The organism is Affinirhizobium capsici (assembly GCF_977018625.1).
Map to the genome: position 1 here is coordinate 2101795 of NZ_CDRNXD010000004.1, position 230686 is coordinate 2332480.

Consider the following 230686-nt stretch of genomic DNA (forward strand, 5'->3'; position numbering starts at 1 on the left):
GGAATAGACCACCAGAATGATGATCGGGATGTAGAGAAACGCAAAGCAGAGGGTGAGGACAGTGCTATCGAAGCGGCCCGGTTTCATCTCAAGCCACCTTCTTCTGCTGGTTCTGGAAGATCACGATCGGAATGACAAGTGCCAGCAGCAGAAGCACGGCCACTGCCGAGGCAAGCGGCCAATCCCTGTTCTGGAAGAACTCCGTCCACAGCGTTTTGCCGATCATCAGTGTCTCCGGGCCACCCAGCAGATCAGGAATAACAAATTCGCCGGTAATGGGGATGAAGCATATGAGCGAGCCTGCGATCACGCCTGGCAGCGAGAGTGGAAATGTGATGCGCCAGAAGGCCTTCCAAGGCGGGCAGCCGAGGTCGCTTGCCGCTTCCAGGAGCGCCCCATCCATTTTTTCCAGCGCTGCATAGAGGGGCAGCACCATGAAGGGGAGATAGGAATAGACGATGCCAATGAAGACTGCATATTCCGTTCTAAAAATCTGCACCTGTTGATCCGGCCCCAGGATATGCAGGCTTTGCAGCAGGATTGTCAGCAAGCCTTCGGGCTTCAGAATGCCAATCCATGCATAGACGCGGATGAGGAATGAGGTCCAGAAAGGCAGGATGACCATCATCATCAGGGTTGGGCGAATGGCGGAATTCGCTCGCGCCATGGCCAGTGCCATGGGATAGCCGATAAGAAGCAGCAGGAATGTCGAGATCAAGGCGATCCGCAACGAAGACAGGTAGGCGCCGAGATAGAGCGGATCGCCCGTCAGGTAGCTGTAGTTTTCAAAATCCAGGCCGGAGAGAAAGTCGCGGATCGAACCGAAGCCTTCGAATACCGGCGTGTAAGGCGGCATCGAGATTTCCGTGTCCGACAATGAAATCTTGAAGATAATGAAAAACGGCGCTGCGAAAAACAGCAGCAACCAGAGATAAGGCACGGCAACAACAAGCCATCGCAAGGGGCTGTTTCGGGAAGAGGCTGCAATCTCTGCCATATTAAACGCCTTCCCTACCGGGTTAAAACCATACCAGCATCAACTGGCCAACTGAGCCAAACCATGTCGCCAAACGTGATTGGCCGGTCCACAAGGCGGGAAACATTGGCTTGCGCCGCACGCATTATGCGTCCGTCATCCAGCTTGACGAGGAAAAGCGAGAAATCGCCGAGATAGCCAATATCCCAAACCTCGCCATGCGCAACATTAACTTCAGCGTTCGCAGGCTTATCCAAGGAGATCCGCAGCTTTTCCGGACGAAGGGCAAAGGTGGCAGAAGCGCCAACAGTTGCCGGGCACTCCTGTTCCGCAGCGAGCGCCAATCCATCCGATTGCAGTCGCACCACAGGCGGGTGGCCAGGCGTGAGAACTTCGCCATCCTTGGCGGAGACCTTTGCCTCCAGAATATTGATGTCGCCAATAAACTCCGCCACATAGCGGCTGTTCGGAGCCTCATAGATTTCAGCGGGCGTTGCCACCTGCACCACCTCGCCCTTGTCCATGACGGCGATACGATCCGACACCGTCATCGCTTCTTCCTGATCATGGGTGACGATCAGAAATGTAAGCCCCAGTGTCTGCTGGATATCCATGAGCTCGAACTGGGTTTCCTCGCGCAATTTGCGATCCAGTGCACCAAGCGGCTCATCCAGCAACAGAACCTTGGGGCGCTTGGCCAAAGAGCGGGCAAGCGCCACGCGCTGACGCTGGCCGCCGGACAGTTGCGCCGGTTTGCGCTTGGCAAAGGCTTCAAGCTTCACCAGCCGCAGCATTTCCTGCACGCGCGCGGCAATATTTGCCTTGGGCAGGCCATCCTGCTCCAGCCCGAAGGCAATGTTCTTTTCGACCGTCATATGCGGGAACAGCGCATAGGATTGGAACATCATATTGGTGGGACGGCGATAGGGAGGAACGCCAGAAAGATCCTTGCCCTGCAGCAGTATGCGCCCTTCTGTTGGTTCCTCAAAACCAGCCAGCATTCGCATCAGCGTGGTCTTGCCGCAACCGGACGGCCCAAGCAGGGAAAAGAACTCACGTTCGTAAATATCGAGTGTCAGATTATCGACGGCGGTGAAATCACCATAGCGCTTGGTGATATTTTCAAACCGAATGAATGGAGTAGCAGATGGATCGGTCCAGGGAGAAAATTTGCGCTTAACGGGTCCGAGAGTCTTGGCCATGCCCTGCCCACTTTGTTCGTCGCCAGATAAGTAAATCAAAATGGCGGGCACGAAGCCCGCCAAAATCGATGTGTCAGCGACCGTTCTTGAACTTCGTCCAAACGGATGTCACTTCACGCTGCGATTTGCCTTCATAAGGCGAGATCGTGAACAGGCGGCCCAGCACTTCCTTCGTGGGATAAACGGAAGGATTATCCAGCACCGCCTTGTCAATGAACTTCTGCGAGGCAAGATTGCCGTTGGCATATTGGACGAAGTTCGAAGCCTTGGCGATGACTTCCGGGCGCATCAGGTAATTGATGAACGCGTGCGCCTCTTCGACATTCTTGGCATCCGCCGGGATCGCCAGATTGTCGAACCACATATACGTTCCCTCTTTCGGAAGAACGTAATTAATATTCACGCCGTTCTTGGCTTCTTCCGCACGATGCTTGGCCTGAAGGATATCGCCAGACCAGCCGATGGTGATGCAGATATCCCCATTGGCCAGATCGTTGATATAGGCCGCTGAATTGATCGAAGTCGCATAGGGGCGGATTTTGTTATAGACCTCGCCTGCGGCGCGAATATCGGCAATTTCCTTGCTGTCCGGGTTCTTCTTCAAGTAATTCAGCGCAATGGCGAAAGTCTCGTCCGGCGCGTCCAGCACGTTGAGGCCGCAGGCTTTCAGCTTCTCGGCATTTTCCGGCTTGAAGATGACGTCCCAGCTATCGATCGGCACATCGCCCAGAACAGCCTTTACCTTATCGACATTGTAGCCAATGCCGGTGGTCCCCCACATGTAGTTGACCGCATGGGCGTTATCCTTGTCGTATTTCGAAAGGCGCTGCATGATCTCCGGCCACATATTGCCGATATTCGTCAGCTTGCTTTTATCCAGTTCGCGATACACCCCAGCCTTGATCTGGCGCTGGAGGAAAGGACCGGTCGGCACCACGACATCGTAACCGGAGCCGCCCGCCAGAAGCTTGGTTTCAAGCAAGCTATTATCGTCGAAAACGTCATAGACAACCTTGATACCGGTTTCCTTGGTGAAATCCTCAAGAATGGACGGGTCAATGTAATCTGACCAGTTATAGACGTGGACTTCGCGATCCTGAGCCAGAACCGTGGTGGAAGCGAAAGCGGTGGCGGCCAGCGCCAGGATGCCCAAGGCGGCGATTTTCATGTCAGCTCCTGTTCCCGTCTTGTCGCCTGTCCTCCTGATGATGACAGGCACAAATTCTGTATTTCTTTAAGAGAGTAGAAAGGAATATGGAAAGCGACAAGCGCAAATATTCGGCAACGCACAAAGCATGTGCATTGTAACACTATTGAAAATCGAATGCGCTGAGCCCCGTCACCATTTCATCCAGACCGAGGGGCCTGGTGACCGGTGGTTCTGCACGGGAAAGACAGCCCTGCCGCTCACACACGCGACAGGCAGTTCCGGCCAGAACCTTGGCGGCAGGAAGGTCCGCAGCGAGGCGGTAGATAATGTCGCCCGCAGCCTCCATTTCGCAGCCCAGCAGGATAGCCCTGCGTCTCGGCCGCTCTCCAAAGCCGAGATGCCCGCTATCAATACTGCGCGATATCGTGAGGAACCGCGTCTCGTCCGTCATCTCGACAGCATCCACCACTGTTTGCCCCGGCTGCATCAATGCCAGATGCACACCAAGTTTAGGACAGTTGCCGCCAAAGCGGGTTTTGGGAAAGCCTTGCGCACCGGCACGACGCAGAATGTGACCGGCATGATCCACCTCCATGATGAAGAAGGCAGGCGTTGCTGCACCCGGACGCGCCAGCATGGGCAGGCGGAACGCTGCCTGCTCGAAGGACACATCGAAGCGGGCAGCCAGCACATCCACGTCAAACCGCGCCCGCGATGCTGCCGTGAGGAAGGCACCGTAGGGCATCAGCAGCGCCAGTGCGGCCAACCTCGCCAACTCAAAACGAGCAATCCGCGTAGCTTCCGCCGAGCCGAGAGACAGTGCTTCCAGCTCCGCATCGATCTCCTGGCGCAGCGCCAGAAGCGCCACTTCCTGAGCAATTTCCCGCCGTCGATCCGCCAGAGACAATCGTTCTGACAGGAAAAGCCGCATGGAATGGCGATCGTAGCGGCGGCTGAGATTGGGCATGGCATGAACAGGAAGCAGGCGAATCGTAATACCATGCTTTTCCCGCAGCCAGGCTTTCAACCGCGCCGTCGTATCATCACCTGGCAGCAAAGCTTCCATGAAGCTCTCTGCCGCCGCCTCGATTGCCGGGTAGAAGCAGGAGCGACGTTCCATTCGTTCCCGCACCAGATCAACGGGAAGCCTTGCACCTGCCAGCGATGTTTCATGCCCCTCACGCGCCAGAAGTTCTGACAAATCGGTCAGGCGTGCAGCCTGCTCACGGTAGGCACGATAAAGCTTGATGATGCCGCCTGCCGCGTTGGGCGCCATGTCCGCCAGCTCTAGAACCTCCTGCTCGCCGGGAACTTCCCCGGCCAGTAGCGGATCAGCAAACACTTCGCGTAACTGCGTTGCAGCACCACTACTTTCCGCCTGCAAAAGTTCAAGATCAACCTTGTAGACGGAGGACAGACGCAAAAGCAGCTGCACCGTCAATGGGCGCTGGTTGCGCTCGATCAGGTTGAGGTAGGAGGGAGAAATTCCCAAACCTTCCGCCATTGCGGTTTGCGTAAGCTGCAAAGCCTGCCGCACCCGTCTCACCTTCGGTCCCGCAAAGATCTTCCGTTCCGCCACGACATTCTCGACCAGTTTACAATGATTTACAAATTGACAGAGCAGGACGTGAAAAACAAGACAACCTAACCTCATTCTCTCGAGGAAACGCCCTAAACACATGGATATTTGCTGCATTGCAGGATAGATTTTCCCCATTGCTTCAAGGCAGTCAACGGCGAGTAAAACTTGTCAAAGATGACTGTCATCATCGGGAGAGAGCCAAATGACAGACTTTTACAATCTTGTTCCATCCGCACCGAAGGGGCGTTTCGATGGTATCCAGCGTCCTTACACCGCACAGGACGTGCAGCGTCTGCGTGGCTCCGTAGAGATCAAGTATTCGCTGGCGGAGCGCGGGGCAAACCGCCTTTGGGAATTGCTGGACAGCGAAGATTTCGTCAACGCACTGGGTGCGCTTTCCGGCAATCAGGCCATGCAAATGGTTCGTGCTGGCCTGAAAGCCATTTATCTGTCTGGCTGGCAAGTTGCTGCCGATGCCAACACCGCGTCGGCCATGTACCCCGACCAGTCGCTCTACCCGGCCAATGCGGCACCTGAACTGGCAAAGCGCATCAACCGCACCCTGCAACGTGCAGACCAGATCGAAACCGCCGAAGGCAAGGGTCTTTCCGTCGATACATGGTTTGCACCCATTGTTGCGGATGCGGAGGCCGGGTTCGGCGGCCCCTTGAACGCATTCGAAATCATGAAGGCCTTCATCGAAGCTGGTGCTGCCGGTGTTCACTATGAAGATCAGCTGGCTTCAGAGAAAAAATGCGGTCATCTGGGCGGGAAGGTTCTTATTCCCACCGCAGCCCATATCCGCAACCTGACCGCTGCGCGTCTGGCAGCCGATGTCATGGGCGTTCCGAGCCTTGTCATTGCCCGCACGGATGCGGAAGCGGCAAAACTTTTAACCTCCGATATTGATGAGCGCGACCAGCCTTTCGTGGATTATGACAAGGGCCGCACCGTAGAAGGCTTTTATCAGGTGAAAAACGGGCTTGAGCCCTGTATCGCACGCGCTGTCGCCTATGCACCCTATTGCGACCTCATCTGGTGCGAAACCTCCAAGCCGGATTTGGAGCAGGCACGGAAATTTGCAGAGGGTGTCCATAGGGCTCATCCGGGCAAGAAGCTGGCTTACAACTGCTCGCCCTCCTTTAACTGGAAGAAAAACCTGGACGATGCGACCATTGCCAAGTTCCAGCGGGAATTGGGTGCCATGGGCTACAAGTTCCAGTTCATCACGCTGGCGGGCTTCCATCAGTTGAACTTCGGCATGTTCGAATTGGCGCGTGGCTACAAGGATCGCCAGATGGCCGCCTATTCCGAGCTTCAGGAAGCGGAATTTGCGGCTGAAATCAATGGCTACACCGCCACCAAGCACCAGCGCGAAGTGGGCACTGGCTATTTTGATCAGGTTTCGCTTGCCATATCGGGCGGCCTGTCTTCCACCACCGCGATGCACGAATCGACCGAGCACGACCAATTCAGACCCGCAGCCGAATAATCACCGTTCAAGAACCCCGAAGACAAGAGGAGAAATGCCATGAATGCCCAGACACGAGTTAAGGAACGTGCAGAAGAGCAAAGCACCTCGATGAGCACCGATCAGCAATCGGCCATCCGCATCCTTGCAAACGAACTGCACCGTTTGAACCATGCGGTGATGAAAGCCGTAGAAGCTGGCGTTTCAGTAGAGTTGGTCCGCTCCGCCCGGCACCACGGCGGCAATGGTAACTGGGGTGATTTGATGATCCCCGTGGTGGTTGCCCAACCGCGTTGAACACCGGCGGGCAGACTTAGGCCTCGCGCGCAAACTGATCGCAGATGCGTGCCTGACCTTTGTCAGTGTCTGACGCAGTCCATGAAGCAGTGCCTGGGCGGTTTCTGATCCGAACTGCCCAGGCCTTTGAGTACTTGAATGATTTGCTTGAAATGCTGCAACGGGATAATCACGGGTTCTAGTACCTCTGTTGTTGCGACTCTGCCGCGCCCCGGATCAGGCCACAGAGCTAGATTGTTGCTCCATCAAATCTGGACAAGATCTCCATAAAAAATGGCTATCCTTATTCTACCAAGTGCATCGGTGACGCATGGGCGGCATGGGGCGAAGCAAGGATACTGCATGACTGTAATCTCTCAGACAGGGCCGATTTCAAAATATCCGCTGTCGATCCGCATTTTGCACTGGCTGCGCGCTGTTATCATCCTGGGGCTGATCGCGACAGGCTGGTTCATGACTGGGCGGCAAGAGCATGACCCTGTGGCCGGGTTTCTTTATCCCAACCATAAGCAGTTTGGAGTTCTGGTCTGGTTGCTGGCTCTTGTGCATGTGACGTTGCGCTGGCGTTACCAAGCAGCACTGCCGCACTCACCAGTCGGGCTGAAACCATGGGAAAGGATGCTGTCGCATGCAATGCACAAGCTCATCCTTGTCTTGGTCCTCGTGACACCGCTCTTGGGGTATTTGATGTCGAGTACCATCCCTGAAGGTGACGGCGTTCCATTTTTCTTTTTTGGCTATGTGCCAGAGCTGTTTCCGAAGAGTGATGCAGCCTTCCTGCTGTTTCAAGCACTGCACAAATACTGCGCTTATATCCTGCTTGGCTGCGTTGTTCTGCATATTGCTGGCACCGCAAAACACCGCGTGACAGACCGGGATGGCGAGACCGACGTCCTCCCGCGCATGCTTTGAGGATCAGGGAAGGCTTTCTCAAAATTAGAAGGCATCATGATGAATACAAAGCATGGGAAGCCTGCCGCATCGCGGCCGGCCCGTGCAAAAAAGGCGGCCCGCCGGACCGCCCTTTCTCAATTCCAATCCATCCTAAATCTCTCAGGCAGCGCGTCGGCCCTGATAACCCGTTTCGGTGCGGAACTGGTCAACCAGTTGGCGCAGGTTCTCCGCTTCCGCTGCCAGACGCGCACTCGCTTGATTGGTCTCGGAGACCATGGCACCGTTCTGTTGGGTCAGTTGATCCATCTTGTTCACAGTGCCGTTGATTTCACGCAGTGCGAGCGATTGGTCGTGGCTGGCTGTGGCAATCGCTTCCACATGGCCACTTGCGCCAGCAATCTGGCGGCTGATGGTGGCTAGCACCTGTCCGGCCTGCTGAACCAGTTCGGAACCATTGCGCACCTCAGTGCTGGACTGGTTGATCAGGTCCTTGATTTCATGCGCGGCACTGGCAGAACGTTGCGCCAATTCACGCACTTCCTGCGCAACAACGGCAAAGCCCTTGCCTGCCTCGCCCGCACGTGCTGCCTCGATACCGGCATTCAGGGCAAGCAAATTGGTCTGGAAGGCAATCTCGTCAATCACTTCGATGATGGACTCGATCTTGGAAGAGGCCTCTTCAATCCGGCCCATGGCATTGACCGCGCTGGTAACGACGGTGGAGGAGCTATCAGCAGTCTTTCTTGTTTCAGCAACCGCATTATTGGCTTCACGCGCCCGCTCGGCGGAATTGGTGACAGTGACCGTGATTTCATCCACCGCAGCAGCGGTTTCTTCCAGCGACGCTGCCTGTGTTTCAGTGCGGTGGGCAAGATCGCCGGAGGATTCACTCAACTGGGCGGTCCGCGCTTCGATGCTGACGGTCGTTTCGCGAATGCGGCTGATCGTTTCGCTGAGACGCTGCATGGACGCGTTGTAATCAAGACGCAAGGTTTCCAGACGTCCTGCGAAGGTCGTCTTGATCGTATGGGTCAGATCGCCCTGCGCAAGGCGGGCCAGTGCCGCACCAAGCTCATCGACAGCCTGATCAATTTGGCCCGCCACCAGATGGCGCTCCTCATCATGCTGACGACGCTCATGTTCAACTGCTCTACGCTCCTCTTCAGAACGCAGCTCCATGAGGCGCTTTTCCTCGGCATTGCGACGAAAGACTTCCAAGGCACGGGCGATATTGCCAAATTCATTGGCGCGATCCGTATAAGGAACCTTCACATCCCTACCATCGGCAATTGCCAAAACCGTTTCTGTGAGAACCGGAAGCGGCCGCACCAAACGGCGTGTCACGATCAAGCCCACAAGGCCAACAGCGGCGATAGCCAGAATGCTGGTGACAATCATGATCCAGGCAGCAGCGGCAATCTGCTGGAAGTAGACTTCAGCGGGAATGCCGATGAAGAGAACGCCACTGACAGCACTGGCACTATCCTTAATGGGATAGTAGCCCGTGACGAAGCTTTTGCCAAACAGGGTTGCCGGACCGAAATAAGCTTCGCCGCGGGCGAGCGCCGCTTGCGCTGGATGGTCAGCGGCCAGCTTCGTTCCGATGGCACGGTCGCCATTTTCCTTCTTTACATTGGTGGAAACCCGAACGTAATCAGACCCTTGCCGTTCGAAAATCGTTGCGACGCCACTGATGGATTCGGCGACCCGGTCCACCAGGCTGTGATCGGCAAAGCCCATCTTGCTCGTTTGCTGGACAGCACTGACGGTGCCATCACGCACCGTGATCGTAGAACCCTCAACCGCAGCACCATAGAGCACGGCCATCGCGCGCATGGCAGCACGCGCATCCTCGTTCGACCTCTCGACGATATCCTTGCGAAGATTGATGTAAGTCATGCCGGATACGGCGGCAACCGCAGCCACAACCAATGCAAGGCAAAGCAGCAGCATTCTGGTTGTTACTGTTTTCGGAAAAAAGCTCTTCATCAGCCCCTCGTGTAGAAAATTCGAGGATCAGACTATTCGGATTCAGTAAAAGACCCATAAATTTGACAGATGTCATGACCACATTTCGTGATCATCTAGCGTATTTTCCATCACATTTGGCGCGAAGCCAGCCTTTTGCCCAATCTTGGGCATTCATCCCTCGCAAGAAAGGCGATAGCCTTAGGAGGATCTATTCTTCTTCTTAAGCTGCCAATACAACAAATAGGACTGAAAGAGCGGCAGTCGCGCAACTGGCAGCGAGGAAAAGACGAAGGCGAAAGATAGCTTGGTTTTCAGCAATGGCCAAGGCGACGGCGCGTGCACGATGTTTCTGCATCTTTTCCACCCTACAATGTTCCTTCCCGCAATCGGGCAAGGGCACTGGCGATCCATCACCGCCTGCGCATATCAAAAGGATGGCTCAAGCCACTTAACAAGTGTTGAATAATGAAAGCGGTTCCGCCGTCGGCTTCAAGGCCAATAACTTATAGTAAAAGACCTCCCAACGAATGAGAGGTCTTGTTTCAAATTACTGCTTTTGAGAGCCTTCAGGCCGCATAGCTGCGGCGGACTTCACCTTGGGGCACCCCGCCTGACTGCACATGGAACTGGCGGAGCAATTCTGCAAGCTGATCTGCCTCATCGGCCAGCTGACGGCTTGCGGCACTGGTTTCTTCCACCATCGCGGCATTCTGTTGGGTCAACTGATCCATCTGGGTGACAGCGCTGTTAACCTCCTGCAAGGCCGAGGATTGATCGCGGGACGAATGTGCGATGCTTTCCACCTGGGTATTGATGCGAGCCACCTGTTCGCCGATTGTCTCAAGCGCCTGTCCGGTTTCCTGAACCAGGCGAGAGCCGTTATCGACTTCCACGGTGGATGCGCCAATCAATTCCCGGATTTCACGCGCTGCGCCGGCAGATCGCTGCGCCAAGTCTCGCACTTCCTGTGCCACAACTGCAAAGCCTTTGCCAGCATCGCCCGCGCGCGCAGCTTCCACGCCCGCGTTCAAAGCCAGGAGATTGGTCTGGAAGGCAATTCCATCGATGACTTCCGTGATCTGGCCGATCTTTTGTGAAGCAGCCTCGATCCGCTGCATGGCGCTCACAGCGTTGCGAACGATGATGAGCGAGCCATCCGTATTGCGGCGCGTCTCGTCCACGATGGCGTGAGCCTCATGCGCCCTTTGAGCGGCGGAGTGAACATTGGATGTGACTTCGCTGACGGCAGCCGCGGTCTGCTCCAGCGAAGCAGCCTGTGTTTCGGTGCGGCGGGACAGATCGTCCGTAGACTGCGACATCTGGCGGACATTCCCCTGAATGGCCGTCACATTGCTCTGAATCAGGCGGATCGTATCCTGCAAGCGCTCGGTGGATTTGTTGAAGTCTATGCGCAACTGCTCCAGGCGGCCCACGAACGGAGTGTTGATCGTGCTGGATACGTCTCCCGATGCAAGGCGCTCAAGACCTGCAGCCAGTTCACCGACAGCGAACTGAATTTGACGGTCGATCTCCTGCTTTTCCTGTTCGTTGCGGCGGCGCTCCTCTTCTGCGGCAGCGCGTTCCTGCTCGCTGGCCGCTTCAATGCGAACTTTCGCCTGGGCATTTTCCTTGAAGATACCAAGAGCACGGGCCATGTCGCCGATTTCATCGCCGCGGCTTTCGCCATCGATGCTGGTCTCCAGATCGCCGGAGGCAAGCTTGCGCATGGCGGCAGCGATTTGCAGGATCGGGCCTTTGAAGGTGAAGATCAGGCCAATTCCGGCAAAAATGGCCACGAGAATGCCAAGTACCATGGCGGTGACGGAAATCTGGTTCGCCTTGCTGCGCTCCACACCCGCAGCATCGCGCTGGGCAGCAGCAAATGTGGTCAGCTTGCCCCAGATATTGCCGATTTCGGCACCGGCTGCCTGAAACTCTCCATCGCGCTTGACCGAGATATCCAGAAGTTTCGCAGCGTCTTTGTCCATGAGGGCCGAGACCGGCATCATGGCCTCTGCCCGCTTATGCAATTCAGGTGAGAGGGTAGTATCGGCCAGCAGGGTTCCGACCGGAATATCCAGCATCATCAGTGCATCTTGCAATTCGCGAAGCTTTGCCTTGTCCGGTTCGGTCGTGAAACGCGCTGCCTTCAATTCAATAGCACGGATAGCGTCGAAGATCTGGCGCGTCGTGGCAAGGAAGGCCGTTGCTTTGGCAATAGGGGCATCCAGCTTACCGAAGACTTCCGTTGCCTGGCGGGATTTGATTGTTGCCGTTCCCTGCAGGCGAATGGTGAAGGGTCGCATCAGATTGATGGTCCGCTCAACCGAACTGACCGTGGCGTCGCTCACACCCTGATCCACCTGTTCGCGGATCTGCTTCATATTGTCCGAAAGCTGGCTTGCCAGCACCTGTTGATCGGCAGGAAGTGCTTCGCCGATGCCTTTGACCGCAGAGACGAAATCATCCATCTGCGCTTTCAGCACGCCCATCTTTTCTTCCGGCACTGTCTTGCCGTTGAAGTCGGCCACGAGCTTGGCAATGACATTGGCACCACGGTTGAGGCGCTCGGCATCGCGCAACAAACCTTTTGCCGAGGCTTCGTCAGAGGCTAGGTTTTCACGAGCACTGGTGGCATAATTCAAAAGATCGGTCTGGCTGCGAATGAGAATGGCAAGATTGTCGTCCAGGCTTTTGCGGACAGAGACCTCCTGCTGATAATCTGCCCACAGCTGATCCACGCGTGCACTGATGGCTTCGGTCGCCTTCACCGCATTTTGCATGTCGGCATAGCCGTCTTCGGAATTGGCGCCGTCCCGCACGGACTTGAGCAGAGAAGCCTGCAAGGCAACCTTTTCGTTCAAGTCTTTCTTCGCCTGCTCCGTGGTGTTTTGCAGGAACGAGCCCATGCTGGAATAGACATCCTTGAACCCGCTCAAAGATTGCAGCACGGAATTGGACATATCCATGCGTGACTGGAGCAGGCTGGAAGCATAGAGACCGGATAACCCCACCGCTGAAATGCTGACAACGAACGGAACGATGAAGGCAATCACCTTCGTCTGGATCTTGAAGCTCGCGAGCATGCGGTCGATCACCATGCTAATTCCCCATCATTATTTGGTTTTGCTTGTCAAAAAACGACACGCAGAACACTTTCTTCCTCCTTTCTCGCATCGACGGATGAACGAAAAATAAAAATCCCTAAAGTCGAAATCAAATTTAAGCTTCGTTAATTAGTGATTATAAAAACTCGTATCGGAATACGTGTCATATTGAGCCAACGATCTTGATTTTCCTCTTTAGGTTGTTTCCGATAGTTCTTCTCCGCAGGCATGGCCGGACGCCCATGCCCATTGAAAGTTATAACCGCCGAGCCAGCCAGTCACATCCACGCATTCGCCAATGAAATAGAGACCCGGCACCAGCTTGGACTGCATGGATTTCGAATCGAGTTCCTTGGTGTCCACGCCACCGATTGTTACTTCAGCGGTGCGATAACCTTCCGAACCCGCCGGCCGTATCGTCCAGTTCTGCACGGCGTCCGTGATCGCCTGAAGCTTACGGTCATTCTGCTGCGCCATGGGGCCTGCAAAAGAACCGGACTCCATGAGGTAGGTTGCAAGTCGGCGGGGAAGAATTTCGGATAGGACTGTCTGCACGGCCTGCTTGCCGCCGCTCTGACGCGCAACCTTTAACTGCTCCAGCAGGGCTAGATCCGGTCTTAATTTGAGGCTGATGGCATCCCCTTCCCGCCAATAGGATGAAATCTGCAGGATCGCAGGCCCGCTTATGCCGCGGTGCGTGAAGAGAAGCGCTTCGCGAAACGTCGTCTTTGCATGGGAGACTTCCGCTTCCACAGCGACACCGGCAAGCGTAGCAATTCCTTGCAGGAGCAAAGGATCAAGGGTCAGTGGCACGAGCCCCGGCCGTGTTTCGACAATCTTATGACCGAACTGCTCCGCGATCCGATAGGCAAAGCCCGTCGCCCCCATTTTCGGAATGGATTTTCCGCCAGTCGCAACGACGAGCGACCGGCATTCGACTGCACCCTGCTCAAGACCAATGCGGAAACCGCTTTCTGTCTTTTCAATGGAGGTAATCGTCTGCTGCAGTTCAAGCTGGGCGCGCGCTGACTGCATTTCGTGCAGCAGCATCTGGATGATGTCCTTGGCGCTATCATCGCAAAAAAGCTGACCAAGCGTCTTTTCGTGCCAGGCAATGCGATGCTTCTCGACGAGGTTGAGGAAATCGCGTGGGGTGTACCGGGCCAATGCTGACTTTGCGAAATGCCTGTTGCTGGAAATGAAGTTGGCGGGACTTGCATGAATATTGGTGAAGTTGCAGCGCCCACCGCCGGAAATACGGATCTTTTCTCCCGGAGCGCGCGCATGATCCAGCACCAGAACGGATGCGCCGTCGCGCCCGGCACGGGCCGCACACATCATCCCGGCAGCGCCTGCGCCTAAAACGACCACATCATATCTAGGCTTCACGTCGATCTTCCTTCATTCAACTGGCGCAGTCTTTGTGTTTGCGAGCTTGACGATAAAGTCAATCATGCTGGCTAGCCAATTGCATGTCCTTGATTATGATGGGTTCAACGTCAACAATGATCGGTGACTTATGCCGCCCAAGAAAAAGTCCTCAGCCTCCGCATCCAGAAGCGCAGTCAAGGCAGCACCTCCGCCACTGCCTACCTCGCTGAGAGGCGTTTCAGACTGGCGCGAGGCAGCGACATGGCTGAAGGCACGAGGCATCGAGGATGTGGAATGTATTACGCCGGATTTGGCGGGCGTTCCGCGTGGCAAGATGATGCCGACCTCCAAGTTTACCTCCAACACATCGCTGGCCCTGCCATCCGCACTCTATCGCCATACCATATCCGGCGAATATCCAGACGAGACGGAGAACTTTCGCTACGAGCCGCGCGACAGCGATCTGAAACTGGTGCCGGATCTTTCCACGCTGTCCGTCGTGCCGTGGGAAAGCGATCCGACTGCACAGGTCATCTGCGATGTCGTGGGCACCAATGGTGAGGAAGTACCCTACACGCCGCGCAACGTGCTGAAGAACGTGATGCGACTTTACAGCGACAAGGGCTGGAAGCCGGTCGTCGCACCGGAAATCGAGTTCTATCTCGTTGCGATCAACGAAGATCCGGATTATCCGCTTCACCCGCCAAAGGGCCGTTCAGGCCGGTCCATCGTGGGTGGCCAGGGCTATTCGATTGCTGGCATCAACGAGTTCGACGAGTTGATAGATGATATCTACCACTTCTCGGAAAAGCAGGGTCTCGAGATCGATACGCTGATCCATGAAGAGGGCCCGGCACAGCTGGAAATCAACCTGCGACACGGCGACCCGATCCAGCTTGCCGATCAGGTGTTCCTGTTCAAGCGCACCATTCGTGAAGCGGCGCTGAAGCACGGTATTTATGCCACCTTCATGGCAAAGCCCATGCAGGCACAGCCGGGTTCGGCCATGCACATTCACCAATCTGTGGTGGATGCCAAGACCGGCAAGAACATCTTCTCCAACCCGGATGGCAGCCCGTCACGGGCATTCTTCCACTTCATCGGCGGCATGCAGAAATACGTGCCAAGCTCGCTGGTGATGCTGGCCCCTTACGTGAACTCCTACCGACGCTTGACGCCGGATATGGCCTGCCCGGTCAACAATGCCTGGGGCTATGACAACCGCACCACGGCGTTCCGCGTGCCGATCTCCGAACCTCAGGCGCGGCGCGTCGAAAACCGCCTGCCAAGCTCGGATGCCAATCCCTACCTCGCGCTTGCCGCCTCACTGGCCTGCGGCTGGCTTGGCATCATGAAGGAGATCGAACCGACCGAACCGACCTATGACACGGCCAATGAGGGCTCGATCGATCTGCCTCGCGGGCTTCTGGAAGCGGTCGCCTTGCTGGAAGATGAGAAAGCCCTGGAAGAGGTGTTCGGCAAGGAATTCATCGGCATCTATGCAGGCGTGAAGCGCGGGGAGTTCGAAACCTTCATGCAGGTGATCAGCCCGTGGGAGCGTGAATTCCTGCTCCTCAACGTGTGAGGGTTTCATGGTCTGGCAAAGCCCGATAGCGCCCGGCCTCTCCTGGTATCAGGAGAGCTTGGGGGAGAGGCCCGAATACCCGCCGCTGGATGGGTCGATCTCCGTGAATGTCGCCATCATTGGCGGCGGCTATACCGGGCTTCAGGCCGCCTACAACCTCGTCAAGCGCGGCGTTTCGGTGGTTCTCATTGAGGGCTCGCGCTTTGGCGATGGCGCATCGGGCCGCAATGGCGGGCAACTGGGCACCGGCCAGCGTGCATGGCCGGACGAGATGGAGGAGGAACTGGGCTTCGAGCGTGCCAAGACCCTGTTCGACATGGCGGAAAATGCCAAGCGCCACCTGCTGGAATTTGCAGAGGTGCATGGCATCGACATGGACTATATGCCCGGCCAGCTCAATGTTTCGCACAAGGCAAAATACGAGAAAGATTATCGCCATTCTGTCGAGGTGATGGCAGGCCGGTACGGCTATCCGCACCTGACCTTCATGGACCGAACCGAAACCTCCGAAAGATTGGGTTCGACAGGTTACTTCTGTGGTGTGCGCGATACCGGCACTGGCCACATTCACCCGCTGAAGCTTCTTGTAGGTCTTGCCCGCGTGGCGGCAGAAGCGGGCGCACGCATCCATGAAATGACCCCGGCGCAGAGCATCCGGCAGGTTTCCGGAAAAACGCTGATCGACACCAAGCGCGGCACGATCACCGCCGAGCGCGTTCTGATTGCCACCAATGCCTATATCGGCAATCTGGAGCGGGAAACGGCGGCCCATGTCATGCCGATACGCTCGTTCATCGGCGCAACAGAGCCTCTGGACAAATTCCCGACTATTCTGCCGGGCAAGGAGGCTGTGGCTGATAGCCGATTCGTGGTGCGCTATTTCCGCAAAAGCCGCGATAACCGGCTGCTATTCGGCGGGCGCGAAGCCTACACGGCGGATAGTCCACGCGATATCTCTGTCCATATCCGCCGACAGATTGCAGAAATCTATCCATCGCTGGCCAATATCAACATCACCCATGGCTGGGGCGGGTCTGTCGGCATCACCATGCCCCGTAAACCCTTTGCCCGCGAGGTCATGCCCGGCGTCACGTCCATTGGTGGCTATTCCGGCCATGGTGTTATGCTATCCAACTATAGCGGCAAGATTTATGCCGATGCGATTGCCGGCAACAGCAGCGAGCTTGATCTCTTCAAGGATCTGAAGGTTCCCCCCTTCCCCGGCGGCCCTCGTTTGCGCAGCCCACTGCTGTTTCTAGCATTGACCTGGTACGCCCTGCGCGACAAGTTTTAATCTTCCCTGGCAATAGGCGAGTGAAGATGACGCTGAAATCAGACTGTATTGTACGCGTGGCGACCGTTTCCAACTCCTTTGATTTCGGTGCCACACAGTCGCTTCTTGAGGCGCATGGCATTGTGGTGGTGGCTACGCCGGTTCATATGCTCAACAACTTTCCGCATTATGCTACGGCTCTTAAAGGAGCATCGATCTATGTGCGGCAAGAACAGGCCGAAAGCGCATTGGAATTACTGGAGGCACTTGGATGGGCAGATATATCGCCACCGCGGCGCGGTGTGTTCAAGCCCATTCTGGTATGTATGCTCTTCGTTGTTCTGGCTGGTTTTGCCGTTGCACCTCCTAGCCAAACAAGACTTCTCCACCGCATTGCGATTGGTCGCACGGGGCCTATTGGACAGCCCGCATGACAAAAAATCAGCCAGCCATCTGGCTTTTTTAAATCGATTAGATTATTCAGTACCCAACCCAAGACTTGGAAAGAGTGAGGCATGAGCAGCCAGATCATTCCCGTTGAACCGTTTGATTATGTCGTGTTTGGCGGCACTGGAGACCTTGCGGAGCGCAAGCTGCTTCCAGCGCTTTACCACCGACAGATCGAGGGCCAGTTCTCCGAACCCACGCGGATCATCGGTGCTTCGCGCAGCGCTTTGAGCGATGATGAGTTCCGCAAGTTTGCCGATGCAGCCCTCAAGGAACATTTGAAATCTGCCGAATATGACGAGGCGGAGGTCAAGAAATTCCTGAACCGCCTGCACTACGTCTCTGTCGATGCGAAATCCGATGGCGGATGGGATAAGCTGAAGAAGCTGCTGGACGATGGCAAAGATCGCGTTCGCGCCTTCTACCTTGCCGTTTCGCCCGCCATCTTCGGCGCAATTTCCGAGAAGATCCGTGACCACAAGCTGATCACCAAATCCACGCGCATTGTGGTGGAAAAGCCGATCGGTCGCGATCTGGCATCCGCGCTGGACCTGAACGACACGATCGGCCGGGTTTTCCGCGAAGAACAGATCTTCCGCATCGATCACTATCTCGGCAAGGAGACAGTGCAGAACCTGATGGCGCTGCGCTTTGCCAACACCCTGTATGAGCCGCTGTGGAACGCACAATATATCGATCATGTGCAGATCACGGTGGCGGAATCGGTTGGTCTTGAAGGCCGTGCCGGTTATTACGATACCGCCGGTGCGCTGCGCGACATGGTGCAGAACCACATTCTGCAACTTCTTTGCCTTGTGGCCATGGAAGTACCCTCCTCCATGGATTCCGAAGCGGTTCGTGACGAAAAGCTGAAGGTTCTTCGTGCGCTGAAGCCCATCAATGCCGGCAACGTCGAGCAGATGACGGTGCGTGGCCAGTATAAGGCAGGCGCTTCCGCTGGCGGGCCAGTGAAAGGATATCTCGAAGAACTGGAAGGCGGCGTTTCCAACACGGAAACCTTCGTCGCCATCAAGGCCGAGATCAACAACTGGCGCTGGGCGGGCGTTCCTTTCTACATCCGCACCGGCAAGCGCTTGACGAGCCGCATGTCGGAAATCGTCATTACCTTCAAGCCGATCCCGCACAACATCTTCGAAAATGCCGCTGGTCGCATTGTGGCCAACCAGCTCATCATTCGCCTGCAGCCGGATGAGGGTGTGAAGCAGTCGCTGATGATCAAGGACCCCGGTCCGGGCGGCATGCGCCTGCGCAATGTCTCGCTTGATATGAGCTTTGCCGAAGCCTTTAACGTGCGCAATCCAGACGCTTACGAGCGCCTGCTGATGGATGTGATCCGCTCGAACCAGACGCTGTTCATGCGTCGCGACGAAGTGGAAGCCGCATGGCGCTGGGTGGACCCGATCCTTAAGGGCTGGGACGCCACCAATCAACCGGCACAGGGCTACACGGCTGGCACCTGGGGTCCAAGCCAATCCATCGCGCTGATCGAGCGTGATGGCCGCACATGGCACGAGGGATAATAGGCATGGTGGTGCGTCTTCACAGTTTCTCCGACACACAGGTTCTGGCCACGCGTCTGGCGGCTGATGTGGCGCAACATCTGGCCAATGCCATTTCGGCGCGGGGAATGGCCTCCATGGCCGTTTCCGGCGGCTCGACACCGAAGCGCCTTTTCGAGGTGCTTTCGGGGGCGGAAATTGACTGGAGCAAGGTAACGATCACGCTGGTGGATGAGCGTTTCGTTCCCGCCGACAATCCGCGCTCGAACCACCTGCTCGTCGCAACGCACCTTTTGCAGAACAAGGCGGCAGCAGCCACCTTCCTGCCGCTCTATCAAGATGTTGCCTCTGCCCTTCAGGCCGCGGCCATCGCGACGGAAAAAACCGAGGATATCGGCAATCCCTTCGATGTGGTGATCCTTGGCATGGGAACGGATGGTCACACGGCCTCGTTCTTCCCAGGCGGCAATCATCTCTCCCGCGCCATCGATCCCGATGCACCCCGCGGCGTGATGACGATGGAAGCCGACGGTGCGGGCGAACAACGCCTGACCTTTACCTATCCATCGCTCGCGGATGCGCGCTTCCTGGTTCTGCATATCGAGGGCGATGCCAAGCGGGCTGTTCTGGAAAAGGCGCAAGCCGGGACAGATGAGACTGAGATGCCGATCCGCTCCATGCTGAACCGCGCACCTTCGGACCTCGAAATTTACTGGGCCCCCTGAACAAATTGCCTTCAAGTCGCAGATAGCGGCTCACACACAGATAGAAAAACCGGCGCGGCTCCCAGCCGCCGGTTCTCCCATGGAGGATTGAGCATGACTGCAAATTCAAGCATCGAAGCAATCACCCGCCGGATCATCGAGCGCTCCAAGCCGCGCCGCGAAGCCTATCTGGATCGTGTGAAGCGAGCGAGCGCCAAGGGCGTACATCGCGCAACGCTTTCCTGCGGCAACCTTGCGCATGGCTTTGCGGTCTGTTCCCCCGCCGAGAAGGCCGCGCTTGCTGGCGACGTTGTGCCCAATCTCGGTATCATCACCGCCTATAACGACATGCTTTCGGCCCACCAGCCCTATGAAACATTCCCCCCTATCATCCGCGAAGCAGCGCGCGAAGCAGGCGGTGTAGCGCAAGTGGCAGGTGGCGTTCCGGCCATGTGCGATGGTGTAACGCAAGGCCAGCCCGGTATGGAGCTTTCACTCTTTTCCCGCGATGCCATTGCCATGGCGGCAGGCGTCGGGCTCAGCCACAATATGTTCGACGCAGCCGTCTATCTCGGCGTCTGCGACAAGATCGTCCCCGGTCTGGTGATTGCAGCACTCACCTTCGGGCATCTTCCCGCCGTCTTCATTCCAGCCGGTCCCATGACGTCTGGCCTGCCGAATGATGAGAAATCCCGCATTCGCCAGCTTTACGCGGAAGGCAAAGTGGGCCGCGCCGAACTTTTGGAAGCGGAATCCAAATCCTATCACGGCCCCGGCACCTGCACCTTCTACGGCACAGCCAATTCAAACCAGATGCTGATGGAAATCATGGGCTTCCATATGCCCGGTTCATCCTTCGTCAATCCCGGCACACCGTTGCGCGAGGCTCTGACCCGCGAAGCGGCAAAGCGTGCGCTTGCCATCACTGCCCTTGGCAATGAATTCACGCCAGCGGGAGAGATGATTGACGAACGCTCCATCGTGAACGGCGTTGTTGGCCTGCACGCAACGGGTGGCTCTACCAACCACACGCTCCACCTGGTTGCCATGGCACGCGCTGCGGGCATTGAGCTGACATGGCAGGATATTTCCGAGCTGTCGGACGTCGTGCCGCTTCTCGCCCGCGTCTACCCAAATGGTCTGGCCGATGTGAACCACTTCCACGCCGCTGGTGGCATGGGCTTCCTCATCAAGCAGCTATTGAAAAAGGGACTGCTGCATGATGACGTTCGCACCGTCTTCGGCCAGGGCCTCGAAGGCTACACGGTTGAGGCACGGCTTGATGAAAAGGGCGCGGTTGTGCGCGAGGCAAGCCCGGAAGAAAGCGGCGACGCGAAGGTTCTGGCGAAGATCGACTCCCCCTTCCAGTCCAATGGTGGCTTGAAAATGCTGACCGGCACCCTTGGCAAGGCAGTCATCAAGATTTCTGCGGTCAAGCCGGAACGCCATGTCATTGAAGCACCAGCTATCGTCTTCCACGACCAGCAGGAATTGCAAGATGCCTTCAAGCGCGGCGAATTGAACAAGGATTTCATCGCTGTTGTGCGCTTCCAAGGCCCGAAGGCCAACGGCATGCCGGAACTGCACCGCCTCACCCCGCCGCTCGGCGTGCTCCAGGATCGCGGCTTCAAGGTGGCGCTTGTCACCGATGGCCGTATGTCCGGCGCCTCCGGCAAGGTTCCAGCCGCCATTCATGTGACACCGGAAGCCTGCGACGGTGGCCCAATTGCGCGCATCAGGGATGGCGATATCATTCGCCTCGATGCCGTGAACGGCACCTTGGAAGTGCTGGTGGATGCGGCAGAATTCTCGTCCCGGCCTTTGGCTGAAGCCAATCTCGCCGACAATGAATTCGGCATGGGCCGCGAATTGTTCGCCCCCTTCCGACGCAATGTCGGCCCAGCGGATCAGGGTGCGAGCGTCTTCTTCGGATGACGCGGTAAAGACTGGTTAGCAGATGATAAACGCTCTCCCAGAGCGTGCACCCGTTATAACTTGGGGTTGAATACGAAAGTTTACGCGATTAAGAAATTCACGTTAAACTTGAATATTACAGCCTGGAGCTTTATCATTTGCTTATGTGCGGTGCGGTCGCGGAGTTTCTTCGCGCACTGCGCCAGCGTATGGAGCGGCTGATTTGCCCAGGACAACTTCCTGAGGCTGCCATGCTACACAATCATACTCGCCTATCCTTATTCCTTTTAAGCGTAACTCTCCTCTGTCCTGCAACCGCTTCCAAGGCCGAGAGCCTGCTCATGCAAGGCGCGAAATCCAACGAGGCGCTGCTGAGCGCCACACCGTTTCAAGACAATAACGGCATCAAACCACCCAAAACCTATCGTGGTCCGACTTTCAAGCTCAGCTATGACTGGCCAACAAGTGTGAGCCCGTTGAAAACGGATGCGCCCTGGCAGAAAGCGATTGGAAACAAGCCGATCACGATCCAGAATGCCCCGGCCTATGCCTATGCCTTGAAGGTTGCCGTAACCGAGAATGCGCGCACACTTTTCAGTCATTATAACCAGTGGGATGCGCGCAAGGCTGGCTGGTATAACGAGCCTTGGACGGGCAGTATTCGTGAAGCCATCCGCGGCACCTATTCCGCAGGAGAATTTGACAATAGCTTTTTCCCCGGCACTGGCCTGAGAGCACCGTTCCAAACGCATGTCCTGACCTATTACGATGCGCGTGCGGCCTACACGATGTTCAATCTGTGGGGCAAGGATGCCATGAAGCCTGTGCTCAAAACAGAGAATGCCCAGTTTGCCGAGGGATCACTGATTGTAAAGGCGGCCGTCTTTGCATCGACCGATTCCAAGCAGAAGACCAATTGGTGGGATGCCTTGAAAGGTGCGCAGGCCTGGGATCTGTTGATTGCGCCAGATGGCAAGCCCACCACTCCAGCGGATGTCTGGCCGGGTTATGTAGCCCAGTTCGACATTATCGTGAAAGACACCCAATCCTCCCCAAAGACGGGATGGGTATTCATGACTCTGGTCTACGATGCGACATCTCCGGGCAAGGACCCCTGGGAACGAATGATACCGCTTGGTGTGCAGTGGGGTAACGACCCCCAGGCAAGGGCAGCAACAGACAAGCTGACGGAAAACTGGATCAATCCAGCGGCACCGAAATATTCCACGCAAACGCTGGGTTGGGGTGGCCGCCTTTCCGGCCCGAACGATGGTGCAACCAACCAATATGTGGTTCGCAACAGCGGTGGCCCAGTGGTACAAAATGGACCGAACTCTGGCTGCATTAGCTGCCACAGCACCGCTCAATGGAATATTGAACAGGGCTCGATGGTGACCATGCTGCTCCCAAGCTTTCCGGGCAACCCGCCGATCTCCGCCGCGCACCAGCCGACCAATACGCTGCAGTGCGATGCCAAGGGTGTTCCCGTGGCTCAAGACGCGAAAAATGCTTACATGTGCTCGCCTGCTCCCGGCTCTGAGGGCGCTAATGGTTGGATGAAGTGGTTCCAGAACCGCTATGGCAATGTTGCCATGGATGAAGGCTCTTTCGCCACGGATTTCGATGAGGTCATCTCGTTCAAGTCTTTACCACTTTGGTATGTCGCAACCCAGATCAAGGCGGACGCAAAGGAATTGCTGAAAGTCTCGAGCCCCGAAATGCGCGACGTCAACCAGTACACGGGTGCACCGCTAACACCGAAGCAGTAAGCCCATCACCTGTTCTGCCTCGCACCGGCGGGGCAGAATATTTTTGAGAGTTCCATCATGTTACCTGCCTCCGCCGATGTATCCTATCCCGTGCAGATGCAGCTGGAAGCCTATAACTGCCGGGATATCGAAGCCTTCATGCGATGGTGGGCGAGTGACTGCCTCTACTTCGTCTTTCCCGACCAGCTTTTGGCATCGGGCAAGGCCGAGATCCGTCAGCGCCATATCGAGCGGTTTCGCGAGCCGAACCTGCACGGCAAGCTTCTCAACCGAATGGTGATGGGCAATATGGTGATCGACCATGAGACGGTCACGCGCACATTCCCCGAAGGTCCGGGTGAAATCGATGTAATCTGCATCTATGAAGTGGTGGAGGGTAAGATCGCCAAAGCCTGGTTCAGGATGGGCGAGCGGCGCCTGAACGCGAGTGCGGATTAGGCAGGCCCTCGACCCACTAAGTTACCAGTTCCGCACGTCCAGCTTCTTATCCTTGTGAGCCGGGTGGGTGGAGAAGATGAAAATGCGGTCCAGTTCCTTTTGCGTCAACATACGCAGGAAGCGGACTTCAATCGTGTTGTTGGCATTGGTGCGCATGAGCACGCAGCCGATCTTCATGATGCGGGCATCAGGAATATCCAGAACGAATTGTTCCGGCAGGTTGTATTGTGTCAGAAGAGCCAGAACAGCACCGCTCATGGAAATACGCACAACATCGCAGCGACGCGACGCCATGTGCATGACGTGCTTTTCGGTATATTCGATACGGGCCGCATTCATCGTGTCTTCCATGCGGAACCGCGTTTCGCGGTCATACATGAAAGATTCCTCGCGCTTCAGGTAATGGTTCGGACCCATTGTCATTACAGCCCCGGCTATGCTTTTTGTTTGCATCAAGACTATAGCTTAGAGCTTAACGAAGCGTATTTCGCGGCGGGAGGGGACTATGACCTGCCGTGAAATCAACAGGATAAAACCGCACTTTATTGACGGTAAGTCTGCCCGTCCGCATCGAAAAGATGCATTTTGGAGGAATCTGCGGTGAAACGCAGTTTTTCACCCTTTTGCACTTTGAAGATGCCAGGGATCTTGGCAATGATGGGCTCCTCATCGGAAAGCCCGTCGATGTAGAGAAGCGTTACCTCGCCAAGCGCTTCAACAATCGCGACAGTACCCTCAAAGAGATAGTCCTCACCCGTCGTCACGGTCAGGTCTTCCGGGCGAATGCCAAAGCTTGCCGCCTTGCCCTTCTCGGAGGCTCCAGTCTCCACCGGCACAGAAACAACCTTGCCGCCGCGCAGATCGATTCGCGTTTGCGGTCCCGTTTCTGCAATGGTTGCCGGGATCACATTCATGGCGGGCGAGCCGATGAAGCGGGCAACGAAGAGATTTTGCGGACGCTCGTAAAGCTCAAGCGGTGCGCCCACCTGTTCGATGCGACCGGCAGACAGAACCACGATCCGGTCTGCCAGCGTCATGGCCTCCACCTGATCATGCGTCACATAGATCATTGTGGTATCCGCCATCTGCTCCTTGAGCTTGGCAATTTCGATACGGGTTGCAACGCGAAGCGCCGCATCGAGGTTCGACAAGGGTTCATCGAACAGAAAGACCTTCGGATCGCGGCAGATGGCCCGACCGATGGCAACACGCTGCCGCTGACCGCCGGAAAGTGCCTTGGGCAGGCGTTCCAGATATTGCGTCAGCTGGAGGATATCGGCAGCTGCGCGCACGCGGCGGTCAATCTCTTGCTTGCTTTCGCCCGCGATGCGCATGCCGAAGGCCATGTTGTCATACACGGTCATATGCGGATAAAGCGCGTAGGACTGGAAGACCATGGCGATGCCGCGCTTGGAAGGCGGAACCTCGTTCACGCGGTTGCCATCAATAAACATGTCGCCGCTGGTGATTTCTTCCAAGCCGGCGATCATACGCAGCAGCGTGGATTTACCGCAGCCGGAGGGGCCGACGAAGACCACGAATTCGCCTTCAGCGATCTCAAGATCAATGCCGTGCAGAACCTTCACCTGCCCGTAAGCCTTGCGGATGTCTTTCAGAACGAGTCCGGTCATGTCTCTCCCCTTTTCATCCTCTGGAGCGGGAAGGCGGAAAACCGCCTTCCGCCTATAGTATTGTTATGCGTAGCGGGCAAAGGCGGCGCTCCAGGCAGGCAGCGCCACCATGCGGCCGTTCAGATCGCTGGCAAAACCGTGACCTTCGAGTAGCGCCCAATCGCCATCTGGCAATTCGGTGGCCACTTCATCGGCGCTCATGTTGAAAATGCACAGAACCACCTCGTTCCCGAGTTTGCGCAGGTAGCGCAGAACTGGTCCTTCAACGGGCAAGAACTCGATATCACCTTTGGCAAGCGCCGGATGCAGCTTGCGGAAGCTCAGGAAGCGGCGATAGTGCTCGAGCACCGAGTTCTCCACACCCTGCTGCACGTTCACGGCCCGAAGTTGATGTTCCACCGGAATGGGCAGCCACGGTTTTTCAGCACTTGAGAAGCCCGCCAGCACCGCATGGTCATCCCACACCATCGGCGTGCGGCAACCATCGCGACCCTTGAATTCGGGCCAGAACTGAATGCCATAGGGATCTTGCAAATCGGCGTAGGCGATATCGGCTTCCGTCAGGCCCAGTTCTTCACCCTGATATATGCAGACGGAACCTCGCTGTGTGAGCAGGATTGCCGCCAATTGCTTCGCATAGGCTTCGCGGTCCATCACATCGGCACCCCAGCGGGTGACATGGCGCACCACATCGTGGTTGGAGAAAGCCCAGCAAGCCCAGCCTTCCGGTGCGGCAGTCGCGAATGCCTTTTGCACTTCGGCCACGCGCTCCGGCGTCAACCGGTCTGGTGCCAGGAATTCGAAGGCATAGCACATCTGCATCTTGTCGCCGCCGGAGGTATATTCTCCGACGATTTCGAGCCCGCGCTGGCTGTCGCCCACCTCACCCACGGCGGCGATGGCTGGAAATTCGTTCAGCACGGCACGGAAGCGCTTCAAGAACTCAAGGTTTTCCGGGCGGTTCTTATCGTAGATATGTTCCTGGAAGTTGTAAGGATTGACCGCAGGCGCCGTGGAAGCATTGCGACGCTCCGGTGCCAGTGATGGATTATCCCGCAATTGCTTATCGTGAAAATAGAAGTTGATGGTATCGAGACGGAAGCCATCCACACCGCGTTTCAGCCAGAAGCGCACGACCTCCAGCAGCGCATCCTGCACTTCCGGGTTATGCAGGTTCAAATCCGGCTGGGAAGTGAGGAAGTTATGCAGGTAATACTGCATACGTGTCGGGTCCCAATGCCAGGCGGACCCGCCAAAGATCGACAGCCAGTTATTGGGTGGCGTGCCATCGGGCTTTGCATCGGCCCAGACATACCAATCCGCCTTGGGATTGACCCGGCTCGATCGGCTCTCGATGAACCAGGCGTGCTGATCCGAACTGTGGGAGATGACGAGATCGATCATCACCTTGATACGCAAGCGATGCGCTTCCGCAATCAGCGCGTCGAAATCCGACAGCGTTCCGAACATTGGATCGACATCGATATAGTTCGAAACGTCATAGCCGAAATCGCGCATGGGCGATGGGAAGAAGGGCGAGATCCAGATGGCATCGGCACCCAGCGATGCAATGTGGGAAAGCCGAGCCGTAATGCCCTTCAGGTCACCAATGCCATCTCCGTTCGAATCCTGATAGGAACGCGGATAGATTTGATAGATAACCGCGCCCCGCCACCAATCTGCATCGGGCGTTTCGGTCGTCTGTGAAATAACTGTCATGCGTAATGAACCTTGATGGAGAGGCACTCAGCCGCCCTTGACCGAACCGGCAAGAAGGCCGCGCACCAGATATCGTTGAAGCCCAAAGAACACCAGCAATGGCACCACAATGGTGACAAAGGCAGATGCCGTCAGGATTTCCCAGTTGCCCCCGCGTGATCCCAAAAGCGCGTTCAGACTGCCCGTAAGGACCAGTTGATCGCGCCCGGTGCCCAGGAAGACGATGGCAACCAGCAGGTCGTTCCAGACCCACAGGAACTGAAAGATCGCGAATGAGGCCAAAGCAGGGAAGGAAAGCGGAAGCACAATCTTCAGGAAGATTTCAAAATCGGAAGCGCCATCGACACGTGCACTTTCGATGATTTCCTTGGGAAGGCCGGCGATGTAATTGCGCAGGAGATAGATGGCGAGCGGCATGCCGAAGGCGGTGTGCGCAAGCCAGATCCCAGCATAGGTTTTAGAAGAGGTGCCGAGGAGGTTGCCCACTTCATTATAGAGCCGAAGAAGCGGGATCAGCGACATTTGCAGCGGCACGACAATGAGGCCGACTACCAGCGCAATGATGAGCGAGCGGCCCGGAAACTGCATCCAGGATAGGGCATAGGCGGCGAAGGCGGCGATCAGGATCGGAATGATCGTTGCCGGGATTGTCACCGTCAGTGAGTTGATGAAAGCCTGTCCGATCCCTTCCGAGAACAAAACCGTGCGGTAATTTTCCAGTGTGAAAACCGGCGGGGAAGTCACCGTCAGATAGATGCGTTTGCCGCGTGAGCCTTCGAAAGGCGCATTCTTGGTATAAACGTAAGTGCCATCGGCATTGATGTTGAGTGTTTCGCCTTCTCCGAGATCGGCCGGTTCGCCCACCTTATAGGCGGCGGGTTCCTGCACGCGCGTGCCGAAAGCTTTTACCGTGCCACCCTGTCCCTGCTCGAAGACAGAGCCGCTGATAACGAAATTGGCACCTTCCTGTTTAGCCGTGGAAGGATCGCCCAGCCGCCCCGCACTGGTTTGCGAGGAGCTGCCAAAGGCCGTCCACCAGCCGGATGTGGTAATCTGGCCCTTGTCCCGCACGGAGGTGACAAGAATACCCAGGGTCGGGATCAGCCAGAGTATGACGATCAGAAGCACCGAAAGGTGGACGATCAGGCGCGGCAGGCCGACGCGTCTCAGGCGAGTGGTTAGGCTTGCCATCTCAATGTCCTCCCGCATCCTGATTGGCCTGACGGATATTCCAGATCATGATCGGCGTAACAGCGGCCATGATGACGAGTGCGATGACCGCACTGCGCCCGCTATCGCCGCCACCGCGGAACATCCAGTCGAACATCAGGTTCGCCAGAACCATTGTGTCCCACTGACCATTGGTCATGGTGAGAACGATGTCGAAGACCTTGAGAACGAGGATCGTGATCGTTGTCCAGACCACGGCAATCGTGCCCCAGATCTGCGGCACCATGATCTTCCAGAAAATCTGCCAGCCGTTGGCACCGTCAATCACGGCGGCCTCAATGGTCTCTTCCGGGATACCGCGCAGCGCCGCCGACAGGATGACCATGGCAAAGCCGGTCTGAATCCAGATCAGGATAATCATGAGGAAGAAGTTGTTCCAGAACGGCATGGAAATCCACACCTGCGGATCGCCGCCAAGCGAGGTAACGATTGCGTTCAGAAGACCGATCTGCGTGTCGTTACCACCGCGATATTCGTAAATGAACTTCCAGATCACCGAGGCACCGACGAAGGAAATCGCCATAGGCATGAAGACGATGCTCTTGGCGATATTGCCCCACCAGATACGGTCCGTCAGAACCGCAATCACCAGACCAAAGAATGTGCAGGCGGCGGGAACGACGGCCAACCACAGAATGTTATTGAAAATAGACTGACGGAAGCCTGCATCGAAGAAGGCCCAGCGGTAGTTGGCGAAGCCAACATAATTGACCCCTGCCCTATCATAGAAGGACAGGATGAACGTCGCGACGACCGGATAGACGAGGTAGATGGCGAGCAGCAGCAACGCAGGCCCGAGGAAAAGCCAGGGACGCACCACGGCCCGGCGGTTGAGATTGCGGGATGCCTGGGTAACGTCGCCCGCCCGGACCGGCAGGGCCGCGTTCAAGAGCTTGTCCGATAGCCAGTAATATAGCGCACAGACGAAGACGCCCACGACCATCACACCGACAGCCGACACAATCTGCGAAACCATGTCCCCTCCTTGAGACTCTTCAAATAGAGCCCATCACATCCGGCCGATCATGCCGGTCTTCTTTCGGCAAGAGATGGAAGGGCCGCCCCATGATCGCGACGGCCCCTATCGTGGTTTTACTTCAGGCCGTCCCAAGCCTTCTGGATTTCATCGCCAACCTGTTGCGCGGACTTGCCGCCAACAAAATCGACCATGCCTGTCCAGAAGGCACCAGCACCGATCTTGCCCGGCATTAGGTCAGAGCCGTCAAAGCGGAAGGTCGTTGCCGTGGTGAGGATTTCGCCCTGCTTCTTCAGAGCATCATTTGCATAGGCTTCCGTCTTCACACCCTTGTATGGTGTGAGAAAGCCGGATTGTGCCATCCAGACTTCATGCGCGATCGGCGTTTTCAGGAATTCGACGAAGGCACGGGCAGCAGGCGAATCCTTGGTGATGGTGACCAGTGTACCAGCACCTAGAACCGGCGTTCCAAGTTCAGGCTTGGAAGCATAGGTTGGCATATAGAAGAAGTCCGCATCCGTGCCAAGCTTCGTGCCCTCCGGGAAGAAGGTCGGGATGAAGGAGGCCTGATGGTGCAGGTAGCACTTGGGCGGAATGCCAAAGAGACCCTTCGGGCTATCGCGGAAATCGGTGGACGCAACAGCAGCCACCCCGCCGGATACGTATTTCTCGTTTTTGGCGAACTTGCCAAACTCGTCGATAACGCTGACGACCTTCGGATCGTTGAACTTCACCGTATTGGTGACCCAGCCGTCGTAGGTTTCCGGCGTGTTCATGCGCAGCATCAGGTCTTCAACCCAGTCAGTCGCCGGCCAACCCGTCGCACCGCCTGAACCCAGACCAATGCACCAAGGCGTGCCGCCATCCTTGACGATCTGATCGGAAAGCTGAATCAGCTCCTCCATCGTCTTCGGCACCTTATAACCGGCTTCCTCAAAGTTTTCCGGCACGTACCAGACCAGTGACTTCAGGTCAGCCTTGTATGGAAATGCGAAGAAGCCATCCTTTCCGTCCTTGCCCTTATAGGTGCCAAGCTGCACCCAGGATTTGCCAGCGCCGTAATTCTCTTCCACCCATTTGCCGGTTTCCGGGCCGAGATCGACCAGCAAGCCCTTAGAAGCGAGATCCTGAAGCAGGCCCGGCTGCGGCAGAATTGCGATGTTCGGTGGCGAACCTGCCTGCGTATCGATGACGATCTGCTGTTCATAGTTTTCCGAGGAGGAATACTGAACATTCGCACCCGTTGCATCGTTGAAATAGGCCAGAACGCTGCGGAAAAGCTTTTCGTCATCGCCACGCCAAGGGCCAAAGATGTTCAGCGATTGACCTTTGATATCGGCATGCGCCTTCTTGAAATCTTCGTAGCTTTTCCAGTTGAACTTGGCGTCCGAACCCGGCGCAAATTTCAGATCGGCAGCGGATGCGCCCGCAACACCAAGGCAAAGAGCAGCGGCACCAGCCAGCAGTAGATTTTTCAACAAGACGAACCTCCCGTCACGATTGAGCGACCCTGACAGTCGCTGGATAGTTGAAGCGCCTCCCAAAGCGCTTTGAACGCAAGGAAGACATGGGTGAAGGGCATGAGTCAAGAGGTTGCCCACTGCATTCCTTCTCCCGCCAGAGCAAAAACTAGGGCAGAAGGCTGCAAAGTCTATTGTTTTGCATTTTGAAGAAAAACCGGCAAATATGCGCCTTCGAAGCGCTTTGAGCGGGAGGAAGCACCCGCCAACAGCCCGGGAGGTGGTTAAGGGTTGTGAATCTCAAGGAACTGTCAAATCTTCTGGGTCTATCGCAAACGACGATCAGTCGCGCCCTGAACGGCTATCCTGAGGTCAACGCCGCAACCCGTGCGCGCATCGTGAAGGCTGCAGAGGAAACCGGATATCGTCCAAACAGGGCCGCACGGCGCTTGGCCACCGGCAAGGCGGGGTCGCTAGGGCTTGTGATGCCGGTGACAGTTGAGCAGCCTATGGATGCGCATTTTGCCGAGTTTCAGAGCGGCTTGGCGGATGAATGCCTAAGGCATGATTTCCATTTCACGATCATGCCTGCCAAGCCGCAGGAAGAAGAACAGGCCATACGCGATCTTGTGTCGAGCGGGGCTGTGGATGCCTACTACATGGCTTACATGCGCGAAAAGGACCCACGCATTTCCATGGCGCAAACCTTGCCGGTTCCCTTCATCGTTCATGGCCGCTCAGCAGGCCTGCCGGAGGATTATCCCTATCTCGACGTGGACAATGAGGAAGCCTTTGCCGAGGCGACACGCTATCTTCTCCAACTGGGCCATAAGCGCTTTGCGCTTCTGAATGGTCCCTTTGATCTGGATTTTGCCTGTCGTCGAAGGGCGGGCGTGGAAAAATCGCTCGCCTCTGTCGGCATGAGCCTTCCGCTAGAGCATGTGAGCAGCACGCTGATGACAGACGCCAACGGTTTTCAGCACATGATGCGGTTTCTGGAACGGGGTTCAAGACCAACCGCTGTTCTCTGTGCCAGCACGGTTCTGGCGCTCGGTGCCGTGCGCGCCATTCGTCAGGCGGGACTGGAGGTGGGTAAAGACATTTCCGTCATCGCCCATGACGATGATCTTCTGCTCTTGAAGCCTGAGCATTTCAGCACGCCTCTGACCACCACCCGCTCTTCCATTCGCGAGGCAGGCAGACGCATCGCTGAACGGTTGATTTCGGCGGTCAAAGGCGAAGAAATCGATGCACCTCAGGCGGAGCTCTGGCGCGCGGAATTCATCCTGCGCGCCTCAACCGGTCCAGCCCCCAGCTGAAATCAGAACTGCGGAACAGGCCTTCCAACAGAACGATAGGCAGCAATCACGGTATTGGCCATCAACATGGCAATGGTCATTGGTCCGACGCCACCCGGTACCGGCGTGATGGCGCTTGCCACATCCGCGCATTCCTCGAAGGCGACATCGCCCACGAGGCGCGTTGCCCCCTCGCCTTTTTCCGGAGCGTCGACACGGTTGATGCCCACATCAATCACCGTCGCACCGGGCTTCACCCAATCCTTGCGCACCATCTGCGCACGGCCCACGGCAGCCACCAGAATATCGGCCTGGCGACACACCTCCGCCAGATTCTTGGTGCGGGAATGCGCCATGGTCACGGTTGCATTGGCTGCGAGAAGCAGAAGCGCCATCGGCTTTCCGAAGAGGTTGGAGCGACCGATAACGACGGCGTTCAGGCCCGACAAATCCGCGCCGAGCTGGTTGCGAAGAAGCAGCATCGAGCCGGCTGGCGTGCAGGAAACCAGCCCGCTTTGCAGATCGCCGTTTGCCACTTTACCAGCGTTCACAACATTCAAGCCATCGACATCCTTCTCTGGCCGAATGGACTGAATAATCGGCTCGGAGTTGAGATGCTTGGGAAGCGGCAGCTGGACAAGGATACCGTGGACAGCCGGATCGGCATTCAGTTTTTCAACCAGATTTGCCAGTTCATCCTGCGTGGTTTCCTCCGGCAGAGTATACTGCATGGAGTTAAAGCCGCACTGTTTCGCCATGCGGCTTTTTGCGCCCACATAGGCGTGGCTTGCAGGGTCATTCCCAACAATCACAACGGCCAGGCCGGGCTTGATACCCGCTTCGCGTTCCAGAACCGCTGCCGCTTCACCGACCGCATCGGTAACCTTGGCTGCCGACTTTTTGCCATCGATAATAACTGCCACGGCTCATCCTCCTGATCGTGAAGATTACTGCGGCAATGGGAACGTCCTGCCGCTTTAGAGGCATATTGCTCTATGCGGTCACTTCATTGAATGCAAGGGAGCGACGTTGATTGTCGCGGAGCAGCCGATTGCTGAACTTTTGCCTTTAGCGGTTGCCCGTTCAATCGAGAATGATGTGTGGCACAAACCTTGAAAGGTTGCCGGTGATACGGGATTGGTCCTCTCGAATTCCCATTGCACAAGCGCGGTCGCCGACAATCCAGCTTCCGATCACGGCAAAACCGGCTTCACTCTCAAACAGCGGAGCATAGGCCTGCACTACCAACCCCTCTTCGCCGTACGAACCTGGCGCAGACTGCCACTCCTGCCCGTTGCGAAACAGTGTGACGTTTTCGCCTTCGCGGGACAGAAGCGGCTTTCTTACAAAATCACCCAAGCTGGCTGCCGCAGGATCATCTACAAAATAGCTTGGCAGAAGATTGGGATGATTTGGATGTTTTTGCCAAAGAAGCGGAAGCAGACCCTTGTTTGACAACACGGCCTTCCAGGCTGGCTCAACGAACACATCTCCCGACGTAATCAGTTCGCGGGCAAAGGGTTCTCGCAGCATAAACTCCCATGGATAGAGCTTGAAACACCTGTCGATGACCCGGTTATTGAGATCAGTAAACCGCTGCTGCGCATCGACGCCGATATCGCGAATATCCAGAAGTTCCACTCTGTGGCCCGCCTGAAGGGCGCAGTCCATCAGATAGGTCGTCGTGCCGCGATCCTCTTCATTGTCCATCAGCGCACAGAAGTGGAAGATCGGCTCGCGCGAGAATGCCCCAAACGCATCGATGAGACTTTCCTGGAGCAGATTGTACTGATCCGCATCCTGCGAAAATATACCATTATCGATCTGATCGATCAGCCAGTTATGCTGAAAAAACGCTGTTTCGAAAACCGAGGTCGGCGTATCCGCGTTATATTCCAGCATTTTTGCTGGCCCGTGACCGTCATAGGCAAGATCGAAGCGTCCATATAGATGCCGGTCTCGCCTCTGCCAGGAACGCTGGACGACATCTCGCAGTTCCGTAGGAATGGCCAGCCGGTCCAGCAGTTCCTCGCTGTTAACGATATCACCGACAAGGTCGAGACACATATCGTGCAATTCCTGGCTTGGGTCTTCGATCCGCGTTTCGATCTCCTCCAAAGAGTAGACATATGCGGCATCATCGACCCAATAAGGTTCGCCGTACATTTCATGGAAGCCGAAACCAACTTCCCGTGCCTTCTGCTTCCAATCTGCGCGAGGTGTCACACTTATTCGACGCACCTGCTACCCACCAAAGCTGAAAGATGAGCGTCCGCCAAAGCCCTGACGGCTGACGGTTCTAGTGTTCACGTTGACCGGCTTTGTGTTGACGCTTGGGCTGAGGACTGCGTCACGCCCGCCGCCGGTTGTCGTGGTGACTGTCTGTCCTGAGCGGTTGCGGTAGACCGGCCCATAGCCATAGCTCCCGCCATATCCTGAAGCGGTTGTTTGCTGTTGGGCTTGCCGCCTGTAGCGATAATAATCATCGAGGTTACTGATCGTCGATGAGAGAAGGTAACCGCTAAGGAAGGGAACGAAGAAACTGCCGGTACTTGTACTGCCTGCAACCGGCTTTTCCTCAGTGCACTGGCCTTTTCCATATTCCGCTTCACAGGCAGCCGCGCCATCGAAGCGTGGTGCATTGGCCAGATGAGCACGCATCGCGTCCTGATAAGCAGTCTGGCACAATTGCTGGTCCAGACCGGAAGATACGCATTGATCAACCGAGGAAAAGACACGGTCCGAAGGTGGATCGTCTCCGCATCCTGACAGGATGAAGGAGGAGGCTGCAATTGTTCCGAGCGCCAGGATTGGCCGTTTGCGGCCGCTTAAACGTCTGCGCATCAGTCCCTCCTCAATAGGTCATGCAAGCCGCATTAAGGATGCCAATAGCGAGCGCAATTCCGCCACCCCACAGGCCTGCTGCAATCTCGTTCGCCGTGATCTTCTCGTGCAGATCCCTCATGGTCAAGTTTGCAATGTAGAAGGCGAATACTTGTGCAACGATGCCGATTGCCGCCCAGATGGCATAATCGATAAGACTGACGGAATTTGCGGCGGCTGAAGCCAAGGGCAGGCTGAAACCAAGGAGAGCACCGAGAAAGGCCGTGACCGCAGCAAGATTGCCGGAGCGGATCAACTGAACCTCCTTATGCGGGGTCAAGAACGTGTAGATGACAGCGAAGACGCCGTAAGCCAAAAGCCCGACGCCGAAATAGCTTAGAAACGCAGGCAAACCCGCCACGTAATGCATCACTCAAATCTCCCCTAAAATCGAAATCAAACCCGGCGAACGTCAGCGGCGACAAGCCCGTAGCCAATCATGAATTCAACCGAACTACCGGATTGTGACTGGGTAGCGTCCAGATCCCGCTCGACATTGATCAGCAGCATTTCCTGGATTGACGCCAGTGAGCGAAAATAGAGCATGCAGGTTTGATGGATCAGGCGGCTATCGGCATCTTCATCCGTAACCTTTTCCGTAAATTGCACTGGTTCTATCCGTCCAGCCCCTTCGCCCCAGAAACGCTGGTACACGATCCCGTCCGCATCATAGCTTGGCTGGCCGATCGAACCCGAAGGTCCGGTCCAGCGATTCCATTCGGAGGCCGATACCGGCACTACGCTATCCCAAGGACGATAGAAGCTCAGATCGTCAATCGCATCCCCCGGCTGGCCCGAAGACGAGAGAACCTGAATCATCCGATGCTCTTCATCGTAATATCGCGATAAAACTGAAGTTTCATCAAGCGTTGCTTCCCCATAGGCAGCAATGATGAACGGGCCACTTTGTGGAAGCGGCATGGCAGGTACGCTCCCGATTGCGCTCGCTTCCAGCGACAGAAAATCCAGATCCAGTGCGCCACCGATGCTGGCACCCAAAGGCCCCAATTCGTCACCCGCTAAATTCTTTTTTCCACTTTTTCGGAACCAAGCTATCATTGCTCACCCTGACATCATCCACACAGTCCAGGTTGTTCATTCTTCGGAAGGTTTGAAAGAGCCAGTTCCTTTAGTGAAACACTGGTAACAGCTTGTCATTCGCTCCATCAAACAATACGCATCAGCTCGTTGGGCTGAAAAAGATGCCTCCGCAGTCCCTTGAAAATCAATAAAAGACGCGGTGCCGTCTGAGTTTCCCTGGCAACAAAAAAATATCGGACCTGATGCTGTAATTTGCACAATACATACTCAGATTAAAGTGGCTATTTCAACCGATGGAGGATTTCTTGGAGAGCTGGACACTCACGTCTCTCACACAACTATTCGCAGCCGATCCGGCAGCGCTGGGCGATGTTGATGTCGCCGTTCCAGAGCATGGCGATGTGTTGTGTGTGACATTAAAGGAAAAAGGCAATCTCGACGTTTTTGTCACCGTCAGTGGCGAACGAGATATCCTCGCAAGCGTGTTGCTGGTGCCCTGCGATGAAATTCCTCATCGTGAGGCATTTGAGCGAATGGCCTTAAAGACCCATAAATTCGTTCCCCTCTCCAGCTTCGGCATCACCACGCTCGGCGGCAAGGAATGGTATGAGCTATTCGGTTCGCTCTCTGCCCGTTCAAGTGCAGAAATGGTTGTTGAAGAGGTCGCCATTCTTGCTGCAAATGCGGTTGATGCGGCCGATATGATCGAGGAATGGAAACGCGGGGAGCTTGGGGAATGAGTGTCTGGGGCAAAATTTTCACCGCAATCCGCGGCGGCATCAACGAGGCGGCCGAGGCTGCGGCAGACGGTCAGTCCATGCGAATTCTGGATCAGGAACTGCGTGATGCGGAACAGGCTTTGCGACAGGCCCGCTCCGATCTCGCGGGCATCATGGCATCCAACAAAGTCGTTGCTCGCCGTCTGGAAGAAGGGCGTGCAAAGGAAGCCAAGGACGCCGAGAGCGCACGCTCTGCGATTACTGCCGGTCGCATGGACCTCGCGCAGGGCCTCGCCCAACGCATCGCCGGTGTCCGTGCCGAGATCCAGCGCGACGAGCAGGAACTTGAGCGATTAATACCGCGTCAACAACAAATGCTGAGAACGATTCAGGAGACCGAAGCCCGCATCAGCCAGATGAAGCGGGAAGTCGAAAATGTGAAGGCTAACGAATCGCTCTTGCGGGCGCAATCGGCTATTGCCCACAGTCAGGCAGGCGTGAACAGCCGTCTGGGCAGCGCGGTTGAAAGCCTTGAGCGCATCAAGAAACGTCAGGAACTCACAGCCGGTCGTCTCGAAGCCGGTGCGGAACTCGCAGCGCTGGAAAGCGGCGGCGATTTGGACCGGCAACTTCTGGAAGCAGGCATTGGCGGTAGAAGCCAATCGGCCGACGATATTCTTCAGCAGTTGATGGCACCAGCCGGAACGCCGCATCAGGTTATTCTGCCACCGATCAAGCAGGATAAAAACAATTAGCAAAATCGCTCTATGAAATCTTGAAAGGGGCCTTTGTCGGCCCCTTTCTGCATTGGTTTACGATATTCAGCCGACCGGCCAGTCTCAAGCGACATGGCGCCAATGAGGCTTCGCCGCATCCTCATTTTCCGTCTCGACGGGATCGAAGTCAGGATATGCCGCGAGCACTTCACGCATTCTGGAAAGCTGCTCCAGTAATACCTGAAGCTCCGCCACTTCCTGCGCCAGTTCGTCCTGCTGAGCACCGGCTTCTACCCGCTCAAAAGCCGTTTCCATCAACGGTGGAAGCCTGTTGTCATTGCCCAAAGGCTCGATATTGGCCATGATAAGTTCGCGCAGCCAGCCATGTGAACGGTCGTCATTGGCAACAGCATCCAGCATGGCTTCAATCGACAGTTCCGTTTCGTCTTCGGCCTGATTTTCCTCAGGATAGAAGTCTTCGAGCGAGGGCGTGCCAGTCAGAGATGTTTCAGCGTCCACCACATCGTCTTCAGCCAGAGATGGCGCCACTGCAATCCGCATCGGAACACTGGGCTCGAGGAGTTCTTCATCCAGGCGTGCCAACAGATCCTCAGAGGTCGCAACCTCGATGACAGGAACCACATCCGGCATAATTTGTGGCTCGATATCGAAATACGCGTCGTCCGCTTCAGTCTGGATTTCCTCTTTCGCCTCGATCTCGCGACGGCCGGGAAGGCATGCACCACCAAGACAAAGGCCCGCCAAGCCACCCAAGACAGAATAGACCCAAAGCGGAAGGCCAGACACTGAAACCTCACTTGCCTTCGCTGGCTGGAGCGGCAGGATCAGTGCAGCAGGCTTTACCTCACGCCGCTCGGCCCGCATAGCGTCAAGATAGATTTTGCGGAGATCTTCAATCTTCTTCTCAAGTGCCACATGCTCACGCAGTGCTACAGAAACAGGCTTGGCCGTGAGAGCGATGAGGTCTTTCTCAACTTGCGCATCTTCTACCTTCACATCCCCAAGCTGGCGATTGGTCTCAGCAATCAGTGCCGTCACGGCCTTTGCAACGGCAGTCCGTGCCTCATTGGCAGCACCCTCGGCAGCCATCAGGGTTGGATGCTTGGGACCGAGACTTGCGGAAAGCTGCTGGACCTTCAATTGAGCATCGAAAAGACGCTGGCGTTGTGCATCAAGCCCAAGTGCCTGCAATTCCTCCGGCAACACACGCCCGGCGAAATCGCTGGCCTTCCATTTTGCCAGGGCTTGCGCACGTGCGTTCAGCATATCCTGCTGACGCCCAAGATCATCCTTTTGTACCGCTAAAACCGTGCGTTGATTCTGATCCTGCTGAAAACTTGCAACATCAGCCTCAGAAATGCCGAGAGCATCCTTTGCAGCCTCAGCCTGTTGCAAATCCTCACGAAGCTTTGTGAGGTTCTGTTCCGTTTGCGGCGGCGTTTCCCGCTCAAATAGCCTTTTCAGCACTTCAGCGCTGGCATTGGCCACCTTGGCCGCTTCTTCCGCCTCAGCACTTTTGGCCAAGACCGTAACCGTTCGATGATCCGGCGAGATCAGGGGCGTCAGCATCGTCTGCAGACGTTGCCGCAGCGAAGCCTCAGACCGATCGATCGTCATGGCCTCGCCGGTGAGGAGATCATTCAGGAAATCAAAAACGCCCTGGCGAGAGCGAATATCCTGGCCGGACCAGCCAAGTTCTTCAGCGATTTGCGCCAGCACCTCAGGCTGATAAAGTTTGGACGGTACAGCCTCGGCAAGATCTGTCTGGCCAGGCAGAATAACATTCAGGCTTGCCGTTGCCGTAAACTGTCTTTCCAGGCGAAGCGGCAATGCAACCGGCGCAAGCGCACCCAGCGTGGCAAACCCTGCAAGCAGAAGCGATGTCAGTGCGGCCTTGGCGCTTATGCGCGGCCCGCTGCTAAACATGCTGTCCTTTATGACACCAAACGCCAACATGAACCCAACCGTGCTTGCCGCCACGCGAAATGCGTAGCCGTCGTCGCGACGGGGTTGTACCCTATCCGCCGCTGCCTCACCTTGGGTCTATCAGGACGAGCACGATGCTGCCCGGACTGCACCCAACATTAAGACAAGCTAAATTTATTTGGCGAATAAACCGTTAACGGGGTTTCTTGCGGCCCGTTGTCTAAAGAATTATTCTGCTTCTGGCAGAAGGCAAAGAAACCTGGAGAAAACACCGCCAGCCCATCATAGGACAGCGAAAGCTCGCTCTCCAGCATCAGCTCTTCTTCAAGGGAGCAGCTATCCACTAACACCAGATGCGGGCGGACCGCTCCGATCTCCGCCATCAGGCGTCCACCGCCACTGGAATCTGCCCCTGACGGCAAATGAGCGGCATAGACCTCATGCCATGGCACGTGAGAGCGAATGAAATCACGCGCAGCTGACAGGCGCTGACGATTGCTCCCCGCAAGAACCAACCGTTTCGGTTCCGCCATATAGGTCAGGAGCACCGGAATGAAATCAGCTGCTGGAACAGGTGTAAGCGCCTGTCCATGTAAGGAAAACCGCAACATGGTAGAAACCAGAGCAGTTTCCGGCAGAAGCATTCGTTGCGAAAGATTGTTTCGATACGTTTCGCGCAACAAGCCGTGAAGCAGAATAGGTGCGGTAACGAAAGAAACCGGCCTGTATCCAACCCGCACAGCCGTCATGGATTCCAGCAGGGAGAGGCTCTCAAGCTTACTGTGGGCGGGAAAACCTGCCAGCATGCTTCGATACCAGGTGGCGAGTGGAAACAACCTTAAAGCCATGCGTGCCTGAAGGCCACCACGGCGGTTCTCAGCGCGCCGGCGCAAACCGGCACGCGGTTATTGACCGGCAAATTATCGTCAGATGTTCTGCAAGACGGCAGGCGCATCGCACCACTCGTTTCCAAAGCAGGCGGCCCCTCCGCCGCTGCCCATAATTTTGAACTGAAGGCCGCCGCCGATATGCGCCAGTCTTCTCTCCTCACCCAGCGCAAGTTAGCGCGACTGGCGGTCATGGCCTATGTCCAGGATCAATGCCCGGAACTAGGCGCTTTTTCGACCTTCACGCCTTCAACGATCTTTGTTGGCGCGACCTGCTGTCCTGCCTGACGCTCCCCATTGGCGCGAATATCGTCCTTGGAGAGATAGTCGAGCTGTTCGACGAGAACATCCAGAACATAGTCCTGATGGAAACGTTCATTCAGCTTCTGCTTGATCGTAGATTTGAACGCTTGCAGATCGAAGCTGCCGGTATTGCCGAGATCGACCATCTTGTTGCCGACGAGCAGGGTGAACAGCTCGTCGGTCATCATCTCAGTCACAGGCAATTTCACACCCTTGATCTTTTCCTTGTCCATCAGAAAGGAAATACGGGTGATGAAATAGCCCTGAACAGCCCCATTTTTCAGCATGGGAATGTTGATGCTCTCGCCCTTCACCACTTCGGATTTGTCGCGTAGTTGCGCGGCCTCGTCGACAGGAGGCTTCGGCTTCGACATCTCAACGGAGAGGAAGACGGCGCCCAGCGTGACGATGCAGACCCAGAGGCCGGTGAGGATAAGCTTGACCATCAGGATTCGCTGTAAAGGAACTGTTCTTGTGTATAGGTGCCATCGCCATCGGCATCACGCGCGGCATTTTTAAGAATGTCGGCAACGGTGCGCACGGCATGCAGATGTGCCTCCACGCGGCGCGCATTCAGCGCCAGCTTGTTCTTCAGCACATGCATCTGATCCATGTAATTGACCGCCAGTTCCTGTGGATCGGTGGCGCGGAACAGCATCGTCAATTCATACAGGCAACGACTTTTATGCGCGTTCGAGACCTTCAGGTCGAACTGTGCGTCAGAGCCAATGCGCTCGTTCTCATTATCGATGATCATCTCAAGCCTGCCGAGTACGGACTTGATGCGATAATCACTCGAGATAGCTTCCACGTGCTCTGTTCCCATATGTGTCATTTTATGCCTCGGCTTGTGCGCGTTCAGTCGGCGCAAGATCGAATACTTTCCGCTCAAACTCATCGATCATGCTGATCGCCTTGTTGCGGCTGTCTTTGTCCGTGGTAGGGTTGGGTGCAACGTCATTGCGCATCTTGTCCAGCGAATGCTTGAACACTTGCTCGGCAATGCCAATGCCGCCGCTCTTCGACATTTCGTCGGCGATCTTTTCCGACATCATGCTCTGCCAGAATTCACCGGCCGAGCCCTTGCCATAAATCTCTTCACTATCCTTCGGCATCATGGAATTGACGAAGTTCTGGAGAATGGAGGCTTCAAATTTCCGGTACTCCTCCGGCATTTCAACGCCCTTGTCGGCTTTACGCGCTGTGTCCACATGGCTGCGCGTGCCTGCGCCACCGAGAAGATCCACAACGGTCGAAAAACCGGTTCCGGCAGCTGCCAGCTTCACGGCTGCACCTGCAGCGCGCGTTGCGGAGAGTTTTGCCTGCGCTTCCTGCACCGCGTTGGGATCGGCTGCTCGCAGCACGTCCATGACGAGATCGCTTGGAGGAGAGATCGCCACGTCTGCATCCTTTCGTCCAGCGGAATGAGGCACATAACAGGCCCCTTCCGTTCCATCCACTGAGAGCGTTTCGCGTTTAACAAAACACAAAATCGCATTAACTCTTTGTTTTCTCGAGCCGACTGGAGCGATAACTGCTTGCGGCCAATGGCAGAGCCAGTGATCGAACAAGAATGAGCATCGCTGCTTCGGATGGAGTGAGTATGCTGAGTGAAGCTTGGCTCAGGCTGGCGTGGCCCCCTGAAAATTCGGGATACAAAATAAAAATCTGACCGTCTCTCGCGGAGAAGTGCAAGGTGACGGCCTTCACCTTCACGGACTATTCTTTTCTGGCGGTCTTTGCGGCCAGGGTCAGCTCCAAAAGATCGTAGATGTCATTATCGTCGCGTTCGCGGTCCTCATCGGCACGCGCATCCTTCATCTGGTCTTCCAGCCTGTCGCCTTTTGTACGTTCGCGCAGCACACGCGCTTCCAGCACCTGCTGAACACCAAAGAGCTGCTGATCCTTGACCATCAGCCGACCGAAGCGCTCCGCATAGGTTTTGGAAAACTGCATATGAACAGGGGTCATGGAACCGATGGCATCGATCACCTTTTCCATGGAGTCGGCCACTTCCTGTCTCTGCTGGTTGGTAGCCGCCAGATCACCCTCGGCCATCTTTTCCAGATGTCGTTGAACATTAACGAGACGCTTCAGCTTCTTTGATCTTGTATCGGCGCCAGCCATGCCTTCCTCAGAATGAGTTGAACACGGGGCCGAAGCCATCCGCGAACTGCCGCGCCAAGGCGGCTATCGAAACATAGAGCATGAACACACCCCCTGCGAGGAGGAAGGGCGTGGAGATGAAGAAGATGGGAATTTGCGGTGCCAGCTTGTTGACCAGGCCGACGCCCACATTGAAAAGCAGGCCGAAAATCAGGAAAGGGCTTGCCAGGCGCAGCATGATGCTGGTCGATGCCCGTAGCGTATCGGTCAATGTAATCAGCATTTTCTGTGGCTCCATGACGGCGCCCACCGGCGTTGCACCGTAGGAATCCAGCAGAGCCCTGAGGACGACGTGGTGAAAATCCAGCATGAACAGCATCATCAGGCCGCAGAATGAGATGAAGTTCGTGACGCTTGTTTCCGACATATCCTCAAGGATGTCGTGGCCTGCCGGCGCGGAGAAACCGATGGACATGCCTATGATCGAGCCTGCGAACTGAAGTCCCATCACGTAAAGACGGGCAATCATGCCGTACATGATGCCGATCAGCATTTCGGTGCAAATCAGTCCGATATAGGTGCCCGTTCCTGACGAGACGCGCGGATAAACCGTGCTCCACAGGATCGGCAGTACCGCCAGCGAGATCGCGACGGCTACGAAAAGCCGCACATTCATGGGCAGGCGGGCGCTGGAAAAACCCGGCAGGGTCATGAAGCAGCCTCCCATCCGGCAAAAAACCAGAAAGAAGGCCAGCATCGTACCCTGCGGGTCGGTTATCATGAAATGGAGCCCAGTATCTTGATATCCAGCCCCTTCGCCAGTTCGACATGGGAAAGAACCGGCAGCGTGGCGAACAGTCTCTCGATGATCATGCGCACATAGGAGCGCGTTTCAGGCGATGTGACTAGCACGAAGGGCATGCCACGGTCCATGAACTCGCGGATCACTTTGTTGGCCTGTTCACTGAACTCTTCCAACTGGCGCGGATCGATATCGAACTCGACAACCTCGCCCTTGGAATCCCGCTTCAGTGCCTGATGGAAAAGCAGATCCCATTTGCTGCCGAGGCGCAGGACACGCAAGACCCCATTGTCGGTCAGATCGCCGCACAGCTGCTGGGACATGCGCACGCGCACATGCTCCACAATCTGCTCCGTCTTGCGAACATGCGGCGCAAGTTCTGCCACGGCTTCCAGGATGAGATGCAGGTTGCGGATGGAGACACGCTCCGCCAGCAAGAGCTTCAGCACCGCCTGCAAGCCGGAATAGGACATGTGCGACGAGCAAATCTCGTCCGCCAGTTTTTTGTATTCCGGGTCCAGCCGATCAATCAGCGTCTTCACATCCTTATAGGACAGAAGCTGCGGCAGGTTGTTGCGAATGACCTCGCTCATATGCGTGAGAACCACGGAGACGTTATCGATCGGGTGGAAGCCCTCACGCTTCAGATCGTCGGCAAAAGCTTCCAGAATGGAGACCGCTGGCATGCCGAAAGCGGGCTCGCGAATTTCATCGCCAGGAATGCTTGGCTTGCGGCCAGTTCCCGTCACGACCAACACTTCGCCGACGCGCAGCGCATTCGAAGCCACCGTCGTTCCGTGAATGCGGATCTGATAGGATTTTTCCGGGATGGAGATATCGTCCGAAACCTTGATTTCGGGCACGACGAAACCGTACTGCGTGGCAAATTTCTTGCGCATCTTGCTGACGCGGAAGGCAAGCTCCTGATGCGCGCCCAGAAGACGGGTGGAAATCTGCTTGCCAAGCGCCAGTTCGATCTCCGCCGTCCGCAGCATGGACTTGACCGAATCCTTATCGGCTTCCTTGGTCTGGATGATCTTCTTTTCTTCCGCCTCGCGACGCTGCTTGTTCTCCGCTTCGATGCGACGGGGAACAATCCAGGCACCAAAAGCCAGAACACCGCCAAGAGCCGCAAACGGAACGAGCGGCAGACCAGGCACAAGTGCCAAAATGCCCATCAACACGGACGAAAGTGTCAGAGCGCGTGGATAGCCACCGAGCTGATCGATGACGGCCTTATCGGCTGTACCGGCACTGCCGCCGCGCGACACGAGCAAGCCCGCAGCAAGGGAAACGATGAGGGCCGGAACCTGCGAAACAATACCATCGCCAACGGAAAGCTTGACGAAAACATCCGCAGCTTCGCCAATCGGCATTCCGTGGCGGAAGTAACCGATGATGATGCCGCCGAAGACGTTGATGGCAGTAATGAGAAGGCCAGCGATAGCATCGCCGCGCACGAACTTCGAGGCACCGTCCATGGCACCGAAGAACATGCTTTCTTCTTCCAGCTCGCGACGGCGATGCTGCGCCTCTTTCTCATCGATAATGCCTGCCGAAAGATCGGCATCAATCGACATCTGCTTGCCGGGAATAGCATCAAGGGTAAAGCGCGCACCGACTTCCGCGATACGCGTTGCACCTTTGGTGATAACGATGAAGTTGACCGTGACCAGGATCATGAAGACGATGACACCGATCATGAAATCACCGGACATGACCAGCGAGGCAAAGCCTGCAATCACGCCGCCCGCCGCATCATGGCCTTCGTGACCATGGGTCAGAATGGTTCTCGTCGTCGCGATATTCAGCGACAAACGCACCATTGTGGCGATCAGCAAAATCGTTGGAAAGGATGAGAAATCCAGGGGCCGCTGAATCCAGAGCGCCACCATGAGGATCAGAACGGAGAAGGCAATCGAAAATGCCAGACCAACGTCGATCAGAAACTTCGGGATTGGCAGGAACAGGATGCATAGAATGGCAATGATGCCGAGGGCAAAGCCGATATCCCGGCCGTCTGGATTGACCTTCGGGATTGTAAGTGCAGGTGTCTGTGCCATCGCTTCTTTCCGTCTCTTCATGAGAAGGCCGCGCAGCAGAAGCTACGCGAGTTCACTATGACCTTAGACATCGAAGCTTGCGCGAAGATGGCATGTCGTGCGCGCAGAACGGCTTTAGAGCGGTTCATTTTTTCCCGGAAACGTTGAGCCGCTCCAAGCCTTTGTCTGTGCGCATTTCCAGACGGAAAAACGGTTCCCACTTTTCCTGGAAATGCTCCAAGTCCTGGCGGAGAGGTTAGAAGCCGGATTGTATTCTGGAGAAAACGAGCTCGGAAAAAATGTTGATCTGCGAGCCGATGAAGGGGGCTGCCAATCCGCAGCTCAAGAGAATGGCGACGATCTTCGGCACGAAGGTCAGCGTCATTTCCTGGATTTGGGTTAGCGCCTGCAGAAAGGCAATCGCAACACCAACGACCATCGCGACAATGACAGCAGGACTGGCCGCAATGAGCACAGTGCGCATAGCTGCCTGCATGATTTCCAATGCGTCGGCTTCATTCATGTCGCCACCTCTCGCCTCGAATCATTCGAAGCCTTCTGAAGCATCTCTTTAATGTGTTTCAATACGCGTGGGAATGCATCGCAATGCAACGCATTCCCTTTGAACTCAGGCTACTGCTTGATACCCGGGATCGGCATGGATTTATAAATCAAGCAGCATGCTAAAAGTCTTGCAGCATAAATTGCACGCCGCATATGGCACACAATTCGGTATGGCCGATCAGCCAGCGTTCTCGGCAGGCTGATCCTCAGTCTGAGAGGCAGTGTTGTCTGTCGCAGGAGTAGCAGGTGGCGTAATTGCCGTATCGGAGACGACGACCCCGGCCTGCATGAGGATCTTCTCACCCTTGTCAGTCAGCGCAATAACGCCATCCGAATAGACTTCAACCTGGGCGATCTTGCCTGTGGTCTTGTCGTCAGCGCTCATCACGTATTTGCCGACTAGATCGCCAGCGCGCGTGATCGCTTCCGCCTGCAACATGCTCTTGAGGTGCGTGTTGGTCTGGATCGTCTGCTCTACCTGGGAGAAGGATGCCAGCTGAGACATCTGCTGCGATGCATCCATCGGCGATGTCGGGTCCTGGTTCTTCATCTGGGCGATGAGCAGCTTCAGGAAGCTATCATAGTTCAGGCTGGCCTTGTTGGCTGCCCCCGCAGAAGCAGAGGCATTGGCCCAGGGGTTGTTCGTGACCGAGCTTTTCGTGGTGGTCGACGTGGAACTGCCTGTCGGGTCTATCGCCATGGTGCGATCTCCCGGCGGATCTGCTCAACCGTTGCCGGCGTCATTTCCTGGTTGTTGAGGATGCGGTCTTCAGAAGCATAAAGCGAACGGATCGCCTTCAGGGCATCAAAAGCACGGCCACTGACCACAAGCGCGTCGACGCGCTTCAGCTCGGCCAGTATCTCTTCATCCTTGAAGCAGCTCAACAGCATGGTGATCGACTTGCGGAACATGGCAAGTGACTGTTCCTTGCCCTCCGGGTTGATCAGCATCATCTGAGCGATGAAGTACAGCTGGCGCAACGGAGTGGTTGCATCCTCAAGCTGCAAAACGTGATTTTCCAGGAGGAAGGTCACATCATTGAGAAATTCCAGAGCCACCTTGCGGTCGACGCGCAAAACAGCGCCGTTGATGAAGATTCGCTCGCCGGACTTCAGCGAAATGCGCAGTGTACTTTTCATTTCAAGCCATCCCTGATGATGGTGGTTACGTCGATAATGCCCTGGTAATTTGAGGATTCACGGCGTCTGATCAGCTCACACTCCTTGAGAATCCAGATGGCGATGGAGATGAGGTTGGCCCTCAGTTCCACATTCAGTTCATTTTCCGGCTGGCGGAGGTCCTCGATAAACCTGATCCAGACCCGCCGTGTGAAGAACAAGGCTTCAACCGCGGCGCCGGAATAATCTTCCGCATCCCGTGCAGCCTTCAAAAGTTCGATTGTGCGATCAAGCGCTTGACGTTCGCGGCTTTTGGCGTCCGCGATATCGTCCTCCATGACCTCGGCGTATGAAAACTGGTACATTCATGTATCCTTCATTTTCACTGACTTCCCTTTCCATCAAAGGAAGTTAATCAGACTCAACTTCTGTATTCTCGATGTCAGCGTGTAGGAGGCCTCAAGCAAAGCTTGCAGAGAGGTCACTTTGGTGGACGCCTCGTAGGCATCGACACCTTGCAAATCATTCAGATGCACTTCGAAAATCTTCTTCTGGGCTTCCAGGGATTCGTTTGCGGTCTTGATGCGTTCGCTGGAAATACCCAGTTCCGTGCGCGCCTTCGTGATACCGGTCTGGGCGCGACCAATCACCTCATTGGCTTTGACCACCACAACATTGCGCGCTGCTTCCGCTACGTCCGGCGTCAGAAACTCGGCGGACATCACGGTCCCCAGCATGAAATTACGGAAGCCTGCGCCATTCGCATTGGTCGAAGTCGTTACGACTTCCGACGAATTGATGCGGGTGGACATATTGGCATCGTTGGCATTGGAAGCATATGTCTTCCAGAAATCCTGCCCCACCACCGTGGCCGGGTGTGGCGGACTTGTGAGCGTTGACGTGCCATCGAACTTTGTCTCCATAAGATTGAGAAAGTTCTGCATGTCAGTTGCTGTCATGTCTGATTTTGTCGCAAGACCGTTGGTCGTCAGGAACTGGTTCAGTTCCCGGTCGAAGGCCTGCTTGAAGGGCGAGCCGGCTTGCGTGTAGGACGCCATTGGCGTCACATCTGTATTGACGCCCGCAAAAAGGTGCTCACCCGCAACCGAAATATTGGCCGCATCGGTGAATGAGTTGATGGCTGAATTAAGCCCTTGCACCGCATCGCCGAGGGTTGCGGGGCTGGAGGTCAGTGACGCCAGGATACCGCGAACGCTATCGATGGATTTAGACATATTGCCTAAAGCAGCATCGGAAGAATCAATACGGGTGGTTGCCACCGAATTGATAGTCAGCTGCGAGTCGATACGCATGACATCCCGGGTCAAATCGAGATTGCGCGACGTGTCCGCGCCGAGAGCCACACCCATATCCGCATGAACGCCGGTGGTGACTTCCTTATTGGCTTTTATCAGGTCCGTTTGGGCCTTCGCCATGACTGTGCGAAGACTGGATTGAACCGATACCGAAGAGCTGAATGATGTCTTCATGACTTATCCTGCTGTAGCTAACAAGGCTTTCATCATTTCATCGATGGTGCTGACCAACTTGGTCGCCGCCTTGTAGGATTGCTCGATTTCGAGAAGCAGCGAGAGCTCCTCATCGAGGCTGACCCCGGTTTCGTTGGAATAGGCTTCAGAAGCCCGCGACTGCATCGCCGTCTTGGTTTCATCAGCCGCACTGGCAGTGCTGCGGATCGCTTCCAGCCAGCCGGCCGAGCTGGAAGCATAGGTCATTACAGAAAGCGTGCCCTTAACATCAGTTGCAGGATCGAAAGCTCTTGTAGCCTTCATAGCCTGCGCGTAGCTGTCTATGAGAGCGGAATAGCCAGAGCCGCTGGTATTGACGACATAACCTGCATTCATGCCGCCATCACGGACGGTGGTAGGGTTCGTCTTTGCCGCGGCATTGACCTTGATCGCCCAGGAAAGACCAGGCTGCACAACGCCCGAAGCCGGAACCGAATTATCGACACCATTGGTGAAGAGGCCAGCCAGAGGCGTCAGGGCGCCGCCCGGGCCTTTTTCGGCGAATGAATTGATCAGGCCGCTTGCAACTTCATCCAGTTGCGCCTGGAATTTTGGCGCAATTTCATCGCGGATTTGAAGTAGCGCCTGCAGGGAACCGGAGGCGCTTGTATCACCACCCTGCCCTGGCGTGACCGCCGCTCCATCGATGAAAAGCTGGTTGCCTGTCACTGTTGCCGTATAGGTATTGGTCGGAACGAAGGAAACGGCACGGGGAATACGTTCGAAAAGGGTGGTGCCCTCGGATGTATAGAGCGCCATGTCTCCATTGGTGCGCGTGACAGTCGAAACGCCCACCATTTCCGAAATTTTCTTCAGCAGCGTTTCGCGCGTATCCAATGCGTTGCTGGGATCTCCGCCCGTCGCATTGGCACCGATCACCTTGTTGTTCGCTTCTTCGAATTGCTTCAGAAGACCGTTCAGCTCATCCACCTGGGATTTGATCTTGGAATCGGCGCGCTGACGAATACCCTGCACCTCGGTTGAGGTGTTGTTCAGGTTATCAACCAGATCCTGCGCGGCGGTAACGACGGCAGCACCCAGTGTCGTTTCGCCCGGTGCGCCAGCATAGGAAGACAAGGCATTGTACAGGGTTTGCAGGCGAGCGCTCGGCGAATTATCGTAGTCATTATTGCCGAGAAGATCGCGAATTTCCTTCGCGCCGGATAGCAAGGTGGACTGTCCGGACGCAATTGATGTGGTGAGAATGGTCTGCCGCAGGAGAGAGTCGTTCTGCGCTCGATCGATGCCTGTGACGACGGCACCGTTTCCAGAGTTGGTCAACACCGCACTCCGACGCACATAGTTTGGATTCTGTGCGTTGGAAATATTCGTCGACACCACGTTCGTTTGCTTGGAGGTGTTGTTGAATATTGTCTGGGCGGTGTTCAATGCTGTGGAAAGCGACATCTATGCTACTCCTGCGGAAGATCTTGGGTCCGCCTTAACGCTTCAGGTTCACCAGAACATCCAATAGTTCCGAACCGGTCTGGAACACCTTGGAATTGGCAGTGTAGTTTCGCTGGGATTCGATCATCTGCGTCAGTTCGTCGGCGATATCGACGTTGGAGTTTTCCAATGCGCCTGACTTGATTTTGCCGTAGCCGGTGCTGCCCGCATAACCCATGACGACAACACCAGAGTCATTGCTTTGCGAATAGACATTGCCAGCAAGAGGCGTCAGGTTGTTCGGGCTTTGTACATTGGCCATGGCGATGCGATATTTCGGAACCGACTGACCATTCTTATAGAGAATGGAAACGATGCCATCTTCGCTGATCTTCACCTTGTCGACAGCGCTTGCACCCTGGCCGTTGATATTGCCGGTGATCGTGTAGGCTGCACCTAGCTGTACATTGTTGGCGATGTCGATGCTTAGGCTTGCCAGCTGAGCGCCGTTGATCGGCATGGCAGTCGTGGTCACAGGCGTCGTGGGCGTCAGCAGTTTGCCATTGACGTCAAATGTGATGGCGGAGCTTGCCAAGGCCGTCGTCGTGCCAGACGTTGGGTCTGTGTAGCTGATATCGACAGTCCAGGCATTATTGCCCGTCTTCTCGAATTCCATGTTCAAGAGACGTGAGTTGCCCTGGCTATCATAGGCAACCACTGAAGATGCCTTTTTATAGCCGATCGCCTCGTTGGCCGGCAGGTTGCCCGAGACAAAGCCTGCGCTCGACGGCGTGGCCGACATTCCGCCAGCATTGACGTTGATCTTGCTGAGACCTTCAAAGCCGTTGATGACGATGGTCGGGTCGGTCGTGGACGAATAGGGGTAACCCATCAGCGTGAAGCCAGCAGCATTTTTCAAGCTGCCGTCGTCCTGAACCTCGAAATTACCAGCGCGCGTAAGATAGTCAGCGCCATCGGCTGCAGAAACGATGAAGAAGCCTTGGCCATCGATCGCCAGATCGGTCGCGGATGTCGTGCCGGTCAAAGCACCCTGGTCGCCAATTGAATAGCGAATGGTTGTGTTGACGCCGCCGGAATTGTAGTTTCCGCCCGTAGAGGGCAATACCATCGACGAGAACTGAGTGGAGGCCTTTTTGTAGCCAACGGTGCTGGAATTGGCAATGTTGTCGCCCACCGTGCTCAGGCGATTGGCTTGGGCATTCATACCGGACACGCCGGTTCGCATGGTTCCGTAAAGGCTCATATCAAATCCTCGTTCTGCCTATACGACGACACTAGATGACGGGCCTTGCGTGAAGCTGGCTGTTTGGCTGTTCATCAGCCTTTCCACACATCCTGATAGTAGGAGCAGACCGGGGCATTCTCCGAGGTAAACAAAATACAAACCCCGGAAACCTATGTCGATTTCCGGGGCTCAAACTAGCTAATAGCGCGTAAAGATTGCGCAACATGATGCGAAAGTTGTGTCAGTTCCAGTCGATGCAGTAGCCGAGGAAGCGCTTGCTATCGACCGGATCGAAGCCGAGCTTCTTGCGCAGCTTCTTGCGCAGCTTGCTGATGTGGCTCTCGACCACATTTTCTTCGACCTCTTCATCGAAGATGCCGTAGATCGCGTTGAAGATCTGGGTCTTGGAAACCCGACGACCGCGATTGGCGACTAGGTATTCGAGAATGCGACGCTCGCGCCGTGGAAGAGGGAAAACCTCGCCCTGGATTTCCGGGTCGCGGCCATCGTCGAACACGCGAATGGAGCCGACATCGGTGAAGTTCGCCAACGCTTTTACACGGCGGCGAATAGCTGCCGCACGCGCCAAAATCTCACGCGGATGCACTGGCTTGCGCACCACATCATCGACGCCGCTGTCGAAGAGGGCAAGCGTTGCTTCCAGGGAAGGCTGATCGCTGACTGCGATGACAGGAGCCGAGGTACGATCACGAATTGCGCGTGGCAATTCGAGTGCATGCTCGCTCTGGCCGATCAAAAATGCTTCCACCGCAGCAATGTCTGTATCTGCTGCCGTGTTGACCCATTCCCCAAACTCACGGGGATCAAATCCTGTTGAGGGTACGCCCTCGCGTCCAAAAAGTGAGGTGTAACCCTCTTTAACAAGCTCACGCTCATCAACCACTACGATCATTCGTCCGCCTCCGAATCAGTGTGGTGCCTCGATGGACTATGGGTACGAATCGCAGCCTTCATGAACAACTACCTAAAATTAACCATAGCTTTTAATAGTTGATTAAGGATGCTGTTCCGATTTGCGCTATATCTAGTGGGTCTCGCCAAAAAGCCGCACAAATTTTCAGTGGAAAAGTTAACGCCCTATAAAGATGCCCTTGATTGGCCACTTTTTCGCCAAATCAGTGACAATCGGCGAGTTGGTCAACTAATGCTTTCGTCAACAAACTATTAGTTGTGTTCATTGACAGAATTTTGCAGCTGCTGGTGTCCACTTGCCATAGCCGGTTGCGACCAGATTGGACATGACACGGCACACATACTGCTTCTGGGCGGGATCGTTATTGGGTCCAGCATGGTATCTGGCTACCGCCATAGTCCAGGTTTCATGTCGGTCATGCAGGTTGCGGAGGAATTTTGCCGCGTATTCCACGTTGCGCTGAGGGTCCAACATCTCCTGTACTGAGGAGAAATTCTCGCCGTGAAAATGGTGATTGATCTGCATGCAGCCCATGTCGATCAGCACCCGCCCCTGCCTTTTGGCCTCGACAAAAGCCTGCATGGCTGCGGCCGGCGTCTCCGGAAAATAGGCCTTGCCCTCGATATTCAGCGCCCAGGGATAGAGGCTTCCCTTTCGCCCGGTCTCCGCGAGACCGACCGAGTAGAGAATACCTTCCGGGATCTGATATTTGGCTGCTGCGGCCTGAATCTCGCGTTCACACGCGCCTGCTGCAACCGCCTTGGCCTCAGAGATAGATATCGTCAGAGCGAGCGTCGCCGCCAGCGGCAGCAACACGCGAATCCGAGACATGATCATTGGAATCCATTCCTGAATTGAAAGAGGAGCCTGAGCGGCCGGATTGCCCCTGCCCACCGCTGCCCTGTTGGCCGAGAGCGGCCCCGCGTTGCCCCAGATCGCCCCCCTGGCTTGATCCATCGGACGCCTGCGGCGAAGGCGTTATGCTGACCGAGACCTGATCGACCGTAAAGCCCTGTGAGCGCAGAGCATCAAGTATTCCAGAGCTATCCTGCGAGAGTTGATTGTGTGCCGCGCGGGTTTCCACGGTCAGATGAACGGTCAGCTGATCGCCGGTCAGTTTCAGCGTTGCAGTCACCATTCCCAAATCGTGCGGCGTCATCTGTAGCTTGAGCGTATTCACCACATTGCCGGTGCTGCTCTGGGAAGCAGCGTTGGAAAGGGACGCGCTTGGATGCATGGCAGACGTCCATTCCGGCTCGTTTGTCATGGCCGAGGTGAGTGCTGCCGCATTATTGGACAGATTGAAGCCGAGGAAACGGCGCGCGTCGAGCACGGTCACGGTTTCGCTAGAACCGTTGCCGCCGCGTGTGACGTCAAAACGTGCCTTGCCATCGCTGGCAGTTGAGATCGTCATGTCCATGCTCGCGCCGCTCCGCTGGCTTGCCAGGTGGAACGTACGTCCGCTGCCGCCTTCAACCTGGCCCGGCATAGAGAGCGCATCAGAGCTCTCCTCACCCTTGCCAGCGCCCGCCGCAGCCAATTGCGCCATATCCAGCCTGTCACTTCCGCGGGACGTCTTTTCCGTATTCGTGTCGCTACGGCCCATGGTTTTTTGAAGGCCTGCGGCCTGCGCCAGACCATTCAAAGCCTGCATGTCCTGCCCGGTAAGCAGAGACAGAACGGTTTTGACATCCGGCTCAATAGATGTTGCCGTTGCCTGGGCCTCAGGTTCGTCTTTGGCCTCACCAGCTGCCTGGTCTGTCTCGCCCTTTGTCGCAAGAGGATCGACAACAGCGTCTTTCTTTTTTGCTGCAGCCATCTTGCCAGAGAGTTTGGCCTCTGCCAGCGCGTTCTTCTCCAGGTCGCCAGCCTCGGCCCCCATGTCGTTCGCGCTCTTGCTTTTCAACGCAAGCATTTTGCCATCGGCGAGTGCTGCGGTATTGGCCGCCTTTAATGCGCCAGAGCCGATAAGAGCCGCGGATGAGATGCTGATCCGACGATTGCCCGGACCTTCCTCGTCGCTGTTATGCTCGTCATCCCGGCTCTCGTTGAGACGACCATTTCCTGGACTATCGCTTGAAAGCTTGGATTCACGCCGGTTAAGGCTCGAAAGGGTTTTGCCGAAGCCGTCATCCTCCCCTTTGTTACCAGCGCGAGGCTGATCCTGAGGTGCGGCTGTCGGGCCGGGAGCAGGTGTATTCAAAAAGGGTGGCAGCATGACTTATCTCTCCTCCTTGAGCATATCGTCGATAGCGCCCAATCTCGATCGGCCTCTGTCGACGAATGTCTTGAAGTCGGGGTCGAGCGCATGCGCGTCTGCCGAGGGGGGCGAATTTGCTCCGGCTGCGGCGCCCGCGGCGTCATGCCCGGGCAAAGCAGAGGTTTGCTCTGCACTGATCTGATTTTCGAGGTTAACTGCCTTGTCTTGCTCCAGGCTTTCGAGGCTCGGCTGCCGCACCACTTCTGCCGCCACCCGGCGTGCGGCATCGCGAAGCGCTCTGTCCTCAGCGCTCAATGCCTCATCGGGAATTTGTTCCAGGGCCTTGACTGTTTCCTGAACCTGAGAGGTAGAGACTTGCGAAACGCTTTCGAACAGCTTTGCGGCGGTTGCTCCTGTTTCGCGAGCACCATCTGTGCGTTGACCGGCGCGATCCGCAGCCAGCTTGGCAAGTTCGGGTTTACCCTTGATCGCGGCCTGACGCGCCATGCGCAGGAAAATTTCCTGGGCGCGATCATTGTCCATCACTTCAAGAGCTCCATCCACATCATCGATGGAAACCTCACCGAAATGATCGACCGCAAGTGTTACAAATAGATCGGCAAACTGGCTGGCATAGGGCGAGTGAGAAAAGCGGCGCGCATATTGCCGCGCATAGTGAAGCCCTTGAAGGGCATTTCCATCTTCCACGGATACCGCGATGGAGCGACGTAGTGCCGCTTCTTCGACAATCGTACCTGGCGCCAGCAACCTAGCCGTATCGTAGAAGGACAGCGCTTTCTTTCGATCGCCCGCAATCATGACATTCCCGGCCACGAGCGCGAGATAGGGGCCAATCCGGTGATCGCGATATTCGGGCACCATTTCTGAAAGTCCGCCGGAGACCATCGTCCCGCGCCCTGCGAGATATTTTCGCAAGGCGTTGGCAACACGGTTATCGAAATTGCCCGATGCATCCTTTGAGACAAGATATTCAAGCGTGGCCGGATTTCCGCCGCTCATGGCATAGATGAGCGCTGCATCCACGTTGCGCGGATCATCGAAAACCTTCAGCGAGGACGAGCGAAGTCGCTTATCGATTGTAGCCAGAAGAAATTTTTGCATTTCACCGGCGGAATGGTCGCCCATGACCACCGTATCCTGCACAAATTGCAGGGAGCGCACCATCTGGTACGGCTCCAGATTGTCATCCACCTGTTGGGCACCCGAAATGGCCGGCCAGACGGCAGAAAGCGCCGTTGCCGCAAGCAAGGAGAAAGGGTGCCGTAGACGCCGGATCATCAAGCCTTACCGTCCTCAAGCAGAATTTCGATGCGCCGGTTCTGGTCGGCCATGGGATTTTCCGGCACTTGCAAGCGGCGATCGGCATAGCCGGATATCTGCTTGACCCGATCTTCAGTCAGCCCACCCTTGACCAGCATGAAATAGGCACTGTGAGCGCGGGCAGCAGAAAGCCGCCAGTTATCGTTTTCGCCGGACTTGAACGGACGCGCATCCGTGTGGCCGCGAATGAGCACATCGCCTTTGCGGTCTTTCAAGATGGTGCCAATCTTTTCCATTGCCAGAACCAGCTCCTTGCGCGGAACGGCAGAGCCAATGTCGAACATCGGAGTGTTCAGCTGGTCGGATATCGTGATCAGCAGGCCGCCCTCACTTGGCGTCACCACCAAGCCCTCTGCCAACTTGCCAGCCACACCGGAAATCTGGCTTTCGATTTCCTTCTTAAGGTCCTCTGCCTTGCGCGCTTCCGCAGCGGCGGCAGCAGCATCAGCCTGCTGGGTGGCAGCATCGGGCCGCGTCTGCGGCACAGCAACGGATGCCATCTCAATCTTGGCCGTATCCGGCTGTTTGCTGACATCCGTCGCAGTTGCAGCCTGTTGGGCTGGCGGGGTCTGCGGCAGCATTTCCTGCATCGCTTGCGCTGAAGGATCGACCGGCTGCTTTTCAGCAGGTGCCTTGTTCTGTCCGTCGGCCTTCGTCACTTCAATCTGCTTGGTCCAGAAATCAGGATCGAATGGATCGCGATACGCCTCACCGCCATCCGCGCCGGTAGCGGGACCGGAAGAGCTGGCACCACCCTCACCCTTTGCGCTGACATTCGCCTGCTGGCCGACTTCCTGGGCAATTTCAGCAAGAACCGAATAGGGGTTCTGGAAAAAATCAGCCTCCGAAAAATTAGCCTGATCGCCTGAGCTTTTGGTCATGTCCTCGCCGGTTGCGGCGGCAGCGCCAACCTGATCGGCATCAGCCTTGACCTTGGAGCGTTCCTTCTGCTCCTGGCCTTCCGCTGCATCGACAGGCTTTTTAAGACCCTTCTGCGCGGGCGTCTCATCAGAAAGCTTGATCGGATTGAAATAGCTGGCAACGGACGCTTTCGTTTCTTCGTTGGCAGCGTTGACGAGCCACATAACGAGGAAGAAGGCCATCATGGCTGTCATGAAGTCGGCATAGGCGATCTTCCACGCGCCGCCATGGTGGCCATCGTGACCGCCGCCATGCTTCTTGACAATAATGATTTCATTCTTGCCGTGATGGTGGTTTTGCTCGCTCATCCCAGCACTTTCTTCACACTACCGGCCCAGGCGGAAAGACGCGTTACCAGCACCGATTCATCAATATCGACAGAGAGGTCGAGATCGTCATTTTCAATGTGACGCAACTCGGGCGCTTCAGCACCCAAGGCATCGCGGAACTTCTCAAACAGGGCAATCGGGCCCTTGACGGTCAAGCGCGTCACCCCTTCGCTGGTGAGAATATCGCGGACCATATCGGCGAGGTCTTCGGCGGCTTTGGCAGCAAGTGCCGCTTGTAAAACAGGCGCAAGTGCAGCCGCAGTCAGATCTTCCAGCGTCATGGCCAGCGCATCGCGCATGCTGCGAATCTGGTTTTCCAGATGGATGACCGCCTCCCCTTCCAATTGCTCGCGAAGGGCCGCAAGAGCGCGGGCATGTTCAGCCTCAAGTTGCTCGCGCTCAGCCTCATGGGCGGCGGCAGCCAAACGCTCACCTTCTGCCTTGCCGTCCTCGAAAGCCGCGGCACGTTCTGCTTCCACATCGATGGAAGGCATGAAATCCACCGTGGGCTCGAATGAAAACGAGGCACCGAAATCGGGCTCATCCATCACCGGCGCAACAACCGGCGGCGGAGCAGAGGAAAAATCTTTGAGGTAACGGGCAAGAGGTGCGGTCATCAAGAAATCTCCTGCCCGCATGCACAGACAGCACTGCAAGCGACGGCTTGGGAAGAGGGATGGGATGGACCGGTCAACGCCATGGATACCATTGACTCCGCTGCACTGGGTTCTTTCACGCTTTCCAGATTAAAAACAAAGAGCGTGAATATTTCGAAACCATAGGCAGTCAAACTTGCGCGAAAATGAAGATTGGGCCGCGAACTGGCGGATCGCGGCCCAACTTTGACCAAGGCGCGGCATGCGCTTTGGTGATCGTCTTACTGTTTGAACAGCTGCAGAATATTTTCCGCATTAGTGTTGGCGATCGAAAGCGACTGGATGCCCAGCTGCTGCTGTGTTTGCAGCGCCTTCAGGCGGGTCGATTCCTCGTTCATGTCGGCATCGACCAGTTTGCCCACACCTTTGTCGATCGAATCCATCAGAGAGGAAACGAACGCCGTCTGCATATCGATACGGCTGGTGATAGCACCGAGCGCGGAAGCCGAATCCGTCAATTGCTGAAGCATATTTTCGACAGCGTTCAGCATTCCCCCCAGCTGTTCCGTCGTCGTGTTGGCATCCAGCTTGATCTCAGTGCCGGAACCCATGCTCGCCGAGCTGGCATTGACCAGGTAATAGGCAGCCGTCACGACCGTACCGGCGGACGTCGTTTGGTTCACGGTCCAGTCCTTGGTCAAAATGCCCCGACCCGCACTGGATGTGTCGATCATGATCGAATTGGCCGCATTGAACTCAAGCGTGGTCAAAGAAACCGCGCCATCTGCTGCACGGTTGAATGACGCCACGATATTTTTCGGGCCAGCACCCACGGTGCTGCTGTTAAATAGCCAGTTCTCGCCGGAGAAGGAGGCAGATTCGGCAATGGAAGCCAGCTGATTCTTGAGCTGCTGCAATTCCTTGTCGATCTTGGTCTTGTCAACGCCCGGCTCGGAAGCCGCGGTGATCTTGGACTTGATCTGATCAACAACCTTGATGGCGGACTCAAGACCCGTATAGGCCGTGTCCGTCTTGGCGGCACCCAATCCCAATGCGTCCTGAACCGTGCTGAGCGCCTTGTTATCTGAACGCATGGTCGTCGCGATAGACCAATAGGCCGCGTTGTCTGCTGCCTTTTCGACGCGATAGCCCGAGGAAATCCGGGCCTGAACCTGCTCCATGTTCTGGTTTACGGAACGAAGCGTCTGAAGCGCGGCAAGTGCGCCCGTGTTGGTAATAATACTGGTCATAAAGGATTGCCCCTGGATGCGAAACGGGACATGCCGGAGCCTCACCGGCAACGCGCGACAGCATCATGCTTACGCACAGCCACGACGTGACACAGCGTTCGGCGTTCTGAAACAATGCGCGCGCTCAAATGCCCGAAGGCAAACCGGCGGCTGGCTTGTCTTGAAACCGATAAAGCTGGATTCTGCTTGTGCGAGGCTGGCGTTGGAACGCAAACTACTCGAATTACCAATCTTTTTTGAAGTCAGGCTGGCATTTTACAGGATGGAAAGGCTCTTCGTCAGTCAATAGCTTAGACAACGGAAAAGGCCGCACCCAACGGCGCGGCCTCTCCAAGTAGCTATCGATAATCCGTTATTACTGACGGAAGAGTGTCAGGATGTTCTGCGAGTCGCTGTTGGCGATCGACAGAGCCTGGATGCCAAGCTGCTGCTGCGTCTGCAGAGCCTTGAGGCGGGTCGACTCTTCGTTCATGTCGGCATCAACCAGCTTGCCAACGCCCTTTTCGATGGAGTCGGTCAGGTCGTTGACGAAGCTTGTCTGCAGATCGATACGCGCATTCATGGCACCGATGTCAGCAGCTGCATCGGTCATGTCCTGAAGCGCTGCTTCCGTAACGGAAAGGGCAACCGACAACTGATCGACCGTTGCATTGGTGATGTCGAGCGTCAGGATGCTTTCGCCGAGCGAACCACCACCGAGCGAACCAACGGTCTGAACGCCAACGGAGTTGGTGTAGTTGGCCGTGTAGACCTTCGTCAGGATACCGGAAGCGGTGGAGTAGGAACCGGCGCTTGCCAATTCAGCGATCAGCTTGGAGTTGGTCGCGTTGTACTGCAGCGTCGTCAGGCTGATGTTGCCGGAAGCGTCGCGGTTGAAGGAGCCAACGATGGACTGCGTGCCAGCCGTGTTGACGCCAGCCTTTTCGTAAACCCAGTTCTGACCGGAGAAGGAAGCAGACTTGGCAATCGAAAGCAGCTGGTCCTGCAGCTGGTCGATTTCCTTCTGGATCTTGCCCTTGTCAACGCCTGGCTGCGAAGCGGCAGTGATCTTCATCTTGATCTGGTCAACAACGCTGATGGAGCTCTTCAGAGCCGTGTAAGCGGTGTCTGTGGTTGCAGCGCCGAGGCCGAGTGCGTCCTTGACAGTGCTCAGAGCATTGTTGTCCGAACGCATGGTCGTTGCGATCGACCAGTAAGCAGCGTTGTCAGATGCATCTTCAATGCGATAGCCGGAGGAGATCGCGCTCTGGGTCTGCTCCATGTTGCTGCTGATCGAGCGCAGGGTAGACAGAGCTGCAATCGCTGCGGTGTTGGTCAGAATGCTGGTCATAGGATGCCCCTACTGAAATACAATTGACGAGAAACTCCGGGTTTGCCGGCAAGGGGTGGCTTGCGTCATGCTCGCCCGCTCAGGTTCTCTGCCTTCGGGCGCACCGCTTGTGTGTCTTCATATAATTCTATTAAGGTTAACAAAGACTAAATCCGCGTTCGGAAGTTTTAATGCATTTCGGCAGCTGGGCGGATTTACGGGGGTAAATCCGCCAAAATGAGCGGAATTACGCAAGCAATATCGGCTATGATGAGCGTGCGGCGGCCAATATTCGTTAACATTGTGACTGCCAGAGTGTTCGATGCCATTAAAACGCTCTCGACACTCTTCCGATTCGCGCTGCAGGCATGTGTCGAGGTCAACGCCTGAGACTTCCCGAATCATGATGCATAAAAAAAATCGCGCCCTTTCGGAGCGCGATCTTTAAGATTGGGATGGATCTGTCGATTAACGGAAGAGCGACAGAATGTTCTGCGAGTCGCTGTTGGCGATCGACAGAGCCTGGATACCAAGCTGCTGCTGCGTCTGCAGAGCCTTGAGGCGGGTCGACTCTTCGTTCATGTCAGCATCAACCAGCTTGCCCACGCCCTTTTCGATGGAGTCGGTCAGGTCGTTGACGAAGCTTGTCTGCAGATCGATACGAGCGTTTACAGCACCGATGTCAGCAGCTGCGTTGGTCATGTCCTTCAGAGCAGCTTCCGTAACAGAAAGCGCAATTGACAACTGATCGACCGTTGCATTGGTGATGTCGAGCGTCAGGATGCTTTCGCCGAGCGAACCACCACCGAGCGAGCCAACAGTCTGCACGCCAACGGAGTTGGTGTAGTTGGCCGTGTAGACCTTCGTCAGCATGCCGGAGGCGGTGGAGTAGGAACCGGCGCTTGCCAATTCAGCAACCAGCTTGGAGCTGGTCGTGTTGTACTGCAGCGTCGTCAGGCTGATGTTGCCGGAAGCGTCGCGGTTGAAGGAGCCAACGATAGCCTGCGTGCCAGCCGTGTTGACGCCAGCCTTTTCGTAAACCCAGTTCTGACCGGAGAAGGAAGCAGACTTGGCAATCGAAAGCAGCTGGTCCTGCAGCTGGTCGACTTCTTTCTGAACCTTGGACTTATCAACGCCTGGCTGCGAAGCGGCAGTGATCTTCATCTTGATCTGGTCAACAACGCCGATAGAGCTCTTCAGAGCCGTGTAAGCGGTGTCTGTGGTTGCAGCGCCGAGGCCGAGTGCGTCCTTGACAGTGCTCAGAGCCTTGTTGTCCGAACGCATGGTCGTTGCGATCGACCAGTAAGCAGCGTTGTCAGATGCGTTCTCAACGCGGTAACCGGAGGAAATACGGCTCTGCGTCTCTTCCATACCCGAGCTGATCGAACGCAGGGTCGAGAGAGCAGAAAGGGCTGCGGTGTTGGTCATAATGGAAGTCATCGAATTCTAGTCCCTTGTTACAGTTTACTTTTTGGGGACATACCGGACTGGATTACCGGCAATGACGATCGGCTTCATGCCACTCGGTTTCAAAATTGTGAACCGCCGCGTCATATGCAGACATTTATCGTTGGTTTTCCTTGCTAAACTCTTAAATTTATAAAAAATTTTCCATAATTTTTATCCAAGCGCGTCTGACCCACCTGTGGGCGTTAATCCCAAAGCAGATAGCGGTCATCCAGACTGCGTCTTGCGATTGAAAGTCATTTTTTTAGCAGCAGTCGCTCCCGCAAAACCGCATAGGATTTGCACGACATGCGTCAGCAGCGCATGATTTATAGATGGAATAGCGCGCATAAAAAAATCGCGCCCCTTTCGGAGCGCGATCTTTAGGATTGGGATGGATCTGTCGATTACCGGAAGAGCGACAGAATGTTCTGCGAGTCGCTGTTGGCGATCGACAGAGCCTGGATGCCAAGCTGCTGCTGCGTCTGCAGAGCCTTGAGGCGGGTCGACTCTTCGTTCATGTCGGCATCAACCAGCTTGCCAACGCCCTTTTCGATGGAGTCCATCAGGTCGTTTACGAAGGTCGACTGGAGGTCGATACGAGCGTTTACAGCACCGATGTCAGCAGCTGCGTTGGTCATGTCCTTCAGAGCAGCTTCCGTAACGGAAAGAGCCTTCGACAGATCGTCAACAGAAGCGTTGGAGATGTCGAGCGTCAGGATGCTTTCGCCGAGCGAACCACCACCGAGCGAACCAACGGTCTGAACGCCAACGGAGTTGGTGTAGTTGGCTGTGTAGACCTTCGTCAGCATGCCGGAAGCGGTGGAGTAGGAACCGGCGCTTGCCAATTCAGCGATCAGCTTGGAGCTGGTCGTGTTGTACTGCAGCGTCGTCAGGCTGATGTTGCCGGAAGCGTCGCGGTTGAAGGAGCCAACGATGGACTGCGTGCCAGCCGTGTTGACGCCAGCCTTTTCGTAAACCCAGTTCTGACCAGAGAAGGAAGCAGACTTGGCAATCGAAAGCAGCTGGTCCTGCAGCTGGTCGATTTCCTTCTGAACCTTGCCCTTGTCAACGCCTGGCTGCGAAGCGGCAGTGATCTTCGTCTTGATCTGGTCAACAACGCTGATGGAGCTGTTCAAAGCTGTGTAAGCGGTGTCTGTGGTTGCAGCGCCGAGGCCGAGTGCGTCCTTGACAGTGCTCAGAGCCTTGTTGTCCGAACGCATGGTCGTCGCGATCGACCAGTAAGCAGCGTTGTCGGAGGCGTTCTCAACACGGTAACCGGAAGAAATACGGTTCTGCGTCTGCTCCATGCCCGAGCTGATCGAACGCAGCGTGGAGAGAGCGGAGAGAGCTGCAGAGTTGGTCATAATGGAAGTCATCGAATTCTAGTCCCTTGTTACAGATTACTTTTTGGGGACATACCGGACTGGATTACCGGCAATGACGATCGGCTTCATGCCACTCGGTTTCGTAACCGCGAAACCAAACGCGTCATATGGGGATGATAATCACAGGGATTCCTTGCAGATTCATTAAACGGCGAGTCGAAATTGTCCCTATCCCACAAGACAGCGAGTCGGTTTGGGGCAAGTTTCGCGCCTTACGCTGGAATTGAACGATTTTACCAATACGCGTCTGAAGCGGAGCCAAAGTGTCACATCATCCTCTCTACAAATCTGCGAAAAAGAGCTTTCGCGAGGGAGATTATAACAAGACCCTGGAAGCGCTGAACGTGCTGATGGACGACCAGTCTGACTCCACGGTCTACACGCTTTTGGGCGAAACGCTGCTGAAGATGGACATGAAGCGGGAGGCAGCACAGACTTTCCAGCTCGCCGCCGAAGCCGGTGGCAGCAAGGCAGATGCGGCAAGACGCAAGGCTATCCAGCTTTGGTACGAATTGAACGAGCTCGATAACGTGCTGGCGCTTTCTGCACCCTTGGCGGAAGCGGCCCAGAAGGACCCTGAACTGGCCTTCTACATTGCCTCATGCTTCCTGTTGAAGAACGAGAAGGAATTGGTGCGCGTTTACTTGAAGACGCTGGCCGAGAGCAAGGATTCCAAGCATAACAGCCTGGCGCTGATCCTTTTGAGCAACATGCCAGAGGACCAGCGGGATCGTATGACGATCAAGTCTCTGCTGAAGCGTTACCCGGATAGCCCGCTTCTCATTCACACCTATCTGGTGACCTCGCGAGAGATCAACGATTACGACGCCATTTCAAAGTACCAGCCGATTGTCGATCGCAGCTTCGCCAAGAACGATCCGCGTGCCTACAAGGCTGAATCCCCCTTCTACCACCTTCATTGGCAGGATGATGAGGCCATCAACAAGATCGTTGGCTACGATCCGAATGCCGTGCCACCTGGCTTGACGGCCTCCCGTCGCAGAATGCCGCATCAATGGGCGGACAAGATCCGCGTCGGCTATCTGTCCTCGGATTTGTGGAGTTCCCACGCGACGATGAAACTCTTGCGCGGCGTGCTGGAAGATCACGACCGCAGCCGCTTCGACATTACAATCTTCTGCTACACGGACCGGGAACGTCTGGATTCCGACGAAGTCCGCAGCAAATGGGGCAATGTCGTTGATATTTACGACATGAACACGGATGAAGCCGTTAGAACGATCCGCTCCCACGATATGGATGTGATTGTCGATCTGAAGGGTCAGACCCGCGAAAGCCGCTCCCATCTTTTGAACTACAAGCTTGCTCCCATACAGGTAGAATGGCTGGGCTACCCTGGCACAACGCCGAATATCGATGTCGATTACATCATCGGCGACCATTATGTTCTGCCCGATTATGCAAAACCCAATTACTGGGAAAAATTCTGCCGGCTGCCGGATTCCTACCAGCCGAACGATGTCATGCACCGTCCGCAGCCGCTGCCATACACGCGCGATTATGCGGGCCTGCCGGAAGACACCTTCGTATTTGCTTCTTTCAACCATACCCGCAAGATTTCATTGCAGAATATCGAGCTATGGATACGTATCCTGAAGGCAACGCCGAACAGTTTCCTTTGGCTGTTGTGCGCCAGCAATGAATCTCATGCCAATCTGACCAAGAAACTGGTATCGAACGGCATCAAGCAAAACCGTTTTGCCTTCACGCCGCTGGTGCAGTACGCCGATCACATTGCACGCATTGGGCTTGCGGATCTTGGTCTCGATACCTTTCCGGTGAACGGCCACACAACCACATCGGAACAGCTATGGGCAAACCTGCCCGTACTGACCAAAAAGGGCACACATTTCGCCTCTCGCGTTTCCGAAAGCCTCCTGCACGCCATCGGCATGCCGGAACTGGTGGCGCAAGACAGCGAAGACTATTTCCGCAAGGCCGTGGAAATCTACGAGAATCCACAGCTGGCGCTCGAACTGAAAGAGCGGTTGAAGGTCAATAAGTACGTCAAGCCGCTATTCGATCACGTACGGTTCCGCAAGCATCTGGAAAAGGCCTACGAGATGATGGTCGATCGCGCCCGCCAGGGACTGGAGCCGGATCATATCGATGTACCTGCCCTGCCGGAATCAACCGAACCCTTCTATCGTCCCGCCTGATCCGAGGCGCCTGCGGCCAAAATTTCCTGAGTGGAGCGAGTGATGGATCATCCTATCAAGCTGAGCATTTGCATTCCGACCTATAACAGGTCTCATTTTCTGGAACGTCTGCTGGGTCTGATTGCGGATGAGTACCGCTTCCCCTTCAGCTACGAAGTGGTGATATCTGACGATTGCTCCAAGGATAATACGGCAGAGGTGGCAAAAAACTTTGCAGATAAGGGACTGCCCGTCGTCTATCGCCGCTGCACGCGCAATGTGGGCTATGAGAAGAACCTGCTAAGCGCCCTGCATCTGGCACGCGGCGAGCTTATCATCTATCTCGGTGACGACGACCAGTTGATAGCGGAAGGCGTGCTGGATGCGGTCAACTATATGGATGCGCATCCGGAAACCAGCGTCTGCTACACACCTTCGATCACCCGCAACGAGGTTGCCGGAACCGATATCGCCCAAAGTTTCATCATCCAGCGCGATCATGTTTTCAAGCGCGGAGATTTCGATGGAGCGCTCAAATTCATCCTGCGTAACCATATCTTCCCTGAAACCGGCATTTACCGTGCTTCGGCGCTGCGGTCTGTCTGGGCGTCGCGCTTGTTCTGCTACTGGGCGTTCGCCTATCTTGCCCATTTCCTCGATCAGGGCGCGATCACCTTCCGCGCCAAGCCGTTCTACGTCGCTATCACGGAATCGGTCATTGCACGCGACCGTCCCCCGGCCGGTGAAGACGAAGTGATGCGGGCCTGGGACCGTTATCGCGGCGGACTGGATTACATGCTCTATGTGGGGCAGCGGCGTGGCTCGATCTCGACGGCTCCTGATATCATTCGATCCTACGCCTTGTGGATCGAGGAGTTCACGATGGTGCGGATGACAGTGGCTGCGCGTTTCTGGGTAGCCGCGCGAGATTTCGTACGCGCATATGAGCTTCTCACTCGCATCAACGCTTTCGGCCACGGTGGCGGCGGTGAAGTTCAACACTTCATGCAAACCGTCCCGCAAATGGCGGCGATCCAGACACTGTCGCATATTGCCAATTCAGTGGCGGGCGTCACGGATGTCATCATTCACAATTTTCCGAATGCCAAGGATTTGGGGCAGCATCTGCGCGGCCTGGGACTTAACGAGACCATCAATATTCGCTCAATTGATCATGTGCGCGATGACGAAAGCCTGGAAACGATGGTTGTTCTTTTCCAGAAGGAAGAGGAGCGCGAACTCTTCCTCACCGCAGGCTTCATACCTGGCCTGCTCTTCAGTGAAGCCGATCTCCTCAGCACCGTCGTTGTGTGACGTGTAACGAAGGCCGCCCTCAAGGCGGCCACTGCAACGGAAGAATTCATTCTCGATGACAGCCGAAAGCCGCAACACAGCCCCTGCCAAGCGTATCCTCGTGCTTGGCGCGTCAGGGCTTCTCGGTCAGGCGATGTTGCGTGAACTCGCACAAAGACCCGCACTGGAGGCTGTCGCCGCAAGTCGCTCGCGCCATAGCTGGCAGGAGCATCCGCAGTGCCAGCCGCTGATATGTGGGGATTTGCGCGAACTGCAACCTCTTATCGCCTTGCTGGAAGAGGCGCGCCCAGACGTCGTCATCAATTGCGTATCCGTGCCGAAGGAGCAGTGGAACGACTGGCCAACGATGATCGGCCTCTTTTCGGCACTGCCCAGGCGCCTAGCGCATCTGGCAGGCTCGATGAAGTTCCGCCTCGTCCATATCAGCACGGATGGCGTATTTTCCGGGCGAAAAGGCAGCTACCGCGAGGATGATCTGCCGGATGCGGCCGATATTTATGGTCTGGCAAAGCAGTTAGGCGAAAGCAATACCAGTTTCGTGACCACGCTTCGCACATCCATTATCGGTCCGGACCCGGCAGGAAAGCGCGGTCTGCTGGAGTGGGTCTTGCAGCAGAAAGAAACCTGCCGCGGCTTTTCACGGGCGATCTTTTCCGGTCTGCCGACGACCGAACTTTCGCGATTGATCACGGATCAAATCGTTTCGGGAAGGCTTGCAACTGGCCTCTACCATGTTGCCGCAGAACCAATTTCCAAGGCTGATCTGGCACGCCTCATCATTCGTCAATACGGGCTTTCGGTCGAGGTCATCGATGATCCAAGCGTGAAAATCGATCGCTCACTCGATGCAAGCCATTTTCGGACACTAACTGGATATGTTCCGGCCTCTTGGCCGGCGCTCATCCGAGATATGCACAGCAATCACATGCAATGGGCGGGACACCATGTTTGAGGGTAAGATCATCACCATTACCGGCGGAACGGGTTCGTTCGGCCAAAGAATTCTGAAGTTGTTTCTCAACAATGGTGCGGAGGAAATCCGTATCTTCAGTCGTGACGAGAAAAAGCAGGAAGAGTTGCGACAGCAATTCCAGGATCAGCGCGTCAAATCCTATATCGGGGATGTCCGCAACTACGAGAGTGTCCATGCAGCCTTTCGCGGCGTGGATTTCGTATTCCATGCGGCAGCGCTGAAACAGGTGCCCTCGTGCGAATTCTATCCGATGGAAGCCATTCGCACCAATGTCATCGGGGCGGACAACGTGGTGAAGGCCGCGCTGGAGCAAAAGGTTTCCCGCGTCGTGGTGCTGAGCACGGACAAAGCCGTCTACCCCATCAATGCCATGGGCATGACCAAGGCCCTTATGGAAAAGGTCATGGTGGCGCAAGCGCGCAACCTGACGGAAAAAGACACCATCTTTTGCGCGACCCGCTATGGCAACGTCATGGCATCGCGTGGCTCGGTCATTCCTCTGTTCGTTTCGCAAATTCGGCGGGGCCTGCCCTTGACGGTGACTGACCCCAACATGACGCGATATCTGATGTCGCTGGACGATTCTGTCGATCTCGTTTTGCATTCTTTCAACCATGGCCGCCAGGGCGATATCTTCGTGCAGAAGGCACCGGCAGCAACGGTCGGCGAGCTGGTCATTGCGCTCAAAGAGATCTTCAAGAGCAACAGCACGGTGGATGTCATCGGCACGCGCCACGGGGAAAAAGTATTCGAGACCCTGATTTCCCGTGAAGAAATGTCCCGCTCCGAAGATATGGGCCGCTACTATCGCATTCCGGCGGATAACCGTGATTTGAACTATCGCCCTTATCTCAGCGAAGGCATCAAGGAAGTCGCGGAATTGGAAGATTACACCTCTCACAATACCGAACGACTGACGGTTGAGGGCATCAAGGATTTGCTGCTCAGCCTCGACTACATACAGCGTGAGTTGGCCGAACACCGGGCCGCATGAAGACGGAAAGCAGTCAAATGTCCAAATCCCAATGCGCATTCTGCGATTGCAGCGAGCTTTCGCCGGTCATCGATTTCGGCCAAGTGGCGCTGGCGGGCGCTTTCCTTTCGCGAGCTGAAATTCCTGCCGAAAAGAAATATCCGTTGCGCATCGTCTTTTGCCATGAATGCTATGCAGTACAGGTCGAAGAACATGCGCCACCGGAAGAGCTTTTCAACGAGCGGTATTTCTATTTCTCCTCCAAGATTGGCACATTGCGCGACCATTTTGCCACCTATGCCAAAGAAATGGCCGAGCGCTTCCTGAAGCCCTCCGAGGCCAAGGTTCTGGAATTTGGCTGCAATGATGGCGTGCTGCTGAAGCCCCTCGCCGATCAGGGCATCGCCACTGTCATTGGGGTCGATGCATCGCGCAACGTCCTGGAAAGCATTGAAGATGACCGGCTGACGCTGATCAACGGCTTCTTCAACCGCGAAACCGCCAAGACGGTCGTCGATCAACACGGTCATGTCGATATGATCATGGCCAACAACGTCTTTGCTCACATTTCCGATATTCGTGAGGCGACGCAAGCCGTCTACGATTGCCTGGCACCGAATGGCGTCTTCGTTTTCGAAGTCCATTACCTGGGCAAGGTGCTGGAAGAGAGCCAGTACGACATGATGTACCACGAACATCTGTATTACTACTCCATGCTCTCGGCCATGAAACATTTCGAACGCTTCGGCATGGTGATCTTCGACATCAAGCAGATCCCGATCCATGCCGGATCGATCCGTTTCTACGTCGCCAAGAAAGACAGTATCCACGCTCGGACCATTTCAGAAGCGGCGCGCCAGTTGGAGGCCGACGAACGCGCGCGCGGATACGACCGCCCGGAAACATATCAGGCCTATTCAGAGCAGATTGCACAGAGAAAAGCGGAGCTTATTTCGCTTCTCAACGATCTTCGCACCAAGGGCCACAGCATTGTCGGTTACGGCGCTTCAGGCCGGGCCAATACCATGCTGCAATATTGTGGCCTGACGACAGCTCAGCTCGACTATATGGTAGATGATGCCCCTGCCAAGCAAGGTTTCCTGACGCCTGGAACACATCTGGATATCTTTCCCAGTTCGCGGCTATTGGGCACTGACCGCCCGGACTATGTGCTCGTCTTCGCCTGGAGCTTCTTCGACGAGATCTACCGCAAGAACGGTGCCTATGTGGCAAGCGGCGGAAAGATGATCGTACCACTGCCGCAGGTCGAAGTTCGGTAACCTCAAACCAACTTTGTTGCAAACTGGAAATGCCGCGGATGATGTCCGCGGCATTTTTCGTTCACGCGAAAGGTCATGGAGATGATGCGCGATCAGTTGAAGGAGCGCACCAGACTGCCGACCAGCAGGTTCCAGCCATCGATCAGCACGAAGAAGAGAATCTTGAACGGTAGCGAGATCGATGTCGGTGGCAGCATCATCATGCCCATGGCCATGGTGATGGCGGCAACGATCATGTCGATCACGAGAAATGGCAGAACGATCAGGAAGCCGATTTCAAAGCCACGACGGATTTCAGAGAGCATGAAGGCGGGAACCAGAACGCGGTAATCGATCGCATCCCCAGTGCCAACGGCCTGCCCCTTTTCCGTGGCAATATCCACGAAAAGGCTCAAATCCTTCTCCCGCGTATTGGCTGTCATGAAAACGCGGAAGGGCTGCGCTATGCGCTGCACAGCATCTGCTTCCGTGATTTCATTGCGCAAAAGCGGCTGCACGCCCTCGTTCCAGGCGCGGTCGAAGGTGGGTGACATGACATAGAAGGTCATGAACAGCGCCATGGAGACCAGAACAAGGTTGGAGGGTGCCGTGGCAAGCCCCATGCCTGTTCGCAGGATCGAGAAGGCGATGATGAAACGCGGAAAGCTGGTGACCATCACCAGAATGCCCGGCGCCACCGAAAGCACGGTGAGCAGACCGAAGGTGCGAATGATCCAGGCCGCCGCCGAGCCATCGACCGGCAGGTTGAGAAGATCGGCCGGCGATTGCTGGGCAAATGCCGCTGCGGGCATCACCAGAAACGCGGTCAGAAGGAAGATAAATCGAATCATTCGATCACGAAGGTTCTGAGCATCACCTTCGATACTTTGCCTTGAGAACGAAGGTCAACACGTTCCTGAAGGTCATCCTTAAGATATTGAAAGCCACGCGGCCCTTCTATCTGCTGCAGCGAGACCGTGCGCATATAGGCCAGAATATCCTGATGGATCTGCTCTGCCAGCGCAAGCTCCGGCGGCCCATTGAAGGCAAGAGCCACTTCCAGCCGCACCCAGTTATCGGAGGGATAGGCGAGATTGGTGGTGATCGGCTCAAGTTGCACGACACCTGCGGCAGGGGTTGAGATGTGGGGAAGACCTTCTTCCTTCTTCTCTCCGTGCTCGCCGCCAGTTGCGGGATGTGCTGACGCTGCTTCTGCCTTCTGCGCTTCCGCCGCCGGGTCTTTCGGCGCAATCATGCCGCCCAGAACCCAGCCTGCGCCGGCACCGATGAGGGTGACGACGGCAATGGCCGCGATTGTCAGAATGGGCGACGCCTTCTTCTTTGGCTGGGAGCCTTCTGCCTCTTCCATGGCCTGTCAGTCCTTTCAGGCGAGCATCAGAAGGGCGAGAACAGGTCCACGACCTGCTGACCGATCGGCGGCTGTTGCATCTCCATCAAGCGGCCACGGCCACCATAGGAAATTCGGGCTTCTGCAATCTTGTCGTAAGAGATGAGGTTCTTGGCGTTCACATCCTGCGGGCGCACAATACCGGCTACGTTCAGAATGCGGATTTCGTGGTTCACGCGCACTTCCTGGGATCCAGAGATCAGCAGGTTTCCGTTTTCGAGAACGCCTGTGACCACCGCTGCAACAAGCAGGTTCAGCTTTTCGGAACGTTTGGTCGAGCCCTGGCCCTTGGTGGAGGTCTGCGAATCCGTTCCCATGTCCCCGGTAGTGAATGGGGTAACGCCGAGGATGTTGGCGTTCGCGTTCCACTTCAGGCCCGTCTTGTTGGTGCGGCTGCGGTCCGTCTCGTTGTCGAAGTCGGCGCGGTCGTTCATCTGAATATCGACCGTCAGGATGTCACCCACGTTAAGCGCGCGCGCATCCTTAAACAGGGCGGATTGGCTGTCACTCCACAAGGAATAGCCGCTCGCCATATGGCGAGGCTGCTTGGGATAGGAAGACAGTTGAGGGGTCTGCGCATATTGCAGGCCACTTCCGATCGGGCTCATGGACGGCGCATTGCCGATTTCCTTGACTGTCTGGCTGCCGCAACTGGTGAGCAGCAGGGCTGCGAACAGAGCCGGTATACGCTTCGTCATGAACGGCGGTCCTTTGATGTGTTGGGGTCGGACGCGCTGGACATGATCATGGAGATCTGTCCCGCTTTGATCGGGTCCATCTCGCTCAGGATGAGACCGGACTGACGCGCCGGAAGTTTCATGATGATGGCCGCGGCCAGCTCCAGCCTCATTTCCTGAAGTTGGGGAGCCGCCGCATCCGGCTTCATCGTCTTGTAGATATCAACGAGACCTGCTTCGGCACGCTGCATGAAATCATTGCGCCGCTTCAGCCAGTCCTCGTATTCCGTCTTGCGCTGCTCCAGCACGGCAATGCGCTGGTCCACATCGCTTTGCAGCTTTTCCAGCTCCTGTTTCTGCAACAGGTAGCGCTGGTCACGCGCCGGGTCGGCAATATTGGTGCAAAACTTTTCGATGTCGGCAGCCGTGCCCGTCGGCGCGACAGGGCTTGCCTGTTGGGCGTTGACCTGCGGCACGAGAAGAAGAACTACGCCAACTGCGGCAAGCTTTACGGGCAGCGTCGCCGCCATCTGTTGAATCCTGGACTTCATCATTGGATCACAAGCTCCGCCTGAAGTGCGCCTGCCGACTTGATGCCTTGAAGGATCGCGATAATGCCGTCAGGTTTCACGCCGATGCTATTGAGACCCGCAACAAGCGTTCTGAGATCGGGCCCATTCAGGATGGCGACATTGCTGCCATTCTTCATGACGCTGATGTCCGTTTGTGGCTGCACCGCCGTCTGACCATTGGAAAAGGGCTCCGGCTGCACGATTTGCGGAGTTTCGGTCACCTGAACTGTCAGCGTGCCGTAGCTTACCGCGACACGCGATACCTTCACATCAGCCCCTATGACGACAGTTCCGGTGCGCTCGTTGACAACGACCTTGGCAGGCGTATCGGTTTCCACCACCAGATTTTCAATTTCCGCCATCAAGCGGGTCAAGTCCGCAGAGCGGGGCTTGGCAATAATGACTTCCTGCGAATCGCGCGGTTCTGCCACGGCACCACCATAGCGTTGGGCGGCAAAATGGTTCACGGTATCGGCTATGCGCACAGCCGTGGAGAAATCCGGGTTGCGCAGTTGCAGGACAAGATTAACGCTGTCCTTGAATTTGGACGGCAGTTCGCGTTCGATGATCGCGCCATTCGGCACGCGCCCGGCTGTCGTCACGCCTTCGGTTACACTTGCAGCCTGCCCTTGAGCAGAAAAACCCGAAACCACGACGGAACCTTGGGCAACCGCATAGATCTGTCCATCGGCACCGGAAAGCGATGTCATGATCAGCGTTCCACCGCGAAGCGAGGTGGCATCTCCCAGCGAGCTGACGGTGACATCCAGGCGGCTGCCGGGGCTGGCAAAGGGTGGCAGATTGGCCGTAACCATGACCGCTGCCGTATTCTTGGCGCTCGACTGGCCGCCTTGCGTGGAAATGCCAAGGTTTTGCAGCATGGCCCGCATGGATTGTTCGGTGAAGGGCGAGGAACGCAGGCTATCACCTGATCCCTGCAGACCTACGATCAAACCGTAGCCAATCAACTGGTTGTCACGCCCTGCTTGAAGCGAAGCAATATCCTTGATCCGGGCAGGGTCCGCGTGAGCTGAGGTCACCGGAGAAAAAAACGTGAGGCAGACAAGGCCCAGAGTGAAAAGACGCTTCATCATTTCGCCATCACCTGAACGGTTCCGTCTGCCATGACAGTGCCGGACACGGTGACACCTGAATCGAGATTGCGCAGACGGATCACGTCACCGACCGAGGCATTATCGAGCGGCGTGCCGGATGCGGCGATGATCATGCTGCCAACGTTAAATGTCATGCGAACCGTTGTCCCACGCTTCACCGCATAGGGTTCCCGTAACGCATTCACCTGGATCGTACGGCCCGGCAGAAGCGTTCGGCTGCTGATCATGCCGGCGACCTGGCTGACGGAACTGGCATAGCCACCGGCGATGTTCGGATTGGTCACTTCGACTTCCTGAAGTTGGGCGGCATCAATTTCCTGGCCCGGATAGATGGTCTGCTTGGGAACCACCGCCATGCCATTCTGGGCACTCGCCTGAGAGCCCGCGAAGCAGATGACACCGAGGGATATTCCCACGATGGCGCTCCGCATCCTGCTATTCCGGCGAAACATCATGTCTGCCACCCCTTAATCAGTTACTTCAGGTTCTTACTGACAATCGAAGCCATCTCGTCTGCGGTCGTGATCACCTTGGAATTCATCTCATAGGCGCGCTGGGCGGAGATGAGGTTGGTGATTTCCTTGACCGGATCGACGTTTGACGATTCCAGATAGCCTTGCTTGAGATAGCCGAAGCCGGGATCTTCCGGTGCTGCGACAATGGCTTCACCAGAGGCTGGCGTCTGCTGGAACAGGTTGTCACCCATCGGTTTCAGGCCCGCTTCGTTCACGAAGTTTGCAGTCGTCAGCTGGCCAAGGTCAGTAAATGTGTTGGCATTGCCAACGCGCACGCTCACTTGGCCGGTACGGCTGATAACTGTTTCCGTCACGTTTTGCGGGATCGTGATATTCGGCACCACAGCATAGCCATCAATGGTGACGAGCTGGCCTTGTGCATTCGTGTTGAAAGCACCGGCACGTGTGTACATCGTGCTGCCATCCGGGGCCTGGACCTGGAACCAACCGCGACCGATGATAGCCACATCGAGCGAATTTTCGGTCTGCGTCAGTTCACCCTGCTGGAAGATGTTGCGCACGGCGGCGGTCTGTACGCCAAGGCCGATATTGGCACCTTCAGGAACGATGGCCTGGTTGGCACGGTTAGGCACGCCCTTGGCACGCTCCGTCTGGTACAGCAGATCGGAAAACTCGGCACGGGCGCGCTTGAAGCCGGTCGTGTTGATATTGGCGATATTGTTGGCGATGACCTCGAGATTGGTCTGCTGGGCATCCATGCCCGTCGCCGCGACGGAAAGCGCTCTCATCGTCTTAGGTCCTTGCCTTTAGATCTGCATCTTCGTGATTTCGAGATAGGCGTTCACGATCTTGTCGCGAAAGGCGATCGCTGTCTGAAGCGACTGCTGCGCCTCCATCACTGCATCAACGACCTGGCGTGTATTCGCCTTGCCCTGAATGCCAGCGATCGACAGCGATTCCGCCGCCTTGATGTTATGCGCGGCATCTGCTGCCATTCCGCCCAGAACCTGGGAGAATGACATGCCAGTCCCCGTGCCTGCGGCAGCCGAAGGTGCGGCGGAACCGAGACTGCTCGACGAACTGGTGGAAGAAATCTCTCCCAATTCGCGCGTCAAAGAAAGCGAACTTACATTTTGTACTTTATCAATCATTGCGCGCTCTTCAGCAGATCGAGGGTAGAGCTGACGAGATCGCGAGTCTGCTTGATCATCTGCAGGTTCGCGTCGTAGCTGCGATTGGCTTCGCGAAGGTCCGCCATTTCTATGAGGACATTCACATTCGGCATTTTCACAAAGCCTTTTTCATCGGCGGCCGGATTACCCGGATCGTATTCCTCGATGAATTTGCCCTGATCGTTGCCAAGCTTCTTGACGTTGACGATTTCCGCACCGGAAGCCTTATCGAGAACCGCACCGAAGGTAATGGTCTTGCGGCGGTAAGGATCGGCACCTGGGGTATCGCCCGTGGTGCGGGCGTTGGCGATGTTTTCAGACACGATCCGCAGACGCGTGGACTGTACTTCCAGACCTGAGCCTGCGATTTTCGAAGCTGCTGACAGCGGGTCCATGCGTCGTTATCTCCTGACCGTAAGCATCATCATGCCGTGGAATGATTTGACCAGATTGGTGCTTAGCTCATACTGCCGCTTGATCTCGCCAGACTTGGAAAGTTCCTGTGCGAGGGACACGGTGTTGCCGGATTCCTGAACGCCAATTTCCTGGTTCAGGCTCTCTTTCTCAATTCCGACATCAATAGTGCTATCGAGCGAATTGCCGCTCAGGTGCGCGGCATTGGTTCTCGCCATGCTGATGCCGGCATTGTTCAGCACGGCAGAAAAGGGCGTTACATCCTTGGCCTTGAATTCCGGAGTGTTGGCATTGGCGATGTTGCCAGCAACGACCTGCTGGCGGATCGAGAGCCACTCGGCTTGGCGCGAGGCCAGATCAAACAGTTGGATGGGTTGCATAGGCTTATCTCCATTTTCTAACTGAAGCCTATGCTGGTAATCTTGCGTCAGACTTACGGGGCCGCCGCTTGCGCCTGATCATCGACAATGTCGCCATTCGAAGTCACGATCACCCAGCGACCATTGCGCTGTTCAATCGTCGCCAAACGGCTGTTATCCGGCAAAATCGAGCCGATGCGCACCATGTACATGCCGCTGCTGTCTTCAATCATTGCGCGGCCGTTGGCCACATGCATCAGCCGGAAGGTATTCTTGCCCGGCAGCGGTTGCATGGCGCCTGGAGAATCATTGTTCGGCGGCTCCTTGCCCAGCGACGACACGGTCGCCGTTGTCAGCCCGTCGATAGGATCAGGCAATGCCTTCGGCGTATCGGAAGGGTTCTTGTTCACCATGGCGAGCGGCGAAACGCTGAATACGTTTCGAGCGGGCGTATTCGGCAAATCGCGCGTATGGTCCATGGTTTGAACCCGGATGCCGAACTTGTCTTCGTTGAAAAAAACGTACCAGGGGAAGAAAGCAGAGGCGCAGGCAAGGCCAATTCCGGCTGCAGCCAGCATTCGATCACTGAAAACGCCGGAGTTGCGACGGCGGCGCTTCAGCGGCTTGACCTCTTCGTTCTCATTATGGTCCACGCCAGTAGTCCTTTCTATCGCTGAAAGCCGGGGCCAGCTTGCGCGGCTGCCCGCAGGGCCATGGCCAGATCCGCATAGGCGTCGATGGCCGGTGGATCTCCGGGGGTCTGTTTCAAGACGTCGTAAATCACCGGCACCTGCTTGATCGCCATGTCGAGATCCGGATCGCTGCCCGCGCGATAACCGCCGATCAGGCGCAGATCCCGCGTCTCTTCATATCGGTGAATCAGTGCCTTGAGCCTTGAGACCAGCTTCTCCTGATCGCCGCTCCAGGCCTTTCGGGCCAGACGGGAGATGGAGGAGAGTGGGTTGATGGGCGGATAGCGCCCCTCCTCGGCCAGGCTTCGTTCAAGCACGACGTGACCATCCAGAATACCGCGCGCGGAATCGGCAATCGGATCGTTGTGGTTATCACCATCCACCAGAATGGAAATGATCGCCGTGATGGTGCCTGTTCCTTCCGGGCCAGGACCAGAACGCTCAAGAAGGCGCGGCAATTCAGTGAAGACAGATGCGGGATAGCCACGTGCAATGGGAGGCTCGCCAGATGCCATGGCTACTTCGCGAATGGCATGGGCGAAGCGCGTGACACTATCGGCAATGAACAGCACATTCTCGCCCTTGTCGCGAAAATGCTCTGCAATGGTGATACCCACCAGTGGTGCCATCTTGCGCAGCATCGGGCTTTCATCGCTTGTTGCCACCACGGCAATCGATTTCGCCATGTTGTCGCCGAGCGTATCCTCGATGAATTCTCGCACTTCGCGGCCGCGCTCGCCCACCAGCGCAATAACGACCTTATCGAAGGCATCGGCCCTGGCGAGCATGGAGAGAAGCGTCGATTTTCCGACGCCGGACCCCGCGAAAATGCCCAGACGCTGGCCAAGGCAGAGTGGTGAAAAAATGTCGATGGCGCGAACGCCGGTTCGAAAGCCGGTTTCCACCCGCTGGCGGGTCATGGATGGCGGCGCATTGTTGGAAATCGAGCGCTTTTCTGGCCCGTTGGCAAGCGCACCCTTGCCATCGATGGGGTCGCAAAGGGCATTGATAGTGCGGCCACACCAGCTATCGTCCGGGGCCACGCGAAACGCGCCCTTGCGGATAACAACATCGCCAATACCAATCGGCTCGCCCGGTTCAATGGGGCAAACATAGACGAGATCCGGCTCGACCCGCACGACCTCGCCGAGATGGATGCCTGTGGCGCTGCGATGGGCAACAAACTCTCCCAGCCGAACATGCCGTGCTAGGCCAGACACCGTGTAATGGCCGCTGGCAATCGTGCGGACATGACCACCCGGCGCAATAGCAACCTCAGGCTTGGTGAAGCGCTGCGTGAGCGATGCAAGATCCTTGAGCTTTCCGCTACCGGCGCGCATTCGCTGTCTCTCCGTGGGTGGTTGAAGCATTCCGGCATAGGCAAACCAGGGCCTTCATGCGGCAGATGCTTGAAGTGAGAATGTCGGTTTAGCGTGAGCCGCCAAGTGTCTTGATGGCTTCACCGAAGCTGCTTTCGGTGTCCTTCATGAGGGACGAAATCGCTTCGAAGGCGCGGTTCACCTGAATAAGCTCCGTCATCTGGCCGATGCCGTTGACGTTGGATTGCTCGATATAGCCCTGCGCAACGGTCACATCGATTCGGTCGACAACAGGTTGCGGATTCTCGACTGGGATGACGCCGCCATTTTCGTAGCGCAGATAGCCTTTGGAGATATCAGCGGTGAACACGCCGAGCTGGGCGACCTGACGATCACCTTGGCTAATGCGGCCATCGGGTGAGATGACTGGCGGTCCGCCGGTGCGGTCGAGCTGGATCGGCGCACCACCGGAATCAAGAACCGGATAGCCGCGGCTAGACACAAGTTCACCCGTTTCGCGCATGGTGAAACGACCGTCCTTTGTCAGAACCTGGCCCTGCGGCGTATCGATTGCCAGCCAGCCATCGCCCTTGATGGCGACGTCGAAAGGGTTGCCCGTTTGCTCCACCGCTCCGGCCCGATCCGAAAGATAGTCGTTGCCCTGGCTGACGAAAGCAACCTTTGCATTCAGGTCGTTGCGTGTCTTGCTCAGAACCTCGTCGAACTTCACTTCCGTTGCGCGAAAGCCGACCGTATTCATATTGGCCATGTTATCGGCGATTGTGTTCAGCCGGCGCTCAAGCGCGATCTGCGAGGAAATACCGACATACAATCCGGACTGCATAGTGTGACTGCTCCGTGCTTGGCTCGTTCAATCCTCAGGACGTGGCACCGAGGAGAGGCAAATTGGGCAAATTGCCCTTCAAAGCCGGACACTATGAGTAAAGACTTGTGCGAGGCTGTTCCGCAGCAAGACAAGTGGACTTGTATTTTAACACCCTCTCAATCCAGCCTCACGAAAGCCTGGCGAAGTATTTCAGGAACCTGATACGAACATGGTACAGGTACGCGATGACCATTATTATCGGATTTGTGATTACACTTGGCTGCGTGCTAGGGGGCTACATGGCCATGGGTGGCCATTTGGAAGTCCTCATACAGCCGTTCGAGCTGATGATTATCGGCGGTGCCGGCGTTGGCAGCTTCGTCATGGCCAACCCCATGAAGGTCGTCAAAGACTCGGGCAAGGCCATGGGAGAGGCATTTAAATATGCCGTTCCCAAGGAGCGCAACTATCTGGACGTGCTGGGCGTGCTTTACTCCCTGATGCGCGATCTGCGCACCAAGTCACGCAACGAAATCGAAGCGCATATCGACAACCCGGACGAATCGCCGATCTTCCAGTCGGCGCCAACCGTGTTGAAGAACAAGGAGCTAACCTCCTTCATCTGCGACTATGTGCGTCTGATCATCATCGGCAATGCGCGCAGCCATGAAATCGAAGCCCTCATGGATGAGGAAATCGAGACCATTCTGCACGACAAGATGAAGCCCTATAATTCATTGACCGTGATGGGCGACGCCTTTCCGGCGATCGGCATCGTGGCGGCCGTTCTCGGCGTTATCAAAGCCATGGGCAAGATCAACGAATCGCCGGAAGTTCTGGGTGGTCTCATTGGTGCGGCTCTTGTGGGCACCATGCTTGGCATCTTCCTGTCCTACTGTATGGTTGCTCCGCTCTGCGCGATGATCAAGATCGTACGCACCAAGCAGCATCGCCTGTATATCGTCGTGAAGCAGACGCTGATCGCTTACATGAACGGCTCGGTTCCGCAGGTTGCTCTCGAATATGGCCGCAAGACCATTTCCAGCCATGAGCGCCCATCAATCGATGCGGTCGAGCAGGAGATGATGAATCCTGGCGGCGGCGGCGATAGCAAGGCGGCTTGAGACAGATGAGCACGGATATGGACGATAGCGCTCCACGCATGGATCTGGCTCTGCTTGCGAAACTGACCGGCGGGCTTGGCGACTATAAAACCGTCGAGAAAATCTGCGCCGATTTTGGCCAGCTTTATTCGGAGTTTCTTCCGGATGTCTTTCACAGCGAAACCAACATCCATATCGATGTGACCTATATCGGCTTTCAGGCGGGCCTGAAGCAGGATCTTGTCACCAAGCTCGGTCCCGGCGTTTGCCTGGTGGATGGCAGCCTTCGCAACTGGTGCCCGAATTTCGTACTAGGCTGCGGCAACAGCTTTGTCATTGCCCTGATGGAACGTATGCTGGGTGCCGATGGCGACATGGTGCGCCAGCCGATGGACCGGGCACTTTCCGACATAGAGCTCGACTTGGCCACGATGGTGTTCGAGCGTATCGGCAATGTGCTCCGTTCTGGCGTGAATGCGGCCGGTGGTTTTGAGGCAACACTTGAGCGTCCGCAAAATGCGAACGCCCGTCATGATGCCGACAAGGATGAAAAGCCGGAATTTGCCGCCGCCATTCGTCTCGGTCTTGAAATGGGCAAGGTCTCGTCTGAGATCGCGCTCGTCATTCCCCAGACTGCTCTCTTGAAGACGCGGGTGGTTTCTCCCAAAGCCAAAGGTCAGCTTCCCAAGCACAAGCAGGAATGGGCCGATAAGATTGCTGAACAGGTCCGCCGCTCCCAGGTGACCCTGGAAGCGCGCATTCGCTTGCAGAGCCTGACGCTGAAGACGGTTTCCAAATTGATGGCAGGCGATGTCATTGCCTTTGAGGACAAGGGCGATGTGCACGTCAATGTCAGCGCCAACGGCAAGGACCTTTACCATTGCGAATTCGGACGGTCGGGCGACCGATACACTGTCCGGGTCAAAGACAATATCAGCACTGAAGATGAACTGCTGCGCCATTTGATGGGTTGATCCGAATTTTCCGGCAAATTTTCCCTTGGGCAGGCTGACGCAAGTTTCGACAGGAATAATGCATCCATGGCTACTAAACAAACACCGATGAATCCAGATGACATGTTCGGCTCTTCCGGCAACGAAGAGGAACTGGACCAGGCGATCAATGATCTGCGGGGTGTGCTGAAGGCTGACGAAAAGGGCGATGTGCCCGATCTGGATGCGGAATTTGGCGGCGCGGCAAGTGCATCGCCAATGGATCTGGATGCTTTTGGCGGCGATCTCGCCTCCGACACATCGTTTGGCGGCTCGGACTTCGGCGCAACATCCGATTTCGGCGGCTCGTCGGATTTTGGGGGCAGCTCTGATTTCGGGGGCGGTTCAGATTTCGGAGGGTCGGATTTCGGTGGCTCGGATTTCGGTTCGTCTGCCAGTGGCTCTGAAATGCAGCAGCCTGGTAGTGGACTGGACTCAAACCTCGACATGATCATGGATATCCCGATCACGGTCGAGATCGTCCTGGGTACGAGCAAGATGCAAGTTGCAGGCCTGATGGGCCTGGAAGAAGGCGCCATTATCGCGCTGGATAAGAGGATTGGCGAACCGGTGGAAATTACCGTGAACGGTCGCCGTATCGCCAAGGGTGAAATCACGGTGCTTGAAAACGACGACACACGTTTCGGCGTGAAGCTGACGGAAGTTCTCGGCACTAAAAAAGTCTGATCCCATGAGGGACAGTGAGGGAAGACCATGATGGACTTTGACGATTTCGGAGGCGCAGTCTCCACGAAACCGTTATCCCAAGCTGAAAAGGCCGCCGCTGTCCTCCTTGCGATGGGCAAGGGGGTGGCTGGCAAGCTGTTGAAATATTTTACCCAAAGCGAGTTGCAGACGATTATCGCTTCTGCACAGACGCTGCGGGAGATTCCGCCTGATGAACTGCTCCAACTCGTCAACGAGTTCGAAGACCTGTTCACCGAAGGCTCCGGCCTCATGGACAACGCGCGGGCAATCGAAAGCATTCTGGAAGAAGGGCTGACGCCAGAGGAAGTGGATGGTCTCCTGGGCCGCCGCACCGCCTTCCAGGCATTCGAAACCTCCATCTGGGATCGCCTGCAGGACGCCGATCCGGCATTCGTCGGTCAGTTCATGCTCAAGGAACATCCGCAGACCATCGCCTACATCCTTTCCATGCTGCCCTCCGCTTTCGGTGCGAAGCTGCTTCTGCAGCTGCCGGACGAACAGCGGGCAGACATCATGAACCGCACGGTCAACATGAAGGATGTCAGCCCCAAGGCTGCACAGATCATCGAAAACCGCGTTATCGAACTGATCGACCTGATCGAAGCGGAACGCAACTCCACCGGCTCTGCGAAGGTGGCGGAACTGATGAACGAGCTGGAGAAGCCACAGGTGGACAACCTGCTCAGCTCTCTGGAATCGATCAGCAAGGAATCGGTCAACAAGGTTCGCCCGAAGATCTTCCTCTTCGAAGACCTGCTGGCCATGCCGCAGCGCAGCCGCGTGATGTTGCTGAACGACATCGCCGCCGACATCATCACCATGGCGCTTCGCGGCGCCACGGCGGAGATCAAGGAAAGCGTGCTCTCGGCCATCAGTCCGCGCCAGCGCCGCATGATCGAAGCCGATCTTGGTGCAACCAATATGATGATAAACCCGCGCGAAGTGGCAATCGCCCGCCGTGCGGTGGCACAAGAAGCCATCCGTCTGGCCAATGCCGGGCAGATCCAGCTGAAGGAACCGCCAGCGGAAGGTGGCGAAACGACCGCTGCCGCTTGATAAGGTCAAGACTATTTGCATTCGAAAGCGCCGCCCACCGCGGCGCTTTTTTGTTTCATCGCACCGGCAACGCAGGGCAGCTTGCCATGCTTTCTACCGTCAGGTGCATTCTTTGAGCAACAGGTTGGGTTGCGTGACGATTTCCACACCCTGCCCCGATTCAATTGTACCTCGATAAGCCGTAAGATAAGGCTCAGTGATTCGGCCTAGCCAGGCTTGATACGGTTACGGGGGGCCATGATGGCCTTCTTGCCAGCGACAGGAAGGCTTTAAAAGCTTGCCCTGTGCAAGGATGAAGCCTTGTCTGAGGATAAAGACAGTAAAACAGAGAGCCCTACCGAGAAAAAACTTCGCGACGCCGCGGAGAAAGGTAATGTTCCCTTTTCAAAAGAAGTTACGATCTTTGCCTCATCGCTGGCGTTCTACTGCTATCTGGTGTTTTTTCTTCCTACCCGCACGGCCCAACTTGGCGAAAGCCTGAAGGACATCATTGAGCAACCCGATCAGTGGCCGCTCGAGAACGCTTCCGATCTGCTATCGATTGCAGTTCGGCTCGGCTGGGATGTTGCTGGCTTTCTCTTGCCTGCAATGATCATGTTCTGCCTGTTTGGCCTGGTGGCCTCCTTCATGCAAAACCTGCCCTCGTTTGTCCTGGAACGCGTCAGGCCGCAGGCTTCGCGCGTCTCACCAGCCAAGGGCTTTTCGCGCATTTATAGCGTTCAGGGCATGGTGGAATTCGGCAAGTCGCTGTTCAAAATCCTGATCGTTAGCGTTGTCATGTTCATCGCCATGCGTGGTGATTTCATGCATTCGCTGGATGCCATGTTCTCCGATCCGCGAAATATTCCCAGCATGATCTACGGCTCACTGTCCAAGATGATGGTAATCATCCTTTTGGCCACAGCTGTGCTGGCCATTGCCGATTTCTTCTGGTCGCGTCACCACTGGTACAGCGAATTGAAGATGTCCCGGCAGGAAATCAAGGACGAAAACAAGCAGTCCCAGGGTGACCCTGCCGTCAAGGCACGCCAGCGTTCATTGATGCGAAGCCGCGCCCGCCAGCGCATGATCAACAACGTGCCTCGCGCAACCCTTATAATCGCCAACCCGACCCACTACGCGGTGGCGTTGCGCTACGTGCGTGAGGAAAGCGATGCACCTGTCGTCGTTGCCAAGGGCACAGATCTTATCGCATTGAAAATACGAGAGATTGCCGAGCAGAACCATATTCCTGTTTTTGAGGACCCTCCGCTTGCCCGCTCCATGTTTGCGCAAGTCTCGGTGGATAGTGTCATTCCACCAGCCTTTTACAAGGCCGTGGCTGAACTGATTCACCGGGTCTACGCCTCGCGGTCACCGCGATCGCCTTAAATACGGATACGCTGAACAACATGAAGAAGTGCAATTACTCGCTGGAACGTGAAGAAATCCTGGCGCACGCAATCAGTCCGGTTGCGACCGAACTGAGACTGCTCGATGCAGGCGATCTCATCTCTCTTCTTCGGCTTGAATGCTATGGCAGTATAGCGGATCTGGTCTCTTCAGCTGCGGAACTTTTCTTTCATCCGGGAACTGTCAGCTTCGGCTCCGGCGGCGAGTACAAGCTGGAATGGGACGGTCATCCGGAGGTTGTGCTGGATCTGGAAATCAAGCCTCGCGGCATTTCGATTTATGCGAAACTGACTTTGGCGGACAAATTGGCCGGCATTGAAATCGACCATATTTCCTTCCAAGACCCATCCGACGATCCTGAAGAGAATACACGCCTGCTAACACGCAGACTGCATGAGGCGCGTTACAGCCGCGAACCCCTGGCTCTTGCCAGCTGAATGTCAGGGTTGAGAAAACCTCAGTGGATATAGCCGAGGCGGATTGCCTTGGCGATGGCCTGGATGCGGTTGACGGCGTCGAGCTTGATTGTTGCCGAGCCCAGATAGGCGTTCACCGTGTGTACGGAAAGGCCAAGCCGTTCGGCTATTTCTTCGCTGATCTGGCCATCACCGGCCAACTGAAGGCACGCAATTTCCCGTTCGCTCAAGGTTTCGGCCGGAATGGCCCGTCGCTCGTCAAGCGAGAGCAGGTCCATGAGAACGTGGCAGCTGCGCACATGCTGGTCGATCATGATCTCGCTTGCCAGATTGATACCGCTGCCTGAAAAGGAAACATAGCCATTTCCCACGCCGCCAAGGCGCACGGGAAAGGCAATGCCGCCAAATGGCATCTGTCGTCTTTCCAGGACATGCGCCATCGGTAACTGGCGGGCTTCCCGGTCATCATCTGCATCCTCGCGCCACCAGACCACCGGCAACAAAGAATGCTCAATATGCTCCAGCAATTGATCGCCATAGGCCTGCATCATGGCACTGCAGTTTTCCGCGGCACTCACGCCCCAATTATCCAATTCGCAAACCAGCTTACGCTTGTTGGGCAGGCCTGCGCCTGTCACCCGGAAAACTGCGAAATGCCGCGCATTCAGCGCCTTCTGCATATTGACGAGACGCGGAAAAATATCCGAACGGGTCGAGGCGCGCTGTCCTTGGCCGCCCGCAGCCGCAGATGAATCCATGTCACTCTTGAACATGCCGTTCCAGCTTGCCATTACAGCCCTTATACAAGATTGTTGCGAACCGCGTAGGCGATGGCCTCGGAGCGCGTTTTTGTTGCGGTTTTACGCATGACGCTGGTGATGTAGTTGTTGATGGTATTGCGCGATATGCCTAGGATAACGGCTATTTCGTCGCTTGTTTTGCCCTCGGCAATCCAGAACAAGCATTCAAGTTCGCGATCGGTGAGTTCAAAATCTCGCTCGGCGCGCACTTCGCGCCTGTCTCCCAGGCTCACGACATAGGCAGCCAGCACACCCACCTCACGCAATCTGTCCTGCGACAGGATCAAGCCATCGTCAAACAACAGCATGATCGAAAACCGCGTGCGACCGACACAAAACATCAGCGAGCAATACTGCCGGCTGATCTGCTGCGGTAAAGGCGCATCGTCCGGCAAAAGCGCAAATTGCGGGGTAAGAAGGCTCAAGCATTTCTCGATTTCGGTCGAGCGCCCATAGCCTCGCACCAGTTCCGCGCCGATTCGGCGAACGAGATCGAAGGGCCAATCTGATGCCACAATGAAATCGAGCCCGTGTTCCTGGATAAGGTCGTAACGTGCAAGCAGATAGTGTGAAGCGCCGACATAAGCAGTCAACATGCCCAAGGCAGCCTGGATTTGCCCTGCGGAACCGCTCGCAGACAGTTTGCTGAGGAATTGGTCTCGGCTGATGGTCTTGGAGGATATCGAACCGAGCTTCAGCTTGGCATCCCCAATCAATTCCGCCCCTCGCAACTCCATGCAGCCCCGTCTCCTTTCGAGGGACGTGAATTCCCTCCATCAGAATTGCCCTTTCAGCGCATGCTCCGGCGGCTATTCCGGTCCTGCTTGCCTCGTCGACTGTCCGAATCATCTACATTGTAGGCGTGTGCCGCATAATTGCCATAACCTGGGGCAGTTGCGCATCAACGAGAACGGTTATACAGCGATATTTAATGTCTGCAGGTAATAATCATGCGCAATTATCGCATAACGTCAACACTTAAGGTTGAGCCTCCGTCACATTCTCGTTTTCCATGGAGCCCTCCAGTTGTGCGAGCTACCCCCATGATGTGACTGCGCAACCACATAAAAAAGGGGCCGGCTCTGCCGACCCCTTTCTGGTTTGCGAAAAATTTTGGATGAGCTTCTGAGCAGATCGCTTAGGCTGCTCTGTCCGCTGCCCATTTGCGAAGGACTTTCGCGGCGCGCTCTTCCGAGATTTCCACCATCCGCGCCAAACGTTTCTCTGGACCTTCCTTGACACGGCGGTTGAAGCCACCGCTGTCGTCGTCTCCGCCGAAGAGATCGTTCGAGCTGTCGAAGCCGAAATCTGCGCCGAAATCTGCACCAAAGCCTTCCGCGAGCGCCGGGTTTGCACCGGCTGGCGAGAAGTCTGGAAGTTCGAGCCCCGCCGTTTCGCCTGCTGCTTCTGCGGTCACCGCGTTGCCACCGACGCTGCGGACGACCGGACGGACACCAAACCAGACAACCAGGAAGGCGACGAGCACGAAAGCCGCAGAGTTGATGATGCCGCCCATATTGCGGGTCAACATTTCGCCAATGCCTGGGCCGCTTGCGGCTGCCTGATCGAGAAGCTGGTTTTCGAGGAAGTCCATGGCGGTCACGGTGACGATATCGCCGCGATCTGTGCTAACGCCCGCTGCAGTGGCAACGATCTTCTTCATTTCCTCGAGATAGGCATCGATCTTCTGCTGATCGGCTGGCTCACCCACCATTTGTGCAATGCGACCGCGATTGACGACGACTGCGACGGAGAGCTTTTCAACACGGAAGCCATTGCGCGTGGTCGCGGTGGTTTTCGAGTTGATCTCGTAGTTGGTCTGCTCTTCCTTCTTGTCGGACTGATCCGAGGATTCAGGCCCTGCTGCGCCGCCACTCTGCGGAGCGGCCTGCGGAACGTTCTGTTCAACTGTAGTTGCCGAGTCCGACTGGCGCTGCTGAGACTTCTGGGCTTCCTTGGTCACCTTCACAGAACGCTCGACGCGCGATTCAGGATCGTAGACAGTTTCCTGGATTTGCTGGCTATCGGTATTGAGAACAACCGTCGCGCTGGAGCGGAAGTTATCCATGCCGAGGAAAGGAGCGAGCGCCTTGTCGATATTGTTTTCCATTTCCTGCTGCACAGATTGCACGGCAGTCATGGAGCGATTGAGGCTGCTATTGCCAGCTTCATCCCCAGACGCCAGCAATTGTCCAGTGGAATCAAGAATTGTGACGTCATCCACTTCAAGTCCCGGAACAGCAGAAGCGACAAGATGACGGATCGAGGCTGCAGCCTTGCGGCCCGCCTCATTTGTGGCTCTGATCATGACAGAGGCTGTGGGCTTCTGGCCTGCCCGACGGAAGTTTCCGACATCGGGCATGACGATATGGACACGGGCAGCAACAACGCCGCTGATCTGCTGGATGGAGCGTGCAATCTCACCTTCAAGGGCACGTACCCGCGTCACTTCCTGCATGAAGGAGGTAAGCCCCAGGGAGCCGACATTGTCAAAGAGTTCGTAGCCGGCATTGCTGCTGTTTGGCAGACCGCGTTCAGCCAGCATCAGCCTTGCACGGCTGGTCATACCCACCGGCACCTGAATGCTTTTCCCATCCTGCCCGACCGCGAAACTAATTCCCGATTCCGCCAGCGCGATACTTACCTGATTGAGGTCGGATGTCTCCAACCCAACATAAAGCGTCTCATAGGAGGGCTTGTTTACGAAAAGAGCCGCAGCGATCACAATCGCCATCGACACGACACCGATCCCCGCCAGCGCGAGGAGTTTCGTCTGGCCAAGCGACCCCAGATTTTTCAAGACTTGGTTGAATTGAGCTAACAGATTCATTCTGTTCCCGCACGTCAAATAGGTAAAAGAGCCCTTTGCCCAGCTACAACCTATTTCACGAAGCTTGCGCGAGCGTTTCGCCAGGCTGACGAAGGGCAACGCGATCGGGGAAACATCAACTCATTACGCGCGAGACGCGAAGCAAGAAAAGGCTTACGAGAGGGCACGCCGCCCCCTCAAAATGTCTTTGCGAAAAGCTCTTTTGAGTCTCCGCCTAATCAATTAACAATGTGGCACCTATCCTCAAGACGAGTGCTCATTTCTTCAAAAGAAGTCGAAATCACCCGCAGCCTTCGACAAGGGCTGAGAATGTCCGTGGCGCAGACCATTGCTGAGAGCCTTATGCATATCAGCAAGCTTGACCAGACTGAGAGCGGTGGTCACATCCACGGTCCAGTTGTCTGGAATATCCGCAGTGATGGTATCGATAAACTCTGCAAGCCCCCTCGCCTTTTGCACGGCAAGGTCAATACCTTGAAGAACCTTCATGGCATCTGATGATTGCAAAATGGACGCGCCGCCAATCTCTAACAATTGCGGCTCCACACGTTCGATAAGGTAAGCCACATCATGCAGTTCGCTGACGATCCGCATCAGGACCTCTGGCAGCTTTTCGTCTGCGGGAAGCGATGGCTGTACATGCAACTCCGACATTGCTTCTCCGTCTAGAAAAATTCGATTGAACTTTCGACTGGCTTGGCAGGCTTCGCAGGACGCTGTTCCTGAGCCACAGTCTTTTGTGTTTCTGCACCGGTCAGTGGGTAGGTTCTCGCCCTTCCGCTGACAGGCCAGTATTCCAGCTTTCTTCCGAACTCCCCGCCGGTTGATGAACCAATGATGGAGATGCCTTCATCGCGCAGGAATTGTGTTGCAAATGCCGCGTTTTGTTCACCCACATTGGAGAAGCTGGCGATGGTTTTCGCACCGCCAAAGATCTTCGCTTCCAGTCTGTCGCGCCGCCCGCCGCGTTTCAGGATGCCGTTGATCAACAACTCCATGAGATGGACCCCATAACGCGACATATCCCCCCCGGACATGCCGCCTGGACCGTTCCCCGGCAGCAGAAAATGGTTCATACCACCTATGCCTGCGACCGGATCTCTCAGGCACGCAGCCACGCAAGACCCCAGGATCGTCGTAATGACGGCGTCCGGATCATCCGTTACCTTGTATTCGCCTTGGATGATATTCATCCGCTTGGCTGCGGCCATTTGGTTCATTTAAGCGCTCCGAATACTGCTTCGATAGCAGCCTTCATCTTCTCGATCGTGAAGGGCTTTGCCAGAACGTTGTTGGCGCCCAGCTGTGCTGCCTTTTGAACAAGTGCACGGTCACCCTGCGCCGTCAGGATGATGAAGGCGGCCTTCTTGGTGTTGGGGTTGGTGCGCACGGCCTGCAAAAGACCCAGCCCGTCCATCTTCGGCATGTTGAAGTCGGAGATGACCAGGTGATGTGGCTGTTCGGCCATGATTTTCATGCCCTGCTCGCCATCACCCGCGGCCGTGATCTGTTTGAAGCCGAGCTGTGTCAGAGCGTCGCTGAGCAGCAACCGGCTCGTGACCTGATCATCCACGATCAGAACTTTTATTTTTTCAGCGAGAGACATTTATTCGGTACCTTCTTTTCGGGCAGCAGTTAATTTCAAGATTTCGTCTCCGATGGCGCCGAGCGGCAATTGCTGCTCGACGGCCCCGATGTCATAGGCAACTCGAGGCATGCCATAGACCACACAGGTCTTCTCGTTCTGTCCGATCGTGCGTGCACCAGCACCACGCATCTTGAGCAGACCGGAGGCTCCATCCCGACCCATTCCGGTCAAGATGACGCCGACAGCATTCCGTCCCGCCAGTTCGGCGACCGAATCGAAGAGCACGTCCACAGACGGCCGATGGCCGTTGACCGGATCGCGCTCCAAAAGCCGGCAGCTTGGAGCCGAGGGATTGACGACCTGAAGGTGCCTGTCGCCACCGGGAGCAAGGTAGATCCTTCCGATCTCCAAACGCGCACCGTCGGTCGCTTCCTGCACCACAGGAGCACAAAGACGATTAAGCCTTTCTGCAAAACTTTTCGTAAACGTCGGCGGCATGTGCTGTGTAATGACCGTCGGCGGGCAATTGGGTGGAAACTTCTGCAACACTGCGATCAGCGCTTCGACCCCCCCGGTAGAGGAACCGATGGCAACGACCTTGCGCCCAACTCGGTAACCGGAAGCCGGTGCAATTTGAGGCACTACGGAGGGCTGCGTTCTACCGCGCTTCGAGCGGGCAGCCGCCTTCACCTTTTCCGCCAGATCGCCGAAGGGGCGCGAATCGCCTGGAACCGGCTTGGAAACGCAATCGAAAGCGCCGATTTCCAAAGCAGCAAGCGTGGCATTGGCGCCCTGATGCGTCATGGTGGACACCATGATCACCGGCATGGGCCGAAGCCGCATAATCTTTTCGAGAAACTCCAACCCATTCATGTTGGGCATTTCGATATCAAGCGTCACCACATCCGGGTTCAACTGCTTGATCGCGGCGCGTGCTTCATGCGCATCACCAGCCTGGCCGACAACGTTGACCTCTGGGTCCTGATTCAGAACAGCCGTGATGAGCCCACGCATGGTAGGCGAGTCATCAACGACAAGAACTCTGGCTGGCATACTCATCCCTTCCTCCCCGCATCTTTGCCAGTATAGCGGTAGGTGGTTATCCCAATGTTATCGAAGAGGTTTTTCGCATCGCCCGACACACGTTCGGAATGGCCGATATAGAGATGGCCTCCGACAGGAAGCAGGGCGGCAAATCGCGACCAGATCTTCATCTGCGTCGGTTCATCAAAGTAGATGACAACGTTGCGGCAGAAGATCACATCGAACTGGCCCTTGAATGGCCATTGGGCCATCAGGTTCAGCTCGTTGTAGGTGATCAATTTCTTGACGCGATCGTCAATTTGGAATTTGCGGCGACCACCGGCATCCACTTCACGGAAATACTGCTTGCGCATGGCAGGCGATACAGTTTCCAGCGAATTTTCATCATAGACGCCAGCGCGCGCCAACGCCAAAATTTTGGGATCGATATCGGTTGCCAGGATCTTGAAATCCAGATCGGCAGCATTTGGCAGTAGAGAAAGAACCGTCAGCGCAATTGAATAGGGTTCCTGGCCGTCGGAAGAGGCAGCCGACCAGATACGGACGCGGCCACCGCTCTTTGCGCGTTGAATAAGGCCCGGCAGCACTTCATCGCGAAGATGGTCGAAATGATGGTTTTCGCGGAAGAAACGCGTGAAGTTGGTTGTCAGGTGAGACAGCATCTCGCGTCGCGGCCCCGCCCCTTCAGGCGAAGCAACCAGGTTGCAATATTCCCGAAACCCACTGAGGCCCAGATTGCGGATATGCTTCGAAAGCCGCGAATAGACGAGAGAGGCTTTCGTATCGTTCAGATAGATGCCCGCATCGGCATAGATCATCGCGGCAATTTCGGACAAGTCACGGCGGGTCAGCGGATATTCTCCGCTGGCCAAAACCTCATCCGGTGATTGCCGGGTATCTGCGAGACCTATAGCTTTCATGCAGCTTCGCTTTCACTTTCCGGGAAAATGGCATCCAACTCGATCAAGCAGATCATCCGCTTGTCGATGGCAAGAATGCCGCGCGCATATTGCTTCTCAAGATCAGAAGACACCTCGGGTACCGGCTGAATATTCTCGTCAGTCACGGTCAGGATATCCGACACAGCTTCGACCAGAAGACCAACCACCCGGCTTTTAACCTGAGCGACAATGATAACGTGGCGCGGCGTAGGTTCAGCGCGCCGCATTCCGAGGCGAGCCGAGAGATCGACGATTGGAAGCACTGCTCCGCGAAGATTGATGACGCCCATGACATAGGACGGCGAATGAGGAAGAGACGTCGCTTTCGTCCAGCCGCGGATTTCCCGCACTGACATGATGTTGACGCAAAATTCCTGATCGCCAATACGGAAAGCGATAAGCTCTCTGCTACCCTGCGCAAGATTCTTCACGGCGTACGACATACACTCAACCCGTTGCTGCCAAAGACATGTCCGACTTCAAAGCACCGTCGCCTCGCAGCGACTGGCCGCGTGAAGCGGCAACCACCGCATCGACATCGAGAATGAGGGCAACACGTCCATCGCCGAGGATGGTGGCGGCTGCGATGCCGGGAACATGCGTGTAGTTTGCTTCGAGAGATTTGATAACGACCTGGCGCTGGCCCTGGATCGCATCCACCATAAGAGCGCGCTGACCGCCACCTTCCGATTCAACCAGCAGCGCAACACCTTCGATAGGGTTGGCCTGGGAGGAGCGGAAATTGAGGATTCGACCGACATCAACCAGCGGGCAGAAGGAGTTGCGGATGGAGATCAAACGCTGGTTTGCGCCGAATGAATGAATGCTCGATGCTTCCGGTTGCAGCGTCTCCACGATGGCGGTCAACGGTACCACAAGCGTCTGGCCAGCAACGGTCACCACCATGCCATCGAGTACGGCGAGCGTCAGCGGCAAGCTCATCGTGAAGGTCGAGCCCTGTCCCGGGCGCGAGCTGATCGAGATACGACCGCCCAGTGCCTGGATCGAACGCTTGACCACGTCCATGCCGACGCCACGACCGGAAATGTCCGAGATCTTGTCGGCCGTTGAGAAGCCCGGCATGAAGATCAGGTTATCGATTTCCTCATCGGAGAGGTTGGCATCTGCCGGAATGAGATCGTTGTCGATCGCCTTCTGACGAACCTTTTCGCGGTTGATACCGGCACCATCATCCACCAGTTCGATCACGATACGGCCAGAACGGTGCTTCGCGGTGAGTTTAACTGTGCCTTCCGGGTTCTTGCCGGCAGCTTCGCGACGTTCAGGGCTTTCGATGCCGTGGTCCACGGCGTTACGGATCATATGGGTCAGCGGCTCGGCCAGCTTGTCGATAACCGTCTTGTCCACTTCGGTGTTTTCACCCTCTGTGATCAGGCGGATCGATTTGCCAACCATGTCGGCCACTTCGCGAACGATACGCGACATGCGTTGGAAGACCGGCTTGACCGGCTGCGCGCGGATCGCCATCACCGAGTCCTGGATCTCGCGGGTGAGCTGTTGCAGCTCTTCCAGGCCCATATTGATGGACGACGTTCCCGTCGTATCGTTTTCAATGACGCTCTGCGAAAGCATGGCCTGGTTGATGACAAGCTCGCCGACAAGGTTGATCAGGCGGTCAACTCGGTCGAGATCGACGCGGATCGTCTGGCCAGCGCTGTTGGCCGCGGCATTGGCGTTTGCACTCGCCGCAGCGGCGGCGGCTGCAGCCGCTGCCTGGCTTTCCTTCTTATCGACGCGAGCGGCAGCTGCGGCCATCTTGGTCACATTGCTTGCGGTTTCGGCTGCAGCCACAGCGGCAGCCTGATCCTGTGCGGATTCGTCGGAGCCCGTCTCCTCCTCGGCACCGCCCTCATCGAGCGCGGAGAGATCGAAGGGTACCGGAACCATCGGCAGTTCTTCCTGCGAAGCTTCCGATGTCTTTACTTCCAGATCGCAATCCCATTCGGCGAATTCGAAGACCGAGCGAATGGCCTGCTCGTCCTTGTCGGTCTTGACGATAATCGTCCAGCTGAAATAGGCGCCTTCCGGGTCCATCCTGTCAAAGTCCGGCAGGCTGTCCGTATCGCAATTGATACTCATTTCGCCGAGGCGGGAGAGATCGCGCAGCAGCAAGGCTGCCTCGTTGCCCTTCCCATACAGTTCCCGACGCGGCTTGAAGCTGACTTCGAAAGCGGTCTGGGCCGAGCCCTCGTCCTCATCACCGAAGCCTTCAAAGGCAAATGGGATGGGCTGGAAACCGCTGTCGTCGGTGGGAACGGGTGCGGGCGCTGCGGCTGCGGGCGCCGGTGCGGCCTTGGGAGCTGCCGCCTTTGGCGCCTCTGCACCGCCGCCTGCCGGGATTTCACCGCGGGCAAGCGCTTCCAGTTCTTTGACGAGGCCACGGCTGCGGCCTTCGTCGATTGAACCGCCATCGCGCGCTGCTGTCACCAAGTCGGCCAACACGTCGGCGGACTTCAGCATGACCTTGAGAACGTCCTGCGTCGGCTCCAACTTGTTCGAGCGTACGCAGTCCAGCGTCGTTTCGAACACATGCGCGAACGAAACCAGGTCATCAAGGCCGAACGCCCCGGCACCACCCTTGATTGAGTGGACTGCACGGAAGACGGCATTCACCGTTTCCGGGTCACGGTCGCCATCATTCAGCTTGAGAAGACCAGATTCCAGTTCCGCGAGCTGCTCCTCGCACTCCTGGAAGAAGATCTCTTTGATTTCGTTCATATCCATCGCAGGAATTCCCGGTTCAGGCGGTTACACGCTCAATCGCATCGATCAGTTTTGCCGGATCGAAAGGCTTCACGATCCAGCCAGTCGCACCAGCCTGGCGCGCGCGGTTTTTCTTTTCCGCATCGCTTTCCGTTGTCAGTACGAGAATAGGTACAGCGCGGTAGCGCTCATTGCGGCGCACGCCTTCGATAAAGCCGAAACCATCGAGACGCGGCATGTTAATATCGGTGACGATCACGTCCGGGTTGCACTCTTCGAGCACTTCCAAACCTTCAACGCCATCTTCAGCCTGAATGGTCTCGAAGCCGGCATTGTTGAGGGTCACCAGAAGCATGTTCCGGATCGTCCGTGAATCGTCCACGGTAAGTACTTTTTTCTTCACTGCCGAATCTCCTTCGCGAGCAGGTGATCTACATTGATTCCGATGAGCTGCATGGTCTTCGTAAATGCATCCGAAACCTTATCGAACACGAAGCTCTTCTTGTCCTTTTCCCAGGCGTTTACTGCCGCCATGAGAACCTGCACGCATTGCACGCCAACACGTTCAACACCGGAGGCATCAATCGACACATCCTTGCCGCGCAGCGATGACAACTGGCCATGCAGGTTGGACGCCTCGTTGAGGTCCAGAACCGAGGCCAGTTTCACTGTCTCTGCCTGTGCATTCTTGACTGCCATTCCTTCAACCCTCGTCCTTCAAACTTCCTCGCGACACAAAGCTCGTGCCGTTAGAGTTCCCAACTCGGCCCCCGAGGCCGATTATCTTCCAACCGCCAGCGCATGCGATGGCAGAAAGGCAAGATTGCTTGCCGCCAGATCAGCATGATCGCCAAGCTCATTTAACTCTTCAGTGCTGCGAGGACGGCGCGCCTCCCAGACATGACCCTTTTCGACCTGCCGCTCGATCCGGAATTCCCGGACCGTCCGTCCAAGCTCAACGATGACCGTCTGCAGCGCATCGCCGCTTTCACCCACAGTCCGTGCACGCTCCGCGCTGGCAGCCATGCGACGATCCAGCGTTTCCACATCAAGGCGCATCTGCTCGAGCGAACGCACCTGGTCATCCGTCGCACGGGCAATTCCAGTCACCGTGTCGTTGATGGACTTGACCTGCTGAACCAGCCCGCCAATGGCGTGCTGGGTCTGGTGCACCATCTTCACACCAGCATCGACCTGGGCTTTCGTGCCGCTCACCAATTGCTTGATTTCACGCGCGGCATCGGCAGAACGCTGTGCAAGGGCACGAACCTCTTGTGCAACCACCGCAAAACCGCGGCCTGAATCTCCTGCACGCGCAGCCTCAATGCCTGCGTTCAGGGCCAACAGATTGGTCTGGAACGCAATCTCATCAATAACGCCGATAATCTGCCCAATCTTTTCGGCAGAATTCTCGATATCGGACATGGCGTTGATCGCCTTGCCAACAACTTCACCGCTTTCCTCGGCAGCGCGGCGTGCCTCGCCAACGGATTTCTCTGCAAGCGCCGATTCAGCTGCACTTGCCTTGGCATTCTCGGTCAGTGACGAAAGATCGTTGAAGGTCACACCCATCGCTTGGGCATGCGCCCCAAGTTCTTCAGCCACCTGCCTTGCATCGTTCGAAAGCGTCGCAGTCATTTCTTCCGCGCGCAACAGGCGGTGCGAAGCAGTCTCCAGTGCACCCGTCATCGCATCCAGCGCCTGATCGAGCAGACAGCACAAATCACTGTACACATCGGGCTGCTTATCGCCGATGCGCACCGTCAAATCCTTGCCAGCCAGCGCCGCCGCGACGGGCCCGAAAAGGTCGTTTGCCTCGGCCTGATCCTTTTCCCGCTGAAGGCTAAGAGCGCGCTGATGCTTTTGACGCATCTCGTTGATGCGCAGCGAAATCGCAATCTCAACATCCACCATGACAAGCCGAATGACAGCCCGCACGGCATCGGAAATCTCCTTGTCCCGTTTGCGGGAGGCGGGCAAAAGCGATTTGGGCGCCATCTGCTCCAAAAGACCGTCGATCAGGTTTTCAAGCATCACTGCATGACCACTGATGTGCCAACGCGGATCGAGACCCATACGGCCCTCGGCATCAGAAAGAACCTTCACTCGCTCGGCATAGAGCGCATCGAAGCGGGCGTCCGTCAAAACGCTCCAGTGGGAAGCCTGCAAATCGTGGAGGCGCTCCACCTGAAGATCGCTCTCGAAAAAGCGCATCGCTTCGGAGGATGATTGCAGCCTATGGAAGAAATCCCGCAAGCCTTCTTTCAATCTCGCTTCCAGCGAAGGGCGGAACCGGCGCAACAGGTCGCAACTCTCGGCGTCGAGGCCGGCAAACGCCAGTCGGTCACGCAAGCTTCCCGCTTGCGCCTTTCTGGTCTGCTCCGATCCCGCGTCTTGAGCCAAGGCTCATCCCCATAATTCCCGGCATTCTGTATCCGGACTGTGATCTCGTTTTCGCGCCCGAGGAGCTCGGGCTCGCATCTGCATTCACCCATGAAAACCATAATGGCGTCTTAAGATTGCACACTGATCGCGATAAGAACCGGCACAAACCTGCTCGTCATCGACAAATCTTCGCGCATTACCTTGAGTTGTCATGGAGAGATACCGGGTCAAAACCGGTACGTCGGCGCGGCTTCATGCCAGAAAAGGTGGAAGGCTCGCATCCAACCCAGTTCGCCGTGTAGCTCTAGTTGTATGGTTAATTCCTTGCTTGAAAGTTAATGCGTGATGGCGTTCAAGCGTTTTCCTGAAAACTGATAAGCCGCAGGATGCAAAGACTTACGCATTCATGACGAGTTGCGGCAAATCTGTTACATTCTATTGTTTTAAATATACCTATTCCCAAGGTTTTCAGGGCCTGAAACGGGGCGATAACCATATCTGCACCAAATCTCCGCCTGATGTGCATTCAAGGATGCCAAAGCTCATCCGAAACGCCTGATAGCCGTGATTTTACGGATTTCTTTAAGGAAATTTCATGAGCACGCGCTAAAGCCTTCAACAATAGTGCGCGACTTGAAAAGACATCTGCAAACGCATGGCTTGCAACGACGGATCTGTTTCTTTTCGGGTCACATGAAATAAAAGAGAAACACTCGCAAAGTTTTGGACAGCGCCGTAGTTTTGTCCAAGTTTCAGCGAGAGGAGTAAGCGCTTCTGGCGAGATCGATTTGACGCTCGTGCAGGAAATGCTTGATCTGCAACCAGGTGCTTTATGACAGCTCACGAAAGTTCCTCGCCGGACACGCCACACAGCAACCGCATGCTCGCTTTTTTTGCGCGGTTCCGTTTTTACATCACATGGTTGGCAATGCTGGTCGTGTTCGCGATGATGGCGGTGGCCGTCTATAAGCTGACCAATGAAGTACGTTATGATGAAGTGGTGGATGCGCTGGCAGATACCAGCTGGCTGGCCATTGGCCTTGCTGTCCTCTTTACGGCCCTGAGCTTCCTCGCGCTGATCTACTACGATTTGAATGCCCTGGAGTATATCGGCAGAAAACTGCCATTCGGCCCGGTGGCCGCTACAGCTTTCAGCGCTTATGCCATTGGCAATACGGCAGGCTTTGGTGCTTTGAGCGGCGGCGCAATCCGTTTTCGCGCCTATAGCCGCCTTGGCCTGTCGCCGGACGATATAGCCCGCGTCATTGCCTTCGTCACTTTCGCGTTCGGTCTCGGCCTCCTGGCTGTCAGTTCTATCGCCGCGCTGATCACCGCTCCGCGATTGGCCAGCATTGTGGGTTTGGATGCCCTTTATCTGCGTGCGGGCGCGGTCGCGGTTCTCATCATTTTGGGTGGTCTGCTCTATGTGGGCCGCAACGGGCGTCGCGTTGAAATCATGCGCATTCGCCTGCGCCTGCCCGATACCCTCACCTCGTCACGGCAGTTCCTGATCACGGCAGCGGACCTCGCAGTATCCGCCTCCGCGCTTTACGTATTGCTGCCGGACACCAATATTGGTTGGCCCTCCTTTTTCGCCATCTACGCAACGGCCGTTGGTCTCGGCGTTCTCAGTCACGTCCCGGCGGGTCTGGGTGTCTTTGAGGCGGTTATCATTGGCGCGCTCGGAAATACCATCAGTCTCGATGCGCTGCTGGGCAGCCTTGTGCTTTACCGCATGGTCTATCACGTCCTGCCGCTCACCATCGCGATTGTCATGATTATCGTGTCGGAAGCGCGGGCACTCGCCAAGCACCCTGTGGCCAGCGATATTGGCAATGTTGCCATTCGCCTTTCGCCGCCGCTCTTGTCGGCCTTCGCGCTCCTGCTCGGCACCATGCTGATCTTTTCGAGCGTGACGCCGACGCCCGACACGGATCTCGACATTCTTTCCGGCTTTATTCCGCTGCCCGTAGTGGAAAGTGCGCACTTTCTCTCCAGCCTTCTTGGGCTTGGCCTCGTCATTGCCTCACGCGGCCTTGCCCAGCGCCTTGATGGCGCCTGGTGGGTTGCGCTCGCCTGTGGCGTTCTGGGCTTCCTGTTTTCCTTCCTGCGCGCTGTTGCACTGGGTGAAGCCTCTTTCCTCGGCTTCTTCGTCGTAGCCATGCTGCTCAACAGAAACCGCTTCCAGCGTCCGGCCTCCCTTTTCTCGCAGGTGCTCAGCACGCCTTGGATCATGGCCATCGGCATCATCCTTGCGGGTGCCACCACAATCCTTCTCTTCGTGTATCGCGATGTGGATTACAGCCATCAGCTTTGGTGGCAGTTCGAATTCTTCGGCGAAGCACCCCGCGGCTTGCGCGCGCTTTTGGGCGTATCCATCCTCTCCGGCGCCATTGCCATTTTCAGCCTGCTCAGACCGGCGTTCAATCGTCCGGAGGATGTAACTGCCGAGGAAATCATCAAAGCCTCAGCCATTGTGGATGGACAGGACAATGCCGACGCCAATCTCGTGAGAATGGGCGACAAGCATGTGATGTTCTCCGATAGCGGCAAGAGCTTCATCATGTACGGCATTCAGGGCCGCTCGTGGATAGCGCTTGGTGATCCGGTGGGTGATAGCGAAGAGACCGCCGAGATGATCTGGCGCTTCGTGGAGCGGGCGCGCGATGCAGGCGGTCGCGCCGTGCTTTATCAAGTCTCTCCGGCACTGCTGTCTTTCTGCGCCGATGCAGGATTGCGCGCTTTCAAATTGGGAGAGATGGCAATGGTCAATCTTTCCACCTTCGATCTGAAGGGTGGAAGGCTTGCGGGACTGCGGCAGGCGCTCAACAAGGGCAAGCGCGATGGCATGGAGTTTGCCATCGTGGAGAAGGCGGATGTGCCCGCCATCATGCCGGAACTGAAAGCTGTCTCGGATGCCTGGCTTTCGCACCATGAAACGCGGGAAAAAGGATTCTCTCTCGGGGCTTTCGATGAAGCCTACGTCTCCTCGATGCCCGTTGCGATCATCCGGATGGGAGAGCGTATCGTCGCGTTTGCCACGCTTTTCCTGACCGAAACAAAGGTGGAAGGCAGCGTGGACTTGATGCGCTTTGCGCCAGAAGCGCCACGCGGCGCGATGGACTTCCTATTCGTAAGTCTTATTGAGCATCTGAAAATTGCCGAATATCAATGGTTCAATCTTGGAATGGCTCCTTTGTCCGGCATGTCGAAGCGAGAAGTAGCCCCGGTTTGGGATCGAATTGGCAGCACCCTCTTCGAACACGGTGAGCGTTTCTATAACTTCAAGGGCTTGAGAGCTTTCAAATCGAAGTTCCATCCCCGCTGGGAGCCCCGCTATTTTGCGGTTGCGGGTGGAACGGGCGCGGTGCTCGCCCTGATGGATGTAACCCTATTGATCAGCGGCGGAGTTCGCGGTGTGGTTGGCAAATGAGAAAAGCTTTAGGACGGATTTTGCTGTGTTCTGCGATGCTTTGCAGCTTCGCTTTGGGTCCAGCTGCCGCGCAATCCGGTGATCAGACCTTCGACACGGGCATGATCCCCTCCCCGCATATCTTGAAACCCTCCGGTGACGTGAAGGCCAATATCTTCCTTCTCTCGGATGCGGATGGCTGGAATGCGCGTGAGGAACAGCAGGCAAAGGCGCTGACCGACAAGGGTGCTTTGGTCATCGGCATTGATCTCCCGTCCTACATCGCCTCGCTTGGCAAGGATGACGATGATTGCATCTATATGATATCCGACATCGAGTCGCTTGCCCAACAGGTGCAGCGCTCTTTGGGCAACGGCAATTACCGCAGCCCCATCGTTGCGGGCGTTGGCGCGGGTGGTGCTTATGTTCTCGGCATGCTGGCACAGAGCCCGCCGCACACGATTGGCGAAGCAATTGCTGTCGATCCCGATGCCACCATTACGTTGCCGAAGGTTCTTTGCACCCCGGCAGAAAAAAAGACCATTGGCAATGCCGTTCAATATGGCCTGACCGACGGCGATCTACCTTCGCCAGCCACTATTCTATTGACGAAGGCGGCACCCGCAGATGGTGCCGCGCACGCCAAGGAATTGCAGAAGGATCACGAGGACATTGATATCGAAAACCAGGATGTCGATGCGGATACGGCTCTTATCCAGACACTCAGCGACCGTATCGACGCGTCAGGTGCGGATTCCTCGCCGCTTGGTCTGCCTCTGACGGTTTTGGAAACGAAGCCGAAGTACAACACCATGGCTATCATCATTTCGGGCGACGGTGGCTGGCGCGATATCGATAGTGAAGTGGGCTCCGCTTTGCAGGAGGACGGTATTCCTGTCGTCGGCCTGGATTCTCTGCGATATTTTTGGTCGAAAAAAGATGCGGCCACCACCGCGGCAGATCTTAGCCGCATCATCCGCACCTACCGCAAGCAGTGGAATGTGCAGAATGTGATGCTGATCGGATATTCCTTCGGAGCAGACATTATTCCCTCTACCTATAACCAGTTGCCGGAGGCGGATCGCAACCGCGTGATCCTGATGTCGCTGCTGGCGCTGTCCAACACAGCCGAATTCGAGATCTCGGTTTCCGGCTGGCTCGGCGGCTCCGGTACGGGAGAAGGCGGCGACCCAGTGGTCGACCTCAAGAAGATCGATCCTAAACGAATCCAATGCGTCTATGGAACCGAGGATGATGAAGATGCCTGCAAGGCCCTAGGTTCCACCGGTGTAGAAACGCTTGGCATTGAGGGCGGCCATCACTTCGATGAAGACTATGATGCGCTAGCCACTCACTTGATTGATGCGCTTAAAAAGCGGTTGAAGCCTTGAATGCGAAATCAAAGCGCAAAACTTAAAGAAAACTGCGCTCTGATCATAGCCGCCTCTTGTCATCCGGCGTGAAATCTTATGTAGCCATTCGGGAAATGAATGGACAGGCGCGATATGCGGGGGCGTAGCGCCGGAGGGACAAGAAACAGATGGAAATTTTTACAGCGGCGGGACTGGCGGCTCTACTCCAGGTCATCGCAATCGACCTCGTACTCGCGGGTGACAATGCCATTGTCATTGGCCTTGCTGCGGCAGGTCTGCCTGCGCATCAGCGCAACAAGGCAATTCTGGTCGGCATTATTGCCGCAACCGTTCTGCGCATCGGCTTTGCCACCATAACAGCCTATCTCCTCGGCATCGTGGGCTTGCAATTAATCGGCGGTCTTTTGCTTGCCTGGGTATGCTGGAAGATGTGGAGCGAGTTGCGCTCGGCGGATCATAATGCCGCAGATGCCATGTCTGAGGCAGAAGCGGAGAAGACCAAAGTCAACAAGACCTTCCTGCAAGCCGCCACCCAGATTGTCATTGCCGATGTTTCCATGTCGCTGGATAACGTGCTGGCCGTGGCGGGTGCTGCACAGGATCATACCACAGTGCTGATTATTGGCCTTGTGGTCTCCATCGCGTTGATGGGTCTTGCGGCCAACCTCGTCGCCAAGCTGCTGCACCGCTATCGCTGGATTGCCTATCTTGGTCTCGCCGTCATTGTCTATGTTACCTTCAACATGATCTATCACGGCAGTGTCGAAGTCTGGCCCTATATCCAACAGTGGATGGCCTGATAATAAGGGCGCAGGCACTGGTTTGCGCCACTTGAAACGCAACAGGGCTCACGCATGGCACTGCCTGAACTGACGGTGGATAGTCTCATCATCGGCGGCGGACCTGCCGGTTTGATGGCGGCGGAAGAGCTGAGCAGGCTCGGTCATTCCACTACCATCTGCGATGCCATGCCAAGTTTTGGCCGAAAGTTCCTGCTGGCCGGAAAATCCGGCCTCAACATAACCCATTCGGAAGACTACGAGCAGTTTCGCACCCGCTTTGGCACGGCCTCCTCGCGTCTTGCGAAAGCTCTCGATGAGTTCACACCGCAGCAGGTGCGCGAGTGGGCGGCTGAACTTGGCAGTGAAACCTTCATCGGAACCTCGGGTCGCGTTTTCCCAACCGTCATGAAGGCATCGCCCCTATTGCGGGCCTGGATCAAACGTCTACAGGATCATGGCGTCACCTTCTTGGCACGCCACCGCATGGTTGGCATTGCCCCCGGTGTGGCAGAATTTGTCACGCCAGATGGACCAAGGCGCATCCGTGCAAAATCCATTCTCTTGGCGCTGGGCGGAGCAAGCTGGCCAAAGCTCGGCTCAGATGGGACCTGGGTCCCAATTATTGATCAACTCGGCATCGCGCATTCGCCGCTCCTGCCCGCCAATTGCGGCTTTGACGCTGGCTGGAGCGATCTGTTCCGAGAGCGCTTTGCTGGCGAGCCTATCAAATCGGTCGCGATCACGTCATCGGCTGGCACGTCACAGGGTGAATTCGTTATCACTGAGCATGGCGTGGAGGGCAGCCTCATCTATGCCCATGCACAGGCCTTGCGGGATGAATGGCTGGCAAATGGCAGCGCAACGCTGAGGCTGGATCTCTCGCCGGGACGAACTCAAGCGCAGCTCTCATCCGCCCTGCAGAAGCAACCGAAAAGCCAAAGCCTATCAAACCGCCTACGCAAGCTCGGGCTCTCCCCGGTCAAAATAGCCCTGCTTCGTGAAGCGACGGACAAAGACGCCCTTCAATCCCCGGAAGGCACTGCCGCCCTCATTAAAAACCTGAATATCATTCTTCAGCGACCACGCCCTATCGAAGAAGCAATATCCACCGCTGGCGGCATCCGTTGGGATGCGCTCGATGAGCATTACATGCTCTGCGCCCAGCCTGGACTTTTCGCCGCCGGGGAGATGATCGACTGGGAAGCGCCCACCGGCGGCTATCTGCTAACCGCCTGCTTCGCCACCGGCCGCGCCGCTGGTCGCGGCATGGCAGAATGGCTGAGGCGAAACTGAAGCATCTCGCGCAAAGTGTGCAGCAGTTTTGCGATGACGACATGCAATGAGACAAAGAGTTAAGCTTAGAGAGCGAATCTGAAAGATCGCAACACGCTTTAGGGGCTTCTCAGATGAGAGGCGGCAGCAGGTTCATCAAGAGAACCATGATCAGCCCCACAACCGAGACGATGGATTGAATAACGGAAATCGTCCACGTCGCCTCGCGCATGGACATGCCGAAGGATTCCTTCACCAGCCAGAACCCCGCATGGTTGGCATAGTTGAAGAACAGTGACCCGCAACCGATCGAGAGTGCCAGCAGTGGCGCGTTGATGTCACCCGCACCGGCAAGAGGTGCAAGCAGACCGGATGCGCCGACAATACCAACCGTCGCGGAGCCCGTGGATACCGAAAGAAGCATGGAGATGATCCAGCCAAGCATGAGCGGCGAAAGCGAGAATTGCTGGCTCATATGCATGATGGCATCGCCCACTTTGGCATCCGTCAACACATGCTGGAATGCACCGCCACCAGCAATAATGAGTAGAACATTGGCGATTGGCTTCACGCTACCAGACATGGACTCACGGAGTTTCTCAGCATTACCGCCACGGCCATAGATCAACACGCCAGCGGCAAAGATCACGCCGATCAGCATGGCAATGACGGGATCACCAATAAAGCCTGTAATAGATTCAGCGGTCGAACCCTTTGGGGCGAACAGCTCCGTCAGGGCGTGGAGCAACATCAGGATTGCCGGTAGAAGCGCAGTCAGCAAGCTGAGACCAAGACCCGGTGCAGCTTGAGGCGAGCCATCCGCCTCAGTGCGCGTGGAGAACTGGTCGATAAGCGATTCATCCGGGCGAACGGTCAAACGCGGTGCAATGAATGCACCATAGAGCGGCCCACCCAGAATGATGGCAGGAATGGCGGCGATGAAGCCATAAAGCATCGTTGCGCCAAGATTGGTGTGGAGCGCCGCTATGGCCGTCAATGGTCCGGGATGCGGCGGCACCATGCCATGCATTGAAGCCAAGGCAGCGATGACCGGGACACCAACATAAACATAAGAGGAGCCACGAACGGCCGAGGTCGAATCAAGCTTCCGCGCCACACTGAAAATCAGCGGCAACAGCACGATAAGGCCCACTTCGAAGAACATGGGTATTCCAATGACGAATGCAGCCCCTGCCATGACCCAGGGTAGCAGGCGCGCAGAGGTCTTCTCTATAATGAGGTTCGAGATTCCGTCCGTCACACCGGATGTTGCAAGGATTTTGCCCAGCATGGCACCCAGCGCAACGACAATGCCAACCGCACCGAGCGTATTGCCTGCACCGCTCTCGATTGATTTGATCAGCTTCTCGACAGGCATGCCGGTTGCCAAACCCACTGCAATGGACGTGATGAGGAGCGCCAAAAGCGGGTGCATTCTGATTTTGGAAACAATCAGGAAAACGAGAAAAATAACGCCAGCGGCAGCTATGACAAGCAGTTGAATATCGGCAGTGCTCATGTTGGACTCGTTGAAAAATCATTCTAGAGAATGAGAGCGCACTTCGGCGAGAGCGTAGTGCAGGAAGGGTGCTACTGTTTTCTCCCCCTCACGCCGCGCGTCAACTCTTTTCTGATCTGAAATCGGAATTGTTCGACCGAGCTGGCAATATAGCCGTTCTCATACCTCGACACGTAGCGAGACGGGTCTGCAGGCGACATCGCACCAACAGCTCATCAACAACCTAATTACGAAAACCGTTTTGAAAAATGGTGCCCGGAGGCGGATTTGAACCACCGACACGCGGATTTTCAATCCGCTGCTCTACCAACTGAGCTATCCGGGCATCTCGGCTTTTGCGAAGCCTTCCGGCCTCTTTCGAGGACCGCCGGGGCGTTTCCCCCGGGAGCGAGCGGGGTTATAACATCTTGTTCGGACATGGCAAGCGGCTTTGCCAACTTTTTTGACAAGCTTGTGAAAAACCCTGTCTGCCTTGCGCTAAAGCACTGAATTCCTTCAAGGGTACGCTGTCACATCAGACGCTTCAAACCTCGTCCTCTCCATCTGCCTTGCGCTCATCGTCCGCCACGGGAATCGCGTAAGAGCCATTCAGCCAACGCGAAAGATCAAGCGTGCGGCAACGGTCGGAGCAGAAGGGGTAATGTTCGCGGTGGGAAGGCTTGCCGCATTCCGGGCATGGTCTTGCCTTGCGCAGAGGCTCGACCTTTGCGCTGAAAACAATCTTGTCATTCATGTCAGTTCTCCGGCCAGAGCGTGGCCACTTCGAAACCCTCGCCGTTGAGCAAGAGCGCCGTTTCATAGAGCGGCAAGCCAACCACATTCGTGTAGGAACCCACCAGCTTCTGCACGAAGCTGCCAGCAATGCCTTGAATGGCATAGGCCCCGGCCTTTCCGCGCCACTGGTCAGACGCCAGATAGGCATCGATTTCCTTGGTGGCAAGGCGCTTGAAGCGAACTTTCGTTTCCACCACCTTCTGGCGGAACTGGCCGCCCGGCGTTACCAGGCAGATGCCAGTATAAACCCAGTGACCGCGACCGGAGAGCAGGTGCAGCGCACTGGCAGCTTCGTCCATATATTCCGTCTTGGACAGAATACGCCGCCCGACAGCCACCACCGTATCGGCAGAGAGGATGTAACTGTGGCGCCACGCCAGATCATCCTTCACGGCAGCAAAGGCCGCTTCCGCTTTTTCCAGCGAAAGACGGCGTGCCAGCGAGCGGGGATGTTCCGATTTCTTCGGCGCTTCATCGATATCCATCGGCATGAGACGCGCCGGTTTGATCCCCATCTGGTTAAGAAGATCAAGGCGCCTCGGCGAACCCGAGGCGAGAATGAGCTTTTGGTCCAGAGCCATGGGGAACCTCAGGCTTGCTGTGAAATAAGAGGCACTTACTTGAAGCGGTAGGTGATGCGGCCCTTGGTCAGGTCATAAGGGGTCATTTCCACCAGAACCTTGTCGCCCGCCAGAACGCGGATGCGGTTCTTGCGCATGCGACCCGCTGTGTGTGCAATGATTTCATGCTCGTTTTCGAGTTTCACCCGGAATGTCGCATTGGGCAGCAATTCGGTAACAACGCCCGGGAATTCCAGAACTTCTTCTTTAGCCATCGAGAGCTTTTCTTCCTGTGTTTGGTCAATAAGAGGCCACATTGAGGCTGCAGCCTTGAAAATTGCGCGGAAACTACACGTTCCCCGCACGTTTGTGAACCTAGCGAGTGCGCGAATCTCACACTCCTCTGAATGACGGTCCGGCTTTATGTCAAATCGTCTGATGCGGCTGGACATGCGGTCGGGCAAAACGCGTCTGAATTCGCTCCCACAACTCATCCCTTATGCCACGATAAGCATCCAAGATACGCTCGCGGCTGCCTGTTTCCACGGTGGGGTCCAGCGTCGGCCAGTACTCCACATCGATGGCCTGAGATCGCGTCAGCTCCAAAGCCCGGTGATGGGCTTCCGGCGAGAGCGTGACGATGACATCGAAGAAATCATCCTCCAGCTCGTCCAGTGTCTGGGGCGGATGCCTTGGCAGGCTCAAGCCAATTTCCTGGAGAACGACATCGACAAAGGGATCTGGCTCGCCTGCTTTTACACCGGCGGAACGAACATAGATATCGGTTGGCAGCAGACGTTTTGCAATGGCTTCCGCCATGGGCGAGCGGATGGAATTCATGCCACACATGAACAGCAGCGCCCCCGGCCGTGCGGGTTTGGTTTCGGTGCCTGGGCCGCTCGTCATGTCAACCGCGCCAATACAGAACGCAGACGAGCGTAAAAAGTCGTCGCGCGGTATCAAAATCAATCTCGATCTTGCCCTTCAGCCGGTCCCGCAGTGTTTCCGAACCATCGTTGTGAATACCCCGCCGTCCCATGTCGATCGCCTCGATCTGCGATGGGGTGGAGGAACGGATTGCTTCATAATAACTTTCGCAAATCATGAAGTAGTCCTTGATGATCCGCCGCAGCGGCGTCAGCGACAGGATGTGTGTGGCAACCGCCTCCCCCGCCTCGGTTGTAATCGTCAAAACCAGCTTTGCCTCGATTAGCGACAATTGCAGCCGATAAGGCCCACCGGCATGGCCAACCGGATGAAACGCGTTTTCCTCAATCAGATCGAATATGGCGACCGCACGCTCGTGCTCGACATCCGGCGTCGAACGGCCAATGCTGTCATCCAGCACCACGTCGAACAGCCGGAAGTCGCCATCAGCCATCAAATTTTATCCCTGGTTCAACCGAATGGAGACTGAACGGGCATGCGCGTCCAACCCTTCGGAATTCGCAAGTGTAATTGCCGCCGGTCCCAGGGCGCGCAATTGGTCTGCGCCAAGCCGCAAAATGGATGTGCGCTTGACGAAATCCAGTACTGAAAGTCCGGACGAAAAACGGGCAGATCGTGCCGTGGGCAACACGTGGTTGGAGCCGCCGACATAATCGCCAATCACTTCTGGCGTATGGCGGCCAACGAAAATGGCACCCGCATTGCGAATACCAGCAAGAAGCGGATCGGGATCGGCCACTGCCAGCTCCAAATGCTCGGCGGCAATACGGTTGGCAAGCGGCAGGGCTGCCTTCAGATCATCCACCAGAATAATCGCGCCGAAATCGCGCCAGCTTTCTGCCGCCGTGTCAGAGCGGGAAAGCGTCTTCAACTGGCGTTCAACGGCCTTCTCAACCGCTTCACCCAAGCCGCGATCATTGGTCAGAAGAATGGCCTGTGCACCGGCATCATGTTCGGCCTGGGCCAGAAGATCGGCCGCCAGCCAATCCGGATCGTTTTCGGCATCCGCAATCACGAGAACTTCCGAAGGACCGGCGATCATATCAATGCCGACCGTTCCAAACACCTGACGCTTGGCAGCGGCCACGAAGGCATTGCCGGGACCGACGATCTTGTAAACCGGGGCAATGGTCTCGGTGCCATAAGCCAGAGCCGCAACTGCCTGTGCGCCGCCAATGCGATAGATTTCCGAAACACCGGCGATCTTTGCCGCAACCAGCACTGCTGGGTTGATGTTTCCACCGGTTGCCGGGCAAACAATCACAATGCGCTCGACGCCCGCCACACGCGCCGGCACGGCGTTCATCAGAACAGAGCTTGGATAACTCGCCGTGCCGCCCGGAACATACAGCCCAACAGCTTCAATCGCCGTCCAGCGCGAACCGAGGCCGACACCCATGGCATCCTCGTAGATGTCATCCTTGGGCATCTGCCGGGCATGATGGCGCTCGATCCGCTCTGCCGCCAGCTTCAGCGCGTCAACCACGCTTTCATCGACCTCAGCGAAGGCAGCGTCAATTTCGGCTTCCGTCACCCGCAGGCCCACGGCATTCAGATCCACCCGGTCGAAACGCTTTGAATACTCGACAAGTGCTTCATCGCCACGAGCGCGAACATCATCAATGATGGCACGGACGATTGCGTTTACATCCTCGGAGACTTCCCTCTTGGTGGTGAGAAATTCCGCAAAGCGTCTTTCGAAATCGTCCGAAGCCTGTTCCAGCCAGATTGCCACCGTCAAGTCCCTCTATATGATCGAACTGAACGACGAACCGGCCCGGCTGCTTTAAGCCTCGTGGCTCGGCCTGTTTTCAGTTCCCCAGACACCGCCGGTATCGGCCAGCTGCGCCTCTATGCATTCGACATCCAGGCTGATCGCAGAGCCGCCCGCCAAGGTCAACTCAATCACCCCGTCCGGTCCATCGTCTTTCTTGCTGAACCGAATGGCCAGCAGGGAATAGACCGCTTCCTTATCCTGCCGGTTGACGCCGAGCGTGCGCACGGCGCTAACCCGCTTGAACGTCACCACTGCGCGGCGGCGCTCAAAGCCTTCCTTTGCACGCTCTGCCTTTTCCCAGACAAAGCGGTTCACCACAAGGCAGAACTGACCGCGCTTCGGCCACCATTCCAGGTCTGCTGCCTTGAAAACACTGTCCTGCATGTGGGCCGAAATGATCTGAAGATCTTCCTCGTCCAATGCAAGCAGCTTCAGTTCCGTCATCTCTACCATCTTCAATCCCTTACGCAGCTGCCTTGCAACCACTTCTTGGGGTCAGAGATAGGATGCCGCCCGGCGGGAAACAACTGCCGGGCGGTCGTCGGAATACAAGATGCTTATTCGCTGACGCGCTCAACCACGGCGCCACAGCGGGTGAGCTTTTCTTCCAACCGCTCAAACCCGCGGTCCAGGTGGTAGACGCGGTTGACCAGGGTCTCGCCTTCGGCCGCAAGGCCCGCAATCACCAGCGAGACGGAGGCGCGAAGATCGGTTGCCATCACTGGCGCTCCCTTGAGGCGCTGGACGCCTTCCACGCGGGCCATCTGGCCGGAGAGCGAAATGCGCGCCCCAAGGCGGGCGAGCTCCTGCACATGCATGAAACGGTTTTCGAAAATCGTCTCGGTAATGTGCGAAACGCCAGAGGAACGGGTCATCAAGGCCATGAACTGCGCCTGAAGATCGGTCGGGAAACCGGGGAAGGGTTCGGTCACGATATCGACGGGGTGGATACCATTGCCATTGCGCACCACGCGAATACCGGTTTCCGTCGCGGTGATCTCAGCTCCAGCCTGCCGCAGTGTTTCCAGCGCCGTATCAAGAAGCGCAAGGTCCGTGCCTTCCAGCGTCACGTCTCCGCCGGTCATGGCAACGGCCATGGCATAGGTTCCGGTCTCGATCCGGTCCGGCAAGACGCGATGGCGCGCACCGGAAAGATTGGTTACGCCTTCGACAGTAATTGTCTTGCTGCCAGCGCCCGAGATTTTCGCGCCCATCGCGATCAGGCAATTGGCCAGATCGACAACTTCCGGCTCACGCGCGGCGTTTTCGATAATCGTCGTGCCTTTGGCCAGCGTCGCCGCCATCAGCATGACATGCGTTGCACCAACGGAAACCTTCGGGAATGTATATTTCGCGCCAATCAGGCCGCCGGCAGGTGCCGTGGCATTCACATAGCCGCCATCGATCTCGATCTGCGCACCCAAGGCCTGCAAGCCATCCAGGAACAGATCGACAGGGCGCGTGCCGATGGCGCAACCGCCCGGTAGCGAGACCCGTGCGCGGCCTTCGCGTGCCAGCAGCGGCCCGATGACCCAAAAGCTGGCGCGCATCTTGGAGACGAGCTCATAGGGTGCCGTGGTGTCGGCAATGGTTCGGCAGGTAAAATGGATCGTTCGGGAATAACCATCTTCCTGGCGCTCGCGGCGACCATTGACGGCGATATCCACGCCATGATTGCCGAGAATGCGCATCAAGCCTTCCACATCGGCGAGATGCGGCACATTCTCAAGCGTCAGTGTATCGCTTGTCAGAAGTGAAGCGATCATCAGGGGGAGAGCAGCGTTCTTCGCGCCTGAAATGGGAATGATGCCGTGCAGCTTGTTGCCGCCAGAAATTCGGATGCGATCCATTCACTTTGAACGAGCCTTCGCGGCTCGCCTTTCCTGTTACAGGCAGACAGGCAGGTTCTCAAACACTGCCGCCGCCGCCACACTCTTGTTCGTCACGTCAGCCATTCGCCGCGTAAGCGCCGGTTGGCCGTAAATCCCCCGCAAGTCCCAGACTTAACGCGTCCTTAGACGAAATCACCCAAGGCTTCAATTCGATTGCCTGAATGTGCGGCCGTGCCCAGCTATCAATCGTCCGATTCGTCCGATTTTGCGGCAGGCAGCCCCTCGCTCAAATCGGCATCGCCTGCTCGGCGCGCCCGCGCCTGTTGCTTGCGCCGAGCCAGATTTTCACGCAGCTTCTGTGCGGCTCTGGCTTTACGCAATTCCGTTTCGGTTGGCTGGGGGCGCTGGGGCTTCAACGGTATCGATTCGTCTCTGTCTTTCATCCGTTCACTCTACTTCAGGGCGCTGCAAACCAAAACAGCCCTCGGCTCCCGCCAGTTTTGACAGATTTGTGGCGTTTGCGGCTTGCACTCCTCAACAAGCTATGGCAATAGGCCCCTCGTTCCGGCGAGGCAACAGCCTGCACCGAAGATGCTGCGGTAGCTCAGTGGTAGAGCACTCCCTTGGTAAGGGAGAGGTCGAGAGTTCAATCCTCTTTCGCAGCACCATTTACACTTACTCCTTTTATTGTTCTCCCCTCATTGTTGCATGAGCAGAGAAATTACTGGTTCTACGTGCTGGCCATTAGGAAAGCAGAAAGCTTCTTCGGCGATATTCGATGCATATTCGAGTGATTCGCGCATGCTCTTGCCAAGGGTGTTGGAAGGTTCAGCGTCCCCACCAAAGCCTGCAAGCGCAGCCTTGCTCGACAGCAGACATATCGAACAGTTTCCTTGGGGGATTTGATGAACGCGGTACAAATGAGCGGCGAAGAGGTTCTGGAAATCATTGCCTTTCGGCTGCATGCGCAGGAATTTTGTGTTCGCACCACATCGATCCGTGAAATTCGCGGCTGGGCTCCGGTCACCCCGCTGCCACACGCGCCTTATGATGTGATTGGCGTGATGAACTTGCGCGGCACGGTCATCCCGATCGTGGATCTGGCTGTGAAGCTCGGCATGCATAATACAGAAGTGAACGAGCGCAGCGCCATCGTCGTTGCCGATATCAAGGGCATGACGGTCGGCCTGCTGGTAGACCGTGTTTCCGATATCATGACCATCCCATCCTCGCGTCTCCAGCCGGTTCCGGCTGCTGCAGGCTCCAGCGGCGCTTTCTCCGATGGCCTTATTGCGCATGATAGCGGCATGATCTGCTTCCTGAACCTCGAGCGCATGTTTGAAACGGGCAGCGACGATTGGGGCATGGTCGCCTGATCAGACCGAACTTTCTGGTCTTTGAATCAAAAAGCGCTGCATTCCGCGGCGCTTTTTCATTTGCAGTAGAATTTCAGAAACTCGCAGCCAGCCTGCGATGGATTGTCTTGAGGTCACCGTGGCGTCGTGCATCGAGTGTCTCTTCCCAATCCAGCGCCGTAGCAATGATGTGGTCAAGGCTCGCATGTTGCGGTCGCCAGCCCAGGATATCGCGAGCGCGCGACGAATCCGCCACCACAGCGGCGGTATCTCCCAAGCGGCGCGGGCAGTAGCGCACGCGGAAGTCCCGACCGTGGACGCGTTTGACTGATTCCACCACCTGCAAAACGGAATAGCCTTCACCATAGCCGCAATTGGCGGTCAGACATGCGCCGCCGCGCCGCAGATAAGACAAGGCGTTCAAATGTGCAGCAACCAGATCGCTGACGTGGATGTAATCGCGCACGCCTGTTCCATCCAAAGTCGGATAATCCGTCCCGTAAACGTCGAGTGCGTCCCGGCGTCCCAAGGCGGCCTCACAAGCAAGCTTGATGAGGTGGGTGGCCCCTTGTGTGGAAAGTCCAGTCCGCCCTTCGGGGTCAGCGCCGGCAACGTTAAAATATCGCAGCACGACATAGCGGAACGGGTAGGCATTGGCCGCATCACGCAACATCATCTCGGACATAAGCTTTGATTGCCCGTAGGGATTTTTTGGAAGTGTCGGGTCGGATTCGCGAACGAGTCCCTCACCGATATTGTCACCATAAACAGCCGCCGTGGAGGAGAACACGAAATGCTCAATGCCCGCCTCTATGGCTGCTGACGCCAGCACGCCGGTCTTGGACGTGTTGTTTTCATAATATTCCAGCGGGTGCTGCACCGACTGAGGAACAACGATCGAGCCTGCAAAGTGCATGATGGCATCAATCCGGTTCTCGGCGAAAATACGCCGCAGGATCTCACGGTCGCCCACGTCGCCAAGGTAGAAGCGCGCTTCATCCGGTACGGCCCAACGAAAGCCGGTGGAAAGCCTGTCGAGAACGACAACTTCCTCGCCCGCATCGAGCAACGCCAACACCATGTGGCTGCCGATATAACCTGCTCCGCCTGTCACCAGAACTGTCATGTCCGATGCTCCCCTGCCAGTCTTGATTGGAGCTCATCCAACCATCACAGGCTTCAGGAGATCTTACTGGCGGGCCGCAAAGCAAACTATTGTAATCGCTATAGAAAATGAAGAATTTCGATAATCTGTGCAATTTTAGATATTCAGGCCGTATCGGTACGAATTTCCAAGTTTATCAAAGCTTGGAGATATAGTCCGCCAAACGGGACGCCGCGTGCGAAATCTGGCCCGGATCACGCAGGAAACAGGCTCTGAGAAAGCTTTCGCCCCCGGGGCCGAACGCCGTTCCAGGTGCCAAGCCCACCAAAGTCTTATCGACGATGTCGAAGGCGGCGCGTCTCGGATCATCTATGCCATCGATCCGCAGGAAAGCGTAGATGGCTCCGCTCGGCTTCAAAGTCTGGGCCCGATTGGTGGCGATGAGTGTGTCGCAGAGAATATCGCGCGAGGTTTTTGCCCGCTCGAAATTGGCGCGCACGAAGTCGTCACCCTTTTCCAATGCCGCGATGGCCCCGCGCTGCATGAAGGGTGTGAGACCGGAGCTTGAATACTGGATGAGGTTTTCCAGCACCTGGCCGATTTGCGGCGGTGCTACGATCCAGCCCACGCGCCAACCGGTCATCGACCAGTTCTTGGAGAAGGAATTGGCATAGATGATCCGGTCACCATCTTCCTGCACATCAAGGAAAGACGGCGCGCGCCTACCCTCATAGAAGTAAAGCGCGTAGATCTCATCCGCGATGATCCAGAGGCCGTGCTTTCGGGCAAGTGCCAGGATGGCCTTCAGGTCATCATGCGTTGCGGTCCAGCCTGTCGGGTTCGAAGGTGTGTTGATGAACAACGCTTTGGTGCGGCTGGTAATCGCCGCTTCCAGCTTGCCGATATCGAGCGACCATCCCCCATCGATGAAATCGACGGGCACAGCCACGGGCTTGGCACCGGCCACGCCAACGGCTGCCACGATGTTGGGCCAGCTCGGTGTCAGGTAAACGATTTCGTCACCAGCCGATGTCAGCGCCTGGACGCAGAGGTTTATGGCATGCATGCCGGAACTGGTGGCAAAGAAATGGTCGGTGGAGAGGCTCACGCCGAAGTGGCGCTGATAATAGTTGGAGAGAGCCTGGCGCAACTCCGGCAAGCCGCGCTGCCAGGTATAGAAGGTTTCCCCCGCATCGAGAGAGGCTTTTGTTGCCTCGTTGATGAAGGAAGGAGAAGGCAAATCACCTTCTCCCGCCCAGAGCGGAATAAGCCCGTCACGCCCCCTGGCGTAATTCACCAGTTCCACAATGCCGCTTTGCGGTGCGGCAAGCGCGCGAGCGCTCAGGCTTTCCAGAATCGTCATGAGGGCGGTCTCCGTTCTCCACCCTCATACCCCAAGTATCTGGCGAAATCTCATTCCAATCCGTGAGAAGGGGATCGAAAATCTTGATGACAAATCAAGGCGTGCGCGTCCGCAAGAGATCGCGGATTTCCGTCAGCAATTGCACATCAGCTGGCGGCGGCGCCGGTGAGGCCTCGGCTGGCTTCTTCTCTTCGGCGGCGCGAATCCGGTTCACACCCTTCACCATTAGGAAGATGATCCAGGCGAGGATAACGAAATTGATCACCACGGTGATGAACTTGCCATAGGCGAACACTGCGCCCTGCGCTTTTGCTGCCTCCAGCGTATCGGCCGTGACCGCTGAACTGAGCGGAAAGAAGTAGTTGGAGAAATCGATGCCGCCAATCACCACGCTGACAACCGGCATGACGACATCGTTGACGAGCGAATTGACGATACCGGTGAATGCTCCGCCAATGATGATACCGACCGCCAGATCGACCACATTTCCCTTGGCTATGAATGACCGAAACTCGCTGATCATCGACATGGCAGAACCCCTTCCCCACAGCTTCAACAGATATAAGTTTTTCGCAATATAACGCGGCCGTGATCATTGGAAAGGTGGCAGCAAGCGCAGAAGTGCCGCCTCCATTGAACTTTTTGACGAGACGCGGCTCAATTTCCAAGGGCGTGGAATTGTCCTACTATCCCTTCGTCATGCGATTGGGCGCATGTCCAGGGTGAGGCTCACCCTTAGACGGAGGTTCGATGCTGCCTGGCTGGATGATATTGCTGTCCGCTTGCGGCTATATTCTCCTGCTCTTTGCCGTTGCCAGCTATGGTGATCGCAGGGCACGGAAATTCGGCGTGCCTAAAATTGGCAGACCTGCCGTCTATGCGCTGAGCCTTGGGGTTTACTGCACATCCTGGACCTATTTCGGCGGTGTGGGCCTTGCTGCGCATAAGGGGCTGGAATTTACCGGCATCTATATCGGCCCCATCCTCGCCTTCATATTCCTTATGCCGCTCATCCGCCGGATCGTGGAACTGGCAAAGGCTGAAAAGCTGACATCCGTGGCGGATTTCATCGCCGCCCGCTACGGCAAGAATTCTGGCGTGGCGCTGCTGGTCTCGGTTATTTCGCTGATCGGAGCCATTCCTTACATTGCCCTTCAACTCAGGGCCGTTTCCAGTTCCGTCACGGCCATGGTCGATCCCTCGGCATTTGGCCTGGGCAGTGGCAACCTCTACTTCATAGACCTTGCCTTGATCGTCACGCTCCTCATGGCTGTCTTCGCTGTCATGTTCGGCACCCGCCATGCGGATGCCACTGAACACCAGGACGGGTTGACGCTGGCGGTTGCCATGGAATCGCTGGTGAAGCTCATCGCTTTCCTGACGATAGGCCTGACAGTTCTCTTCGTCATTTTCGATGGTCCTGCCGATTTATGGCAAAAGGCCTCGGCAAGCCCTCTCGTTCACTCAGCGCTTGATTATCAAACGCCGGTTTCCCGCTGGCTGTTGTTGATTGGTCTTTCGGCCTTCGCCATTCTGATGCTGCCCCGGCAGTTTCATGTCATGGTGGTCGAGAACCGCACAGCGGGCGAACTGAAGCGTGCGACGTGGCTCTTTCCGCTTTATCTCATCGCCATCAACATCTTTGTTCTGCCTGTGGCCATGGGTGGCCTCATCACCTTTTCAGGTGGCGGCAATATGGACCTTTATGTCCTGCAATTGCCCTTGAGCCAAAACCTGCCCTTCATTTCGCTGATCAGCTTTATCGGCGGATTTTCCGCCGCCACCGCCATGGTGATCGTGGAATCGGTCGCGCTGTCCATCATGATCTCGAACGATATCGTGATGCCGATTTTCCTGCGTCGCAAGCTGATGACGTCGAGAGATGACCGAGCCTCCTTCGTCAAGAACCTCCTGCGCATCCGCCGCACGGCCATCTTCGCCGTGCTTCTTCTCGGCTATGCCTATTATCGTGCTGGCGATAGCGAAACCGGACTTGCTTCCATCGGCCTTTTGGCGTTTGCGGCAACGGCACAGATTGCCCCTTGCATGCTGGGCGGGCTGATGTGGCGACGGGCCAATGCGCGCGGTGCCATTGCGGGCATGGCTCTCGGTCTCATCGTCTGGGCCTATCTGCTCTTTTTGCCAAGCCTTGGCGGGCCGAACAATTCGGCCCTTGCCTCCACCATTCTCGATTTCCTGTTTCCCGGCACAAGCATTTTTTCCGGCCCTCAGGCAGACCCGCTGGTCAATGGCGTCCTTCTCAGCCTCATCGTCAATTGCGCGGGCTTTGTCATCGGATCGCTGTCTCGCAATCCAAGACCAGTTGAACGCATACAGGCAGGTATTTTCGTCAAGCGCCAATCGCGCTCGCAATTTGCAACGAAGGGCTGGAAAACCCGCGTCAGCGTTGGCGACCTCAAGGCAGCAATCGCACGCTATCTCGGCGAGGAGCGGATGCGCCGATCCTTCGCCAATTATGAGCGCACCGCCGGGCGGCGCCTGACCGACGATGCGGCGGCAGATATGGCGCTCATCCACTTTTCAGAACAATTGCTGGGCAGCGCCATCGGCTCATCCTCCGCAAGGCTCGTCCTCTCGCTCATCCTGCAAAAGGTGGAGGATGCCAGTTCCGATACAGCCTGGCTTCTGGACCAGGCCAGTGAGGCGCTGCTTTACAATCAGGATATCCTGCAAACGGCTCTTTCGCAGATGGACCAGGGGGTTGCCGTCTTCGATAGTTCCGATCGCCTCGCCATCTGGAACCGGCGCTTCCGCAACCTGCTCGACCTTCCCGAACAGGTAGGGCAAGTTGGCTATCCGCTGCGCGACATCATCGATCTTCTGGCTGAGCGAGGCGTCATTTCGCAAGAGGATTCCGCCCTCATGATGGCGCGGATCAAAACCTTCGACACCCCCTTCTCGCTGGTTTTACGCAACGGTGAACGGGTTATTGAAATTCGCTCCAATGCCATGCCGGATCAAGGCATCGTCGCGACCTTCACCGACATGACGGAGCGCATGGCCGCTGCAGAAGCTCTGAAGCAGGCCAATGAAACGCTGGAACAGCGGGTGGAAGAGCGTACATCGGAACTCACGCGGGTGAACCGCGCACTGGCCGAGGCCCGCGCCGCAGCCGATGAAGCCAATATTGGCAAGACCCGCTTCTTCGCCGCAGCCGGTCACGATATCCTCCAGCCGCTCAATGCAGCGAGGCTCTATTCGTCTTCGCTGGTTGAGCGCCTGGGCGAATCCGACAACAGCCAACTCGTCCATAATATCGATTCCGCACTCGAATCGGTGGAAAGCATTTTGGGCGCAGTTCTCGATATTTCGCGTCTGGATACCGGAGCCATGAAACCGCGTTTCAGCACCGTTCCACTTGGCGAACTCTTCCAGCGCATCGAAACGGATTTTGCGCCGATTGCGCGGGAGAAGAACCTCAAGTTCAAAGTTTTGCCAACCACGCTCTCGGTGCGAACCGATGCGAACCTGCTTCGGCGTCTGGTGCAAAATCTGGTATCCAACGCGATCAAATACACGATCAGCGGCAAGGTGCTGGTGGGTGCGCGCAGGCGGGGCAAGGATGTTGTGATAGAAGTGCTGGATTCCGGCATCGGCATCCCCTCCTCCAAATTCAAATCGGTGTTCAAGGAGTTCACAAGGCTGGATGAAGGAGCGCGAACCGCGACCGGTCTCGGTCTTGGTCTTTCCATCGTGGACCGCATCTCGCGCGTGTTGGCGCATCCGGTCGAACTGACATCGACACCCGGTCGCGGAACGATTTTCCGTGTTCGCTTGCCGCGTGAAAAGAGCGCGTCTGCGCCCGCCTCCAGCGCACGTGCCACTCGCGCCCATCCTCAACCCCTATCTGGCCTTCGCGTGCTGTGCATCGACAACGAAACCTCCATTCTGGAAGGCATGAAGCTTTTGCTGACCGGCTGGGGATGCAGCGTCTCGACCGCAAGCTCCATCGATCAACTTTCCACCCTTCTCAGCAGTGGCGAGCCTGTTCCCGATATCGTGATCGCGGATTATCACCTGGATGTGGGCAGTGGAATCGATGCGATTTTGACGGCTCGCTCGCTTGCAGGTTCTCCCCTACCCGGCCTTGTGATCACCGCCGATAGAACCCCGGAAACCCGGGCAGAAGCTGAAAAATACGGGCTTGGCCTCCAGCACAAGCCGGTTAAGCCCGCTGCCCTCCGCGCCTATATCACGCAGGTCGCTGGCTTGCGTCGTGCCGCAGCTGAGTGAATATCGCATTCATTCACGGTTCATGACACGCTTGTGACAATGTTCAAATCACAATAGAGGCTGAACGCGCGGAACCCCTCCGTGGAGTGCGCGTTTAGAGCGGTGTTCAGTACAACCTAAACTGCTTTGATGCCCGATCATCCTGCCCGAAGAGGCCCATCGGATCGCTGACCCTTAGGTTCAAGATCCGCCCAAGGAGAACGCGACCGATGAAACGCTATGACCTCATTGATGGTATGCGAGGTTATTTCCTCGTTTTCATGCTGATCAATCACCTTGTCTTTGCCGGTGGCTACTGGCTGGTCAATATCAACCACAACCAGTTGGCTTTCGTTGAAGACGCGCAGGGCTTTGTGTTTTTGTCCGGCCTGCTGATCGGCATGGTCTATGTGCGCAAGATGGCGAAGAATGGCTATGAGTTCGGCCGCAATGCTATCTATTCACGCGCCTTCGAGCTTTATCGTTACGCAATGGCGATCGTCATCTGCGTTCTGGCCGCGCAAATGGTGCTGCCGGGTGCCTATTACATTTGGTACAACTGGCTCGGTTACACAACATTCGACGATCCGATCCGTCTGGCGGCGATTGCGAGCTTTGTGTTCCAGCCGACCTTCATGGATATCCTGCCGCAATACATCGTCTATATGATCTTCGCGCCGATGCTGGTGAAGCTGGTGATCGATGGCAAGTGGGCGCATGTCATGGCCGGGTCGCTGGTGCTCTGGATGGCCGGTCAGCTGGGCCTCCAGAAGCTCGTGACCGAACCTTTGAACAATTTCTTCATGCGTCCTGACGATCAGGGCATTCGCGCCTCGTTCAACCTTCTCGGCTGGCAGATCGTGTTTTATTCCGGCCTCGTGCTGGGTGCGATGACCTCGCTCAACAAGATCAACTGGACAGGCATCTTCTCTGCAAAGAATACGTTCATCCCTACGATCTGCGTACTTGTCTGCGCCTTCTTCCTGCCGCTACGCATCCTGACCGCGCATGGCATGATGCCAGCCGAACTGGTGGGCAAGTTCGCGACGATGGAAATTCGCGCGGATTTCGGGCCGGTCTATCTCATCAACTTCGTCGCAGCGGCAACCCTGATTACCTGGCTGGTCATCGCGGGTCCAAAGCACAAGTCGCTCTGGGTACAGCGTATCGGCAACGCCATCATCTGGGTCCTATCGCTGAAATTCCTGCAGCTGCTCGGCCGTCACTCGCTCTATGTATACGTATGGCACGTCGCCATCGTCTACGGCGTCTACTATCTCGATGGCCGCACACCGGAACTGTCGCAATTGACCAAGACCGCGATCGCCGCCTGCTGCATCGGTCTACTGGCACTGCCCGCACTGTGGCGCGAGCGCGAGAAATGGCTGCCGCTTGGCCAGACACCGGATGCCATGAAGGTTCCAGCTGTTAAGAAGGCCTAAAAGCTTGGTATTGATCTCAAACGGCGCCTCCCTTGGGCGCCGTTATGCTTTTTCGGAAACCAGAATTGTATTCGCCAGCATAACAAGCGTGACTGAAAGGCCTTGCCGCTGATAATCGAGCTGGCAATCGCTACCGTAGCTTTTTGCGAGACGCCTCACCAATTCTGTGCCGAAGCCGGTGACAGAAGGCGGCTCGACAGGCGGACCATCCCGTTCCTCCCAGTTCAACTTCACCCATCGTGTCGGTTCAGCCTCACCACTGTTGTCATCATCCTGCTCAAACACCTGCCATGCAATGCGAATGCGCCCGCTCTCGCGAGACAGTGCTCCATATTTGAAGGCGTTCGTGCCGAGCTCGTGCAAGATGAGGCTGAGCGAGATGATGGAGGAACCGTTGAGTTCCAGCGCTGGCCCCTTGAAGCTTAGCCTGTCCCCAAGCGTTATTCCAAGGGGCTCCAGCGATGACAGGATTGTAGCCTGCATCGTGGCACTGCCGCCATGCAGGGAGCCTCTGAGAAGCGCGATGGAATGGCCCATGGCCTGGATACGTTGGCGGAGCTGCGTTCCTAGCTCCTGTGGCGTGCTTGCGTGGCGTTGCGAGAGCGAAATGAGACCGCTTGTGGTTGCGAGCAGGTTCTTCAGGCGGTGGTCAACCTCCTCTGACACCAGCTGCTGCAATTGAAGATGCCGTGTCAGATCCTCTTGCGCCTTGGCCTGCTGTGCATAGGCGGTGAAGAGCAATCTCAACAGGCCGAGGTCAATTGCGACGACAACGAAAAAGAAAGCAAGTGCCGTTGCTGATTGCGCATTGAGCGTAAAGCTGAGACCAGGCGGAATAAACCAATACCAGGCAACCACTGCCGATATGATCGCATTCAAGAGTGCCGGTCCCATGCCAAAAATAAAACCGGTCAAAATCACCGCAGGAAAAAAGGTGAGATAAGGAAAGCCAGGCGGCAGATAAGGATCGACAAGAAAGCGCACGACGATGGCAAGCGCTTCCACAGCAAGCGACAGTGCGTAGGTTACCAGGATTTCTTGACGGTTGGCAGGTGAGAGCGTGAAGCGGAAGGCAGGCAACCGAGGCAATAAGTTAACAAGACTGAAGCTGCGCTTCACACTTGCAGGTGAAGACGCGCCCTCCGTCATGTTACCGACGTTGGAGGCATAGTGCCTGTCCGCTTTATTCATCCAGTTTCCTTATTGTCCGCCCCCTGCGCTCACTTACCTCATCTTCCAACCGGTTGTCGCTAGGACACCACGATATTAGCTGTCCATCACGGTCAAAAATATTCAATTCTGTGACAGACTTGCCCTCCGCCGAGGAGACGGCGAAGGGTGGATGACTAACACGTCGGAGCCGCGTTATTTCGCAGGCTTCAGCGACGAAATGATTTCGATCAGAGTTTGCGTGTGCTTTTCCTGCTCACTCTTCGTTCCCCAATAGGTAACCAGCAGAATCTTGTCTGGCGAGGGAGACAAGACTGTCAGAGCAATGCTGACGTCACCATCGTTGTCCTTGCCGGACCACTCGAAGTTCGTCATCTTCATACCATTGATGGCATTTTCGCTCTGCTTCTGCGATGCCTCGTCTACCTTTACGCCATTCTTGTCGAGAAACTTGATGGCTTCATCGACTGCTTTACCGGCATCTTCCGCATTGGCAACATCAACCGAGATATAAATGGCTTCATCATCGGACGTCGCTTGAATACCTGTATCCGTCTCTTCCGGACCCCAGCTATCGGGTATTGTGATCGAGGCGACGGGCTTGTCGCTAGGGAATGAGAGTGTCTTGGCAAAAGAGACAGCAGGAAACATAAAAGCTGCCATAGCAGCGGCGGCAAAAAGCTTCTTCACGGAAAATATCCTTCGTAGAACAGTGGCCCTAGATAAATGACAATCTCTAAATGAATCAGAATGTCATTATCTTAGTAGCCGTACAATACAAATCCTGTCTCCAGGATTAACGGCACTCATTCCATCAATTTCTGAAAAACTATAATATAACTCTCAATCACTTTATTTGTGAATCGGAAGTAATATTCCAGATGAACAACTGGCAAAAAAATAGGCCCCCGAAGGAGCCTATTGTCTGAACTGCGAAGGAAATACCGTATCAAGCGGCCTTCTGCTCTGCCCCATAGGGGTTAAAGCGCGTGTAGAAGGTCTCGCCCTTGGCCGCCATGTCCTTCAAAAGCGGTGTCGGCTGGAAATGGTCGCCATAGCGTGCCGCCAGCTTTTCGCAAAGCTCCACGAAGGTCTTCACACCCATGCCGTCGATGTAGGACAGCGTACCGCCGGTATAGGGCGCAAAACCGAAGCCGAGGATCGAGCCGACATCCGCCTCGCGTGGATCGGTCACAATCCCCTCTTCCATGGTGCGGGCTGCTTCCAGGGCAATGGTTACGAGAAGGCGCTGCTTCAGCACATTCACATCCACTTCGGATGCGTGCTTCTGGGGGTAGAGATCCTTGAGGCCCGGCCAGAGGAACTTCTTGGCGGGCTTTGCAGGATATTCGTAGAAGCCCTTGCCATTCTTGCGGCCACGGCGATCCAGTTCATCGACCATCTTGTTGATGAGCGTCATGTGCTCCGGCTTCACCGAGGCTTCGCCGAGATCGGCAATGGAGGCCTTCATGATCTTCTGGGAAAGATCGACTGCCACTTCATCATTCAACGAAAGCGGACCAACTGGCATGCCAGCCATCTTGGCGGCATTTTCGATCATGACAGCCGGAACACCTTCCGCCAGCATGTCATAGGCTTCATTGATGTAACGGAAGACGCAGCGGTTGACGTAGAAGCCGCGTGTATCGTTCACCACGATAGGCGTCTTCTTGATCTGGCCGACATAATCCAGCGCCGCGGCCAAAGCCTCGTCACCCGTTTCCTCGCCCAGAATAACTTCCGTCAGCATCATCTTCTCGACCGGCGAGAAGAAGTGAACACCGATGAACTGCTTTGGACGCTTGGAGTTCTTCGCGAGACCTGTGATTGGTAATGTCGATGTGTTGGAGGCGAAAATTGCCGTTTCCGGCAGAATGGCCTCAACCTTCTCGATCACATCTTTCTTGACCTGACGGTCTTCGAAGACTGCCTCGATGACCAGCGGAACATCGGATAGCGTGGTGTAATCCGCCGTTGGCGTTATCAGCGACAGAAGCTTTTCGCCGTCTTCCTTGCTCATGCGGCCCTTGCCCACCTGATCAGCCACCAGCTTTTCAGAATGCGCCTTGCCCTTGGCAGCAGCTTCTTCATCGCGATCGATCAACGAAACTGCAATGCCCGCAGCAGCAGAAACGTAGGCGATGGAAGCACCCATGAAACCCGCGCCGACGACACCGATCTTGGAAAGCTTCTTCTTTTCCGGTCCCGCTGGGCGGCGCGCGCCCTTGCCCAGTTCCTGCATGGAAATGAACAGTGAGCGGATCATCGAGAAGGCTTCGGTGGAGCGCAGAATTTGCGTGAAATAGCGCTGCTCGATCTTGAGGCCCGTATCGAACGGAACTTGTAGACCTTCGTAAACGCATTTCAGGATGGCGAGAGCACCCGGATAATTGCCTGCCGTCTCACGGCGCAGGATTGCCGGGGCCGCTGGCCAAAGCTGTGCGGAAGCAGGCGTCCAGATGCCGCCGCCCGGTACCTTGAAGCCCTTTTCATCCCATGGCGCGACCGGCTTCAACCCGTCCTTGATCATCTGCTTGGCAGCAGTAATCAGCTGGTCTGGCTCGACTACCTGATGAACGAGATTCATGGCCTTGGCGCGCTGCGGCGTCAAAGTTTGCCCTGTGGTCATCATCTGCAACGCGTCCTGCGTATTGGCCAGACGCGCCACACGCTGCGTGCCGCCAGCGCCGGGGAAGATGCCGACCTTCACTTCAGGCAAAGCGAGCTTCACCGATTTCGCATTGGACGCCACGCGACCATGGCAGGCAAGGGAGAGTTCCAGCGCGCCGCCCATACAAACGCCATTGATGGCGGACACCCACGGCTTGCCGCAGGTTTCGATTTTGCGCCACAGCCAGGTCATGCGGCCTGCCACGTCGAAGAGCTTCTGCATCGCCGTTTCAGGGCTCTTTTCCTGCTCTTCATGCAAAAGCTGGAACATGCCGCGGATCATTGTCAGATCCGCACCGCCGGAAAAGGTTGACTTGCCGGAGGTAAAGACGACGCCCTTGACCGCCTCGTCCTTCACGACGGCATCCACAATGGCATCAATCTCGTCCATCACCTCGACGGTGAAAACATTCATGCTCTTTTCGGGCATATCCCAGGTAACGAGAGCAATGCCGTCTGCATCTGTCTCAACGGTGAAATTCTTGTAAGTCATTGTCATTCCTCCCGATCAGACGCGCTCAATCACAGTCGCCGTACCCATGCCTGCACCAATGCAGAGGGTCACCAGCGCAGTGTTCAAATCCCGGCGCTCCAGCTCATCGAGCACCGTGCCGAGGATCATGGCACCCGTGGCACCGAGTGGATGGCCCATGGCAATCGCGCCGCCATTGACGTTCATGATATCCGGCGAAATCTCGAATGCCTGGCAGTACCGCAGTACTACCGCAGCGAAGGCTTCGTTGAGTTCGAAGAGGTCGATATCCGAGATGGACATACCAGTCTTCTTCAGAAGCTTTTCTGTGACATCCACCGGGCCGGTCAGCATCAGCGCCGGGTCGGAGCCGATATTGGTGAAGGCGCGAATGCGGGCGCGAGGTTTCAGGCCCATGGTCTCACCACCAGCCTTCGAGCCCAGGAGAACGGCGGCTGCGCCATCCACGATACCGGAGGAGTTACCGGCATGGTGCACATAATTGATCCGCTCGATTTCAGGATGAGCCTGAATGCCGACAGCTTCGAAGCCGCCCATTTCACCCGGCATCTGGAAGCTCGGGTTAAGGGAGGCAAGCGCCTGCATGTCCGTGCCAGGGCGCATATGCTCGTCGCGATCGAGAATGGTCAGGCCATTTTGATCCTTCACCGGAATGACCGAGTTCTTGAAGTAGCCCTTTTCCCAGGCATTTGCAGCCCGCTTCTGGCTTTCCACCGCATAGGCATCCACGTCATCGCGGCTAAAGCCATACTTTGTGGCAATCAGGTCAGCGGAAACACCCTGCGGCATGAAATAGCCGGGGAAGTTGACGGAAGGGTCCATGTACCAGGCACCGCCGGACATGCCCATGCCAACGCGGGACATGCTTTCCACACCGCCAGCGATGACGATCTCGTCCGAACCGGCCACGATCTTGCCCGCACCGAAATTCACGGCATCCAGACCCGATGCGCAGAACCTCGAAATCTGCATGCCCGGAGCCTTGGTGGAATAACCCGCCTCGAAGGCCGCGGCCTTCGGGATAACGGCACCGGAATCCATCACCGGATCGACGCAGCCCATGATGATGTCATCGACGTTCGCCGTATCAAGGCCATTACGGTCGCGAATGGCTTCCAATGTCTTGGCAGCAAGGCGAACAGACGGCACTTCATGCAGGCTGCCATCCTTCTTGCCGCGACCGCGTGGCGTGCGCACGTGGTCATAGATATAGACTTCGGTCATTATCTCTCTCCCTTGGGCGCAAAAGCGCCTGAATATCCGGTACGACGCCCCGTCTGGAGCAGGCTGAACGCCATGCGTGGGCCTCCCTTAAGCCAAGCCAAGGGAGGCCATTGATTCAGATTGCAACTTAGAATGCTTCGGCAGCAAGTTCCATCAGCGTATCGGCACCGGCTTCGATGCGGGTTTTGCGCAGCGCCGTTTCCGGCATGATCTTGTCCATGTAGAAACGCGCCGTCGCCAGCTTGGTGTTGAGGAAGTCCGCCCGCTCATCGCCCTCGGCCAGCAATTGCTGCGCCGATTTTGCCATCTTCGCCCACATATAGCCAAGCATGACCAGACCGAAGAGATGCATGTAATCGGTGGAACCGGCACCGGCATTATCCGGCTTTGCCATGGCATTCTGCATGAACCACATGGTGGAGGCCTGAAGATCGTTCAGGCCCTTCTTCAGCGCCTTGGTGTAAGGTGCCATCTGCTCGTCAGCGCGATTTTCTTCGCAGAAATCGCCGATTTCCTTGAAAGCTGCCATCACGGCACGGCCACCGTTCAGCGCCAGCTTGCGACCGACAAGATCGAGCGCCTGAATGCCATTGGCACCCTCATAGATCATGGCAATGCGGGCATCACGCACATACTGGCTCATGCCCCATTCTTCGATATATCCGTGGCCGCCATAAACCTGCTGCGCCATCACCGCATGGTCGAAGCCCTTGTCGGTCAGCACGCCCTTGAGAATTGGCGTTGCCAGACCCAGAAGATCGTCCGCCGCCTGCCGCTCGGCTTCATCGCTGGAACGATGTGCCACGTCGGATTTCAGCGCGGTCCACAGCATGAAGGCACGGCCCGCTTCGTTGAAGGACTTGATCGTCATCAACGTGCGGCGGATATCCGGGTGCACGATGATTGGATCGGCAGCCTTTTCCGGTTGTTTTGGGCCAGAAAGCGCGCGGCCTTGAATGCGATCCTTCGCGTAAGCCACGGCGTTCTGATAGGCGATTTCGGAGATGGCAAGACCTTGAAGACCGACGCCGAGGCGGGCCTCGTTCATCATCACGAACATGGCGTTGAGGCCCTTGTTCTCCGTGCCGATGAGATAGCCGGTCGCTTCGTCATAGTTCATGACGCAGGTGGCGTTACCATGAATGCCCATCTTGTGCTCGATAGCGCCGCAAACAACCTTGTTGCGCTCGCCAACCGAACCATCCTCATTCACCAGGAACTTCGGCACGATGAACAGCGAAATACCCTTGGTGCCTGCCGGCGCACCTTCAATGCGCGCGAGAACCAGATGGACGATATTGTCCGTCATGTCGTGTTCGCCAGCCGAGATGAAGATCTTCTGGCCGGAAATCTTGTAGGTACCGTCGCCATTCGGCACGGCCTTGGTGCGCAACAGGCCCAGATCGGTCCCGCAATGTGGCTCTGTCAGGTTCATGGTGCCGGACCATTTGCCCTCCACCATCTTTGGCAGATAGGTCTCTTTCTGCTCCTGGCTGCCGTGAACGAGGATCGCGGCAATCGCGCCCTGCGTGAGGCCCGGATACATCATCAGGGACATGTTGGCGGCTGAAGTATATTCGCCAACCGCCGCATGCAATGTGTAGGGCAGGCCCTGACCGCCGAACTCTTCCGGCACGGCCAAGCCAATCCAGCCGCCTTCGCAATAGGCGTCATAGGCCTGCTTGAAGCCCCGCGGGGTCTTGACAGACCCGTCGTCCGCACGCACGCAGCCTTCCTGATCGCCGGAATAATTGACCGGAAACAGCACTTCTTCCGAAAGGCGCGCAGCCTCGGATGCGATTGCCTCAATCATTTCGGGCGTGGCATCGCCAAAACCGGGAAGATTGTTGTAGCGCTCGATCCCAAGCACATCCTTCAGAACGAACAGGGTATCTGCAACCGGGGCCTTATAAACAGGCATCTCGCGAACTCCTCCAAAATCAGCGACCGGCTTCTAGCCGGTATTCATGCCCCTAAAATATTGACGTGCGCGTAAACGTCAATCACGAAGTGGGCACTGCGACAAAATCTTTGGTGAGGACTGTCAGAGGGCGCTTCAGACCGGAAGCAACATGCGGGCAAAACATTTACGCGGAGTTGAAGCAGGCACCGCTCGCCTGCCGAGTGTGCCATCGAAGCGCCGTTAAATACATGCGAAAAATAGCATTAAATAATAATCGGCTGTCCGAGCACTTTATCCGCCTGAGAAATCCTCCCCAAAGCCACAAGTCTTGCTTTTTCAGGCATTTCCTCAACGGAAGTGCCAGCATGTTAACACGGTATTAACCACGTTTCGCGAATGGTGATCCTGAACCGGAGCCTTCACTGCTTCGGCCGTCCGGCCTTTTGGTTCGCGCAGTGACAACAAGCCACGAACAAGCTTCGATGCTTATTGCCAGTAGATTGCGCGCAACACGAAGTCACGCACCGGGCGGCTGAACCTTGGAAGCCGAGAAGCAGACCTGGGATGAGCGCAGCCGAAAGCGAGCGAGCAAGACATGAACGGATCACGCCAAAATCCTAATCCGCGCGGGGAACGCTCGCTCGATGCGTTGAACAGAACCATCGATAGCCTAGAGGCGCGGATCGAGGGCCTGCTCAAGACTTCGGGGCGTGAACCGCGTATCGATAAGGATATTCTGGAAGAGATTCGCCAGCGTCAGCGTATGCTGGGTGCCGCGCGCGAGCGCGAGCAGCGCCGTGAGCAGGAGCCCAAAAGCCAAGCTAGGCAAGAGCAAAGAGACGAACAGGCGCAAGCGCTTTCACGGGAAGATCGCCGGGAGATCGAAGCATCGGGACGCGAACGCCTGTCTGCAAACCAGTATGCCGCACGAGAACAGGCATCCGTCGAGCCGTCTTATCGGCCCGAAGCCCAACAATTTGAGGATCGCCAGCCCGCCCCGCGTCGCGAACGGCAACAGCCACTGCAACGTCCAGCATCGCGTGAACGCCGTGAAGCGGCATACGAAGATGCCTATGACCGGCGTGAGCTGGAAGCAGCCCGCCCGGAGCCTGCTCGCCTGCCTGAACAGGCACCCCTTCAGCGCCAGCGCTTCCGCGAAGAGCCGCGCCGCCAGCCAGAGTCACAATCGGCTCCTGGCCGTGCCGCCGCTCAATCGGAATTCGGCGTGCGCGATATCGTCAGCGCATTGCAGGCCCTTCGGCAGGATTTGAAGCGTGATATCTCGGAGGGCATTTCCCGCGAGATGGACCAGATGCGCGCCGAAATCAGCGCCATTCGCGAGCTTTCCATGGATCGCCGCCTGCCGGATGAGCTGCGCGATGAGCTCTCCCGATTGGCGCACAGCATCGAAAATATGAACCAGCGTTCTCCAGCTGGCTCGGAAGTCCTGCATCAGGAACTGGACGAGTTGCGCCATATGATGGATGGGCTGGCCCGCGAGGACAGCGTTCAGCGGATGGAGCTGCGCTGGGCAGAGCTGGAAGATCGCTTCCAGGAACTCGATACCCATGGCATCCAGCGCGAGCTGATTGCGCTCGCCTACCGCATTGATGGAATCAAGTCCGAACTCGGCACGATGGGCGATAACCCAGCCCTTCAGGCATTGGAAGACAAGGTTCTCATCCTGACCACGGTGATCGAGGACCTGATTGCGCGTCCATCCATGCCGGATGTCGTGCAGGATCAGTTCTCTCAGCTCGACAGCCGTCTCGATGAAATCAGCCGCGCCGTATCCGTCAATGGCCGCGCCCGCGAAAATGCCGAGGAACAGGCCACTCTGCGCCGGCTCGAGGAGCGTCTCGCGCATCTGACCGAACAGTTCGATAATCTTGCCCAGTTGCAGGATACGCATCGGCTTGAGGAACGGCTGGAGCAAGTCGCCTCCCGCATCGGGCAGACCGATCAGGCGGAACTGACGGGCTATCTTTCTGATCTTTCCCGCCGCATGGATGCCATGAGCGGCGATAAGCTGGACGGTCATGTCCTGTCGCGTCTGGATGAACTGGCCGAGCGTCTTGAAGAAATTCAGCATCGTCCTGCACCCGCCCGTGGCGGCTTGCTGGATCAGGGTGGCTTCGACAGGCTCGAACAAAGGCTGGACGATATTGCCCGCCGCCTCAACGATACGACCGCTGCCCCTCAGCACGACAACCGTGCTTTGATGCATCTCGAAGCGCAGATTGCTGATCTGACTGCCCTGTTCCGCGCCTCCCCGCGAGAAGCAGCCGCCCTACCGGGTGACCTTGGCGACCGCATCGCCTCCATCGAAAGCTATATGGCAACCAGCGACGAGTACATTCTCGAAGCAGCGCGTCAGGCCGCGGAAACCGTCATTCAGGCCTACAAGCCTGCGCCTGGCCAGTCGCTTTCAGGTTCGGCAAGCGTATCTCAGGATACAACACAGATCGTCGCGCTTGCCGAGGATTTGCGCCATCTGGAGCAATTGGCTCGTGCTTCGGACGAGCGTGCTCAAAACACCTTCGACAGCCTCCACCGCACCTTGGTCCAGATCGCCGGACGTCTGGACAAGATGGAAGGTCACATGACCTCGCCGCAGGCTGCATCGACCCCGGAAGCACCCGCAATTCGCGCGCCGATGGCCGCACCTGTGATGCCTGAACCGGCACCACGCATTCTTGCGCGTGCCGCCGAAGAGTTGATGAACGATACAGCGCCTGCCTTCCTGGATGAGCAGGAAAGCGAACATGCGCTCAATAAATCGGAAGAAAAGACAAAATCCGGCTTTCTGGCTTCGCTGACACAGCGCTTCAAATCAAACGGCAAAAATGAACAGGGCAGCAAGGACGTGGTCGCCCGCGCCGTTGTGGAGCCTGTTCCTTCCATCGATCCTTCCGACATTGTGCCGGACGGCCACGAGAACGATCTGCTTGAGCCGGGTTCCGGCAAGCCGGACGTGCGCAAGATTCTTGAGCGCGTGCGGGCCAGCCAGGCCGCCAATGCTGGCGGGGCAGATAGCAACGAGCGGATGGATTATATTGCTGCTGCACGCCGCGCGGCAAAGGCTGCCGCCATGGAAACCGATCCGCTGAAGGGCAGTTCACAAGGCCGTGGCCGCAGCAATTCTTCGGCAACCAAGGGCAAGGCTCAACCGCAAACTGCGAATTTGAAGGGAACGCTATCGCGGCATCGTCGCCCCATCCTGATGGCTGTCGGTGCGATCCTTCTTGCTTTGATGACCATGCCGCTGGTCAATACTCTCACCCGCGGCGACAAGATCGTTACGCCACCGCCTCCAATTGCCGCGACCTCGCCGGTGCTCCAGCAGCAGCCGGCGCCTGATCTTCCAACGAAAGCTCCGCAGATCGAACCTGGCGCAGCGACTGAAGCACCCGCTGAAGGAAGAAGCATCCAAGGCGGCGCCATGGATACGACGCAGGAACCCGGTGCACAAACCGCAGAGGAAGGCGCCGACCCAACTGGCGATCAACCTGCTGCGATGGCGAATGCTCCAAGCACACCCGTCGATTCTCAGCCCCTCAATGCACCCGCGTCAGATAGTGCTGCTCATGAAGCGGCATCCATTGAGGTTCCCGCAACGATCGGACCAAAGTCCCTGGCAGACGCCGCATCCAAGGGAGATCCGCAGGCCATGTTCGAAATTGCCTCTCGCTTCACGGAAGGCCGTAACGGTGTCGCTGCGGACCCGAGGCAAGCCGCGCATTGGTATCAGCTTGCAGCCGATCAGGGCTTCGCACCGGCGCAATACCGCCTCGGCAGCCTTTATGAAAAAGGCAATGGCGTAAACCGCGATATGACCAAGGCGCTTGCACTTTATCAAAGCGCCGCCGAAGCCGGGAACGCCAGCGCCATGCATAACCTTGCAGTGTTGCAGGCATCGGGCGCAAGCGGTGCTGCTGATTATAAATCCGCTGTTTCCTGGTTCACCAAGGCAGCCGATCTCGGCATTGCTGATAGCCAGTTCAATCTTGCCATCCTGTTTGCCCGCGGCAATGGTACGACGCAGAATTTGGAAGAGAGCTACAAGTGGTTTGCTGTCGCGGCCAAGGGCGGTGATAAGGATGCGGCTGAAAAGCGTGATGAAGTTGGCCGGGCCTTGAAGCCGGATCAGTTGGCCAGAGCAAAGACGGCAGCTGAGAGCTGGAAGGCTCAACCGCTGGACCCGAAATCGAACAGCACCAACATCCCGGATGAGTGGATCGGCAAGGTCGAGAACACCACCGGCGCCATCGACATGGGCAAGGCCATCCGCAACATTCAGGCCATCCTGAACAAGACGGGCTACGATGCCGGTCAACCGGATGGACTGATGGGCAAGAAGACGGTTACAGCCATCAAGATGTTCCAGAAGAGCAATGGCTTGAAGGATGATGGCGCGATTACCGAGGAACTGGTGCGCAAGCTTCTGGAGCAGCACCAGGCCAAGGCGCAAAAGGCAACCGGCTGAAGATACGCTCCAGAAGGCGGAACTCAAACCCGCCATCTGGCCATTGACACCGTTCCTGTCACATCGCATGACGAAGGGGGGCAGACATCTTTGCACCCTCGCTGACGCTGTCACGGATGTTGGTGGTAGCGCATCGAGCTGCAGTTAGATTATTTCCGCTAAGGGCGGGGTCATCAAAAATGCCCCCGTCTATGTCTGTTTAAGCAGTTCGAACGCAAAACCGCTGACGCACTTTTGGCTCGGACCTGCTTAGTTTGTGTTACGCAGTCCGGACGCGAAACCGCTGACGCATTTTTGGCTCGGACCTGCTTGAGAGAGGCGCACCGTGAACGTCTATCTGCCCATTGCAGAGTTATCGGTGAATATTTTCATCATCCTTGGCATGGGCGCCGCTGTAGGTTTCCTGTCCGGCATGTTCGGCGTCGGTGGCGGGTTTCTCATCACGCCTCTTCTCATCTTCTACAACATCCCGCCGGTCGTTGCGGTTGCAACGGGTGCCAATCAGGTTGTGGCCTCCTCCGTTTCCGGTGCCATTAGTCACTTTCGGCGCGGCTCTCTCGATGTGAAGCTTGGCACGGTTTTGCTTTTTGGGGGCCTTGCGGGGGCAACGGTTGGTGTCTGGATCTTTTCCTGGCTCAGACGCCTCGGCCAGCTGGATCTCATCATCTCCCTTCTTTATGTCGCCTTCCTCTCGACGATTGGCGGCCTGATGCTGATGGAGAGCGTGCGGGCCATGCGGCGCGCCGCCAAGAACCAGCCGATCCCGTTGAAGCGACCCGGCCAGCATAGCTGGGTTCATCGGCTGCCGTTGAAGATGCGCTTCAAGAAATCGAAGATATACCTCTCCGCCATTCCCGTGGTGGCGCTCGGGTTCGGCATTGGCGTGCTCACCTCGGTCATGGGTGTGGGCGGCGGCTTCATCATGGTTCCGGCCATGATCTATCTCTTGCGTATCCCCACCAATGTCGTCGTCGGCACGTCGCTGTTCCAGATCATCTTCGTCACGGCCTATACGACCGTCGTTCAGGCAGCGACGAACTATTCGGTCGATATCGTCTTGGCCACCATATTGATGGTGGCAGGCGTTATCGGTGCGCAGTATGGCGTACGTGTTGGCCAGAAGCTGCGCGGCGAACAGTTGCGCGCCCTTCTGGCGCTTCTGGTGCTGGCCGTGGGACTTCGCCTTGCCGTGGATCTGGTCCTGACGCCTGCCGACCTCTACTCCCTCCAGATCGGGGGGAATATCGGTCGATGAGGTTCTCCCGGTTCGTCCTCAGCCTGTTTTCAGTCTTGCTGGTGTTGTTTGCCGGCCAGATGGCCGCAGCGCAAAGCCTGCCGGGCCAGGGCGGACCCGTTAAAGAAGGGCTGGAGATTGGCACCTCCACCTCCGAAATCGCCATTACATCCGATTTTCGCGGGGCCGATCTCACCGTCTTCGGCGCACTGACCAACGCGGATGAGCTGTTTCTTGCCATTGGCCAATATGATGTGGTGGTGACGCTGGAAGGCCCGCGTGACTATGCCACCGTGCGCCGCAAGGAGCGGGTGTTCGGCATCTGGATGAATACAAGGTCGATGACCTTCGAGCAGGTACCGGAATCCTATTCCATCGCCAGCACGCGCCCCTTGAACGATATTCAGCCTGTGGCGCAATTGAACCGGCTTGGCCTGGGTATAGATCACCTCACCCTCTCACCCACCGGCTATCTCGGCAATGCCACGTTGCTCAGCGATTTTCGAGAGGCCTATCGTCGCCTGAAGGTGGGCGGCGGGCTTTATCAGAACGATACGACAGGCGTCGGCTTTGTCAGTTCCAGCCTGTTTCGCGCCACGCTGCGGCTCCCGGCCAATGTACCGGATGGCGTGCATCTCGTTCATGCCTACTTGTTCAAAAGCGGGGTTCTGGTGGCACAGAAAGACCTGCCGCTGCGGGTGGTGAAAACCGGCCTGGAACAGGCCATTACCGATGCCGCGCATGATAAGCCGCTCGCCTATGGCCTTTTCTGCGTACTCGTTGCCGTCATCACCGGCTGGGGAGCCAGCATCGTTTTCCGCAAGGATTGATTTCACGCAGCCGTTTGCGTCACCATGTTTACACAGACTGGTCCTAAGGCTGTCCGAGGTATTCACCCCTTGAGGCCAAACCAATGTATTTTAGAACCGCGCTCCTTACCGCTGCTGCTTGTCTGATCGCTTCTGCAACCTTTGCCGAAAACCTGACGAGCGACAAATACATCGCCCTGATGCGCCACGGGGTGCGTCCGCAGACCAGCACGAAAGAGCTGGAAAAGATGTCTGCGAAAGCCTGGCCAAAATGGGATACGGCGGACGGCCAACTGACGCCGCATGGCGCGCAAGCCGCAGCACAACTGGCCCGCTGGGAGGTTTCCATGCTGCGGGCGAAGGGCCTCGTTCCCGCTTCCGGCTGCCCGGCAAATGGGGAGGTGTTCGGCTGGGCAAATGGACCAGTGCAGCGCACGATCGATACCGGCAATGTGATGCTTTCCACCATGTTCGAAGGTTGCGGCCTCAAGGTCGGCTTTGCAAAGGGAGAGGTCGATCCCCTCTATGCCGCTTCAGACACAGCGCTTGGCGCGATCGATCCGGTGAAGGGCAAGGCAGCCATTCTGGAAGCAGCGGGTGGCAGCTTTGATACGCTGAAAGCCAAGGTACAGCCTTTGATGAAGGAAATGGATACAATCCTCGGCTGCGATGCGCCAGACAGCACCTGCTCCATGCAAACTCGTGAATGGACCGTTGAGGTGAAGGAAGCCAAGGGAACCAAGCCAGCCAGCGTTTCCGTCAAAGGCCCCTTGGCGGAGGCAGGCACAGCCGTTCAGGTTTTCCTGCTGCAATATGCCAATGGTTTCCCGGTCGATCAGGTCGCCTTCGGCAAATCACCGACGCCGTCTGATATCATTCGTTTGTCAGAGCTTCGTCAGGTAAAATACGATGTCGGCAATCGCGTACCCTATCTTGCCAGGCGCGATGCCTCCAATTTCCTGAACCAGTTGCTGCTGGCGCTTAGCACAGGCCCACAGGACCAAGCTCCTGAAGGTGGACCGCCTAACGCAAAGCTGCTGCTCTTGATGGGGAGTGATACGCAGCAGGCAGAAATCGCCGCCATCCTTGGCCTACACTGGAAGATCCCGCCCTATCTCGACGACGAGACACCGCCCACGGGCGCATTGACCTTCGAACGCCTGCATGATGAAAGCGGTCGTGCCTATGTGAAGCTAGGCTTTGTCGCCCCCAGCCTTGACCAGATCCGCAATGCCTCACCTATCAATGAAGCATCGCCGCCATTGCAGGCCATTGTCACAGTGCCGGGCTGCGAGGCACAGGCAGTGGATGGTGCGTGCCCGCTGGAAACATTCACTTCGCTTGCCAAGTCGAAGATGGATATGACGGCAGTAGCCGCCGTCAACTACAACTGATCAGCCGATCAGGCTGTTGAACCGCACTGAATAGATGCGGTCACGCCCCAGAAGATGGGCAATCAAAACAGCATGGTCGAACAGGCCATGCATCGCCTTGTGTTTCAGGTCGAGCCCACCTGTCAACACGCCGAAAGCGGGCATCACCAGCCGCGCCCCATCGCTGGCAAAACAGGCCCGACGCACATATTTGCCGCGACGGCCAACCGTCGCGGAAGGATGCAGATGTCCCGCCACCTCGCCTTTGCCAGCAATCAGGCTCGGCTCATGCCGAAACACCAGGCCACCTAACAGCAGTTCATCCATGGACTGGCCGGGCAAATCGAAAATGCCATCCGGGTCGTGGTTGCCGTTGATCCAGATCCAGTCACGCCCCCGCGCCAAATGGTTGATCGTCTCGCGAAACGCTTCCGGCATCAGCTGTGAGCCACGGCGATCATGAAAATTATCGCCGAGCGAAATCACGATCCGGGGGTCATAGCGGGCGATAACGGCAGAGAGCAGGTTGAGGGTCGCGAGCGTATCATAGGGCGGCAGCATCATGCCGCGGCGGGCAAAGGCTGCTCCCTTTTCCAGATGGAGATCGGATACTACAAGACAGGAAAGCTCGCTCAGGTACAGCGCACCCAGCGGATCGCAGGTCGCGGCAACACCGTTGATCACGATATCCGCGCCAAGAGCCGGTGCGGCTGTTTGTGCGGCGGCAAGCGCCAGTCTGTGGTTCATCATGATGCGTTCGTTCAGCCTGTCGGTATCAGCTCATCGCCTCGGCAATCAGGTCATCGGCTGCCGCTTCCTGCAGCACGAAGTCTTGCGCTTCACCCGCCACGTTTTCGCGCCCGATTTCCAGCATGACCGGAATGGCGAGCGGCGAAACACGGGTCAGAGGCCGATGCAGCAAATGCCCTTTGATTCGCTCCAGCATAGCGCCAAGACGGCCGATATCCAAAAGACCGGATGCCGCATCTCTTCGCGTTGCTTCGAGAAGAATGTGATCGGGCTCATGACTGCGCAAAACGTCATAAATGAGGTCGGTCGAAACCGTCACCTGCCGACCCGTCTTTTCCTTGCCCGGATGTCGCCGCTCGATAAGCCCGGAAATCACCGCACACTGGCGAAACGTGCGCTTCAGCATGAAGCTTTCTGCAAGCCATGCCTCCAGATCATCGCCCAACATGTCTTCATCGAAGAGGTCAGACAGTGAAATGCGCCCGCCATCGATCATCTCGCCCATGTCGTTGAGGGACCAGATGGCCAGCGCATAATCATTGGCCACGAAACCGAGCGGCCTTGCACCGGCTCGCTCAAGGCGTCGCGTCAAAAGCATGCCAAGTGTCTGGTGCGCCAACCGCCCTTCGAAACAGTAGGCCACCATGAAAAAGCGTTTGCCGTGCGGGAATGTCTCGATCAGCAACTCATCGCGAGCGGGCAGCATGGATTTGTCCCTCTGGATCGCCAGCCAGTCCCGCACCTGATCGGGCAGCACATGCCAGCGGGAAGGATCGGCCAGCATGGCCCGCACCTGGTCCGCCAGATAGGTGGAAAGCGGAAATTTGCCGCCCGCATAGGCGGGAATCTTGGGGTCCAGCGTGAAGGCATTGGTAACAAGGCATTCATTCTCACGGATGCCCTCAAACCGCAGCACTTTGCCAGCAAACAGGAACGTATCGCCCTGCACCAGTTGTTCGAGAAAATATTCCTCCACCTTACCGAGTGACATTCCCCCGCGCCCCACAGCACCCAATTGGTTGCGCTTGACGAGGCGCACGTTCAATTCGGTTGCCTCCACGATGGTGCCAAGGTTCATGCGGTATTGCTGCGCTATTTGCGGGTTGGAAACGCGCCAGCGGCCCTCCTTGGTTTTGCGGATCTTCGCGTAGCGCTCATAGGTTCGAAGCGCATAACCACCCGTTGCAACAAAATCGACGATCCGCTCGAATGTTTCCCACGAAATGCCTGCGTAAGGGGCTGCACTGATGATCTCGTCATAAAGCTCCAGCGCATCGAAGGGTTCGGCGCAGGCCATGCCCAGCACATGCTGGGCCAGCACATCCAGCGCACCCTCGCCCACTGGCGGTGTATCCTGTGCACCAAGGTAATTGGCATCGAGCGCTGCCTGACACTCCATCACCTCGAAGCGATTGGCGGGAACGAGGATGGCTTTCGAAGGCTCATCCATGCGGTGGTTGGAGCGGCCAATGCGCTGCGCCAGCCGCGATGCCCCCTTGGGCGCACCCACGTGCACGACAAGATCCACGTCACCCCAGTCGAGACCCATATCCAGCGTGGAGGTGGCCACCACGGCGCGCAACCGGTTGTCGCTCATCGCCGCTTCCACCTTGCGCCGCTGCCCGGCATCCAGCGAGCCATGGTGAAGCGCAATCGGCAGATTGTCCTCGTTGATCGTCCAGAGTTCCTGAAACAGAAGTTCCGCCTGGAAGCGCGTGTTCACAAAGATCAGCGTTGTCTTGTGCTTCCTGATTTCCTCATAGACAGCCGGAATGGCATAGGTCGCCACATGGCCTGACCACGGGATGCGGTCCTGCGTTGTCATGATGGATATGTCTGGCGCGGCACCGCCTGTCACATGCACAAGTCCCGCCGGGAGCGCGGGTTCTTCTCCCTGCGGCACCAGCCAGCGGCACAAATCCATGGGGTCGGAGACAGTAGCGGATAGTCCAATCGTGCGAAGCTCCGGCGCGTGGCGGCGAAGCCGTGCCAACCCCAGCGAAAGAAGATGGCCACGCTTGGATGTGACGAGAGAATGCAGTTCATCCAGAACCACATATTTCAGGTCTTTGAAAAAGCGCTCTGCTTCCTTGTTGGCAATCAGCAGCGCCAATTGCTCAGGCGTGGTCAGCAGAATATCCGGCGGATTGGTCTTTTGCCGCTGGCGTTTGGCCTGCGGTGTATCGCCTGTCCGGTTCTCGATGGAAACAGGCAGTCCCATCTCCGCCACCGGCTTCATCAGGTTTCGTTCGATATCGACGGCCAGTGCCTTGAGCGGCGAAATGTAGAGCGTATGCACGCCAGTAAACGCAGAGCCGGGCGGTATCTTTCCCCGCCGCGTCAGATCCGTCAGCGAAGGCAGGAACCCGGCCAGCGTCTTGCCCGCCCCGGTTGGCGCAATCAGCAGCATGTTCTCGCCAGCGGCCGAACGAGACAGAAGCTCCATCTGGTGCGCGCGCGGCTGCCACCCTTTTTCCGCAAACCATGTCTGGAACGGGCGAGGCAGAAGGTCAGGCAGTTGGTCTTTTGGGGGTGCAGCAGCTTTCGTCACGCAGCAGAAGGTAATGATGTCCGCGTGAAAAAGAAGAGGCTTATCGCACGATATAACGGTCTGTGCGGTGATTGATCGCCAAAGTCAGGTTCAGCGTCACAGCGGCAATCACAGAGCAGAGAATGACAAGGGGCGTGGCAACGAAGAATGACAGCGCCAGAACCAATCCATCCAATCCCAGTTGCACAAAGCCTGCCCGCCAGCCCAGCTTTTCCTGAAGATAGAGCGCCAGAATACCGAAGCCGCCGAGGCTTGCGCGATGGCGAAACAGCGCCAGCATCCCGGTTCCAATAAGCAGGCCACCAAAAAGGGCTGCGACAAGCGGATGGATGTCGCCGATCGGAACAAGACCCGGCAGCACTTCTGTCAGGACCGAGGTCAGCGCAACGGCGAGAAACGTCTTGATGGTGAAGGAAAGGCCAAGTCGCCGATAGGCCAGCCAGTAAAAGGGCAGGTTCAGCGCGAAGAAAACGACACCGAAGCTCAGGCCCGTCGAATAGCGGATCAGGAAGCCAAGCCCCGCCGTGCCGCCGATCAAAAGATGTGCGGAAGCGAGCAAGGTCACGCCGAGCGCCGCCAGCATGGAACCGGCAATCACGCCTTGCGCATCTTCAACCAGCGAATGCTTGTCCGTGCTGGATGCCCAGAAGCCAGCAGGTGATTTGCCTTCGCTCACATTTGCCATCAACGCACCACGATGTAACGGTCTGAGCGATGGTTGATCGCCAGGAAGAGGTTCAGCACCACGGCACCGATTATGGACCAGAAAACCACCAGGGGTTCAAGTAGAAGAAACGCCGCCGCCATGACGCAGGCATCAAAGGCAAGCTGGATAAGCCCCGCCTGAATGCCGAACCGCTCCTGAACATAAATTGCCAGGATGCCTACCCCACCAAGACTTGCACGGTGGCGATAGAGCGCCAGCAGCCCATAGCCGAGCAGAAGGCCGCCCATGAGCGCGCCCCAAAACGGATGCAGATAGCCGATCAGCAGATAGCGCTGTTCAAGTTCCGTGATCATCGAAACAAGCCCGATAGCGACGAATGTCTTTGCGGAGAAGGCCCAGCCTAAACGCTTGAAGGACAGGTAATAGAAAGGCAAGTTGACGATAAAGAACAGCAGACCGAACGAGATGTTGAGCGCGTAGTGGATGAGGAAGGCCACACCCGCCGTACCGCCCGTCAGCAAACCCACGCGGCTTAGTAAATAAAAGCCAAGACCGGAAACCAGCGCGCCTGTAACGAGGCCTTGCGTATCTTCAGCCAATGTATGCCGGGAAGGATCTGCGCCGTAAAATCCTAGAGCCATGTCTGCCGCCTTGTATCTGTCTTAGACTGATATTGTGCAGCGCAACATTTCGAGATTCAAGATAGGACAGGGTCACTGACAGAAATGGCAAGAAAGCTATAATCTACAGGCTCAAGCGCGCAACAAACAGGATGCCAAACAGGTCATTTCCGCCATCCTTTCGAATGTCCGTCCGCAACTGGTCCACTACTTCGAAGCCAGTCCGGTTTAGCACATCGAGCACATAGGCTTTCGTGTGGGCATAACGCAGCGATGGTTGCAGAGTGAACCCCTCCTGGGCCGTGCCGCCATCTTCCACCGAGAAGGCGAACAGACCCATTGGCTTTAGCAGGTCTCGCACCAGCGAAAATGTCACGTCGAGACTGCCGAGATACATTAACACATCGGCTGCCGAAATCAGATCGGCACGATGGCGCGGCAGGCCTTCGCCGAACAGACTCCCATTCGCCAGATCCGCGTCAGAAAGATCAGCCTGTCCCAGATGCTGGTAGAGCCCTTTCTCTTCCGCCTTCAGCAGCATGTTGGCAGAAATGTCAAAGCCTTCCAGCCGCGCTGTCCCACCTGCAATTTCAACGCCAAACAAACCCGTGCCACAGCCAAGATCCACTGTGAGATCGAATGGCCCGTGTTGCTTGACCAATGAGAAAAGCTTTTGCGGCACGCTGTAGTTCAGCTTCTCCACCAGAGAGGCTTCGAAGCGGTCGGCATAATCATCAAACAGGCCCTCGACATAGGCCGATGGCGGTGTTTCCGGCACCGGTGCTGCACCCAGTGCGGCAAGCTTCAGGCTGGCCCCGAAGAGGCCCGTTTCATCCATGGCCTCCACGCGAGTAAAGGCAGCAATGGCGGCTTCGATTTTACCCGCCTTCTGGCAGGCATCTCCCAAGAGAACCCAACCGGCCACCCAATGAGGCGCAAGCTCAAGCGCCTGCTCGTAAAGTTCTGCCGCAGCAGCATGATCCCCCGCCTCTGCCAGCATGCGGGCATAATCGGCGCGGCGGTCGGCAATCGCATCGCCGGAGGAGAACTGGTGCTGGCTCATAAGCGCAATCATCTGTTTGAGGTGGCCGCTTCTGAACGAAGCCATAAAAAAACTCAAGTTCTATTGGAGAGCCGGGACCATAAACTTGCGGTGCGGGATACAAGACCATATCTGTGCCAGGCATTGACCGCAAAGACCGAAGGACGGCTGGAATGTCTGATCAGATGAACCGAATGCTGGGCGATTCCCCTGCACGCACCATCGTCAAGCTCATCGTCGTCTCGCTGATCGTGGGCTTCGTCATGGCTGTTTTCAATATCCATCCATGGGATATAGTCTATGGCATCCGCAACTTCGTGCTCGACCTCTGGTATCGCGGCTTCCACGCGCTTGGGGCGGTGGGAGACTATCTCATCGCCGGGGCGGTGATCGTGATCCCTGCCTTCATCCTTCTCAGACTTTTCAGCTACAGACGATAATGACATTGACCATGGACAAGACTTCGCGCCGCACCCTTCTCATCCTCTCCGGCGGCGCGCTTCTCGCGCTTGGCGGCTGCGTCACCTCGCGCGGCCCGGTAAAAGTCGATGGCGCAACAGATGACACGCGCGGCGCACTGCCGCTGGTCAACGAATTGCGCAAGAAACACGGGCTTTCCGCCCTCTCACCCAGCAGCGCCACCGGCCGCGCCGCCGCAGAACAGGCCGTCCGCATGGCCAAGGCCAACCAGATGAGCCATCTTATCGGCTTCGGCGATAATTTCGGCACCCGCATGAAGCGTAACGATGTGCCGCTACCGGCTGCGGAGAATATCGCAACCGGCCAGGCCACCGTGGCCGAAGCCGTTCAGGCATGGATCGATTCCAAAAAACACCTCGAAAACATGCTCGGCAACTATTCTCATGTTGGCGTGGCTATGGCACGGTCCAGCACTGCAATGAGACCCTATTGGGCCATGGTTCTGTCTGCCTGACGGGAAATCTTGTCTGGGCATGTTCCTGATGAGAATTTATGACCACACAGGAAAATCAATCCCTCGGCTTTGAGGTCACGAACCGGCTGGTGCTTTCCATTGCCGTGCCCATGACCCTTGGATACCTCACGACGCCCCTGCTGGGACTGACGGATACCGCAGTTGCGGGACGTCTGGGAGATCCGGCTGCACTTGCAGGCCTTGCCATTGGGGCCATCATCTTCGACCTCTTGTTCGGCAGCCTCAGTTTCCTCAGAACCTCCACCACAGGCCTCGTGGCCCAAGCCTTCGGACGGCGCGATGAGAGGGAAGAATATGCCGTTCTTCTGCGCGCCCTGATCGGCGCGCTGGGCCTCGGGCTCATCATGCTCTGCCTTGCGCCGCTCATCTGGCACTTTATTCCGCCATTAATGAGCGATGACCTCAAAGTGGTGGAAACCACTCGCGCTTACTTTGCCATCCGCGTTATCACCAGCCCTGCAACCTTCGCCAATTTTGCCATTTTGGGCTATGTGCTGGGGCGCGGCGAAGGCGTAATGGGCCTGAAATTGCAGATCCTGCTCAATGGCACCAACATTCTTCTCACTTTGCTGTTTGGCCTGTGGCTCGGCTGGGGCATTACAGGCATTGCCTTGGGAACAGGTGCTGCGGAAGTTGTGGCCATGCTCGCGGGCCTGCTCATCATCTTCAGCCGAATGCGGCAGCGGGAGAGACCAGAGAAAGCCGAATTGTTCGAGCGGCGCAAACTCGCAGCGCTGTTCCGGCTCAATTCGGATATTCTCATCCGCTCGCTGGTTCTGAATTTCGCCTTTGCGCTGATGACGCGCATGGGAGCGAGCCAAGGTGCCGCAGTTCTGGCCGCGAACGCCGTCCTCATGAATATTTTCCTGCTCTCATCCTTCTTTCTGGACGGTCTGGCAGGGGCCGCCGAGCAATTAACCGGCCGTGCCGTGGGGGCAGGCTTCCGCCATGGCTTCAACCGCGCGCTTGTCCTCACGGCCACATGGTCTTTGGCGATGGGCGCGATTTTGGCCGCACTATTTCTACTGATCGGGGCGCCCATCATCAATCTGCTGACCACATCACCGGAGGTCCGGCAGATCGCCGCGCATTACTTGCCCTTGGCCGCCCTCACAGGTGTGACCGGCGCATTGGCTTTTCAGATGGATGGCGTCTTCATTGGTGCGACATGGTCGCGGGAAATGCGCAACATGATGTTGCTGTCCCTCATCGGCTACTGTCTCTGCCTTGGCGTGGCTGTGCCGGCATTTGCCAATTATGGCTTATGGATCAGCCTCAATCTGTTCCTGGCGTTTCGAGGCGTCTTCCTTGCAATCCTGCTGCCAGGAAAGATCAGAAGCACGTTCCGGTAAAAGCCTGTTCAGGCGCCTGGCGCGATCAGCCAAATACCAGCTTTCAACACGACAACGCTCATGATCAGAACGCCAAACGTGACGACGGGCAGGTTAAGATGCAGTCGCATGCGAATCCTCCTTCGTAATGTTACACCTCGTAACATGTCGTGAGAATACGGCAAAATTCTGCGTACTTCCAGCGCAATTGCGCGTGATTACCTGTCGCTTCTCACCCCTTCATTAAAGGGTGTCATGGTAAAAAATCCGTTTATACTACCTTCATCTAGTCGATTTTCACGGAATTCCAGTGATCCAAAGCAGCGTCTCGAATATTACTAATTGAGTTTACACCAAGTTTGTCCAATTCAGCCGAGAGCCCCCGCACGATCGCTCCGGCCAGCCCCGGTCCTTCATAGACCATGCATGAATAAAGCTGGACGAGATCTGCTCCGGCCCGGATTTTTTCCAGGGCGGTCTTGGCGGATGAAACACCGCCTACGCCGATAATGGGAAGCTGCGGCCCAATCCGCTTGCGCATCCGCGCCAGAACTGCCGTGGAACGCGTGAAGAGCGGCTTGCCGGAAAGACCTCCAGCCTCGCCCGCCTGCCGCGTATCGCGCAAGCCGGTGCGAGAAAGCGTCGTATTGGATACGATCAAGCCATCCAGCGGGTGCGCAAGCACTTCGGCAGCAATGTCATCCATTCCCTCTTCGGTCAGATCGGGCGCAATTTTCAGGAAAACCGGCACGGTTCGCTCGTTTTTTGCGGCCTCTTCATCACGGGCGGCAAGAACCGCCGTTAAAAGGGCAGCAAGGCTTTCTCGTGCCTGCAAATCGCGAAGGCCTGGCGTATTGGGTGAGGAGATATTGACGGTAAAGTATCGCGCAAGGCTGGCGAAGCGGCGAATACCGGCAACATAGTCCGCAATACGATCTTCGCTATCCTTGTTCGCGCCAATGTTGACGCCAACAATTCCTCGGGTCTTCTGAGCTTGAAGGCGCGCAAAAGCGGCCTCATGCCCTTCATTGTTGAAGCCGAGGCGGTTGATGACCGCGCCATCCTGAACGAGACGGAAAATTCGCGGTTTCGGATTTCCCGCCTGCGGGCGCGGCGTCAGCGTGCCAACTTCTGTAAAACCGAAACCAAGGCGCAGAATGGCGTCCGGCACTTCCGCATTCTTGTCATAGCCTGCTGCCAGACCGATGGGATTGGGAAATTCCAACCCCGCTACATTCACGTGCAGTCTGAGGTCATCCGGGATGTGAACGGAAGGCACCAGGCCGTGCTTCAAGGCCCTGATGGAAACGCCATGGGCGTGTTCCGGGTCAAGCATGAACAGGGCGGCACGGGTCAGATCGAAAAACGGCATCAGGCAAAACCCTCGGGAAATTGGTGATCGCCATCTGCCCCAAGCGGCAAAGGCTTGCTCCATTCAACGGCGGAAAGTGGCAAAGTGTCATAAAGATGCGGGAAAAGATCACCGCCACGGGAAACCTCAAAGCGCAGCGCCTGCCCAAGCCTGTCCGCCTCCACGGCAACCAGCAGCAGGTCTGCCTGGCCGTTAAAGTGACGCCTGGCGGTTTCTCGCGCCTGAGCAGCCGTTGAGAAATGGATGAAGCCATCCGCATGATCGACGGGCGCGCCCTCGAAAACGCCCTTCTTTTCCGCCGCCTGCCACAATTCCTTCGGCACAATCTTGTATATCAGATGAGGACGATCAACTGTGGCCATGATACTTCCTGTGATTTCAGCGGGCAGTGACTGCCGCAGACATGCACCACGCTTTGCCGCAAACCGAAACGCTTGTCCATGCTGCAAAGATCGGTTTCCTTCGAACCGCCAGAACGCCAGGAGGCGAGACAATGCAGATGAGAAACATTCTTCTTGCCAGCTTCATCCTTGCATCCAGCACCTCTGCTGGAATGGCTGAAGATGAAGCGAACCGTGAACGCTACCAGCTGGAAAAATTGCGAGACGGCTTCATCCGGCTTGATCGCCAGACAGGCGATGTCACCTATTGCAAGGAAGAGCAAACGGGCCTCGTCTGCCGCATGGCAGCAGATGAACGCAAGGCATTCGAGCAGGAACTCGATCAATTGACCCGCCGTGTGGACGCTCTGGAAAAGCAGGGCGGGCCCAAGGCAACCGTCCTCCCGAGCGATGAAGAGATCGAGAAGTCTTTCTCCATCATGGAACGCTTCTTTCGCCGCTTTATGGGTATCATCGAAGAAACACGGCCAGACGGAGAGCTGTCACCCAACAGAACCTGACGCATCCAATTGCCGGTTAAAACTTGGACTTGTTTCGAGCTTTTCCTAACGCTAAAGTTCTTGACCTCAGGCAATTGCATAACATCGGGATGATGTCTCAGTCATAAGTGCCTTTTTAAAACCTGATGTCCGGGGGTAGGACGGATGTCAGGACGCGGGCATGCTCTTGGGAGGGAGCGTGAACATGCAACAGCTCACAATTATCATTGCGGACGATCATCCGCTTTTCCGCGGCGCACTTCGCCAGGCGCTGGATACAGTAGCCACACGGGCAGAGATTGTCGAAGCGGGCACCTTTGAGGATGCGCGAAGTGCCGCTCGCCGCTACAGCGAAGCCGATCTCTTGCTTCTGGATCTTGCGATGCCGGGCGTCAGTGGTTTTTCGGGTCTCATGTCGCTGCGCGCGGAATTCAGCAGCCTGCCGATCATGATCGTTTCGGCGACCGACGATACGGCGACTGTCCGCCGCGCACTGGAGCTTGGTGCCTCAGGCTTCATTTCCAAGTCGTCCGGCCTGGAAGATATTCGCCATGCGATCGAGACTGTTCTCGCCGGCGATATATGGGCACCGGCCACACACGATCAGAAAAGCGAGGAAGACCCAGCGGTACTGGAATTGATCGAGCGGCTGAAGACGCTGACACCGCAACAAACCCGCGTTCTTTCCATGCTGGCGGAAGGCCTTCTGAACAAACAGATCGCCTATGAACTTGGCGTGTCTGAAGCCACCATCAAGGCGCATGTTTCAGCGATTTTACTCAAGCTCAACGTCGATAGCCGCACACAAGCCGTCATTAAGCTCGGCAAGGTCAGCATGGCACAAGTGGCATAATCGTATTTTACGAAAAAGGATTTTATTCCTTTTTTCTCTTTACGGCATCGGCGAGTTTGACTAGAAAGCTTGTATGAGTTTAACGAAAGATCTCGTGGACGATCAGTGATCCGTCTTGCGATTTCATGCAAGCAACAGATCCTGAGAACCCTGTTTTCCTGGTTGCAAGGCGGGATGACAAGATTGAACGGCGGGCTGCATTGTACAAGATGGATAGTCAGTTCACCGGAGATGCGGGAACCGCCATGTTATCGCATGAGATGATCTGGAAGGCGATCGATACGCTGGCAGAGCGGCATCAGATGTCTGCATCCGGGCTGGCGCGACGCGCCGGTCTGGACCCGACTTCCTTCAACAAATCAAAACGTCTCGGTCCCGATGGACGGGAGCGTTGGCCCTCCACCGAGTCACTCGCCAAGGTTCTGGAAGCCACAGGTGCCTCGCTCGATGAATTCATGCGTTACCTCACGCCTTCAACCACGACATTGCCGGATGGTAATTTTCCGCCGCAAATGAGTTCGATACCGCTTCTAGGCTTTGCGCAGGCGGGTGCCGGCGGCTTCTTCGATGATGGCGGCTTTCCGGCGGGCCATGGCTGGGATGTCGTCGAATTTCCAGCCCCCATCCCAAACCGTGCGAATGTCTATGCCTTGGAAGTACAGGGCGATTCCATGCTGCCTCTTTACCGGGATGGCGACCGTCTGATCGTGGAACCAGGCGCGCAGGTGCGCAAGGGTGATCGTGTCGTGGTCAAAACACGCGATGGCGAAGTGATGGCGAAAGTTTTGATGCGGCAAAGCGCGCGAATGATCGAGCTGACCTCGCTCAACCCGGAACATCCGAACCGCAGCTTTGCTCTTGAAGAGATTGATTGGATGGCGCGCATCATCTGGGCCAGCCAGTAATAATTGCTCAATAATAGCCGTTCGGGAAATAGCGCAGATAGATTTCCTGCAGCTTGCCCTTGCGCGCCAGTTGCGACAGGGCAAAATCCACCGCCGCCACAACGGAAACTGGCCCTGCCTTGCGTGTCATCACAGTCAGCCCCTCACCCAGGTAGCGCTCTGAGATGTAAGGCCCATCGAAGAGTTCACAACATTTCTCCGAGGCGGCACTCGCTGTCCAGAATGGCAAACGCAGGCCGTCACCAAAAACGGCCTCAACCTTGCCTTCCTTTAGCGCGGTCAGCATTGCATCCTGATCGTCGAAAGGCATAGGCTTGGCCTTCGGAAAAAAGGCGGACAGCATTTTTTCATGACTTGTCCCGGCAACAACTCCCACTGGCTTACCTGCCAGCGCTGCATCAGCCGAACCTTGCAGGCCTGCCTTACGCGAGGTGACAAAGCGTGCTGGTAGCATCAGATATGGATGCGAGAAGGCGAATTTTTGCCGCAATAACGGTGAGACCGCGACGCCCGCAATGACTGCCTCGCCATTGCCCGCCTCAAGTGTGGACTGAAGGTCGTTGAACGGCACCGCCTGAATTTGGCATTTTGCCTCGATTGCCAACTCCCGACAAATTTCACGCGCCAAATCGACATGGAAGCCCCCAAGCCTGTTTGTCTGATCGACAAAGTTGAATGGTGGAAAATCTGCGGTCGTCAGCACCCGGAAACGGGGCAGTGTCGTGAGGTCAGGCTTGCTCAATCGCTCATTGGGATCAGCCATATTCAGCATGGCTCCCGTGACCTCCGCAGCATAAGAGGCATGCACGGAAAAGCTTGAAAAAACTAAGCTTATCAAGGCCATACTAAACTTAAGATACCCCTGGATTCCGCGAAACAAAACCATTAAGTGCAATTCCTGTGTCGTCCGGTGGGGAAGAGGTCGGCTCGTATTGTTTGCGTTGGTGTATCAGTTTGACGCTCCTGGGGGAATATCCACATCTGGCAGATAAGCTGCGGCAACCTCTTCGGTCCGTGAAGGCAAATCCTGTTTGCCTTAGCCTCGTGTCCGATCCACGCACCAGCGAAAAAACAGCGCTGGAAATTCTCGGCATTCCACCATTATTGATCAGACGCCTTTCCAGCCAAGCCGACATGCATGGAACCTCGATTGAGGAAGAGCTCATTCGTCAAGGGCATATGCGCGAAGAAGAATATTATGCCCGATTTGCCCGCCTCCTCGGCCTTCCCTTTGTCGCGACGATTCCGAAAGGAGCGATACAGGATAGCGAGGATCTCGATACTCAACTGATCACTCCCTTGCAGTTGCGTCTCCAAGATGATGCCTCTGCGCCCCGCGTCGCCATTGTGCCGCAAGCGGCGCGATTGGAGCATCTGGCGAACCGGCTCAGAACCATGCCCTCGCTGCGCGACCGTATGGTGATCACGACGCCATCGGTGGCCAAGCGCGCAGTCTGGGCTGCCGGTGCGCAGCGAAGAGTGCGCTCCGTTGTCTTGCAGCTTTTCGAAACCCGTCCGGAAGCGTCGTCGCGCATCGTGGCCACCGGTGCCCAGGGCTTGGTCTGCGGAATAGCCTTCACCGTCATTATCACGGCCTGCTTTCATCGACCGGAGGTCTTCCTTCCGCTCCTGCATCTTCTCCTCTCCAGCGTATATTTCATAGCCCTCATTTTGCGCTGCCTTGCTCTCATTCTGGTTCGTCAGCAGGCGCCGCCACCCGAATTTATTGATCTCCCGCATTCGCTGCCGCGATACACGGTCATGGTTGCACTTTATCGCGAAGGCGGCATGGTCTCACAGCTCGTGCGCAATCTGGAACGGCTGGAATGGCCGCGATCTCTTCTCGACATCAAACTTGTCTGCGAAGCAGACGATCGGGAAACGCTGGATGCACTGGCGGCGGTCGATCTGCCGCCACACTTTGAAATCATTGAAGTTCCTGCTTGTCAGCCTCGTACGAAGCCCAAAGCCCTGTCTTACGCGCTGAGCGGCGTGCGGGGTGAGTTTGTTGCCATTTATGATGCGGAGGACAGGCCGCACCCGAAGCAATTGCTGGAGGCCCACCAACGCTTTCGCCGCATGCCGCGACAAGTCGCCTGCCTTCAAGCACCTCTCGTCATTGCCAATCTGGGCGAAACCAGCATCAGCGCCCTGTTTGCCATGGAATATGCGGCGCTTTTTAGAGGCATCTTACCCATGCTGGCCTGGATGAAAATGCCATTACCGCTTGGCGGAACATCCAACCATTTTCGAACCGACATTTTGCGTGAGGTCGGCGGCTGGGATCCCTTCAACGTAACCGAGGATGCAGACCTTGGAATGCGGCTCTTTCGCCAGGGTTATCGCTCACAAACGCTCCGCTACCAGACTTTGGAGGACGCACCCACAAGCTACAGCGTCTGGCTTGGGCAAAGAACCCGGTGGTTCAAGGGCTGGTTTCAAACCTGGCTGGTGGTGATGCGCCATCCTTGGGCGGCAACCCGCGACATGGGTTTCGGCGCGATGCTGATCTTCCAGCTGATGATCGGCGGCATGCTGGTTTCAGCGCTGCTTCATCCGCTGCTGCCGATCTTTCTCTTAAGCTTTACCGGCCATTTGCTGTTCGAGCCGAATAGACCCCAGCACCTCATTGCTGTCCTTGATCTCATCAACGTCGTCGCGAGCTACGGTATTTTCCTGTCACTCGGCTCCCGCTGCATGATTGAAGAGGAAAAAAGGCGCATCGGTTGGCGGTGGCTGGCCCTTCCCCTCTATTGGATGATGGTCTCATGTGCAGCCTGGCGTGCAGCAAACGAGCTTCGCAAGCGACCGTTTTTCTGGAGCAAGACGATGCATAGGCCGAGCGCGCAGGCCAAGATCGAAGAATAGGTGATCAAAGCCTGGCCCGATCGACCTGGGAATTCTTAATTCTGAATCTTCTAAACTGTTGGAAGAGCTGCCTGACGACATCTGAATTCGAACTGGCGATATTAATGTGCTGGAGCGGGTGAAGGGAATCGAACCCTCGTATTCAGCTTGGGAAGCTGCTGCTCTACCATTGAGCTACACCCGCATCGCCGGAGACGAGAAGTATCACCAGCCGATGCCGCATTTCAAGTGAAAACCGGTGGGCTTAGCTCAGCTGCGGAAATGCTTGGAAAGCTTGAGGCCCTGCGCCTGATAGTTGGAGCCGAGGCCAGAGCCATAGAGCCCCTGCGGAGGCTCCTGCATATGCTCATAGACCAGACGGCCAACGATCTGCCCGTGCTCCAGAATGAACGGCACTTCGTGGCTGCGGACTTCCAGCACGGCGCGGCTGCCAGTGCCGCCTGCTGCAGCATGGCCGAAGCCTGGATCGAAAAAGCCTGCATAGTGCACGCGAAACTCGCCGACCAGCGGGTCATAAGGCGTCATTTCAGCCGCATAGAGCGGTGGCACGTGCACTGCCTCACGCGACACGAGGATGTAGAACTCATCCGGATCAAGGATCAGTTCATCGCGGCCACGGCTGTAGAGCGGCTCCCAGAAATCCAGCACATCGTGCTGGGCCTTCAGGTCAACGTCGATGACGGAGGTATGGTGCTTGCCACGATAGCCGATGAGGCCATCCGGCCCGGTGCCCTTCAGATCAATCGAAAGCGCGATGCCGCCGCCGGACACATTGGGCATTTCGCTGGCGACCAATGTTTCGCTTTCATGCAGGGCCAGAACCTCAGCCTCGGTGAGCAGCGCGTGACCGACACGGAAACGGATCTGCGAGAGGCGCGAACCCCGGCGCACAATGACAGGGAAGGTTCGCGGCGAGATTTCGAGATAGAGCGGGCCGGAGTAGCCAGCAGGGATCTTGTCGAATTCCTGCGCGTGATCGACCATGACGCGGGTGAAGATATCGAGGCGACCCGTGGAGCTTTTCGGATTGGTGGAGGCGGAAAGCTCCTGTGGCAAATCGAGGCTTTCCATGAGCGGCACGATGTAGACGCAGCCCGTTTCCAGGACCGCACCATTTTCGAGATCGATCTCATGCAGCGTCAGGCGTTCGAGCTTATCGGCCACCGTGTGGTTGCGGCCCGGCATGAAGCTGGCACGTACGCGCAGCGCCTTGGAGCCCAACCTCAGATCGAGGCTTGCGGGCTGAATCTGGTCGGCATCCAGCGCAGCCTCGCTCTTCAGCCTGCCTGCCTCAAAAAGTGCGCCGATCGCGCGATCCGCCAAAATGCCAGCTTTACGTTCCATTGAACCTATTCCTTAATCGGTGGACAAAAGCAAAAGCGGGGAATTGACGCAAGCTCTCTATAGGCGTATGCGAAACTTATCCCGTGGTGATTTGGCCGGTCGGCTTGCAGCCACGTTAAACAAGTGGCTAAAAGGACCGGGTGCGAAACCGGTCCGTCGAGACCGGTTTTTTTGTTTTTGGAATGGGATACGCACATGAGCAAGACCTGGCGCCCGGCAACCAAGCTCGTACACGAAGGAACGCTGCGCTCGTCCTTCGGCGAAACCTCCGAGGCCATCTACCTCACGCAGGGCTTCGTCTATGAGGATTCCGCCTCCGCCGAGGCACGTTTCAAGGGCGAGAGCGACGGCTTTATTTACGCACGCTACGGCAGCCCCACCAATGACATGTTCGAAAAGCGCATGATTGCGCTGGAAGGTGCGGAAGATGCTCGCGCCACAGCGTCTGGCATGGCAGCCGTTTCCGCCGCTATTCTCTGCCAGGTGAAGGCTGGCGACCATATTGTTGCCGCCCGCGCCCTGTTCGGCTCCTGCCGCTACATCGTGGAAACGCTGGCCCCGAAATATGGCGTGGAATGCACGCTGGTGGACGGTCGCGACCTGAAGAACTGGGAAGCGGCCATTCGCCCCAACACCAAGGTCATGTTCCTTGAAAGCCCGACAAACCCGACCCTGGAAGTGGTGGATATTGCTGGCGTTGCCAAGCTTGCCAACCAGATCGGCGCAAAGCTGGTGGTGGACAATGTCTTCGCCACGCCGCTTTTCCAGAAGCCGCTGGAGCTTGGCGCGCATGTGGTGGTCTATTCAGCAACGAAGCACATCGATGGCCAGGGCCGCTGCCTTGGCGGCGTCGTGCTTTCCAGTAAGGACTGGATCGACGAAAACCTGCATGATTACTTCCGCCATACCGGACCGGCCATGTCTCCCTTCAATGCCTGGACGCTGTTGAAGGGCCTTGAAACCCTGCCGCTTCGCGTGAAGCAGCAGACGGAAAGCGCTGGCCGTATTGCCGACTTCCTGGCCGATCAGGGCAAGGTGGCGAAGGTCATCTATCCGGGCCGCAAGGACCACCCGCAGGCAGATATCATTGCCAAGCAGATGACCGGCGGCTCAACGCTGGTCTGCTTTGAGCTGAAGGGCGGCAAGGATGCAGCCTTTGCGCTTCAGGATGCGCTCGATGTCGTGAAGATTTCGAACAATCTGGGCGACGCCAAGAGCCTGATCACGCATCCGGCAACGACGACGCACAAGAACCTCACCGATGAGGCGCGGGCTGAACTTGGCATCTCTGCCGGAACGCTGCGCCTCTCCTGCGGTATCGAGGATGCAGACGATCTGATCGACGACCTGGCCCAGGCTTTGGCGAAGGTTTCAGCCTGACACGTTTACCTTGACGGTTAGGATTAACCGTCAAAACACAGGGGTTTGAAGCTTCAAGGACGGGCGCATTTCTTGACCTAGCGCCCGACCTGTACGATATCCCTTCTACGCAATGAGGTATGGCACATGTACCGTGCACGGACGAAGGATATCGAAGTCGAGGTGGAGCCCTATTATCTGGAGGATCAATCCGATCCAGATGAGAGCCGCTACGTCTGGGGCTATCGCGTCGTTATTTCAAACCACTCCGGGTCAACAGTGCAGCTGATGCACCGCTACTGGCATATCACAGACCAAAACGGTCTTGTGGATGAAGTGGAAGGCCCCGGTGTGGTGGGCGAGCAACCGCGCCTTGAGCCGGGCGATACCTATGAATATTCATCCGGCTGCCCGCTTGATACGCCATCCGGCATGATGTTCGGCCACTATCAGATGCAGACCGATGATGGGCAGACATTCGCCGTTGATATTCCCGCCTTCTCGCTGGATTCCCCCGGCCTTCTGCGCACGTTGAACTGAGATATTCCGCATTCGCCAAGGCTCGCTCTTTATCAAAAAACAGGCGTATGCGCCGATGTTCACGCGGTTCGTTGAACCCGTGGTATGAAACTCCGATATGGCCGGGGCGCTGAGAGCTGCCTCGTATGGATAGTAATAAGTGACACCTCTCAGCGCCCCGTTCAGCGGTTTATGCACGCGACTCCGGTCTCTCTGCCTAGAGTGATTGCTGGCTGGGCTTGATCCATCGGCATCCGAAAATTCGGCGGACAAACCGATAGACCCTTCCAGAAACCACTCCCCATGTGTGCCGCACAGGCACGCCCGGCGCGCTCCTTCGGAGATGAAACGGCAGGCTGACGTCCGACGCCTGACCGCTTCCCCCGTTGTCGCCAGAGGGAGACCATTTTCCGCGTACCCGGAGATGGGGGTTTTGCGTCCTACCCCCCACACCCGCGCCGGCCCCGCATCGCCAGCACGCCTGCTGGTGTAACCGTTGCGGAACGGGCAAATTGAAACACAGGTTTTGAGCGTGGTGTATGGAAAAACGCTAAGTGGTTGATGGGGTTGGTGTGAGGATGGCGGACGTGCGCGGCGGGAGAGCGTGATGACATGCGCATCCACGGAAAAAATCCCTCACATCTTGCAGTGGATGCCACAACCGCAGTGACATAACGTGGTTGTGGGACCGGCTTGAACGGGTCTGTCCTGGGGTGTCGAAACCTCTCGTACGTTAGGCTGGCATCCACCGCATGAGATGCCCCCTCGGCCATTCTTGAGTGGCTGAGTGCTTGTGATTGCCCTATAAGGCTCTCCTACCCTTATGGCTGGGGAGGCCCCGACGCATGTCCAAGGTGCTTGCACCCAAAGGTCGGGGCAGTCGTACGTACGCGATTTTCGAACTCCCCGGCCGCCAGGGCCTTATCCAAGCAACTCGCCTTTGGCGCGCCAAACCCGTTCTTGAGTGTCGCATTCGATGGTGATGGCAGCGCCGGTTTCGGCTGTTGCGCATTCCCATGCCGGATGCGCTGACCGGGAGCCATAAGGGTCATGGATGACTACAATTTTCTTGCCGATCTGCTCGCGACCTTCCGTGCCTCACCGGATGCCATCAAGGCGCTGTGGCTCATCATTCCGCCGGGCTTCATAATGGGTGTGTTGAGGCTGCTGTTGCTGTCGTGGCGCGGGTTAGGGCAGCGTTGGGGCCAAGGTTTTCGCCAGCCAGTGGTGGAAGGTTTGCGTTCCGCGCGACGGCAAGGCGCAAGACAGGATGTTCTCAGCCATGAGGAGCTGAGCGGGATTGCCAGTGTCCAGCCAAGCCAGACCCTGCTACCTTTAAAGGAATGAGGGGTGCTTGGCGACCAACCGCACTCGGCGCTTCTGATGTTTCCGCCATTGTGGAGCAAATGCCACAATGGAGGAAATCCGCGAAAACCGTATTGATCTGCTCTGTTATGTCACCGTTCAAGATGACGGGACTCATTTTTTTGTATAGTGATACCGACAAGTTAGGACCTCAAGCTTTTGGTCGGCTCCCGATCCAGATACCCGATATACAAAACGGTGATCGCCTGTAATCCTCCTAGACCAAAAACCCCCCAGATCGCCCTTCAAAGGTTCAGGCTTCCCTCTACCTTTAAAAGGAGTTCGCTTGGTTTCCTTGATGAGATCGCGAATTTTCTCGGCCATCCCAAGATCGTTATCGCACCAAAATTCGAAATCTGCCCATGCGTTTTCAGTCCATACAAGCTTCATTTAAAGTGTTGGGTCCACTTCGACCAATTTTCCACCCTGAAGTTGACTGAGGCTATCGCGAAGCCAATCCGCGTTGGCGGGATTGGAAAGCAGATGTAATGTCTCCGTCATGCTTTCGAACTCACCCTCCGCTATAACGACAACGGCCTCTGAGCCTTGCCTTGTAACGAGAAGGGGGGCTCTCGACTCGATAACGGAGTCGTAATGGGTAGCGAAATTTTGACGGAACTCAGTAAATCGAACATTTGCCATTTAAAGCCCTAGCTCTCGATTTTAATGTACAGATATATGTACGTATTTCGAATGAAGTCAATACCTGACACCAGAGCCTGGATAACACTGCGGCATTAAAGCGCGTCGCGATCTTTCAGATTCGCTCTCCACGCTTTAAGTTTTTGTTTTATCGCATGTTGTTAGCGCAAAACCGCTGCACACTTTTGCGCAACATGCTTTAGCAGCAGGCCATCGAGCACTGTTGCGTTTGCTCCATTAGAGCGGTTCACTGTTTCACGGAAACAATGAACCACTCTAACTTTTTGTTTTTACGCGTTTCCGGACGGAAAACCGCTATGCACTTTTCCTGGAAATGCTCCAGTCCATGAAAACCCTCCGGATGGCCTGTTGATCGGGATGGGATTACATGGCAGCGAGCAAGCGCAAGGCAAAGCTTGTTGGCCTTGTCGAGCATTGGTCGCCATCAGGTGGCCGATCTCCTTTATCAGATGGAGACCGGCACAGGCATCACCGTCAGTTTGGTTTGAATTCCGAAGGATCGTAGCGATAGGTGGTGGAGCAGAATTCGCAGGTGACGGCAATTTCGCCGTTTTCCTGGCTGTCTTCGATTTCTTCTGCCGAGAAGCCATCGAGAACGCCTTTGATTTTTTCCCTCGAACAACTGCACTGGTCCACCACTGCCTGTGGCTCATAGATGCGCACGCCGCGCTCGTGAAACAGGCGATAGAGCAGCCGTTCGATGCCGACCTGCGGATCGGTCAATTCGTCCGTATCCACTGTTTCTACCAGCATGCTGGCTTCGGCCCAGGCGTCATCCTCAACGAAATCCACTTCGCGTTCATCGCCATCGCCACCATGAATATCCGGTTGACGCATACGCTCTGGCGCTTCCGGCAAGAATTGCGCGAGCACGCCACCGGCCCGCCAGGCATGGCGGGCCTTGCCCTCGGCATCCCGATCAAACAATTCCGCCACGCCGAGGCGCACCTTGGTGGGGATTTGCTCCGACTGCCGGAAATAGACGCCAGCAATCTCTTCCAGCGACGAGCCATCCAGCGGCACGATGCCCTGATAGGGCTGCATGCCGTGGCCCTGATCGATGGTGAAGGCCAGAACGCCATGCCCGAGAAGTTCGGTTGGCGAGACCTTGCCAGCCTTGACGGCAGCATCAAGCGCATCTTCCTCAAAACGGGCATAGGCGCGCATGTTCTGCGGGCTGGTGAAATCCGCCACCAGAAGATCAACCGGGCCATCGCCCTTGGTTTGCACGGTAAAGCGGCCTTCGAACTTCAGCGACGTGCCGATGAGGGCGGTGAGAACAATTGCTTCCGCCAGCAGGCGCGCAACCGGAGCCGGATAGGCATGGCGGCCCAAAATCTGGTTCAAAAGCGGGCCCATTTGCACCGCGCGGCCACGCACATCCAGACCTTCCACCTGGAAGGGGACAACGCGATCATCACCTGCAAGATCAAGTTCACTCAGATCGACGATGGCTTCAGCCATGATTTCACTCCTTCGCGCCGGAGCTTTCCATTTCGCACATATGGCGTTCAAGCGGAACCGCTTGACGCATAATTCCTTAAATCGAACTCGATTCAAGGCAAGCATTATGCAGCAAATGCAAAGTGTTACAGCGTGCCTTTGTGCGACCTATGGCGCACGGCGCTGTAAGCATGGAAACAGGCCGACGATTTTTATGTTGAGGTGCGCCCCGGGGAACGGAGGCAGCGTTGGGTTGACCGACACATGGGAATGCCGCCCGCCAAAATCAAGGCAGACGGCAAAGCCGACAATCAGCTTCTGCTTTGGCCAAACACATGTGCGGACGGAAAACCGGAGACCACTTTTCCTGGAAATGCTCTAGATTGCGCCAAAGCACCAGGCCAGGACAGACTTCTGCGCATGAAGGCGGTTTTCCGCCTCATCGAAGACAACCGACTGCGGGCCATCAATGACCTCATCCGTGACTTCCTCACCGCGATGGGCGGGCAGGCAGTGCATGAACAGCGCATCCTTGTTTGCCTTGGCCATCAACTGCTCATTCACCTGGAATGGCTGGAAGATATTGTGGCCACGGGCCTTATGCTCCTGGTTCATCGAGATCCAGGTATCGGTGACAACCATATCCGCACCGTCTACGGCACGTTCGGCATCATGGCACAGCATGATGTCGCCGCCATTGTTGCGCGCCCAGTTGAGGTACTTATCCAGCGGCTCGGAACCGAGCGGCACGGCCATGTTCATGCGGTAGCCGAAGCGTGCCGCACCTTCCACGAAGGAATGCAGCACATTGTTGCCATCGCCCGTCCAGGCAAAGGTTTTGCCAGCAACCGGGCCGCGATGTTCCTCATAGGTCAAGAGATCGGCCATGATCTGGCAGGGATGGGTTTCATCCGTAAGACCATTGATGACCGGCACCGTTGCATGCTCTGCCAGTTCCAGCAGCCGCGTATGATCCGTCGTGCGGATCATGATGGCATCCACATAGCGCGAGAGAACCTTGGCCGTATCGCCAATGGTTTCCGCGCGGCCAAGCTGCATTTCCGTGCCCGAGAGAAACAGGGTTTCGCCACCCAGCTGGCGCATGCCGACATCAAAGGAAACGCGGGTGCGCGTGGAGGGCTTCTCAAAAATCATGGCCAGCATCTTGCCTGCCAGCGGCTTATCCGCCGTGCCAGCCTTGGTGGCCTGCTTGCGGGTGCGCGCATCATCCAGAATGGTGCGCAGCTCGCCAGAGGAAACGGCAGAAAAATCGAGAAAATGCTTTGGAGATGCCATGATGTACAATCCATTAAGGCCACTCAGGCCATTGGGGCGCCATCCGGCGGCCCGTTTCGCTCAAAAACTGCCAGCTCAGGCAGACTTCTTCAATTGTTCGTTCTGAAGCTTTTCCGCAGCCTTTTCGATGCGAGCAAGGCCCTCACGCGCCTCTTCCGCAGTGACCACCAGCGGCGGCAGCAGACGGATGACGTTATCGCCAGCCGGAACACCGAGAATATGCTCCTCGCGCATGGCTGTTGCGAGCTCGCCAGCCGGAACGCGCGCCTTGATGCCGAGCATGAGGCCTTCGCCGCGGATATCCTCGATTACATCCGGGAAGCGATCTTTCAGCGCCGCGAGACCCTGGCGGAAGACCAGAGCGACGTCGCGCACATGCTCCTGGAAGCCTTCGCCCAGCACGACATCGAGCACGGCATTGCCCACGGCCATGGCCAGCGGATTGCCGCCATAGGTGGTGCCATGCACGCCGGGCTTCATACCGGAGGCCGCTTCCGCCGTGGCAAGGCAGGCACCGAAGGGGAAGCCGCCGCCGATACCCTTGGCGACCGCCATGATATCCGGCGCGACGCCCGACCATTCATAGGCAAAGAACTTGCCGGTACGGCCAACGCCCGTCTGCACCTCATCGAACATCAAGAGCAGGCCATGGGCATCGCACAGCGCCCGCAGCTCCTTCAGGAATTCCTTCGGCACGACGCGGATGCCGCCCTCGCCCTGGATCGGCTCGATGAGGATGGCAGCCGTGTTCTCTGTGATCGCGGCCTTCAGGGCATCCAGATCGCCGAACGGAACCTGATCGAAACCGGGAGCCTTGGGTCCGAAGCCTTCCAGATATTTTTCCTGCCCCCCAGCGGCGATGGTCGCAATCGTGCGGCCATGGAATGCGCCTTCAAAGGTGATGATGTGGAATTTTTCCGGGTGACCCTTGGAATAATGGTAGCGCCGCGCTGTTTTGATGGCGCATTCCAGCGCTTCCGCACCCGAATTGGTGAAGAACACCTTATCCGCGAAGGTGGCCTCTGCGAGGCGGCGCGCCAGACGCTCCTGATCCGGGATCTCGTAGAGGTTCGACAGGTGCCAGACCTTCTCCGCCTGATCCTTCAGCGTGGCAACGAGATGCGGATGCGCATGACCGCAGGAAGTGACCGCAACGCCCGCACCGAAATCCAGATATCGCTCGCCAGATTCCGTCACGAGCCAGACGCCCTCACCGCGCACGAAACGCAGCGGAGCCCTTGCAAACGTGTCGAAAAGTGCGGCTTCAGCCATGGCGACATCACTCCTTGGGCAGTTATCTCAAACGATGGGCGGCACATGCCGCGAAAAATTAAAATGCCGCCCCAATGGACGGCGTCGGCACTATCAGCATTTCATTCGCGCGTGTCAACAAATCGCTTGGATCGCAAGGCATTTCAGCCTTCCTGCACAGACAAGACTCACGGTTGAAATCGCTGTGGCAAAAATGACTCTGTTGTCAAGCAAGTTGGGGAAAACCCGGAAATCGATTCGCTGCGATTCCGCCGACTCTTGCCACCGAGTCCACCGCCTATTAGGTTAATCATCAATTACTAGACTGCATGCGGCGGAACTAGTCACCGAAAGTATAGATATAGTACATGCGACAAAAATTATTTGTCGTAGCGGTGAGTGATTCTGTCTTTTAATGCGTGCTCAAGGCGGAGAGACTGCATGAACTGGACAGACGAACGTGTCGAGAAGTTAAAGCGGCTATGGGCTGAGGGCTTGAGCGCCAGCCAGATCGCTGCACAACTGGGCGGTGTGAGCCGCAATGCGGTGATTGGCAAAGTCCATCGCCTGAACCTTCCAGGCCGCGTGAAGGCTGGCGGAACGGCAACGCCGACCCGCGCACCGAAGCGCCCTGCGGCCCCTGTTCAGCGCCCGGCAACCTTTGCTGCCCGCCCGCAATCTCCGGCACCTGTTCGCAACCAGCCTCGCCCTGCAGATTTTTCAGCCATGCAGGATGAAGTAGAGGCATCGGCCTCCGAGCCCCGGATTCTGGAAACGGTCAGCAATGCAGTTGTGCCGATGGCGCGCCGGCTGACCCTGACAGAGCTGACCGAGCGCACCTGCAAGTGGCCAGTTGGCGACCCGCTGAAGGACGATTTCCACTTCTGCGGCGCAGAAGCTTGCGACGGTTCGCCCTACTGCAAGTATCACGCCCGCATGGCTTACCAGCCGGTGACCGAGCGTCGCAGAGCCGCCAATGCGGTTGCTCGCGGCTGAGAGCCAGCCGAAAAGACAAGAACTTAAAAAAGCGGGACATGTGCCCGCTTTTTTTGTGCCTGCCATAACGTGGCCAAAGAAAAACCCGGCACCTTCGGGACCGGGCTTATCTTGCAGGAACCTAAACTTCACGATTCCATGGAATAGCCCGCGCCGCGCACGGTGCGGATGACATCCTGCATATTGGAGAAGTTGAGCGCCTTGCGCAGACGCCCGACATGCACATCGACCGTGCGTTCATCCACGTAGATATCGTGGCCCCAGACACCATCCAGCAGCTGCGAGCGGGAGAAGACGCGGCCCGGTGACGCCATCAGGAATTCCAGCAGACGGAATTCGGTGGGCCCGAGGCGCACTTCGCGGCTCTTGCGATGGACGCGATGGGTCTCGCGATCAAGCTCGATATCGCCGCAGCGCAGAACGCTGGAGAGGACCTCGGGCTTGGCCCGGCGCAGCATGGCCTTGACGCGGGCCATCAGCTCCGGTGTCGAGAAAGGCTTCACCACATAATCGTCTGCGCCGGTGGCAAGGCCGCGCACCCGCTCATTCTCCTCGCCGCGCGCCGTCAGCATGATGATGGGCAGGCGCTCCGTCTCTGGCCTCATACGCAGACGGCGGCAGAGTTCGATGCCGGAGACGCCGGGCAGCATCCAATCCAGGATCAGGAGATCGGGAACACGCTCCTGCAGACGGATTTCCGCCTCGTCACCACGAAGGATGGTTTCAACCTCGTAGCCTTCGGCCTCGAGGTTATAACGAAGAAGAACGCTCAGCGCCTCTTCGTCCTCGACAACAGCGATTTTGGGCAGCATGGCTTTAAGTACTCCGGCCTGTCAGGCTTATTCGGTCACAGCGCCGAGCGTGTTGGAGCTGTCGTCCTTCGGACGCTCGCCCTGCGGCGGCGCACCCGTTGCGATGAAGTAGATGGTTTCCGCAATGTTGGTCGCGTGATCGCCGATGCGCTCGATGTTCTTGGCGCAAAACAGGAGATGCGTGCAGGTGGTGATGTTGCGTGGATCTTCCATCATGTAGGTCAGAAGCTCGCGAAACAGCGAGGTATACATGGCGTCGATCTCTTCATCGCGCAGGCGAATGGCTTCCGCCTTTTGCGCCGAGCGATTGGCGAAGACATCCAGCACTTCCTTCAGCTGGACGAGCGCCAGTTCGGAAAGATGTTCGAGACCACGCGCCAGCTTGCGCGGCACGCCGGTTCCCTGCACCGCCATCACGCGCTTGGCATTATTCTTGCCAAGATCGCCCACACGCTCCAGATCGGCGGCGATACGCAGCGTGCCGATGATTTCACGCAGATCGGACGCCATGGGCTGACGCTTGGCAATCGTCACGATGGCCTTTTCCTGGATTTCGCGCTCGGCTGTATCGAGGATCACATCGTCGGAGATGACCTTTTGCGCCAGGGCGCCATCGGCATTGACCAGCGCACGCACGGCATCCGCGCACATCTGCTCGGCAAGGCCGCCCATCTCGGAAATGCGGCGGTTCAGGTATTTTAGCTCTTCATCAAAGGCCGATGTAATATGCGATGACATGAATTTTTCCTCGGATCTGGCGTTTTCGATGCGGTCAGGATGGTCTCAAAGGGTCAGCCGAAGCGGCCCATGATGTAATCCTGCGTGCGCTGATCGTCCGGGTTGGTGAACATCTTGTCGGTATCGTTCTCTTCCACCAGCTGCCCCAGATGGAACATGGCCGTGCGCTGCGAAACACGCGCCGCCTGCTGCATGGAGTGGGTGACGATGACGATGGTGTAGTTGGAGCGCAGTTCGTGGATCAGTTCTTCCACCTTGGCCGTGGCAATCGGGTCCAGCGCCGAGCATGGCTCGTCCATGAGGATGACTTCCGGCGAAACGGCCACGGCGCGGGCAATGCAAAGGCGCTGCTGCTGACCGCCGGACAGACCGGTGCCGGATTCCTGCAGGCGATCCTTCACTTCGTTCCAGAGGCCAGCCCGTTGCAGGCTGGCTTCCACGATCTGGTCCATATCCGCCTTGTTGCGGGCAAGGCCGTGGATGCGCGGGCCATAGGCGATGTTTTCATAGATCGACTTCGGGAACGGGTTTGGCTTCTGGAACACCATGCCGACGCGGGCGCGAAGCTCCACGACATCGATGGCAGGATCGTAGATATCGTCGCTATCGAGCGTGATACGGCCGGTGACGCGGCAGTTTTCAATCGTATCGTTCATGCGGTTCAGCGTGCGCAGGAACGTGGACTTGCCGCAGCCGGAGGGGCCGATCAATGCCGTCACGGTGTTCTGGCGGACGTTGAGGTTCACATCGAACAGCGCGCGCTTTTCGCCGTAATAGACCGACACGTCCTTGCCGATCATCTTGTAGGAAACGTCATTCATTTTCTGATCCAGCGCCTTTTCTACTGCTGCTTCGGACATCATGTTCATGGATCTGTCTCCTTGACTACCAACGTCTTTCGAAGCGGCGCCGCAAGAGGATTGCGCCGACATTCATGACAATAAGGAACAGGAGCAGGATGATGATCGCTCCCGAGGTGCGCTCTACGAAGGCACGTTCCGCCTCGTTTGCCCACATGTAGATTTGTACCGGCAGGGCCGTGGATGGGTCCATCGGAGTGGTTGGGTAATTTGCAACGAAGGCAACCATGCCAATGAGAAGCAGAGGTGCGGTCTCACCCAGGGCGTGCGCGAGACCAATGATCGTGCCAGTCAGAATGCCCGGCATGGCGAGCGGCAGGACATGGTGGAAGATGGTCTGCATCTTCGAAGCGCCAAGACCAAGGGCTGCCGAGCGAATAGACGGCGGCACGGCCTTCAAGGCGGCGCGTGTGGCGATGATGATGGTGGGCAGCGTCATCAGGGTGAGCACGAAGCCGCCAACGAGCGATGCCGAACGCGGCAGGCCCATGAAGTTGATGAAGACCGCAAGTCCCAAGAGACCGTAAACGATGGAGGGAACGGCTGCGAGGTTGTTGATGTTGACCTCGATCAGATCGGTAAAGCGGTTCTTCGGCGCAAATTCTTCCAGATAGATGGAGGCCGCAACACCGATGGGCAGCGACAGCACCAGCACGATCAGCATCATGTAGAAGGAGCCGATCAGGGCGACGCCGACCCCGGCAGCCTCAGGACGGCTGGAAGCGCCGTTGAAAAAGATGCCCGTGTTGAAATGCTTGGCCAATGAACCGGCTTCCGCCAGCTGCTTCATCCAGCCCACCTGCTGATCGGAAACCTTGCGGTTTTCTTGCGGCACGGACAGATTGATCTGCCCCTTGAAGGCGGAATCGAGATCGCCGGATGCAAGCAGCGTTACATTCTGCGTCGTGCCGATGATGGAAGGATTGGCAACGACCATATCCCGCAACTGCGTACGTGCACTATCAGAGAGCATCTGACCCACTTCGCGCAGCTTGGTGCGATCGGTCGAAGCAACGCCCAGAGCCTTGGCCAGCGCATTGCGTGCCAGCACAGGATAGTTCGCCGTCATCAACAATTGCGCATTTTTTTCCCGCTGGTTTTGCGGATCGATGACCTGCTGCGAGAATTCGATGGGCAGCGTGATCATGGTTTGCTGAAAGGCAGTATAGCCCTTCGAGACCACGGACCACAGCAACACGAAGAGAAAGATCAGGCCGAAGGCAAGTGCTGCAATACCATAGGCGCGAAAACGACGCTCAGCAGCATAGCGCTTCTTGATACCAATATCGCGGCGCGGGGCGCGGGCACCCGCAGCGACGGCCGAGGGGGTGACGACCTGGCTCATTCGTACTGCTCCCGGTATTTGCGCACAATGAACAGCGCATAGATGTTAAGGCAAAGCGTGATGACGAACAGGGTGATACCCAGGGCGAAAGCCACCAGCGTCTGTGGAGAGGTAAATTCAAGATCACCCGTCAACTGGCTGACGATCTTGACGGTCACGGTGGTCATCGGCTCGAACGGGTTGAGCTGAATGCGGGCGGCCACACCGGCGGCCAGAACCACGATCATGGTTTCGCCGATGGCGCGCGACGCGGTCATCAGGATCGCGCCGACAATACCCGGCAGAGCAGCAGGCAGGACCACACGCTTGATGGTTTCAGACCGCGTGGCCCCAAGACCCAGCGAACCATCACGCAGCGCACGCGGCACGGCAGTGATGATATCATCTGACAGCGACGACACATAAGGGATCAGCATGATGCCCATGACGAAGCCAGCGGTGATGACGCTTTGTGCCTGGATAAAGCTGGCATAATCGCCCGTCACCAGACCATTGATCTGCGAGGAGATGTCGCGAAGGAATGGGCCGACCGTTGTGAGCGCGAAGAAGCCGTAAACAATGGTTGGAATACCGGCCAGAACTTCCAGAAGCGGCTTGGTGACGGAGCGCACCTTGGGAGAGGCGTATTCCGACATGTAGATGGCGGCGAAGAGGCCGATGGGCACGGCAAACAGCATGGCGACGAAGCCGATGTAAAGCGTGCCGAGGAGAAGAGGAATGAGACCGAACTGGCCTTCGGAAGCCGTTGCACCGGCGGCAGCAAAGCGCGGGTCCCAAACGGTGCCGAAGAAGAATTCATGGGCGGGAACACGACCGAAGAAGTGGGTGGCCTCGGTCAACATCGAAGCGATGATGCCAACGGTGGTCAGGATCGCGATGGAAGACGCAACGACCAGGCTGGCGAGAATAACGGACTCGACCTTGTTGCGTGCGCGGAAGCGAGGAGCGATGAGGCGATAGGCGAGCAAGGCGCCAGCAAGTGCGACCAGAATGACAAGTCCGTTGCGCAGCAGAGTGCTGGTGGCATTCATGCTGTTCAGGTCATTGGCGGCCTTGACCATATAGGGTTCGGGATCGCCTGCGATGGCAACACCGCGCGAACCCATCAGCGGGCGCAAATCTGCCGGGTTACGCTCTGCCTGCTCCCGCTCGTCCGGCGAAAGGGCGAGCATGCCGCGGGCAATGCCTTCGATCATGCCGAAAGCGAGACCTTGCGTTGCTGGCGACTGTGCCTGCACATCTGCCGGGAATTCGCCACGGATGGTGGAATTGATGACGGCAGGCGCCGCAACCAGCCAGACGCCCAGCAAAAGCAGTGCGGGCAGCGCGGACCAGACGGCAACGAACATGCCGTAATAGCCCGGACGTGAATGCATGGTAGACGAGCGACCGCCCGCAAGAGCTGACGCGCGGCGACTGCCGGCCAGATAACCGATCAGCGCTATGCCGAGCGTGATGAACAGGAGCATGGAAGTTGTCATAAAATCCCCCGGCTTGGGCTTGGCAATGGGATTTTCATCCGCATCGAGCACCTCTTGAAAGAGGCCGTACAGAATTCCGGTTAACAGGATACTGAGCCTGTCGCAGCAGCGGCACATCTGTTGCGCGCGACAGACAAAAAGCCCGTGAAGGAATGAAGCCGGCGATCTGATCGCCGGCTCCACTTTGCATTACATGGTCTTGCCAGCTGCAAAGTCCTTGCGGACCTGCTCACGCTGGTTGTCTGGAGCGGCAACCAGGCCGTATTCTGCCAGCGGAGAATCCGGGCCAACCATGGCGTCAGACGTGAAGAACTCAACATATTCCTTCAGGCCTGGGATAACGCCGAGATGTGCCTTCTTGACGTAGAAGAACAGGGGGCGGGAAACCGGGTACTTGCCGGTGGAGATGGTTTCCGTGGACGGAACGATGCCATCAACCGTTGCGACCTTCAGCTTGTCCATGTTGTTTTCGTAGAAGGCGAGACCGAAGACGCCAACGCCGGTCTTGTTGGCAGCGATACGCGCCAGCGTTTCGGTGTAATCGCCGTCGATATCGACAGCCACGCCATCCTTGCGGATTGCTACGCACTTGGCAGCAGCCTGCTTGGCATCGGTGATGGAAGCCTTGATGACTTCAGCGGCACCGGCCTGCTTGCAGCCTTCCGACATGATCTTCTCTTCGAAGACTTCGCGCGTGCCGTGCTTGGAGCCAGGAATGTAAGCGGCAATCGGACCCTTTGGCAGGGTCGGGTTGATATCGGACCAGTTCTTGTAAGGGTTGGCAACGAGCTTGCCATCAACCACGACTTCGGCAGCGAGTGCTTTGTACATGTCCTTAGGCTCAAGCTTCATTTCGCCGTTGCTGGAATCCGTTGCGAAAACGATGCCATCGTAACCGATGCGGATTTCCTGGATTTCAGTAACGCCAGCAGCCTTGCAGGCTTCAATTTCGCTCTTGTTGATCGGGCGCGAAGCGTTTGCAATGTCGATGGTTGCTTCGCCAACGCCCTTGCAGAATTCCTTCAGGCCAGCGCCGGAACCGCCGGACTCAACAACAGGCGTCTTGAAGTTCGGGAAGGTTTCGCCAAACGTTTCAGCGACGATCTTTGCGTATGGAAGAACGGTGGAGGAACCGGCGATCTGGATCTGGTCGCGCGCAGAGGCGGCACCGGCGAAAACGACAGATGCAACCAGAGCAGCTGCGGAAAGTTTCAGGACGGTCATTTAATTCTCCCGTGATGGGCTGGTGTGGACGCTGCCTTTCGCTGACCATCTCTTGTGGTGCCAGCACTTCGGCGCGCCACTCTTAGCCGCCGGAGCACCACCGTTTTATGTCAGTTGGATGAAACATTTATGACAGGCTAAAATATTGAAAGATATAATCTATTTTTCAATGCAACAGAATGGCAAAAGCAATTTTTGTCAAAAACGAACGGTGAAGGTTGTACCCTTGCCCAATTCAGATTTCACGACCAAACGTGCGCGGTGGCGCGTGAGGATGTGCTTGACGATGGCAAGACCCAAGCCGGTGCCTTTTTTGGACCGGCTATCGGCCACGCTGACGCGGTAAAACCGTTCCGTTATACGCGGAACATGCTCTGCCGGGATGCCGGGGCCACGATCCATCACGCTGAATTCCACCGTGCCTGTTTCATCCCGTCCCAGATGAACATCCACGATCTTGCCCTCCTGCCCATATTTGCAGGCATTTTCGATCAGGTTCTCGATGACCTGGATCAGCTCATCCCGGTCACCCGTGACCTCCACCTTTTCTTGCGGCAGATGCATGATGATGTCGACGCCCAGATCATCTGCCAGGGGACTGAGGGAATCCCGCACATGGCCAATCAGCGGAACAAGATCAACCTGCTGGTCCGGTGCGATGTGTGACTTCAGTTCCAGTCGCGAGAGGGACAGGAGGTCATCCACCAGGCGGCTCATGCGGGTGGCCTGATCGAGCATGATGCCGAGGAAGCGCTCATGCGCTGCGGTATCAGCCTTTGCCGGCCCTAAAAGCGTTTCAATGAAACCGCGCAGGGAGGCAAGCGGCGTTCGAAGCTCGTGGCTGGCATTGGCCACGAAATCCGAGCGCATGCGATCCATGCTGCGCAGATCGGAAATATCGCGGAAGGACAGAGCAAAAAGCCGCTGTTCCCCCTCCATGGCCGGGATGGGCTTGATGCGTGCCACATAGACCCGTTCCGAAGGCAGACGCTCAGAATGTTCGATCTGGTTTGGTTGGCCGGTCTGCATGGTATCGCGCACCATGTCGAGAATGCCAGGAGACCGCAGCCGGGCCGACAAATGCTGGCCGCGCATCAGATCGCCAAAGGCCTTTTGCGCAGCGGGATTGGTTTCCAGGATCGTGCCGTCTGAGCCAAGGACGATGACCGGCATATCGATGGCTGCAAGGGCAGCGCCCGTGATCTTCAATGTATCGACGGGCTTCACTTCGGTAACGACAGCCTGAGGTTCTGCCTGCTCCACTGGTTTGGAGGCTGGCAGAGTGAGGACGGATAGAACAAGGAGAAGCCAGCCGAGAGCGACCAGATAGGCCGGAGATTGCGCAAGAAGTGCCAAGCCTGCCAACAGGGTTGCAGCGACCAGCACCAGCCATGCCTGCTTCAGCCGCTTGCCCAGCGTCTCCACCCGATTTTCAGGCATCATCTCTAACCTCGCATCCACCATGCGCACCTCCCCAACCTGCGGGGGAGATAACCTGCCAGCATGACAGCTATACAGCGTGCGCCTGTGGACGCAGGGAAAAAAATGCGGACCACTTGCAAACTTCTGCCACTTGCCCAGACTTCTTTACAGGATGACATGAAGCGGAGGTTACACATGACTGATTCCGGCGAAAGCCGCGCCGTTGAACTCGATATCGGCGGCACATTGCGGGTTTTCGATATCGACAACCCGAAGCTGCCTGACTGGGTTGACGATACTGCCCTCACCTCCGGCGGTTTTCCCTACAAGAAGAAAATGAAAAGCGAGCAATACGAGGCGGAACTGGAAGCCTTGCAGATCGAGCTCGTCAAGGCACAGCTTTCCATGCGCCAGACAGGACAACGGATTCTGGCCCTCTTCGAGGGACGCGACGCGGCGGGCAAGGGCGGCTCGATTTTTGCCATTCACGGCGCCCTCAACCCCCGCTATGCCCGAGTGGTGGCCCTGACCAAACCGACGGAGACAGAGGCGGGGCAATGGTATTTTCAGCGCTACGTGACGCACTTCCCCAGCAAGGGTGAAATGGTTCTCTTCGACCGCTCCTGGTACAATCGTGCTGGCGTGGAGCCCGTGATGGGCTTTTGCTCGCCCCAGGAACACAAGCACTTCCTCAAGGTGACACCAAGCTTTGAGCAGCTGATTGTGGATGAAGGCATCCACTTTTTCAAATTCTGGCTGAATATTGGCCGGGAAATGCAGCTCAAACGTTTCCATGACCGCCGCCACGATCCGGTGAAGATCTGGAAACTGTCATCCATGGACGTCGCCGCGCTGACCAAGTGGAAAGATTACACCCAGATGCGCGATCTGATGGTGGAAAAGACCCACACCACATTTGCGCCCTGGACTATCGTACGCGCCAATGACAAGCGGCGCGCGCGCCTCAATATCATTCGCCACATTCTCCACACCATCGATTATGAAGGCAAGGACAAGAAGGCGATTGGCGAGATCGACGACAAGATACTTGGCTTCGGCCCCGATGCGCTGAAATAGAGCTTACTGGCCTGCCAGGGCGCGGATGGAGAAGAGAATAACCGGCTGCTTGCCACCCAGTATGTCGCTATTGATGAAAATGCGGCCCGGCTGGGTGGGGGCCAGCGTTTTGTCAAAAGTGACGCGGAACAGTGTATCCGACCGCTCCTGCGTGGCTGTCACGCGATGGCGCGAGCAATCGCCGAGGCTTGAGAAATCACAGCGAATGGCAAGCTGCACCGACTTGTCGCCCGCCGCCTGAAGGGTCACGGCAATCGTCGAAGTCTTGCCCGCCAATTGACGCAGAACCTCTGACGGAACTTCGATGGCGACATCGCCAGCCGTATCAGCGGTAGCGGAGGTAATGCGCAAAGCCGGACCATCGGCCATTTCAACCGTGTCGGCGCTGGCCTGTGGACCAGGAGAAACGCGGGCTTTAGTATTGTGACCGAAAATCTCCAGCCACTCAGAGGAGAAACCCTGGCTGGGATCAAGCGCGGTTGTCGGCGCACCGGTGAAATCCTCTTCCTGCACGGAGGCAGGAGGATTGGGCACGCTCTTGTCCCGCTCGGCATAGGACATGAATACGCCCGCCGTATAAGCCCACCACAGGCCGACACCAATGAAGGTGAAGAAGATAAGATAGATGAAGAGGCGCGAGATGAGGCCGCGCTTGCGGCGCTTGCGCTTCTCACCCGGCACCTGCGGCGCGATATCGGCCTTTGCCTCCGCTTTTGCGGATTTTTCCTTACGCGAAAACAGGCCGCGACGGCGCTTCTGCGGCACGCTGCGCTGGGGCGATGGCACGAGCCGATCCGCATGGGGTTCCGCCCGCATCGGCTCATGCGCTTGTTCAGTTCTTGACTCAGTCCTTGATTCCGGTCGGACACCGCCCAGATCGCCCTGATGGCTTTCGCTCGAAGGCGTTTCACGGGTCTGCCCGCCCAAGGAAGGCCCGCTTGCATGCGCAGCAGGGCTTACAGCACCGGGAGCGAGATTGAGATCCGGCTCGACCGAAAGTTCCGGCTCATCTGCCGTAGCGTGAGCGGTTTCCTCGCTCTCGATCTGAAGGATGACCTCTTCCAGACGCGTCTCTTGCGCGTTGATGATCTGAAGATCGGTGATCTGCTGCTTTTGCAATCCGGCCTGCAGCGCCTGCCGGGCGGAATGATAAATCCGTGCGCGCACATTCGGGTCAGCGCGGTCAGAACGCTCCAGCGCGTTCCTAATTGCCGTTTCCAAACCGCTCACGAAATATCCTTCTTGATTGATTGCGCGTGTATTCGTTCATCTTCCGGTAACCTCTTGCCGCGGGAACTGCAAGCACTGCAAGCCACTGAGTTTTTATCCCCAGGCAAGGCGGCTTGATGGCAGGGTCACCTCGCCCATGAAAAAAGAGTGGATTTACCCGCTTGAAATCGCCCCCCATTCCATGTATTTGGCCCCTCACACCGCGAGCGACTGGCTCGCCGGGCCGCTTTAGCTCAGTTGGTAGAGCACGTCATTCGTAATGACGGGGTCACGTGTTCGAGTCACGTAAGCGGCACCATTCAGCAACCTTACCTCACAGAACCTCCCGTTCCAGCAAGCGCGCTTGATCTCACTCGATCCTTGCAACCTTGAGAGGCCGCGACTGCAAATTCCCGCCATATTTGAGCAAAATGCCAGTCAAGCACTTGCAATCTCGCGCAAAAGGGCTTTGGCTAAGTGAAAATTCAGGAATTCCTCCGAATGTGTAAAACAACGGCGGGGATTGAGCGGGAAACCGAAGAAGGAAGACGTGTTTCAGGTAAAGTTCTGGGGTTCGCGCGGCAGCGTTCCGGTGTCCGGACCCGAATTTGTAAAGTATGGCGGCAACACCCCTTGCGTTGAAGTACGCTGCGGAGAGGACAGGCTTCTCTTCGACGCGGGCTCAGGCATTCGCGAAGCAGGGCTGGATATGCTGTCGGATGGGACGGAACAGGTCGATCTTTTCTTCACGCACAGCCACTACGATCACATTATCGGGCTGCCTTTCTTCAAGCCGATGTACAATCCCAGCATTGCGGTTACCATGTGGTCCGGCCATCTGCATGGCACGATGACGACCTCCGAAATGCTGCACCAGTTTGTCAGCCCACCGTTTTTTCCCGTCAAGCTCGATATCTGCAAGGCATCGCTGAACTTTCGGGATTTTAAGGCGGGCGATGTGCTGACCCCTCGCCCCGGCATTACGCTGCGCACCTTTTCGCTGAACCATCCGGGAGGCTGTATCGGCTACCGCGTGGAATGGGGTGGCAAATCCGTCGCGCTCGTGTTCGACCTGGAACATAATCCAGACAGCATCGATCCCGTGGCGCTGGAGATGATGAAGGATGCGGATATTGCCATCTATGATTCGGCTTTTACCGAATCGGAAATGGAGCGTTACCGTGGTTTCGGTCACTCAAGCTGGGAACAGGCCGTCAAACTGGCGGCAATGGCCCGCACGAAGAAGCTCGTTCTGTTTCACCATGCTCCTTCCCGTACAGATGATGAGATGGGATTGATGGAGCGACTGGCTCAGGAACATTTTGCCGCGACGGTTGCCGCACGTGACGGCATGGTGATCACGCTCTGACGCAGATGACGCCGCATTCCCGACGATTTGTTGCTGCATGGCCGAGACGGAATGATGCGAAGCATTGATACGGCCTACTGCGCAAAGATTTACAGCCTTCGATAAAACTGCCATTCCTCAAATGAATTGAAGAAAAGCCGAGATAGAATGGCAGCGGGCGTCCTTGAAAACCTGATCTCACAGCGCCGCCTGCGCCGCGCACGTCTTCTATCGGGCCTGATTATCTTTTCCTTCCTGACCATGCATATGATGAACCATATGTTCGGTCTCATTTCCGTGGAAATGGCGGATTATGCGCGTCGCTGGTTCCTGCCAATGTGGCGCAACCCTGCCGGAAGCGTCCTGCTTTACGGTGCCTTCCTGACCCATATCACGCTGGTTCTCGGCTCGCTCTATATGCGCCGAAGCATGACCATGCCGTGGACCGAGGCGGCGCAAATCATCCTGGGCCTCTTGATCCCGATCCTGCTGATCGATCACATCGTTTCGACGCGGCTTGCCTCTACACTCTTTTATTTGCGGGATAATTACGAAACGGTCGTCCACACACTCTGGACGAAATCGCCGTTCAACGGCGCCAAGCAAGCACTGGCGCTAGTGGTGATCTGGCTGCATGGCTGCCTGGGAATTCATTTCTGGCTGCGGTACCGGCCCTGGTACACAGCGATCTGGCCCGGTGTTCTGACAGTTGCCATCCTGATCCCCACTCTGTCGCTGCTCGGTTTTGCGCAGATGGGCCGCACCATGTCGACGCCGGTCTATCTGATGAGCGGCTTTCCCGGCGGCTACTACGATCCGACCGCGCTTTCCGCCCAAGCCAATCAGCAGCTGCTGGAGATTCGCCTGGTCATGCATGGCATCTTTGCAGCGCTCGTGCTGGGCGTCTTTGCGGCGCGAGGCATAAGGTGGCTGCGCGAACGAGCCCACCTCATCACCATCCGCTTTCCTGAAGGTCAGGCGATCAGCGTTCCGCGCGGCTATACCGTTCTGGAAGCAAGCCGCATGGCTGGCCGTCCGCACTATGCCGTTTGTGGCGGCAAAGGCCGATGTTCCACCTGCCGGGTGCAAATCATCGAAGGGCTCAATAACCTTTCTGCACCCGACAGCCAGGAAGAGCGCACCCTATCACGTATCAAAGCAGGGGCGGATGTGCGCCTCGCCTGCCAATTGCGACCCACTGGGCCGGTGACGCTCACCCCTCTTCTGGTGGCGAAATCGGAAGTGGATGAAACACCGGACAGCTATGAAGCCATACCCGGACGTGAACGGGAAATCGCCGTTCTTTTTTGCGATATCCGCAACTTCACCACGCTGACGGAAACGCGGCTGCCCTTCGATATCGTTTTCCTGCTCAACCGCTATTTCGCCGTTGTCGGCCATGCGGTGGAACAGGCAGGCGGGCGCATGGACAAATTCATCGGTGACGGGGCCATGGCGCTGTTTGGCCTGAGCGGCAATGCAGAACTGGCCTGCCGCCAGGCGCTGGATGCCTCCCGCCGCATCATTGCCGGGATCGAGGCGCTGAACGAGCAATTGGAAAATGAACTTCCCGATCCCTTACGCATCGCCATGGGCATCCACACCGGGCCTGCGGTGGTCGGAACGCTCGGCTATGGCAATGCCCGCACGCTGACAGCCATTGGCGACACGGTGAATGTGGCAAGCCGCTTGGAAACCGTAGCCAAGGATCTGGACACAAAGCTGGTTCTTTCCGAACCGGTTGCCCAACTGGCAGGTCTCGACCTTTCAGCCATTCCAAGCCAGGAGATCGCCATCCGTGGCAGGACCGAGCGCTTGAAGGTTTTCGTTTTCGAAAAGGGCGTGCGTAAAGCCTTGGAAGGTCTCGTTATCGATCCTGCGGCAAGCTGACTGCAAGAATCTCCGATACACGAGCCGATGGCTCATGTTAGCTTAGCTTCATGAGTACCCTGGCAACCGATAATTTCTACGATACTTTGCCTGAACTGAGCCAGTTCGAAGGCGTGGCCGAGCCTGCCAATTACCGGCCATTGCCCGATGGCTGGCTGCTGGCCATTGCCGATGTCGTAGGCTCGACACAGGCAATTTCCGAGGGGCGCTACAAGGATGTGAACATGGCAGGGGCTGCCGTCATTTCCGCGCTGATGAATATGCTGGGCCGCAGAAACCATCCCTTTGTTTTTGGGGGCGATGGAGCGATGGTGGCCCTTCCTGCCTCAGCCGCCAAACAAGCGCGACAAGCCTTGGCCGAGGTGCGCAACTGGGTGCGGGATGCGCTGCGATTGGACATGCGCGTGGCGCTGGTACCGGTCAACGATATTCGCGAAGCGGGCCTTGAGGTGAGCGTTGCACGTTTTGCCGCCAGTGCCGATGCAAGCTACGCCATGTTCAATGGCGGCGGCGCCAGTTGGGCCGAAGCGCAAATGAAGGCGGGCCGCTATCATATTGCGGATGAGGCTGGTAAGGCACCGGACCTGACCGGCCTTTCCTGCCGGTGGGAGCCGATCCCTGCGCGGCATGGCCAGATCCTTTCCATCATTGCCAAGCCGGTTTCCGCCGAAACGATGACCGGCTTTCGGGAATTGGTACGCCAGTTGATTGCGCTCACCGCAGAACTGGACCGCGCCAGCCATCCGATACCCGCAGAGGGACCACCGCTGAACTATAAAAGCGAGAACATTGAAAGAGAAGTGCGTGCGTCATCGGGCCTCACCAACCGACTGAAAGCTTACGTTTCAGCGCGTTTGCAAATCTGGCTGGTCATCTGGCTCTACCGGCGCAAAGGCAGGTTCGGACGCTTTGACGCGCAGCAATATGCACGTGATGTTGCAGCCAATTCCGACTTTCGAAAGTTTGATGACGGGCTAAAAATGACCGTCGATATCGATGAAGCGCATTTTGGAAAGATCAAGCAGCTTCTGGAGGAGGCGCAGGCGCAAGGCATTTGCGAGTTCGGCCTGCACAGCCAGCCAGAGGCTCTGATGACCTGCTTCGTGTTCAGCCCGCTCTCACGCAACCATGTTCACTTTATCGATGGGGCCAATGGCGGCTACGCCCTGGCGGCAGGGCAGCTGCCAAGCCGACGCCAGATGGGATCGTAACAGCCCCTCGCGACGGATTTAAAATCCAGATGCGTTATATCTGATGGACGGTCTTGTTTCTGCGCGCAACCATACCGATGTGACAGAAAGACGCCGCCCGGCAGAGAACCACTCCTTGCATAGGCCATCTCATGACAACTGCTTCCGGACCGGTTTCTTCGATTTTCATGGACAAGGTCGCCGACTGGCTGACTAAGACGGCTCTTTCCGGTGCATCGCTGGAGCAGATCGTCCGCGGCTTTTGCGAGCGCATTTCTGCCGCGGGCATGCCGATCGTGCGTGTTCACCTCTCCTTCGCCATGCTGCATCCTCTTTATGATGCCTTGGGCTTTACATGGCGGGCGCAAAGCGGACTGGAGGTGGAAGGCTACCGGCACGACGTGGGCAATAACGACGTCTTCCTGAAAAGCCCTTACTTCCATCTCCTCAGCAACAACCTTGAATACATACGCCGCAAGGTGCCAGCGGAGGGGCCGGTGGAATTTACGGTGTTTGAGGATTTGCGCCGTGAAAAGATCACCGATTACATCGCATTCCTGCAGCCTTTCGGCGACGGATCGATCCAGGGCATGATGGGCTCCTGGTCTACCAGTGCTGCCGAAGGTTTCAGCGAGGACATGGTATCAGCCCTCATGCGCTTGCAGAACCATCTGGCCGTCGCTGCCAAGATGGCGGTTCTCGATAAGCTCGCCAGCAATATGTTGACCACCTATCTTGGCATGGATGCGGGCCAACGGGTCTTGAAAGGACAGATCCGGCGCGGCGATGGCGAGACCATTCGTGCCGCGCTAGTGATGGGCGATATGCGCGCCTCCACCTCGCTGGCCGACAAGGAAAGCCGTCAGGACTATATTGATACGCTGAACAGTTTCTTTGATGCGCTGGCGGCTCCCTTCAATCGCAATGGCGGGCAGATCCTCAGTTTTCTGGGCGATGGCTTTCTGGCCGTTTACCCTTGCGACCGGCACCGTGAACCCTCCCGCGCTGCAAGCCAGGCAGCCATGAGCGCCGTGCGCCACGCGCAGGCCCGGATGGCGGATCTGAACGGGGAGCGCCAGAAAAAGGGGCTCGCACCCATCGGCTATGGCATCGGCCTTCACATCGGCAATGTGATGTTCGGCAATGTGGGATTGCGGGATCGGCTGACCTTCTCGGCGTTTGGCTCCGCTGTGAATGAAGTGGTGCGATTGCAGGCGCTGACGAAGAAATACGACACGGACGTGATCGCCAGCGAAGCCTTTGCCGATTATTGCGAGGGAGACTGGATAGACCTTGGTGAGCACAAGCTGCGCGGGGTGCGCCAGAAGGTGAAAATCATGAAGCCGGAACTGGCGATGGAAGACCTGACGCTTGAGGATGTCGTATCCGATCTGCGCCAACAGGCACTCTCGGAAGCGGAACGGCTGATTCTGCTGCATCGCGACGCAACCGGCCCTGACAATCGCCGCCCGGCTGCCAAGCTTCTGGACAAATTCCTGCAATAGGGGGCATTCGGCCTCTCCTTTCGCAAGGATTCCATCCATACCTTATTTTAGACTTGGAACAGGCTGCGAACCTCGCTAGTTTTCATTCTCCGGGTTGCCATCAGCCGCGCATAACGGCGCTGATCACCGTGGGCTGTTGAGGAGCTTTGAACTGGATGCAGCGCGGATGAGGATGGAAGTCAGCCTAGCCCGTTACATCTGGCGCAATACCTATAAGCAGCAGATCTGGATTCTGACGATCGTCGGGCTTTCGATGATCCCTTATTTCCTCTCCTTCGACCTGCCGAAGCAGATCGTCAACGGGCCGATCCAGGGGCAAGGTTTCGAAAACGCCAACGCGACCAAGCTTTTCATGCCGATTTCCTTCTCGCTTCCCTTCATCGGGGAGGTGCATCTGTTCGACGGGTTCGAACTGGGAAGGCTGGGCACGCTGCTGGCGCTGAGTTTCGTTTTCCTGGCGCTTGTCGTTTTGAACGGGCTCTTCAAGTTTTACATCAATACCTACAAGGGCCGGCTGGGCGAGCGGATGCTGCGGCGCATTCGCTTTGAACTGGTGGATCGCATTCTCCGCTTTCCGCCCGCCTATTTCAAACGGGCGAAATCCGCCGAAATCGCAACCATGATCAAGGATGAGGTGGAGCCGCTGGGCGGCTTTACCGGCGACGCCTTCGTGCAGCCCGCGCTGCTGGGCGGACAGGCCATTACCGCGCTTGCCTTCATCATCATCCAGAGCTTCTGGCTCGGCATGATCGCGGCGGGCATTGTGTGTGTTCAGGGCATTATCATTCCGCGCATGCGCCGGCGTTTGCTGGAGCTGGGACGTCAACGGCAATTGACGGCGCGCCAGCTTTCCGGTCGGGTGAGCGAGATTGTCGATGGCATCGGCTCCATCCACGCACATGATACATCCAACCTTGAACGCGCCGATATTGCTGCGCGTCTCGGCCTGATCTTTGACATTCGCTACGACCTCTACCAGTGGAAGTTTCTGGTCAAGTTCATCAATAACTTCCTGGCCCAGATCACGCCCTTCCTGTTCTATGTCATCGGCGGCTATTTTGCCCTGCAAGGCGAACTTGATATTGGTCAGCTCGTCGCCGTGATTGGCGCTTACAAGGACCTTCCCGGCCCGTTGAAAGAGCTGATCGATTGGGATCAGGCACGCCAGGACGTGCAGGTGAAATATGCCCAGGTGATCGAGCAGTTCGATGTTGAGCAACTCGTCGATGAGAAGGTAACGAGCCTTGTCGCCACGCCGGTTGAAAAGCTTGCCGCGCCGCTTGTTGCAACGCATGTGCTGGTGACCGATGACAGCGGCGCTGCGGTTCTCAACCGCGTCTCCGTCGAGATCCAGCCAAATGAGACGATTGCGATTATCGGCCCGAATGGATCAGGCGGAGAGGCCTTTGCGGAGGCGCTGGGACGTGTGGCATGGCCGGATGGCGGGCGCATCACTCTTGGTGGGCAGGACATTCTGGAAATGCCGGAATCCATTACCGGCCGCCGCATCACCTTCATTTCCGCCGAAGCCTACTTCTTCCACGCCAGCCTGCGTGACAACCTTCTCTATGGCCTCAAGCATGCGCCATTGACCGAAGTGAGCTACAAGGGCGCAGAGGCACGCAATTACAAGCGCAATCTTTTGGAAGCCAAGCTTGCGGGCAACCCCTCTCTCGACCTCAACAGCGACTGGATCGATTATCAGTCTGCTGGCGCATCTGGCCCGGACGATCTCTTGAAGGTCATCCGCCCCGTTCTGGATGCGGCCACGATCTCGCAGGACATTTTCGATCTGGCACTGCGTTCAAAAGTGGATGTGGAATCGCACAGGGCGATTACCGATGTGATCGTCGATGTGCGTTCTGCATTGCGTCGAAGGCTTCAGGAGGAAGACCTCGATACCATGGTGGTGCCGTTCGAGCCGGATGCGTTCAACGACCAGGCGTCCGTTGGCGAAAACCTGCTGTTTGGCACCATGCGCAAATCCATGACGCCGAGGCTGCTGGTGGCTCATCCTTATTTCAAGCAGATCATGCGTGGCAGCGGCCTGACGGACGACCTTTACGCCATGGGCCTTGAGATCGCCGAAACCGCCGTCGAACTCTTCAAGGACTTGCCGCCGGACAACCCGTTCTTCCAGCAATTGACATTCATGAGTGCGGACGACATTCCGCTTTACGAGGAGCTTTTGCAGAAGCTGCAAAGCGTTTCCGCGCAGGATGCCGAGCAGGAAGAACGCACCAGCATAATTCGCCTGAGCTTTGCCTATATCGAGCCGAGACACAGGTTCGGCCTGCTGACGCCGGAGCTGAAGCAGAAGATAGTAGAGGCCCGCAACGCTTTTTACGCAAACATTCCTGAAGAGTTGAGCGAGACCATCGAACGGCATGATCCGCAGCGCTTTTCGGAAACGGCCTCGCTGATCGACAATGTGCTGTTCGGGCGCATAGCCTATAGCGAGGCCGATGCATCCGAGCGGATCAACGTACTGGCGCGCGACATTTTCCAGGAGATGGAACTGGAAGACAATGTTCTCGCCATCGGTCTGGATTTCGATGTCGGCGCGCAAGGCAGACGCCTGACGAGCGTTCAACGGCAGAAGATCAACCTTGCCCGCGCGCTATTGAAACGGTCGGATTTCTTCATCTTCAACAGGCCGCTTCCAGCGCTCGATCAGCGTGCGCAGGACCGTATTGTCACCAATGTCATGCGCGATCTGCACAAGGATGGCTACCGCCCGGCGATCATCTGGGTACTACCAAACGCCGATATAGCGCAACTTTTCGACCGGGTTCTCGTTTTTTCCGGTGGCAACATTGTCGAAAGCGGCAGCTTTGACGAACTTTCCGGCAAAAACGGTATGTTCAAGGAGCTTGTCTCATAATATCGTTTTGGTACGGGACAGGGGAAGACTGATGCTCTTAAAGGAAGAAGTTGAGATGTTGCGGCGGGTACCGCTCTTCTCAAAGATTGCACCGCCGAAATTGAAGCTGCTCGCCTTCGCATCCGAGCGCCTGAATTGCCGCGAGGGGCAGAACCTCTTTCGGCAAGGCGACCCTGGCGATGCGGCTTACGTCATTTTGTCCGGCACGGCAGACGTTCTGGTGAATGCCGAGAGCGGCGAAGTAAAGGTCGCAGATCTCGAAAAAAATTCCATCGTCGGCGAAATCGCCATTCTCTGCGATGTCTCTCGAACGGCAACGGTGCGGGCTACCTCCCGGCTCGAGGTCTTGAAAATCAGCAAGGAAAACTTCCTTGGCCTGATGAGCGATTTCCCAGACATGGCTGTTGAAATCATGCGTGTTCTTGCTGATCGCCTCAACCATACGACGGCTGAACTGACCGCAGCACGCACCCGCGAACAGCGCGTTTTGACCTGAGGGAATTAAGTAGTCGCACGATTTCGGCACATGTTTAAAATTTGAAGTTTCACCCTTAGCCAACAGTAAGCTGTTGTGGGCACACTCACCCCATCAAGAATGTGCAGTCGCCGTCAGCATTTGACATGACAGCTGCACCGGGGAGCTTAGACATGTCCAATCAATATCAGGCTGCAGTTCGCGAATTCATTGCCGAAAACTTCCTCTTCAGAGCCGATGCGGAGATTGGCAGCGACCAGTCGCTGCTGGAGAGCGGCGTCATGGATTCGACCGGCGTGCTGGAACTCATCGCGTTTCTTGAAAGCAGCTATGGTATCCGCGTTGCCGATGACGAAATCGTCCCGGAAAACCTCGACAGCATTGACCGCGTTTCAAGCTACCTTTCTTCCAAACTTCAGGCGGCGTAAGCCATATCTCTCATCCGTTGCCGGGAGCAGCAGATGCGTATTGAAGCCAATCTCTTTGCCCAGGCCGAACAGAGACCACATCGTTTAGCGCTTGTGGCCGATGGCGAACGATTGTCCTACTTCGATCTTGCAGGGCGCGTTCAGGCCCTGGCGGCAGGATTTGCCAGTCACGGTATCCAAGCTGGTGACCGGGTGCTGCTTCTCCTCGACAATGGCGCGGATGCCGTGTGCTGCTTTTTTGCGCTGTGGAGCATAGGGGCCACGCCCTGCCCGCTTCATCCGACCGTAAAGGCGCAAAAGCTGGGTGAAATTATTGCCGGCACCAAGCCTGCAGCCCTGATCGGACTTGCCCGTCAGGTACAGGTGATGGATAGCGCGCGGCAAGGCTCTGGCCTTTCCTGCCCCTTGATCGTTCGAGGGCGACCCGAACCCGCTATCGACAATTGCCTCGACCTTGGCGAATTGCAGGCCGGTTCGGCACAAGAGGGCCAGTTTGGCAATTATCCAGATACCGATCTGGCGCTGCTGATCCACACATCCGGCTCCACTGGCGCACCAAAGGGTGTGATGCTCACCCACGCTAATCTCGATTTCACCTGCCGCGCCATTGTCCAATATCTCGGCAATAGCAGCGAGGACGTGATCCTCAGCGTGCTTCCGCTCTCGTTCGGCTATGGCATCACGCAGATGGTGACGGCCTTCATGGCGGGGGCCACGCTTGTTCTGGAGAAAAGCTTTGCCTATCCCCGCGTCATCCTCAATCGTTTGAGCGAGGAGAAGGTCACCGGCCTGCCGCTGGTGCCAGCCATGGCCGGCCTCATTACAGGCATGAATGATCTCGAACACGGTTGTCTGCCACATCTCCGTTACGTGACGAGCGCGGCGGCGGCATTGCCACCTGCCATTGCGGACAGGCTTCAAACGCTCCTGCCTTCCGCGAAGCTCTTCATCATGTATGGGCAGACGGAATGCATTCGGACAAGTTATCTCGATCCGGCAGAGCGGACATCAAGACCTCTTTCCGTAGGCAGGCCGTTGCCCGGCACAGTGGCTGAAATTCTTGACGACCAAGGGAACCCCGTTCCCGCGGGCGAAATCGGTGAACTCGCGCTGCGCGGCCCGCACGTGATGACAGGCTACTGGCAACAGGATGGTCTGACCGCGCGCACTCTGGAAAAAACCGCCGACGGCATTCGCTATCGTACCGGAGATCTCTTCCGATCTGATGCCGATGGCTTCCTCTACTTCGTCTCCCGCAAGGACGACATCATCAAGACACGCGGTGAAAAGGTGAGCCCGCAGGAGGTGGAGCGCGTCCTCTACGGGCATTCTGCCGTAGAGGAGGCTGCGGTTGAGGGCGTGGACGATCCGGTATTTGGCCAGGTTGTGAAGGCGCATGTGGTGCTGCGACAGGGCCTGGCACTGTTGCCACGCGAGCTTTTGCGCCACTGTGCCGAGCATCTGGAGGATTTCATGATCCCCAAATTCATTGAATTTCACGAGGCGCTGCCGAAAACCACGAGCGGCAAGATACGTCTCTCCCTTTTGGATGAACAAAGACAGGAACAGGTGGCATAATGCAATCCATGACAGCACTTCGCGCCAAAAGCGCCCCCGCCTTTTCCGCGCAAAGCCTTACACTTGATGCCGAGGCGGAAATCGAGCGCATTTGTGCCTGGATGCGGCAGGTGGTGGGCAAGGATCTACGTAAGCGTGGAGCAACGCTTGGCCTTTCCGGCGGCATCGATTCCAGTGTCACTGCCGCCTTGGCGGCCCGCGCTTTCGGCCCTTCCAAAGTGCTTGGCATTTTCATGCCGGAACATGATTCCGATCCTGAAAGCCTTCGCCTCGGAAAGGCGCTGGCAGAGGCCATCGGCATCGAGACCGTGCTGGAAGATATTGGCCCAAGCCTTGATGCCGCGGGCTGCTATCGCCGCCGTGACGGCTTCATCCGCCAAATCGTTCCAGAGTTCTCAGAAGGATGGGGTTGCAAGGTCGTGCTGGAAGATGCGCTTGCTGGCCGTGGCTACAACATCTCCTGGCTTGTGGTGGCAGACCCGCAAGGCCAGCAAAGCCGTCACCGAATGCCGCTCGACGTTTATCTTGGCATGATTGCTGCAGCCAATATGAAGCAGCGCACCCGCAAACAGACGGAATATTACCATGCCGACCGGCTGAACTATGCGGTGGCTGGCACACCAAACCGACTGGAATATGACCAGGGTTTCTTCGTGAAGAATGGTGATGGCGCCGCTGACTTCAAGCCCATCGCGCATCTCTATAAGACCCAGGTCTATCAACTTGCCGAAGCCTTGGGCGTGCCGGAACAAATCCGCCGTCGCCCGCCGACCACCGACACCTGGTCCCTGCCACAGGGTCAGGATGAATATTACTTCTCGCTCCCCTACAATCTCATGGATCTATGCTTGTTCGGGCTGGATCACGACATTGCTGCGGAAGATGTTGCGCAGGCGACAGGCTTGACCTTGGAGCAGGTGGACGCGGTTTGGAAAAACATCGCTTCAAAGCGCAAGGTGGCGGACTATCTGCACGCGGCACCCGCCACGCTTCTTTGAATTAGAACCGATCGCCGATAAGCCTCATCCAGGTTTCCCCGGCCAATCCGCTGACAAGCGCCTCTCCAGACTGGAGAGGTGCCAGTAGCGACTTATCTCGCGCATCGGCGAGGAAATAACTGCGACCCAAGAACAGCGTCCTGCGCCGCAAAAGCGTATTGAGCAGCCAAGGCTGTGCTCCGCCACGAATGGCAGAGCAGCCAAATTGGTAAGCTGAAACTAACATATCATCAACGAGATCGTCGGCATGTTTGTCGGACACAAAGCTTTGAAGCAACCAGGCCATATTGCCTGGACGACGGAAATAGATATAGGCGGCCAAGGGGCGGTTTTGTGCATCAACCGCCAGCCGGTAGCATGGCTCTCCCAGCATTCGCTTTTGCCCGGCGTGATGGGAGAACCAGTCGAGCGAGGCTGCATCCCAATCCGGGCGGAGAGGGTAACAGGCACAGAGTATCAGCGCTGCTGCATCGAATGTTTGGCGATCGACGTCAAAGAATACGAGACGTCGAGGGGAAGGCTCGACAACGGGGTGTAATGTATCCCTGCTGATCCGCGCAAAGGCGGCATCCGCTACCCGTGCAAGCTTCGAGAGAACACCAGCCGATGGGTGGCGAGGTGTGAGCAAAGCCAGAACTGAGGCAGCGGGGCGAAAGGGGCAAACCCAGGCCATGCTGTAGTGTGTGTTGACTGGCACACCCAGCTTGCGCCACATGCCCATGGCGGTGGAATTGGCCGTTTCGGTCAACGATAAGTCCTGCGGCCCGCCGAGGAAGCTTCGCACGAGACGCGCGCCAGCAAGTGGATGCTCCGCCGGGTTCTGCACGACAAGTGAGCCCGCCACGGCTGCACGCAGTTTTCGATCACCATAGACCATGCGCTGGGCGGTGACACCTATGAAACCCCTGACCCGATCCTGCTCATCCACGAAGACCTTCGATGCAATCTCCGGGTCTGTCCAGGGGTTCTCGAAATAGATGCTACGAAGAGCGGAAATGAGGTCGGGTGTGGCGACGCGATCAGCTGCACGCTTACGAAAGGTCTGGGCGAACAGCGTGGCGATGGCAGGCAGATCATCCATCTGCAAATCACGAGTGGTTGCGGCCTTTGCCCCTTTCGCCTCCACCATGTTCCTACCTTCCCGCCCTCTGATGCGCGAAACCTCGCATACCAGCCTGAAGATTGGATTAAACTGCACAAAGCAAGGCCCGCAGCGATGCTTCACTGCGGGCCTTTGCGCTCTATTATGGGACTTACATCCAGTAAGGTGGAACACCGTAATAATCATGGATCGTGCGGTCCCGCTCACGGTACCAGCTCTGATCGTCGAGGCTGCTGTAGCGCGGGGCACCCGTGATCTGATCCTTGGTCAAGTCGATACGGTAGCCATCAAGCTCTTCATCGTAATTCAGCTTTTCCCATGGCAATGGATAGTAGTCATCTCCAATGCCGAGGAAGCCTCCAAAGCTCAACACGGCATAGGCGACTTTGCCGCCGCGTTTCTCCAAGAGAATACGCTGGATGGAACCGATCTTGCGGCCATCAGCGCCGTAGACACTGGTGCCTTCAACCTTGTCGCTGGCAATGAGAGCGTAATTGTCCTTCACATAGGGATCTTTGCCGTTGCGGGGTTCCTGATGCAGCATGTTGCACCTCCTTTGTTGAAGTGTTTCTGCCCATTCCAACACGCGCAGGGCGAATTCGGTTCCGAATTTTATAGTGGACGCCGCCGCAGATAATTGACGCTTACGTCAAAGTCATTTAGCTTTTGGAATAAATCGGACGCGTATTCGTATATAAAAGTTATAAGGGTTGCTTAGCGGGAGTGGAGGCTCGGGAGCAACCTTCCCTTCAGGAGGAGTTGGCGGCATGAACGAAGTTTCCCATATCTCTTTGGATTCACCACAGCGCAAGATTTGGCTTGCCTCATATCCGCCCACGGTGCCTGCGGAACTGCCGCCGCTTGCCCACCGCTCCATTGCGCAACTGTTTGAGGAAAGCTGTGCCCGATTTGCGGATCGCACCGCCTTTTCGAGCATGGACAAGGCGCTGACCTTCCGTGCGCTGGAAGAGGAAAGCCGCAAAGTTGGTGCCTGGCTGCAGGCCCAGGGGCTGACCAAGGGAGACCGGGTAGCGGTGATGATGCCGAACATCCTGCAAAACCCGGTGGTGGTTTACGGCATTCTTCGCGCTGGATACGTTGTCGTCAACGTCAACCCCCTCTACACCCCGCGCGAGCTTGAACACCAACTCAATGACTCCAACGCCAAAATCATTTTCGTTCTGGAAAACTTTGCGCACACTGTTCAGCAGGTGGTGAACAAAACGGAGCTAAAACGCGTGGTCGTGACCAGCATGGGCGATATGCTGGGATTGAAAGGCCACATCGTCAATTTCGTCGTTCGCAAGGTGAAGAAGCTGGTTCCGGCATGGAATATTGCATCGGCTCTTTCTTTCAAGGCCATGCTGTCCGAGGGCGCGCGCAAGGCCTTGGCGCCGGCCGATCGAGGGCTCGATGATATTGCCTTCCTGCAATATACGGGCGGCACCACGGGCGTTTCCAAGGGCGCGATGCTGACGCACCGAAACCTGTTGTCCAACAAGGATCAGATGAGTTACTGGCTGGAAACGGCCTTCATCAAGCGCGACCGCCCGGAAGTAATGACCTTCCTTTGCGCGCTTCCGCTCTATCACATTTTTGCGCTGACCGTGAACTCGCTGATGGGTGTGGCCATTGGCGCGCATAATGTGCTGATTGCCAATCCGCGCGACCTTCCGAACCTCGTGAAGGATATGCAGAAGCACAAGATCCACATCTTCCCCGGGCTCAACACACTTTTCAATGCGCTCTTGAACAATGCCGAGTTTGCCAAGGTGGACAATTCCTCCCTGTTGATGGTGTTTGGCGGGGGCATGGCCATCCAACGCCCGGTCGCGGAACGCTGGCACAAAGTGACCGGCTGCCCGATTACCGAAGGCTACGGGCTTTCGGAAACATCGCCAGTGGCCACGGTCAACCGTATCGACATCGATGAGTTTACCGGCACCATCGGCCTTCCGGTTCCCTCGACGGAGGTGACTATTCGTGATGAAGACGGCAATGATCTTGTCTTCGGCGAGGTTGGTGAAATCTGCATCCGCGGCCCGCAAGTCATGGCGGGCTATTGGAACCGACCGGACGAAACCGCCAAGGTGATGTCGGCAGACGGGTATTTCCGCAGTGGCGACATGGGCTACATGGATCAGAAGGGTTACATCAAGATCGTTGATCGCAAGAAGGATATGATCCTTGTCTCTGGCTTCAACGTCTATCCGAACGAGGTGGAAGAGGTGGCCGCGATGCATCCGGGCGTTCTGGAATGCGCTGCCATCGGGGTGCCGGATGAACATTCGGGAGAGGCCGTCAAACTGGTTGTCGTCAAACGCGACCCGACACTGACCGAAGCCGACCTCAAAGCCCATTGCGCTGCCAACCTCACCAATTACAAACGGCCAAAGAAGATCGAATTTCGCACCGAATTGCCAAAAACAAACGTGGGCAAGATTCTTCGGCGCGAATTGCGGGATAAATCGTAAGGCCGCTGGCATGAGGGATTGCTGGAAAGCCACACCGGCGCACAATCACCTGCTCGTTAGTAGACGGCTGTAAATTCGACCGATAAGTGACATGGTGGCAGACTATCGCTGCCGCCATGTCAAATGATCGGTGGTCCGGCAGATGATCTGCAATTCCTCTTCGCGCTTTGCCTTGCTTCTGTCGGTCTGCCTTACGGTCTCCTCTTGTGCGAGCAGACCGGAGGGTGTTCTGGTTCCGGTAGCGGAAACATCGCCACAGGCATCGAAAGTGGATGTGCTGGTGGCCACCACCCGCAAGGCTTCGCCCAATCCCGGCGTGCTTTTCTCAGGCGAACGTGGCAAGGAGCCGCAGGTTACCGAGATCAAGGTATCGATCCCGCCGGATTCCAAGCGCAAAATCGGACAGGTACAGTGGCCATCGAAGCTACCGGCAAATCCTGCCAAGGATTTCGCTACATTGGCTGTGACTGAACTGACCCCAAACCAGTCGAAATCATGGCTTCGCAGCAATCTGCCGAAAAGCAAGCGCGTGCTTGTTTTCGTGCATGGATTTAACAACCGGTATGAAGATGCCGTCTACCGCTTTGCCCAGATCGTGCACGATAGCGGAGCGGATGTTGCGCCGATCTTGTTCACCTGGCCCTCTCGCGGCAGCATTTTCGCTTACAACTACGACAAGGAAAGCACCAACTATTCCCGAGATGCGCTGGAAACCACCTTACGCCTGCTCTCCCAGGAACCGGAGGTTGGTGAAATAACGATCATGGCCCATTCCATGGGCTCGTGGCTGACGGTGGAGGCGCTCAGGCAAATGGCCATTCGCGATGGCCGGGTCGCGCCAAAGATCCAGAACGTCATTCTGGCCTCGCCCGATCTCGATGTCGATGTGTTTGGCCGACAACTGGCAGAAATCGGGAAGAAGCGTCCGAAGTTCACCCTGTTCGTTTCCCAGGATGACCGGGCGCTGGCGCTTTCAAAGCGTATTTCCGGGGACGTGGACCGGCTGGGTCAGATCGATCCGCGTCAGGAGCCCTATCGATCAGGGCTGGAGAAGGAAGGCATCACTGTTCTCGATCTGACGGCGCTCCAAAGCGGCGACCAGTTGAACCACGGCAAATTCGCCGAAAGCCCCTATGTGGTAAAGCTGCTGGGCAACCGCCTGATTGCAGGACAGACGGTGACCGATTCCAAGGTCGGCCTTGGCGAAGGGCTCGGGGCCGTTGCGCTTGGCACGGCGCAGACGGTTGGAAGTGCGGCGAGCCTTGCAGTCAGCACGCCGATTGCGGTGTTTGATCCGAATACCCGCCGCTCCTATTCCGATCAGGTAGGACGCGTGGGCGATAGCTTTGGTGGCACGCTCCAATCCGCTATCGGGAGGTAGGCTTTACCGTAAATCGATTTATGTGCGCTTGATTTGCCACATAAAGCGAATAGGTTCCCACTCATTCATTGATGAGCATGAGGAACGACCATGCAGGCGATTGTCGAACAGCTGAAATCAACCGCATCACGCACGGGGGCAACCGATATCAGGGCTGCTTTTGCAGCGGACTCGGGGCGCTTCCAGCGTTTTCATGCGAAATTCGACGATCTCCTAATGGATTACTCGAAATGCGCCGTGAACGATGAAATCCTCTCGCTGCTGGAAAAGCTGTTTGACGAGGGCGGCGTTGCGGAAAAGCGTGAGGAGATGTTCTCCGGCAAGGCGATCAACTTCACGGAAAACCGCGCCGTTCTGCACACGGCCCTGCGCAATCGCTCCAACAGGCCGGTTTTGGTGGATGGCAAGGATGTGATGCCGGATGTGAATGGCGTGCTTGCCGCCATGGGCAAGTTTGCCGATGGCATTCGCTCCGGCAATTTGAAGGGTGCGACGGGTAAAGCGATAACGGACGTCGTCAATATCGGCATTGGCGGTTCGGATCTTGGTCCCGTCATGGCAACACTGGCGCTTGCCCCCTTCCATGACGGCCCTCGCGCTTACTTCGTATCCAATGTCGACGGTGCCCATATCGCCGACACGTTGAAGCTTCTAAATGCCGAGACGACACTCTTCATCGTGGCCTCGAAGACCTTCACCACCATTGAAACCATGACCAACGCCGCAAGCGCCCGCGCGTTCATTGCCGATGCGCTGGGCGAGGATGCGGTGAAGCATCACTTTGCAGCCGTATCCACCGCGCTGGAGAAGGTCGCTGCTTTTGGTATCGATCAAGACCGCGTTTTCGGCTTCTGGGATTGGGTCGGTGGACGCTATTCGATCTGGTCGGCGATTGGCCTGCCACTGATGATTGCAATTGGCCCGGAGAATTTCGGCAGGTTCCTGGATGGCGCACATGCCATGGACCAGCATTTCCGGCAGGCCCCGGTTCGCGAGAACCTTCCAGCCCTGCTCGGCCTCATCGGATATTACCATCGCAATGTTCTGGATTATCCGTCCCGCGCAATTTTGCCCTACGACCAGCGTCTTTCCCGCTTCCCCGCCTATCTCCAGCAATTGGATATGGAATCGAACGGCAAGGGCGTGACGATTGACGGCACGCCTGTCGAGGGCCAATCCGGCCCGGTGGTTTGGGGTGAACCCGGCACCAATGGTCAGCACGCCTTCTACCAGCTGATCCATCAGGGCACGAGCATCATACCTGCCGAATTCATGATTGCGGCAAAGGGTTTTGAGCCGGAACTGCGCCATCAGCACGAGCTTTTGATCGCAAATTGCCTGGCGCAGTCCGCCGCTCTTATGAAAGGCCGCACACTGGATGAGGCAAAAGCACAGCTTCTAAAGGCTGGCATGGATGAGAAAAAGGCAAACCACATTGCGCCGCACCGCGTCTTTACCGGCAACCGCCCGTCCATCACCTTCACTTATGAGCAGTTGACCCCATTTGCGCTTGGACGCCTGATCGCGCTTTACGAGCACCGCGTCTTCGTGGAAGGCGTGCTGTTCCGCATCAACTCCTTCGATCAATGGGGCGTGGAACTGGGCAAGGAGCTGGCAACAGGCCTTCTGCCTGTGGTGCAAGGCAAGCAGGGAACGGACGGTCAGGACGCTTCGACCGCCGGGCTGGTCAAAGCCTTGATTGGTTGAGGAATGACTCATCCTCCCATCCTGCGGGTCGTGCGGCCGACCGATGACATCGGTCGGCTGAAGCCGTTTTATATCGACGGCTTAGGCTTCCAGATTCTGGCCAGCTTCGAAGCGCATGACGGATTCGATGGCCTGATACTGGGGCATCCAAAGGCCCCTTATCATCTTGAGTTCACCAGGCACCCGGAGCATGTTGCCGGACGTTCGCCAAGCAAGGACCACTTGCTCGTGTTCTACCTGCCAGATGATGAAGAGTATCAATCGCGCACAGGCCGCATGAAGCAACATGGCTTCATGCCGGTACAATCCTTCAATCCCTATTGGGACCGAGTGGGTCAGACATTCGAAGACCCGGATGGCTACCGGGTCGTGTTACAGAACGCTGCCTGGGGCGTGTAGCGGCCGTGCGATTATTGTTCGATCACCTTGGCTAAATCGGCTCCAGAGCGTGTGAACGCTAAATAACCCCGCCATTCGCATGAATGATCTGTCCGTTGATCCAGCCACCTTCCGGGCCAGCAAGAAAGGCGACGAGGGCGGCAATTTCCTCCGGTTCACCAATCCGTTCCAGTGGAGATAACCTGGCAAAGGCCTCGATGGCAGCAGGCGCTTTTCCTTCCAGAAACATTGGTGTTGATGTAGCCCCCGGTGCTACTGCATTCACACTGATATTGCGTCCCTGCAGTTCCTTTGCCAGTACCTTTGTCATGGTCTCGATCGCTGTTTTGCTGGCACCGTAAATGCCGTAATTCGCTGAGGCCATAGTCGCAACAGAGCTGGAAATACTGATAATGCGTCCGCCTGGGCGCAAGTGGCGGGCTGCCTCCCGAAGGCCGTTGAAGGTGCCCTTCAAATTGACACCCATCTGCCGATCAAACTCCTCATCCGTGATCTCCGCGATCGGCTTTCGGATCATGATCCCGGCATTGTTGACCAGCACATCGACGCCACCAAATCGATGGGTAGCCTCTTCGAAAATTGCAGCAAATGTACCGCCAGCGGCTATATCTGCGTCAAAACCAATGGCTACGCCGCCCTTGCCCTCGATCTTTCCAGCAATGACAGACGAATCTTGCAGATCGTTGGCGACGACCAAAAATCCCATATCTGACAGCTTCAAGGCTATGGCTTGCCCAATGCCTTGGGCAGCGCCTGTGACAACCGCAACCTTCTGCACAGTTCAGCCTCCATAACTACGGGACCGCAGCCAAGCCTAGCGGATTATGACGCAAGATCTAGAGGCCGATCTCATGCGCATAAGGTGGGTTTGCACCAGCGCGCGAGACCGTGATCGCGGCGGCTTTGGCGCCCAGAACAAGCGCGTCCTTGACGGCCTGGTCTGACAGGCTCGCGACCTTCTCCTTCGTCAGCAGGTTCTGGCGCTTCAAGGAGGCGAGAATGCCAGCATCGAAGGTATCGCCAGCGCCAACCGTATCGACAACGGTCACGCGTTCGGCAGGCACGGCAACCTTTAAGCTGGACGTGTAACCCACAGCACCTTCCGCGCCACGGGTGATGACGACCAGCTTTGCACCCTGCCCCAGCCAGTATTTGGCAAGCGTGTCATGATCGCCGTCCATGCCGAACCATTCCAGGTCTTCATCGGAAAACTTGATGATATCCGACATGGCCGCCATGCGGGCGACCCGGCCATGGTGCTTTTCGCGGTCCTTGATGAAGCCTGGACGAATATTGGGATCAAACGAGATGACGCGGGTCTTATATTCGCGCGCCATCAAGCTTTCGTAGGTTTCTCCGCACGGTTCCGGTATGAGGCTGATGGCACCGAAATGCATCGCTTCGATTTCTGAACCGAGTTCCGGCAGGTCTTCTCGCGACAACATGCGCCCGGCGGTGCCTTCATCATAAAAGGCATAGGTCGCCTGCCCGTTGACGAGCTTGACAAAGGCGATGGTGGTTGGACGCGAAGAGATGGCGCAGAAGCGATCATCGACATGGCTCTGCTTCAAGGTCTCGCGCAAAATATCGCCCATCATGTCGTCGGATAGGCCAGTGAAGAACCCTGTGGGCTGGCCAAGGCGGCCAAGCGCAATGGCAGTGTTGAAGATCGCGCCACCAGCATAGGGCGCAAACCCGTTTTCGCCAACGGTCGTTTCGCGCGGCAACATGTCGATCAGGGCTTCACCACAGCACAGGATCATCAACAACCTCCCAGAGTTGGCCAAGTGGTTCGCAGGTCCAGAGGTCAGGCCGTGGTTTCTGGACCTAGGGTCAAAATCGATCCCCTAATTTAATCGATTAAATACCGACTTCCGAGAAGCCAGTCAAATTCGAATATTTGATTATTGGGCGGGCAAACGCTCGCCATCCTGCATGCATCAACCCTTTGGAAGTTCAGCTACGCCACCATTGCGGGCAGACCAGGCCAGCGGCTGATCCAGGAAGCTTTCTACTTCCGCCAGAGTGGCTTCATCGAACAGCTTCTGTGCCTTGGCCACTGCCAGGACTTCACGCCAGGTGGCGATATAGTGGCACTTGACCTTGCCGTTTTCAAACCGGGCTTCCGCTTCCGGGAAAACGCCGTAGTAGAACAGGGCGATGGCATGATCGACAATGCCGCCAGCGGCCCGAATGGCATCGATGAACTTGAACATGCTGCCGCCGACAGTGGTGAGGTCCTCAATCACGAGAACCCGTGCGCCTTCCGGCATATGCCCTTCGATCTGGGCATTGCGACCATGCCCCTTCGGCTGCTTGCGCACATAGATCATGGGAAGCGCCAGCCGTTCTGCCAGGAGTGCAGCAAAGGGAATACCCGCCGTTTCGCCACCCGCCACGCAATCGAAAGCTTCAAAGCCCGCATTACGGGTCACCACGGAGGCTGCAAAATCCATGATGGTGGAGCGAATGCGCGGATAGGAAAGCAGCTTGCGGCAATCGATATAGACCGGGCTCGCCATGCCGGAGGCCAGCTTGTAGGGCTGCTCTGGACGGAAATGAACAGCGCCGATCTCCCACAGCATTTTTGCCATGAGTTCGGCCATGACGGCGCGATCGGGATAGGTCACCTGAATCATGCTGGTCTCCATGTTTGGCAGCGCGAGGTGACGGGTATTCAACGATTGCCACTCGTGCCGCACTGCGGCTGATTTTGGGAAACGCTGTCGAATTCAGCCCGGGATGCTCGAAAACCGACCCGCGTTTTCGAACTCACGCCTTAGCAGCAAGATGTACGGGAAGCCAGCCTTGCATAGCGTTACAATACAAAAGGAAGATGGTTTCTACTCAGGCTGTCGAGCGCTGTGCCTTATCCGGCTGGCACGCCGACGCCAGCTCAACGCGGTTTCGGCCATTGCGCTTTGCCAGATAAAGCGCTGTATCGGCTCTGCGCAGTACCCCATCGAAATCGGCGCAGCTATCATGACCGTAAGCCACACCGGCACTGACGGTGACCCGAAGGACCTCTCCGTCCACGAGGATCTCGCGATCCGCAAAATTGCGACGAATGCGTTCCGAGAGCCATTCCGCATAACCGGGTGCTGCGGTGCGCAGCACGGCTGCAAATTCTTCCCCGCCAAGTCTCGCCGCCAAGGTGAGCCCGACGCTTTGGCGAAGTTCTTCTGCCAAAACGCGGATGACTTCATCGCCCGCAGCGTGTCCGTAATGATCGTTGACCTGCTTGAACCGGTCGATATCGAAAATGATGACAGCAGTTTCTTCATTGAAAGGCAGCGTTTGATAGGCCTCGAACAGCGCCCGGCGATTGGGTAGTCCAGTCAGCGCATCGGTCAGCGATTCACGACGGTGATGCTCCGTCAACCGTGCCTGATGCACCATGAGAGACATGGCACCTATGCCGGTCATGCCGGCAATGCTGATAGCGATGTTCAGATTTTCAGCCCAGTTATCCGGTGCCCTGCCCAGTATCCAGTGCTGCTGGAAGCCAATCATGGCGGCACAGAGAAGAAATGACATGCCCGTCATCGCATACAAAGCTGCCATGCCGATCAAAGGCCCGCGGGCTTCATCCCGTGCACGCCAATATTCCAGTGCTGTAGCAAACAACATGGTTGCTGCCGTAAGATTGAGGCTCAAAAATCCGAGGCCATCAAGACCAATTGCAATGGGCAAAGCCGTCAATGCAGCCGCCCAAAGCGAGGCCTGCAAACCAGTCCCGATGGGCGAGGCTCCCGTTCTGAATTGCCGGGCCGCCGCATAGATCGTGGCAAAGCCCATTAACATCAGAGAGCAGCACATGACAGCCACCCAAGGGGACGGTATCTCCGTATAGTAGCTGTAAGTGAAGATACCAGGCACCAAAAAGGCGAGGCCAACGACGCAAGTGAGCAAAAAGCCATCCTGCCGCCGCGCCATCCATGTGCCAAGTATGGTGAGTAACAGGCAGAGCGCGGAAACGCCCAGCGAAATCAGCAGAGTTCTGTAATCCAGTATCATGCCAACCCCGAAACCACGCCCTCATCCACGCTGCGGCAGAAGCTAACCAGCAATTCTGTCGAATACATTACTAATTTCGTAATAATGCAATCTATGCTTCGTTTTCGCGCACCGCCCAGTGCAGAGGAAACTGAGGATCAAACACAGTGACCGGACCGGCACCGGTTTCGACCTTGGTTGGATAGGTTACAGAATTCTCTCGCTTTTCCAACACCATGACCTCATCATTCACCGGCAGGCCATACCAGGCAGGGCCATGCAGGGAGGCAAACGCTTCCAGACGATCCAGTGCATTTTCCTCCTCGAACACATGGGCAAGGCAGCTCATGGTGTTAATGGATGTATAAATTCCCGCGCAACCGCAGGCGCATTCCTTCATGCCATCGACATGGGGGGCTGAATCTGTTCCGAGGAAGAAGCGAGCGTCGCCGGAGGTCGCCGCCTTGCGCAGTGCCTGACGATCCGTCTCGCGCTTGGCGATGGGCAGGCAATAATAATGCGGGCGAATGCCGCCCACCAGAATGGCGTTACGATTGATGATCAGATGGTGGGTCGTGATTGACCCGGCGAGATTCTTGTCGCTCGCCAGAATGTAATCGACACCGACCTTGCTGGTCACGTGCTCCATCGTGATCTTCAACTCGGGAATACGGCGGCGGATCAGATCGAGCTTTTCCTCGATGAACACGGCTTCGCGATCAAAGATATCGACTTCCGGGGTGGTGACTTCACCGTGGACGCAGAGATTGAGCCCCACCTTCGCCATGCGCTCCAGCACGGGCATGGCCTTATCCAGATCGCGCACCCCCCCATGGGAATTGGTGGTGGCACCGGCAGGGTAAAGTTTAACGGCCTTGATAAGCCCGCTCTTTTTACCCTCTTCAACATCGTTGGGGTCTGTGTGTTCTGTCAGATAGAGCGTCATCAGCGGCTCGAAGCGGTGACCCGCCGGGATCGCGTCCACGATTCGTTGCTGATAGGCCTTGGCATCTGCCGTGGTGACAACAGGCGGAACGAGATTGGGCATGATGATGGCGCGGGCGAAATGGCGCGACGTATCGCCAATCACACCGTTGAGCATGGCACCATCGCGCAAATGAAGGTGCCAATCATCCGGGCGCTTTATGCTGATCGTCTTCATTGGATTTTCCGTCCGCTCTCAAGTCTCGCAACAGTTTGGCATTAGCACCGTGAGGGTGAATGCGACAACCCGTTTTGGCAGATTGTGCGCCACGCCGAAAACTGCTCGCGCCAGATCAACCGCGATCAGCAAGCTGTGATCATCAACAAGTAAAGGAACCGTTTACGCACGAACGGCGTTGGAGAGCCAACAAGATTAGAAACAAAACCAACCGCCGGAGAGAAGAATGAATACGCGTTCTTCGAAAATTAAAACATTTGCAAGTGTGTGTGCAGGAACTGTGTTTGCCGTCGGAGCCATGACGGCGAGCCTGAGCGCCCAGCCTTCTTCGAACCGTGTAGCCACTGCAGCGATGCAAGAGCAGTGCGACCGGATGGCGGGCAGCCCCTATGATTTGAACCGCAATCAGGCTTTTGCGCCCGTCAGTATCGAGCAAATCGATGGTTCGGCCGTTGCCGCATGCTCGATTGCCTACAAGGAAACGCAGAACCCACGTTTTGCTTTCCAGCTTGGCCGCGCCCTGAACAAGACTGAGCAGGCTGATGAAGCGATGAGTGCATATGAAACCGCGGTGAATGCGAATTACTCTGCGGCGAAGGTTAATCTTGGAATGTTACTGGGCCGTCTCGGCGATCAGGAATCAGAATTTCAGATGTACAAGCAGGCAGCCGACGCAGGCAACGTTCTTGCAGCCTATAATCTCGGCGTTGCCTATCGCGATGGTCTTGGCACCAAGCCTGATCCAGGCCAATCCATCCACTGGTTCGAATTCGCCGCAGCTCATGGCGATGACACGGCTGCTTTCAACCTTGGCGCTATTTACGACGAGGGCAAGCTCGTTCCCGAAGACAACCAGATGGCCATTGCCTGGTACGATGTTGCGGCAAAGCGCGGCAGCACGGATGCAATGATCAACCTTGGCCTGATGTATGAAGCGGGCGAAGGCATCAAGGCCAACCCGGAACGCGCTGCCCAGCTTTATGCCGATGCCGCCTCCCACGGCGACAAGTTCGGCGCGCAAAAGCTGATGGAAATGCAGCAGGCTGGCCTTCTGCCGAAAAATGCACCGGAACAATCGCCTGAGGTTGCGGCCAATAACAATGGCCTGGATATGCTGGTGCTTCAGGATGGCGATGTCGCCATCCCTTCTTCCCTCGTCGAGATCTAAGATTCGATAGCGACAGTCAGCCGGGAATATCCCCGGCTGATGGACCCCATACATCTGTCATGGCAAAGCCGTTCGCCAATGGGTCGAACGGATCGAGCGCGACAGTCTGCTGACCGAATGTGAAGCCGCGACCGCTCACGGTGGGGATAACGGCATCACGGTTGCCCACCTTGGCAAGCTCCTTCAGCCCTACCCGAAACTCCGAACCGATGATCGAGCGCGATGTCAGCACATCGCCGATCTTCACCTTGCCCCGTGCGTAAAGCGTGGCGAGATTGGCAGAATTGCCCGTTCCGCAAGGCGAACGATCCGCACGCCCCGGCCACATGGTGGTGCAGGTGCGGATCACGCCATCCGGGTCCGTATCGCGAAACATCACATAGGCAACGCCCGAGACTGCCGGAATTTCTGGATGCACCACGGGAAAGGCTTCATTAACTTGCGCCTTCAACTCCATACCGGCGGCCACGAGAGCGGCGGCGTTCTTCTTCTCAATCGTCAGGCCCAATTGGCGTACATCCACCAGCGCATAAAATACGCCGCCATAGGCCAGATCCATTGTGATGCGGCCCCACCGCGTCTCGAGCGCGACATCGAGTTCATGCACGAAGGAAGGCACCATCGTCAGCTCGACACGCTCGCAGCGTCCGTCACGGCAGGTGGCTTTTGCCTTGACCAGACCGGCTGCCGTTTCCAGCGTCACGATGGTTTCCGGCTCCTGCATCTCCACGATGCCTGCTTCCAAAAGGGCGGTTGTCACGCAAATGGAGTTGGAACCGGAGCTGGCATGGGCCTGATCTGGCTGCAGAATGATAAAGGCGGCATCGGCGCTCGGATCACTTGGTGGCACCAGAAGGTTGACCGAGCCGATGGGGTTGCCGCGTGGCTCAAGGCAGAGAAAACGACGTAGCTCCTGGCCCTTTGGATCAGAATTCAGCCATGCCAGTTTATCGGCTGTGGTGGCACCTGGGATTTTTGGCACGCCGCCAATGGCAACCTTGCCAATTTCTCCCTCGGCATGCACATCCAGCAACTGCATCGTCCGCTTCCAACGCATGGCCCCGTTTTCCTTTCATCCGGCATGTATGAGGGTTGGACCATATTGCTATCGCCTGCGCCTGCAAATGCTCTTCCTGCATCTCCCAAAACAAATTCTTCGACAGAAAAGACGTTGCATTCTTAAGGTGTGTGCCGCATCTAGGATGTATGCAGGACAATGCAGAACAATTGCTGGCTGTTTTTGAAGAGGCGGCCCTTCAGGCTGGCCAGATCATTTTGGCCATCTACCGACGCGGCTGTGGCGTGGCGCACAAGGCCGACGCCTCGCCGGTGACGGAAGCGGATATTGCCGCCGAAGCCGCCATCATTACGCTTTTGAACAGCAAGCTTCCCGATATTCCGATCATCGCCGAGGAGCAGATGTCTCAGGGTATCCGCTCAGATATCTCCGGCGGTTGCTTTATTCTCATCGATCCGCTGGATGGAACTCGGGAATTCGTCAGCCGCAATGGCGAGTTTACGGTGAATATCGCGTTGATCGAAAAGGGTGTCCCCGTTGCTGGCGTGGTTCATGCGCCTGTTCTGGGCACCGCTTATCTGGGTGGACCGCAAGGTGCCTGGAAACTGACCGTTGACGCGGATGGCCATGTGACCAAGCGCGATAAGATTCACGCACGAGCCGTTGCGAAACCGCCGGTCGCCATGATTAGCCGTTCGCATCTGGATGAGAAGTGTCAGCCCTATCTGAAAGAGCTTGGCGTGACGCAGTATCGTCAGATCGGCTCGTCCTTGAAATTCGCATTGCTGGCCGAAGGCGAGGCTGACCTATACCTCCGCTATAATCGCACCATGGAGTGGGATACGGCGGCAGGCGATGCCGTGCTGCGCGCGGCGGGAGGAAGCGTCCTCACTGCCGATGGAGCTCCCCTCGCCTATGGCAAGATCAACCGACTGGATGAAGCCGATTTCGTCAATCCCGGCTTCTTCGCCTGGGGCCGCCGCAACGCGTAACCCTTAGAACGTGCGCATTTCCGGACGGAAAACCGCTGCATACTTTTCCTGGAATGCTTTAGACAGCAACGGAATGTCTTGCTGCATTGCGTCCGATATACTGGTCGAAGCCCGCTGCAATGGTGCGAACGAAGGGTCTTCCGGCTTGCAGAACTTCGAAACGATCCCCATCGAAGGCAATGAAGCCGTCGGCATCCTGCTGGAGCATACGGGCGGCATCAAGGAGCAGCACATCGGCTGCTGAACCAAACTCGCGCCGAAGGTCTTTCGCCGAAAACGAGTAGCTGCACATCAATTGTTCAATGGCTGCACCCACGGCCCGGTCTGTTGCAGAAAGATCAAAGCCTTTCGCGACAGGAAGGCGACCTTCCTGGACAGCGCGCATGTATTCGCCCGTCGCCACGATATTTTGCGCATAGCCCGCCTGCACCTTTCCGATGGCGGAGGCACCAAGGCCGATCATGCTGGGAGCGCGATCCGTCGTATAGCCCTGGAAATTGCGCTTTACCTCGCCTGCGGCAAGCGCTTCTGCCAGGCTGTCGCCCGGTCTGGCGAAGTGATCGATACCCACGGCGAGATAGCCTGCGGCCTTAACCCTATCTGCGATCAACTGCTGCATGGCAAAGCGTTCTTCCACGCCTGCCAGTGTTGTCTCATCAATCAAGGTCTGGTGCTTCTTCATCCATGGCACATGGGCATAGCCGAAAATGGCGAAGCGATCCGGCTGCATGGAAAGGGCAAGCCGAAGGGTTTCATCCAGGCTCTCCAAGGTCTGGTGCGGCAATCCGTAGACCACATCGAGATTGATGCCCCCCACCTCCAACTCACGCAACATGGTAACAACCTTCGCCGTCTGTTCGAAGGTTTGCGGACGATTGATGGCTGCCTGCACCTGTGGATGAAAATCCTGCACGCCGACACTGGCGCGATTTACGCCGAAGGCACGCCAGGCGGCCAGTTTTTCCGCATCGACGAAGCCCGGATCGATTTCGACACTGATTTCACAATCCGGCGCAATATCGAAGGCAGCTTCGAGTGCTTGCCGAATGCGACCAAGATCTGCAATCGACAGAATGGTGGGGGAGCCGCCGCCCATGTGGATCGAGCCAAGCACACGGCGCTTGGGCAGATGCGCAGCGACCAGCGCGATTTCCGCCAGCAAAGCCTCCACATAACCGGCCACCGGCTCATAGCGTTTGGTTTGTTTGGTGTGACAGCCGCAGTACCAGCAGAGGCGATCACAGAAAGGGATGTGGAGGTAAAGCGAAACCGCATCATCCCCATCTTCTGCCGCGAGCCATTGCGCATAGGCTTCTGCGCCAATGCGGTCATGGAAATGCGGAGCCGTTGGATAACTCGTGTAACGTGGTACGGCGACGGCATAACGGCGAAGAAGATCTGGCTGCATGGTGTTTCCTTTCGCCGCCAGAATAGAAGGGAAAACCAGGCGATCCTTGATCAAGATCAAGCAGAATGGGCAGCCTGGAAGAAAGCCGTTATACATGCCTCGCCATGGATATAACCCGCTCCGACATTCACAACTCTGACGTCCCGGAACTCTGCAAGTCCTGCGAGGTCCGCCACAAAGGCATGTGCGGGGCGCTGAACGCGACTGAACTCAGCTATCTTTCAAAACATACCCGCCAGCTGAGCCAGCCTGCGGGCGAAGAACTGGTGGGTGAAAGTACAGAAGTGCAGGCCTATGACAACATCATGCGCGGCGTCGTGAAGCTTTCCAAAACTTTGGAAGACGGTCGCCAGCAAATCGTCGGTCTGCAGTTTGCGCCCGATCTGGTGGGCAGGCTCTATGCCAGCGAAAGCCCTCTAACGGCGGAAACAGCGTCCAGCGTCGAAGTGTGCCGCGTTCCCCGCGCCATCATGGAGCGCTTGATCGAAGGCAACCCCACCCTGCGCAAACGGCTGATGGACCAGTCCCTGCGGGAACTGGACGAGGCGCGTGACTGGATGGTGACGCTTGGGCGAAAATCGGCTGCAGAGAAAGTGGCAAGTCTGTTGCTGCTGGTTGCCATGCATATGGACCCGGATGCTCAAGGCGACAGACGCATATTCGACCTGCCTGTATCGCGGCTTGATATTGCTGATTACCTGGGCCTTACCATTGAGACGGTTTCTCGCAATTTCACGCGGTTGAGGACGGACGGCATAATCCAGATCACCGCAAACCGTCATATCGAGATCGTCAGCCTCGCAAGGCTTCGTGCAAGGGCAGGCTGAACCGCCCTGTTCCTGGTCGAACTTGGTGATCAAGCGATGGACTTGAGCAGGATTTTCTAATTCGCTGAACTTCTTGGCATGTTCTGATTTTGCGCCATGGTCTATTCCCCTGCAATATCCGTATCTGCCTTCGCCAAGCCTTGAGCTTGCGCCGCCTGCATCCATGGAGAATGACTTGATGACTGCACCCGCTTTGAAAGAACGCGTTGAAGACGAAGACCGCAGCCTGGTTTTCCGCAATGCCATGGCGCGCCTTGCAGCAGCGGTCACCATTGTCACCACGGATGGCGCGGGCGGCCGCGCTGGTTTTGCGGCAACTGCCGTCTGTTCCGTATCCGATAATCCCCCCACTTTGCTGGTTTGCCTGAACAAGGCTTCGTCAGCATCCAGCGCCGTTTCGGCTAACGCCAGGATTTGCGTAAATGTTCTCTCACAGGAGCATGAGCCTTTAAGCCGTCTGTTCGGGGGCAAGACGCCGGTGGATGAGCGCTTTGCCGCCGCGCAGTGGGACATAACCGGAAACGGCAGCCTGAAACTGCCTGACGCACTGGCAAGCTTCGATTGCCGTATCCGCTCTGTTGTGGACGGCGGAACGCACAACGTTCTGTTCTGTGAGGTCGATGACATAGACATCCGCGACGACGGCAGCGCCTTGATTTACTTCGACCGCGGGTATCGCTCAGTCGGTTAACGACGATGAACCGAAGTTAAACGGGCCTTTCAGCACCCGTTCCAAGAAGCTACCATAAAAAGGAAGCGTTCAACGGCGGCATTGTCCGCAAACGGAGACGCTTCCATGATTGCCAAATCTATTCTTGCTCTCGTCACCATTGCCAGCCTTGCAGGTGCTGTGCCCGCTTTGGCCAATGATGTCCGCATCGAGCAATATGGCTGGTCCAACTCGGCGGGCGGCGCGCAAAACGGTTATTGGAACCGGATGCGTGTTTATCAAAACGGCCATGCCAACACTTCGGCATCCCATCAGCGCGGCTCAGACAACCTCTCCGTGACAGGCCAGGAAGGCTATCGCAACAGAGCGACCAGCTACCAGACGGGCAACCGCAATGCGGCAGGCGTGGCCCAATTCGGTTCAGACCACAACACCATCCTCACGCAGGATGGCAATGGCAACATTGCTGCAGGCGTGCAGGTCGGTCGCGGTTGCGGCGCCAATGTTGCCCAGGCTGGCAGCGGCAATGTGGCAGCCTTCGTTCAATCCTGTGACTGATCAACGGTTTTAGCACTCTCTCTCGACCCGGAGTATGGCAATGTTCATCAATAGAAATGCAAAAAGCACGGTGGCCCTGACATTGCTTATCGCGGCAGTGGGCGGCACCGCAGGTCTCGCCCTTGCAGGTTCAGCCAAAGGACCGCTTCGCTGCGAGCTCAAGGTCACCAATGGTAGTGGCATGACGACGCTTCAGGCCTTCGCCATGTCTGATAAAGCCGTTGACGGCACCTACCGCCTGAAGGTGGATGGCTCCGGCAATGGTGGCTCCAACACAATCCAGCAAGGCGGGCCTTTCAGCGCGACCGCGACCAAGCCGGTCTCGCTTGGCACTGTTTCTCTCGGCTCCGGCTCTGCCTATGACGCCCGCCTCGAAATCACCGCCGAGGGCAGAAGCGTCAAATGCCTGGAAACGGTGGAACCTCGCATCTGAGGCCTATCTATATATGATTCAAAACCGGCCCCCATGGTGGGCCGGTTTTTGCGTTCATTGCATTCTAACCCTAGTAGCCAAGCGCGAATTCCTGGTGGCTGAACGGCAGCTAAATGTCTGATTCCAGATCGGTTCATCCGCATGATGGCATCTTACACCCACACTGAAAGCCAGGGGAGATTGCCATGAACACGATTTTGAAGACCGCCATGATTTGCACCGCACTTGCAGGAACAGCCCTGCCCGCAGTTTCAACACCTGCCATGGCAGGAGGCTCTGTTTCTTTCAATCTTGCTCCTCCAGCCGAAGGTGGCGAGCTGCTCTCGACAGGCATGCGGATCTATTCCATGTATCGCGGCTTGAAGAATGGCGAGATCCGGCAGAATGGTGAAGGCAATGCCGCTGGCCTCTATCAGGGCGGCAGGGGCAATATCGGTTTCATCCGCCAGCGCGGGCAGGATCACAGCGCGACCCTGCGTCAGGAAGGCGACGATAATGCTTACGGCATATTCCAATATGGCCGCGGCACGCGCACCGATGTGGAGCAGCGCGGCTATGGACAAAGCGGCCTGACATTCAGCTATGGCTGGTAAAGCGGGAAAATGAGACCAGACAAGAGCGCCTTCGAAGAAACGAGAGGCGCTCTTTTTGCTTGATGGAATGAGGCATCATCAAAGCATGCTTTGCTGAAGACCAAGCACAGGAAAGCGCATCTTCCGACACAAAACAATTTCTTTTTGAAAGAAGAGAGGTGGCGCACCCGAAGAGATTCGAACTCCTGACCCCCAGATTCGTAGTCTGGTGCTCTATCCAGCTGAGCTACGGGTGCTTGCCTCACCGACTGTCCGTCGGCGTTGGCGATCCTCTAAAGCCTTGCGCCGATGATTGCAAGCGCTTTTGGAGTTATGCCTGTCATTTTCTTGATACAAGTTAGCAAGCTATTGTTTTTGTTATATATTTTTCATGCTCTTGCGCGATAGTCCTCCAAGGAGACCGGACGGTCGGGAATTTCGATTCGAAATTGCGTGCCTCTGACTGGCTTCTCGACCAGCGCAATTGTGCCGCCATGGGCAAGTACCAGCTCCCTGGCAATCGCAAGCCCGAGCCCGGTTCCGCCAGAGCGCGCAGATCCTCTGAACGCGGCAAAGAGGTTCTCCCTCGCCTTCTGCGGCATACCAGGGCCATTATCATCCACGATGATGCTAACGACCGTTCCCACGCGTTGTGCGCTCAGAAGGATGCGGTGCGCCTGCCCCTCTTCCGGTTCCGCCTGAGCGAGCGCCTGTGCGGCATTACGGCAGAGGTTATGGATAACGCGGAAGAGCTGCTCCCCGTCGGCATCCACCTCCAGGTCAGGTGCGATCTGTTCGACGAATTCGATGCTGCCGTCCGGATCGAGTGCCAGGATATCCTGCACATCCTGACAAAGTTCCGCAAGCTTCAGGCGACGTCGCCGTGGGGCAGCCTCGGACGCCTGCCCGTAGGACAAAACTTCACTGGTGTAGCCCACGGCACGATCAATGGTGCGAAGCAGCTTTGGGGCAAAGCTTCGAACCATGGGATCATCCACATCCACAAGCCTATCCGACATCAACTGTGCGGAGGCGAGGATATTGCGCATATCATGATTGATCTTGGAGACGGCGAGCCCCAGATCAGCGAGATTTTTCTGCTGTTTAAGCGTTCTCTGGAGCTCCGTCTGCATGGCCGCCAGATGATGCCCGGCCACTTCCAGTTCGCCCTTGGCGCGGCCCGGCTTGAACACGCGCTGCGGATCTTCCGGCCTTTCCGAGAAGTGCTGCATGCTGTGCGTCAGCCGTCGGATCGGGCTGATCATCATCTTGTTGATTGAAAGATAAATCAGGATAGCGGTAAAAACGGAAATCAGCAGCGATACCGCAAACATAAGCCTGGAAAAGCCAATCATGGCTTTGCGCAAGGCATCATCCGTCATCACCAGTTCGATAATCATATCAGTTTCGCCGATGGGACCGAAGACGCGCATCACGCGCCCACCACCGAGAAACAGCGTTTCGAGCGCATTGCGCATGGAATCGACCATGCCCTCATGCGCCAAATCGAAAGTTTCATCCACCTGGGGCGGCACATCAATGGCTGCAAGCAGGCGCGAGGTTCCATCCTTGCGCAGCGCCAGCACTTTGGTGCCAGTAGCAAGCAAGGTGTCGTTCTGCACTTCCCGTGGCAGTTCCGCCGGTTGCAGGCCATCGATGACAATACCGGCGGCAGCGGCTGTATCCAGCCGATCCCAGAGCCACGTCATTCTCATGACGGAGATGGAGGGGATAAAGATCAAAATTTCCGCAAGCATGATGAAGGCAACCGTCAACCACAGCAGACGGCCAGACAAGCCGCTCAAGCGGCGAGGCATCGGCTCAATGATCTGTTCCGCCTCTTGTGCGGGTGTTTTCCCCACGAGGGCGGATGCGTCCGCCTCACCGGCCATTCGGGTCTCCGATCCACCTGCGCCTAAGTCATGCGCAGGAATTCATGCCTTGACCGCACATACCTGTCTTCTGCCGCGCAGATGGGCAGAGAAGATTGGCGATGTGTTCACTTCGCGCATGAAACGTCATGCCGCGAACATTCGGCTGAAATAGTAAAGGCGTCAGCCGGGTTTTTCTACCCCTCTGACGCCTTTACCGGATTACCTTTCAGTAATCTGGCCGAGTTTTAAAACTCTTCCCAGTTTTCACCGCTCGGAGCCACGGCAACTGCAGCCGATGCACTACCCGTTAATGCACGGGCCAGATTGCCAACCATCTTGCGGGCTGGAGAAGACTTCGGTGCCGCACCTGCCCTTGCCAATTGCGGGGTTGAAGGCGACGTGGCTTTCGGCGTTGCTCTGACAGGAGCGGACGCTGGAGTAGAAATGCGCTGCGTCGTCTGGCGGTCGCCGATCTGGAACTGGGACAAGAGCGAGAACAATGTCGCCGTTTCCTGCGAAAGCTTATGTGTTGCCGCAGAAGTTTCTTCCACCATAGCCGCGTTTCTTTGCGTGACCTGGTCCATCTGGTTCACAGCCGTGTTCACCTCCTGCAGACCTGTCGACTGTTCGCGGGCGGCGGTTGCTATGGAATGGATATGGTCATTGATGCTGAGGACGCGGGTTTCGATCTCGCTCAGGGACGTACCTGTCTTTTGAACGAGATTGACGCCGCCAGCCACTTCCTCACCGGATTTGGTGATGAGAGCCTTGATGTCCTTTGCGGCATTTGCCGATCGCTGTGCCAGTTCGCGAACTTCCTGCGCGACCACCGCAAAGCCCTTACCAGCTTCGCCAGCACGTGCAGCCTCAACGCCTGCATTGAGCGCCAGGAGGTTCGTCTGGAAGGCAATCTCGTCGATCACATTGATGATTTGAGAAATCTCATGTGACGCCTGCTCGATCCGCCCCATGGCCGCAATAGCATCACGAACGACAGTGGCCGATTGCGCAGCACTCTGCTTGGCCTCGGTCACCATCTCGCTGGCTTCCTGGGCGCGGATCGTGGAGGTCTGCACAACAGCTGTAATCTCTTCCAGTGCTGCCGATGTTTCTTCCAGGGCAGCGGCCTGCTGCTCGGTGCGGCGAGACAGGTCATCCGCTGCAACGCGAAGCTCTTCCGAATTGGTAGCAATGGAGCTGGTGGAGGTATGAACTTCCGACATGGTCTTGCGCAGACCATTGATGGCGTCATTCACGTTATGCTGCAGTTCGGCAAATGCACCGTGAAAATCACCGGACATTGTCTCGGTGAGATCACCGACCGCAAGACGCTTCAACACAGCGCTCGTGCGGTTGAGACCACTATCCACGGCTTCCAGAAGCTGATCCACGTTGCGGGCAAACCGATCAAGCGCCGGATCACCGAAATCCTTGTTGATGCGGGAGGAAAAATCACCGTTCGCCGCAGCAGCCATGACGCTTGCCATGCGGTTTTGCAGCGCATCGCTCTTGGCGCGATTGGCGCTTTCCTCGGCATTCATGCGGTTGACTTCGAGACCGTTGCTCTTGAACACTTCAACAGCCGCAGCCATGTCACCGATTTCGTCGGCGCGTCCGAGCGAAGGAATATCGGCTGTGTAATCGCCGGATGCCAGGCGCTTCATGGATTCGGTCAGGTCAGTGATGGGGTGGCTCAGCGAACGGCTGCCGATATAAATGCCAATGCCCGCGCCCAGCACGACGCCGAGCAGCGTAACACCGCCGACGAGCAGGACCAGCGTGCTACCCAGATCCGCAATGTCTTTCTTGATCTGGCTCAGTTCAGCCAGGTCCGAATTGACGATCGCATCGATCTCGCCCTGGAAGGCCTTACGGTTATTGCGGTTTGCTTCGTTGTTGCCCTGCTTGGCAGCGGCCGCCGGCCCCTCTTCCTTTGCAAGACGAACAGTATCGCTCCGGAATGCACGGAACTCCTTGGCGCGCGCTACCATAGCATCGAAAGCGGATTTCTGCGACGCAGGAACGAGGGGCTGCCAAGCGGTTAGAACGCCATCGATCTGGTCCAGGCTTTTCATAAGGCCCTGACCGAATTTTTCCGCATCAGCCGAGTCCTTGGCAGCGTAAATGCCACGCGCCTCCATGACAACGGCTGTCACAGCGCGATTGAGACTCTCACCCCGATAGGCGCGCTCCGCAGCTGCGTTGACCTTTTCCATCTTGTCGTTAAATGCAGAGATGGCAAAGAGCGATAGCCCTCCGGTAATCAGAGCAACAAGGCTCAAGATACCCACCAGAAAGTTGATTTTGCCTCGAATTTTCATCATGCCCTTCTTTCAGTTCCGCATAACCGGTTCACTGAGCCCCCGCTCCCGGCCACTTACTAGAAGTTTGGCATTCAGTAATTAAGGAACACTGAAGAAAAATTATTGCGAGTAGTAGTATTCATTCTCGCCGCCTGCGTGTTGAACCGGTAACCAGAGTGCCCGCCTGACCTGGGTGCGTGGTCCGAGCAATTGACTTTACGAAGCCTATGCCCTTATAAGCCCCGCGTTGTACGGCTTTTACAGCGCGCGCAAGCGCGTTTCCATGCCGTACCGTTTTCAGCAACGCTCTTGCCCCGCGAGGGGCAAATTCAAGAAGGGCCGCACACCGCGGTGTTAAAAAAATGAAGCGTACCTACCAACCGTCCAAGCTTGTTCGCAAGCGTCGTCACGGCTTCCGCGCCCGCATGGCTACCGCTGGCGGCCGCAAGGTTCTTGCTGCTCGTCGCGCACGTGGCCGCAACCGCCTGTCGGCTTAATTGCCGGCTTGCCCGGGAGAATGACGGGCGATGATGTCGAAAGACACAAAAAAGCGAACTGTCGGGCGGTTGAAAAACCGGCCGCAGTTTCTTGCTGTTAGAAACGGTGAAAAACGCCGTGGTCCGTTCTTTCTGGTGGAAGTACTGGATCGTAAGGAGGCCGAAACCGAGCCGCGTGTCGGCTTCACGGTCACCAAAAAACAAGGCAATGCCGTCGAGCGCAACCGGATGAAACGGCGCTTGCGTGAAGCGGTGCGGCAAGAGGCAGGGTCAGCGATGAAAAACGGTCACGATTACGTCATCGTTGCACGTCGCGACGTTCTCACCGCGTCCTTTGCCGAAATGACATCGGCGCTTTCCGCACGGTTGGAAAGCAAGCCGAAACACAAGCGGTCCGAGGGGACCCGTTCCAGGAAAGCATGATGGAAAAGAACCGTAATTACTTCATCGCGATCGCGCTTTCAGTGGTGATCGTTCTTGCCTGGCAGTTCCTCTACATGAACCCGAGGATCGAAGCTCAACGCCGTGCGGAAGAGTCCCTGAAGGCCCAGCAGGGCCAAAGCCAGGTGATTCAGCCGGAAAGCCCCGGCGCGCAAAGCGGTGCGCAGCCGAATGGCACGCTTCCCGGAAATGTTCAGGCGCAGGCACAGGCAACGCGCGAGGAAGCACTGGCCAAGACACCGCGCATAACCATCGATACGCCTGCCCTGTCTGGCTCCATCAACCTCACCGGCGCGCGTTTCGACGACCTGCACCTTCGCGATTATCATGAGACTGTCGATCCGAAGAGCCCGACCATCACGCTCTTTTCGCCCGCCGACACGCGCGATGGTTACTTTACGGAACTGGGCTATATCGGTAGCGCTGAAACGGGCGCAGTTCCCGGGCCCACAACCGTTTGGACAGCACCTGCAGACGCAAAACTGACCGTTCAGACCCCGGTGACGCTGACCTTCACCAACGAAAAGGGTGTGGTCTTCAACCGTACGATCTCCGTCGATGAGCATTACATGCTGACAGTGACGGACAAGATTGAAAATGGCTCCGGCGCACCGATCAACCTTTCCTCCTATGGCCGCGTCACGCGCTACAACAAGCCGGACCATCCGTCCGTCTATGTTATTCATGAGGGCTTTCTGGGCGTGATCGGCGCTGAAGCTGGCCTGAGCGAGAAGAGCTACAGCAGCATCGAGAAGGAAGCGGCAAGCAATCCGAAGGCAACCGGCGGCTGGCTCGGCATTACCGACAAGTACTGGGCAGCAACGCTGATCCCTGCCCAAACCCTGCCTTACGAGTCGCGCTTCACCCACTTTACCGATGGCCAGGCGCGTTATCAGGCCGATTACAAGACCGACAGCTTCACGGTTGCTCCTGCCCAATCGACAGAGGTGAAGAACCTTGTCTTCGCAGGTGCCAAAGAAGTACCGCTCGTGGATGGTTACAAGGAGTCCTTGTCCATTCCGCATTTCGATCTGCTGATCGATTGGGGCTGGTTCTACTTCATCACCAAGCCGATGTTTAAGCTGATGGACTTCTTCTTCCGCTACTTCGGCAATTTCGGGGTCGCGATCCTCTGCACCACCATTGTCGTGAAGGCCTTGTTCTTCCCGCTTGCCAGCAAGCAGTATGCTTCTATGGCGGCCATGAAGCGCGTGCAGCCAAAGATGGAAGAGTTGAAAGCCAAGCATGGCGATGACCGTATGGCCATGCAGCAGGCGATGATGCAGCTTTACAAGGAAGAGAAGATCAACCCGATCGCAGGCTGCTGGCCTGTGGTCTTGCAGATCCCGATCTTCTTCTCGCTGTACAAAGTGATCTACGTCACCATCGAAATGCGCCATGCGCCATTCTTCGGCTGGATTCAGGACCTCTCTGCGCCGGACCCGACATCGCTGTTCAACCTGTTCGGCCTTCTGCCTTACGATGTGCCGCATGCGCTGATGATCGGCGTATGGCCGATCATCATGGGCATCACCATGTTCCTGCAGATGCGCATGAACCCGACGCCGCCAGACCCGACCCAGGCGATGATCTTCACCTGGATGCCGCTGGTATTCACCTTCATGCTGGCATCCTTCCCAGCTGGTCTCGTGATCTACTGGGCATGGAACAATACGCTATCCATTACGCAACAGGCTTTGATCATGAAGCGCCACGGTGCAAAGATCGAATTGTTCGACAACTTGAAAAAGGTCTTCCGGCGAAAGCCGGCCGAGACAAAGTAAAGATCGAAAGCCCCGGCACGCACCGGGGCTTTCCGTATAGGGACTTCTGTAAAGGGCTACGAATGACTGACACGATCTCAAAAGCAGACCTGCCGCTCTTCGGACGCCCGTGGATTTTCATCCGTGGCGTGCCTTCCATGAAGTTCCTGCCGCCCGAAGGCCCGCTGGAAGTGGCCTTTGCCGGACGCTCCAACGTTGGCAAGTCCTCGCTCATCAATGCGCTGGTGGGCCAGAAAGGTCTGGCGCGGACCTCCAACACGCCGGGCCGTACGCAGGAACTGAATTACTTTGTGCCGGAAGGCTATTCCGGCGAAGGCGATGACCTTCCCCCCATGGCACTCGTGGATATGCCCGGCTACGGCTATGCGCAGGCACCCAAGGACCAGGTGGATGCCTGGACAAAGCTGGTATTCGATTATCTGCGAGGTCGCGCCACGCTGAAGCGTGTCTATGTGCTGATCGACAGCCGTCACGGGCTGAAGAAGAATGACGAGGAGGTTCTCTCGCTTCTCGACAAGGCTGCCGTGTCCTACCAGATCGTGCTGACCAAGACCGACAAGATCAAGCCGCCAGCTGTCACGCGATTGATTGCGGAAACCGTCGAGAAGATACGCAAGCGCCCTGCCGCTTATCCGGAAGTTATAGCCACATCCTCGGAGAAGTCTGAAGGGCTGGATTCGCTGCGCGCTGAAATCGCCAAAACCGTCGGCAAGAGCCAATAAAAAAGCGAGCGGCCAAAAGCCGCTCGCCCGCATTGACGTGTACTGTTGGAACTGAGTTACATCTTCGGCAGCATGACATGGTCGATGACGTGGATCACGCCATTCGACTGCTTGACATCGGCAATGGTGACCTTTGCCACATCACCCATCTCATCTGTCAGGGTAATGTTCTTGCCCTTCATCTTCGCCTTGAGGATGCAGCCGCCCACCGTCTTCACATCGTGTTCGCCACCGTCGCTCTTGATCATCTTGCCCAGTGCACTGGACATGACGTCAGCTGCCACGACGTGGCAGGTCAGCACTTTGGTGAGCTGCGCCTTGTTCTCCGGCTTCAAAAGGCTATCCACAGTGCCCTTCGGCAGCTTGGCGAAGGCGGCATTGGTAGGCGCAAATACTGTGAAGGGGCCCTTGCCTTCAAGCGTATCAACCAGACCGGCGGCCTTCACCGCCGCAACCAGTGTCGTATGATCTTTTGAATTTACGGCGTTTTCGACGATGTTCTTCGTTTCGTACATCGCCGCACCACCGACCTTGGGGTTCGCGGCTTGCGACACGAGTGTCGAGCCAGCGAGAATGGCGGTAGCAAGAACGGTATGGGTTACGACCTTGAACATGGACATTTCCTCTTCCTTCGTTCGAACGCCGGCGGGCGAGCCGCGCGGGTGATCCACACCATCGGGATCAAACAGAAGGACGAGCGCATTTTCAGAAAAGTTTCACTCAGCCGCATTTTTTCGACTGAGATTGAGGGATGCGCTTTCAGGGCATCCGAACCTGACCGGACGCGACCACAGGGCCCGTCGGTGATTTATTCGGTGAGCCGCCTTCCGGCTCAAGGCTCACAGCGAGAGTCACACCGCTGGTGAGTTCGCCGCGCATGGCGTCGGGAATGACAACCTCGCCCTCGCCGCTTTGCGGCAGCACACCCAGTGACACGGCGGGATCTTTTCCACGGATCATCCATAGCTCCAGCGATTTCGGCTGTGCCTGACCGTTGGCAATTGGAGTTACGCGAATTCTGCCACTCTCTGGGTTAAAGTCTGCTGCAAGGCTGAACACATTATCGCTGTGGCCCTCCAGCTGAGCGTGAAGAAGACGTTCTGGGGTGGCAGGCGAGGATGGTGGGCGAACACCAAAGGTCACGACACCGATCAGCATGGCAAAGGACCCGAAGGCCAGCGTGCGCCAGAGAGGTGCGGATGCCCACAGCTTCGGCCATACCGCCGCGCTGGACCTCGGCCGCTCCGTCGTACCAAACAAACGATGCTCTATCGAAGGCAGAACTGTTGCGGCAGGCACCTGCAACGAATAGGCCTCATCCAATGGCGCAAGGTTATCTTCCCATCGCGCTACGATGGCGGCGAACGCTCGGTCTCGCCTTAAACGCTGCTCAACCTTCTGCCTCTTTTCGCTGGAAAGGACGCCAAGAACATATTCGCCCGCGAGAACCTCATCTCGGGCACGGTCTCCTTCGCTCTGGTCAGGATTGCTCATTGGTTCATGCACTCTCTGAGTTTCAGCAGGCTTCGCCTGAGCCAGGTGCGCATGGTGTTCAACGGAACACCATAAAGATCCGCTAGTTCCTGATAGCTCAAGCCATCGACATAGGCGGCGCGCACAGCACCAGCTCGATCAGAATCCAATTCTTGCATGCACCTGTCAATGCGTCTGCCCTCACCTTTGATAACACATTTCGTCTCAGGATCAGGTGAGGGATCGACATCCCATTCCGCCCCCTCGTCCAGACTATCCGTTGAAGGATGCCTGCGGCGCAAAACGTCCAGTGAATGATTGCGTGCCACCGCCGTTAACCACGGCAAGGCACTGGTGGATGAGCCAGAAAAGCGATCTGCGCGATACCAGATTTTCACGAAAACCTCCTGCAAAGCATCTTCTGCTTCATGCCTGTCTTTTAAGAGACGAAGGCAAACGCCGAAAAGTTTCGGAGACACTTTTGCATAAAGTGCGCGAAAAGCACCACGATCCTGCAGGGCAATGCGGGCCAGAAGCTCGGGAAGTTCCGCGTCACCGATCATGCATCGCCTCTCAATGAGAATTTACTGACGGAAGGTTAACGCTGGCTACGTGCATTTGTTGGGCGCGGATTGTTTCCTCTGTCAAAAACATGGGTTAAAAGGCCGCACGCGAGATTCCAGAGGTATTTTCATGTCACCATCCGAAAGCGAGATGCAGGCCCGCTTGCTGGCACAGGCGTTGCCTTTCATGCAGCGTTACGAGAACAAGACCATCGTTGTGAAATATGGTGGTCACGCCATGGGCGATACGGCTCTCGGCAAGGCTTTCGCGGAAGATATCGCGCTGTTGAAGCAATCGGGCGTAAACCCCATCGTCGTCCACGGCGGCGGACCGCAGATCGGTGCAATGCTGTCCAAAATGGGCATCGAATCCAAGTTCGAAGGCGGCCTGCGCGTGACGGACCAGAAGACGGTTGAGATCGTCGAGATGGTTCTGGCGGGCTCGATCAACAAGGAGATTGTCGCCCTCATCAACCAGACGGGTGAATGGGCCATTGGCCTTTGCGGCAAAGATGGCAACATGGTTTTCGCTGAAAAGGCGAAGAAGACCGTGATCGACCCGGAATCGAATATTGAGCGTGTTCTTGATCTCGGTTTCGTCGGCGAAGTGGTGGAAGTAGACCGCACCCTGCTGGATCTTCTGGCCAAATCGGAGATGATTCCGGTCATCGCACCGGTCGCACCGGGCCGTGATGGCGCGACTTACAACATCAATGCCGATACATTTGCAGGCGCCATTGCCGGTGCGCTGCGGGCTGACCGCCTGCTGTTCCTGACGGACGTACCGGGTGTGCTCGACAAGGACAAGAACCTGATCAAGGAGCTTTCCGTTGCTGAGGCGCAGGCGCTTATCAAGGACGGCACGATTTCCGGCGGCATGATCCCGAAGGTTGAAACCTGCATCGACGCCATCAAGGCTGGTGTGCAGGGCGTTGTCATCCTCAACGGCAAGACCTCGCATTCTGTCCTTCTGGAAATCTTCACCGAAGGTGGCGCAGGCACCCTTCTGGTTCCGTAAAGCTAGGCTGGCGCATTTTTCGTACGCAAAGCCGCTTAGCCGTTTTGCTGGAAATGCTTTACAGAACGACGATCCCAAGGATGCCTGTGAGAATAAGCAGGCATCCTGCCACTTCCAGCCGATTGACGCGTTCCTTGAAAACGAGCGCCGAGGCAATGAAGGTGAAGACAAGCTCAATCTGCCCTAGCGCACGCACATAAGCGACCTGCTGCAGGGTCATGGCAGTAAACCACCCGGCGGACCCGACCACCCCCGCCATGCCGACGAGCGATGACGATCGCCAGGACCGGACCACCCTTCCGATTTCGCTGCGGTCCGTGAGCAACATCCAAATCAGCATGTAGACTGTTTGAAAGCCGGTGACGCAGACAAGTGTGACAGCGGCCTGCATCAGCGGGTTGGGGCCATCCAGAGAAAGTGAGGCGGAGCGATATGCCACGGCAGAAATGCCGAACACGCCTCCAGAGGCAATCCCAATCATGGCGGTGCGGCTGAACAGCGCTGCGAATAGGTTGCCAATGGTGAGCTTCGTGCGGGCAACAGATATCAGCATGACGCCCAAAACGCCGACGATGATGGAAAGTACCACGCCGAGTTTTAGCGTTTCGCCCAAGATGATCAGCCCGAAAACTGCCGCCTGCATGGGTTCCGTTTTCGAATAGGCGGTGCCAACTGTGAAGTTGCGCAGGGAAAACAGGTAGACCAGCATGATGGTCGCATAAATTTGCGCCAAGCCGCCAACGACGGCCCAGAAGGCAAAGGGGAGATTAAGCGCTGGCAGGGAATAGCCCGCCCAGAAATGCAGGGCGAGCACATAGAGAAGCGCGATCGGAAAGCCGTAGCCGAAGCGCACGAAACTGGCACCGCGCGTGCCAAGGCTGGTGCGCAGATGGCGCTGCAAGGCAGACCGCAAATTTTGCAGAAAAGCCGCGGCGATTGTGATGGGGATCCAGAGTTCCATTCTCTCCGGGTATCACGGAGTTCTGAGAGTGGCCAAGGCATGGGAGCGACGAAACGGTTCTCCCTTTTCATTTCTCGGATGAACAGGCATAAAGCCTCCATGCCAAAGCTTAACAACGCGCCACAGCCCGCCGAATTTGCCCATGTCCGTGATTGGGTGTTCGATCTCGACAACACGCTTTATCCGCACCACATCAATCTGTTCTCGCAGATTGATCGCAACATGACGGCCTTCGTCTCTGAATTGCTGCAAATGGAGCCGGAAGAGGCGCGCAAGGTCCAAAAGCGCTATTACCACGACCATGGCACAACGCTGCGTGGGCTGATGCTGCATCATAAGATTGATCCCAATGCGTTTCTGGAACGAGCGCATGCTATCGACTATTCCATGCTGCTGCCGGACCCCACGCTGGGAGAAGCGATCAAGGCTTTGCCGGGCCGCAAGTTCATCTTTACCAATGGCACCGTTGCCCATGCGCAAGCGGCAGCGCGAGCGCTCGGCATCCTCGATCATTTCGACGATATCTTTGATATCGTAGCAGCCGAATACGTGCCGAAACCGGCGGGTGAAACCTATGACAAATTTACCCAGCTCAAGCGGATCGACACGCGCAATGCGGCCATGTTCGAAGACCTGCCACGCAATCTGGAAGTGCCGCGTGCGCTTGGCATGAAGACTGTTCTTCTGGTGCCACGCAATCTGGGGGATTTCGTCATTGAGCGTTGGGAACAGGCCGATGACGAAGACCCCAATGTGGATTTCTTGACAGATGATCTGGCGAGTTTCCTGAAGGCTTTGCTGCCTTGAATCTGGATTAGATTACCAAAGTTTCACCCAGCCTTACGGGGTTTTAAGTGGCGATAGTCCGCCACCGCACCTACCTTTGTTTCATACCGACAAAGGAAAGGAAGCAATCCCATGACGGTCAAGAAACTTGCGCTTGCGGCGCTGAGCGCAACATTCCTTGTAGGCGCGATGGTACCCGCCAGCTTCGCAGCACCGGGCGGCCCCGGTCGTGGCCCTGGCGGACATGGCCCTCATGCCGGGATCATGCGCGAACTCATGTTCGTGCGCCTGCTGAAGGATGCCGATACCAACAAGGACGGCAAGATCAGCAAGGAGGAGTTCACGGCCTATGAGACCAAACTTTTTGACGCGGCAGACGCGAACAAGGATGGCATTCTGACGCCGGGAGAGCTTCGCAAATATCACGAAGCCAAGATGGAAGAGTGGCGCGAGAAGCGCAAGGCGGCGCGTGCGGAAGCCGCTGATGACGACCAGGATGACATGGCACCTGATGCGGCCGCACCGCCGCCACCACCCGGCGCAGATGCTCCCCCACCACCGCCGCCTGGCAAGGATGCACCTCCCCCACCGCCACCAGGCAAGGATGGCCCTGGCCCAAAACACGGTCCGCGTGAAATGGGCGAGCGTGGCCCTGGCAGAGATGGCCCTCGCGCCGGCATGCGACACGGCATGATGAGTGCCGGCATCTTCCGCTTTGCCGATACGGATGAGAATGGTCAGATCAGTCGCGAGGAAGCAACGGCTGCTGCGAACAAACTGTTCGACCGTCTGGATCGCAACAAGGATGGCGTCATCTCCATAGACGACATGCCGGATCGCCCGCTGTAATCGCCTCTCTCAGGGCGAACAGAGAGCCTGCCCCACCGCCGCGGGGCAGGCTTTTTCGTATCATGCGGAAACGCGCTCGAGCTTATAGAAATCGGCAATCACGTCCCAGGCCTGTTCTGCCGTCTCAACGAAATTGATCAGCTCCATGTCTTCCGGCGCGATCGTGCCGAAATCGGCCAGCGATTGAAAATCGATGATTCGGTGCCAGAATTCCTTGGCAAACAAAATGAGCGGGATGCGCTCCATGCGCCGCGTCTGGATCAGCGTCAGTGCCTCGAACAATTCATCCAGCGTGCCAAAACCACCGGGGAATACCGCAATCGCCCGCGCCCGCATGAGGAAGTGCATTTTGCGAATGGCAAAGTAGTGGAAGTTGAAGCTCAACTCCGGCGTGACGTATTCGTTCGGTGCCTGTTCGTGCGGCAGGAGAATGTTGAGGCCAATCGTCGGCGCGCCTGCTTCTGCGGCACCCCGGTTACCGGCCTCCATCACACCCGGACCACCGCCCGTGACCACCACGAATTCATGATGATCGAGCGTTGCGGAATGTTTTGCGCAAAGGCCCGCGAACTTGCGCGCCTCTTCATAAAAAACAGAGGCCTGTTTGAGATTTTCCCGCTGAACCTCGTTCTTGGCAGCCCAAGGCTCGGTGCCAGGCGCGGGAATACGTGCACCACCGAACAGCACGACAGTGGACTTGATGCCCATTTCCGTCAGCAGCATTTCCGGCTTTAGCAGCTCCAGTTGCAGGCGAACGGGGCGCAATTCCTGACGGCAAAGGAAATCCTCATCCACATAGGCAAGCCGATAGGCGGGCGATTCCGATTGCGGGGTTTTTGGAATTTTGCGGGCTCGAAGCTTATCAACGGAGCTAGCTTTCAGCGGGTCCCACACACCATCGTTGCGGCGCATTTTCCGCTCGTCGCCCGTATCTGCCATACCGCTTTTCCTCTTTATCCGAATCAGTGAAACGCCAATTCAGATTGACGCATTTGAGACGCTCGCATAGAGCAAAAGGCACTATTTTGCCAGTCGGCACAGACCTTCCACTCAATCACGATCTGCCTGATAGACTAGGAACTCCCATGACCAGCACTGTGAGCCAGGATTACTCCTCACTCGAAGCCATCATCGAAAAAGCCTTCGATGAGCGTGACAGCGTCAGCACCAGCACCAAGGGCGAGATCCGCGATGGCGTGGATGAAGCGCTGAACCTGCTCGACAGCGGCAAGTTGCGCGTGGCAACACGCGGCGCCGATGGCAACTGGACTGTCCATCAGTGGCTGAAAAAGGCCGTGCTTCTCTCCTTCCGCCTCAACGACATGGAGGTCGTGAAGGGTGGTCCGGGCAATTCCACCTGGTGGGACAAGGTGCCTTCCAAATTCGAAGGCTGGGGCGAAAGCGAATTCCGCAGCGCCGGTTTCCGCGCCGTGCCCAACGCAGTTGTTCGCCGCTCTGCCTATATCGCGCCAAGCGTTGTCTTGATGCCTTCCTTCGTCAACCTCGGCGCTTATGTCGGTGAAGGCACCATGGTGGATACCTGGGCAACCGTTGGCTCCTGCGCCCAGATCGGCAAGCATGTTCACCTCTCCGGCGGCGTTGGCATTGGTGGCGTTCTGGAGCCGATGCAGGCAGGCCCTACCATCATCGAAGACAATTGCTTCATCGGTGCCCGCTCCGAAGTGGTGGAAGGCTGCATCATTCGCGAAGGCTCCGTTCTTGGCATGGGCGTCTATATCGGCAAGTCAACCAAGATCGTCGACCGCGCCACCGGCGAAGTCTCCTACGGCGAAGTTCCGCCCTACTCGGTCGTCGTGGCGGGCTCCATGCCCTCCGGCAATGCCACCATGGGCAATGGCCAGCCCGCGCCGCACCTCTACTGCGCGGTGATCGTAAAGCGCGTCGATGAAAAGACCCGCTCCAAAACCGGCATCAACGAATTGTTGCGCGATTAATACCTCAAAAAGAGCATAGCCATGGCCGCCACCGATCCCGTCCGCAACCTCGAGACCCTGATCCGCTGCCCTTCGGTAACCCCGAAGGAAGGCGGCGCGCTGACGGAACTGGCGGCCATGCTGGAGCCACTGGGCTTTTCGATCCACCGCATGGTGGCAAGTGAAGCAGGCACACCGGACATTGAAAACCTCTATGCGCGGCTTGGCACATCCGGCCCGCACCTGATGTTTGCCGGACACACCGATGTGGTACCGGTGGGCGATGAGGCCGCATGGACGCACCCGCCGTTTGCAGCGGACATTGCCGATGGCATGATGTTCGGGCGCGGCGCTGTGGACATGAAGGGCGGCATTGCCTGCTTCGTCGCAGCGGTTGCCCGCCACATAGAGCAGCACGGCGCACCGAAGGGCTCCATCTCCTTCCTTATCACTGGAGACGAGGAAGGCCCGGCAATAAACGGGACGGTGAAACTGCTGCAATGGGCAGCCGAACGCGGCGAGCGCTGGGATGCCTGCATTGTGGGCGAGCCGACGAACCCGGATCGCCTGGGTGACATGATCAAGATTGGCCGTCGCGGCTCGATCTCCGGCACCGTCACCGTTCACGGTGTTCAAGGCCATGTGGCCTATCCGCATCTGGCCGACAACCCGCTTCGCACCGTGGCTGTCATGGCGCAAGGCTTGATGTATCCGCCGCTTGACCACGGAACGGAGCAGTTTCCGCCGACCAATCTGGAAGTCACCTCCATCGACACCGGCAATCCGGCAACGAACGTCATTGCTGCGAAGGCTACCTTCAGCTTCAATGTTCGCTTCAACGATACCTGGAGCGCGGAAAGCCTGCAGGCGGAACTTTTAAAGCGGTTGGAACAGGCAGCGGCGAACGAGACCTTGCGGCCCGGTCGCCAGCCTATGCGCTATGAGATTGTCTGGTCCGAGCGGCCAAGCCATGTTTTTCTGACCCGCGATGATGCGCTTATTTCCTCGCTATCGGCTGCGATTGAGGCAAAGACGGGCCAGACGCCAGTACTTTCAACAACCGGCGGCACTTCGGATGCCCGCTTCATCAAGGATTACTGCCCGGTGGTGGAGTTTGGCCTTGTGGGCCAGACCATGCACATGGTGGATGAGCGGGTGGCGGTGAAGGATCTAGAAGACCTTACAGGTATCTATTCCCTGTTCATCGAGCGTTGGTTCGGGAATGCCACCTCTTGAGAAAATTCGCCCGCAGTGGTTGGCGCTTTGGCAACTTGCCAAAGGCGATGCCAGAGGCCTATCGGCTTTCGATATAACCGATCGTGGCGTCATACTCTCGTTCTGGGCTTTCGTTTATTACTTGCCAGCATTTCTCATTCACGCCGTCCTTGCGCGCGTCAATTACCTGGCAATTTCCCCGGATCTCGGTCGGTCAAATATTACCTTCCTGTTTCAATCGCTTTTCATGCAGATCGGCGGCTGGCTCAGCCTGCTCCTCAGCATCTGCGTCTTTGGCTTTGCACTCGGGCTTCGACCTTTGTTGCGATTGATCATTGTCATGGTCAATTGGGGAAGTATTCCACTACTTTACATCGTGTATGGTCTTGTCTACCCGCTGCTTTTGCTCACGAGTGGCCAAACCGTGATTTCCTGGCTGTTGCAGATTTCGCTGCTTCTTGCAGTCACTGTAAGTCTGCTGCTTCTCATATGGCGTATCCTGGCGACGGTCGCTGGAGGCCACGGAGCTAAGCGAGCAGGCTATATCTTTCTCGTTGGCATCTCGTCACTTTGGGTGGCCCACGCCCTTGAATCTTCGATGCGATTGACTATTCCCTAATGCTACAACTTTCCTCCCGGAGCATGTCGCTTGCCGTCCATCACTGAAGTCAGACTTTACCTGATCGGCCTTTGGCTGCTGGTCAAAGGAGACCGCACCGGCCTTGCCTATGTGGATTTTTCCGACCGCGGGATGATGCGTTCATTCTGGTCTATTGTCTGGTGCCTGCCAGCCATCGGCTTTTCCTGGATCTGGTGGAGACTGGCGGTGCTGGAAACGCTGCCGCCTGATTACAAGCTGGGCGGCATCTTCTTTTTGCGCATGGGCATGTTGGAGGCCACGAATTGGCTTTTGCCGCTGGTGCTGGCGGGGCTCCTGGTGCTGATCATGGGGCTCGGCAAACATTTTCCGGCTGTGGTATTTACCGCCAATTGGATGTCGCTACCGTTTTCTTATCTATACGGCGTGCTCAGCCTGCTGCTGGTGGTCGCACCCGGCCTCACGGGCATTATTGCACTCGTCTGGCTTGCTGCCATCGTGGCGCTCATCGTCAGCCTTTCGCGGGTGTTCCGCATGGTCATCGGGCCGCACGGCTTGACGATCACGGCCCTCACAATGGTGCTGATCGTGCCGTCACTGCTCATATCCGACGCGTTGGAGAAGTTCCTCGACGTTTACCCCGGCTGATGCAGCCTAGGGATAATCGACCTGCATGAAATACAAACCGTCCGGTGGAGCAACCGGGCCGCAGGCTGCGCGATCGCGCGCTTCCAAAGCTGCTCGAACATCGTCCGGGGACATCTTTCCTTCACCAGCAAGCTTAAGCGTGCCTGCGAACGAGCGGATTTGGTTATGCAGGAAGCTTTGCGCCGAAGCGCGGATTTCGATCAATTCACCAGTGCGCGTGACATCCAGCCGGTCGAGCGTTCTGACGGGGCTTTTTGCCTGACAATGAACCGAGCGGAAGGTTGTAAAATCATGATGGCCGACAAGCATTTGCGCCGCCGCATGCATGGCCTCGTGATCGAGATCCTTAGACACCCACCATGCACGTTTGGCCTCGACCGCCAAAGGTGAGCGACGGCTGATGACACGGTAGAGATAATGACGGCGAAGCGCTGAAAATCGCGCATCGAAATCATCCGATACGCGCTCGACCTCCAGCACGGAGACCTTCTCCTCTCTCATCATCAAATGCGCATTGACGGCATTGCGGAGTTTGTGCGGAGCCCACTCGCGCGAAAGATCGGCATGGACGACTTGTCCAAGCGCATGAACACCGGAATCCGTGCGCCCTGCGCCGCGTATCGTCACCGTCTCCTGCGTTAGCGAGAGAATGGCACCTTCCAGTGCGGCCTGCACGGAATGGCCATTCTCCTGTTTTTGCCAACCAACATAGGGCGTGCCATCATATTCCACGGTCATTTTGAAGCGTGGCATCAGCCGACCCTCGCGCCTTTGGCAAAGGTCGTTCCACGAAGAAACTCAGAAGCGTCCAGTGCCTTGCCACCTGCTTTTTGAAGCCGCAATAGGCGGATAGAACCTGTGCCGCAAGCGATGGTCAGTTGAGCATCAAGTACGGTTCCGGATTCTCCCTCGCCGTCCGCCACTTGGCTCGCCAACACCTTGATGCGCTCCGGCTTGCCGTTCAGTTCAGCTTCGAACCAGGCACCAGGAAAGGGGGAAAGACCGCGAATGTGATTGTGCACTTCGGCAGCGCTACGGCTGAAATCGATGCGTGTTTCACCCTTGTCGATTTTGGAGGCGTAGAGAACGCCTTCCTCTGCCTGTGGAACCAATGGAAGATTACCCTCTTCCAGCTTTGCCATAGCCTCAACCATGGCGCTCGCACCAACAGCCATCAGAGCGTCATGCAGTTCCCCGGCGGTCATATCCGGTTCGATGCTAACCTCGCGCGTGATGGCAACGGGCCCTGTATCCAGCCCCTTTTCCATTTTCATCACCATCATGCCGGTTTTGGCATCTCCAGCCATGATGGCACGTTGAATGGGGGCGGCCCCTCGCCAGCGCGGCAGAAGCGAGGCATGGCCATTATAAGCGCCAAGCCCCGTGCCTTCCAGAACATCGACCGGCAGCAACAGCCCATAGGCCACAACAACAGCAACATCCGCACCGAATTCGCGAAAGCGCTGGCGATCTTCTGCTTGCTTGAAATTGAGAGGCGTGAGAACCGGAATGCCCAGCGCTTCAGCGGCCTGATGCACGGGAGATTTCTGCAGGTCCAGCCCGCGGCGACCGCCGGGCCTTGGCGGTTGGGTATAGACCGCTACAATGTCATGGCCCGCTTCGGCCAGCGCTTTTAGCGTGGCAACGGAAAAATCCGGCGTTCCCATGAAAATTACTCGAAGCGCCATGGCGCGAACTCCTTCATGCGCAGGCACGAATGCGCAGCACGCGATGCGCGCTCATTTCAATCAGATCTTGCTGCGCGCTGCCTTGGTGAACCTCTTGATGACCATCTCACGTTTCAAGCGCGAAATGTAATCGATGAAGAGGACGCCATTCAAATGATCGATTTCATGCTGGAGGCAGGTCGCAAGCAGCCCGTCTGCTTCCAGGAGATGTTCCTTGCCGTCGCGGCCAATATGCTTGACGGTGACGCCGGCCGGGCGTTCAACCTCAGCATAATATTCAGGAATGGACAGGCAGCCTTCCTCATAAACCGAGCGTGCATCAGTGGAGGCAACAATCTCCGGATTGATGATGACGAGCGGGTTTTTCTCATCCCCTTCCTTCGATACATCCACCACGAGAATACGGCGTGCAACGCCGATCTGGATGCCAGCCAGGCCGATGCCGGGTGCATCGTACATGGTTTCCAGCATGTCATCGGCGAGCTTCAAAACATCGGAATCCACCTGCTCGATGGGCTGCGATACCTGACGCAGAAGGGGGTCCGGGAGAATGATGAGAGGCTTGATGGTCATGCGCATCCCCATAACTGATCTTTTTGCGATAGGGAACATCCGGTAAAGCGCCAAACCGGCAGAAATCGTCGTTTGTTCTTGTTTTGATCTTCCCAAGGCCTGCGAGTTTCTCTAGTCTGCGGGCATGCAAAACCAGAGCGCTTCATTTTTCGACCGGCTTATAGGCCTGCTTGCGGGCGACGGCTTTATTCTTCTCAGCCTCGGTCTGGCCGTGGGGCTCGTTTTTGCCTGGCTGTTTTTGCGCCGAGGCCAAAGCGGAAGCGACGAGATGGACCAGCGCTTTGCGGAACTGATGCGAGCCCAGGTGGAAATGCAGGGCCGCGTTTCTGCCATGACCGAGGCGCTTGCGGCGCGGCAGTCGGAACTCAATCGCGGCGTCAACCAAAGACTGGATGGCATGGCGCATCGCCTTGGCAGCAGCATTGCCGAACAGACCAAGAGCACCCACGACAATCTTCGGGTGTTGCAGGAACGGCTCGCGGTAATCGATGCGGCCCAGAACAACATCCAGTCACTTGCCAAGGATGTGGTGGGTCTTCAGGCCATTTTGTCCAACAAGCAGACGCGCGGCGCTTTCGGGCAGGGACGAATGGAAACCATCATCGCCGATGCGCTGCCCAAAGGCAGCTACCGCTTTCAGGCCACTCTCTCCAATGGCATGCGCCCGGATTGCCTGATCAATATGCCAAATGATGCACCGCCATTGGTGGTGGATGCAAAGTTTCCCTTGGAAGCCTGGCACTCTTTCCGAGATGCACCACAAGCGGATTTGAAGCGCATTGCCGGGCAACAATTCCGCCGCGACCTGGAAAAGCACATTGGTGATATTGCCGATAAATATCTCCTATCAGGGGAAACGCAGGATACTGCATTTCTGTTTGTGCCATCCGAATCGATCTTTGCCGAAATCCACGAACACTTCGAAGGCTGCATCGCCAAGGCGCAGCGCTCCCGCATAGTCATCGTGTCTCCATCGCTGCTGATGCTGTCCATACAGGTCATTCAAGCCGTGCTAAAGGACCAGCGTATGCGGGAACAGGCTCACCTGATCCAAGGGGAGCTTGCGTTTCTCATGGAAGATCTCGGGCGCCTGGATGAGCGCACACGCAAGCTGCAATCGCATTTTGCCGCAGCACAGAAGGATGTGGAGCAGATCCTCACCTCCTCCGACAAACTGCAAAAGCGTGGCGGGCGCATCTCGGCACTTGATCTGGAAAGCGAGCGGCAGGCGGAACTGCCCCTCCCCCCACAGGAAAATCGTGGCGTGGAGAGCCGCACCGGCATGCTCAAGTTAAGGGTGGTTGACGAGGATTGATCGGATGGGCAGTGTCCGCGCACGATATTCTCATAAACAGGCTGAATTTTCATGATTACCGTTTTCGGCTCCATCAACATGGATCTCATTGCCACCACCGCACGCCTGCCGAAGCCCGGCGAAACCGTCGCCGGACAGGATTTTTCAACGGCAGCAGGCGGCAAGGGCGCAAATCAGGCGCTGGCGGCGCAACGTGCGGGTGCACAGGTTCGCATGGTGGGAGCGGTTGGACGCGATGGTTTTGCTGAACCGGCTCTTGCACTTTTGAAGCAAGCAGGCGTTTTCCTTGAAGCGGTTAAGCCGGTTGATCAGCCTACCGGAACGGCGCTTATTCTGGTTGGTGGCGATGGCGAGAACATGATTGCGGTGGTGCCGGGTGCCAATGGCACGGTTTCCGCCCCTGATGCCGAACAGGCCGTAACCTCGATGAATGCGGGCGATCTGCTGATGCTGCAAATGGAAGTGCCAGCTGAAGCTGTTGAGAACGCGATGACCTCGGCCCGGACGAAGGGCGTCACCACGATTTTCAACACTGCTCCGCTGACGGACGATGCGATCCGCCTGTCGCGCCTTGCAAGCATCCTCGTCTCGAACGAAACCGAATTTGAACTGCTGATCGGTCGCCACGGTCTTTCCACTGAGGAACGTATCGAGGCCATGCGCGCACTCGCTGCCGAAACAGGTCAGTCGCTCGTCGTGACACTTGGTGCAGACGGTGTTGTTGCCCTGCATGAGGGTGAATTGCTGCGAGCCTCAGGCTTGAAGATCACACCGGTCGACACGGTAGGTGCGGGCGATACCTTCTGTGGCTATTTGGCCGCCAGCCTGGACAAGGGCCTTTCATTTGCCGATGCCTTGCGGCGTGCGGCTGTGGCTGGTTCGCTTGCTTGCCTGAAGGCGGGCGCTCAACCATCCATCCCCCTCGGTGGCGAGGTTGACAAAAGCCTCTGACAGCAGCCAGCCGGAGCGCTTGCAGGACGCCTCTCCCGCCCCCATATGTTCAGGGTAAACACGCGCATGCCGTTCTGTGGGTGCGCAAATGGTCGCTTGTCTTCAAGGACTGTATCATGAGCCGTATGACACCTTTCGCCAGCCCGCTGCTGTTGGGCTTCGACACGATGGAAAAGACACTGGAGCGTCTCGCCAAGGCGAATGACGGCTATCCCCCCTATAACATCGAGCGCCTTCGACCATCCGTTAACGGAGAGCCGGAGCGTTTGCGAATCACCTTGGCCGTCGCCGGATTTTCAGAGGACGATCTGGACGTCACCATTGAAGAGAATCAACTGATTATCCGCGGACGGCAGGTTGAAACCGGCGAGAGGGAGTATCTTTATCGCGGAATTGCAGCGCGGCAGTTTCAGCGAATGTTTGTTTTGGCCGATGGAATGCAGGTTTCAGGTGCGGGATTGCGCAATGGACTGCTTGCAGTTGATTTGATCCGCCCGGAACCTGAAAGAATGGTGCGAAAAATTAATATTTCCGTCTCAGACTGATCTCCGTGGCTGTCCCGGCCACAGCAGAACAGACGGAGGCACTCATGCTCCTCAAGCAGGCAACGGCGAAACTTACTGAAAATGAGCTGGCTCATCTGGGTGCTGGCGAAGTTGGCTATATCCGCAAGATGCGGTTCGAAGATATCAGCCGCTGCTTCCCGGAAGCGCCGGAGATCGATCCAACGCTTGACCTCTGGGCTCTGTTTGGCGCGGACGGCACACCGATCCTGCTGACAGACAATCGCTCCAGCACGTTCTTCAAGGCTGCGGAAGACGATCTTCGCACGGTCAGCCTGCATTAAAATTGGCTGAGACTAAAAGCGGGTCAATGAAGGCCCGCTTCAGAGGCTTATGCCCGGTTGTGATGTCAGGCGGCAGAATAAAACAGTTTTTTTCTTGGCCACGTCATCCGCCACACGGCAGCCATCTGCGACCATATCTCCTAGATTGATCAATAGATTCGCTCATTTACCGGTCTCTTCTGGGCTCAGCCTCGCAAGCTCAATCTCAAGCTAAAGCTCGCATTCGACACCAATTTCGGTAACAACAGCGCCCGCCCAAGGTGTTGAGAGGCAATCTGTTGCCAGGACGAGCCGGTCTACACCGGCTACACTCTCTGAAACGTCAAATAAGCGGAAGAGCGGCCTTCACGACGTGCCTTAGCCTCATAGCGCGTGCTTGGCCACGTCGGGTAAGGCTGAAGCCAATCGGAAGGCTGCTGCGCTGTCCAGGCAAAGCCACCGTGGCGGTGCGTATGCTGCAAGGTCCAGTTTACATAGGTGTCTATGTCCGAGGCGAAGCAAAACAGGCCGCCGGGTTTCAACACCCGATGGAAGCGTGCGAGGTTAGCCTGCGAAACGAAGCGGCGCTTCCAGTGTTTGCGCTTCGGCCATGGGTCGGGATAGAGAAGATCGATCTGGTCGATCGAACCATCCGGCAGCCAATCCAGAAGCTCCGTGGCATCGTCGTCATAAAGGCGAATATTCTCCGCATTCACTTCTTCGATCTTCGCCAGCAGCTTTGCCATGGAATTTATGAAGGGCTCGACACCGATGAAGCCGGTGACAGGGTGTTCCTGCGCGCGGTGAATGAGGTGCTCGCCGCCACCGAAGCCAATTTCCAGGCGGATTTTTTCCACTGGCTTTGGAAACAAGTCAACCAGCGCTTTGGGCGCTGGTTGAGCAAGATCGATCTTGAGCTCAGGCAGACGCGTCGCCATCATATCGGCTTGGCGTTCCCGCAGTGGCTTTCCCTTGCGCCGGCCGAAAAACGCCTCGGTGGCGCGCGACCGACGTTCGGTGTCCATCGCTAGATCCTCAGTTTTTGAGGGCTTCCTTGAGCGGCTTCACGAGATCCAGCTTCTCCCAAGAGAAAGAACCATCGCGGCCAGCCTTGCGGCCAAAGTGACCATAGGAAGCCGTCTTTGCATAAATCGGCTTGTTCAGATCGAGATGGCGGCGAATGCCCGTTGGCGAAAGATCCATCACCTTGCGGATCGCCGCCTCAACCTGATCTTCGGTTACCTTGCCTGTGCCATGCAGGTCAACATAGATCGACAGCGGTTGGGCAATACCGATGGCGTAGGAGATCTGGATCGTGCACTTGTCGGCAAAACCGGCAGCAACGACATTCTTCGCCAGATATCGTGCGGCATAGGCAGCAGAGCGGTCAACCTTTGTCGTGTCCTTGCCGGAGAATGCACCGCCACCATGGGGAGCTGCACCGCCGTAGGTATCCACGATGATCTTGCGACCCGTCAGTCCAGCATCGCCATCCGGTCCGCCGATGACAAACTTGCCGGTGGGATTGATGTACCAATTGCAATCATCGGCAATCTTCAAATCGCCAAGTGCTTCGCGGATATACGGCTCGACAACCTGGCGAACCTTCTTCGAATCCCAGCTGGTATCCAGATGCTGGGTGGAAAGAACGATGGAGACAGCCTCGGTTGGCTTGCCGTCTACATAACGAACCGTGACCTGGCTCTTGGCATCGGGGCCGAGCTTGCCAGCATCGCCCTCGCCCTTCTTGCGGGCATTGGCCAGGATTTGCAGGATGCGATGCGAATAATAGATCGGTGCCGGCATCAGGTCCGGGGTTTCATTGCAGGCGTAACCGAACATGATGCCCTGGTCGCCAGCACCCTCATTGCCCTGATGATCGGCGGCGTTATCCACGCCTTGCGCGATATCGGCAGACTGAGAATGCAAAAGAACGTCGATCTTGGCAGTGCGCCAATGAAAGCCATCCTGCTCGTAACCAATATCCTTGATGGCGCGGCGGGCCGCAGCCTTGAACTTCGACGGGTTGATGACTTCGTTGCCGTCCTTGTCCTGCTTCATCAAGCTTGGCGGCAGGCGCACTTCACCGGCAATAACCACGCGGTTGGTCGTGGCCAGGGTTTCGCAGGCAATGCGAACTTTCCACGGGTCCACGCCGGTTTTGGCCGCTTCCCGATAGACCAGATCTACGATCTCATCGGAAATACGGTCACACACCTTGTCCGGGTGACCTTCGGCTACGGATTCACTGGTGAACAGGTAGTTGGCGCGCATGCTGGGATTCCCCTCAAGAACAAACCACGACTGTCCTAATCGCTCGATAGAAGGATGACAAGGACAGAACCACATAAATATATCTTTATGTGACATGCGACGGTTTAAGAAGGATGAGGATTTTATTTTTTTGCCGATCCGCGCACAAAAAAAGCGGCCTTTCAGCCGCTTTTCAAGAAAGATAGTCAAAAATTTATTCCGCTTCGCCTTCGGCAGCGAGCGCTTTCACGAGGTCCACGACCTTGCGACGCACCTTGGGATCGTTGATTTTGACGAAAGCGCGGTTGAGCTGCAGTCCTTCCGAGGAGGAGAGGAAGTCTACAACGTAGTTGGAACTGGAAGTCTCTGCCATACCCGGCGGATTATCATTTTGCTCACCCGGTGCATCTTCAAAGAAGAATGACACGGGCACATTGAGAATGCTGGAAATATTCTGCAGCCGGCTGGCGCCGACGCGGTTGGTACCTTTTTCGTATTTTTGAATTTGCTGGAAGGTGATCCCCAAACTTTCACCGAGCTTTTCCTGGCTCATGCCCAACATGGTGCGCCGAAGCCGGATGCGGCTTCCGACATGAATGTCGATCGGGTTCGGCTTCTTCTTATTTTCCATCATTTCAAGCGTCCTAATTTGCTCAATTGTCCCCACAGCCCGCAGAACGTGCAAATAACCATTGCTTATTTACCGGTGCCCAAGCGGTTGTTCGCAACAAAAGCAGCACGACGTGCGAATGCACTATGCAATTTTAGGGGTTTCAGGTCAATTGAGACGATTATTGTAACCTATACGGGAAATTCCTGCAATCAATAACAGTGAAATCAGTATCAACCAGAAGTATGTCGTCTGACTATAGTTGATCCAATCCGAAACGGAAGATCCACCCAGAGTGGCATCGATGACACCTTTTTGAGCAAAATCAAGGCCGCGCGTTACGGTGCCGTCTGAATTTATAATTGCAGAAATTCCACTATTAGCAGCACGAATCAGTGGAAGGCCTGTCTCCACGGCTCGCAGGCGCGATTGTTGAAAGTGTTGATAAGGTCCCGGCGTATCGCCGAACCAGGCATCATTGGTAATATTGAGAAGCGCTGTTGCCTTCGTCGCATCAGGCCCAATCTCTGCCGGGAAAATCGCCTCATAACAAATGAGCGGATAAAAGCTCTTACCGTTTGGCATGGTAATGAGAGAACGCGCCGACCCCGCCGTAAAGCCGCCCGGCATATCGACAATATTGCCGATGCCCAGTTCATTCCAAAAGCTTTCAAAGGGCAGATACTCCCCGAAAGGGGTGAGGTGTACCTTATCGGAGGCCGCGATGATCTGCCCCTGGCTATCGATGGCGTACATGGAATTATAATAGCGCGGGGGCTGTCCAGGTGCGCCATCCTCCGCTCGCACCACACCTGCGATCAGAACCTGGCCATCCTGCAACACCTCACCAATTCTGGTGAGCGCATCGCGGTTCTGTGTGAGGATGAACGGAACTGACGTTTCTGGCCAAACGATGATATCCGGGCGCTTGCCCCCCTCTCGCGGCGGAAGGGCCGTCAGGGCCAGATGCTCTTCAAACACGGCCTGCCGGTCCGCATTGTCCATCTTGCGGGCCTGATCGATGTTTGGCTGAACAAGCCGAATGACGGGTGCATCCGCCGATGCATCGGTCTTCATATGGGACAAGCGATAATAGCCATAGCCAAAATGCGTGAGCGTCAGCAGCACGGCAATGGCAGCGCCACCCGCTAGCCCCCGCCTTGTGGCGAGAAGCGCTGGGGCGGACAACACAAAAACCGCGCATGCCGTGACCCCCAAAACCCCAATCGCATGAGCTGATTGCATCAAGACCGGGATCGGCATGACGCCATAGCCAATCATATTCCAGGGAAAGCCGGTGAAGAGAAAGCTGCGGAGCCACTCCGCAACAGCAAAGCCCACCGCAAGTGCCGCGAGACGCCCGAAACCTTCCGACCAAAGAAAGCCCGCCACCATCGTGGCGAAGCCATAATAGAGCCCGAGAAAAGCGGGCAAGCCAAGGACTGCGAGCGGAATGGCCCAGGCAAATTCATCTGCATCGACCAGCAGGGCATTTCCCAGCCACCAGAGCCCGGCGACGAAATAGCCAAGGCCAAAAAGCCAGCCGAGAAAGAATGTCGTGCGCCAGCGCGCAAAAAATCCCGCTCCAGGCTCTGTTGCGCAGCCATCCATCAACCATACAAGCAGGGTGAAGGAGACAAAAAGGGCAGCAACAAAGG

General features: G+C 56.7%; 216 protein-coding genes, 5 tRNA genes, 1 pseudogene and 1 riboswitch (2 of these 223 running past the window's edge). Of the genes and pseudogenes, 85 read left to right on the top strand and 137 right to left on the bottom strand.

Annotated features, from left to right (window positions below; genetic code table 11):
• The 5 genes from AC0JZ1_RS13450 to AC0JZ1_RS13470 form a co-directional block, all read right to left on the bottom strand.
• Positions 1 to 87 carry the beginning of an ABC transporter permease gene (locus tag AC0JZ1_RS13450; protein ID WP_471882855.1) on the bottom strand. 732 nt of this gene lie to the left of the window's left edge, so only the first 87 of its 819 coding nucleotides appear in the window; the start codon lies at positions 85 to 87; the stop codon falls past the left edge of the window.
• Between the two features lies 1 nt (position 88).
• Entirely contained in the window at positions 89 to 997 is a 909-nt protein-coding gene (locus tag AC0JZ1_RS13455) for an ABC transporter permease subunit (RefSeq protein WP_471882856.1), read from the bottom strand.
• A gap of 14 nt (positions 998 to 1011) precedes the next feature.
• Positions 1012 to 2178, bottom strand: a complete 1167-nt coding sequence (locus AC0JZ1_RS13460; protein WP_471882857.1) for an ABC transporter ATP-binding protein — start codon at positions 2176 to 2178, stop codon at positions 1012 to 1014.
• A 73-nt stretch (positions 2179 to 2251) separates the two neighbouring features.
• Positions 2252 to 3346, bottom strand: a complete 1095-nt coding sequence (locus AC0JZ1_RS13465) for a polyamine ABC transporter substrate-binding protein (RefSeq protein WP_471882858.1) — start codon at positions 3344 to 3346, stop codon at positions 2252 to 2254.
• A gap of 142 nt (positions 3347 to 3488) precedes the next feature.
• Positions 3489 to 4907, bottom strand: coding sequence for a helix-turn-helix domain-containing protein (locus AC0JZ1_RS13470; RefSeq protein WP_471882859.1), 1419 nt, complete (start codon positions 4905 to 4907; stop codon positions 3489 to 3491).
• A 205-nt stretch (positions 4908 to 5112) separates the two neighbouring features.
• Here AC0JZ1_RS13470 and aceA point away from each other — a divergent pair, with 205 nt between their 5' ends.
• The 3 genes from aceA to AC0JZ1_RS13485 all read left to right on the top strand — a co-directional run bounded on the left by aceA (position 5113) and on the right by AC0JZ1_RS13485 (position 7590).
• Positions 5113 to 6402, top strand: a complete 1290-nt coding sequence (gene aceA, locus AC0JZ1_RS13475) for an isocitrate lyase (RefSeq protein ID WP_471882860.1) — start codon at positions 5113 to 5115, stop codon at positions 6400 to 6402.
• Between the two features lie 39 nt (positions 6403 to 6441).
• Positions 6442 to 6678, top strand: a complete 237-nt coding sequence (locus AC0JZ1_RS13480; protein WP_377400666.1) for an SMc00767 family acetate metabolism repressor — start codon at positions 6442 to 6444, stop codon at positions 6676 to 6678.
• Between the two features lie 273 nt (positions 6679 to 6951).
• Positions 6952 to 7590 carry a cytochrome b gene (locus tag AC0JZ1_RS13485; protein ID WP_471882861.1) on the top strand — a complete coding sequence of 213 codons (639 nt, stop codon included), beginning with the start codon at positions 6952 to 6954 and terminating at the stop codon, positions 7588 to 7590.
• A gap of 141 nt (positions 7591 to 7731) precedes the next feature.
• Here the strand turns inward: AC0JZ1_RS13485 and AC0JZ1_RS13490 are convergent, their stop codons facing one another.
• From AC0JZ1_RS13490 to AC0JZ1_RS13500, 3 genes are all read right to left on the bottom strand, one after another.
• Positions 7732 to 9561, bottom strand: a complete 1830-nt coding sequence (locus AC0JZ1_RS13490; protein WP_471882862.1) for a methyl-accepting chemotaxis protein — start codon at positions 9559 to 9561, stop codon at positions 7732 to 7734.
• Positions 9562 to 10109: 548 nt separating this feature from the next.
• On the bottom strand, positions 10110 to 12644 hold the full coding sequence (locus tag AC0JZ1_RS13495) for a methyl-accepting chemotaxis protein (RefSeq protein WP_471882863.1): 2535 nt from the start codon (positions 12642 to 12644) through the stop codon (positions 10110 to 10112).
• Between the two features lie 201 nt (positions 12645 to 12845).
• Positions 12846 to 13991 carry a BaiN/RdsA family NAD(P)/FAD-dependent oxidoreductase gene (locus AC0JZ1_RS13500; protein WP_471883449.1) on the bottom strand — a complete coding sequence of 382 codons (1146 nt, stop codon included), beginning with the start codon at positions 13989 to 13991 and terminating at the stop codon, positions 12846 to 12848.
• Positions 13992 to 14169: 178 nt separating this feature from the next.
• Between AC0JZ1_RS13500 and AC0JZ1_RS13505 the strand changes: the two genes are divergently transcribed.
• From AC0JZ1_RS13505 to AC0JZ1_RS13540, 8 genes are all read left to right on the top strand, one after another.
• Positions 14170 to 15606: a glutamine synthetase family protein gene (locus AC0JZ1_RS13505; RefSeq protein ID WP_471882864.1), complete on the top strand. Its 1437-nt coding sequence runs from the start codon at positions 14170 to 14172 to the stop codon at positions 15604 to 15606.
• 7 nt (positions 15607 to 15613) lie between these two features.
• Positions 15614 to 16900, top strand: coding sequence for an NAD(P)/FAD-dependent oxidoreductase (locus AC0JZ1_RS13510; protein WP_471882865.1), 1287 nt, complete (start codon positions 15614 to 15616; stop codon positions 16898 to 16900).
• A 26-nt stretch (positions 16901 to 16926) separates the two neighbouring features.
• A complete protein-coding gene (locus AC0JZ1_RS13515) occupies positions 16927 to 17313 on the top strand; it encodes a putative signal transducing protein (RefSeq protein ID WP_471882866.1) in 387 nt (128 codons plus the stop codon).
• Between the two features lie 81 nt (positions 17314 to 17394).
• Positions 17395 to 18867, top strand: a complete 1473-nt coding sequence (gene zwf / locus AC0JZ1_RS13520) for a glucose-6-phosphate dehydrogenase (protein ID WP_471882867.1) — start codon at positions 17395 to 17397, stop codon at positions 18865 to 18867.
• A gap of 5 nt (positions 18868 to 18872) precedes the next feature.
• Positions 18873 to 19571 (top strand): 6-phosphogluconolactonase, encoded by a 699-nt coding sequence (gene pgl, locus AC0JZ1_RS13525; protein WP_471882868.1) that lies wholly within the window; start codon positions 18873 to 18875, stop codon positions 19569 to 19571.
• Positions 19572 to 19664: 93 nt separating this feature from the next.
• Positions 19665 to 21485 carry a phosphogluconate dehydratase gene (edd, locus tag AC0JZ1_RS13530; RefSeq protein ID WP_471882869.1) on the top strand — a complete coding sequence of 607 codons (1821 nt, stop codon included), beginning with the start codon at positions 19665 to 19667 and terminating at the stop codon, positions 21483 to 21485.
• A 320-nt stretch (positions 21486 to 21805) separates the two neighbouring features.
• The gene (locus AC0JZ1_RS13535; RefSeq protein WP_471882870.1) at positions 21806 to 23233 is read left to right on the top strand and encodes a hypothetical protein; all 1428 of its coding nucleotides are present in this window, start codon (positions 21806 to 21808) and stop codon (positions 23231 to 23233) included.
• Positions 23234 to 23290: 57 nt separating this feature from the next.
• Positions 23291 to 23671: a nuclear transport factor 2 family protein gene (locus AC0JZ1_RS13540; RefSeq protein WP_471882871.1), complete on the top strand. Its 381-nt coding sequence runs from the start codon at positions 23291 to 23293 to the stop codon at positions 23669 to 23671.
• Positions 23672 to 23692: 21 nt separating this feature from the next.
• Here AC0JZ1_RS13540 and AC0JZ1_RS13545 read toward each other — a convergent pair whose 3' ends face one another.
• The 6 genes from AC0JZ1_RS13545 to AC0JZ1_RS13570 form a co-directional block, all read right to left on the bottom strand.
• Positions 23693 to 24049, bottom strand: coding sequence for a hypothetical protein (locus tag AC0JZ1_RS13545; protein ID WP_471882872.1), 357 nt, complete (start codon positions 24047 to 24049; stop codon positions 23693 to 23695).
• A gap of 164 nt (positions 24050 to 24213) precedes the next feature.
• Complete coding sequence (locus AC0JZ1_RS13550; RefSeq protein WP_471882873.1) at positions 24214 to 25302, bottom strand: ABC transporter ATP-binding protein; 1089 nt, start codon at positions 25300 to 25302, stop codon at positions 24214 to 24216.
• Positions 25303 to 25365: 63 nt separating this feature from the next.
• Positions 25366 to 27021 carry a beta-galactosidase BglA gene (bglA, locus tag AC0JZ1_RS13555; RefSeq protein ID WP_471882874.1) on the bottom strand — a complete coding sequence of 552 codons (1656 nt, stop codon included), beginning with the start codon at positions 27019 to 27021 and terminating at the stop codon, positions 25366 to 25368.
• 27 nt (positions 27022 to 27048) lie between these two features.
• Positions 27049 to 28212 carry a carbohydrate ABC transporter permease gene (locus AC0JZ1_RS13560; RefSeq protein WP_471882875.1) on the bottom strand — a complete coding sequence of 388 codons (1164 nt, stop codon included), beginning with the start codon at positions 28210 to 28212 and terminating at the stop codon, positions 27049 to 27051.
• A gap of 1 nt (position 28213) precedes the next feature.
• Positions 28214 to 29227, bottom strand: coding sequence for a carbohydrate ABC transporter permease (locus AC0JZ1_RS13565; protein WP_471882876.1), 1014 nt, complete (start codon positions 29225 to 29227; stop codon positions 28214 to 28216).
• 116 nt (positions 29228 to 29343) lie between these two features.
• The gene (locus AC0JZ1_RS13570) at positions 29344 to 30705 is read right to left on the bottom strand and encodes an ABC transporter substrate-binding protein (RefSeq protein WP_471883450.1); all 1362 of its coding nucleotides are present in this window, start codon (positions 30703 to 30705) and stop codon (positions 29344 to 29346) included.
• A gap of 275 nt (positions 30706 to 30980) precedes the next feature.
• Here AC0JZ1_RS13570 and AC0JZ1_RS13575 point away from each other — a divergent pair, with 275 nt between their 5' ends.
• Positions 30981 to 32006, top strand: a complete 1026-nt coding sequence (locus AC0JZ1_RS13575) for a LacI family DNA-binding transcriptional regulator (RefSeq protein WP_471882877.1) — start codon at positions 30981 to 30983, stop codon at positions 32004 to 32006.
• Positions 32007 to 32008: 2 nt separating this feature from the next.
• Here the strand turns inward: AC0JZ1_RS13575 and folD are convergent, their stop codons facing one another.
• The 5 genes from folD to AC0JZ1_RS13600 form a co-directional block, all read right to left on the bottom strand.
• Entirely contained in the window at positions 32009 to 32908 is a 900-nt protein-coding gene (folD, locus tag AC0JZ1_RS13580; protein ID WP_471882878.1) for a bifunctional methylenetetrahydrofolate dehydrogenase/methenyltetrahydrofolate cyclohydrolase FolD, read from the bottom strand.
• A 160-nt stretch (positions 32909 to 33068) separates the two neighbouring features.
• A complete protein-coding gene (locus tag AC0JZ1_RS13585) occupies positions 33069 to 34226 on the bottom strand; it encodes a glutathionylspermidine synthase family protein (RefSeq protein WP_471882879.1) in 1158 nt (385 codons plus the stop codon).
• A gap of 3 nt (positions 34227 to 34229) precedes the next feature.
• Positions 34230 to 34829: a DUF1190 domain-containing protein gene (locus AC0JZ1_RS13590; RefSeq protein WP_471882880.1), complete on the bottom strand. Its 600-nt coding sequence runs from the start codon at positions 34827 to 34829 to the stop codon at positions 34230 to 34232.
• A gap of 10 nt (positions 34830 to 34839) precedes the next feature.
• Positions 34840 to 35241: a DUF350 domain-containing protein gene (locus tag AC0JZ1_RS13595; protein WP_471882881.1), complete on the bottom strand. Its 402-nt coding sequence runs from the start codon at positions 35239 to 35241 to the stop codon at positions 34840 to 34842.
• 23 nt (positions 35242 to 35264) lie between these two features.
• Positions 35265 to 35927: a YjfK family protein gene (locus AC0JZ1_RS13600; protein WP_471882882.1), complete on the bottom strand. Its 663-nt coding sequence runs from the start codon at positions 35925 to 35927 to the stop codon at positions 35265 to 35267.
• Positions 35928 to 36202: 275 nt separating this feature from the next.
• On the opposite strand from AC0JZ1_RS13600, the gene AC0JZ1_RS13605 reads away from it, so the two are divergent.
• Positions 36203 to 36649 (top strand): YjfI family protein, encoded by a 447-nt coding sequence (locus AC0JZ1_RS13605; RefSeq protein WP_471882883.1) that lies wholly within the window; start codon positions 36203 to 36205, stop codon positions 36647 to 36649.
• Positions 36646 to 37383 carry a PspA/IM30 family protein gene (locus AC0JZ1_RS13610; protein ID WP_471882884.1) on the top strand — a complete coding sequence of 246 codons (738 nt, stop codon included), beginning with the start codon at positions 36646 to 36648 and terminating at the stop codon, positions 37381 to 37383. Before AC0JZ1_RS13605 ends, AC0JZ1_RS13610 begins: the two co-directional genes overlap by 4 nt.
• An 84-nt stretch (positions 37384 to 37467) precedes the next feature.
• On the opposite strand, the gene AC0JZ1_RS13615 is transcribed toward AC0JZ1_RS13610, so the two are convergent.
• The 25 genes from AC0JZ1_RS13615 to AC0JZ1_RS13735 all read right to left on the bottom strand — a co-directional run bounded on the left by AC0JZ1_RS13615 (position 37468) and on the right by AC0JZ1_RS13735 (position 62980).
• A complete protein-coding gene (locus AC0JZ1_RS13615) occupies positions 37468 to 39291 on the bottom strand; it encodes a coiled-coil domain-containing protein (RefSeq protein ID WP_471882885.1) in 1824 nt (607 codons plus the stop codon).
• Positions 39292 to 39449: 158 nt separating this feature from the next.
• Positions 39450 to 40097 carry a hypothetical protein gene (locus AC0JZ1_RS13620; RefSeq protein WP_471882886.1) on the bottom strand — a complete coding sequence of 216 codons (648 nt, stop codon included), beginning with the start codon at positions 40095 to 40097 and terminating at the stop codon, positions 39450 to 39452.
• 290 nt (positions 40098 to 40387) lie between these two features.
• Complete coding sequence (locus AC0JZ1_RS13625; protein ID WP_471882887.1) at positions 40388 to 40927, bottom strand: hypothetical protein; 540 nt, start codon at positions 40925 to 40927, stop codon at positions 40388 to 40390.
• Positions 40927 to 41316, bottom strand: a complete 390-nt coding sequence (locus AC0JZ1_RS13630) for a hypothetical protein (protein WP_471882888.1) — start codon at positions 41314 to 41316, stop codon at positions 40927 to 40929. The genes AC0JZ1_RS13625 and AC0JZ1_RS13630 overlap by 1 nt, the downstream gene beginning before the upstream one ends.
• Before the next feature lies 1 nt (position 41317).
• Entirely contained in the window at positions 41318 to 41881 is a 564-nt protein-coding gene (locus AC0JZ1_RS13635) for a rod-binding protein (RefSeq protein WP_471882889.1), read from the bottom strand.
• Positions 41882 to 42200: 319 nt separating this feature from the next.
• Positions 42201 to 42608 carry a hypothetical protein gene (locus AC0JZ1_RS13640; RefSeq protein ID WP_471882890.1) on the bottom strand — a complete coding sequence of 136 codons (408 nt, stop codon included), beginning with the start codon at positions 42606 to 42608 and terminating at the stop codon, positions 42201 to 42203.
• 7 nt (positions 42609 to 42615) lie between these two features.
• A complete protein-coding gene (fliR, locus tag AC0JZ1_RS13645) occupies positions 42616 to 43368 on the bottom strand; it encodes a flagellar biosynthetic protein FliR (protein ID WP_471882891.1) in 753 nt (250 codons plus the stop codon).
• A complete protein-coding gene (gene flhA / locus AC0JZ1_RS13650) occupies positions 43365 to 45452 on the bottom strand; it encodes a flagellar biosynthesis protein FlhA (RefSeq protein ID WP_471882892.1) in 2088 nt (695 codons plus the stop codon). Before flhA ends, fliR begins: the two co-directional genes overlap by 4 nt.
• A gap of 235 nt (positions 45453 to 45687) precedes the next feature.
• Positions 45688 to 45954 carry a flagellar biosynthesis protein FliQ gene (gene fliQ, locus AC0JZ1_RS13655; RefSeq protein ID WP_471882893.1) on the bottom strand — a complete coding sequence of 89 codons (267 nt, stop codon included), beginning with the start codon at positions 45952 to 45954 and terminating at the stop codon, positions 45688 to 45690.
• 219 nt (positions 45955 to 46173) lie between these two features.
• Entirely contained in the window at positions 46174 to 46695 is a 522-nt protein-coding gene (flgD, locus tag AC0JZ1_RS13660; protein WP_471882894.1) for a flagellar hook assembly protein FlgD, read from the bottom strand.
• Positions 46686 to 47135: a flagellar biosynthesis repressor FlbT gene (flbT, locus tag AC0JZ1_RS13665; RefSeq protein ID WP_471882895.1), complete on the bottom strand. Its 450-nt coding sequence runs from the start codon at positions 47133 to 47135 to the stop codon at positions 46686 to 46688. Before flbT ends, flgD begins: the two co-directional genes overlap by 10 nt.
• Positions 47132 to 47479, bottom strand: a complete 348-nt coding sequence (flaF, locus tag AC0JZ1_RS13670) for a flagellar biosynthesis regulator FlaF (protein WP_471882896.1) — start codon at positions 47477 to 47479, stop codon at positions 47132 to 47134. The genes flbT and flaF overlap by 4 nt, the downstream gene beginning before the upstream one ends.
• A gap of 36 nt (positions 47480 to 47515) precedes the next feature.
• Positions 47516 to 48604 (bottom strand): flagellar hook-associated family protein, encoded by a 1089-nt coding sequence (locus AC0JZ1_RS13675; protein ID WP_471882897.1) that lies wholly within the window; start codon positions 48602 to 48604, stop codon positions 47516 to 47518.
• 3 nt (positions 48605 to 48607) lie between these two features.
• Positions 48608 to 50050: a flagellar hook-associated protein FlgK gene (gene flgK, locus AC0JZ1_RS13680; protein ID WP_471882898.1), complete on the bottom strand. Its 1443-nt coding sequence runs from the start codon at positions 50048 to 50050 to the stop codon at positions 48608 to 48610.
• A gap of 34 nt (positions 50051 to 50084) precedes the next feature.
• Positions 50085 to 51293, bottom strand: coding sequence for a flagellar hook protein FlgE (locus AC0JZ1_RS13685; RefSeq protein WP_471882899.1), 1209 nt, complete (start codon positions 51291 to 51293; stop codon positions 50085 to 50087).
• A 223-nt stretch (positions 51294 to 51516) separates the two neighbouring features.
• Entirely contained in the window at positions 51517 to 52188 is a 672-nt protein-coding gene (gene rem, locus AC0JZ1_RS13690) for a transcriptional activator Rem (RefSeq protein WP_471882900.1), read from the bottom strand.
• Between the two features lie 282 nt (positions 52189 to 52470).
• Complete coding sequence (locus tag AC0JZ1_RS13695; protein ID WP_471882901.1) at positions 52471 to 53040, bottom strand: transglycosylase SLT domain-containing protein; 570 nt, start codon at positions 53038 to 53040, stop codon at positions 52471 to 52473.
• Positions 52976 to 54427 carry a flagellar hook-length control protein FliK gene (fliK, locus tag AC0JZ1_RS13700; RefSeq protein ID WP_471882902.1) on the bottom strand — a complete coding sequence of 484 codons (1452 nt, stop codon included), beginning with the start codon at positions 54425 to 54427 and terminating at the stop codon, positions 52976 to 52978. The genes AC0JZ1_RS13695 and fliK overlap by 65 nt, the downstream gene beginning before the upstream one ends.
• Positions 54428 to 54430: 3 nt before the next feature.
• Positions 54431 to 55711, bottom strand: coding sequence for a chemotaxis protein MotC (motC, locus tag AC0JZ1_RS13705; protein ID WP_471882903.1), 1281 nt, complete (start codon positions 55709 to 55711; stop codon positions 54431 to 54433).
• Positions 55708 to 56979 carry a MotB family protein gene (locus tag AC0JZ1_RS13710; RefSeq protein WP_471882904.1) on the bottom strand — a complete coding sequence of 424 codons (1272 nt, stop codon included), beginning with the start codon at positions 56977 to 56979 and terminating at the stop codon, positions 55708 to 55710. The genes motC and AC0JZ1_RS13710 overlap by 4 nt, the downstream gene beginning before the upstream one ends.
• Positions 56976 to 57617, bottom strand: coding sequence for a hypothetical protein (locus tag AC0JZ1_RS13715; protein ID WP_471882905.1), 642 nt, complete (start codon positions 57615 to 57617; stop codon positions 56976 to 56978). Before AC0JZ1_RS13715 ends, AC0JZ1_RS13710 begins: the two co-directional genes overlap by 4 nt.
• Before the next feature lie 260 nt (positions 57618 to 57877).
• Complete coding sequence (locus AC0JZ1_RS13720; protein ID WP_471882906.1) at positions 57878 to 58846, bottom strand: flagellin N-terminal helical domain-containing protein; 969 nt, start codon at positions 58844 to 58846, stop codon at positions 57878 to 57880.
• 355 nt (positions 58847 to 59201) lie between these two features.
• Positions 59202 to 60176 carry a flagellin N-terminal helical domain-containing protein gene (locus tag AC0JZ1_RS13725; RefSeq protein ID WP_471882907.1) on the bottom strand — a complete coding sequence of 325 codons (975 nt, stop codon included), beginning with the start codon at positions 60174 to 60176 and terminating at the stop codon, positions 59202 to 59204.
• A 447-nt stretch (positions 60177 to 60623) separates the two neighbouring features.
• Complete coding sequence (locus AC0JZ1_RS13730) at positions 60624 to 61595, bottom strand: flagellin N-terminal helical domain-containing protein (protein ID WP_471882908.1); 972 nt, start codon at positions 61593 to 61595, stop codon at positions 60624 to 60626.
• 413 nt (positions 61596 to 62008) lie between these two features.
• Positions 62009 to 62980, bottom strand: a complete 972-nt coding sequence (locus tag AC0JZ1_RS13735; RefSeq protein WP_471882909.1) for a flagellin N-terminal helical domain-containing protein — start codon at positions 62978 to 62980, stop codon at positions 62009 to 62011.
• Between the two features lie 272 nt (positions 62981 to 63252).
• On the opposite strand from AC0JZ1_RS13735, the gene AC0JZ1_RS13740 reads away from it, so the two are divergent.
• From AC0JZ1_RS13740 to AC0JZ1_RS13760, 5 genes are read left to right on the top strand one after another with little or no spacing between them, the layout of a single operon-like run.
• Positions 63253 to 65169 carry an O-linked N-acetylglucosamine transferase, SPINDLY family protein gene (locus tag AC0JZ1_RS13740; protein WP_471882910.1) on the top strand — a complete coding sequence of 639 codons (1917 nt, stop codon included), beginning with the start codon at positions 63253 to 63255 and terminating at the stop codon, positions 65167 to 65169.
• Positions 65170 to 65211: 42 nt separating this feature from the next.
• Positions 65212 to 66462 carry a glycosyltransferase family 2 protein gene (locus AC0JZ1_RS13745; protein ID WP_471882911.1) on the top strand — a complete coding sequence of 417 codons (1251 nt, stop codon included), beginning with the start codon at positions 65212 to 65214 and terminating at the stop codon, positions 66460 to 66462.
• Between the two features lie 55 nt (positions 66463 to 66517).
• On the top strand, positions 66518 to 67414 hold the full coding sequence (locus tag AC0JZ1_RS13750) for a dTDP-4-dehydrorhamnose reductase family protein (protein WP_471882912.1): 897 nt from the start codon (positions 66518 to 66520) through the stop codon (positions 67412 to 67414).
• The gene (locus AC0JZ1_RS13755) at positions 67407 to 68429 is read left to right on the top strand and encodes an SDR family NAD(P)-dependent oxidoreductase (protein ID WP_471882913.1); all 1023 of its coding nucleotides are present in this window, start codon (positions 67407 to 67409) and stop codon (positions 68427 to 68429) included. Before AC0JZ1_RS13750 ends, AC0JZ1_RS13755 begins: the two co-directional genes overlap by 8 nt.
• 17 nt (positions 68430 to 68446) lie before the next feature.
• Positions 68447 to 69688, top strand: coding sequence for a methyltransferase domain-containing protein (locus AC0JZ1_RS13760; RefSeq protein WP_471882914.1), 1242 nt, complete (start codon positions 68447 to 68449; stop codon positions 69686 to 69688).
• Between the two features lie 92 nt (positions 69689 to 69780).
• Here AC0JZ1_RS13760 and fliP read toward each other — a convergent pair whose 3' ends face one another.
• From fliP to flgF, 13 genes are all read right to left on the bottom strand, one after another.
• Positions 69781 to 70518 (bottom strand): flagellar type III secretion system pore protein FliP, encoded by a 738-nt coding sequence (gene fliP / locus AC0JZ1_RS13765; protein WP_471882915.1) that lies wholly within the window; start codon positions 70516 to 70518, stop codon positions 69781 to 69783.
• Positions 70515 to 71036 carry a flagellar basal body-associated FliL family protein gene (locus tag AC0JZ1_RS13770; RefSeq protein WP_471882916.1) on the bottom strand — a complete coding sequence of 174 codons (522 nt, stop codon included), beginning with the start codon at positions 71034 to 71036 and terminating at the stop codon, positions 70515 to 70517. Before AC0JZ1_RS13770 ends, fliP begins: the two co-directional genes overlap by 4 nt.
• A 26-nt stretch (positions 71037 to 71062) precedes the next feature.
• Positions 71063 to 71773, bottom strand: coding sequence for a flagellar basal body L-ring protein FlgH (gene flgH, locus AC0JZ1_RS13775; protein ID WP_471882917.1), 711 nt, complete (start codon positions 71771 to 71773; stop codon positions 71063 to 71065).
• Positions 71770 to 72303 (bottom strand): MotE family protein, encoded by a 534-nt coding sequence (locus tag AC0JZ1_RS13780; RefSeq protein ID WP_471883451.1) that lies wholly within the window; start codon positions 72301 to 72303, stop codon positions 71770 to 71772. The genes flgH and AC0JZ1_RS13780 overlap by 4 nt, the downstream gene beginning before the upstream one ends.
• Positions 72303 to 73415 carry a flagellar basal body P-ring protein FlgI gene (locus tag AC0JZ1_RS13785; RefSeq protein ID WP_471883452.1) on the bottom strand — a complete coding sequence of 371 codons (1113 nt, stop codon included), beginning with the start codon at positions 73413 to 73415 and terminating at the stop codon, positions 72303 to 72305. The genes AC0JZ1_RS13780 and AC0JZ1_RS13785 overlap by 1 nt, the downstream gene beginning before the upstream one ends.
• Positions 73415 to 73894 (bottom strand): flagellar basal body P-ring formation chaperone FlgA, encoded by a 480-nt coding sequence (gene flgA, locus AC0JZ1_RS13790; protein WP_471882918.1) that lies wholly within the window; start codon positions 73892 to 73894, stop codon positions 73415 to 73417. The genes AC0JZ1_RS13785 and flgA overlap by 1 nt, the downstream gene beginning before the upstream one ends.
• A gap of 20 nt (positions 73895 to 73914) precedes the next feature.
• Positions 73915 to 74703, bottom strand: coding sequence for a flagellar basal-body rod protein FlgG (flgG, locus tag AC0JZ1_RS13795; protein ID WP_471882919.1), 789 nt, complete (start codon positions 74701 to 74703; stop codon positions 73915 to 73917).
• 18 nt (positions 74704 to 74721) lie between these two features.
• The gene (fliE, locus tag AC0JZ1_RS13800) at positions 74722 to 75066 is read right to left on the bottom strand and encodes a flagellar hook-basal body complex protein FliE (RefSeq protein WP_471882920.1); all 345 of its coding nucleotides are present in this window, start codon (positions 75064 to 75066) and stop codon (positions 74722 to 74724) included.
• A complete protein-coding gene (flgC, locus tag AC0JZ1_RS13805) occupies positions 75063 to 75482 on the bottom strand; it encodes a flagellar basal body rod protein FlgC (protein WP_471882921.1) in 420 nt (139 codons plus the stop codon). Before flgC ends, fliE begins: the two co-directional genes overlap by 4 nt.
• Positions 75483 to 75488: 6 nt before the next feature.
• Positions 75489 to 75881, bottom strand: a complete 393-nt coding sequence (gene flgB / locus AC0JZ1_RS13810) for a flagellar basal body rod protein FlgB (protein ID WP_471882922.1) — start codon at positions 75879 to 75881, stop codon at positions 75489 to 75491.
• A 53-nt stretch (positions 75882 to 75934) separates the two neighbouring features.
• The gene (locus tag AC0JZ1_RS13815) at positions 75935 to 76513 is read right to left on the bottom strand and encodes a flagellar protein (RefSeq protein WP_471882923.1); all 579 of its coding nucleotides are present in this window, start codon (positions 76511 to 76513) and stop codon (positions 75935 to 75937) included.
• Between the two features lie 14 nt (positions 76514 to 76527).
• Positions 76528 to 77892: a flagellar protein export ATPase FliI gene (fliI, locus tag AC0JZ1_RS13820; RefSeq protein ID WP_471882924.1), complete on the bottom strand. Its 1365-nt coding sequence runs from the start codon at positions 77890 to 77892 to the stop codon at positions 76528 to 76530.
• Between the two features lie 88 nt (positions 77893 to 77980).
• The gene (gene flgF / locus AC0JZ1_RS13825; protein WP_471882925.1) at positions 77981 to 78715 is read right to left on the bottom strand and encodes a flagellar basal-body rod protein FlgF; all 735 of its coding nucleotides are present in this window, start codon (positions 78713 to 78715) and stop codon (positions 77981 to 77983) included.
• Positions 78716 to 78942: 227 nt separating this feature from the next.
• Between flgF and motA the strand changes: the two genes are divergently transcribed.
• The 6 genes from motA (at position 78943) to AC0JZ1_RS13855 (ending at position 84385) form a co-directional block, all read left to right on the top strand.
• Positions 78943 to 79821 (top strand): flagellar motor stator protein MotA, encoded by an 879-nt coding sequence (motA, locus tag AC0JZ1_RS13830; protein WP_471882926.1) that lies wholly within the window; start codon positions 78943 to 78945, stop codon positions 79819 to 79821.
• A 5-nt stretch (positions 79822 to 79826) separates the two neighbouring features.
• Positions 79827 to 80774 (top strand): FliM/FliN family flagellar motor switch protein, encoded by a 948-nt coding sequence (locus tag AC0JZ1_RS13835; RefSeq protein WP_471882927.1) that lies wholly within the window; start codon positions 79827 to 79829, stop codon positions 80772 to 80774.
• Positions 80775 to 80840: 66 nt separating this feature from the next.
• Positions 80841 to 81479: a flagellar motor switch protein FliN gene (fliN, locus tag AC0JZ1_RS13840; RefSeq protein ID WP_471882928.1), complete on the top strand. Its 639-nt coding sequence runs from the start codon at positions 80841 to 80843 to the stop codon at positions 81477 to 81479.
• 27 nt (positions 81480 to 81506) lie between these two features.
• A complete protein-coding gene (gene fliG, locus AC0JZ1_RS13845; protein ID WP_471882929.1) occupies positions 81507 to 82556 on the top strand; it encodes a flagellar motor switch protein FliG in 1050 nt (349 codons plus the stop codon).
• Positions 82557 to 82856: 300 nt separating this feature from the next.
• The gene (flhB, locus tag AC0JZ1_RS13850) at positions 82857 to 83927 is read left to right on the top strand and encodes a flagellar biosynthesis protein FlhB (protein WP_471882930.1); all 1071 of its coding nucleotides are present in this window, start codon (positions 82857 to 82859) and stop codon (positions 83925 to 83927) included.
• Positions 83928 to 83947: 20 nt separating this feature from the next.
• Positions 83948 to 84385 (top strand): hypothetical protein, encoded by a 438-nt coding sequence (locus AC0JZ1_RS13855; protein ID WP_471882931.1) that lies wholly within the window; start codon positions 83948 to 83950, stop codon positions 84383 to 84385.
• Between the two features lie 20 nt (positions 84386 to 84405).
• Here the strand turns inward: AC0JZ1_RS13855 and visR are convergent, their stop codons facing one another.
• The 13 genes from visR to AC0JZ1_RS13920 form a co-directional block, all read right to left on the bottom strand.
• Positions 84406 to 85137: a transcriptional regulator VisR gene (gene visR / locus AC0JZ1_RS13860; protein WP_471883453.1), complete on the bottom strand. Its 732-nt coding sequence runs from the start codon at positions 85135 to 85137 to the stop codon at positions 84406 to 84408.
• 26 nt (positions 85138 to 85163) lie between these two features.
• Positions 85164 to 85901, bottom strand: a complete 738-nt coding sequence (gene visN, locus AC0JZ1_RS13865) for a transcriptional regulator VisN (RefSeq protein WP_471882932.1) — start codon at positions 85899 to 85901, stop codon at positions 85164 to 85166.
• Positions 85902 to 86302: 401 nt separating this feature from the next.
• Positions 86303 to 87994, bottom strand: coding sequence for a flagellar basal-body MS-ring/collar protein FliF (gene fliF / locus AC0JZ1_RS13870; RefSeq protein ID WP_471882933.1), 1692 nt, complete (start codon positions 87992 to 87994; stop codon positions 86303 to 86305).
• 264 nt (positions 87995 to 88258) lie between these two features.
• The gene (gene cheT / locus AC0JZ1_RS13875; RefSeq protein ID WP_471882934.1) at positions 88259 to 88648 is read right to left on the bottom strand and encodes a chemotaxis protein CheT; all 390 of its coding nucleotides are present in this window, start codon (positions 88646 to 88648) and stop codon (positions 88259 to 88261) included.
• Between the two features lie 11 nt (positions 88649 to 88659).
• Entirely contained in the window at positions 88660 to 89214 is a 555-nt protein-coding gene (gene cheD / locus AC0JZ1_RS13880) for a chemoreceptor glutamine deamidase CheD (RefSeq protein ID WP_471882935.1), read from the bottom strand.
• A complete protein-coding gene (locus AC0JZ1_RS13885) occupies positions 89211 to 89600 on the bottom strand; it encodes a response regulator (protein WP_062555336.1) in 390 nt (129 codons plus the stop codon). Before AC0JZ1_RS13885 ends, cheD begins: the two co-directional genes overlap by 4 nt.
• Complete coding sequence (gene cheB / locus AC0JZ1_RS13890; protein WP_471882936.1) at positions 89601 to 90641, bottom strand: protein-glutamate O-methylesterase CheB; 1041 nt, start codon at positions 90639 to 90641, stop codon at positions 89601 to 89603. It lies immediately after the preceding gene.
• Complete coding sequence (cheR, locus tag AC0JZ1_RS13895) at positions 90638 to 91546, bottom strand: protein-glutamate O-methyltransferase CheR (RefSeq protein ID WP_471882937.1); 909 nt, start codon at positions 91544 to 91546, stop codon at positions 90638 to 90640. The genes cheB and cheR overlap by 4 nt, the downstream gene beginning before the upstream one ends.
• Positions 91543 to 92010: a chemotaxis protein CheW gene (locus AC0JZ1_RS13900; protein WP_471882938.1), complete on the bottom strand. Its 468-nt coding sequence runs from the start codon at positions 92008 to 92010 to the stop codon at positions 91543 to 91545. Before AC0JZ1_RS13900 ends, cheR begins: the two co-directional genes overlap by 4 nt.
• Before the next feature lie 4 nt (positions 92011 to 92014).
• Positions 92015 to 94312, bottom strand: coding sequence for a chemotaxis protein CheA (locus tag AC0JZ1_RS13905; protein ID WP_471882939.1), 2298 nt, complete (start codon positions 94310 to 94312; stop codon positions 92015 to 92017).
• 16 nt (positions 94313 to 94328) lie between these two features.
• The gene (gene cheY1 / locus AC0JZ1_RS13910; protein ID WP_062555331.1) at positions 94329 to 94694 is read right to left on the bottom strand and encodes a chemotaxis response regulator CheY1; all 366 of its coding nucleotides are present in this window, start codon (positions 94692 to 94694) and stop codon (positions 94329 to 94331) included.
• On the bottom strand, positions 94691 to 94990 hold the full coding sequence (locus AC0JZ1_RS13915) for an STAS domain-containing protein (protein WP_471882940.1): 300 nt from the start codon (positions 94988 to 94990) through the stop codon (positions 94691 to 94693). Before AC0JZ1_RS13915 ends, cheY1 begins: the two co-directional genes overlap by 4 nt.
• Positions 94991 to 95071: 81 nt before the next feature.
• Complete coding sequence (locus tag AC0JZ1_RS13920) at positions 95072 to 96694, bottom strand: globin-coupled sensor protein (protein ID WP_471882941.1); 1623 nt, start codon at positions 96692 to 96694, stop codon at positions 95072 to 95074.
• A gap of 814 nt (positions 96695 to 97508) precedes the next feature.
• Here AC0JZ1_RS13920 and mprF point away from each other — a divergent pair.
• The 4 genes from mprF (at position 97509) to AC0JZ1_RS13940 (ending at position 103536) form a co-directional block, all read left to right on the top strand.
• Complete coding sequence (gene mprF / locus AC0JZ1_RS13925) at positions 97509 to 100109, top strand: bifunctional lysylphosphatidylglycerol flippase/synthetase MprF (RefSeq protein ID WP_471882942.1); 2601 nt, start codon at positions 97509 to 97511, stop codon at positions 100107 to 100109.
• Complete coding sequence (locus tag AC0JZ1_RS13930; protein ID WP_471882943.1) at positions 100106 to 101479, top strand: virulence factor family protein; 1374 nt, start codon at positions 100106 to 100108, stop codon at positions 101477 to 101479. Before mprF ends, AC0JZ1_RS13930 begins: the two co-directional genes overlap by 4 nt.
• A gap of 149 nt (positions 101480 to 101628) precedes the next feature.
• Positions 101629 to 102261, top strand: coding sequence for a TerC family protein (locus AC0JZ1_RS13935; RefSeq protein ID WP_471882944.1), 633 nt, complete (start codon positions 101629 to 101631; stop codon positions 102259 to 102261).
• Positions 102262 to 102315: 54 nt separating this feature from the next.
• Positions 102316 to 103536: a TIGR03862 family flavoprotein gene (locus tag AC0JZ1_RS13940; RefSeq protein ID WP_471882945.1), complete on the top strand. Its 1221-nt coding sequence runs from the start codon at positions 102316 to 102318 to the stop codon at positions 103534 to 103536.
• Positions 103537 to 103645: 109 nt separating this feature from the next.
• On the opposite strand, the gene AC0JZ1_RS13945 is transcribed toward AC0JZ1_RS13940, so the two are convergent.
• The 11 genes from AC0JZ1_RS13945 to AC0JZ1_RS13995 form a co-directional block, all read right to left on the bottom strand.
• Positions 103646 to 105034 (bottom strand): GntP family permease, encoded by a 1389-nt coding sequence (locus tag AC0JZ1_RS13945; RefSeq protein WP_471882946.1) that lies wholly within the window; start codon positions 105032 to 105034, stop codon positions 103646 to 103648.
• Between the two features lie 249 nt (positions 105035 to 105283).
• Positions 105284 to 105359: transfer RNA gene (locus AC0JZ1_RS13950), tRNA-Phe, on the bottom strand.
• A 198-nt stretch (positions 105360 to 105557) separates the two neighbouring features.
• Positions 105558 to 105767: a DNA gyrase inhibitor YacG gene (yacG, locus tag AC0JZ1_RS13955; RefSeq protein WP_471882947.1), complete on the bottom strand. Its 210-nt coding sequence runs from the start codon at positions 105765 to 105767 to the stop codon at positions 105558 to 105560.
• A gap of 1 nt (position 105768) precedes the next feature.
• Positions 105769 to 106389 carry a Maf-like protein gene (locus tag AC0JZ1_RS13960; protein WP_471882948.1) on the bottom strand — a complete coding sequence of 207 codons (621 nt, stop codon included), beginning with the start codon at positions 106387 to 106389 and terminating at the stop codon, positions 105769 to 105771.
• Positions 106390 to 106424: 35 nt separating this feature from the next.
• Entirely contained in the window at positions 106425 to 106643 is a 219-nt protein-coding gene (gene infA / locus AC0JZ1_RS13965) for a translation initiation factor IF-1 (RefSeq protein ID WP_004435948.1), read from the bottom strand.
• 151 nt (positions 106644 to 106794) lie between these two features.
• On the bottom strand, positions 106795 to 107274 hold the full coding sequence (locus AC0JZ1_RS13970; protein WP_471882949.1) for an arsenate-mycothiol transferase ArsC: 480 nt from the start codon (positions 107272 to 107274) through the stop codon (positions 106795 to 106797).
• A gap of 1 nt (position 107275) precedes the next feature.
• Positions 107276 to 107749 carry a UPF0262 family protein gene (locus tag AC0JZ1_RS13975; RefSeq protein WP_471882950.1) on the bottom strand — a complete coding sequence of 158 codons (474 nt, stop codon included), beginning with the start codon at positions 107747 to 107749 and terminating at the stop codon, positions 107276 to 107278.
• 6 nt (positions 107750 to 107755) lie between these two features.
• A complete protein-coding gene (gene hisD / locus AC0JZ1_RS13980) occupies positions 107756 to 109051 on the bottom strand; it encodes a histidinol dehydrogenase (RefSeq protein ID WP_471882951.1) in 1296 nt (431 codons plus the stop codon).
• A gap of 51 nt (positions 109052 to 109102) precedes the next feature.
• Entirely contained in the window at positions 109103 to 109537 is a 435-nt protein-coding gene (locus tag AC0JZ1_RS13985; protein ID WP_471882952.1) for a DUF2948 family protein, read from the bottom strand.
• A gap of 113 nt (positions 109538 to 109650) precedes the next feature.
• Positions 109651 to 110943, bottom strand: a complete 1293-nt coding sequence (gene murA / locus AC0JZ1_RS13990) for a UDP-N-acetylglucosamine 1-carboxyvinyltransferase (RefSeq protein WP_471882953.1) — start codon at positions 110941 to 110943, stop codon at positions 109651 to 109653.
• A gap of 224 nt (positions 110944 to 111167) precedes the next feature.
• Positions 111168 to 111368, bottom strand: coding sequence for a hypothetical protein (locus tag AC0JZ1_RS13995; protein ID WP_471882954.1), 201 nt, complete (start codon positions 111366 to 111368; stop codon positions 111168 to 111170).
• Positions 111369 to 111518: 150 nt separating this feature from the next.
• Here AC0JZ1_RS13995 and AC0JZ1_RS14000 point away from each other — a divergent pair.
• A tRNA-Thr gene (locus tag AC0JZ1_RS14000) sits at positions 111519 to 111593 on the top strand.
• 237 nt (positions 111594 to 111830) lie between these two features.
• A complete protein-coding gene (locus AC0JZ1_RS14005; protein WP_471882955.1) occupies positions 111831 to 112301 on the top strand; it encodes a chemotaxis protein CheW in 471 nt (156 codons plus the stop codon).
• Between the two features lie 73 nt (positions 112302 to 112374).
• Here AC0JZ1_RS14005 and galE read toward each other — a convergent pair whose 3' ends face one another.
• The 3 genes from galE to mscL form a co-directional block, all read right to left on the bottom strand.
• On the bottom strand, positions 112375 to 113406 hold the full coding sequence (galE, locus tag AC0JZ1_RS14010) for a UDP-glucose 4-epimerase GalE (RefSeq protein ID WP_471882956.1): 1032 nt from the start codon (positions 113404 to 113406) through the stop codon (positions 112375 to 112377).
• Between the two features lie 175 nt (positions 113407 to 113581).
• The gene (locus AC0JZ1_RS14015) at positions 113582 to 114748 is read right to left on the bottom strand and encodes a pyridoxal phosphate-dependent aminotransferase (RefSeq protein WP_471882957.1); all 1167 of its coding nucleotides are present in this window, start codon (positions 114746 to 114748) and stop codon (positions 113582 to 113584) included.
• A 94-nt stretch (positions 114749 to 114842) separates the two neighbouring features.
• Positions 114843 to 115271: a large conductance mechanosensitive channel protein MscL gene (mscL, locus tag AC0JZ1_RS14020; RefSeq protein ID WP_471883454.1), complete on the bottom strand. Its 429-nt coding sequence runs from the start codon at positions 115269 to 115271 to the stop codon at positions 114843 to 114845.
• Positions 115272 to 115498: 227 nt separating this feature from the next.
• Between mscL and AC0JZ1_RS14025 the strand changes: the two genes are divergently transcribed.
• Both AC0JZ1_RS14025 and AC0JZ1_RS14030 read left to right on the top strand, forming a co-directional pair.
• Entirely contained in the window at positions 115499 to 119002 is a 3504-nt protein-coding gene (locus tag AC0JZ1_RS14025; protein ID WP_471882958.1) for a PAS domain-containing hybrid sensor histidine kinase/response regulator, read from the top strand.
• Positions 119003 to 119211: 209 nt separating this feature from the next.
• On the top strand, positions 119212 to 120423 hold the full coding sequence (locus AC0JZ1_RS14030) for an OpgC family protein (protein ID WP_471882959.1): 1212 nt from the start codon (positions 119212 to 119214) through the stop codon (positions 120421 to 120423).
• Positions 120424 to 120465: 42 nt separating this feature from the next.
• Here the strand turns inward: AC0JZ1_RS14030 and AC0JZ1_RS14035 are convergent, their stop codons facing one another.
• The 5 genes from AC0JZ1_RS14035 to AC0JZ1_RS14055 all read right to left on the bottom strand — a co-directional run bounded on the left by AC0JZ1_RS14035 (position 120466) and on the right by AC0JZ1_RS14055 (position 127901).
• On the bottom strand, positions 120466 to 121614 hold the full coding sequence (locus AC0JZ1_RS14035; protein ID WP_471882960.1) for a sensor histidine kinase: 1149 nt from the start codon (positions 121612 to 121614) through the stop codon (positions 120466 to 120468).
• A 174-nt stretch (positions 121615 to 121788) separates the two neighbouring features.
• Positions 121789 to 122283: a histidine kinase gene (locus AC0JZ1_RS14040; RefSeq protein ID WP_471882961.1), complete on the bottom strand. Its 495-nt coding sequence runs from the start codon at positions 122281 to 122283 to the stop codon at positions 121789 to 121791.
• Positions 122284 to 122542: 259 nt separating this feature from the next.
• Positions 122543 to 124756: a 3-hydroxyacyl-CoA dehydrogenase NAD-binding domain-containing protein gene (locus AC0JZ1_RS14045; RefSeq protein ID WP_471882962.1), complete on the bottom strand. Its 2214-nt coding sequence runs from the start codon at positions 124754 to 124756 to the stop codon at positions 122543 to 122545.
• Between the two features lie 15 nt (positions 124757 to 124771).
• On the bottom strand, positions 124772 to 125980 hold the full coding sequence (locus tag AC0JZ1_RS14050; protein WP_471882963.1) for an acetyl-CoA C-acetyltransferase: 1209 nt from the start codon (positions 125978 to 125980) through the stop codon (positions 124772 to 124774).
• Positions 125981 to 126107: 127 nt separating this feature from the next.
• Positions 126108 to 127901 (bottom strand): acyl-CoA dehydrogenase C-terminal domain-containing protein, encoded by a 1794-nt coding sequence (locus tag AC0JZ1_RS14055; RefSeq protein WP_471882964.1) that lies wholly within the window; start codon positions 127899 to 127901, stop codon positions 126108 to 126110.
• A 577-nt stretch (positions 127902 to 128478) separates the two neighbouring features.
• Between AC0JZ1_RS14055 and AC0JZ1_RS14060 the strand changes: the two genes are divergently transcribed.
• From AC0JZ1_RS14060 to AC0JZ1_RS14075, 4 genes are all read left to right on the top strand, one after another.
• On the top strand, positions 128479 to 132369 hold the full coding sequence (locus AC0JZ1_RS14060; RefSeq protein ID WP_471882965.1) for a peptidoglycan-binding protein: 3891 nt from the start codon (positions 128479 to 128481) through the stop codon (positions 132367 to 132369).
• A gap of 325 nt (positions 132370 to 132694) precedes the next feature.
• On the top strand, positions 132695 to 133624 hold the full coding sequence (locus AC0JZ1_RS14065; RefSeq protein WP_471882966.1) for a sulfite exporter TauE/SafE family protein: 930 nt from the start codon (positions 132695 to 132697) through the stop codon (positions 133622 to 133624).
• On the top strand, positions 133621 to 134433 hold the full coding sequence (locus AC0JZ1_RS14070) for a TIGR02186 family protein (protein WP_471882967.1): 813 nt from the start codon (positions 133621 to 133623) through the stop codon (positions 134431 to 134433). Before AC0JZ1_RS14065 ends, AC0JZ1_RS14070 begins: the two co-directional genes overlap by 4 nt.
• Positions 134434 to 134516: 83 nt before the next feature.
• Positions 134517 to 135806 carry a histidine-type phosphatase gene (locus AC0JZ1_RS14075; protein WP_471882968.1) on the top strand — a complete coding sequence of 430 codons (1290 nt, stop codon included), beginning with the start codon at positions 134517 to 134519 and terminating at the stop codon, positions 135804 to 135806.
• Here the strand turns inward: AC0JZ1_RS14075 and pdeM are convergent, their stop codons facing one another.
• The 5 genes from pdeM to AC0JZ1_RS14100 form a co-directional block, all read right to left on the bottom strand.
• Positions 135807 to 136532: a ligase-associated DNA damage response endonuclease PdeM gene (gene pdeM / locus AC0JZ1_RS14080; protein ID WP_471883455.1), complete on the bottom strand. Its 726-nt coding sequence runs from the start codon at positions 136530 to 136532 to the stop codon at positions 135807 to 135809.
• Between the two features lie 28 nt (positions 136533 to 136560).
• Entirely contained in the window at positions 136561 to 139053 is a 2493-nt protein-coding gene (locus tag AC0JZ1_RS14085) for a ligase-associated DNA damage response DEXH box helicase (RefSeq protein ID WP_471883456.1), read from the bottom strand.
• A 73-nt stretch (positions 139054 to 139126) separates the two neighbouring features.
• Entirely contained in the window at positions 139127 to 139771 is a 645-nt protein-coding gene (locus AC0JZ1_RS14090) for a YitT family protein (RefSeq protein ID WP_471882969.1), read from the bottom strand.
• Positions 139771 to 140394: a YitT family protein gene (locus AC0JZ1_RS14095; RefSeq protein WP_471882970.1), complete on the bottom strand. Its 624-nt coding sequence runs from the start codon at positions 140392 to 140394 to the stop codon at positions 139771 to 139773. Before AC0JZ1_RS14095 ends, AC0JZ1_RS14090 begins: the two co-directional genes overlap by 1 nt.
• 103 nt (positions 140395 to 140497) lie before the next feature.
• On the bottom strand, positions 140498 to 141436 hold the full coding sequence (locus AC0JZ1_RS14100) for a class I SAM-dependent DNA methyltransferase (protein WP_471883457.1): 939 nt from the start codon (positions 141434 to 141436) through the stop codon (positions 140498 to 140500).
• A gap of 152 nt (positions 141437 to 141588) precedes the next feature.
• Between AC0JZ1_RS14100 and AC0JZ1_RS14105 the strand changes: the two genes are divergently transcribed.
• Genes AC0JZ1_RS14105 through AC0JZ1_RS14115 form a run of 3 tightly spaced genes read left to right on the top strand, consistent with a single transcriptional unit; the run spans position 141589 to position 143722 of the window.
• The gene (locus AC0JZ1_RS14105) at positions 141589 to 141855 is read left to right on the top strand and encodes a DUF6460 domain-containing protein (protein WP_471882971.1); all 267 of its coding nucleotides are present in this window, start codon (positions 141589 to 141591) and stop codon (positions 141853 to 141855) included.
• A gap of 5 nt (positions 141856 to 141860) precedes the next feature.
• Positions 141861 to 142349, top strand: coding sequence for a CAP domain-containing protein (locus AC0JZ1_RS14110; protein WP_471883458.1), 489 nt, complete (start codon positions 141861 to 141863; stop codon positions 142347 to 142349).
• Between the two features lie 38 nt (positions 142350 to 142387).
• Positions 142388 to 143722 (top strand): MATE family efflux transporter, encoded by a 1335-nt coding sequence (locus AC0JZ1_RS14115; protein ID WP_471882972.1) that lies wholly within the window; start codon positions 142388 to 142390, stop codon positions 143720 to 143722.
• A gap of 265 nt (positions 143723 to 143987) precedes the next feature.
• Here the strand turns inward: AC0JZ1_RS14115 and AC0JZ1_RS14120 are convergent, their stop codons facing one another.
• Together AC0JZ1_RS14120 and AC0JZ1_RS14125 are read right to left on the bottom strand one after the other, a co-directional pair.
• On the bottom strand, positions 143988 to 145073 hold the full coding sequence (locus AC0JZ1_RS14120; protein ID WP_471882973.1) for a quinone-dependent dihydroorotate dehydrogenase: 1086 nt from the start codon (positions 145071 to 145073) through the stop codon (positions 143988 to 143990).
• On the bottom strand, positions 145073 to 145435 hold the full coding sequence (locus AC0JZ1_RS14125) for a DUF952 domain-containing protein (protein ID WP_471882974.1): 363 nt from the start codon (positions 145433 to 145435) through the stop codon (positions 145073 to 145075). The genes AC0JZ1_RS14120 and AC0JZ1_RS14125 overlap by 1 nt, the downstream gene beginning before the upstream one ends.
• Positions 145436 to 145566: 131 nt before the next feature.
• On the opposite strand from AC0JZ1_RS14125, the gene AC0JZ1_RS14130 reads away from it, so the two are divergent.
• The 3 genes from AC0JZ1_RS14130 to AC0JZ1_RS14140 all read left to right on the top strand — a co-directional run bounded on the left by AC0JZ1_RS14130 (position 145567) and on the right by AC0JZ1_RS14140 (position 147711).
• On the top strand, positions 145567 to 145974 hold the full coding sequence (locus tag AC0JZ1_RS14130) for a hypothetical protein (RefSeq protein ID WP_471882975.1): 408 nt from the start codon (positions 145567 to 145569) through the stop codon (positions 145972 to 145974).
• Positions 145975 to 146158: 184 nt separating this feature from the next.
• Positions 146159 to 146806 carry a response regulator transcription factor gene (locus AC0JZ1_RS14135; RefSeq protein WP_471882976.1) on the top strand — a complete coding sequence of 216 codons (648 nt, stop codon included), beginning with the start codon at positions 146159 to 146161 and terminating at the stop codon, positions 146804 to 146806.
• 245 nt (positions 146807 to 147051) lie between these two features.
• Positions 147052 to 147711 (top strand): S24 family peptidase, encoded by a 660-nt coding sequence (locus AC0JZ1_RS14140; protein WP_471883459.1) that lies wholly within the window; start codon positions 147052 to 147054, stop codon positions 147709 to 147711.
• Between the two features lie 7 nt (positions 147712 to 147718).
• Here the strand turns inward: AC0JZ1_RS14140 and AC0JZ1_RS14145 are convergent, their stop codons facing one another.
• Positions 147719 to 148597, bottom strand: coding sequence for a transporter substrate-binding domain-containing protein (locus tag AC0JZ1_RS14145; protein WP_471882977.1), 879 nt, complete (start codon positions 148595 to 148597; stop codon positions 147719 to 147721).
• 68 nt (positions 148598 to 148665) lie between these two features.
• On the opposite strand from AC0JZ1_RS14145, the gene AC0JZ1_RS14150 reads away from it, so the two are divergent.
• A complete protein-coding gene (locus tag AC0JZ1_RS14150; protein ID WP_471882978.1) occupies positions 148666 to 150579 on the top strand; it encodes a glycosyltransferase family 2 protein in 1914 nt (637 codons plus the stop codon).
• 110 nt (positions 150580 to 150689) lie between these two features.
• On the opposite strand, the gene AC0JZ1_RS14155 is transcribed toward AC0JZ1_RS14150, so the two are convergent.
• Positions 150690 to 150763: transfer RNA gene (locus AC0JZ1_RS14155), tRNA-Gly, on the bottom strand.
• A 65-nt stretch (positions 150764 to 150828) separates the two neighbouring features.
• The gene (locus tag AC0JZ1_RS14160) at positions 150829 to 151923 is read right to left on the bottom strand and encodes a 2'-deoxycytidine 5'-triphosphate deaminase (RefSeq protein ID WP_471882979.1); all 1095 of its coding nucleotides are present in this window, start codon (positions 151921 to 151923) and stop codon (positions 150829 to 150831) included.
• 73 nt (positions 151924 to 151996) lie between these two features.
• A riboswitch (SAM riboswitch) is annotated at positions 151997 to 152075 on the top strand.
• Between the two features lie 43 nt (positions 152076 to 152118).
• Here AC0JZ1_RS14160 and AC0JZ1_RS14165 point away from each other — a divergent pair.
• The 3 genes from AC0JZ1_RS14165 (at position 152119) to AC0JZ1_RS14175 (ending at position 155148) form a co-directional block, all read left to right on the top strand.
• Positions 152119 to 153303 (top strand): O-succinylhomoserine sulfhydrylase, encoded by a 1185-nt coding sequence (locus AC0JZ1_RS14165; RefSeq protein WP_471882980.1) that lies wholly within the window; start codon positions 152119 to 152121, stop codon positions 153301 to 153303.
• A 126-nt stretch (positions 153304 to 153429) separates the two neighbouring features.
• On the top strand, positions 153430 to 153822 hold the full coding sequence (apaG, locus tag AC0JZ1_RS14170) for a Co2+/Mg2+ efflux protein ApaG (RefSeq protein WP_471882981.1): 393 nt from the start codon (positions 153430 to 153432) through the stop codon (positions 153820 to 153822).
• Between the two features lie 1029 nt (positions 153823 to 154851).
• The gene (locus AC0JZ1_RS14175; protein ID WP_471882982.1) at positions 154852 to 155148 is read left to right on the top strand and encodes a hypothetical protein; all 297 of its coding nucleotides are present in this window, start codon (positions 154852 to 154854) and stop codon (positions 155146 to 155148) included.
• A gap of 132 nt (positions 155149 to 155280) precedes the next feature.
• Here the strand turns inward: AC0JZ1_RS14175 and AC0JZ1_RS14180 are convergent, their stop codons facing one another.
• The 5 genes from AC0JZ1_RS14180 to AC0JZ1_RS14200 form a co-directional block, all read right to left on the bottom strand.
• Positions 155281 to 155556: a Txe/YoeB family addiction module toxin gene (locus AC0JZ1_RS14180; protein ID WP_471882983.1), complete on the bottom strand. Its 276-nt coding sequence runs from the start codon at positions 155554 to 155556 to the stop codon at positions 155281 to 155283.
• Positions 155557 to 155808, bottom strand: a complete 252-nt coding sequence (locus AC0JZ1_RS14185) for a type II toxin-antitoxin system Phd/YefM family antitoxin (RefSeq protein ID WP_471882984.1) — start codon at positions 155806 to 155808, stop codon at positions 155557 to 155559.
• 495 nt (positions 155809 to 156303) lie between these two features.
• Positions 156304 to 157293: an Hsp33 family molecular chaperone gene (locus tag AC0JZ1_RS14190; RefSeq protein WP_471882985.1), complete on the bottom strand. Its 990-nt coding sequence runs from the start codon at positions 157291 to 157293 to the stop codon at positions 156304 to 156306.
• Positions 157294 to 157650: 357 nt separating this feature from the next.
• The gene (gene argF / locus AC0JZ1_RS14195) at positions 157651 to 158568 is read right to left on the bottom strand and encodes an ornithine carbamoyltransferase (RefSeq protein WP_471882986.1); all 918 of its coding nucleotides are present in this window, start codon (positions 158566 to 158568) and stop codon (positions 157651 to 157653) included.
• A gap of 75 nt (positions 158569 to 158643) precedes the next feature.
• Entirely contained in the window at positions 158644 to 159840 is a 1197-nt protein-coding gene (locus AC0JZ1_RS14200; RefSeq protein WP_471882987.1) for an acetylornithine transaminase, read from the bottom strand.
• Positions 159841 to 160260: 420 nt separating this feature from the next.
• On the opposite strand from AC0JZ1_RS14200, the gene AC0JZ1_RS14205 reads away from it, so the two are divergent.
• Entirely contained in the window at positions 160261 to 160815 is a 555-nt protein-coding gene (locus tag AC0JZ1_RS14205; RefSeq protein ID WP_471882988.1) for a GcrA family cell cycle regulator, read from the top strand.
• 128 nt (positions 160816 to 160943) lie between these two features.
• On the opposite strand, the gene phoB is transcribed toward AC0JZ1_RS14205, so the two are convergent.
• The 7 genes from phoB to phoR all read right to left on the bottom strand — a co-directional run bounded on the left by phoB (position 160944) and on the right by phoR (position 168739).
• Positions 160944 to 161627, bottom strand: a complete 684-nt coding sequence (phoB, locus tag AC0JZ1_RS14210) for a phosphate regulon transcriptional regulator PhoB (protein WP_471882989.1) — start codon at positions 161625 to 161627, stop codon at positions 160944 to 160946.
• Between the two features lie 27 nt (positions 161628 to 161654).
• Positions 161655 to 162365 (bottom strand): phosphate signaling complex protein PhoU, encoded by a 711-nt coding sequence (gene phoU / locus AC0JZ1_RS14215; RefSeq protein ID WP_471882990.1) that lies wholly within the window; start codon positions 162363 to 162365, stop codon positions 161655 to 161657.
• Positions 162366 to 162418: 53 nt separating this feature from the next.
• Positions 162419 to 163234, bottom strand: a complete 816-nt coding sequence (gene pstB, locus AC0JZ1_RS14220; protein ID WP_471882991.1) for a phosphate ABC transporter ATP-binding protein PstB — start codon at positions 163232 to 163234, stop codon at positions 162419 to 162421.
• A 16-nt stretch (positions 163235 to 163250) separates the two neighbouring features.
• Positions 163251 to 164570 carry a phosphate ABC transporter permease PstA gene (gene pstA / locus AC0JZ1_RS14225; RefSeq protein WP_471882992.1) on the bottom strand — a complete coding sequence of 440 codons (1320 nt, stop codon included), beginning with the start codon at positions 164568 to 164570 and terminating at the stop codon, positions 163251 to 163253.
• A complete protein-coding gene (gene pstC, locus AC0JZ1_RS14230) occupies positions 164567 to 166051 on the bottom strand; it encodes a phosphate ABC transporter permease subunit PstC (protein ID WP_471882993.1) in 1485 nt (494 codons plus the stop codon). Before pstC ends, pstA begins: the two co-directional genes overlap by 4 nt.
• Positions 166052 to 166240: 189 nt before the next feature.
• Positions 166241 to 167275 carry a substrate-binding domain-containing protein gene (locus tag AC0JZ1_RS14235; protein ID WP_471882994.1) on the bottom strand — a complete coding sequence of 345 codons (1035 nt, stop codon included), beginning with the start codon at positions 167273 to 167275 and terminating at the stop codon, positions 166241 to 166243.
• Positions 167276 to 167473: 198 nt separating this feature from the next.
• The gene (gene phoR / locus AC0JZ1_RS14240) at positions 167474 to 168739 is read right to left on the bottom strand and encodes a phosphate regulon sensor histidine kinase PhoR (RefSeq protein ID WP_471882995.1); all 1266 of its coding nucleotides are present in this window, start codon (positions 168737 to 168739) and stop codon (positions 167474 to 167476) included.
• A 153-nt stretch (positions 168740 to 168892) separates the two neighbouring features.
• Here phoR and ppk2 point away from each other — a divergent pair, with 153 nt between their 5' ends.
• Positions 168893 to 169774, top strand: coding sequence for a polyphosphate kinase 2 (gene ppk2 / locus AC0JZ1_RS14245; RefSeq protein WP_471882996.1), 882 nt, complete (start codon positions 168893 to 168895; stop codon positions 169772 to 169774).
• Between the two features lie 3 nt (positions 169775 to 169777).
• Here the strand turns inward: ppk2 and AC0JZ1_RS14250 are convergent, their stop codons facing one another.
• A complete protein-coding gene (locus AC0JZ1_RS14250; protein ID WP_471882997.1) occupies positions 169778 to 171004 on the bottom strand; it encodes a hypothetical protein in 1227 nt (408 codons plus the stop codon).
• 222 nt (positions 171005 to 171226) lie between these two features.
• Between AC0JZ1_RS14250 and AC0JZ1_RS14255 the strand changes: the two genes are divergently transcribed.
• From AC0JZ1_RS14255 to nadE, 10 genes are all read left to right on the top strand, one after another.
• Positions 171227 to 171302 (top strand) — tRNA-Thr (locus tag AC0JZ1_RS14255).
• Positions 171303 to 171533: 231 nt separating this feature from the next.
• Complete coding sequence (locus AC0JZ1_RS14260; protein WP_471882998.1) at positions 171534 to 172352, top strand: MBL fold metallo-hydrolase; 819 nt, start codon at positions 171534 to 171536, stop codon at positions 172350 to 172352.
• Between the two features lie 147 nt (positions 172353 to 172499).
• Positions 172500 to 174221 carry an adenylate/guanylate cyclase domain-containing protein gene (locus tag AC0JZ1_RS14265; protein ID WP_471882999.1) on the top strand — a complete coding sequence of 574 codons (1722 nt, stop codon included), beginning with the start codon at positions 172500 to 172502 and terminating at the stop codon, positions 174219 to 174221.
• A gap of 50 nt (positions 174222 to 174271) precedes the next feature.
• Positions 174272 to 175432 (top strand): DUF3095 domain-containing protein, encoded by a 1161-nt coding sequence (locus tag AC0JZ1_RS14270; protein ID WP_471883000.1) that lies wholly within the window; start codon positions 174272 to 174274, stop codon positions 175430 to 175432.
• 131 nt (positions 175433 to 175563) lie between these two features.
• The gene (locus AC0JZ1_RS14275; RefSeq protein WP_471883001.1) at positions 175564 to 176916 is read left to right on the top strand and encodes an adenylate/guanylate cyclase domain-containing protein; all 1353 of its coding nucleotides are present in this window, start codon (positions 175564 to 175566) and stop codon (positions 176914 to 176916) included.
• A 172-nt stretch (positions 176917 to 177088) separates the two neighbouring features.
• Positions 177089 to 179800 carry an ABC transporter transmembrane domain-containing protein gene (locus AC0JZ1_RS14280; protein WP_471883460.1) on the top strand — a complete coding sequence of 904 codons (2712 nt, stop codon included), beginning with the start codon at positions 177089 to 177091 and terminating at the stop codon, positions 179798 to 179800.
• A 31-nt stretch (positions 179801 to 179831) separates the two neighbouring features.
• Positions 179832 to 180296 (top strand): cyclic nucleotide-binding domain-containing protein, encoded by a 465-nt coding sequence (locus AC0JZ1_RS14285; protein WP_471883002.1) that lies wholly within the window; start codon positions 179832 to 179834, stop codon positions 180294 to 180296.
• Positions 180297 to 180448: 152 nt separating this feature from the next.
• Positions 180449 to 180703, top strand: coding sequence for an acyl carrier protein (locus tag AC0JZ1_RS14290; RefSeq protein WP_471883003.1), 255 nt, complete (start codon positions 180449 to 180451; stop codon positions 180701 to 180703).
• A gap of 33 nt (positions 180704 to 180736) precedes the next feature.
• Entirely contained in the window at positions 180737 to 182281 is a 1545-nt protein-coding gene (locus AC0JZ1_RS14295) for a class I adenylate-forming enzyme family protein (protein ID WP_471883004.1), read from the top strand.
• Positions 182282 to 182289: 8 nt separating this feature from the next.
• The gene (gene nadE / locus AC0JZ1_RS14300; RefSeq protein WP_471883461.1) at positions 182290 to 183279 is read left to right on the top strand and encodes an NAD(+) synthase; all 990 of its coding nucleotides are present in this window, start codon (positions 182290 to 182292) and stop codon (positions 183277 to 183279) included.
• A 1-nt stretch (position 183280) separates the two neighbouring features.
• Here the strand turns inward: nadE and AC0JZ1_RS14305 are convergent, their stop codons facing one another.
• Positions 183281 to 184408, bottom strand: a complete 1128-nt coding sequence (locus AC0JZ1_RS14305) for a hypothetical protein (protein ID WP_471883005.1) — start codon at positions 184406 to 184408, stop codon at positions 183281 to 183283.
• Between the two features lie 124 nt (positions 184409 to 184532).
• The gene (locus AC0JZ1_RS14310) at positions 184533 to 184925 is read right to left on the bottom strand and encodes a PRC-barrel domain-containing protein (protein WP_471883006.1); all 393 of its coding nucleotides are present in this window, start codon (positions 184923 to 184925) and stop codon (positions 184533 to 184535) included.
• 223 nt (positions 184926 to 185148) lie between these two features.
• Between AC0JZ1_RS14310 and AC0JZ1_RS14315 the strand changes: the two genes are divergently transcribed.
• The 4 genes from AC0JZ1_RS14315 (at position 185149) to AC0JZ1_RS14330 (ending at position 190342) form a co-directional block, all read left to right on the top strand.
• On the top strand, positions 185149 to 186855 hold the full coding sequence (locus AC0JZ1_RS14315; RefSeq protein WP_471883007.1) for a long-chain-fatty-acid--CoA ligase: 1707 nt from the start codon (positions 185149 to 185151) through the stop codon (positions 186853 to 186855).
• A gap of 142 nt (positions 186856 to 186997) precedes the next feature.
• Positions 186998 to 188236: an alpha/beta hydrolase gene (locus AC0JZ1_RS14320; protein ID WP_471883008.1), complete on the top strand. Its 1239-nt coding sequence runs from the start codon at positions 186998 to 187000 to the stop codon at positions 188234 to 188236.
• A 90-nt stretch (positions 188237 to 188326) separates the two neighbouring features.
• The gene (gene pgi / locus AC0JZ1_RS14325; protein ID WP_471883009.1) at positions 188327 to 189943 is read left to right on the top strand and encodes a glucose-6-phosphate isomerase; all 1617 of its coding nucleotides are present in this window, start codon (positions 188327 to 188329) and stop codon (positions 189941 to 189943) included.
• Between the two features lie 3 nt (positions 189944 to 189946).
• On the top strand, positions 189947 to 190342 hold the full coding sequence (locus AC0JZ1_RS14330) for a VOC family protein (protein ID WP_471883010.1): 396 nt from the start codon (positions 189947 to 189949) through the stop codon (positions 190340 to 190342).
• A 58-nt stretch (positions 190343 to 190400) separates the two neighbouring features.
• On the opposite strand, the gene AC0JZ1_RS14335 is transcribed toward AC0JZ1_RS14330, so the two are convergent.
• The 5 genes from AC0JZ1_RS14335 to pyrC all read right to left on the bottom strand — a co-directional run bounded on the left by AC0JZ1_RS14335 (position 190401) and on the right by pyrC (position 195500).
• The gene (locus AC0JZ1_RS14335; protein WP_471883011.1) at positions 190401 to 191120 is read right to left on the bottom strand and encodes an SDR family oxidoreductase; all 720 of its coding nucleotides are present in this window, start codon (positions 191118 to 191120) and stop codon (positions 190401 to 190403) included.
• Positions 191121 to 191178: 58 nt separating this feature from the next.
• Entirely contained in the window at positions 191179 to 192105 is a 927-nt protein-coding gene (locus tag AC0JZ1_RS14340; RefSeq protein ID WP_471883012.1) for a carbohydrate kinase family protein, read from the bottom strand.
• Between the two features lie 177 nt (positions 192106 to 192282).
• A complete protein-coding gene (locus AC0JZ1_RS14345) occupies positions 192283 to 192981 on the bottom strand; it encodes an orotate phosphoribosyltransferase (RefSeq protein WP_471883013.1) in 699 nt (232 codons plus the stop codon).
• Between the two features lie 208 nt (positions 192982 to 193189).
• The gene (locus AC0JZ1_RS14350; protein WP_471883014.1) at positions 193190 to 194359 is read right to left on the bottom strand and encodes a GGDEF domain-containing protein; all 1170 of its coding nucleotides are present in this window, start codon (positions 194357 to 194359) and stop codon (positions 193190 to 193192) included.
• A gap of 91 nt (positions 194360 to 194450) precedes the next feature.
• Positions 194451 to 195500 (bottom strand): dihydroorotase, encoded by a 1050-nt coding sequence (gene pyrC / locus AC0JZ1_RS14355; protein ID WP_471883015.1) that lies wholly within the window; start codon positions 195498 to 195500, stop codon positions 194451 to 194453.
• A gap of 226 nt (positions 195501 to 195726) precedes the next feature.
• Here pyrC and AC0JZ1_RS14360 point away from each other — a divergent pair, with 226 nt between their 5' ends.
• Positions 195727 to 196668 carry a tetratricopeptide repeat protein gene (locus AC0JZ1_RS14360; RefSeq protein ID WP_471883016.1) on the top strand — a complete coding sequence of 314 codons (942 nt, stop codon included), beginning with the start codon at positions 195727 to 195729 and terminating at the stop codon, positions 196666 to 196668.
• A gap of 16 nt (positions 196669 to 196684) precedes the next feature.
• On the opposite strand, the gene AC0JZ1_RS14365 is transcribed toward AC0JZ1_RS14360, so the two are convergent.
• A complete protein-coding gene (locus AC0JZ1_RS14365; protein WP_471883017.1) occupies positions 196685 to 197725 on the bottom strand; it encodes a proline racemase family protein in 1041 nt (346 codons plus the stop codon).
• Between the two features lie 149 nt (positions 197726 to 197874).
• Here AC0JZ1_RS14365 and cysQ point away from each other — a divergent pair, with 149 nt between their 5' ends.
• Entirely contained in the window at positions 197875 to 198678 is an 804-nt protein-coding gene (gene cysQ / locus AC0JZ1_RS14370; protein WP_471883018.1) for a 3'(2'),5'-bisphosphate nucleotidase CysQ, read from the top strand.
• Positions 198679 to 198736: 58 nt separating this feature from the next.
• Here the strand turns inward: cysQ and hemN are convergent, their stop codons facing one another.
• Positions 198737 to 200086, bottom strand: coding sequence for an oxygen-independent coproporphyrinogen III oxidase (gene hemN / locus AC0JZ1_RS14375; protein ID WP_471883019.1), 1350 nt, complete (start codon positions 200084 to 200086; stop codon positions 198737 to 198739).
• Between the two features lie 65 nt (positions 200087 to 200151).
• On the opposite strand from hemN, the gene AC0JZ1_RS14380 reads away from it, so the two are divergent.
• The 5 genes from AC0JZ1_RS14380 (at position 200152) to AC0JZ1_RS14400 (ending at position 203167) form a co-directional block, all read left to right on the top strand.
• The gene (locus tag AC0JZ1_RS14380; RefSeq protein ID WP_471883020.1) at positions 200152 to 200913 is read left to right on the top strand and encodes a Crp/Fnr family transcriptional regulator; all 762 of its coding nucleotides are present in this window, start codon (positions 200152 to 200154) and stop codon (positions 200911 to 200913) included.
• A 178-nt stretch (positions 200914 to 201091) separates the two neighbouring features.
• A complete protein-coding gene (locus tag AC0JZ1_RS14385; RefSeq protein WP_471883021.1) occupies positions 201092 to 201604 on the top strand; it encodes a flavin reductase in 513 nt (170 codons plus the stop codon).
• A 105-nt stretch (positions 201605 to 201709) separates the two neighbouring features.
• Positions 201710 to 202141 carry a curlin gene (locus AC0JZ1_RS14390; RefSeq protein WP_471883022.1) on the top strand — a complete coding sequence of 144 codons (432 nt, stop codon included), beginning with the start codon at positions 201710 to 201712 and terminating at the stop codon, positions 202139 to 202141.
• Positions 202142 to 202181: 40 nt separating this feature from the next.
• On the top strand, positions 202182 to 202574 hold the full coding sequence (gene csgH / locus AC0JZ1_RS14395; protein ID WP_471883023.1) for a curli-like amyloid fiber formation chaperone CsgH: 393 nt from the start codon (positions 202182 to 202184) through the stop codon (positions 202572 to 202574).
• Positions 202575 to 202783: 209 nt separating this feature from the next.
• Positions 202784 to 203167 (top strand): curlin, encoded by a 384-nt coding sequence (locus tag AC0JZ1_RS14400; RefSeq protein WP_471883462.1) that lies wholly within the window; start codon positions 202784 to 202786, stop codon positions 203165 to 203167.
• A 159-nt stretch (positions 203168 to 203326) separates the two neighbouring features.
• Here AC0JZ1_RS14400 and AC0JZ1_RS14405 read toward each other — a convergent pair.
• The 3 genes from AC0JZ1_RS14405 to AC0JZ1_RS14415 all read right to left on the bottom strand — a co-directional run bounded on the left by AC0JZ1_RS14405 (position 203327) and on the right by AC0JZ1_RS14415 (position 207341).
• Positions 203327 to 203403, bottom strand: a tRNA-Arg gene (locus AC0JZ1_RS14405).
• Between the two features lie 132 nt (positions 203404 to 203535).
• Positions 203536 to 205038: an ATP-binding protein gene (locus AC0JZ1_RS14410; RefSeq protein ID WP_471883024.1), complete on the bottom strand. Its 1503-nt coding sequence runs from the start codon at positions 205036 to 205038 to the stop codon at positions 203536 to 203538.
• A gap of 227 nt (positions 205039 to 205265) precedes the next feature.
• Positions 205266 to 207341, bottom strand: a complete 2076-nt coding sequence (locus AC0JZ1_RS14415; protein WP_471883463.1) for a HAMP domain-containing methyl-accepting chemotaxis protein — start codon at positions 207339 to 207341, stop codon at positions 205266 to 205268.
• A gap of 344 nt (positions 207342 to 207685) precedes the next feature.
• Between AC0JZ1_RS14415 and rpmH the strand changes: the two genes are divergently transcribed.
• From rpmH to yihA, 4 genes are all read left to right on the top strand, one after another.
• Entirely contained in the window at positions 207686 to 207820 is a 135-nt protein-coding gene (gene rpmH / locus AC0JZ1_RS14420; RefSeq protein ID WP_471883025.1) for a 50S ribosomal protein L34, read from the top strand.
• A gap of 33 nt (positions 207821 to 207853) precedes the next feature.
• On the top strand, positions 207854 to 208243 hold the full coding sequence (gene rnpA / locus AC0JZ1_RS14425; protein WP_471883026.1) for a ribonuclease P protein component: 390 nt from the start codon (positions 207854 to 207856) through the stop codon (positions 208241 to 208243).
• Positions 208243 to 210045 carry a membrane protein insertase YidC gene (gene yidC / locus AC0JZ1_RS14430; RefSeq protein ID WP_471883027.1) on the top strand — a complete coding sequence of 601 codons (1803 nt, stop codon included), beginning with the start codon at positions 208243 to 208245 and terminating at the stop codon, positions 210043 to 210045. The genes rnpA and yidC overlap by 1 nt, the downstream gene beginning before the upstream one ends.
• 62 nt (positions 210046 to 210107) lie before the next feature.
• Positions 210108 to 210767, top strand: a complete 660-nt coding sequence (yihA, locus tag AC0JZ1_RS14435; RefSeq protein ID WP_471883028.1) for a ribosome biogenesis GTP-binding protein YihA/YsxC — start codon at positions 210108 to 210110, stop codon at positions 210765 to 210767.
• A 56-nt stretch (positions 210768 to 210823) separates the two neighbouring features.
• Here the strand turns inward: yihA and AC0JZ1_RS14440 are convergent, their stop codons facing one another.
• The 3 genes from AC0JZ1_RS14440 to AC0JZ1_RS14450 all read right to left on the bottom strand — a co-directional run bounded on the left by AC0JZ1_RS14440 (position 210824) and on the right by AC0JZ1_RS14450 (position 212803).
• Positions 210824 to 211381 carry a fasciclin domain-containing protein gene (locus AC0JZ1_RS14440; protein WP_471883464.1) on the bottom strand — a complete coding sequence of 186 codons (558 nt, stop codon included), beginning with the start codon at positions 211379 to 211381 and terminating at the stop codon, positions 210824 to 210826.
• A 145-nt stretch (positions 211382 to 211526) separates the two neighbouring features.
• Positions 211527 to 212261, bottom strand: a complete 735-nt coding sequence (locus AC0JZ1_RS14445; protein ID WP_471883029.1) for an anti-sigma factor — start codon at positions 212259 to 212261, stop codon at positions 211527 to 211529.
• Positions 212258 to 212803, bottom strand: a complete 546-nt coding sequence (locus tag AC0JZ1_RS14450) for a sigma-70 family RNA polymerase sigma factor (protein ID WP_471883030.1) — start codon at positions 212801 to 212803, stop codon at positions 212258 to 212260. Before AC0JZ1_RS14450 ends, AC0JZ1_RS14445 begins: the two co-directional genes overlap by 4 nt.
• 130 nt (positions 212804 to 212933) lie before the next feature.
• Here AC0JZ1_RS14450 and argB point away from each other — a divergent pair, with 130 nt between their 5' ends.
• Positions 212934 to 213821 (top strand): acetylglutamate kinase, encoded by an 888-nt coding sequence (gene argB, locus AC0JZ1_RS14455; RefSeq protein ID WP_471883031.1) that lies wholly within the window; start codon positions 212934 to 212936, stop codon positions 213819 to 213821.
• A gap of 58 nt (positions 213822 to 213879) precedes the next feature.
• On the opposite strand, the gene AC0JZ1_RS14460 is transcribed toward argB, so the two are convergent.
• The gene (locus AC0JZ1_RS14460) at positions 213880 to 214782 is read right to left on the bottom strand and encodes an EamA family transporter (RefSeq protein ID WP_471883032.1); all 903 of its coding nucleotides are present in this window, start codon (positions 214780 to 214782) and stop codon (positions 213880 to 213882) included.
• A 99-nt stretch (positions 214783 to 214881) separates the two neighbouring features.
• Here AC0JZ1_RS14460 and AC0JZ1_RS14465 point away from each other — a divergent pair, with 99 nt between their 5' ends.
• Together AC0JZ1_RS14465 and AC0JZ1_RS14470 are read left to right on the top strand one after the other, a co-directional pair.
• Positions 214882 to 215589, top strand: coding sequence for a pyrimidine 5'-nucleotidase (locus AC0JZ1_RS14465; protein WP_471883033.1), 708 nt, complete (start codon positions 214882 to 214884; stop codon positions 215587 to 215589).
• Positions 215590 to 215700: 111 nt separating this feature from the next.
• Positions 215701 to 216417, top strand: a complete 717-nt coding sequence (locus AC0JZ1_RS14470; protein WP_471883034.1) for an EF-hand domain-containing protein — start codon at positions 215701 to 215703, stop codon at positions 216415 to 216417.
• Between the two features lie 60 nt (positions 216418 to 216477).
• On the opposite strand, the gene AC0JZ1_RS14475 is transcribed toward AC0JZ1_RS14470, so the two are convergent.
• Positions 216478 to 217356: an LOG family protein gene (locus AC0JZ1_RS14475; protein ID WP_471883035.1), complete on the bottom strand. Its 879-nt coding sequence runs from the start codon at positions 217354 to 217356 to the stop codon at positions 216478 to 216480.
• Between the two features lie 146 nt (positions 217357 to 217502).
• Here AC0JZ1_RS14475 and dapD point away from each other — a divergent pair, with 146 nt between their 5' ends.
• The 4 genes from dapD to AC0JZ1_RS14495 are packed head-to-tail and all read left to right on the top strand — an operon-like array spanning position 217503 to position 220812.
• On the top strand, positions 217503 to 218372 hold the full coding sequence (gene dapD / locus AC0JZ1_RS14480; RefSeq protein WP_471883036.1) for a 2,3,4,5-tetrahydropyridine-2,6-dicarboxylate N-succinyltransferase: 870 nt from the start codon (positions 217503 to 217505) through the stop codon (positions 218370 to 218372).
• 21 nt (positions 218373 to 218393) lie between these two features.
• Positions 218394 to 219587, top strand: coding sequence for a succinyl-diaminopimelate desuccinylase (gene dapE, locus AC0JZ1_RS14485; protein ID WP_471883037.1), 1194 nt, complete (start codon positions 218394 to 218396; stop codon positions 219585 to 219587).
• Positions 219574 to 220185: a hypothetical protein gene (locus AC0JZ1_RS14490; protein ID WP_471883038.1), complete on the top strand. Its 612-nt coding sequence runs from the start codon at positions 219574 to 219576 to the stop codon at positions 220183 to 220185. Before dapE ends, AC0JZ1_RS14490 begins: the two co-directional genes overlap by 14 nt.
• A gap of 30 nt (positions 220186 to 220215) precedes the next feature.
• Positions 220216 to 220812, top strand: coding sequence for a hypothetical protein (locus AC0JZ1_RS14495; protein WP_471883039.1), 597 nt, complete (start codon positions 220216 to 220218; stop codon positions 220810 to 220812).
• 6 nt (positions 220813 to 220818) lie between these two features.
• On the opposite strand, the gene truA is transcribed toward AC0JZ1_RS14495, so the two are convergent.
• The 3 genes from truA to def are packed head-to-tail and all read right to left on the bottom strand — an operon-like array spanning position 220819 to position 223073.
• The gene (truA, locus tag AC0JZ1_RS14500; RefSeq protein ID WP_471883040.1) at positions 220819 to 221565 is read right to left on the bottom strand and encodes a tRNA pseudouridine(38-40) synthase TruA; all 747 of its coding nucleotides are present in this window, start codon (positions 221563 to 221565) and stop codon (positions 220819 to 220821) included.
• A complete protein-coding gene (fmt, locus tag AC0JZ1_RS14505; protein ID WP_471883041.1) occupies positions 221565 to 222500 on the bottom strand; it encodes a methionyl-tRNA formyltransferase in 936 nt (311 codons plus the stop codon). Before fmt ends, truA begins: the two co-directional genes overlap by 1 nt.
• A 60-nt stretch (positions 222501 to 222560) precedes the next feature.
• On the bottom strand, positions 222561 to 223073 hold the full coding sequence (def, locus tag AC0JZ1_RS14510) for a peptide deformylase (protein WP_471883042.1): 513 nt from the start codon (positions 223071 to 223073) through the stop codon (positions 222561 to 222563).
• A gap of 124 nt (positions 223074 to 223197) precedes the next feature.
• On the opposite strand from def, the gene AC0JZ1_RS14515 reads away from it, so the two are divergent.
• The 4 genes from AC0JZ1_RS14515 (at position 223198) to AC0JZ1_RS14530 (ending at position 226186) form a co-directional block, all read left to right on the top strand.
• A complete protein-coding gene (locus AC0JZ1_RS14515) occupies positions 223198 to 224388 on the top strand; it encodes a DNA recombination protein RmuC (RefSeq protein ID WP_471883043.1) in 1191 nt (396 codons plus the stop codon).
• Positions 224389 to 224439: 51 nt separating this feature from the next.
• Complete coding sequence (locus tag AC0JZ1_RS14520) at positions 224440 to 225339, top strand: ribokinase (RefSeq protein ID WP_471883044.1); 900 nt, start codon at positions 224440 to 224442, stop codon at positions 225337 to 225339.
• A gap of 116 nt (positions 225340 to 225455) precedes the next feature.
• Positions 225456 to 225884: an Hsp20 family protein gene (locus tag AC0JZ1_RS14525; RefSeq protein ID WP_471883045.1), complete on the top strand. Its 429-nt coding sequence runs from the start codon at positions 225456 to 225458 to the stop codon at positions 225882 to 225884.
• A gap of 44 nt (positions 225885 to 225928) precedes the next feature.
• Positions 225929 to 226186 carry a BQ00720 family protein gene (locus AC0JZ1_RS14530; protein ID WP_471883046.1) on the top strand — a complete coding sequence of 86 codons (258 nt, stop codon included), beginning with the start codon at positions 225929 to 225931 and terminating at the stop codon, positions 226184 to 226186.
• Between the two features lie 63 nt (positions 226187 to 226249).
• Here AC0JZ1_RS14530 and AC0JZ1_RS14535 read toward each other — a convergent pair.
• The 5 genes and pseudogenes from AC0JZ1_RS14535 to lnt form a co-directional block, all read right to left on the bottom strand.
• Positions 226250 to 226480, bottom strand: a pseudogene (locus AC0JZ1_RS14535) (hypothetical protein); the annotation flags it as partial.
• A gap of 11 nt (positions 226481 to 226491) precedes the next feature.
• Entirely contained in the window at positions 226492 to 227190 is a 699-nt protein-coding gene (gene trmB / locus AC0JZ1_RS14540) for a tRNA (guanosine(46)-N7)-methyltransferase TrmB (RefSeq protein WP_471883047.1), read from the bottom strand.
• A gap of 10 nt (positions 227191 to 227200) precedes the next feature.
• Entirely contained in the window at positions 227201 to 228439 is a 1239-nt protein-coding gene (gene metK, locus AC0JZ1_RS14545; RefSeq protein ID WP_471883048.1) for a methionine adenosyltransferase, read from the bottom strand.
• A 193-nt stretch (positions 228440 to 228632) separates the two neighbouring features.
• Positions 228633 to 229052 (bottom strand): helix-turn-helix domain-containing protein, encoded by a 420-nt coding sequence (locus tag AC0JZ1_RS14550; protein WP_471883049.1) that lies wholly within the window; start codon positions 229050 to 229052, stop codon positions 228633 to 228635.
• 144 nt (positions 229053 to 229196) lie between these two features.
• Positions 229197 to 230686, bottom strand: the 3' portion of a protein-coding gene (gene lnt, locus AC0JZ1_RS14555; protein WP_471883050.1) for an apolipoprotein N-acyltransferase. It continues 103 nt past the right edge of the window; only the last 1490 of its 1593 coding nucleotides appear in the window; its start codon lies off the right edge, out of view — the gene reads right to left on this strand; it ends in the stop codon at positions 229197 to 229199.

Coding starts and splice junctions, on each gene's coding strand:
- AC0JZ1_RS13720 (WP_471882906.1), bottom strand. CDS start 58,846: ATGACCAGTATTATTACCAACACGGGCGCACTTGCCGCGCTTCAGACG.
- pgi (WP_471883009.1), top strand. CDS start 188,327: ATGCAGGCGATTGTCGAACAGCTGAAATCAACCGCATCACGCACGGGG.
- AC0JZ1_RS13760 (WP_471882914.1), top strand. CDS start 68,447: ATGTCCAAATCCCAATGCGCATTCTGCGATTGCAGCGAGCTTTCGCCG.
- AC0JZ1_RS14445 (WP_471883029.1), bottom strand. CDS start 212,261: ATGAGCAATCCTGACCAGAGCGAAGGAGACCGTGCCCGAGATGAGGTT.
- AC0JZ1_RS14365 (WP_471883017.1), bottom strand. CDS start 197,725: ATGCGTTGGAAGCGGACGATGCAGTTGCTGGATGTGCATGCCGAGGGA.
- murA (WP_471882953.1), bottom strand. CDS start 110,943: ATGGATCGCATCCGAATTTCTGGCGGCAACAAGCTGCACGGCATCATT.
- argB (WP_471883031.1), top strand. CDS start 212,934: ATGTCACCATCCGAAAGCGAGATGCAGGCCCGCTTGCTGGCACAGGCG.
- fliQ (WP_471882893.1), bottom strand. CDS start 45,954: ATGAATGAAGCCGACGCATTGGAAATCATGCAGGCAGCTATGCGCACT.
- AC0JZ1_RS13970 (WP_471882949.1), bottom strand. CDS start 107,274: ATGACGAGCGGCCCAGGCACCGAAACCAAACCCGCACGGCCGGGGGCG.
- argF (WP_471882986.1), bottom strand. CDS start 158,568: ATGGCATCTCCAAAGCATTTTCTCGATTTTTCTGCCGTTTCCTCTGGC.
- AC0JZ1_RS14100 (WP_471883457.1), bottom strand. CDS start 141,436: ATGAGCCAGCACCAGTTCTCCTCCGGCGATGCGATTGCCGACCGCCGC.
- AC0JZ1_RS13505 (WP_471882864.1), top strand. CDS start 14,170: ATGCCGCCCAAGAAAAAGTCCTCAGCCTCCGCATCCAGAAGCGCAGTC.
- yacG (WP_471882947.1), bottom strand. CDS start 105,767: ATGAATGACAAGATTGTTTTCAGCGCAAAGGTCGAGCCTCTGCGCAAG.
- AC0JZ1_RS13610 (WP_471882884.1), top strand. CDS start 36,646: ATGAGTGTCTGGGGCAAAATTTTCACCGCAATCCGCGGCGGCATCAAC.
- AC0JZ1_RS13535 (WP_471882870.1), top strand. CDS start 21,806: ATGCAAGGCGCGAAATCCAACGAGGCGCTGCTGAGCGCCACACCGTTT.
- AC0JZ1_RS14490 (WP_471883038.1), top strand. CDS start 219,574: ATGCCACCTCTTGAGAAAATTCGCCCGCAGTGGTTGGCGCTTTGGCAA.
- AC0JZ1_RS13885 (WP_062555336.1), bottom strand. CDS start 89,600: ATGTCTCTCGCTGAAAAAATAAAAGTTCTGATCGTGGATGATCAGGTC.
- AC0JZ1_RS14340 (WP_471883012.1), bottom strand. CDS start 192,105: ATGATCCTGTGCTGTGGTGAAGCCCTGATCGACATGTTGCCGCGCGAA.
- AC0JZ1_RS13715 (WP_471882905.1), bottom strand. CDS start 57,617: ATGACCGCACCTCTTGCCCGTTACCTCAAAGATTTTTCCTCTGCTCCG.
- AC0JZ1_RS13630 (WP_471882888.1), bottom strand. CDS start 41,316: ATGACACATATGGGAACAGAGCACGTGGAAGCTATCTCGAGTGATTAT.
- AC0JZ1_RS14185 (WP_471882984.1), bottom strand. CDS start 155,808: ATGGCAAATGTTCGATTTACTGAGTTCCGTCAAAATTTCGCTACCCAT.
- AC0JZ1_RS13940 (WP_471882945.1), top strand. CDS start 102,316: ATGGCACTGCCTGAACTGACGGTGGATAGTCTCATCATCGGCGGCGGA.
- fliK (WP_471882902.1), bottom strand. CDS start 54,427: ATGCTGCCACCCTTTTTGAATACACCTGCTCCCGGCCCGACAGCCGCA.
- AC0JZ1_RS14550 (WP_471883049.1), bottom strand. CDS start 229,052: ATGATGGAAAATAAGAAGAAGCCGAACCCGATCGACATTCATGTCGGA.
- AC0JZ1_RS13735 (WP_471882909.1), bottom strand. CDS start 62,980: ATGACTTCCATTATGACCAACTCTGCAGCTCTCTCCGCTCTCTCCACG.
- infA (WP_004435948.1), bottom strand. CDS start 106,643: ATGGCTAAAGAAGAAGTTCTGGAATTCCCGGGCGTTGTTACCGAATTG.
- AC0JZ1_RS14145 (WP_471882977.1), bottom strand. CDS start 148,597: ATGGTTTTGTTTCGCGGAATCCAGGGGTATCTTAAGTTTAGTATGGCC.
- AC0JZ1_RS13960 (WP_471882948.1), bottom strand. CDS start 106,389: ATGGCTCTGGACCAAAAGCTCATTCTCGCCTCGGGTTCGCCGAGGCGC.
- AC0JZ1_RS13495 (WP_471882863.1), bottom strand. CDS start 12,644: ATGGTGATCGACCGCATGCTCGCGAGCTTCAAGATCCAGACGAAGGTG.
- yidC (WP_471883027.1), top strand. CDS start 208,243: ATGGAAAAGAACCGTAATTACTTCATCGCGATCGCGCTTTCAGTGGTG.
- AC0JZ1_RS14200 (WP_471882987.1), bottom strand. CDS start 159,840: ATGGCTGAAGCCGCACTTTTCGACACGTTTGCAAGGGCTCCGCTGCGT.
- AC0JZ1_RS13675 (WP_471882897.1), bottom strand. CDS start 48,604: ATGAAGACATCATTCAGCTCTTCGGTATCGGTTCAATCCAGTCTTCGC.
- flgG (WP_471882919.1), bottom strand. CDS start 74,703: ATGAGAGCGCTTTCCGTCGCGGCGACGGGCATGGATGCCCAGCAGACC.
- pstB (WP_471882991.1), bottom strand. CDS start 163,234: ATGAACATGATGTCCGAAGCAGCAGTAGAAAAGGCGCTGGATCAGAAA.
- AC0JZ1_RS13485 (WP_471882861.1), top strand. CDS start 6,952: ATGGCTATCCTTATTCTACCAAGTGCATCGGTGACGCATGGGCGGCAT.
- AC0JZ1_RS14205 (WP_471882988.1), top strand. CDS start 160,261: ATGAACTGGACAGACGAACGTGTCGAGAAGTTAAAGCGGCTATGGGCT.
- flgH (WP_471882917.1), bottom strand. CDS start 71,773: ATGACGAAGCGTATACCGGCTCTGTTCGCAGCCCTGCTGCTCACCAGT.
- AC0JZ1_RS14070 (WP_471882967.1), top strand. CDS start 133,621: ATGAGGTTCTCCCGGTTCGTCCTCAGCCTGTTTTCAGTCTTGCTGGTG.
- AC0JZ1_RS14285 (WP_471883002.1), top strand. CDS start 179,832: ATGCTCTTAAAGGAAGAAGTTGAGATGTTGCGGCGGGTACCGCTCTTC.
- AC0JZ1_RS13725 (WP_471882907.1), bottom strand. CDS start 60,176: ATGACCAGCATTCTGACCAACACCGCAGCGATTGCAGCTCTGTCTACC.
- AC0JZ1_RS14175 (WP_471882982.1), top strand. CDS start 154,852: ATGGATGACTACAATTTTCTTGCCGATCTGCTCGCGACCTTCCGTGCC.
- fliR (WP_471882891.1), bottom strand. CDS start 43,368: ATGATAACCGACCCGCAGGGTACGATGCTGGCCTTCTTTCTGGTTTTT.
- AC0JZ1_RS13900 (WP_471882938.1), bottom strand. CDS start 92,010: ATGTCGTACGCCGTGAAGAATCTTGCGCAGGGTAGCAGAGAGCTTATC.
- AC0JZ1_RS14460 (WP_471883032.1), bottom strand. CDS start 214,782: ATGGAACTCTGGATCCCCATCACAATCGCCGCGGCTTTTCTGCAAAAT.
- AC0JZ1_RS13465 (WP_471882858.1), bottom strand. CDS start 3,346: ATGAAAATCGCCGCCTTGGGCATCCTGGCGCTGGCCGCCACCGCTTTC.
- AC0JZ1_RS13605 (WP_471882883.1), top strand. CDS start 36,203: ATGGAGGATTTCTTGGAGAGCTGGACACTCACGTCTCTCACACAACTA.
- truA (WP_471883040.1), bottom strand. CDS start 221,565: ATGCCACGCTTCAAAATGACCGTGGAATATGATGGCACGCCCTATGTT.
- AC0JZ1_RS14165 (WP_471882980.1), top strand. CDS start 152,119: ATGAGCAAGACCTGGCGCCCGGCAACCAAGCTCGTACACGAAGGAACG.
- AC0JZ1_RS13460 (WP_471882857.1), bottom strand. CDS start 2,178: ATGGCCAAGACTCTCGGACCCGTTAAGCGCAAATTTTCTCCCTGGACC.
- AC0JZ1_RS14380 (WP_471883020.1), top strand. CDS start 200,152: ATGGGCAGCCTGGAAGAAAGCCGTTATACATGCCTCGCCATGGATATA.
- AC0JZ1_RS14345 (WP_471883013.1), bottom strand. CDS start 192,981: ATGATTCAGGTGACCTATCCCGATCGCGCCGTCATGGCCGAACTCATG.
- motA (WP_471882926.1), top strand. CDS start 78,943: ATGACCATTATTATCGGATTTGTGATTACACTTGGCTGCGTGCTAGGG.
- metK (WP_471883048.1), bottom strand. CDS start 228,439: ATGCGCGCCAACTACCTGTTCACCAGTGAATCCGTAGCCGAAGGTCAC.
- AC0JZ1_RS14120 (WP_471882973.1), bottom strand. CDS start 145,073: ATGCCGTTTTTCGATCTGACCCGTGCCGCCCTGTTCATGCTTGACCCG.
- cheB (WP_471882936.1), bottom strand. CDS start 90,641: ATGAGTATGCCAGCCAGAGTTCTTGTCGTTGATGACTCGCCTACCATG.
- flaF (WP_471882896.1), bottom strand. CDS start 47,479: ATGTACCAGTTTTCATACGCCGAGGTCATGGAGGACGATATCGCGGAC.
- AC0JZ1_RS14410 (WP_471883024.1), bottom strand. CDS start 205,038: ATGGCCGGTGAGGCGGACGCATCCGCCCTCGTGGGGAAAACACCCGCA.
- AC0JZ1_RS13590 (WP_471882880.1), bottom strand. CDS start 34,829: ATGCGCAGACGTTTAAGCGGCCGCAAACGGCCAATCCTGGCGCTCGGA.
- AC0JZ1_RS13995 (WP_471882954.1), bottom strand. CDS start 111,368: ATGAAAGACAGAGACGAATCGATACCGTTGAAGCCCCAGCGCCCCCAG.
- AC0JZ1_RS14385 (WP_471883021.1), top strand. CDS start 201,092: ATGACTGCACCCGCTTTGAAAGAACGCGTTGAAGACGAAGACCGCAGC.
- AC0JZ1_RS14515 (WP_471883043.1), top strand. CDS start 223,198: ATGCAAAACCAGAGCGCTTCATTTTTCGACCGGCTTATAGGCCTGCTT.
- cysQ (WP_471883018.1), top strand. CDS start 197,875: ATGCAGGACAATGCAGAACAATTGCTGGCTGTTTTTGAAGAGGCGGCC.
- AC0JZ1_RS13780 (WP_471883451.1), bottom strand. CDS start 72,303: ATGAAGTCCAGGATTCAACAGATGGCGGCGACGCTGCCCGTAAAGCTT.
- AC0JZ1_RS14295 (WP_471883004.1), top strand. CDS start 180,737: ATGCGTATTGAAGCCAATCTCTTTGCCCAGGCCGAACAGAGACCACAT.
- AC0JZ1_RS13835 (WP_471882927.1), top strand. CDS start 79,827: ATGAGCACGGATATGGACGATAGCGCTCCACGCATGGATCTGGCTCTG.
- AC0JZ1_RS14075 (WP_471882968.1), top strand. CDS start 134,517: ATGTATTTTAGAACCGCGCTCCTTACCGCTGCTGCTTGTCTGATCGCT.
- AC0JZ1_RS13770 (WP_471882916.1), bottom strand. CDS start 71,036: ATGGAAGAGGCAGAAGGCTCCCAGCCAAAGAAGAAGGCGTCGCCCATT.
- AC0JZ1_RS13600 (WP_471882882.1), bottom strand. CDS start 35,927: ATGATAGCTTGGTTCCGAAAAAGTGGAAAAAAGAATTTAGCGGGTGAC.
- AC0JZ1_RS13855 (WP_471882931.1), top strand. CDS start 83,948: ATGAAGAAGTGCAATTACTCGCTGGAACGTGAAGAAATCCTGGCGCAC.
- AC0JZ1_RS14045 (WP_471882962.1), bottom strand. CDS start 124,756: ATGACTTACAAGAATTTCACCGTTGAGACAGATGCAGACGGCATTGCT.
- AC0JZ1_RS13915 (WP_471882940.1), bottom strand. CDS start 94,990: ATGGCAGTCAAGAATGCACAGGCAGAGACAGTGAAACTGGCCTCGGTT.
- AC0JZ1_RS13565 (WP_471882876.1), bottom strand. CDS start 29,227: ATGGTTTCGCAGATTGTGTCGGCTGTCGGTGTGATGGTCGTGGGCGTC.
- AC0JZ1_RS14350 (WP_471883014.1), bottom strand. CDS start 194,359: ATGATACTGGATTACAGAACTCTGCTGATTTCGCTGGGCGTTTCCGCG.
- phoB (WP_471882989.1), bottom strand. CDS start 161,627: ATGCTGCCCAAAATCGCTGTTGTCGAGGACGAAGAGGCGCTGAGCGTT.
- edd (WP_471882869.1), top strand. CDS start 19,665: ATGACTGCAAATTCAAGCATCGAAGCAATCACCCGCCGGATCATCGAG.
- AC0JZ1_RS13550 (WP_471882873.1), bottom strand. CDS start 25,302: ATGACCGGACTCGTTCTGAAAGACATCCGCAAGGCTTACGGGCAGGTG.
- AC0JZ1_RS14525 (WP_471883045.1), top strand. CDS start 225,456: ATGAGCCGTATGACACCTTTCGCCAGCCCGCTGCTGTTGGGCTTCGAC.
- ppk2 (WP_471882996.1), top strand. CDS start 168,893: ATGACTGATTCCGGCGAAAGCCGCGCCGTTGAACTCGATATCGGCGGC.
- fliG (WP_471882929.1), top strand. CDS start 81,507: ATGATGGACTTTGACGATTTCGGAGGCGCAGTCTCCACGAAACCGTTA.
- AC0JZ1_RS14465 (WP_471883033.1), top strand. CDS start 214,882: ATGCCAAAGCTTAACAACGCGCCACAGCCCGCCGAATTTGCCCATGTC.
- visR (WP_471883453.1), bottom strand. CDS start 85,137: ATGTTCAAGAGTGACATGGATTCATCTGCGGCTGCGGGCGGCCAAGGA.
- fliE (WP_471882920.1), bottom strand. CDS start 75,066: ATGATTGATAAAGTACAAAATGTAAGTTCGCTTTCTTTGACGCGCGAA.
- flgC (WP_471882921.1), bottom strand. CDS start 75,482: ATGGACCCGCTGTCAGCAGCTTCGAAAATCGCAGGCTCAGGTCTGGAA.
- AC0JZ1_RS13480 (WP_377400666.1), top strand. CDS start 6,442: ATGAATGCCCAGACACGAGTTAAGGAACGTGCAGAAGAGCAAAGCACC.
- AC0JZ1_RS13545 (WP_471882872.1), bottom strand. CDS start 24,049: ATGTATGACCGCGAAACGCGGTTCCGCATGGAAGACACGATGAATGCG.
- AC0JZ1_RS14305 (WP_471883005.1), bottom strand. CDS start 184,408: ATGGTGGAGGCGAAAGGGGCAAAGGCCGCAACCACTCGTGATTTGCAG.
- AC0JZ1_RS14440 (WP_471883464.1), bottom strand. CDS start 211,381: ATGTTCAAGGTCGTAACCCATACCGTTCTTGCTACCGCCATTCTCGCT.
- visN (WP_471882932.1), bottom strand. CDS start 85,901: ATGGAGTTGCGAGGGGCGGAATTGATTGGGGATGCCAAGCTGAAGCTC.
- AC0JZ1_RS14035 (WP_471882960.1), bottom strand. CDS start 121,614: ATGAATAAAGCGGACAGGCACTATGCCTCCAACGTCGGTAACATGACG.
- AC0JZ1_RS14060 (WP_471882965.1), top strand. CDS start 128,479: ATGAACGGATCACGCCAAAATCCTAATCCGCGCGGGGAACGCTCGCTC.
- AC0JZ1_RS13935 (WP_471882944.1), top strand. CDS start 101,629: ATGGAAATTTTTACAGCGGCGGGACTGGCGGCTCTACTCCAGGTCATC.
- pdeM (WP_471883455.1), bottom strand. CDS start 136,532: ATGAACCACAGACTGGCGCTTGCCGCCGCACAAACAGCCGCACCGGCT.
- mscL (WP_471883454.1), bottom strand. CDS start 115,271: ATGATCAGCGAGTTTCGGTCATTCATAGCCAAGGGAAATGTGGTCGAT.
- AC0JZ1_RS13455 (WP_471882856.1), bottom strand. CDS start 997: ATGGCAGAGATTGCAGCCTCTTCCCGAAACAGCCCCTTGCGATGGCTT.
- AC0JZ1_RS14520 (WP_471883044.1), top strand. CDS start 224,440: ATGATTACCGTTTTCGGCTCCATCAACATGGATCTCATTGCCACCACC.
- AC0JZ1_RS14140 (WP_471883459.1), top strand. CDS start 147,052: ATGTTATCGCATGAGATGATCTGGAAGGCGATCGATACGCTGGCAGAG.
- hemN (WP_471883019.1), bottom strand. CDS start 200,086: ATGCAGCCAGATCTTCTTCGCCGTTATGCCGTCGCCGTACCACGTTAC.
- AC0JZ1_RS14005 (WP_471882955.1), top strand. CDS start 111,831: ATGAACGCGGTACAAATGAGCGGCGAAGAGGTTCTGGAAATCATTGCC.
- AC0JZ1_RS14180 (WP_471882983.1), bottom strand. CDS start 155,556: ATGAAGCTTGTATGGACTGAAAACGCATGGGCAGATTTCGAATTTTGG.
- AC0JZ1_RS14050 (WP_471882963.1), bottom strand. CDS start 125,980: ATGACCGAAGTCTATATCTATGACCACGTGCGCACGCCACGCGGTCGC.
- flgA (WP_471882918.1), bottom strand. CDS start 73,894: ATGATGTTTCGCCGGAATAGCAGGATGCGGAGCGCCATCGTGGGAATA.
- AC0JZ1_RS14095 (WP_471882970.1), bottom strand. CDS start 140,394: ATGGCTCTAGGATTTTACGGCGCAGATCCTTCCCGGCATACATTGGCT.
- AC0JZ1_RS14320 (WP_471883008.1), top strand. CDS start 186,998: ATGATCTGCAATTCCTCTTCGCGCTTTGCCTTGCTTCTGTCGGTCTGC.
- AC0JZ1_RS14330 (WP_471883010.1), top strand. CDS start 189,947: ATGACTCATCCTCCCATCCTGCGGGTCGTGCGGCCGACCGATGACATC.
- AC0JZ1_RS14135 (WP_471882976.1), top strand. CDS start 146,159: ATGCAACAGCTCACAATTATCATTGCGGACGATCATCCGCTTTTCCGC.
- mprF (WP_471882942.1), top strand. CDS start 97,509: ATGACAGCTCACGAAAGTTCCTCGCCGGACACGCCACACAGCAACCGC.
- galE (WP_471882956.1), bottom strand. CDS start 113,406: ATGACAGTTCTGGTGACAGGCGGAGCAGGTTATATCGGCAGCCACATG.
- apaG (WP_471882981.1), top strand. CDS start 153,430: ATGTACCGTGCACGGACGAAGGATATCGAAGTCGAGGTGGAGCCCTAT.
- AC0JZ1_RS14280 (WP_471883460.1), top strand. CDS start 177,089: ATGGAAGTCAGCCTAGCCCGTTACATCTGGCGCAATACCTATAAGCAG.
- flgK (WP_471882898.1), bottom strand. CDS start 50,050: ATGTCGCTTTCCACAGCATTGAACACCGCCCAGACAATATTCAACAAC.
- fliI (WP_471882924.1), bottom strand. CDS start 77,892: ATGCGCGCCGGTAGCGGAAAGCTCAAGGATCTTGCATCGCTCACGCAG.
- AC0JZ1_RS14530 (WP_471883046.1), top strand. CDS start 225,929: ATGCTCCTCAAGCAGGCAACGGCGAAACTTACTGAAAATGAGCTGGCT.
- AC0JZ1_RS14090 (WP_471882969.1), bottom strand. CDS start 139,771: ATGGCAAATGTGAGCGAAGGCAAATCACCTGCTGGCTTCTGGGCATCC.
- AC0JZ1_RS14235 (WP_471882994.1), bottom strand. CDS start 167,275: ATGACCGTCCTGAAACTTTCCGCAGCTGCTCTGGTTGCATCTGTCGTT.
- AC0JZ1_RS14315 (WP_471883007.1), top strand. CDS start 185,149: ATGAACGAAGTTTCCCATATCTCTTTGGATTCACCACAGCGCAAGATT.
- cheD (WP_471882935.1), bottom strand. CDS start 89,214: ATGAACCAAATGGCCGCAGCCAAGCGGATGAATATCATCCAAGGCGAA.
- AC0JZ1_RS14475 (WP_471883035.1), bottom strand. CDS start 217,356: ATGGCAGATACGGGCGACGAGCGGAAAATGCGCCGCAACGATGGTGTG.
- AC0JZ1_RS14275 (WP_471883001.1), top strand. CDS start 175,564: ATGACAACTGCTTCCGGACCGGTTTCTTCGATTTTCATGGACAAGGTC.
- AC0JZ1_RS13560 (WP_471882875.1), bottom strand. CDS start 28,212: ATGGCAAGCCTAACCACTCGCCTGAGACGCGTCGGCCTGCCGCGCCTG.
- nadE (WP_471883461.1), top strand. CDS start 182,290: ATGACAGCACTTCGCGCCAAAAGCGCCCCCGCCTTTTCCGCGCAAAGC.
- fliF (WP_471882933.1), bottom strand. CDS start 87,994: ATGAATCTGTTAGCTCAATTCAACCAAGTCTTGAAAAATCTGGGGTCG.
- cheR (WP_471882937.1), bottom strand. CDS start 91,546: ATGAAAGCTATAGGTCTCGCAGATACCCGGCAATCACCGGATGAGGTT.
- pstA (WP_471882992.1), bottom strand. CDS start 164,570: ATGAGCCAGGTCGTCACCCCCTCGGCCGTCGCTGCGGGTGCCCGCGCC.
- flgF (WP_471882925.1), bottom strand. CDS start 78,715: ATGCAGTCCGGATTGTATGTCGGTATTTCCTCGCAGATCGCGCTTGAG.
- AC0JZ1_RS14400 (WP_471883462.1), top strand. CDS start 202,784: ATGATTTGCACCGCACTTGCAGGAACAGCCCTGCCCGCAGTTTCAACA.
- csgH (WP_471883023.1), top strand. CDS start 202,182: ATGTTCATCAATAGAAATGCAAAAAGCACGGTGGCCCTGACATTGCTT.
- dapE (WP_471883037.1), top strand. CDS start 218,394: ATGGCCGCCACCGATCCCGTCCGCAACCTCGAGACCCTGATCCGCTGC.
- AC0JZ1_RS13685 (WP_471882899.1), bottom strand. CDS start 51,293: ATGAGCCTTTACGGAACCATGCGAACCGGCGTGTCCGGTATGAATGCC.
- AC0JZ1_RS13755 (WP_471882913.1), top strand. CDS start 67,407: ATGTTTGAGGGTAAGATCATCACCATTACCGGCGGAACGGGTTCGTTC.
- AC0JZ1_RS13510 (WP_471882865.1), top strand. CDS start 15,614: ATGGTCTGGCAAAGCCCGATAGCGCCCGGCCTCTCCTGGTATCAGGAG.
- AC0JZ1_RS14055 (WP_471882964.1), bottom strand. CDS start 127,901: ATGCCTGTTTATAAGGCCCCGGTTGCAGATACCCTGTTCGTTCTGAAG.
- AC0JZ1_RS14115 (WP_471882972.1), top strand. CDS start 142,388: ATGACCACACAGGAAAATCAATCCCTCGGCTTTGAGGTCACGAACCGG.
- AC0JZ1_RS14450 (WP_471883030.1), bottom strand. CDS start 212,803: ATGATCGGTGACGCGGAACTTCCCGAGCTTCTGGCCCGCATTGCCCTG.
- AC0JZ1_RS13930 (WP_471882943.1), top strand. CDS start 100,106: ATGAGAAAAGCTTTAGGACGGATTTTGCTGTGTTCTGCGATGCTTTGC.
- AC0JZ1_RS14360 (WP_471883016.1), top strand. CDS start 195,727: ATGAATACGCGTTCTTCGAAAATTAAAACATTTGCAAGTGTGTGTGCA.
- rnpA (WP_471883026.1), top strand. CDS start 207,854: ATGTCGAAAGACACAAAAAAGCGAACTGTCGGGCGGTTGAAAAACCGG.
- zwf (WP_471882867.1), top strand. CDS start 17,395: ATGAGCAGCCAGATCATTCCCGTTGAACCGTTTGATTATGTCGTGTTT.
- def (WP_471883042.1), bottom strand. CDS start 223,073: ATGACCATCAAGCCTCTCATCATTCTCCCGGACCCCCTTCTGCGTCAG.
- AC0JZ1_RS13695 (WP_471882901.1), bottom strand. CDS start 53,040: ATGTCTCGGATTCGCGTGTTGCTGCCGCTGGCGGCGACGCTCGCTCTG.
- phoU (WP_471882990.1), bottom strand. CDS start 162,365: ATGTCATCGCATATTACATCGGCCTTTGATGAAGAGCTAAAATACCTG.
- AC0JZ1_RS13750 (WP_471882912.1), top strand. CDS start 66,518: ATGACAGCCGAAAGCCGCAACACAGCCCCTGCCAAGCGTATCCTCGTG.
- flbT (WP_471882895.1), bottom strand. CDS start 47,135: ATGAAAAGTACACTGCGCATTTCGCTGAAGTCCGGCGAGCGAATCTTC.
- AC0JZ1_RS14290 (WP_471883003.1), top strand. CDS start 180,449: ATGTCCAATCAATATCAGGCTGCAGTTCGCGAATTCATTGCCGAAAAC.
- AC0JZ1_RS13905 (WP_471882939.1), bottom strand. CDS start 94,312: ATGGATATGAACGAAATCAAAGAGATCTTCTTCCAGGAGTGCGAGGAG.
- AC0JZ1_RS14160 (WP_471882979.1), bottom strand. CDS start 151,923: ATGGAACGTAAAGCTGGCATTTTGGCGGATCGCGCGATCGGCGCACTT.
- flhA (WP_471882892.1), bottom strand. CDS start 45,452: ATGGCACAGACACCTGCACTTACAATCCCGAAGGTCAATCCAGACGGC.
- AC0JZ1_RS13730 (WP_471882908.1), bottom strand. CDS start 61,595: ATGACTTCCATTATGACCAACACCGCAGCCCTTTCTGCTCTCTCGACC.
- rem (WP_471882900.1), bottom strand. CDS start 52,188: ATGATCGTAGTGGTTGATGAGCGTGAGCTTGTTAAAGAGGGTTACACC.
- AC0JZ1_RS14310 (WP_471883006.1), bottom strand. CDS start 184,925: ATGCTGCATCAGGAACCCCGCAACGGCAAAGATCCCTATGTGAAGGAC.
- yihA (WP_471883028.1), top strand. CDS start 210,108: ATGACTGACACGATCTCAAAAGCAGACCTGCCGCTCTTCGGACGCCCG.
- AC0JZ1_RS13625 (WP_471882887.1), bottom strand. CDS start 40,927: ATGGTCAAGCTTATCCTCACCGGCCTCTGGGTCTGCATCGTCACGCTG.
- pyrC (WP_471883015.1), bottom strand. CDS start 195,500: ATGAAGACGATCAGCATAAAGCGCCCGGATGATTGGCACCTTCATTTG.
- AC0JZ1_RS14265 (WP_471882999.1), top strand. CDS start 172,500: ATGGCAGCGGGCGTCCTTGAAAACCTGATCTCACAGCGCCGCCTGCGC.
- AC0JZ1_RS13945 (WP_471882946.1), bottom strand. CDS start 105,034: ATGAGCACTGCCGATATTCAACTGCTTGTCATAGCTGCCGCTGGCGTT.
- aceA (WP_471882860.1), top strand. CDS start 5,113: ATGACAGACTTTTACAATCTTGTTCCATCCGCACCGAAGGGGCGTTTC.
- AC0JZ1_RS13615 (WP_471882885.1), bottom strand. CDS start 39,291: ATGTTTAGCAGCGGGCCGCGCATAAGCGCCAAGGCCGCACTGACATCG.
- fmt (WP_471883041.1), bottom strand. CDS start 222,500: ATGGCGCTTCGAGTAATTTTCATGGGAACGCCGGATTTTTCCGTTGCC.
- phoR (WP_471882995.1), bottom strand. CDS start 168,739: ATGGTGGATGCGAGGTTAGAGATGATGCCTGAAAATCGGGTGGAGACG.
- AC0JZ1_RS13985 (WP_471882952.1), bottom strand. CDS start 109,537: ATGACGGAACTGAAGCTGCTTGCATTGGACGAGGAAGATCTTCAGATC.
- AC0JZ1_RS13710 (WP_471882904.1), bottom strand. CDS start 56,979: ATGAGCGAGCAAAACCACCATCACGGCAAGAATGAAATCATTATTGTC.
- AC0JZ1_RS13975 (WP_471882950.1), bottom strand. CDS start 107,749: ATGGCTGATGGCGACTTCCGGCTGTTCGACGTGGTGCTGGATGACAGC.
- AC0JZ1_RS14130 (WP_471882975.1), top strand. CDS start 145,567: ATGCAGATGAGAAACATTCTTCTTGCCAGCTTCATCCTTGCATCCAGC.
- AC0JZ1_RS13490 (WP_471882862.1), bottom strand. CDS start 9,561: ATGAAGAGCTTTTTTCCGAAAACAGTAACAACCAGAATGCTGCTGCTT.
- fliN (WP_471882928.1), top strand. CDS start 80,841: ATGGCTACTAAACAAACACCGATGAATCCAGATGACATGTTCGGCTCT.
- AC0JZ1_RS13500 (WP_471883449.1), bottom strand. CDS start 13,991: ATGATGTGTGCGGCCCGTGCCGGGCGCGACGGCGCATCCGTTCTGGTG.
- dapD (WP_471883036.1), top strand. CDS start 217,503: ATGACCAGCACTGTGAGCCAGGATTACTCCTCACTCGAAGCCATCATC.
- fliP (WP_471882915.1), bottom strand. CDS start 70,518: ATGATTCGATTTATCTTCCTTCTGACCGCGTTTCTGGTGATGCCCGCA.
- AC0JZ1_RS13640 (WP_471882890.1), bottom strand. CDS start 42,608: ATGGCTGGCGCCGATACAAGATCAAAGAAGCTGAAGCGTCTCGTTAAT.
- pgl (WP_471882868.1), top strand. CDS start 18,873: ATGGTGGTGCGTCTTCACAGTTTCTCCGACACACAGGTTCTGGCCACG.
- AC0JZ1_RS14030 (WP_471882959.1), top strand. CDS start 119,212: ATGAAACGCTATGACCTCATTGATGGTATGCGAGGTTATTTCCTCGTT.
- AC0JZ1_RS13745 (WP_471882911.1), top strand. CDS start 65,212: ATGGATCATCCTATCAAGCTGAGCATTTGCATTCCGACCTATAACAGG.
- AC0JZ1_RS14415 (WP_471883463.1), bottom strand. CDS start 207,341: ATGAAAATTCGAGGCAAAATCAACTTTCTGGTGGGTATCTTGAGCCTT.
- flgB (WP_471882922.1), bottom strand. CDS start 75,881: ATGCAACCCATCCAACTGTTTGATCTGGCCTCGCGCCAAGCCGAGTGG.
- AC0JZ1_RS13785 (WP_471883452.1), bottom strand. CDS start 73,415: ATGAAGCGTCTTTTCACTCTGGGCCTTGTCTGCCTCACGTTTTTTTCT.
- pstC (WP_471882993.1), bottom strand. CDS start 166,051: ATGACAACTTCCATGCTCCTGTTCATCACGCTCGGCATAGCGCTGATC.
- AC0JZ1_RS13620 (WP_471882886.1), bottom strand. CDS start 40,097: ATGCTGGCAGGTTTTCCCGCCCACAGTAAGCTTGAGAGCCTCTCCCTG.
- flgD (WP_471882894.1), bottom strand. CDS start 46,695: ATGGCGATAGACCCGACAGGCAGTTCCACGTCGACCACCACGAAAAGC.
- trmB (WP_471883047.1), bottom strand. CDS start 227,190: ATGGACACCGAACGTCGGTCGCGCGCCACCGAGGCGTTTTTCGGCCGG.
- bglA (WP_471882874.1), bottom strand. CDS start 27,021: ATGACAGTTATTTCACAGACGACCGAAACGCCCGATGCAGATTGGTGG.
- AC0JZ1_RS13515 (WP_471882866.1), top strand. CDS start 16,927: ATGACGCTGAAATCAGACTGTATTGTACGCGTGGCGACCGTTTCCAAC.
- AC0JZ1_RS14105 (WP_471882971.1), top strand. CDS start 141,589: ATGTCTGATCAGATGAACCGAATGCTGGGCGATTCCCCTGCACGCACC.
- AC0JZ1_RS14125 (WP_471882974.1), bottom strand. CDS start 145,435: ATGGCCACAGTTGATCGTCCTCATCTGATATACAAGATTGTGCCGAAG.
- AC0JZ1_RS14015 (WP_471882957.1), bottom strand. CDS start 114,748: ATGACGATTCTGGAAAGCCTGAGCGCTCGCGCGCTTGCCGCACCGCAA.
- AC0JZ1_RS14025 (WP_471882958.1), top strand. CDS start 115,499: ATGCTGCCTGGCTGGATGATATTGCTGTCCGCTTGCGGCTATATTCTC.
- cheT (WP_471882934.1), bottom strand. CDS start 88,648: ATGTCGGAGTTGCATGTACAGCCATCGCTTCCCGCAGACGAAAAGCTG.
- rpmH (WP_471883025.1), top strand. CDS start 207,686: ATGAAGCGTACCTACCAACCGTCCAAGCTTGTTCGCAAGCGTCGTCAC.
- AC0JZ1_RS13540 (WP_471882871.1), top strand. CDS start 23,291: ATGTTACCTGCCTCCGCCGATGTATCCTATCCCGTGCAGATGCAGCTG.
- AC0JZ1_RS14190 (WP_471882985.1), bottom strand. CDS start 157,293: ATGGCTGAAGCCATCGTCGATCTGAGTGAACTTGATCTTGCAGGTGAT.
- AC0JZ1_RS14390 (WP_471883022.1), top strand. CDS start 201,710: ATGATTGCCAAATCTATTCTTGCTCTCGTCACCATTGCCAGCCTTGCA.
- AC0JZ1_RS14270 (WP_471883000.1), top strand. CDS start 174,272: ATGAGTACCCTGGCAACCGATAATTTCTACGATACTTTGCCTGAACTG.
- AC0JZ1_RS14470 (WP_471883034.1), top strand. CDS start 215,701: ATGACGGTCAAGAAACTTGCGCTTGCGGCGCTGAGCGCAACATTCCTT.